We start from the raw sequence: 230,686 nt of genomic DNA, 5'->3' as shown, positions 1-230,686 counted from the left end.
TACATTATTGAAGATGCATTTTTTAGTGAAGAAGATGCTTTGCTGGATGCAGACTTTGTTACGGCCAAAAATTTCAGGGACACATTCGCTGCGTTTAGCGGTGGAGCCAACACCACCGTGTTACAGGCAGCCCAGGGTGCAGGTATTGCCATACGCGTACAAACACTTATAAACTCGTGGCTGGGCAACCGCTATGGTTCATCATCCGACAGGATAGGGGCAAATGCATTGGCCGAGGCCCTGGCGCTTATTGAACACGATGGCAAAGAGTTCACTTCAAGCTCCAATCCTTTGCAGGATGTTTTATTGTCGCGCTATGTGCGCGCAGTATCCTCCATTCAATTTAATGCTAAAGTGCAGTCGGTAAACTATGGTGGCGAGAAGGTTGAAATTTCACATTCCAACGGAACGGACACCGTTGATAAAGTAATCGTTACGGTTCCGGTTTCCATTTTAAAAGCAGGCGATATAAGTTTCACCCCATCGCTGCCGTCATCAAAATCAAGTGCCATGAGCCGCATTGGTATGGATGCTTCCATCCGCTTAATACTGGAGTTTAAACGCAATTTTTACGGTGAGGCTATGGCCGCTTTGCTGGGCGGAGTGCAAGGGCCTGATTACCTGAATTCGGCCATTGGCCGGAGCACATTAAATAAAACACTTTCCATTACGATAAACGGACCAAAGGCTGAACAGCTTAGTTTGCTGCCGGGCGATTTAGCCGTGCAGCAATTGCTTGCTGAAATGGACACCGTTTTTGGTGGAAGCCTGGCGACCAATAACATCCGAAGGGATACGGCAGACAATTCGTTGGTGTACACCATGAAGGATTGGACAAAAGATCCATTAATTAAAGGTGGATTTTCTTACCCCTTGCCGGGAGGCTCCAATGCCGATCGCACGGTGTTGGCTGAGCCTGTTGGTGACAAATTATTTTTTGCCGGTGAAGCCACAGACGACAAGGGTGAATATGGTACCGTAAGTGGTGCGCTTAATTCGGGCGAACGCGCAGCCTTTGAAGTGATTGATGCCATTCTTGCCTGAGTCGGCAATTCCGTACCTTACTACTTCATAACACCCTCAATTTTTAGGTATGTCAGTTCACCAACAACACGAAGACCGTTTACACGGCACTTCTACGATTTTTAAAAAGGTTGAAAAGTATTTGCCTGAAATGGTTTATGGTTCAATTGATGGCATCGTTACAACTTTTGCTGTGGTGGCCGGATCGGCCGGTGCCGGTTTAAGCATTGAGGTCGTTCTGATACTGGGTGTAGCCAACCTGGTAGCCGATGGGCTGTCCATGTCCATTGGTGCATTTCTCTCCAAGCGTTCAGAAATTGACAACTACAACAAGCATTTGAAAATAGAAGAATGGGAAATTGATAATGTGCCCGATGTTGAGCGCAAGGAGATTGAAGATATTTATCGTGAAAAAGGATTTGAAGGGGCGGAATTGGAAATGGTGGTGAACCGCATAACTTCTAACCGCGAAGTGTGGCTGCAAACCATGATGCACGATGAACTGGGGCTGATGAAAGAAACCAAGTCTCCCTTTAAATCAGGATTGTTTACGTTTTTGGCCTTTGTTGTGGCTGGGGCAGTACCGTTGTTTTCTTACGTGGCCACGTTGATGAACAAAGTGGAAGCAAGTCCATTTTTCATTTCTTCATTGTTCACCTTCATCACCTTTATCTTAATCGGGGCTGCAAAGAATTTCGTAACCCAGTCGGGCTATGTGCGTAGCATTGTTGAAACGGTTGGTTTGGGTGTTGTGGCCGCGGTTGCCGCCTATGCGCTGGGCGATTTGCTGGAACAAATCATACTTAGTTAACTGCACCGAGATTTCTAACCCCGGCCGCCCAGTACAGCATGGCTTTCTGCTTTTCGTAGTCGGCCATGAGTTTTACTAATTTGGTTTGCGCCTGTATCAGCCTTTCTTGTTGGATGTTTATGCGGAACAAATCACTTTCCCCATTTTCAAAATTCAATATTTCAGCTTGTAACAACCGCTCGTAGTTGTTTACCATATCGGTTTGGTTGTTCATGATCGCAGCGGTATTGACAAGCATGTTATGTGTGGCGTTTACATCATTTACTATTTGCCGTTCGGCCATGTTTCGCTCATATTGAGTCCCTGAAATTTTTAACCGTGTCAGGGCAAGTTTCGATCGTTCCTTTCGCAGCAAAACAGGGAAACTGAAATCAAGGCCAAATTTGTAATTGTTACCAAGACTGAAATTCGTATTCCAGTCAGGATCAAACGGCTGATTGAGAAAACTGTAATTTACATCCAACCGTGGCTTTAAAAATTCAGCGGCCAGCCTACGCTCGTTTTCAAGTTGCAACAGTTTAATGGAAAGCTTGCGCAATTCCGGATGGTTAGCACGTGCCTGTTCGGTTAACGCATTTAATTCAAGCGCGGTTAATACAAGCAAATCGCGTTGCAGTACGGGCACCATGGATGGGGTAAGGGCAAGCGGGTTACTAAGACTGTCCCATAAATATGTGCTTAGTATAATGCCAGTGTTTTGGAAATCAAGAATTGCTTCCTGTTGTTCAATTAACCGCTGCTGAAGCGTAATTTTTGCCTGCACGGTATCAATGGCGGCAGCCTCTCCTAATTCAGCATTTATTTTTGTGCGAAGGAAAATTTCATTTGCCACCTCAACACCTTTCGCCAATAACCGGAAGTTATAATAGGCATTGTACCAGCTCCAGTAATCTTTTGCTGCGCTAAGAAGCAGGTAGTTGATTTGTTTTACTTGTTCGGCTTCTGTTAAATCCTGGAATAACTCGGCTTGCCTCAGGGCTATTCTTCGTTCATCGGTAATCAGCCCACGGCCTAATGGCATAGAGATGCCCGCATAAAATTGGCGGAAATTAAAATCATTGGCAATGAAGCGCTCGGGATTCAGGTATTGCCCTTCATTACGTTCTACTCCAATTTTAGGATCAAAGGGGAGAATGGTGGGAACCGAAACACCGCCATTGAACACCTGATAATACTCCGTTTCGCCAAATTCTTTTTTAAGGTACTGTACTTCAATTTTAGGATCGAAATTGCCCCGTGCCAGCCGGATTTCCTGTCGCGCAACATCAGACAGCAAACGTGTTTGTTTTGCTATAGGATGGTTGCCGATGACAAGAAAATAAAAATTTTCAATGGTAAACGGTCGTGCTGTATCGGGCAATGTAAAAATATCGTCCGTGATCCGCTGGCCAGTTGCATGGTTAAGAATACCCAGAAGAAAAAAGAAAAGTACTTTACTTCTCATCATAGCTTTCCGAATCTTTCTTTTGTTTTCTTTCCAACACTTCATCGAGTGGGGCTTCGTACAAGCTTGGCGGGAAGCCGTTGAGTTGCCGCCAGATCTCGTACCATACCGGTACATCGTCCAACATTACCCAACCCTTAATACCCGAGCCTACCCGAAGTTGTTTTGGCCAGGGCTCATCGTTTGAATCAGGCACAACAAGTATCCTGAATTCACCGGGCTTTGAATTCACATAGTCGATCACTTTTACTTCGCCACCAAAGGTACCTACGGAAACACTGGGCCATCCTGAAAACTGCAAGGCGGGCCATCCATCAAAAACAATACGCACTTTACGGTCTTTGCTCAATAAGGGTACATCCATGGCCTTAACATACATCTCTACCGCCAGGTCGGAAATAACCAACGGCATAATGGTACAAACCGCATCACGTTCTTTTATGGTTTCACCGATGCCGGCTTTTAAAGCCTTTACCACAACTCCCGACTGGGGCGCTAAAATTTGGTATTGGTCATTTCGGATTCGCATGTTCGCAAGTTCGTTCCTCAGCTTGGCTATCTCGGCTTCGGTGTCAAACATTTCAGCCTGCGTATTACTCCTGTCCGATTCGGCCTTGCTGATTTTATCCATGTACTCAGCCTCTACCCGGTCGAGCTCAATTTTTGCGCTCAGGTAATCGGCCTGTGCACCTTGAAACTTATACTCAATTTCCTGGAATTTGGTAAGGGGAATGTTACCCGCTTCAAACAGCTTTTTGTTTCGGTCAAACTGGTTTTCTGCATTCAGGAACTTGATGCGCTCAGCCTCCAGTTTGTTGGTAGCTTGCTCGATCTTATTGTTCATGGCATCACGCAAAGCACTGATTTGCCGCGAAAGCGCTTTTGCTTTTTGGTCTTTGGCCAACAGGCTGCTTTCTTTTGCGGCAATCTGTTCCTGTAAGCGATTGAGCAACTGCGGGTCGAAATACTTTTCACGAATTTCAGTAAGCGTAATAATGGTGTCACCCTTTTCAACGTATTCGCCCTCACGTACGTGCCAATGTTGAATTCTTCCGGCAATGATGGCCTCAACCGTTTGTGGCCGGTTCTCAGGGTTGAAGGCAGTTACGTTGCCCGTGCCCCGCACGTTTTGCTGCCAGGGAACAAATAAAATAATGGTAAAGATGATTCCAATAACCATGAGCCACCGTGCCAAAATTTTGCTTGATTGTGGCGATTTAATGGCCCGCAAGGAATAGAGTTTTTCCTGTGCAATAACTTTATCGATACGTTGACGTGAAAAGTTGAGCATACTATTCTACGTATTTGTTAATGATACCATCTTTCATAAGTTGATCAAACTTTCCAATGCCCTCAATTTTTCCATCACTTAACACCACCACTTTATCACAAGCGGCCATCACCAACGGGTCGTTGGATACGGCCACCAACGTCCAGTGATTTTTTCGATCGACCACACATTGAACTAAATCCAGTTTTGATTGTCTTTTCAGGCCGTTGAAGAAGTCGTTGAGGATAAGCAGCCTGGGCTTTTTGGCAAGGCACCTGGCCAATATAAGTTTGTGAATGTTTGTGTTGGACCAGTTTTTACCGCCACTGTTCAGCCGTGTGTTTAACCCTTGTGGCAGCCGGTTTACTTCGTCAGCCAAACCAACTTGTTCCAATGCTTCAATGGCATCCTGTACACTTTCCATGGGCTTGCCCACGGTTATGTTTTCCAATATGGTGCCGTCAAAAATATCTTCCTGCGAAATGTTTTTTCCAATCTTATCGCGAAGGTGGGTAAGGTCCAGGTCGCGGATGGAATACCCATTGATGGTTACAACACCTTCAAAGTTTGTGTATATACCAGAAATAATATTGGTTAATGTTGTTTTGCCCGCTCCCCCGGCTCCACTAATACAGATGTGTTCTCCCGGTGCAATTTCAAGGTCCAAACCCTTTAAAATATAGCCCGACTGATCAGGATATTTATACTTTAGGTCTTTCATGCGTACAGCAAAACCTTGTTGGGGTTGGTTATCCTTGGTCATATCCAGCCCGCCAATTTTTTCCAGCGGAACATCTGTTACGGCTGCCACCTTATCAACGGCTGTTAGCAAATCGTAGAGTACATCCATGTACATGATTATTTTTTCTACGGAGTTAAGCAATAGAATGATAATTACTTCAGAGGCCACAAATTGTCCTAGGGTAATCTGCCGATCAACCACCAGATAAGTACCCACTACCAGTAAACCACCGGTAACCGCAGCTTTGAAGAAAAGAATAAATGAGAATTGTGTGATCAGCACCTTGAAATGCTGGCTCCTGAACTTCAGGTAATTGTTTACGTTGTAATCTGTTTTTTTTATGGGCAGATCGGTACTACCGGCCAGCTTGAAGGAGTTGATGGCCCGTGCAAGCTCTTCCAGCCAATGCGCTACTTTGTATTTGTATTTTGATTCTTCGATGGAGGTGTATAAACCTTTTGCCCCGGTTATATAAAAGATAATAACCAGAATGCTTAACAGACCAATACTGAAGAAAACGAAAAAGGGGTGATAAAGGGAGAGCAGGAGCAAGCCAAACAAAATCTGGATTACACCTGCCGAAAGATCAATCAGCAATTTCGGCATCCCTTTTTGTATGGTCATGATGTCGAAAAAGCGGTTTACCAATTCAGGGGCATGATTGCCGATAATGGCTTCGGCCCGCAACCGTGGAATCCTGAAGGCAAACTCCAGCGAAGCTTTGGCAAATATTTTTCGTTGCAAATGCTCGACCAGTGTGATTTGAAAAATCTGGATGCCCCCACTTAATAAAACACCAATTATAATGATGGCGATAAGCACGTAAACCGAGCTGAAAAATACACCTCCTGAAATAAGTTCAACCGTAGTTTGTATACCCAGTGGAAGCACCAGGCTTATAAGCCCAGCCACGAGGGCATAAAAGAGAATGTAATTGATTTCCTTACGCTCGGTATGCAACAAGCGGAACAAACGACTTACCGGGCTCAACTTTTTTCCGGTTACGTTTTCATCCAATCCATAGTCACTAACCAACCCCTGGTCACCAAGCAGGAGAAAGAAAATAACCTCCCCTTCGCTGTTGGTAAGCAGGGGTTGATTTTCGTTGTACGGTTCGGTAATGCTTCCCTTGTTGGTGAAGCGTGTTTGGATTCTTTTTTTCCGGGCCGGGTGGATGAGTACAGGTTCGGCCGAATCATCAGCCCGTTTAAACGCCAGAATATAATTTTCCTCTTCTTTACTAAAGCGCCTGAAGTTTTCAGGCTCGAGTTGATATTCTAATAACAACAACCTGATTTTGGTTGAAGCTTCCAGCAGGTCGCGCTTAAACTCGGTAAATTCATCGAGGCTGTAAGTTCGGTTGTTGACCTCAACAAAACGGAGTGTTTCAGCATCAAACGAATGCTCAAGAAGCAATGAGGACTCGCGAAGGATACGGATAATATGGTCGTTACTCAACATGGTCCTGCGTGTTAAGAGCGTTAAAAGCTAATACCTGTATAAACTCAAAAAGGCTGTCGTAATGCTTTTGAGGATTGAACTTAATATCGGTTAATGAGGGTAAGTGTTCGGCATAATAAAGCTGGTGGTTAATGCTAAGAATAAGTGTGCTGGCCAATGTGCTGGGGAAGGGAAATGAAGGATTAACCTGTTTAATGATTTCGGCAATTCTCCGACACACCGTTTTATAGGGCATAAACACGCCATCTTTATTGTCATTGTCAACCTGCTTGGTGAGGTAAGTTTTTTCAAACTCGCACATAACAATGCGTTGAAGGGCTTTGCCATCCATCACTTCTGAATAAACGTCCTGATTTTTTTCTTCCGTAAGCAACTTCAGGCAAATGGTTAGCTTTTCTTTCGGGTCGCGGATATTGTTGGTGGCATAATCGATTTTGTATTCCAGCCAGGTCCAATACCAGTCGATCAGGTACAGTAAAAGTCGGTGTTTATTCTCAAAGTAGCGGTACACCGAGGCCTCGGTAGATTGAATTTCGTCTGCCAGTTTCTTAAAAGTAAAATCCTCAAAGCCAAGCTTGTCAATTAGCCTTACGCTGTTTTTGATGATTTTTTGACCAAGTTCTGTGCTGTCGGGGTTGCGCAGAAACAAGGATTCCTGGAGTTTAAATGCTAGGGTAGCCACGCTTCAATATGTGATAGTAATGCTATCAAAAACGAAAGTCGCACTAATTTGTTTAGGTTCAAACTAAAATTTTTCAAAAAATCAGGAAACAGGGCTTTTTAAAGCCTGTTAAATTCGACAATGAAGGCATCGGGGAACTTTTGTTGGAGTTCGGCCTTGAATTGTTCGGCTTTTGGCCGGTTTGGGAATTGCCCTAAGATGAGGGCATAGTATTTTACACCGTTTATGATTTTCACCTGCACGGTAACCTTCTTTTGGTAGGAGCTTTTCAGGTTTTCCGCCAGCCGCATCAGGTTTACCAACTCTTGGTAGGTGCCAATCTGAACCCCAAAACCCGAAGGCTTAAACCGGCCTACTTCAAAGTGGTAGAATTCCTTTTCATCTACCGATACCTGCCCGATGGGCCTTATGGGGTCGCTCTTTTTACCATCACCGGCATCAATTACCTCCAGGCTCACTTCTGCCAATCCTTGGTTTAAGAACCCTAATTTTTCAGCGGCCGATTTCGATACATCAATAATGCGCCCGTCTACATAAGGGCCACGGTCGTTGATAATAACTTCAACCGATTGGTTATTGGCCAGGTTGGTTACACGCACTTTGGTGCCAAACGGCAGGGTTTTGTGGGCGGCCGTAAGTTTGTTGTGCTTATATTTTTCACCACTGGCGGTAGGCTTTCCTTCAAACTTATCAGCATAAAAAGAGGCTTTTCCGGTTTGTGTTTGAGCCACTGCGAGCAAGCCAATAAAACAAAACAATAGGGTTAAAATCCGTGTGGTCATGCGTTGCGTATTTGCATTCAAAGTTAACGGCATTATTGGTAAAAGGGCCATTGGTTAATCAGCAAATTAGCCTAGCTTTGCCCGGCAAATAATAGATCGTAAATTATTTGCCATGCCCCAAAACAACGCCAAATTCCTGTTTGAAGCCCTCACCTACGATGATGTACTGCTGGTTCCGGCCTATTCGGATGTGCTTCCCCGTAATACGAGCATCAACAGCAACTTAACCCGAAACATTAAGCTTAACATTCCCATAGTTTCTGCCGCTATGGATACAGTAACAGAGGCTGACCTGGCCATTAGTATGGCTTTAGAAGGAGGGCTTGGCTTCATTCATAAAAACATGCGCATCGATCAGCAGGCCGAGCAGGTGCGCAAAGTAAAACGCTCGCAGAGTGGAATGATCCTTGACCCGATAACCTTAAGCGTAAACTCAACCGTGCAGGATGCCGAAAAAATTATGCGCGAATTCAGGATTGGCGGGATACCCGTTGTAGATGGAAACGGCAAGTTGTTGGGCATTATCACCAATCGTGATTTGCGCTTTCAAAAAGACCTAAGTGTGCCGGTTGAAAAGATCATGACAAAAGAAAACCTGGTTACGGCTTCGGAGAACATTACCCTTGAGAAAGCAGAGATAATTTTGCAGGAGTACAAGATCGAAAAACTGCCAATCGTTAACAAGAAGGGTAAGTTAACAGGGCTGATTACATTTCGTGACATCCAGAAAAAGAAAAACAAACCAAATGCCTGTCAGGATAAATTTGGACGCTTGCGTGTTGGCGCTGCTGTTGGTGTAACACCCGATATTCTTGATCGTATAGAGGCACTGAAAAATGCAGGTGTTGATGTTATTACGATTGATACTGCGCACGGCCATTCGAAAGGTGTAATTGAAGCCACTAAACGTGTAAAGAAAAAGTATCTTGAAATGGATGTAGTGGTTGGAAATATCGCAACGGGAGAAGCCGCCCGGGCTTTAGTGAAAGCGGGTGCTGATGCAGTAAAAGTTGGGGTAGGCCCCGGTAGCATTTGTACTACGCGTGTTGTGGCCGGGGTTGGATTGCCGCAACTTTCGGCTGTTTATGAATCAGCAAAAGCCATTAAAGGCTCTGGTGTTCCGGTAATTGCCGATGGTGGAATTCGTTTCTCGGGCGATCTGGTAAAAGCCATAGCTGCCGGTGCCGATAGTATCATGATCGGTTCGTTGTTAGCCGGTACAGAAGAAGCTCCGGGCGAAGTTATTATTTACGAGGGGCGCAAATTTAAGTCGTACCGTGGCATGGGTTCTATCGAAGCCATGGAAGAAGGTTCCAAAGATCGATACTTTCAGGATGTAGAGGACGACATCAAAAAATTAGTACCCGAAGGTATATCCGGCAGGGTGCCCTTCAAAGGACTTGTTTCGGAAGTACTTTACCAAATGGTGGGAGGGCTGAGGGCCGGCATGGGGTATTGTGGTGCCAAGAATATTGAGGCACTTAAAAAGGCTCAGTTTGTTAAGATCACCACGGCCGGAGTTACGGAAAGCCATCCGCACGATGTAGCCATTACCCGTGAAGCCCCTAATTATAGCCGGAAGTAATAACCCTAAAGGGCTCAAATCCCCTTTTTTCCCTATAATTGCAAGGCCAATCATAACCTGATTGGCCTTTTTATTGGTTGTATAACACCCTTTATCAGGCACCCTTGGTGCTGTAGATTTCAATGCGCATTAAAGCCTTAACCCGGTTGCTTTTTATGGTGGCAGGTATTACCTGGGTGGCCTTGTTGTTTACCGACCTTTCGGTGGTTTTCAGTGTTAAAACCAACATGGACCCTGACATCCCAACCTGGTTGCCGGGGCTGCTCTTTAACCTGTTTTTAGTTGCGCTTTACTACTTCTATAAGTACCGGATCGATCGTGATGAATTGTTGAACTTTGTCGATCTGTTATGGCGTGTGTTTGCCACCGGTTTAGTGGTAACGGTAATTTCATTACTCATCCGGCTAATCGAATACTTGCCGGGCACAACCAAACTTACCAGCCTGTTCATTTATGTTGAGGCAAATTACATCATCAACCTTGGGCTGATTGCCGGATTTTTGATGGCAGCCTACACGGTTTGGAAGCGATTGATCCTTTATCAAAAGTCAAAATGGCTGTTGCGGTTATGGAGTTTCTTTGAAGGAGGCTTGCTGGTTGCCCTGGTATACAACAGCCTGGAGATTGACGGATTTGACTGGCTGAACAATGTGTTGCTGGGGTTGCTGATCGTTATCGGGCTTGTATTGTCGGCAAATATGAAGTGGGTGGCCTACCTCAACTTCAGGCAAAAGTGGACAAGCTTATTGCTCTTGCTGCTTGCCATTTTTTACGTGATGTACCTGTTCTATACTGCCAATGCCCAGGCCATAAGTGCTTTTGGTGAAGGGAGTGGTTTTGTTGATCACCGGTATCATATATTTTTTCAGTCACTTTTTATTTTCGTTACGGTTTACAGTGTTTTCTCCTTCCTTGTCATATTGTTCAACCTGCCCACCACATCGGTGTTTGAGCAAAAGCTAGAAGAGGTCGTAAACTTTCAACGCATTAGCCAATCCATTCAAACCGAGCAGAGCGAAGAAAGTGTTTATAATATTTTGCTTGAGACATCCGTAAGCACGGTGTTTGCCGATGCTGCCTGGCTGGAAATAAAAAACAACGAGCACGACCACAGGCTTTTTACTTATCACATTACCGAGAAAGAAGCCCACGATATTATTGAGCACTTGAAAAAAGAGCATGTTACCGGCATACTTGAACAAAGCCAGGATAAAACAAAAAACCTGTCAAAGCACCTGTCATCTTTACGCGGTTCACGCTTTCGTTCCATACTGGCCTTTCCCATTTATGTGAAAGGCGAAAACATCGGTACGCTTGCTTTGCTAAAAGAGCTTTCGGATGGGTTCAACCGGGAGATGACAAAAATTGTTTCCACGTTTGCCAACCAGGCCGGTATTTCAATTGAAAATTTCAGGTTATTGGAAGAGGCCCTGCAAAGTGAACGCTATAAAGAGGAACTGAAAATTGCCAAAGCGGTTCAAAAAAGCTTGCTGCCGCAGGTGTTGGACCAACATACCGATTTTGATCTGGCCGCTTTTTCTGAATCGGCCGATGAAGTGGGTGGCGATTACTACGATACACTGCGCATAAGCGATCAGCAGGTTGCCTTGATTGTAGCCGATGTTTCCGGTAAGGGAACAACCGCGGCTTTCCACATGTCGCAAATGAAGGGAATATTTCATAGCCTGGCACAAAACTGCATTCAGCCAGCCGAATTTATGGTTCGCTCGAACAAGGCTTTGGCCAATTGCCTTGAGCGTGGGTCGTTTATTTCGGCAACTTTTTTTGTGATTGATGTAGCATCCAAATCGGTTTCCTATTCGCGGGCCGGGCATTGCCCCTTGCTATATTATACAGCTGCCGCTGGTACGGCCGCTTACCGAAAAGATAAGGGCGTGGCATTGGGCATGGTTCGCAACAACGGTTATGAAAAATTTATCGAGGCCCATTCTATACCCTACCAGGCCGGGGATATTATGGTGTTGTATACCGATGGGATTACCGAAGCTAAAAATTCAAAAGGTGAAGAATTTGGCTACGATCGGCTAAGTGAGGCCATTTTGGAAGTGAAGGACAGGTCATCGCGTGAAATCCAGGAGCATTTGATTAACCGGTTGTATGAATTTACCGGAACCGAAAACATAAATGACGACTACACGACAATGATTGTAAAATTTAAATAACCGCTTGTTTTTGGATACTAAATAAGTCAACATAAATGACCACAAAACGTTAAAAGACATGGTTCAGATTAAGAGAATTCAGGAAGACGGAGCTGACATTATCGTTCCCATTGGTGAAATTGATGCCAGTTCATCCATTGAGTTGGATTTAACCATTGCCAAAAGTGTTGGTGAGGGCTACACAAAAATCCTGGTTGACTGCAGTGCCCTGGAATATATCTCGTCAGCCGGTTTGGGCGTGTTCATGTCTTATATCGAAGAATTTAACGATAAAAACATAAAAATGGTGTTGTTTGGAATGAGTGAACGGGTGATCAACACTTTTGAAATTTTAGGGTTAAGTGAGTTACTCGTAATTGTTGAGAATAAGGAAGAGGCGAAGAAGCGATTGGTATGAGGTACGTGTATAAAGTTGGGTGCAGCATCGAAAACCTTAAGGGGATCCGTGATTTCGTTAAGCAGTCGCTGAAAAATCATGAGGTCTCAGATTTGGATACCAGCGAAGTTGTACTGGCCCTTGACGAGATGTGCTCCAACCTGATGATCCATGCCCATCAGTGTAACCCAAATGATTTATTTGAACTGCACATTATTGCCGAATACGGTAGCCCCCTGGTCATGGAGATTATCGATGATGGCACTGTTTTCGACATCAATCAATTTCACGAACCGGAATTGGGCAATATCATTCATGAAAAACGAAAAGGTGGTTTAGGTATCCGGTTGGTCAAGTCCATTATGGACAAAATTGAGTATGAACAAACCGGAACCAAAAATATTTGCCGCCTCATCAAAAAAGTGCAATTCGATTAATTTTCTCAGCGAACTATGATGATACGAAGTGCAATTACAATACTGGTAATCCTGTTTTCCATTAGTGCTTCGGCACAACGTGCAAAAAAGCAGAAGCCTGCACAAATACTCTTCAGCGTTAACAACCGTCCGGTCCCCGTTGATGAGTTTATCTACCTCTACAAAAAGAACCACCAGAACAGACCGGAAGATTTTTCCAAAGAAAAAATTGAAGAATACCTCGGCCTGTTCGTCAACTTTAAACTTAAGGTAGAAGAAGCGCGAAACAGGGGACTGGACACCACCAGGGTGTTTGTGAAGGAATTTAATAATTATAAAGAGGAACTAAGAAGACCCTACCTGCCGGAAGGAAAAATGCTGGACAGCCTGGTAAGACTTACCTACAAAAGATTAACCGAAGAAGTTAAGGCATCGCATATCCTCATCAATGCTGCTCCTGATGCCTCCCCTGAAGATACCCTGAAAGCCTACACCCGCACCCTGGAATTGAAAGCAAGGGTTACAGCAGGCGAAGATTTTGGAACACTCGCAGCCATGCACTCGGAAGACCCATCGGCCAGAACGAACAAAGGAAACCTGGGCTACTTTACCGCCATGCAGATGGTTTATCCTTTTGAAAGTGCAGCATACAGCGGTAAACCTGGTGAGGTTGTGGGGCCGGTACGCACACGCTTTGGTTATCACCTGGTGTTAGTTGAAGATCGTAAACCTGCGCGTGGCGAAGTAGAAGTTTCGCACATTATGATTCGCACCGGGGGCGAGCGCCCAGATGCTAAATCGAAGAACTTGATTTTTGAAATTTATGATCAGCTTAAAGGTGGTGTTGCGTGGGAAGAACTTTGTGCCCTGTATTCAGAAGATGGTAATTCAAAAAATAACGGAGGTCGCCTTCGCCCGTTTGGGGTCGGAGCCATGGCAGCCGCACCTGAGTTTGATGCAGTAGCATTTGCATTACAGAAACCGGGTGAAATTTCCGATCCGTTTCAAACGGCCTATGGCTGGCACATGGTGCGCCTTGAACGAAAAATCCCGCTTCCATCCTACGAAGAATTGTTACCCCAACTCAAACCTCGTGTGCAGCGCGATGAGCGCGTACAGATTTCAAAACAAGCTTTGCTGGCGAAGTTAAAGAAGGACTTTTTGTACAAAGAAAATGAAGCCGGCAAATCAAAAGTTTTTGCACGGGCAGATTCAACGCTTACAAAAGGAAAATGGAGCATAAGGCAGTGGCAAGGTTCAGAAACAATTTTTACCATAAAAACCCGTTCTGTTCCGGCTAAAGAGTTTGTGCAGTATGTAAATCAGCAACAGCGAGCGACAACACAAGCACCGAAAGATTATATGGAGCAGCTATATGCATCATTTGTGGAATCGGTGATCAACCAGGCTTATGAAGATCAGCTTGTACGGGCCAACCCCGATTATGAAATGCTGCTTCGTGAATATTACGAAGGTATTTTGCTGTTCGATATTATGGAGCGGGAAGTATGGAACCGTGCCAGCGAAGACACTACCGGGCAGCGTGCCTATTACCAGCAACATAGCCATAACTTTATGGCAGGTGAACGGGTTGTAACCGAATTGTATTCGGCCGCCACGGCTGATCAGCTTGAGGCCATAAAGACTGCCGTGGAAAAGGATGACGCGAATGCCCTGGAAGAATCCATTAAAGCAAGGCGCGTACGCTTTGAAAAGGGCACTTTTCAAAAGAGCGATCGCCCGGTGCTCTCGGGCGTACCTTGGGCTGCCGGAACCTATACCACAGAAAACAACGGAATGTATTACCTTGTGCGGATTTTCGAGCTCCTTAAACCGGGCCCATTAGCCTTTGAGGAAGCCCGGGCGGCCGTTATATCAGAATACCAAAACTACCTTGAAAAAAGGTGGGTTGAGCAACTCAGGAAAAAATACGCAGTAAAAATTGATGAGAAGGGCAAGCAATATGTTTTTAAGCAACTGGTTCGCTCGTAGTAGCTGGATGGCACTTGTGGTGTTGTTAACGTTAACCGCCTGCGAACTGATCCAAATGAAACAAGACAACCCAACGGTTGACACCAAGCGCATACCGGTAGCTCGCGTAAACCGTGCTTTTTTGTATAAAGACGAATTGGGTGGCATTGTTTTACCCGGTACCACCAAAGAGGATAGCATCGTGCGGGTTGAATCCTATGTAAACAGCTGGATACGCAAGCAATTGTTGCTGCAGGAAGCGGCACGAAAAATCAACATCAACGAGGCGGAAGTAGAGCGCAAGATATTGGATTACCGTTATAGCCTTATTGCTTATGAGTACCAGGCATTCTACATCAAGCAAAACCTGGACACAGCCATTGCGGCCAACGAAATTGAAAAGTATTACAAAGAGAACCTCGACAACTTTATCCTGAAGCAGAACATCGTAAGGGCAACGTTTATTAAAGTGCCCAAATCGGCCCCGCGTACAAACAAAATCAAAGAGATGGTTTTTTCAAAAAAGGATAAGGACCTGGAGGAGTTGAAAACCTATTGCCTTAGTTTTTCCACAGCCTATCATTTAGTCGATTCCACCTGGATGGTTTTTGATGAACTGGTAAAAAATTCCCCGTTGGCTGAAATTCCTAATAAAATCCAGTTTTTAAAGGCCAATCCGTATTACGAAACATCCGATGATACTTATTTGTATTTTCTTCGTGTAATGGAATACCGAATTTCTGACAACATATCGCCACTTGAATTTGTACGCGATGATATCCGTACCATTATTTTGAACAAACGTAAAGTTGCCCTGGCCAAGCAACTGGAAGACGACATTTACAAGAAGGCCGGTAGTGATAAAGAATATGAAATTTTTAAGTAAGACCGTAGTGAAGAAGAGTTATTACCTGGCAGTTGCATGCGTTGCCTTACTGGCCGCCACTCAAGTTCATGCACAGGAAGAACCCACGGGTTTTGTTGTAGACAAAATTATTGGCAAAGTCGACAACTACATTGTGCTGAAGTCCGAACTGGATAAATCCTTCCAGGAGTATGTTTCAAATGGAGGAAACCCATCGACTGAAACACGGTGCCAGTTTTTGGCCATGTTGCTGCGCAACAAGCTAATGATGGCCAAAGCCGAAATCGACTCGGTGGTGGTAACTGATTCGGAAGTGGATGCCAACACTTCGCGAAGAATGGAGATGATACTGGCGCAATATGGCGGCTCCCCGGTTGACCTGGAAAATAAATTTGGTAAAACGCTCGAACAAATACGCTTGGAGTTGCGCGACCAGATTCGTGAGCAAATGGTGGTGAACGAAATGCAACGCCACATCACAAAAGACATAAGCGTAACACCCAATGAAGTAAGACGCTTCTTTAATAAAATCCCTAAAGACAGCTTGCCGTTTTTTTCTGCTGAAGCAGAAGTTGCCCAAATCGTTCGCATTGCAAAAGTGAGCGAAAGCCAAAAGGAAATAACAAAGCGCGAACTAATGGATATCCGTAACCGTATTTTAAGCGGTGAAGATTTTGCCACGTTGGCCAAAAAATACTCGGCCGACCCTTCCGTGACGGTTAATGGTGGCGATATGGGTTTTGTAGGCCGGGGCATGATGGTGCCCGAATTTGAGGCTGCGGCATTTAAACTTAAGCCAGGCGAAATTTCCATGCCGGTAGAAACCATGTTTGGCTTGCACATCCTTCAGTTACTTGAGCGGAGGGGAAATGAATACCATTCCCGTCACATACTCATGTCACCCTCACCCTCACCGGAAGATCTTGACAATGCCCGGAAATACCTCGACAGTTTGCGTACGCTGATTGTGAACGGAGAACTTACCTTCCAAAAGGCGGCTAAAGAATATTCTGATGATGTGGAAACAAAAGGAAGTGGTGGCTTTTTTATTGATGATGACGGAGGCACACGTATAGCCGTTGATGAGCTTGATCCGGTGGTTTTCTTCGCCATTGATTCCATGAAAGTTGGCGGCATTTCATCACCCTTGGTGTACCGTACAGAAACCGGAAAAGAGGCCGTTCGTATTTTATATTACAAATCGCGGGTGCCCCCGCACCAGGCATCCTTAAAGGAAGACTGGCAGCGCATTCAAAACGCAACACTTAACCAAAAGCAAAATCGTGCACTTGAAAAGTGGTTTGATAAGGCGCGCAAAGATGTTTTCATCAGTATTGATCCAGCCTATGATTATTGCGGCATTTTGGATGATTGACGTTCATGTAAAAAACCGGCCATCATAAAAGCATTTACAGTAGGTTTGTTAAAATTGGGTTACTCATGACAAGATTTGCATCGGATGTGGAGGCTGCTGATTCGTTGGCGCTAACGTATAAGAACCTCACCAAAGAGATTTCAAAAGTTATTATCGGGCAAGACGAAGTGGTACGCTTTGTACTGACCGGCATTTTTTGTCAGGGCCACTCGCTGCTGATCGGTGTTCCGGGCCTTGCCAAAACATTGCTCGTACAAACCATTGCCACTGCCCTCGATCTGCAATTCAAACGCATCCAGTTTACGCCCGATTTGATGCCATCGGATATTATCGGTGCCGAAACAATGGACAAGGAGCGCAATTTCAAGTTTGTAAAAGGGCCTGTGTTCGCCAACATTGTGCTGGCCGATGAGATAAACCGAACACCTCCTAAAACACAAGCGGCTTTACTGGAGTCGATGCAGGAATACGCAGTAACTATAGCCGGTGTGCGTTATGAATTGCCCAAGCCGTTTTTTGTACTGGCTACCCAAAACCCGATTGAGCAGGAGGGAACCTATCCGCTACCCGAAGCTCAACTAGACCGGTTTATGTTCGATATTCAGTTAACGTATCCCTCATTCACCGATGAGGTTCAGGTGGTGAAGAACACAACTTCTGATGAACCGATTACCGTCAGCAAAACACTTTCAGCAGAAGATATACAGGAGTACCAACACTTAGTGCGCAGGGTGCCCGTGCCGGATAATGTGATTGAATACACGGTGCGTTTGGCCAATAAAACGCGCCCGAACACTGCAGGCGCTTCGCCTATGGCCAACGAATACCTTGAGTGGGGGGCTGGCCCGCGGGCTTCGCAGTTTTTGATTCTTGGTGCCAAGTGCAATGCTTTGCTCAGCGGGAAATACTCACCCGATATAGAAGACGTACGTTCCATTGCCAAACCGGTATTGCGCCACCGCATGGTGCGTAATTTCAAAGCCGAAGCGGAAGGGATAACAATTGATGGATTGATCGAGAAGTTACTGGATTGATCAATTCAGTATTTCATCCGTAATCGTCAACAGGTTTCCATTTAAAATGGTTTGATATTGACGTAAAGGTCGCCAGGCAATGCCACCCGTGGGGTTTCCATCCCAATTGAAGGTTGAGCCGCAACACACATCTTGTAAAAATAAATTTGATGTATGCACATCTACTGTAGCGCATGCCTGATTAGGTTGGTAAGAACAGTTACGCTCAAACGCCAGGTAGGTGTTAAAATTTTTTTTATGCAGGATAATGCCGCGTACACCAGCATTAACATACACATAGCCTACGGTATTTAAGTTGATGTATTGCGGCAGAGCCAGGTTGATTTCAACAGGTTGAAAAAACACAATGGGTATAGGATCATCAAATAGATCGGGAGAACAGGAGGTAAAGAAGGTAAAGAAGGTTGTGAGGACTATGGTTACTGCTTTTGAAACACGCAAACCTTTAACAGGCTTAAGCGTGCATATTGATTTTTGCCCACACGTATAACTATTTTTTGGTATAGTCATAGAAACCTTTCCCGCTTTTTCTTCCATGGTGCCCCGCATCTACTTTTTGTTGTTGCATCCGGTTTGGCCTGAACCGGGCCTCTTCATGAAACGCATGGTACATGGATGTTGTTACCGAGAAATTAGTATCCACCCCAATGAGGTCCATCAATTCAAAAGGGCCCATTTTAAACCCGGCTGATTTCATGAGGCTATCTATCGTATTTATATCGGAAACATTTTCTTCCAATAACTTCAGCGCCTCAACATAATAATGCCTGGCCACACGGTTAACGATAAACCCGGGCGAATCTTTTGCCAACACGGAGGTTTTGCCAAGTTTTTCTGTGAATTGTTTTAATAATTCAACAGTTGCCAAGTTGGTTCCTGCCCCACTGATGATTTCCACCAGCTTCATAATGGGTGCCGGATTGAAGAAATGTAATCCGGCAAACCGTTCGGGATGTTTTAATGTCGCAGCAATTTGCGTTACCGGAATGGAGGAGGTATTGGTGGTAAGCATGCAACGCTCATTGTTAATTTCTTCGAGCGAGGCGAATAATTTCTTTTTCACATCAAGGTTTTCGATGGCCGCCTCAATAATTAAATCGGCTTTGAGTTGCTGAAGATCGGGCTGAGCCTTAATTCTGGCCAAGGCTTGTTCTTTTTCGGTCAACTGAATCTTTCCTTTTTCAACCGCAGTGCTTAGTGATTTTTCAATCAGGGAAATGCCCTTCGAAATAAAATCGGGTTGGATGTCGTACAACAAAACTTCAAAGCCGGCAACAGCACATACCTGAGCAATGCCTTGCCCCATGGTGCCCGCACCGGCAATACCGATTGTTTTTATTTCTTGAAGACTCATTTGGAAGTACTTAATTAGCTGTATCGAGACAGATGTGCTTCAACATTCTACATTCGTAATTCATCATTCAAAAATTACAGATTTAGATTACCGTATGAAATTGTTTCAGGAAGCGAATATCATTTTCGGAATACAAACGCAAATCGTTCACTTGATAGCGTAACATCGTAACACGTTCTATCCCCATGCCAAAGGCAAAGCCTGTAAACTCTTCCGGATCAATACCACAATTTTTCAACACGTTGGGATGCACCATACCCGATCCGGCAATTTCAACCCAGCCGGTGTGTTTACAAACATTGCAGCCATCACCTTTACAGATCAAACAAGAGATATCAATTTCAGCGCTGGGCTCTGTAAACGGGAAGAATGAAGGACGGAACCTGATTTTAATATCCTTGCCGTACATCTCTTTGGCAAAGTGATACAGCGTTTGCTTCAAATCCGCAAAGCCAACATTGCGATCGACATAAAGGCCCTCTACCTGGTGGAAAAAGCAATGAGCCCGTGCCGAAATGGCTTCATTACGGTACACGCGGCCCGGCATAATGGCACGCAGCGGAGGCTTTTGTTTTGTCATCAGCCTGATCTGCACATTGGAAGTGTGTGTGCGCAATAGTATGTCAGGATTCTTTTCTACAAAAAAGGTGTCTTGCATTTCGCGTGCCGGGTGGTTTTCCGGAAAATTCAAGGCTGAGAAATTGTGCCAATCATCTTCAATCTCGGGGCCATCGGCAACGTTAAAACCAAGTCGTTCAAAAATTTCAATGATCCTGTTTCGGGTAAGGGTAAGCGGATGTTGATTGCCAATTTTGTTCGGAATTGTGGGTAGCGTCAGGTCAATATCTACCGATGACGAAGCGGAATGCTCCAGCATTTCGGTGAGTACCTTTAGTTTTTGCTCAGCACCTTGCTTCAGTTCATTCAGGATTTTTCCCACCTTCTTTTTTTCTTCCGGTGGCATCTTTTTCAATTCTTCAAAGAGCTCACTGATAACGCCTTTCTTACTGACATACTTCAGGCGGTATTGTTCAACGCCCTGTTTGTCTGTAGCGGTGAATGATTCAACTTCTATCGCTAATGCTTTTATCTGTTCTTCCATGTTACTATAAGATCTTTCAAAAATACGATTTTACGGTTAAACCGACTGTTCATCTTTATTCAACCGGGTAAGGATAAGCTGGTCCAGCGCCACACTTAACGCCACGGAAAGCAACATTACCGTCAACAGCAAGTAGTTATCGTTTACGGAGTGCATAAAAATGGCCATAACGATATAAAAGGACTGGATAAAACTTAGCAGAATGGTTGTTTTACGGTGCGAAAAACCCAACCGCATAATGCTGTGATGGATGTGACTTTTATCGGGTGTAAAGGGGGACTGCTTGCGTGCGATGCGCAAAATGAAAATCCGCATGGTATCTACCAAGGGTACAATAATGAAACATATTGCCGGGGCTACTGAGCCGCTAAAGCGATAAGCATGTTCGGCAGGGAGGTTATAGTTGTGGTTAATGAAATGAATAGCGGTGATGGCGAGCATCATGCCTACAACCAATGCCCCGGTGTCGCCCATGAAAATTTTTGAAGGTTCCCAATTGAAGATGAGAAAAGCAATGAGCGCACCTACCATACCAAACGAAAGCACGGCAAATACACCGTCATCGGCAAGGATGAACCAAATACCAAATGCAAGGAGGGAAATAATAGCAAGGCTTGCTGCCAGTCCGTCAAGTCCATCAATCAGGTTAAAAGAATTAGTGATAACAATAATGGTAAACACGGTGAGGATGTAACTCAATGTTGTGGGTATTTCGTATAGGCCGAACAAACCATACATGGATTTGATGCGGAGATCAAAAAGCAGGATGAGAATGGTTGCTGCTACCAGTTGCCCAATCAATTTCATATAGGGTTTTAAGGGCACGAGGTCATCGCGCACACCAACAAAGAAAACCATGAACAACGCAATCAGGATCATGCGTATTTCTTTCCATTGGCTGATGTCTGTCCAGATAAGTGACCCGATAAAAAAACCGATAAAAATGGCGATACCACCCATGGAAGGCGTAACTTTTTTGTGGATTTTTCTGCGGCCGGGAATATCCACCAGGTTTTTTTCTAATGAGTATTTAATGATCACCGGGATGATCAGAAAACAGATCACAAAAGAAGTAACCGCAGCCGCTAGAGGGATAGCCATAGGTTTGGATGTAGGCCGTAAAATTAAGGATTAAAAGGCGTGGGCACGGTTCGGCTATGAAAAATATTGGCGGATTAGTTGCGCCACACAGGTTACCTGTTCTGGCTTCAGCTCAGGGTATAGTGGCAGTGAAAGCACCTGGTGTTGTAACCGGTGCGTTACCGGAAATTCTTTTTCGGTATGAAGCAAGTGACGATAGGCTGGTGTAAAAGGTAAACCTGCAGGGTAATGGATAAGTGTTTCCACACCATGTTCGGCCAGGTAGTTTTTCAGTTCATCGCGTTGTTCGGTTACTATGCAAAATATATGATAAGAGTGCGTTGACCCGGATCGTTCCTGTGGAAGTTGAACCTGTGGTAAGTTTGAAAGTTGTGTAGCATACTGTTGGGCCTGTGCTGTTCGCCTGGCGCTCCACGCAACCAGGTGTTTTAATTTTACGGATAACAATGCTGCCTGTAGCGTATCCATACGGCTATTCATCCCTTCCAGTTCATGATCGTCTTTCACCAAAGCACCGTGGTTTCGAAGCCTGCGCATTTTTTCAGCAAGAACATCGTTATGCGTAAGAATACAACCGGCATCACCATAGGCACCCAAATTTTTGGTTGGGTAAAAACTAAAAGCAGCGGCAATCCCAACCGTGCCGGCAAGTCTGCCGTTTTCATCGCGGGTAAGGTGCGCCTGTGCACAATCTTCGATCAGAAAAATTCCTCGCTCATCACATATTTTTTTGATCTGAGTTAGTGGTGCAGCCTGCCCGTATAAATGAACGGCTATGACTGCTTTTGTTTTAGCAGTGATTTTTTTTTGGAGTTGTTCAGGGTCTACTGTGTAAAAGTTGGGGTCAACATCGCAAAACACCGGGTTAGCACCGGCAAGGGAAATCACTTCGGCTGAAGGCATGCAGCCAAATGCCGGTGTTATCACTTCATCTCCGGTTTTGATACCAAGTGCCTTTAAAATGATAAACAGCGAGTCGGTGCCATTGCCTGTACTGATGCAGTGTGGCATACCGAACAAATTGGCGAACTGCTCCTCGAATTTTTTTACTGGAGTCCCACCAATAAACTGAGCATCACGAAACGCCAATTGAATGGCCTCATCAATTTCCGTTCGGATGGATTCGTACTGAAGGCGTAGGTTTATGAAAGGGATATGCACACTTAAAGTTAGCGGCTTTTCAATAGTTTTTGCTCCCAGGCCCAGGCATGTTTAAGGGCATCTTCCATGGCGTATTTGGTTGACCACTTGAGTGTATTGTTTACTTTAGTCGGGTCGGCATATACTTTCTCAACATCGCCCGGCCTGCGTGGGCCAATAACAAATGGAAGGGGAGCGCCAGTTGCGCGGATGAAGGTATTCACCAGTTCAAGAACGGAAGCACCTTTACCTGTTCCAACATTGAAAGCATCGTAAACATTTTTGCGTGAATCTTTCGCCAGGTAAGCCAATGCTTTTACATGAACATCGGCCAGGTCAACTACATGGATAAAATCGCGGATGCATGAACCATCGGGGGTATTGTAGTCGTTGCCGAAAACAGTAAGTTTTTTCCGTAAGCCCGCGGCTGTTTGTGTAATAAACGGTACCAGGTTGTTGGGCACGCCAATAGGAAGTTCACCCATGAGTGCGCTGGGGTGGGCCCCAATGGGGTTAAAGTAACGAAGCGATATAATACGAAAACCTGTTGTATGCACATCTTCTAATATCCGCTCACAAAGTTGCTTGGTAGCACCGTAAGGCGATTCGGCCCGCTTGAAAGGGGCGCGCTCATCTACCGGAATTTTATCGGGCTGACCGTAAACTGTACAAGAGGATGAAAAGATAAAATCTTTAACGCCATGCTCTTCCATAACCTCCAGTAAGGTGAGCAGGGAGCCCACATTGTTTTGATGGTATAACAATGGTTTCTGTACCGATTCGCCTACTGACTTAAAAGCAGCGAAGTGCATGACACAACTAAAAGGACCTTGTGTTTTAAATACGAAGTTCAAAAAATTTTTATCGCGGCAATCGCCCTGGTGAAAGTTGGGAACCTTACCCGTTATCTGGTGAATGCCTGCCAAAAGTGTTTTATCGCTGGCTGAAAGGTTATCAACGATAACCGGATCGTAGCCTGCCGCCATCAACTCAACAACGGTATGGGCGCCAATATAGCCTGCGCCACCAGTTACCAATATTTTTGTTGATGAACTCATTGCTTATAAGCGTGATGTTGCCAAGCCGCGGTTTAAAAAGCCCTTCACATCATAAATAACGGTGTTGTTTTGTTTCACCACACTCCAATCCAACAAATTAAATTCTTCATGTCCAACGGCCAGTACAATCGCATGGTATTTTTTGGAGAGCTTATCCACTAATTGCAGGCCATATTCATGCTGCACTTCTTCGGCATCTGCCCAGGGATCAAAAATATCAACGTTAGTTCCGTAACTTTTCAATTCCTGAATTACATCTACCACTTTACTGTTTCGGATGTCCGGGCAATTTTCTTTGAATGCTATACCCAGTACAAGGATGTCACTGCCGTAAACGGGTAATTGATTTTGAGCCATGAGTTTTATCACATTGCCGGCAATGTGCGCGCCCATATTGTCATTGATCCTTCTTCCGGCCAGAATTACTTCCGGATGGTAGCCCAGGCTTTCAGCTTTATAAGTAAGGTAATACGGATCAACACCAATGCAGTGCCCGCCTACCAAACCTGGCTTAAAGGGTAGAAAATTCCATTTCGTTCCTGCTGCTTCCAACACTTCATGTGTATCAATCCCCATCTTATCAAAGATCAAGGCCAGTTCGTTCACGAATGCGATGTTAATATCGCGCTGTGCATTTTCAATAACCTTGGCAGCCTCTGCAACCCGTATAGAGGAGGCTTTGTGCGTTCCTGCTGTTATAATTTTACGGTAAAGCTGGTCAACCTTCTCAGCAATTTCAGGAGTGCTTCCGCTGGTAACTTTTTTTATGGTTGTAACCCGATGCAATTTGTCGCCAGGATTAATCCGCTCGGGGGAGTAGCCACCAAAAAAGTCAACGTTGTATTTCAATCCGCTAACCTGCTCAACAATCGGGATACAATCTTCTTCCGTACAACCGGGGTAAACGGTTGATTCATAAATCACAATGTCACCTTTTTTAATAACGGCACCAACCGTTTTGCTTGCGCTTTGCAACGGCCGAAGATCGGGCTTCCGATATTCATCTACAGGCGTGGGCACGGTTACGATAAAGTAGTTGACAGCTTTCAGGTCATTCAAATCATGTGAATAGGTCAGTTTTGTTGCGCTCTTAAGTTCATGATCTTCCACTTCGCGTGTGCGGTCATGCCCCTTTTTTAATTCCTCAATCCGCTCTTTATTGATATCAAAGCCAACCACCTCCATTACTTTTCCAAACTCTACGGCCAGCGGAAGGCCAACGTAACCCAATCCAATAATTCCAATTTTATCCATGATTATTTATTTCTTGATGTTGTAATACTCAACGTACCAATCGATGAATTTGCCAATGCCTTCTTCAATTGAGGTTGCCGGTTTAAAGCCAGCATCGTGCATCAGGTCATCCACATCGGCATAGGTTTCCGGTACATCGCCATCCTGAAGGGGCATAAAGTTCTTAACCGCTTTCTTTCCAAGTTTCTCTTCGATTACCTCAATAAACCGAAGCAGTTCTACCGGTTTGTTATTCCCGATGTTATAAATCTTGTAGGGTGCAAAGCTGCTGGCGGGATCAGGTTGATTGCCATCCCATTGTGTATTGGGTTTTGGCACGATCGGCACCAAACGTGTTATGCCTTCAACGATATCATCAATAAAGGTGAAATCGCGTTTCATTTTTCCATGATTGTAAACATCTATGGTTTTCCCTTCAACAATGGCTTTGGTGAAAATAAACAAGGCCATATCCGGACGGCCGTAAGGACCGTATACCGTAAAAAATCGCAATCCTGTTGTAGGCAGGTTATAGAGCGATGAATAGGTGTGTGCCATCAACTCATTCGACTTTTTGGAGGCGGCATAAAGCGATAGCGGATGATCTACATTGTGGTGTACCGAGAAAGGCATTTTCTTATTGGCACCGTACACCGAGCTGGACGATGCATAGACCAGGTGCTCAACTTTATTGTGCCGGCAAGCCTCCAGAATATTCAGGAAGCCGTGCATGTTGCTTTCCAAATAGGCATAAGGATTGGTAAGTGAATATCGAACGCCCGCTTGTGCCGCCAGGTTAATCATATAATTAAATTTGCCTGACGCAAAAATCTGATCGATGGTGCTCTTATCGGTAAGTTCGGCTTCAATAAAAGTGAACCCTGGTGTTTTCTTAAGAATGTCAAGCCGGGAGTGTTTGAGGCGTACATCGTAGTAATCGTTCAGGTTGTCGGTTCCGGTAACCTGATAGCCCTCTGCGCACAGGCGTTTGCTCAGGTGAAACCCGATAAAGCCTGCGGCCCCGGTAACTAAAACTGTTTTTTTGGTGTTCATTCAGCGGTACTAAAAAGGAGTGCAAAACTAACAATTTATGGGCTGAGACCGTTAATTTGGGCTGATTTTCAATAAACTTGTGCAACCTCCTTAATCCGCCTTGAACACAAGAATTATTATTCAGCTTCTGCGCAAAGAGTTTATCCTGGAATTGAGGCGAAAGTCGGTTATTGCCGGTTTGGGCTTATACCTGTTTAGTCTCATTTTTATTTGTTACCTCACTTTTAACCTGAAGGAGAATATCATTGGCCCGTATACCTGGTCGGCTTTGTTTTGGCTTACCATATTATTTTCGGTCGTAAACAGTGTGGCCAAAAGTTTTATTGGTGAAAAGAAGGGCGTGGTCATATACCTATATACCGTAGCCAGTCCGCAGCAGATTATTGTTTCAAAAATCATTTATAACGCTTTATTGTGTTGGTTAATTTCAATGGCGGGCTATGTGCTCTTTTCGATTTTTATTTTTAACCCTGTTCAGGACCGTTTGATTTTTTTGTCTGTTTTGTTACTTGCCTCAATTGGGTTTTCAACGTCACTGAGTTTAATATCCGGCATTGCATCAAAAGCCAATAACAGTAATGTGCTTATGGCTGTACTCAGTTTCCCGGTGGTAATTTCCATATTACTCATGGCTGTGCGGGCCACAAAAAATGCATTGGATGGAATTGACCGCTCGGCCAGTACGGATGAGCTGCTCAACCTGCTGGCCATAAATTGCATTGGGGGTGCATTGGGGTATATCCTGTTCCCGTATATTTGGCGCAGTTAAGAATTAATTTTCAATTAGCCCATTTTTAACGTATTGGCTAATGAGTGATTGCTTACGTAATATTTGAATGAAAGTCTGGTTAAAAGTAATTGCCATACTCCTTCTGGTTTATGTTCACACGGCTGGTTTGCTGATGGACGTGCCACGGTTGAATATCCTGAATGAGACCGTTCGTGCTTTATACTTTCATGTGCCCATGTGGTTTGGCATGGTGCTGCTGTACCTGATGTCAGTTTACTATGCCGTTAGGTATTTAAAAAATCCGACACCCGAATTTGATCTTAAGTCTGTAGCGTATGCCCATGTCGGTACCGCCTTTGGTGTTTTAGGGATGATTACCGGTATGTTGTGGGCAAATTATACCTGGGGTTCGCCCTGGCATGGCGACCCAAAACAAAACGGTGCTGCCATAGCACTATTGGTTTACCTGGCGTATTTCGTGTTACGGGGTTCATTGGATAATGAAGAGCAGCGTGCAAGGTTAAGTGGTGTGTATAACATTTTTGCCTTCGCAGCCATGATACCCCTCATCTTTATCATTCCACGCCTCACCAGCAGTATGCATCCGGGTAGTGGGGGCAATCCGGGCTTCAATGCCTATGATCTGGATAGCCGTATGCGGTTGGTATTTTATCCTGCCGTGATTGCCTGGTTTTTAATTGGATTGTGGATTGTGTCCCTTCGGGTGCGGATCAAAAAATTGGAAGAAAAAATTATCGACAACGAATGAAAGATATCATCATTAGAATTACAGGATTAGTTCTGCTGCTCGTTACGAACGTTGGATTGGCCCAATCCGAAGTGGAGATGGCCGATACGATGCGCACGGAAGGGAAAATTTATGTGATTGTGGCTATTGTGCTGATTGTGCTGGCCGGACTGGTAGTTTACTTATTTATGCTGGACAGGAAAGTAAAAAACCTCGAAAACCGGATAAAATAGGTCAATTTGGCATATTTTAGGGTGATTTATGTCACTGGTTTTGCGTTGTTTTTGGGTTAATTTTGAACCGGTTTAAGCAGGGTAGAAACATGAACCGGAACTATGCATTAGGTTTCTATTGCATAGTTTGACGAATGAAAATCATCAACTTAGACTAAATTTTTTGATCAACCTGATTGGTGATTTTCATTGTCAAGGTTAACCCTGACAATACTGATGGCACCATCAGCATTCGTCAGCCTTATTTAGTTGGTATTAAATTTTAATGCATAATCTGGGATGAAAAAATCACACATCTTTATCATCGTTATTATCGCGGTTGCGGTTGCTATAATCGTGTCGTCAACGAATGATGCCAGCACCTATGTTACGTTTACAGAAGCGTATCAAATGGCTTCTTCCGGAAAATCAAAAAGTATTCATGTGGTGGGCGATTTAAAAAAGGACGCTTCCGGTAAAGTGGTTGGTATTGAAGCCGGAGCCGATAAGGTTTCTTTTTCTTTTGTGATGGTGGATGAGGGAGGCAAAGAACAAAAAGTATATTACAACCAGCCGATGCCGCAGGATTTTATACGATCTGAAAAAGTTGTTGTGATTGGTGGATACAAAGGAGAAGATTTCCATGCAGAAAAAATCCTGTTAAAGTGCCCTTCGAAATACCAGGAACAAACCCTTAACGCGGGTGTTTAAAATTATCGAAATCTCTGGTTTATCGTTTTCGATTTTTCTATCACATTACCCGGAATCGTAAATCGTAAATCATAAATCATAAATTCTGAATGATTCACTACTTCATTGGCAACCTCGGACATTTTTTTGTTATCACCTCTTTTGTTGCGGCCCTGGTGGCTTTCTTCTCCTACTTTAAAGCAACAATAACACAGGATATTGATAAGAAGCATGGTTGGCTGCTCAACGGCAGGATAAGTTTTTATGTGCACGCATTGGCTGTGTTGGGTATTGTAGTTACGTTATTCATCATCATTAAGAATCACTACTTTGAATATCATTACGCCTACAGTCATTCTGATAAAAAGCTCCCGGCACACTACCTGGTCTCTACATTTTGGAACGGACAGGAAGGAAGCTTTCTGTTATGGATGTTCTGGCATGCGGTACTGGGTATTGTAATCATTCTCACGAATAAATTTTGGGAAGGGCCAGTCATGACGGTATTCTCCGTTGTGCAGGCATTTCTTACGTCAATGATTTTGGGTGTAGTACTTCCCGGGCTTGAATTAAAAATCGGTAGTTCACCTTTCATTCTGCTTCGCGATGCCATGCCTGATCCCATCTTCACGGTTCAACCTGATTTCATTCCGCAAGATGGTGCAGGGTTAAATCCACTGCTGCAAAACTATTGGATGGTTATTCATCCGCCTACATTGTTCCTTGGCTTTGCGGCCACGCTTGTTCCGTTTTCATTTTGTATCGCGGGCTTGTGGTTGAAGCGTTACCGTGAATGGGTACGTCCGGCTTTACCGTGGTCGTTGTTTGCCGGTGCTATACTCGGTCTTGGAATTTTAATGGGTGGTTATTGGGCGTACGAAACATTGAATTTTGGAGGTTACTGGAATTGGGATCCGGTAGAAAATGCTGTTTATGTTCCATGGCTTGTTCTCATTGCTTCTATTCACACCATGATCACCTATAAGAATAGTGAAACCGCATTGAAGGCTTCCATTATTCTGGTTATAGCTGTTTTCATTCTTATCCTTTATTCAACCTTTTTAACCCGCAGTGGAGTATTGGGCGATGCGTCAGTGCACTCTTTTACTGACTTGGGACTTTCGGGTCAGTTGCTGTTGTACTTGTTGTTCTTTATGATAGCGGCATTAGCCCTGGCTATTATCCGCTGGAAAGAAATTCCATCATCTAAAACTGAAATCTCAACCTATTCACGCGAGTTCTGGATTTTTATTGGGGCAACTGTTTTGTGTTTAATGGGCTTTCAGGTGCTGGTGCCCACATCATTTCCTGCCTGGAATCAACTGGTTGAATCGTTTGGTGGCATCTCTAATATTGCCCTTCCGGGCGATCAGGTAGAATACTTTTCGAAGTTTCAGATATGGTTTGCTATTGCGATTGGTATACTCTCTGCAATCGGACAATTCTTTTGGTGGAAAAAAATCGATAAAGGTGAGCTTAAAAAGCAACTGTTTTTCCCTTTTGTTTCGGCCATGTTGCTCACCGTGATAATCATAAATATAGGACGCTTTAACTTCAGCTATGTGCTTTTGCTTTTTGCTGGGTTGTTTACCGTTATTTCCAATGGCAAAATTCTTTATTCGATATTAAAATCAAGTCCAGCACTTTCCGGTGGTGCGGTTGCGCACATTGGTGTGGGCCTTATGCTGGTTGGTATTTTGTTTTCATCCGGGTATTCCAAAGTGGTTTCGCTGAACAATACCGGTATGTTGATCTCACGCCAGTTAAGCGAAGAGTTTAACCGTGAAAATCTTTTACTCTTTGTTCATGAGCCACGCGACATGGCCGGTTATCAGATTGAATATATTGGCGAACGTATTGAGCCACGCTATAAACATGGGTTTATAAAAAAATCAGATGTTGATTACACGGATGATCCGTATACGGTTGTTGCGAAACGGGACATCACATTTAAAAACCGGCAGTTGTATAAGGCCGGTGAGCGTTTTGAAATAAATCCGGAGAACACCTTTTACGAGATTGAATTCAGAAAAGATGGTAAGGTTGTTTTTGTTCAGTACCCACGGCTACAGGTTAATCCCCGCTTTGGCAATATGGCCTCCCCGGATATAAACCGAAAAGCAACACTGGATCTGTATACCCACATTTCAGCGCCCATGACGGAAGAAGCCAAGGAAGATTGGAGTGAGCCCGAAGAAATGACATTGAAGCGCACGGCTCAGTTTTTTGCCAATGATTACGTGGCTTCGGTGGAGAGCCTTAACCGGGTGTATGAAATTGGCGGACAAAAAATTGATTCATCCTTCGTGGCTATTAAGGCAAATGTGTTGGTGCGTGGCGAGAAACAGGATTATACTGCAGAACCTATATTAATTATCGGAACGCAATCGCGTGGAGGAATTGTGCCGGGGGTTATTCCTGAACTCGGACTGAAAATTTCGTTGATGAATGTTCATCCGCAAACCGATGAACTCACGCTTAATGTGTACACACGTCAAAAGGATTGGGTGGTAATCAAAGCCCTCGAAAAGCCCTTCGTTAACGTTTTATGGATGGGAACCCTGGTACTCATGGCCGGCTTTGGCATAGCCATGGTGCGCAGGTTCAGGGAATTTAAATTGATGAAGGCAAAAGGCCAGGAGTAACACATCGCAATTAGCTGGGGGGTGAAACCTTAACGGGGTTGCCTCGTTTCAAGAGGCTATAACCTTAGGATAAAACCTCATCCTTATGCTAAAAAATTACCTTCTGGTTGCGTTCCGCAACATTAACAGGCAGAAATTTTATGCGTTTTTAAATGTGATAGGGCTTACGGTGGGTATAGCTTCCTGTCTTTTTATTACCCTTTACGTAAAAGATGAAATAAGCTACGACCGGTTGCACCCGGATGCTGACCGTATTTACAGGGTAAACTTGGATGCCAAATTAGCAGCCCAGGAAATTGCCGTTGCCGTTTCATGCCCGCCTATGGCTGCTGCACTTATTCAGGAAGTACCCGAAGTAGAGAGTGCCGTGCGGGTGGCATCCAATGGAAGGGTAGTGATTAAATACGGTGAAAAAGCTTTTACTCAGGATCGTGTTTTTGCTGCGGATACAAACTTTTTTACATTTTTCAATTTTCCATTAGTAGAAGGCAACCCAAAAAATGCGTTGAAAGAACGCAACACCGTTGTCCTTACAGAGAGCACTGCCCGAAAGTTTTTTGGTTCAGAGAATGCTTTGGGCAAATTGCTGGCAGTGGGTAATGATACCACAACCTATGTAGTAACCGGTGTAGCGAAAGATCTTCCCGGCAATGTTCATTTTAAATTTGATGTAATCCTTACCGGTGAATCTTCCACGGCATTTCGTGATCCGATTTGGATGAACAACTACCTCGCTACTTATCTTAAAATTCACAAGGGTTCATCACAGCAAACTGTAAAATCGAAGATTGATGATCTGACCATAAAATATATCGGCCCGGAAGTAGAGCGTTTTATGGGCATGTCGCTCGACCAGTTTAAACAGCAAGGTAGCCGATTTGGGTACACACTCATTCCTTTAACGGATATCCACCTTCATTCAAACTACCAGGCCGAAATAGAACCACAAGGCGACATTCAATACGTGTATCTTTTTTCTGTTATTGCAGTTTTCATTCTCATTATTGCCTGTATAAACTTTATGAACCTGGCCACGGCACGTTCGGCAGGCCGTGCTAAGGAAGTCGGCTTGCGCAAAACATTAGGTTCGCTTAGCCGGCACCTGGTTGCACAATTTCTTGCCGAGTCCTTTGTGTTTAGCTGTTTAGCCGCTGTGTTGGCTCTAGGGATTGTTTATACCATGCTTCCCTTCTTTAATACATTGGCTGGAAAAGAATTGGTCTTTGAAAGTTTACTGAGCAGCAATTTGTTGATCCTGCTACTGGGTATTGTTGTATTGGTGGGCCTGATGGCAGGTAGTTACCCGGCATTTTATCTTACCTCGTTTAAGGTTACCGAAGTGTTGAAAGGTAAGGTGCGTGAAGGAATGAAGGGCGGTGCTGTGCGAAGCGGATTAGTGGTATTTCAGTTCGCTGTTTCTATTTTTCTGATCATTGCCACGGCCGTGATCTTTCAACAAATGCAATATGTTCAAAACAAGAACCTGGGCCTTAACCGCGATAATGTTTTGGTATTAACCAATACACAAAACCTACGTTCAGTTGCGGAGCCACTTAAACAAGCTATACTTGCCCAGAGTGGTGTTGTTGCGGCCAGTTATACCAACTCGGTTCCGGCTTTGAATACTGAAGGTGCAAGCCCATTCCGCATTGAAGGATCAGAAGAGGATCACCTGGTGGTGCGTTATTTTGCTGATTATGATCAACTGGAAACCATGGGTTATACGTTGAAGGAGGGTCGTTTTTTCTCACGCGATTTTCCTGCTGACAGCACGGCCATTGTTATTAATGAAGCATTGATGAACGAATTGAGCTGGAAGGAAGCTGTTGGTAAAGAGCTGTTTGGATTTAATGGCGGTGGCAGGATTCCTTATAAGATTGTTGGTGTGGTAAACGACTTTCATTTTGAATCGTTGCGAAACAATGTTCGACCAACCGCCATGTTTTTAAATACCGATGCGGCCAGTTTTCTTACCATTCGGTTTGTGAACAACCCACGCGAAACCGTTTCAACTATCGAAAATTTATGGAGACAGTATGCCGGTAATGAACCATTTGAATATTCCTTTCTCGATCAGGATTTTGATGCCTTATTTCGAAGCGAACAGCGGCTGGGTAATTTGTTTACCACATTTACCGTGCTGGCTATTTTCATTGCCTCTTTGGGCTTGATTGGGTTAGCGGCTTTCACCGCAGAAAAGCGTACCAAGGAATTGGGTATTCGCAAAGTATTGGGTGCATCGGAAATAAGCCTGGTAAACCTGCTGTCGAAAGAATTCACCAAGCTTGTTGTAATAGCGTTGGTGCTCTCCATCTTTCCGGCCTGGTATTTCACCTCGCAGTGGTTACAGGGTTTTGCCTTTCGTATTTCGTTAAGTATTTGGGTGTTTGTTGGTGCCGGTGCTGTTGCGCTGGTAGTGGCCTTGTTGTGTGTGGTGTTTCAGGCCTTGCGCACTGCACGCATCAACCCGGCCAAGTCGCTGCGTTATGAATAAAGAAGCCCGAAATTCTTCGGGCTCCTGCAAGCAGATTGGAAATAAACAAGGATGTAAATATAATCAGTTGATCAAATAGAAGAACTTTCTTCTGAGGCTTTCTCTACAGGCTGGTCAATTGTAATATTCTCAATGGGTTGCTCGTGATGTTTTTCTTTAAAAAATCGCTTCTGCATAATCAGTATCGTAACCACACCTAAAAAGATAGAGGAGTCGGCTATGTTAAACACGGGACTGAAAAACTCGAAATAGCGACCGCCTACAAAGGGAACCCACTCCGGCCACACAAAATCAAAAATCGGGAAGTAGAGCATGTCAATTACCTGGCCGTGAAACCAGGGCGTGGGTGCATCGGCAGGGGCATTGTTCAGCAGTACACCGTAAAAGGTGCTGTCAATAACGTTGCCTACTGCGCCCCCTAATATTAATCCCATGCACCATAGAAATCCGCTGTGCATGTTGCGTTCGGCCATCTTCCATAAGTACCATGAAATACCGAACATGGCCCCGATGCGAAAGATGGTTAAGGCCAACTTGCCAAATTCATTTTCCCATTTAATACCAAAGGCCATACCGGGGTTAAGCAGGTAGTGAATCCGGAACCATTCACCGATAACATTAATCTCTTCGTGGAGGTGCATGTTATTGAACACAAGCATTTTTGAGGTTTGATCAATAACCACAATCATGAAGGCAAGAAGGAAGTAGCGCAAGGAATCCATTTACTCAATTTTATTTTATTACCCGTATCAACACCTTCAGTATACTTTCATCCATATCGACTTCCGCTGCGTTAGCCACGTTGTCCTTTATTTCAAGACTTACCGCCTGTGTTTCGGTGCTAATATATTGCTTAAATTCCGAAATGGCGGATGTCATCACCTCACCGTTACGCTCCACCTCTATGGAGATTTTATCCAACACCTCAAGGCCCATATCTTTGCGCAGGTTTTGGATGCGATTTACAAAATCGCGGGCTATGCCTTCGCGCTTCAGCTCATCGGTTAACGTTACATCCAGGGCAACCGTAATGCCCCCCGCGCTGGCCACCGACCAGCCCGGAATATCTTCCGAACTGATCAGCACATCGTCAAGCACCAAATCAAAACCACCTTTATTCAACAAGCCTGTTTTCTCAATGGTGTTAATCTCTTCTTTGGTGAATGAATTTATTACGGCAGAAACCTCTTTCATTTTGGGGCCGTATTGTTTGCCCAGTTTGGCAAAATTTGGTTTTACCTTCTTCACCAAAAGCCCCGATGTATCATCGATGTATTGAATCTCCTTTACGTTTACCTCTGATTTGATGATGGCTTCTACCGTTTTTACACGTTGTGCAAATTTTTCATCGAGCACCGGTAGCAACACTTTTTGCAATGGGGTACGTACTTTTATCTTGCTGTTTTTGCGGATGGAGTGTACCAACGAACAAATTTGTTGGGCATAATCCATCGACTTCTCAAGTTCATCATTCCTCCGGCTTGGCGCAGGCTTTACCAATGTGGTGTGGTGTATTGATTCGGCCTTGAGTGGAGTGTTAAACGCTATTGCCCGTTGACGAATGTTATCCGTTAAACTTTTGTATAGCCACTCACTAAAAAAGGGTGCAATGGGCGACATGAGTTGAGCCGTAACCATCAGGCACTCGTACAAAGTTTCGTAAGCTGCCCGCTTATCTTCCGATAGGTGAGCATTTGCCTCTGCTTTGGTAGCCGTTTCGGTGGCGGAGGGTTGCCAGAAACGTTTCCTGTTCAGGCGCACATACCAGTTGGATAAATGATCGTTCACAAAATCCTGAATGGCACGTGCGGCCTTGGTAGGTTCGTAATCGTTATAAGCCTCAGTTACTTCTTCAATCAGGTTTTGTTCTTTGGTTAAAATCCATTGATCGAGTGGTGCTAGTCTTTCGAACGGTACATTGTTCAATTCATCCTTTACAAATCCATCAATATTGGCATACAAGGCAAAGAATGAGTAAGTATTTATCAACGTTCCAAAAAACCTGCGTTGTGTTTCGATAATACCATCAAAATCAAATTTGAGGTTGTCCCAGGGCGGGGCATTTTCAATCATGTACCACCGCACTACATCGGGTCCGTATTTTGAAAGCGTTTCAAACGGGTTCACTACATTGCCCTTGCTCTTCGACATTTTGTTGCCGGATTTATCCAGCACCAAACCATTCGAGATTACATTTTTAAACGCAACCCTGTCGAATAACATCACCGCAATGGCATGCAGGGTAAAGAACCAGCCACGGGTTTGATCAACGCCTTCGGCAATAAAATCGGCCGGATAGCTTTGCTCAAAAATTTCTTTGTTTTCAAAAGGATAGTGCCACTGTGCATAGGGCATGGCACCGCTATCGAACCACACATCAATTAAATCCGGTTCGCGGTACATGGGCTGGCCGGTATCACTGACTAAAGTAATTTCATCGACATAGGGACGGTGTAGGTCAAAGCTTTGAATTTTGAATTTTGAATTTTGGATGCCTGCTTTCTCTGCTTTAGCAACTTCATGATTGAGGTGCTCAATTGAGCCGATACAGATTTCTTCTTTACCATCTTTTGTACGCCAAATCGGCAGGGGTGTTCCCCAGTAACGCGAACGCGATAAGTTCCAGTCCACCAGGTTTTCCAGCCAATTGCCAAACCGACCGGTACCGGTTGATTCCGGTTTCCAGTTGATGGTTTTGTTGAGTTCAACCATGCGGTCTTTCAACGCGGTGGTTTTAATGAACCACGAGTCGAGCGGGTAATACAGAATGGGTTTATCGGTGCGCCAGCAATGTGGGTACGTGTGTTCGTACTTCTCTACTTTAAACGCCTTGTTTTCTTCTTTTAAAATGATGGAAATGATGACATCGGTAGATTTATAATCAGCGTGTGTCTCATCTTCGTCAGTATAGTTTTTTACGAAGAAGTCATTTTCTGTTAAAGACTTGTGCGTTTTGATTTTATACTGTTCAACGCCATCCTTTAACTTAGTTCCAATTTCTTTGACAAATTTTCCTTTGCGATCAACCGTAGGCAATTCATTGTCGGCTTCATCCTTAATGGTTAATGGTGGGATGCCATGTTGTTTCGCAACACGAAAGTCATCGGCACCAAAAGTAGGTGAAGTATGTACCACACCGGTACCGTCTTCGGTAGTTACAAAATCGCCAGCCACTACCTGGAATGCTTTATCAACATCATACAGCGGTTGGATGTAGGGCATGAGTTGTTCATAGCGAATACCCACAAGTTTTTTACCTGTAAATTCCTGAACAACTTCAAACGGAATGGCTTTATCGCCAGGCTTGTAATCGGCCAGCTTAAGGTCTTTATTTTTTTCAGAAAAATATTTTCCAACAAGGTCCTTTGCCAGCACAACGCTTACCGGTTTAAAGGTGTAAGGGTTGAAGGTGTTGATTTGAACGTACGTAATTTTTTCGCCTACCGCCAGCGCGGTGTTGGATGGTAAGGTCCAGGGTGTGGTGGTCCAGGCGAGAATGTAAACTTCACCCTGAGTACCATTAAACAAAAAATCAGACTTTTCATTTCGGGTTACCTTGAACTGTGCCACGATGGAAGTATCCTTCACATCTTTGTAGCAGCCCGGTAAGTTCAATTCATGCGAACTTAAACCTGTGCCGGCTGCGGGCGAGTAGGGTTGAATGGTATAGCCTTTATAGAGCAATCCTTTATCATAGAATTGTTTCAGTATCCACCACAACGTTTCGATGTATTTTGAATCGTAGGTGATGTACGGATCTTCCAGGTCAACCCAGTAACCCATTTTCATGGTCAGGTCGTCCCACTGGTCTTTGTACATCATTACCGTTTCACGGCACTTCCTGTTGTATTCTTCAATAGAGATACTTTTTCCGATATCATCCTTCGTTATGCCAAGTTGCTTTTCAACCTGCAGCTCAACAGGCAGTCCGTGGGTATCCCACCCGCCTTTGCGTTTTACCTGGTAGCCTTGCAAGGTTTTAAACCGGCAGAAAATATCTTTTACCGTACGGGCCATTACATGGTGAATGCCTGGGGTTCCATTGGCCGAAGGCGGGCCTTCATAAAAGGTAAAGGTGGGCGCTCCTTCCCGGTTTGTAACCGATTTTTCAAAAATCTTTTCCTTTTTCCAGAAATCGAGAATGTCGGTTGCCAGCTGGGCGTAGTTTAATCCGGTGGGTTCTTTATACTTTTCGTTCATCGCTCAAAAACAGCCTGTAGTCGTTGATTTTCAATAAAATAAGGGCGTAAAGATAGGTACGAATTGTGAATTACGGATACCGGTAAAACTGTCTTTGTGTGTTTTATATGGGCTGTCCGAAGGCTGTACTGAAAAATGCCTTTAGCTTATCCCTATCAGTTATCGTGTATTTATTGTCGGAGCAAATTTTGATTACATCTGGCAATACATCAAAGAGATTTTCCAGGGCGTTTGGATCCCCAGTAGCCAAAGTGTAAAAGCTCGCACCATCTATTTCCCTTACCTTTTCATTGGCTGCACATTTCTCGCCTTTATCTTTATTGGATGGCGTAAAAGGTTTGTTGTACCGCACAGGGTATTTTGGCACAATGGCTACATAATAGGCTGTGAAATTTTTGTAGATACTGGCCTTTGGCATAACCAAGTTATCTAATGATGAGTATAAATCGGAAAGCTTGCCTCCTGAAATTGTGTTGTATTTGTTTTTGATTTCGGCAACAATTTTTTTCTCGAATGAAACAAGGTCTATCACCTGGCCCTTTTTCATATTTTCCCAACCGTTTACCGCACCAAGTATATTCTGGTGAAAATCGCCCACATGGTTTTGCAAAGTTTTTTGGGCTTGTCTGGTCGTTTCACTCTTATACCAGGTTTCAAAATCGGATGAGAAACCCGCTATTTCAAACAAGGCAGAAAATGGATCTACGACATTCTTCCCAAAATTCCCCTCAGCATTGTCTCTAGCCTCTTTTGCTTTGCTTAAAAGAAAGCCAACGGAATCTTTCAGGTTCGCATCGTTAATCCAACTGAGAAATGGCATTATTTCCTGTTTTTAATTCCTAAGCTTATAAACGTTATTTAAAAAGTTGACTATTGAATAACCTAATTCTGTAGCGAGGTTTACAGGCACTGCATTACCAACCTGTTTGTATTGCTGTGAGACTGATCCTGCGAATGACCAGTTGTCAGGAAAAGTTTGTATTCGGGCATATTCACGAACAGTAAATGGACGGGTTTCTTCGGGATGGCAACGCTCGGTTTGTTTTTGGGCCGGACTGCATGTTAAGGTTAGGCTAGGCTCGTCCCAGCTCATCCTTCGGGCCATGCCGGTTTTTCCTCCACCCAAGTAGAAACTTTTTTGCATGTATTGCTTTTGAAGTTTTAATGGAAGGTCTCTCCAATAACCGCCCGGTGGTACTTTAGCCAAAATTTCCTTTTTGTGTTTAGGGTATGCCGTTCCTGCGGATTTAGGCACATCCGTGGGATAAAGTTCCCCGGCCTTAAGGGCGTCTTTAAGGCTGTATATTTTGTTATGTGGTTTGGGAAAATCGAATGTTAGCTTAACATCTTTTCGAATACCAATTAATATAAGCCGCTCCCTTTTTTGTGGTACTTTGTAGAAAATGGCTTTTAAAATCTTTTCATCCAGTGGCCTGTAACCGATCTCATCTAGAATAGATTTCATGCCCTGAAGGGTTCTGCCCCGGTCATGATTAAGCAATCCCCGCACATTTTCCCCTACGCAAAGAATCGGTTTAACTTCATTAACAACCCGTGCAAATTCATAGAATAACGTACCCCTTGCATCTTTAAACCCTAGTTTTTTACCGGCATAACTAAATGCCTGGCATGGAAACCCTCCGGTTACAACATCTACTTTACCCTTGAGGTGCTTGAAACTAAGGTCACGGATATCAGCTTCGATAACATTCCATTGCGGCCTGTTTTGCCTTAAAGTTTCGGCCGCCCAGTGATCAATTTCATTTAATGCCACGCATGTAAGTCCTGCCTTTTCCAATCCAATGGCCAAGCCTCCGGCACCAGCAAATAACTCCAAAACCGAATAGTCATGATCGGCCTTAACTGCATTGCTTGTTGCTTTTGGGGTATTGAACAAAAAACCAAGTTCATCGAATATTTTAAGTTGTTCGCGCCTGTAAACACGATAGTTGCTCATAGGCTCGCGCACGGCCGTGAGTTTGCCGTTATTATCCCATCTTCTTAAGGTTTCTTTGCTTTTACCTAACATATCGGCAACTTCGGACAATGAGTAATATTCTTTCATAACCAGCTTAGTAAAGCTTATACATGGTTACAAATATAACTTTGTACACCAAAAGAAAAATAGGATGCAGGCAAGACCAAAAAGATATGCAGAGGAGCCCATTAAAGTACCTCGGTTTGAAGAGGCTGCAGGGTTTTATACTACTAAGGCCCGCAGCAAACTCATGTCAAACATTGGGGGCAAAGACACAAAACCTGAATTGATCTTCAGAAGGGCACTTTGGAATGCTGGCGTTCGCTACAGGGTACATTGTAAATCCTTACCTGGCAAGCCTGATATCTCAAACAAAGCACTAAGGTTTGTAGTGTTTATTGATGGTGAGTTTTGGCACGGTCATGACTGGGTACAAAAAAAGAAAAAGCTAAAATCCAATACAGGATTTTGGGTACCAAAAATTGAAAGGAATATCCAACGTGATAAACAGATTAACAAAGAACTTGAGTCTATGGGCTTTAAGGTTTTTCGGTTTTGGGATGCACAGGTGAAGAAAGAATTAGGCGCTTGCCTAAAACAAGTATTGAACTTTCTCAGCGATGATATGAATTCGAAATAAAACTACTCAGCGGCCGGGTGCCGGTTGCTGATCTTGATTTTGTCAAGGTCAATCGCTTCATCTTCCGTTTCCGAATAGAAGCCCGGATCCACTTCTTCAATAAGCATGTGCCCCTCTTTCTGTCGCTTGGTACGATCGAAAGTCATGATCAGCGAGGGCAACAATATCAGGTTGGTGAACATGGAGATGAACAACGTAATAGAAGTAAGCACCCCTAAAGCGATTGTTCCGCCAAACGATGAGAATGCAAAAATGATGAACCCGGCCAGCAACACAATCGAAGTGTAGACCATGCTTTTACCAACCTCCAGTATGGTTGCGCTTACCGCTACAGGGATGAAGAAATTTTTAGCGTGCAGTTCTTGCCGGTATTTTGCCAGGAAGTGAATGGAGTAATCAACGGAGATGCCAAAAGCAATACTGAAGATCAATACCGTGCTGGGTTTTAGCGGAACACCAAAGTAACCCATCAACGATGCTGTGATCATCATGGGAATAACATTGGGGATAAGGGCAATAACGATCATGCGCAAGTTGGCAAACAAAAATCCCATCGTCAGCGCAATAAGGGCAAAGGCAAGCAGTAAACTTCCTTTGAGGTTTGATATAAGAAATGAATTTCCTTTAATAAAGAGTGGGGTTGTTCCGGTTATCCTGACTGAAATATCGGTTCCATTAAAAAGTGTGTCAATCTTTGGCTGGATAACCTGATTTATCAGCGAATCCATCTTGTCCGAGCCAATATCAGCTACTTGTAGTGAAATGCGCATTGTTTGTAGGGTGGAGTCAACAAAGGCATTAAATAGTCCCGAGGCATCGGATTGTCCTTTCAAGTACGGAAGGATAAAATTTCGCTCGCGATTGTCGGGCAGCGAGTAGCGTGCAGGGTTGTTATTATAAAAGGCCTGCTTGGCTGCTTTAACAAAGCTTACAATGGAAACAGGCCGGGAGATGTATTTGATGGAATCCAGGAACTGTTCAAACGCATCAAGCTTTTGCAGGTTTTTCACATCAATAACGCCCCTGCGCTTTCCGGTGTTCACCACCATTTCCAACGGCATTACCCCGCTAAAGTGCTCTTCAAAAAATTTCAGGTCTTGTTTCTCAACACTGTTTTCAGGCAAGTCATCAACCATGAAGGAAACGGTATGAATCCGGTACATGCCTATGAGGGCAAATCCAATCATAAGGATAGTGACCGAGTATATCAAAGCCCGGTGACGGTGCACCGTTAAATCGATGCCAACCAACAGGTTGTCGATAAGTTTAAAATCAAGGTGACGCAGGTGTTTGGGCGAGGGTGGGGGCATCCATGAAAACACCCCGGGGATTAGTATTAAACTTACAACAAACGTAGCCATCACATTTATACCGGCTACGATACCAAACTCCCGAAGAATAGTAATGTCGGCTGTGAGCAACACCAAAAAGCCTATGGCAGTGGTGAGGTTGGTGAGAAAGGTGGCAACCCCCACTTTGCGAATAACGCGTGTTATGGCAAGCATTTTATTGCCGTGAGCAGCGTACTCACTGTGGTATTTGTTCATCAGGTAGATGGCATTGGGGATGCCGATAACTACAATAATGGGTGGTATCATTCCGCTAAGCAGCGTGATCTTAAAACCCATCAGTACAATTGTACCGATTACCCATACCACCACAATACCGATAACAATAAGTGGAAAGATCATGGCGCGGAATGAGCGGAAGAAAATCAATAGGATAATTCCGGTTACAATAACGGATAGCGCCAGGAATGTTTTCAGTTCAGCACTTACCCGTTCGGCTATAACTGAACGAACAAAGGGCAGACCTGCATAGTGTAATACGATATCTGTGCTTTCTGTGAAGTGCCCTCCACGCTTAATAATTTCATTGGTAACTTCTATGCGCCTGGAGGAATTCAAATAGTCTTTGTTGATGGATATCAGGATGGCGATGGCACCATTCTCCTGATTGGTAATCTGCCCTAAATAAAATTTTTGTTTTGCAGCTTCTTTCAGCAGGCTGTCCAGTTCCTGCTGACTTTTTACTTTTCCCGGAAAAATATCTACCAGTTTGAATTGTTTCCGGGCAGTATCTTTTTCCATCATTTTTATTTGAGGAAGCGAGATCACATCGTTGATACCCGGTATTTGTTTTACGGAAACACAGAACTCGCGCAGCTTTTCGAAATTTTTGTATTGGTAAATGCTGCTGTCCTTCAAGCCAATGGCCACAATACCACCATCTTCACCGAACTGTTCTTTAAATTCTGTGAAAAATATCTGCTCTGGATCGTTGGCCGGAACAGTGCCGCGAAAGTCGTAGCTCATCTCTACCTTTCGCCCATGGTAGCCCATAAAAACCGTGATCAGCGCGATGGCGATAAACAACGGAAGCCTGTACGAAATGATAAAGTGCGCAAGTGATGTCCACATAAATAAACTGGATAAAACAGCCTGAACGACAAGGCTTCAAAGCTAATGATTTGGCAGGAAAATCGTTATGAATTTAGCATTAATGGATCCTGCCTCAGCAGCTGTGCAAGGGTTTCGTATAATTCAGGCAGGGCATATTTAAATTCGGCTGGGCGCTCAAAAAAATTCTCTACCGCTACTGCAAAAAACTCATGCTCGTTGGCACAGGCATAGGCCCGCAAAAAAGTTTCATTGGCATACTGCGGCAAATGACAAAGCTGGTAAGCATAAGAATCAAATTTTTCCACCAGAGCATCATCAAAAAAGTCATACTCATCGTTGTGGATGATGTTTTCGAGCCGTAACGCATGGGCCATTTCGTGCAACCCAAGGTTTACCGAGTCGGTTGGGTAGATGTAGCCATCCACAAAGCTTTTCCAGCTTAGTACAATGGCACCGAATGCCGGGTTAACTTCACCTTTATGAAAGCGTTTAGTCAGTGAGGAGTAATAATCGGTTGGGTAAATCAGTATTTTAGAAAAGTGCTGTAAGTATATGCGGGGCAAACCGAACGTGAGTTGCACGGCACACGCCCCTACCATAACTCTCATTTCATCTGTAATAGCATCGAACTGACGCGGGATAAATTTTTTAGACAAGATAAAAGTTAACAGCTTTTGTTCGAAGGCATGTTGTTGCGAGGTGTTCAGCCGGTTGTAATATGGAAAGTATTTCAACAAAATTTCCTTATATGTTTGCGGGAATGGAAGAATGGCTGAGCGGATAGGCGCAGCCCTTCTGCCTGCTTCTTCGTAAGCAGCCTCAAGCTGATGACGGTAGTAGGTTGCAGCGATTACAAAGCCAACTACCAGGATGAAGAAAAACATAAAGACTAGATCCTTTTCAGGATGTTGTTAATGGAGCACGCCTCGGTTAAGGTTGTTTTCAACGATTGGATGGCAACACGTTCTTGTTCCATGGTGTCGCGGTGGCGTATGGTCACCGTATTATCCTGAAGCGTTTGGTGATCTACCGTTACACAATAGGGTGTGCCAATAGCATCCTGCCTGCGGTAGCGTTTACCGATGGCATCCTTTTCTTCGTAGAAGCAACGCACATGGAATTTCAGCTCGTTCATTATTTCCATAGCCTTTTCTGGTAGGCCGTCTTTTTTGGTTAACGGAAGAATGGCCACTTTATTGGGCGCCAGTGGTGCGGGTATGCGCAGCACCACACGCTCACTGCCATCAGCCAGTTTTTCTTCCAGGTACGATTTGGATAAAACCGCAAGGAACATACGATCTAACCCAATGGATGTCTCCACTACATACGGAATGAAGTTTTGATTGTCTTCCGGATCGAAGTATTGAAGTTTTTTTCCGGAATATTTTTCGTGATTTTTTAAATCGAAATCGGTACGCGAGTGAATGCCTTCCAGTTCACGGAAGCCCATCGGAAAATTGAACTGGATATCACATGCCGCATTGGCGTAGTGGGCCAGATTCAGGTGATCGTGGAAACGGTAGTTGGCTTCACCTAAGCCAAGGGCGTTATGCCATTTCATTCTTTTCGCTTTCCAGAACTCATACCACTGCATTTCTTCACCCGGCTTCACAAAAAACTGCATCTCCATTTGTTCAAACTCACGCATGCGAAAGATGAACTGACGGGCTACAATTTCATTGCGAAACGCTTTACCGATTTGTGCAATACCAAAAGGAATTTTCATCCTACCGGTTTTTTGTACGTTCAGGAAGTTTACAAAAATGCCTTGGGCGGTTTCGGGGCGTAGATAGATTTTGTTTGCATCATCGGCCACGGATCCCATTTCGGTGGAGAACATCAGGTTAAACTGGCGCACATCGGTCCAGTTGCGTGAACCGGAAATAGGGTCGGCAATTTCAAGGTCAATGATGAGTTGCTTCATAGCCTCCATGTTTCCGGAGCCCATCGCTTCCTTTAACCTTTCATTTACCTCGTCAATCTTTTTTTGGTATTCAAGCACCCGGGTGTTGGTGCTCACAAACATGGCACGATCAAAATTCTCGAAACGCCTGGCGGCCTTTTCAACTTCCTTCTCAATTTTCTCTTCCAGCTTCTCAATGTATCCTTCAATCAACTGGTCCGCACGGTAGCGCTTTTTAGAATCTTTGTTATCGATCATCGGATCGTTAAAGGCATCCACATGGCCGGAAGCTTTCCAGGTAGTGGGGTGCATAAAAATGGCAGCATCAATGCCCACAATGTTTTCATGGAGCATGGTCATAAACTTCCACCAATACTCTTTGATGTTGTTCTTCAGTTCAGCACCGTTTTGGCCGTAGTCGTAAACGGCACTTAGACCATCGTAAATTTCGCTGGAGGGAAAAATAAACCCATACTCCTTGGCATGGGCAATCACATTCTTAAAAAGGTTGTCTTCCTGATTCGCCATAGGGCGCAAATATAAGACTTGCCGAATGATTAACGGATTACCCCCTTTTGAATCTATCCATTAACCGGTAGAGTAACGATAAAGGTACTGCCCACGCGGGGTTGTGAGTACAGGTGAACGGTTCCAGCCAGGCGGGTAATGGTTTCTTTTACAATGTACAAGCCCAGGCCTGAGCCCTGAGACGTTTCATTGCCCCGGTAAAACATATCGAATACCTTCTTTTGTATTTCGGGTGCTATTCCCTGGCCGTTATCTTCCACATGAATGGCAAATGAAGTGCCTATGGCATGCTGGTAAACGCGAATGTATTTTTTCTCTTTTCGGTTATCGTGGTAACGTATGGCGTTGGCAATCAGGTTTGACATAACCATGTGCAGGCGTTTGCTATCGTTTTCAATAACCAGGTCCTGTGGAATTTCATTTAAAAAGATGATGGACTGTGCCTCTGCGCTAAACATCAACGACTCCCATATTTGTTGCACTAATTGGTGAACATTAACCTGTTCGCGGGTTATTTGCATGCGGTTGTTTCGCGAGTAATCGGTGATGTCCTTGATAAACTTATCCAGCGCATCAACCCGGTGGGCCATCATGCCCAGGTAGCGGTTTACTTCGTTTGGGTTTGGGTTGTTTTTGGCCAGGTTAATCAACCCCGTTACCGATGACAGCGGTGCCCGTAAATCGTGCGAAGTACTGTAGACAAAACGGTCAAGCTCTTCATTCAGCTTTTTTAGCATACGGTTGCTGTTCACCAACTCTCTTCCGTTGTGGTGGTTTAAACTAATCAGCAGGTAAATGGCAAGAATGGATGTTGGTAAAGCCACGGCAAAATTGACCATAAAATTAGCCATCAGCTCTTCGTCAGAATAGAGCCTTTTCGGGAGAATGGAGAAATCGACAAAATATGCTATAACAAAAAGGGTATAGGTTAGTGCCGCCAGATTAACAGCAATTACCCGCTGTTTGTAGTTGAAAACGGCAAAGGCCCCTAGTGCAATGGGTAGGAATAGAATATATGCCCCCGTTGCCGGTGCTTCGCTGGAGGCAAACAAGTACACAATGAAATTCAAGGTGGGGAAAATAATATAGTAAGCGGAACAGTGCCTCCCTTTGCGATGCTGGTAGATCGCTATAATAAGCATGGCTGTGCAGAATGAATAAACAGGTATCGTAATGTAAATTCCCCAACTCAAGTCAATTAGGGTGTACATGGTGCAAAGTATAATGGCAATAAGGGTAAACTGCCCGGAAAGGATCACCTGGCGATATTCTGTCCAGGATTCGATGTAATTGTTTTTGCCTATTATCAGGTTGCGGATAGTCTTTTTCATTTTTGCTTTAAACCAACATGCAAAAGTATGTTGGTCAGTACTATGCAACGGTTTCTTCTTGTTATGGATATGAGTGATGCAAGATTTAGGGGGAGTATTGCAAATTTTCTTTTTGGGATAAATGAAGGCCAAAATAAGAAGTTGGCCTCAGGTTCAGTTATGCGGTAGATCTATCTGAAAATGGGTGCCTTTGCCAAATTCGGATTTTACCGTGATCTGACCTCCCATTTTTTTTATGGTCTCGCGGGCTATGTAAAGGCCTAATCCTGACCCTTTTGAGCTTTCAGAGGCACGGTAAAACATTTCAAAAACCCTGGGAAGATGGTCCGGCTTGATACCAATGCCATTATCTTCTACATCAATTTGAAAACAGTTGGAATGTTTCCTGGCCTGCACGTGCACGTATCGTTCTTCTTTGTGTTTATCATGGTACTTCAGGGCGTTGGCAATAAGGTTGTTGAGGATAATCCGTAACCTTATTTTATCGGTAACTAATTCAAGGTTTGCGGATATATCGGTTTTTATTTTTACCGAAGAGACTTCATCTGCAAAACGAAGGCTATCCATTACCTCCTGCATCAGTTCATTCAGGTTTACGCGTTCTTTTAAAACACCAAGCCTTGCGTTGCGGGAGTAATCAATAATGTCGCGAATGAATTTCTCCAGTGCGTCAATCCGGTTTCGCATCATGGCCAGGTAGGATTTAACTTCTTGTGGGTTTTCGGCTACCTCTGCCAAGCCAACCAGGCCCACCACCGAACTTAAGGGAGCCCGTAAATCGTGCGAAACACTATAAACAAAACGGTCTAGTTCAGCATTGCTTTGTTTCAATTCTTCCGTAAGCTGCACAAGCCTGCTTTCATTTTCACGCAATGATTTTTCAGCGTGGTAGTTGAGGTTTAGCAGAAAATAAACCACCAATACCGAGGTGGTTAAGGCAACGGTAAAATTGATCAGGAAGTACAATTCATCTGTAGCATCAATTTCTTCAACTTTAGTAAGTATTGAAAAGTCAGACAGGTATGCCAGCAGAAACAGGGCGAAACTCAGCAGCACGCAGGCTAACCCTAGATACCAATCGCTATAAGTAAAAAGCGCCATGGCAGCCAACGAAACAGGTAAGAAGAAAATGTACACCCCGCTGGCTTCCGGTTCGGATGATGCGAAAAGGTAAATGATAAAATTCGAGGCAATAATAACCAACAGTGTTGCCTCCCGATATATGCGTTTCCGGTTAAGCCAGAATGTACCTGCACCTATTAAACCTATTACTGTATAGAGCGGTATGTTGCGATAAATTGCATATACAACATCAATAAATATGTACGCTAAACTAACAGCAATAAGCATTAAGGCAATTTGCCCGCGAAGCATAGCCTGCTTGTAAAGCTTCAGGGACGGGATAGCCTCTTTCCCAATCAAAAATCTCCTGAGTGATCCCTTTCCCATACTTTCTGCAGCTTAAAAATTAACCGGCTTTCAATTGGATAAAAATAGATAACTTATTGGCTCATTAAACTATGCTGTTTCGAAAAATAGGATTAGCTATTGCCTTTTCGCCCCGCGCAGAAGCTTTGCTGGCTGAAACGATTCGCATGAAAATGCAATGGGGTACCGAATTGGTTATCATTCATGTTGGCGAGCATGGTGAAACGGAAGAGCAGTTATTGGGCAAACTTCTCGGAAAGCATAGCCTGGCTATGGATAAGGTAACGGTTTGCTGGCGGAAGGGTAAACCCAGTGAAGAAATCCTAAAGGCATGTAAAGAAGAAAACATCGATTTGCTGGTGGCGGGCGCCCTTCAACAAGAAGGCCTTGTGCAGCACTATGTTGGTTCTATTGCACGCAGGATTCTGCGCAAGGCAAATTGCTCGGTGTTAACCCTGGTTCGCCCAGGTATCAGTCCTAAATCCTTAGAACAAATTGTAGTAAGTGCCGATGACTATGAGGACGTGGAAAAAACATTATCGTTGGCATGTGCGCTGGCGCAAAGGGAAAAATCAAAATGGCTGCATGTTGTCCGCGAAGTAAAACTTTACGGCCTCACCATGTCTTCGGCTGATCAGGCAACCGAAGAAGAGTACAATCGGTTAAAAACCAAATTGATAGAAACTGAGGTTGATAATGTTCAACAGCTATTGAACCGGGTTGACCATGATGACCTGAAGATTAACATAAAAGTGCTGGCCGGTAAATCAGGTTTTGAAATAGCGCAGTTTGCTAAACGCAAGCAAGCCGACCTGCTGGTTGTACCGGCCCCGCCCAAGCGATTGCGTTTGCTGGACAGGATCTTCCCACATGACCTGGAATATGTTTTTGCTGATTTGCCGTGCAATGTTTTAGTGGTATCGCCACAAGCCGGAAAGGAGGCTGCTCATGGGTAAGATTAGTCATCATGAGGTGGTCCAGCTACTGTTGCAATTAAGTGTGATGTTATTTGCAGGCAGGTTTTTTGCCGAAGTGGCAAGAAAGTTTAAGCAACCGGCTGTAATTGGTGAGATCGTTGCGGGAGTATTACTGGGACCAACTATTTTGGGCATGCTTAAACCGGATTGGTTTCTTGTTTTGTTTCCGGTAGGTAGTTCCTCGGGCGTTGTGCTGGCAGGAATAGTGCAGATGGCCGTTGTTATGTTGTTGTTTATAGCCGGCCTTGAAGTTGACCTTAAAATTGTGTGGCAACAGGGAAGACAGGCCATTATCACCAGCCTCATGGGTCTTTTGATTCCATTTGGTATTGGGTTTATTTTCCCCTATTTCCTGACCGATTTTTTTGGTTATGCCAATGAAGGCGAGCGTATAGTGTTTGCTTTATTTATGGGCACGGCCATGGCCATTTCGGCTTTGCCGGTTATTGTGCGGATACTCATGGATTTGAATTTGTTTAAATCCCGAATTGGTTTGTTGGTGGTGGCATCGGCCATGGTAGATGATATAATAGGCTGGCTTATTTTCTCTGTTATTCTGGGTATGATAGGCCGGCAGGTTGATATTTCGTTGGTCAATACCATTCTGCTAACCGTTGGCTTTGCTGTTTTTATGCTCACGATTGGGCGTGGCGTTCTCAACCGTGTATTACCTTGGGCCAATAAACGAATGGCATGGCCCGGGGGCGTTTTAGCCTTATCGTTGGCGTTATGTTTTATGGGCGCTGCCTTCACCGAGTACATTGGTATTCACGCTATCTTCGGGGCGTTTATCATCGGTATTGCCTTGGGTGATTCAGAACATTTTTCAGAACGCGCAAAAGAAATTGTACACCAGTTTATCAATAATATTTTTGCGCCTTTGTTTTTCGTTTCAATAGGCCTTCGGGTTAATTTCATTGCCAACTTTGATCTGCTGCTAACGATTGTCATTTTAGTTATAGCTTTTGCCGGTAAAATTATCGGCAGTGGATTGGGTACACGACTGGGTGGCTTTGGCTGGAAAGAATCGCTGGCGGCCGGCTTTGGTATGAATGCGCGTGGTGCGATGGAAATTATTCTTGGCCTGATTGCGCTTGAAAATAGTTTGATTAATGAGAAAGTATTTGTGTCGCTGGTGATTATGGCACTGGTTACCAGCATGACCAGCGGACCGTTGATGAAATGGAGTTTAAGCCGAAAGTGGAAAACCTAGGCCGCTTAGTTGAAACCTTTTTTCTTTAAATGCACCTCGGTAAGCGGAATTACAGCGATCAGGCCCACCACTAAAAATCCGGATGACCACATTATAGACTGTGCAGCGGGCATAAGTGAATAGGTTACCAACTGAACGACACAAGTAAGTATCGAAACGATAAGGAATACATGCGGACAATAAAGGTTGGCACAATCCCAAGCCTCCTGGCTGCGCATTGACCGGGGTGTGCGGTAACCGTAAATATGATTTATTTTCTTTGGCGGGAAACGCTTGAAAATATACGACAGTACGACCATCAACGGCCCGAGCATAAGATGTATGTAAAGCAGCTTCATTGTTGAAAGTAATTAAATTGATTTAGCCCGTTCCCAATATACATCCATTTCTTCTAACGTCATTTCACCCAGCTTCTTTCCATCCCTGGCCGATTCGCGTTCTAAAAATTGAAATCGTTTGATGAATTTTTTATTGGTTCGTTCAAGGGCCTCCTCCGGGTCGATGTTGATAAAGCGCGCATAGTTTACCAATGAAAAAAGCAGGTCGCCAAATTCGGCCGTGGCTTTTTCACGGTCGATTTTTTCAGGCTCAACTGCATTGAACTCCATTTTGAATTCGCGCATTTCTTCCTCCACCTTTTCCCACACCTGTTCTTTCTTTTCCCAATCAAAACCCACACCCCGGGCTTTATCCTGAATGCGAATAGCCTTCACCATGGCCGGCAGCGATTTAGGCACGCCCTCTAATACGGATTTGTTGCCGGTGTTGAGTTTGATTTTTTCCCAGTTGGCTTTTACGGTTTCTTCATCGTTGGCCACAACATCACCGTACACATGTGGATGGCGTTCAATAAGCTTATCACAAATACTATTCAACACATCGGCCACATCAAACACACCTTTTTCAGAAGCAATACGTGCATAAAAAACATTGTGCAACATCAGATCACCCAATTCTTTTTTTATTTCAGGCAGGTTTCCATCCAAAATGGAATCCGAGAGTTCGTACGTTTCTTCTATGGTTAAATGACGGAGGCTTTCCAATGTTTGTTTTTTATCCCACGGACAGTTTTCCCGAAGCTCATCCATAATGGTAAGCAGGCGATCAAATGCCTTTACCTTGGCTTCACGGTTGGGATCGGGCGTAGAAAGTTGTTTTTTCATATACGAGAACTAAATGGCTTTTTAGGCTGTTGATAATCTGTTCAGTAATTTTGACCCAAGTTACGTTTACAGCGTCAATCTAAAATCTTAATCTTAATTCAAGTTATGATTGTTCTTTTGCTGACCATTGGTGTTCTGGGGCTTTTTTTCATCCTGATGTCGGTTCGGCTTATTTTTTTAAAAAACGGAGAGTTTAAGGGCACATGCGCATCGCAGAGTCCGTTTTTAAACAAGGAAGGGCAACCCTGTGGATTCTGCGGAAAAACCCTTACGGCTAGCGATCAGGCCTGCGGTAATCCTGATGCGAAAACAAACGATCTCCCGTCTGTCAGGAAATAATTACTATTTTTGCCATGTCATGAAGGCGCTAACAGTTGATAAAGTATTAGATTCTATTATGAAGCTTGATTTTTCATCCAGAGCGATAATACTTGAGGTACTGAGAAGCAGGCAAATAGAGGAAAGAAGAGATGAAATTTTTAGAAATGCACGCCAATCCAAAGCCGACCTATCAAAAGGAAAATTAAAGCCGGCTACAGCAGAGGATGTTATTGACAAATTGAAAAACCTTTGAATCCCATTGAATGCCTATTCGCAAGCTGGTCCTTACAAGAGCTTTTGAGCGATCATATAAAAAATTTGCAAAGGGGAATTCTGTTCTTGAAGAAAATATAGCGGCTACCCTTCGTTTGATGGAGACAGATGTATTTACTCCAATTCTTAAGTCACATAAATTAAGTGGTAAACTTCATGGCCTTTATACGTGTTCATGTGGATACGACTGCCGGATAATTTTTTCAATTGAAATCAAGGCAGGTAAAGAGCTCATTCTTTTGATAGATATTGGAACCCATGATGACGTGTACTAACAATTTTAATAAATTTAACTAACCAGTTTTGTCACTGATCAAATCTATTTCTGGTTTCCGTGGTACCCTTGGTGGCAAGCCAGGTGACAACCTTACCCCTGTTGATGTTGTAAAATTTGCGGCCGCTTTTGGCACATGGGTTATCTCCCGAAAGGGAAAAAAAGTTGTGATTGGGCGGGATGCCCGAATTTCAGGTGAAATGGTAAGCACATTGGTGAGTTCAACCCTTCAGGCATTGGGATTGGATGTTGTTGATCTTGGTCTTTCCACTACGCCTACTGTTGAAATTGCTGTACCGCTTGAAAAAGCCGGAGGAGGAATTATCCTTACGGCCAGCCATAACCCTGGCGAATGGAATGCCCTAAAGCTGCTCAATGAAAAAGGGGAGTTTATTTCCGCAGCTGATGGCGCTGCTGTATTGCGTCTTGCAGAAGCCGACAACTTTTCTTTCGCTGAGGTAAACAAACTCGGCAAGTACACACGCAACGATTCGTATATCAAAAAACACATCGACTTGATTTTGAAAAGTAAGTGGGTAGATGTGAAGGCAATAAAAAAAGCAAAATTTACGATTGCCGTAGATGCCGTTAATTCAACCGGGGGAATTTCGGTACCCCCATTATTGAAAAGACTGGGTGTGAAAAAAGTAGTGGAAGTGTATTGTGAACCTACCGGAAAGTTTCCCCACAATCCGGAACCACTACCGGAAAACATTAAGGCTATTTGCTCAGCTGTTAAAAAAAATAAATGCCATCTAGGCATTGTGGTTGATCCGGATGTTGATCGGCTTGCTTTAGTGCAGGAAGATGGTAAACCTTTTGGTGAAGAATACACGCTGGTGGCGGTTGCCGATTATATTTTAAAAAAGAAAAAAGGGAACACGGTTTCCAATCTTTCTTCAACACGTGCGTTACGCGATGTTACCGAAAAAGCAGGAGGCATATATACGGCTGCTTCGGTGGGTGAAGTGAACGTGGTAAATGTAATGAAGGAAACGAAGGCCATCATTGGCGGTGAAGGAAATGGTGGCGTTATTTTTCCCGAGCTGCATTATGGCCGCGATGCACTGATGGGCATAGCTTTATTTTTAACACACCTGGCAAAGGCGGGGATGAAAGCTTCCGCCTTGCGAAAAACCTATCCGGATTATTTTATCTCCAAAAATAAAATTGAACTCACACCGGGTATAAATGTAGATGCTGTTTTGGAAGCTGTGCAAAGGAAGTACGCACACGAAAAAATCAACACGGCTGATGGGGTTAAGATAGATTTTGAGTCCTCTAAAGAGTGGGTGCATTTGCGCAAATCAAACACGGAACCAATTATCCGGATCTATGCGGAATCGCAGGATGCTAAAAAGGCTGATGCCCTGGCCAGGCGGATAATGGATGACATCAGCAGTTTGATCAGGAAATAAGCTTAGAGCGATGCTGATTTTTATCATCAACCCGGTAGTGACCGGTTGAATGTGATTTTCATTATTTTTGCCCCGTAATCGTTTGAAACATGCGCATTTACCTCGATAACGCAGCCACCACGCCCCTCGACCCCGAAGTTTTTGAAGCCATGAAGCCTTTTATGCTTGAAGATTTCGGTAACCCATCCTCTACACACGCCCACGGGCGCAAGGTGCGCGCGGCTATTGAGTCGTCAAGAAAGAAGATTGCTGAGTTGTTGAATTGTACCCCGGGTGAAATCATATTTACTTCGGGTGGCACTGAGGCTGACAATGCAATTTTGGTATGCGCTGCGGAAACGTATAACATCAGACATATCATCTCGTCCCCCATCGAACACCACGCAGTAACCCATACGCTTGAAAACCTAACCAACCATGGTAAGGCTCAGTTGCACATGGTTAAGTTGGAAGAGAAAGGCCATGTTGACCTCAACGACCTTGAAGCGTTACTAAAAAAATATCCCAACGCGATGGTTTCACTGATGCACGCCAATAATGAAATCGGAAACCTGTTGGACATTAACCGTGTTGGTGAGTTATGCGAAGCAAACGGAGCATTTTTTCATTCCGATACCGTACAAACAATTGGGCATTATCGCCACGACATGCGCTCGTTGAAGGTGTGCGGCATGACAGCCGGTGCACATAAGTTCCACGGCCCCAAAGGTGCGGGCTTCATGTACATCCGTAAGGACAAGAAAATTCATTCCTTCATTCATGGTGGAGCACAAGAGCGTAACATGCGTGGCGGAACGGAAAATGTTTACGGTATTATCGGGTTGGCAAAAGCACTGGAGATAGCCTATCGCGAAATGGATGAGCATGTAAAGCACATCACCGCATTAAAATCACATATGATTGAAAAGCTAAAGGAAAATATTCCGGGTGTTATGTTCAATGGCGACTCTGCTAATCTTGAGCGAAGCCTCTATACCGTATTGAATGTAAGCTTGCCGGAAACCGATGATAGCGGTTTGCTTCTTTTCAACCTTGACCTTCAGGGCATATCCGCATCGGGCGGAAGTGCCTGTTCAAGTGGTGCTACCACGGGCTCGCATGTCTTAGCGGCATTATATCCGGAATCAAAACGGTCGGCCGTACGCTTCTCATTTAGCAAGTACAATACGGACGAAGAAATAGATTACGCAGTAGATAAACTTGCGGAAGTTTATAAAGTAGAAGTTTAATTATTGCACTGCGTACACATTGCTTCCAAACCGCTTGATAATTTCCTGCTCTAAGGCTTCACGGTTATCAGGGTGTGCAATGTGCATTAACTCATATGCTCGCTGACGTAAATTTTTGCCGTACAGATACGCTACGCCATATTCGGTAACTACGTAATGCATGTGTGCCCGCGTGGTTACCACACCCGCACCTTGTTTTAAATACGGAACAATCTTAGAAGCACCTTTTTTGGTAGCAGAGCCCATGGCGATAATGGGCTTGCCGCCTTCTGATAATGAAGCGCCCCGTATAAAATCCATTTGCCCGCCAACACCGGAATACTGGTAGGTACCAATCGAATCAGCACACACTTGCCCGGTGATATCAATTTCAATAGCACTGTTAATAGCCACTACCTTGGGGTTGGTGCGGATAATACGACCATCATTCACATATTCAGCTTCCAGAAAAGCAAATTGTGGATTGTCATCTACAAATGAATACAGGTCACGTGAGCCAATGGCAAAGGAAGTTACTGTCTTGCCGCGGTGTTTCTTTTTGTACTTATTGGTGATCACACCTTTCTTCATCAGGTCAATCACACCATTCGAAAACATTTCGGTATGCACCCCTAAATCCTTACAGTGCGTTAAGCTTTCCAGCACCGCATCGGGGATTGCGCCAATACCCATTTGCAGCGTGCTACGATCTTCCACAAGTTCGGCTACATATTTTCCAATAGTGCGGTCACAATCGGTAATTTGTGCTGCGTAATTAACCTCGGGCAGGTTATCATCTGTTTCTACCAGTGTATGTATCTGATGAATATCAATAAAGCCATCACCATGCGTACGCGGCATGTTGGGGTTTACCTGGGCAATAATGTGCTTGGCATGCTTGGCGGCTGCCCGTGCAACATCTACCGAAACTCCAAGAGAACACAATCCGTGTTTATCCGGAGGGGATATGTGCAGAAGGGCTACATCAAGCGGAAGGATATTCTTTTCAAACAATCGCGAAATCTCACTTAGGAATATTGGAATGTAATTTCCACGTCCATCATTAATGGCGCCCCGAATGTTTTCTGACACAAACAGGGAATTGATATAAAAACTTTCAGCGTACTCTGGTTTGGCAAGTTCCAGTTCACCCAGAGTACTCACGGCCACCAGTTCAACATGTTTTAATTCATGTGCGCGTTTGGCCAATGCTTTTAACAAGAACTGTGGAGTAGCAGCACTACCATGCACAAAAACACGATTGCCCGATTCAATTACTTTTACAGCTTCGCGGGCCGATACAATTTTGGGATACATAATACACGAAGGTTGATGGAACAAATAACTGTATAAGTTACTACGTTGCTACTGATTTACATCAGTTATTTCTCTAATTTTAATCGCGATGAGCAGTTCGGTATCGTTTGCAGGATCAGGAAATTTAGCGTGGCATCTGGCACCCGCGTTGGATAATGCCGGTTACTCCGTGCGCGAAGTATACAGCAGAAATCCTTCCCATGCCGCTGCACTGGTGGAAAGGCTTTATGAAGCGGAGGTTAAAGCTACATTGGATTTCTCTACCAGTGATTCACGGTTGTTTATTATCGCGGTTTCCGATGATGCTATAGAAGAGGTGGCGCGCGAAATTATTTTGCCCGATGATGCCATTTTGGTCCACACGTCAGGCAGCCAGTCGTTAAGCAAATTAGGTTATGCCGCAACACCCGACATTGGCGTGTTTTACCCTTTACAAACGTTTAGTAAAACCCGAAAAATTGACTTTAATGATCTGCCGATTTTTATTGAAAGCGAATCAGAAGGAGTAGAGAAAATTTTGATAAAAATGGGGCATGCCATTTCCCGGCAGGTATTCAGTATTGATTCGGACAAACGTAAGGCTTTACACGTGGCGGCTGTGTTTGCTTCTAACTTCACCAACCACATGCTGCGTATTTCTAAACAAGTGGCAGACCAAAATGATCTCGACTTCGATTGGCTGAAACCCTTAATAGCTGAAGCGCTGAATAAGAGCCTTGCCATCGGACCAGAACAAGCTCAAACCGGCCCGGCCAAACGTGGCGACCTGGAAACGCTCGACAGGCACATGGCCTTTTTACAACAAGATGAAAAACTCGCAGAGTTGTACCGGGTGATCAGTCAACATATTGTGGATAGTAATGAATAAATTTTGGGTTAGGGTTCTGCCCACCAATCAATAATTGATCTCCACAACCTTCTTGTTTTGCAATTTATGCATGGGCTTGGGTACAATGGCCAAAATCTCTTCTTTCAGTGTTTTAAGTAGTTTTGTCTTCAAGTGATCACGATGTGTTACCAGGCTTACCTCGCGTGCCGGACTTGGTTCTCTCAATCTTTTTACCTGGTTCAATTGAGCTTTATTGAATTCCATTACGGCCAGTTCGGGTAAAATAGTAATCCCATCGGTGTTGTCCACCATTCTTTTCAGGGTTTCGATGTTTCCGGTTTCATAGTTAAAGTGAAAATCAGAATGCTTACGCAGCTCGCATAAGTTTAAAATCTGCGACCGGAAACAATGCCCTTCTTCCAACAACCAAAGTTGGTTAGGGTCTATTTCAGAGGGTAATACGTACTTTTTATTGTGCAGTACATTCCTTTTTGAAACATAAACAAACAGCTCTTCATAAAACAAAACATCTTCATTTACCGAATGGTCGTTTAATGGTGTTACTACAATTCCACAGTCAATTCGGTTTTGTTTTAAATCGTGCACTACATCTTCAGTAATCGTTTCTTTAACAGTAAGTTTTACCTGTGGGTATTTTTGGCTGATGTTTTTGAAAAGCTGAGGCAACAGGTAGGGGGCAAGCGTTGGAATAATGCCCATGCGAAGTTCACCGGCCATAGTGTTTTTTTGTTCGGCTATCAGTTGGTTTATAAACCCAGCCTCACGCAGTACAATACGCGCCTGTGCGATAATACCAACGCCAATTTCGGTAGGGACAACCGGTTGCTTGGTGCGATCGAAAATCTTTACCTCCAGTTCTTCCTCCAGCTTTTGAATTTGCATACTGAGGGTGGGCTGGGTTACAAAACACTTTTCGGAGGCCAGTACAAAATGCCGCCAGGTGTCAAGGGCCACGATGTACTCCAGTTGGGTTAATGTCATAGATTATAACTATAAGTTTATAAAAATAATCAATTTGACTTATAGTTAAAACACCTGTAACCTTACCGTCCTGAATCTAAAACATGACTATGGTCATTGCGGAAAAAGTCATGACCAACTATTATTAACTTTTCAATACCATTACTTAATAACTCAGAAATATGGAAAATAAAGCAGCAACAATGAATGGTGAAAGCAAGTGTCCGTTTCATGCGGGTAAGCAAACCGCAGGAGGTGGAACGCGAAACCGTGACTGGTGGCCTAACCAATTGAAATTAAATGTTCTACGTCAACACTCTTCCTTGTCCAATCCAATGGGCGAACAATTCAATTATGCCCAGGAATTCAAGAAACTTGATTATGAAGGATTAAAGAAAGATTTGCATGCGTTGATGACCGATTCGCAAGACTGGTGGCCGGCAGATTTTGGTCACTATGGGCCGTTATTCATTCGTATGGCCTGGCATAGTGCCGGTACGTACCGCACTGGCGATGGACGCGGTGGAGCAGGTGCCGGGCAGCAGCGCTTTGCGCCACTGAATAGCTGGCCAGATAACACGAACCTTGATAAAGCGCGCAGGTTACTGTGGCCTATTAAACAGAAATATGGAAAGAAAATCTCTTGGGCCGACTTGATGGTTCTTGCGGGTAACGTTGCCCTTGAATCGATGGGCTTTAAAACTTTTGGTTTTGCCGGAGGTCGTGAAGATGTATGGGAACCCCAGGAGGATGTGTATTGGGGATCGGAAAGCAAATGGTTGGATGATAACCGATACACCGGTGAGCGTGATCTTGAAAACCCGCTAGCTGCTGTACAGATGGGATTGATTTATGTGAACCCGGAAGGCCCGAACGGCAATCCTGATCCGCTAAAAGCGGCCATTGATATTCGCGAGACGTTTAAGCGCATGGCGATGAACGATGAAGAAACCGTTGCTTTGATTGCGGGTGGTCACACCTTCGGAAAAACCCATGGTGCTGCCCCGGCAACACACGTTGGCCCAGATCCTGAAGCAGCCGGCATTGAAGAACAAGGCTTGGGTTGGAAAAGCAGCTATGGTTCAGGTAAAGCTGGCGATACCATTACCAGTGGCATTGAAGTTACCTGGACAACAACACCCACCAAGTGGAGCAATAACTTTTTCTGGAACCTGTTCGGTTACGAGTGGGAGTTAACAAAAAGCCCTGCCGGAGCACACCAGTGGAAACCCAAACACGGTGCAGGTGCCGGTACCGTTCCCGATGCCTTCGATAAATCGAAACGCCATGAGCCACGCATGCTCACCACCGATCTTTCCTTAAGGTTTGATCCGATTTATGAGAAGATTTCCAGGCGCTTTATGGAAAATCCGGATGAGTTTGCCGATGCATTTGCGCGTGCATGGTTTAAGTTAACCCATCGTGACATGGGCCCGATTGCACGCTACCTCGGTCCAGAAGTGCCGAAGGAGGAATTGATCTGGCAAGATCCTATTCCTGCTGTAAAACATAAACTGATTGATGATAAAGACATTGCCGCATTGAAAGTCAAAATACTGGCTTCCGGCTTAACGGTATCACAACTGGTTTCCACAGCATGGGCTTCTGCTTCCACTTTCCGTGGATCAGATAAACGCGGAGGAGCAAACGGTGCACGCATTCGTCTTGCCCCACAGAAGAATTGGGAAGTGAACAACCCCACTCAACTGGCAAAAGTGTTACAAACGCTTGAGGGCATTCAAAAAGATTTCAACACAGGCGGCAAGCATGTTTCACTGGCCGATTTGATTGTGCTGGCCGGATGTGCCGGTGTTGAGCAGGCCGCGAAGAATGCAGGTCACAGCGTAACGGTACCGTTTACACCAGGCCGTGGTGATGCTTCACAAGAGCAAACCGATGTAGAATCATTTGAAGTGCTGGAGCCCATTGCCGATGGTTTCCGCAACTACATGAAGAAAAAATACACGGTATCCGCAGAGGAGTTGCTGGTTGACAAAGCGCAACTGTTAACCCTTACCGCACCTGAACTTACCGTGTTGGTAGGCGGTATGCGGGTACTCAACACCAACTTTGATAACTCGAAGCATGGTGTATTTACCAAAAAGCCAGAGGCGCTCACGAATGACTTTTTCATGAACCTGTTGGATATGAGTACAACCTGGTCAGCGATAGCAGATGTGCAGGATGTGTTTGAAGGTCGTGATCGTAAAACGGGCACCGTAAAGTGGACGGGCACACGTGTGGATCTTGTATTTGGATCAAACTCTGAGTTACGGGCATTAGCTGAAGTTTATGCTTGTGCCGATGCGCAGGAGAAATTCGTTAAGGACTTTGTGGCTGCCTGGAACAAGGTGATGAATCTTGATCGTTTCGATTTGAATTAATTACAGTTTTTAGTTGATTTAAGTAAAGGTGACCTGGCAACGGGTCACCTTTTTTACATTTTACTCAATTAGCTTTTGTTTGCAGTAACTTCATTAGCCTGTATCCAATGACGATTTTCATGCTCAATTAAGAAATCGATGCAGTCCTCCAATCGAAAAACAAGTTCTGTCTCTCCCGGGTATTTTATATAAGTTGACTGCGAGTAGAAGTTTTGAAGCCCCACAATGTGATTTTTAAAAACGGATTGATGATCTGAGAAATCACTCAATATCCTTGAGTCAAAGATTTCATTTGCGGGCTGCCAGATGGTCCATGTACCAGCTCTTTTTAGCCTGTCGCTACTGGTGTAAGGGTGTATTATTCGTAAGGACTCAGCTGCCTGCTGCTCAGGTGAGCCTGACGGCAAAACATGATTGCCTTTTTTTATTTCATCAAAATATCGGAAGTATGAGCTATTTAATAAAATAAGGTGGGCTATGTTTTGAGCCACACTCCACACATTTCGATCGGGTTTGTGGTTGAGCTGTGTGATAGTCAGTGCTCCAAAGCGCTCTACAAATTTTTCTGTTACCGTGTCGATTTTATTTTTCCAATGGGTATCCAGCATTTTTTAAATTTAGTAATTATCCATTTTTTCTCAGCAGCACTTCCCGAGGGGACGCTGCGTAATGATTGCGTATCTGGCAGAGTCTCGAGGCGGAACTTTGTAGGATTCCATTATAAGCTGGTATTTATTTCAATCGGATTGGTTAGAATTTTATGTACCGGACAGGCATTGGCTACTGCGAGTAATCTTTTCCGTTGTTCGTCATCCAGAGTGCCAATGAATTGAACTTTTCGATTAATAACAGTTTTGTTGGTCACTTCATCTCGCTCTAAGTTAATATCAATTTTTACTTCGTCTAATGGCCAATGCTTGCGGTCAGCATACATACGTACTGTTGCACTGGTGCAGGCCGCTAATGCTGACGCAAGTAATTCTTTCGGGGAAAATCCAATATCTTTTCCACCTTTATCTACTGGTTCGTCTGCATCGTCAAAGTAGGTCTTATAGAAAATAATAGTCCTCTGTTTCTTCTTTTTGTCCACGAGGCAAAGATAGGAAGAGTTGTCCTAAAGTGAAACTTTTAAAAAAGCCTTTTTTAGCCGGATTTTAGTCTGTATGACCGGATTTGTCTACGGAGTGGGTGGCTTCCCGCAACGTTTTGGGTTTATGACGGCTGCGGTTTTCGAAGTCGATTTATCCCACGTGTTGAAAACGAAATTGGTAAAACCAAACTACATTTCAACCTGTCACCCGCAGCTGGCATAAACCTGGTGTTGCCGGCTGGGCGGTCAGTCGATCGAAATCTATTTCTCAAGTCCAATACTTTCAGAGTGTCCTTGTCGGCTATAGAGTCTTTGTCGTAGGTGAAGTCCAAGGTCGAACTGGCTGCCCAGCCGAAAGTATTTTGGGTGTCAAAGTCCTTAATTACCTTATTTTTTATAGTATCGGTCAAACCAATAGTCTGCGCTTGCTGAAATGATTTCTCTATTTTTTGTATCGAACAAGTCACTTAACGGTAATTCGTCCCAGTATACACAACCTGAACAAGTCGGTACTTTTTGTTTTGAACTCTTTATCTCTTGTATTCTTTTTAATTCAGCGTCACTTAATTCTAGTACTCCTTTCTCGCTTAATTTCTCCCGGGCGACACGGTCGCCCGCCATTAAACAAACCCGGTGTTGGCAGCAGTAGTTTTTAATCTGCTCTTATAAATTTTAAATCTCCGCCTACGTCATTATATGAATTTACTAAAGTCAAACATGTCCCAGAAGGGTTTAAGAAAAGCAAACTTGTACCTTGAAATTCTCCTGTCAATTTGAAGAATCTAACCACTAAAATTTCGTCCACAGTATTTGTCCCTTCTCCCCAAAACTTGATTTCATAAGTCTCTTCGGTCAAGTTATTGTTTTCCAAGATTTGTACTTTGTTGCCAAAGAATTTAAATATCAATACTTTGCCTGTTGAGTTCGGTGTCTCAGTAGTCAATCCTATACCCCGTCTATTATAAGTTGTCTGAACCCAATTCCATTTTCCAAGTATCAAAGCCCGAGCATTTTCTCTAGATTTAACAATTTCGTCAATTGAGCAGTCAGTTGTTTCACTTTTCTCAACAGCGTCATAAGTACAGTTTCCCATAAAGAGAATTAGTACGATAAATATTAGTCCCACCCTTTTCATTACGCTTTATTTGTAAGACACATATATTTTATAATTAGTTGGTGTCTGTCCAATAACTATTGCTGCCAACGTTTGAGTTTATGACGGCTGCGGCTTTCGAAGCGCGTCTTTGTCCCACGTGGCTGAACGAATTTAAGAAAACTAAACTTGATACCTACACCAAACCAGCAGCTGGCATAAACTTTTTGTTAGCGGCTGGCTTTCTTCTCAGTCATTAATTCCTTTACGATTCGTCTTGAGTAATTTCGGAGTCCACTCTTAATATAAAGCAGTCCCAAATATATTACTAGTCCGAAAACTGTCCATCCAGTAATTACAAGCAATAATACTTTTAAGTCACCCCACGCAATTAAGAAACAAGCTATTGTCCACAGTGTGAAAAACCCGAAGTAGAAAACAAGTACGTAGGGAAAAATACCGTCTTGTGGTAATATTTTGCACTTAACTGTCACCGTGTTATTTTCAGAATCAGAAAGGTCAAAGGTTATTCGTCCGTGTGCCTTGAATGGATTCAGTACAGTTGGTATTCTTAATATCTCAAGTCGATTGTCTTTTACTTTAATTTCTTTGAAGTCAATTTGGTCAGAGAAGATGAAGTCAGTCCAAGTCTGTTTTTGTTTCTGTTCTGAAAGGTCTGCAAGTATTCTCGAAGTAGAGTTTTCAACAGTCAATTCAAAATGTTCCGATATTTTGTCGTTCAGTCCCATTTATCATCGTGTTCTACTTTGTCGAGAAAGCTTGCCGCTAACGTTTGAGTTTATGCAGTGTGGGGAATAGGAGGGCTTAAAAATGTAGCGCAGCGAAATGTTAAGCCCGACCTGCTCCAAACTGTCCAACGTTACTGAACGAAATTAAGAAATTACTCTTAATAGCTACACTGAACCCCCACATTGCATAAACTTTTTGTTAGCGCCTGTGCCCTTCTTCCGTCCTTTGTCAAATGTTAATGTTTCATTAGTCCAAAGTCTACCGATATTTTTTGTAAAACTTAAGTCGCGGGCGGGCAACCGTTACACTACATTCTCGGTTTACACGAAACCCTTACCACCTTGTCCCTGTGGTGCGTTGGACGGCACTCTTGCCAAAGTTTTGGATGTGTGCTTGGCTTTGTGCGGCTTTGGCATGTGTGCCGTTGGGTAGGCCTATCTTCTATTCAAGGTAGTAAAAAAATATCTCCATTCGTCTTATATTGGCATATTAACTGAACTTAATTGTGAAGTCACTTTGTCCGAGGTTTATTAGCCGTTTGTTTAGTCTTATCTTTGTACTCATTACGAGTTATTCCTTCGGATATGATTCGTTAAAGATGGCGTTGATTTTTCATCAGTCAGCCCAGTATGAAAAGGCACTTCCTATTTTTATTGAACTGTCAAATAAGTTCAAGGGATCAGATGCAATTCCAAATTATGCTCTTTGTCAGCTTAAAATCGCTGATATTGTGAGAAATTATGGCGGTGTCAATACGGCAATCGAACTTCTTAATATTAATGAAAGATTATTGGAGATACGACTCGAAAAACCAACTCTCGAATTAGCGCAAAATTATATCACAAAGGCAGAGGCACTTTATACGGCAAACAGGCTTACTGAATTTAAAGAATCAATTTTAAAATCGATCGCCATAAAGAGAAGGCTTGGACTGTCTGAAAAATATTTAGCTGAGGATTATCTTCATTTGGCTCGATACTATAAGGAACTACCTAATCAAGACGATAGCTGTTACTATTGGGTACAAAAATCGCTCAGGCTGGCAAAGTCTGATAAGTCCTTTACAGCTTATATACTGCCAAGAATTTATAGCATGATAGGCTATTACTATCACCCTGCATCAATTGCCTATTTCGGAAACAAAAAGGATTCCTTGATGCGGCATTTTAGTCTGTCAAGAAAGTATTACGACTCTGCTATACTGGCTCTTAAAAGACAGCCAGTACCTGACATCCTGATGGAAAGCAGAATTTATCACAATCTGGGCAATTCATATTCGAATGAAGCAGGAGTTGAAAATAAAATTGAATTACTCCATCATGCTATCGCTTATTACCGTAGAAGTGAGAGCTTATATGAGAAGTTTGGCGCACCATCTGAAATGGCGGGTAAAGATTGGGTGATTGGCAAGGCTTATGAAAGATTAAAGCAATATGATTCGGCAATCCAACAGTTTCAAATTGGTATTTCTCGTTTGATTCCGGAGTTTGATGGAGTGAATGTGAATGAACTCCCGCCCTTGCAACCTACCCTTCATGATTCACGATTTATAACTCTTGTTAGTATCAAGGCCAATAACTTCCTTTTTAAATACAGACAAAATCAGGATTTTAACAGTCTACAATTGGCGTATAAGCATTACGAATTTCTACTGAGCTTTAATCATTATTTACTTTCAAAGTCGTTACAAGAGCAAGAATTAACTCATTGGAACTACCTGTACGGTTCTAATGCGTACCAATCACTGATAATCACTGCATACGAATTGTATAAGAAAACGAATAACAAAGCATACATAATTACCGCATATGGACTGATTGCTTCTGCGAAATATGCATGGCTATCTAAAAACGATATTGAGCCATTAATGAGTAACTCAATTAATGCCTCGGTTTTAAAACAGGAAAGCGAAATAGTTAAGAATAACATTCTAAGAAATGTCACCGGTGTAAATATTAACGAGCTAAATACAATTCTTCCTTCAATTCCAAAGCACATTGAAAGTATGTCATTGGCTAATTTTAATATAGCCAATCAATTTTTGGATACGATTTCCTTTAAAAGAATACAGTTCGAATTAAAGCAAAGAAGGGAAGTGTTGCTTGATTTCTATGTTTGGGGAAATGAACTATACTCAGTAATTATTTCAGAAAATGATTTAGCAATTGTGAAGCACATCTTACCCAGTGATTTTAATTCAGATGTTTGGAAGCTAAAATATGAATTGACAAAATATAAGCCAAGAGAATATGCTCGCATTGCGAACCGTGTTTATCTTGAAACACTTGATTCCGTTTTACTTCATATCCCAAAAAATAGCAAGAGAGTAGTTATTTGTCCCGATGGTAACTTACAGAACATTCCCTGGGATGCTCTGGTCAGTGATACGTTGAATGTAGAAACATTTAAATCCCTGAATTACTTACTTAATCAGTATGTAATGCGAACAGTAATTACCCCAAGACACCTTGTTATGGAAAGCAAAATGAGTCAAGGCTTTCTTGGTATCACTTCAGATTTTGAACTTTCAAAAAGATTTTCACAAATACCATTTTCTAATGGGTTAGTGAAAACCAAAGCCCATGATTTAAAGGGTCAGGCTATGTCCTCAATACCAAGCGAATCTTTTGACACTAATATATTACACATCGCTTCACATGTCGTAAATGATTCATTAAGACCATATCGTTCAACTATATTTTTAAATGAGCATGATAGCATAACCTTAACTGAGCTTTCCGGTTCTCGTATTAAGCCAAAACTCGCTATCTTAAACGGATGCCAAACCGGAAACGGAACCTACTATCAATCGGAAGGCACAATAAGTTTTGCTCGTGCGTTTTATAGTTTGGGAGCAGAAAGTGTTTTAATGACGTTATGGAGTGTTGATGACAAAGCTACTGCGGATTTGCTTACGTTGTTTTATGAGGAAATGGAGAGTGGAAATGATTTGGATTACTCTTTAAGAAATGCAAAAGTCACTTTCCTTGAAAGTGATGCGAGTGATGAATTAGCAAACCCTTATTATTGGGCAGGCCTGCAACTCAGTGGAAAGTCCGACCAAATCCTAAAATCTAATGGACTAAGGACTGTATTTATTAGTATTGTTTTTTTCATGTTTATAGCAATCGCCACTATAGCTTATAGGTTAAAATTTAAGAAGCACGAAAAATTTATTCAAGAGCGTCTAAAGCTTTCTTAGACTCAGTTCGCAATTCACCACTTTCACTGGCCGTTACCTTACGAAACAGTTCCTTTGCTTTTTCCCCATCACCTTGTACCCAATAGGTAAGGGCTAATCTATACGCTGCCTTTGTGCTAAACTCGCTTGCGTCATCAATCTGAATCCATTTATGTCTGGCCAATTCCATTCGCATGGTTCTGAAATCACAGAGACCAGAGAAGTAAAGAAGGGTATCATTCCTATGGTTAACATCAAGCAACGCATTAAATTGTTTACCAGCGGTATCGAAGTCGCCAGTTTTAAAGATGTTCATGGCATTGTTAAAGGTTATATCATTAGTCAATCCCATTACATTTGGTAACCCCGGTTCTGCAATATCGAAGTCGAGCGGATTTGGTTTTTGAACCGAAATATAAAGGGCAGCTCCGGCAGTAATTAAGAAAGCAAATACGGCCGCCATTTTCCAACTGAATTTGAAGCGGCTCTTCCCATCTAATGATTTATCAAAAGCCGACAAGTCCTGCTTCAATTTATCGGTGTACGCCAGACCCACACCTTCTATTATTAGTCTTCTGAGCGCAATCCTCCTTTTTAAGGTGTCATCAAGCTGAATTTGTTTAGTAAAATCCATCTGCTCTTGCTCGTCCAATTCTCCCCTTAAATATTTATCAATTAACTCTGACTCTTCCATGTTCGTTAGTTTAAAATGTCCTTTAATCGACTCATGCTTATTCGTTCCTCCAATGATTTCAGGCACTCATATTTTTTCTTTTTTGCCACATCTGCATTTTTATAGCCAACACGCGATGCCACTGACTCCATGTCGAAGCCTCTTTCATAGTACATCTCCAGAATTTCTTTGCAGGGCGAGCCCATAGCTTTGTATAGTCGTTTTACCAGATTTATTAAATGCTCCTGTTCATAATGGTCATTGATTCCGTTGTCATGGACGGAAACGAATGATTCGTAAACCTTAGATTCGATGCCCTTGCGTTTCAAAGCATTGAGAATGATGTTTTTTCCGATACTAAACAGATAGGTTTTTATCGAGGATTCAAGCGCATCCGCCTTACCGGATTTTACATTTTTATAAAGCCCAATAATCGATTCTTGAAAAACATCCTTTGCTTCCTCAATGGATACCTGATGATTTCTGATAGCCCAACTCACGAACTCATCCCGATAAGCTTCATAAAGCTGAAAAAGGATTTTCTCACTGCCAGCCTTAATGGCCTCAATTATGGCTGAAGTTTCGAGATTCAAAATATTAGTCTTGCTATTCAATGGCTTAGTAAAATGGGGTTTGTGAAAGTAACTGAAAAATATTTTAAGATTTCGGTTACATCTTCTATTTGGACTTTACCAAGGTGTATTAAATCATCAAATCATGGTCGATATAAATACTAGTAAACAACTTCTTAAAGAAGTAAAAGAAAAGATCAAGTCCTTAGAGATTATAAAAGACGCCCTTGAAAAGCCTGATTTTAAGGTCGAGGAGTTTGAGAAATTTAAGAAAAGATTTTACGAGTTGGTTAACTACTCAAAGAAATAGTAATAAAAAACAATCTATGAATAATTTAACATCGCTCTTTTTATTAATCCTACTGGCGACTTTACAATCATGTGATAACTCAAAGAATGTAAGTAAAGAACAAATTTGTGATAAAATATTTAAAGAAGACAAGTTTTTGGAGAATATTGGCATGACCGTTACGAGAACAACAGTTCTAAAATGTAACGGAACTTTTGAATCTGGGGTCTCTTATAGACAGTTGACAGAAGGAGAACTTGGAACAAGTGATCAATTAAAAGGTTCATGGGAGATTGAAAAGGATATACCTGAAAACATTGTAGATGCCGTACGTGAATATGGTTTGAAACATGATAACTATTCCGTGATAAAATATTCCAGTAGTAATGGAGTTAGCGGCTATTGTCTTTACTACAAGGAACAAGCCTATTATATTCTAAAACCTCTTTATCTGAATCAAATCCCTTTAAAAAACTATGAACATTCTGGTTCATTAGGTATTTGGGGTGGGTACTTATAAACGCTCGGATACAATGTCATTCAAAACAAAACAATGTCCTAATTGTGGTGCAGACAACGACTTGCTATTTACAAATTGTCAGTTTTGTAAAACTGGATTGCCAACGATGGATGTTAATTCAATTTCCAATGAAGATTTAGTTCAAAATGCCGCTGAGTGGGTCGCCAAAATGGGAATGCCATTTTCAATTTCTGGACCTAATGCAAACCAATGGACTGGTAAAGACATTCGTCATTATCAGGTGAATGAAATAGCTGGAATCGCTCTAAAATACATGACACTACTTCAGGTTCGATCGAAAACCAATGTGGAATTATTCCACGTATATCAGGAGTTAAAAAATCTGCATGATTCAAAAACAAATGGATGGTTTGCAAAAATTGGTGGAGGAAATAAAATTCTTGGTGGTCTACTTTTATTTTTTGGGGTTTATCTCATTGTCTCATTTGCTTGGTGTACAAATCAATGCAGCTCTGATTCTTCTTATGATGTAGAAATTAAGCGACTTAAATCGCTTGAGCAACAAGTAGTTGAAAAAATGAGTAGCAAAGACTATGATAATGCCTTGATTATTTTAAATGGAATGGAATATTCAATTCATTGGTCTAATAGTGACAGTTTAGAGGTTAATGCATGGCGAAGAAAGAAGGAGGGATATATAAATACCATACGGGAATTAAGGAATAAAAATTAGATATGGCACTAGTCGAAGTTGTAAAGTTTAAAGGAGACAATAGCGAATTTGTCTGGAAATTTCCGTCAAACGATTTGAAACTTGGTGCTCAGCTCATTGTTAATACATCTCAGTGTGCATTTTTCGTTAAGAATGGCAAAGTACTGGATGCCTTTAATGAAGGCAGATATACGCTCAAGTCAGCAAATATTCCATTACTTAATAAGCTTATTAACCTTCCATTCGGAGGAGACTCACCATTTTCGGCAGAAGTTTGGTTTGTAAACCTTATAACAAAACTTGATAACAAATGGGGAACTGTTAAGCCCATAAACCTTGAAGATCCACTTTACAATGTAATTGTTCCCGTTAGAGCATTTGGTCAATTTGGAATAAAAATTATTGATGCAAAAAAGTTTTTAATCACAATAGTTGGCACTGCTCATGTATTTGCGGCCAATGAGATTATTGACTATTTCCGGGCAAAAATTCTGAGTTCAGTAACAACACTTATTTCCAGAAAAATTATTCTTGATAAAATTTCATTACTCCAGTTAGGTGTTTTTCAGGATGACCTTGGAAAATTTTGTCAGGCTGAAATTAACAAGGAGTTTACTGAATACGGTGTAGAAGCAACAGCGTTCAACTTTATGTCAATAAATATTCCAGCTGACGACCCATCTTTTATCAAACTAAAAGAAGCAAAGGAATTGGCTATGAAAGTGAAAACCATTGGAAAAGACATTTACCAAATGGACAGAAGTTTCAATGTAATGGAAAAAGCAGCAGAAAACGAGGGCAATGCGGGGAGTCTATTAAATGCAGGGCTTGGATTAGGTGCAGGTATTGGTTTGGGTAATCTCATAGGTAACCAATTCGGCCAAGTAGGTAGTACTTTGAACGTTAATTCTAATAAATCACAGTTAGTACCACCGCTTATCAGGTACTACTTTGTAATTAATGAAATTCAAAGTCAGGGATACCTATTAAGTGATTTACCTCTACTGATTACGGAGGGACTTCTTAAAAAGGAAACACTTACATGGCGTGAAGGTTTAACCGATTGGGTTGAGGCCGGTGTAATTGAGGAAATAAAATTACTTTTTGGTAGCACACCGCCACCTATTCCAAAAAGGCAATAATATGAAAAGCATTGTTGTTTATACTGGATTCATTCTACTAATTATAAATCTTATTGCGTTCTCCATACTCAGTGGATTTAAGATTTATCCTTTTGTAGCAAGCGAAATTTGCATAGCTAGTTCAATGGTATTTTTTATTTTGCTATTGAGCATTAAAATCGATGATGCATTTAAAATATTTTCATTTTTTGCCTTTGGAATTGCATTTGCAATAAAATATATAACGGCTCAGTATATTATAGAGACGATTCAGGGCTCAATACCCTTTATTCTACTTACTTCAATCGTTTTAATTGAAGTTATTTCTATTTTCATTTTTAAACAAGTAAGTAGACACAGGTAATTACGGAAATATTTATACAACTAAATCAATTTAATCTATGCTAAAAGATGAGATCAAGATTAAAGTATTTAACATTGAAGCCTGGTATGATAAAACTTGGTGGGCTGTAAGCAATATTGAATTTTCCGTCTCTCATTCCATTACTCTTTTATTTACTAATAAAAGAGTATACTACTCTTCAAGTTTGGAAAACTTAAGTTATTCATACGAAAATATCTCTGGCATTGAGGTTCTCAAAACCGCTCTGCATGTAAAAAGGAAACATATAATGCCGGCCTTGATTGCTTATTTTACTATAGCTGTAATTATGGTAATGATGAAACTATCGTGGATTGCTCCATATTTTCTTGCTTTATTAGTTGTAATTAGTCTTTGGGCACTGTTGGGCAGAAAGTATGTCTACAGAATTTCATTTATTAGTCAAAATGCCGGGGTTTTATGCGCATTCTTTATAGACCGTGATGAAAAATTGGTGTATGAAATACAGCAAGCTTTTGAAAAAGGAAAGCAGAATACTGTCAAGAGCGCATTTACTTCTCAAGAGTACTTAAATCCGGGTAGCCAGGTTAAAACATTAGAAGATTTAAAGATGGCCAAGGAACTTCTTGATCTTGGTGCTATTTCTCAAGAGGAATTTGAACAAATCAAGCACCAAGCACTTGGCGCAAAAATTCAACCCAAGATAATTCAACAAGAAAAGTTGGGGAATAGCGAACTTAGACCAAGAGCAGAAAGACCTAAGAATGAAAAGCTAAATGCTCAGACTACTCCAATTACAGATTTGAAAAAAACCGGAAAGAAAACTTCTAAAAGTTTACTTTACATAACCATTGTATTTTTTTTATTAGTTCTTGTATTCTTTGTATTTAAGTATTTTACTAATGGTTCAGAATACGAAACTATTTTGGCTGAAGCACCAGTTGAGAATACCACTACTATAAATGAAGATCAAAATAGCGCAACCCACAAAGATCAAGACGTCAGCTCTGAAAAACCAAAAAGTGACTTTCTGACTACTCCAACAGGAGAACGTTATAGGATGCTTAAAGTACAAATTCCAAATCATGATGAACAAATGACTACTTCTGAAATTGAAATCACAGGTCCCGTAGAAGGTATATACTTCAATTCATCAGAGGAACCCACTGCATATATTAAAATTCAATATGATAACGATAAAATTTGGGTTTCATCTTGGAAGGGAGATAAACAGTCCACTAAAGAAGAAGCTTATGTTACAAGTAAGGGACTTCTATCTTTGGGTGGTCAGGAATTTGACTATGACCGGTTTGATGAATCCATTGCAGATGTAAGAGCACTTACGCTTACTAATTCTGCTGGTGTTGTTTTTTATTGGTATTACGATCATTAATACAATTAATCAGTGAGTCAACTTACCATGACAAAATCCATCCTGTTAATTATTGGCCTTTTGATATCAATAAATCTTTTGGCCCAGGAAATAGACCCAGAGGAACGTCAGACCAGTCAGCTTACCTACAGCGATGTTGATAGAATTATTGATTCCACGAATTTGTATAGAATCCATTTTGTTTTCAGAAAACTGGGGTATGCGGGCGGTGGGGGCGAATTTCTCTATACAAAATATGTAGACTATTACGATAAAACCACAAACAAATTAATAAGCCGACTTGATATCCGCGAAATATTAAAGCAAGCAGGCTATAAAGTAAAAGATGGGATTGACCGTACAAAGTCTTTAGCTACTTTGTATGCAGCATCCGATACCCACTTTAGCTTCGACAATGACATGGGAATGGTTTCGGTAGATATCCGAACAAAAGCAATCACTTATAACCACTTGGGTAAAGATGGGAAACTTACACCTTTTTGGGGCAACAATGATTTTATACTTGCGCTGCTATACGAAGACTGCAATGGGACTGAGTTGTTTTGTAAGTCCTTTGTTGTTTTGGATAGGAGCTATCGCACGATATTGAAAATTAGCTACAATAAATTAGATGTTGGTTTAAAGTCTACCATTAAGGAGAATGGGATAATCCAATTGCCAGTAAAGGCGCCATATATTATTGAACTCAACACAACATTATTACACAAGCTTCCGCAAATAAATCCACAAGATTTCAGGGTAAATGGTTATGATGGAGATATCTTCAATGGTCTTTTAAAATTTCATGATACAGGCTTGTATTCCGTAAACCTTAAAGCTATTTCACCAGATAACTCGGGCTCTACCCAAGCGTATAGTAAGATTGAAGTTGACAAAGCCACGGGAGCAATCGTTTCAGATTCTAAGGTTCCTGATGGTCGATATAAAATACTCTGGTCGGACCATCTTACAACTGAGAGTTTTGTAGAAGTAGTCGAAAATAAATTACCACCACTTCCTCCCATTCCAGAAGTAATTACTTCAGAAGATAAAATTGAATTCTTTTATCCTGGGTTTAACTTTTCACATAGCACTTTTTTGAAGCTCTTCGGATTGAAGATTATCGTTTTCAAGTAGTTTTAAAATTAAATCCATTGTGTTAAGATTTTCACAGTCGTATGGGCGGGTGGGTTTGGCTCTTGCCATAGCTTTGGTGTCGCGTGGGTTTGTGCGGCTATGGCATGTGCCAAAAGCGTGGGCGAGAATCTTTCCACGGTTGCAGTGCGGTGGGCGGATATGATACGAATCTTAATTCGTAGCCGTGTCCCAAGTTTTATTTTTTGTTCTCAGTCTTACATTGTCTAAAGAAACGTTCAATTGTCCGCGTGGAGAATTTGAATTAGTAAAGTGTCACCCGTTAATTTTTTCTTGTCTGCGGTAACGAGTCTTTGTCGGCTGAGTCGTCATTGTCCGCTGTGCTGGAAGGGCATTGGCGCTAACACATGTGTTTGTGTATTGAATATATTTCCATATATCCCGACAGGGCAATTTTTACCACTAAAAAGCCTATTTCCAGTAAAATTTGGAGGATATTTTTTTTGTAACTGCTTCACCGTCTAATTAATTCTTCCCTGCATTCACACTTTGGTTCCATTCATACACCTTATCGGCAATTTCAATGAGCAGGTTGGGGTCTTTCTCCAGGGCATTGCCAATCACAATCATATCAGCTCCGGCCTCCAGCGCTGTGAGTGCTTTTTGAGCGGTGTTAATGCCGCCCCCAACAACCAACGGTGTGTGTATGGCTTTACGCACGGCACTGATCATACGCGCACTGATTTCCTTTTCGGCACCACTGCCTGCATCAAGGTACATGAGTTGTAACCCCAGCATTTCACCGGCCATGGCTGTGCAGGCGGCCAGGGAATATTTGTCATCGGGTATGGGTGTGGTGTTGCTGATGTAGGCTACGGAAGTAGTGCGTCCTGAACTAATCAGCATATATCCGGTGGGTAATACTTCCAATCGGGTGTTGCGCACAATGGGAGCGGCTACTACATGTTGGCCAATTAATAATTCAGGGTTGCGCCCTGAGATCAGCGAAAGGAATAAAATTCCATCGGCTGAAGGTTCTATTTGTATAGAGTTACCCGGGAAAAGTATTACCGGCAGGTTTACATTATCTTTAATCTGCTTTACAATCTCTGAAAGATTGGTAGTAGTAACCAGGCTTCCCCCTACAAAAAAGTAATCAACACAGTTTTCACTGGCCAGGTTAATGAGGTGCTGCAACGCTGCAGCATCAGCTACCTTGTCAGGGTCAACCAATACCGCTATGGATTTTTTACCCAGCTTTTGATTTTCCTTTAACGTCTCAAGAATTTTCATTCGTTTTCTTTTGTGCCTGAGCTTGTAGGTATTCCATCAGTTTTTCTTTGGCCAGGTCAAGCAACAACACGGTAGCTTGTGAGGCTACGGCAGTACCAATCTGACTGAGTATGCGTGATGGACCGGATTCTTCATACACCTCATTTTCTTCCGCATCATCAACTTCAGCAGGTTTTGCTTTGGCCTTTGCTTTACGGGTTTTACGTTTCTTTGAAGATGAAAACCCGCGTACCAAAAAATAGGTAAGGGCTAATGCCCCTCCAATAATAAGTGCATTCGTTAATACTTTTTCAGTTCGGTCGGTAATTTCATGCACTTCGCTTTCAATTTCCTTACGTTGCTGTGCTGCCTTTTGAAGCAACTGGCTTTTTACCAGGTCATCCGTTTCCATCCCCTTCATGGTGTTGTTGTTTTTTCTTGAATGATTTTTTTATCTCTTGTTCCAGTTTATGGCTTATGGGCTCGCGGAAGAAAACCAAAATCAGCATAAGTAAAAAATAAAAACCCGCCACAATGCCAAATCCACCGTAAGTTCCCACGGATTCGGCTAATCCATAGGCCACGGCAATGCTGATAAAGATGGTAAACAACGTTAAAAAAATTACAATCAGGGCCACAATAGCCACCTTAGCCATTGCCCTGGCTATATCTTCTTTTAATTCGTACTTCAATAACTCAATGCGGGTTTCGAAATACCCTGAGAGGTTTTCAATAAGCCCGTCCAGTTTAAAAAATTTAAGTAAGGTTTCTTTTAGCATGCCATCGTATTAACCAACAAGTTAGGCAAAGATCGGAACTTTAAGGGTAAGGAAAAATGCTGTTATTTTCGGTTAAATGAAGTGATTTTGCGTGTTTCTATCACTACGTTTTTTTCCTGCCTTATGGTTTGTAAAACAACCGGGTACAGGGCGCTGACATACACGGTGCTACTGGCTGAATCAGGATGGTGGTAGTATCGCTGTGTGTACACATAAACCGAATCAAAGCTTAAGGTTTCGCCAAGGGTAAGTTTAGGTAGTACTTCCTTTACGCACAGTTGGTATTTTCCTTCTTTATTTTCACCATCCCAGCAAAAGCCGGGCTCATTAAATAAAATCATTTCTTTATTAATGAACAGTACCGTGTTCTTTTTGTACACCGGAAAAATTTCATCAGGGTCAATCTTGTTTCGTCTGTAAATCAGCCATTCCCCGCTCTGGCTTCTTTTCTGTTGCTTGGAAACAATACGGTAAGAAGATTCCTCACCGGTAATCACGTTCGTTTTTTTGTAGGTTAACTCCAGCACTTCCGTAGAATCTTTATTGAGGTAAATGAGTGAGAACGGGATAAAAAAGAAAACGACAAGAATGTAGACAAACCCTGCCAATCGGTAACGGATGGTAAGGCGCCCCAATCCGTTGGCCATGGCCACTGGTATGTTGCGTAATATCGGCAACGGATAAAATACCAAAACCCCAATGAGGTTAAAAAGGAAATGAGCCATGGCAATAGTAATGGCACTGGCCGTATTGGCACTTAAGGCGGCTGCGATAATAGCAGTAACCGTAGTGCCCATGTTAGCCCCCAGTATAAACGGAACTGCTTTTCGAAGGGTAATAATTTTTTGTGCCACGATGGGCACCACCACCGATGTGGTAATGGTACTGGAACGAATGGCGGCTGTAGTTACCAATCCCCAGAAAAATGATTTGAGGGTATTCTTAAAAAAGAAACGGCTGAATTTTTCCGGTGAACTCGCCATCAGCAGTCCTGAAATCAATTTTCTGAACAACAGAATAGACAGAAACAATAATCCAAAAGAAAACAAGGCCAGCAGAAATCCGCTGGGGATTATTTTAACCAGAAAATCTATAATCGGGCTAAACCCCGACCACAATGGGGAAAAGTTAGCGGAAGCCCCCCCTTTACTGATGGTGAAAAAGTTTTCGGTTATCCAGCCCGAAAGGTTGGAGAGAAACCCGTTGTAATACTCCAGCGGAAATAAAATGGATACGGTAAGAATATTGAAGAAATCGTGATAGGTACCTGCTGCAACGGCACGCCTGAATTCTTTCTTCTTATTGATAAAGCCTAACGAAACAATGGTACTGGTAATGGTAGTGCCAATATTTGCGCCCATAATTATGGGTATGGCACTGTCGATGGTGATGGAGCCGGAAGCCACCAGGGCCACCACTAAACTGGTAGCGGTTGAACTGCTTTGGATCATGGCCGTGATGAGCAGGCCAATGAAGAGTGCAGTAAATGGATTGGAGGTAGCCAATAGTATGGCTTCTGCTGCGGTGCTGCCCAGGTTTTGCAGCGATGAAATCATTAAATCAAGGGCGAATACAAACAGCACCAATGTACCCAGTATGTACAGGATTTTTCTTGTCCGTTCCCAGTTAAAGGGTGTGGGTTGAGGGGGCGTTAATGGTGTGGTGGATTCCAAGTACGATAAGCTTGCCTAAATGTAGAAATCAATAATCTGATTTCCGAAAGCTAAGGCTTTAACTCATTCACGGCCATCCAGGCCATAATTCCGGGACTTATGGTGAGTGCATCCTCATCAATATTGAAGGTTGGGGTATGTACATAAGAAGTTATGCCCTTGCTTTCGTTACGGGTGCCTAACCGATAAAAAGATGCCGGCACAACTTGCGAGTAGTAGGCAAAGTCCTCGCTGCCTAACGTAATATCGATGTCAACCACATTCTCTTTTCCTACATAAGCTTCAGCGGCTTTGCGGATGCGTTGGGTCACGGCCGGATTGTTTTGCAGGAATGGATAACCGTGTGAAATCTCCACTTCACATTTTCCGCCCATACCTTCGGCCAGGGTCTCGGCCATCTTCTTGATTTTTTTAAGTCCTTCTTTTCTCCAGGTTTCGTCCATCGCGCGAAAAGTTCCGGCAAGCGTTACTTCGTTGGGTATTATGTTGGTGGCACCATCGCCCATAATTTTTCCGAAGGTGAGCACGGTAGGTTGTTTGGGCGAAGCATTTCGGCTGATGACCTGCTGCAAGGCAATAATAATGTGTGAAGCGATTACCACCGGATCAACCGCCAGTTCGGGCGCAGCACCATGGCCGCCCTTACCGATTACTTTTAAAAACAGTTCATCGCTGCTGGCCATATACATGCCTTCACGGAAACCAATCTTACCAACCGGTAAAAGCGGAAACACATGCTGCCCGATAATGGAAGCTGGTTCGGGGTTTTCGAGTACGCCTTCTTTAATCATAAGCGATGCACCACCCGGGTTTTTTTCTTCACCCGGCTGAAAGATCAGTCGCACGGTTCCGTCAAATTCATTTTTTATTTCATGAAGAATCTTAGCAGTACCCAATAATGAAGCGGTGTGAACATCGTGGCCACACGCGTGCATCACGCCAGGATTTTTTGATTTATAAGGAACATCGTTCGCCTCGTGTATGGGCAGTGCATCCATATCGGCCCGCAGGGCAATGGTTTTGGTTTCGGGGTTCTTCCCTTTTATTTCAACAACAACACCGGTGTTTGCCACCTTTTCTTTTGGCACGAGCCCAAACTTCTTCAATTGTGTGGCCACATAGTTGGCCGTATTGAATTCATCGTACGAAAGTTCAGGATTGGCGTGAAGATGCCTGCGCATGTGCACAACATCGTTAGCATACTTTTCAGAAAGGGATTTGATTTTGGTAAGAAGATCCATAGCGCCCTAAAAATACGAATATGTGATCAAATAGGGTTTGTTAAGGCATAGGCCAAAAAAGTTGTGGGCTGTGGTGCCAGGCACAAACCCAACGCGTAGATCAGTTTATGGCAATTTTATCCGGAATGATAATGGCGTTTGGGAAGTACCGCTTTATGGTTTCGTAATCCTTTTGCGCTTCGAGCCGGTTCATGTAGCGCCCGGTTTTTACACGAAAGTTAGGTTGATTATAATGCACCTCTGACTCCATTTTGGGCAGGTAGATGGTCATATCCTTTTTAACGTTCAACGCATCTTCTCTTTTTTGGCCTGCGTAAACTTGTATGGTAAACCCTTCGATAAACCTGCGCGTGAGGTTAATGCGGTCGATACTATCCAACACCGCATCCAGTTGTGCATTTACGGTAAACTTAGGCTCCACATAAGCTTTTGGGTCACGTGCAACGGTGCCATCGGGCAAAGCATCAGGGCGATCTTCTTCTTGCACCTTCGGTCTCAGTTCAGAAAGATCTTCATAATACCTTCCGCCTTGTGAACCTGTAGTGGTTTTTTGTGGAGGCTTGCAACCTTGCAACAGGAATAATACCATTACCAGACTTGAAAAAACTATTCGCATCATTAGTCGATTAGGATACAACGGTTATTTAAAACGTCATCTTCCACCTTTTTGTATTTCACGTCACGTAAAACGCGGCCATCGGTGTATTGTACCGAAACCTTATCGTTTCTGTTGGCTACTTTTTCAGACCGTACCGGCATCACTTTTTCCTGCGGAGGTCGTCCGGTGGGGTTGGGTTGTTGGCCCCCGCCACTTAACAATGAGCGCGATTCTTCTTTTTGTTCGCTGTAGCGCTGTCTTCCCCTGCTGCGGGCCTCTTCCACGCGGTTTGCATCCTGGTCGGGTATGTCGGCTTTCATCAGGAAGGAAATTGTTTCTTCATTTACCTTTCCCACCAGGCGTTTAAATAATTCAAAACCCTCGAACTTATAAATCAACAACGGATCTTTCTGTTCGTAAACCGCAGTTTGAACTGACTGTTTAAGGTCATCCATGTCGCGAAGGTGTTCTTTCCACAACTGGTCAATGATGGCCAGTGTGATCATCTTTTCCATGGATTTCGTTAGCTCGGTATTGTTGGTTTCAACCGATTTTTTCAAGTTGGCCACAACGCCAATGTTTTTGGAGCCATCAGAGAAGGGCACCAATATATTTTCAATGGTAGCGCCACGGGTTTTATAAATTTCTTTGATAACCGGCAATGCTTTGTCAGCAACCATTTTGTTTTTCTGGCGGTAATGATCCAATGCTTTTGTGTATAAATCATGGGCGAGTTTCCCTTCATCCAGCTTTTCAAAGCTTTCTTTGGTGATGTCATAGTCCAGGCCAAGTATTCCCAATGCATTCAGGCGAAGGCTTTCATAGTCGTTGGCATTTTTAGCATTGGCAACGAGATCTTCGCAGGTATCGTTGAGCATGTTCAGGATGTCCAGCTCAAGCCGTTCGCCAAACAGGGCGTTCTTTCTTCGCTTGTAAATTACTTCGCGCTGCGAGTTCATTACGTTATCGTACTCCAACAGGCGCTTGCGTATGCCAAAGTTGTTTTCCTCCACTTTTTTCTGGGCCCGTTCAATGGAGCTTGTTACCATGGAGTGCTGGATAACTTCGCCTTCTTTTAATCCGAGGCGGTCCATAATCCGGGCGATGCGTTCAGGCATGAACAAGCGCATCAAGTTATCTTCTAACGAAACATAAAATTGCGAGGTACCCGGATCGCCCTGGCGGCCGGAACGGCCCCTCAACTGACGATCCACCCTGCGCGATTCGTGACGTTCCGTTCCGATAATGGCCAATCCCCCCGCGGCCCGCGATTCCGGTGTTAGTTTAATGTCTGTACCACGTCCGGCCATGTTGGTAGCAATGGTCACGGTGCCGGGTTTACCTGCTTCGGCCACAATTTCAGCTTCGCGCTGGTGTTGTTTGGCGTTAAGTACCTGGTGTTTGATTTTCCGTATCTGCAACATGCGGCTTACCAATTCCGAAATTTCAACCGAGGTGGTACCCACCAGTACCGGCCTTCCCTGGCCGGTAAGTTTCACAATTTCATCGGCAACGGCATTAAACTTTTCGCGTACGGTTTTATAAACCAGGTCATCCTGGTCTTTACGGGTAACGGCCCGGTTGGTGGGTATAGTTACCACATCCAGTTTATAAATATCCCAGAATTCACCGGCTTCTGTTTCGGCTGTACCCGTCATGCCGGCCAGCTTGTGGTACATGCGGAAATAGTTTTGCAGGGTAATGGTAGCATAGGTTTGGGTGGCGTCCTCCACCTTTACATTTTCCTTCGCTTCAATGGCCTGGTGCAATCCATCGGAATAGCGCCTGCCGTCAAGCACACGCCCGGTTTGTTCGTCAACGATCTTAACCTTACCATCAACAATAATATACTCTGTATCTTTTTCGAAAAGTGTGTATGCTTTAAGCAACTGGTTTACGCTGTGAATGCGTTGTGATTTGGTGCGATAGTCGCGAATGACTTCTTCTTTCTTTTGAAAGCGGTCGGCTTCATTTAAGGAAGCATCCTTTTCTATTTTATTGAGCTCAGTTCCGATTTCAGGAAGGATAAAGAACTTAGGGTCTTCCCCTTCACCCGTAATTAAATCGATACCTTTTTCGGTCAGCTCAACGCTGTTGTCTTTTTCATCGATGATGAAGAAGAGCGGCTTGTCAGCCTCCGGCATGTTTCGCTTGTTATCTTGCAGGTAAAAGTTTTCAGTTTTTTGCAAGATTGATTTAATACCGCTTTCGCTGAGGTATTTGATCAAGGGTTTATTTTTGGGCAAGCCGCGGAAGGCGCGGAACAGGGCCAGTCCGCCATCTTTCTCGTTGCCATCGGCAATCAGTTTTTTGGCCTGTATCAGGTATTCTGCTACTAATTTTTTCTGGGCCTCCACCAGCTTGTAAATGCGTGGTTTCAGGTCATAGAATTCATGCTCGTCACCTTTTGGTATGGGGCCGGAAATAATAAGCGGGGTACGTGCCTCATCAATGAGTACGCTATCCACTTCATCCACCATGGCGTAATGGTGGCCACGCTGCACCAGTTCCTGCGGGTCGCGCGCCATGTTATCGCGCAGGTAATCAAAGCCAAATTCGTTGTTGGTACCATAGGTGATGTCGGCCAGGTAAGCATTTCTTCGTGCCAGTGAGTTGGGTTCGTGTTTATCCACACAATCAACACGCATACCGTGAAACTGGAACAACGGGCCCATCCATTCGCTGTCGCGAACAGAAAGGTAGTTGTTTACGGTAACGATATGTACGCCCCTGCGGGCAAGGGCATTGAGGAATGCCGGAAAGGTTGCCACCAGGGTTTTTCCTTCACCGGTTGCCATTTCGGCAATTTTACCTTCATGCAAAACAATACCACCGATAATCTGCACATCGTAGTGCACCATGTCCCAGGTAATCAGGTTTCCGGCTGCTACCCACTGGTTATGCCATAACGCTTTGTCACCCTCAATTTTTACATGTTGGAATTTTGCTGCAAACTCACGGTCCATATCGTTGGCCGTAACTTCGATAACGTTGTTCTCCTTAAATCGCCTGGCGGTTTCGCGCACAATGGCAAATGCCTTTGGCAGGACCTGCAAGAGTACTTTTTCAAGCTCTTTGTTACGGTCAAGTTCCAGCTTATCGATTTGGGCAAAAATGGATTCTTTTTCCGTTATATCGAGCTCGGGATTTTCTTCAATCTGCTGGTGCAGGGAAGCGAGTTGAGCGTCAATGTCTTTTAAAAAAGCGTTGATTTCCTGCTGCACATTAGCCGTTTGCTGGCGCAGTTGGTCGTTGGTGAGCGACCCCAGCCTGCTTTCTTCCTGCTTGGTTTGTTCCACCAGGGGCATGATGCGCTTAATATCCTTCTCAGACTTGGTCCCAAAAATTTTAGCGATGAATTGTAGCATAGAAAATCAATAATCCGATGTTAGTGTTTGCCGCCACGATGCGTGCAAACAAAAGAGTTTCAAAGTTAAATTGTTTTTTTACTACTGCCTACCTGACAGTGGGTTTCGGGGGTGCAATTATAGCTCCAAATCGCCTTCAAATACCATTTTGGCAGGTCCTACGAGGTAAATGTCGGTAAATGCGCCTGCCTGTCCGGCAGGCAGGCCTGCTTGTCTGGTTTTGAATTCAACCGAAAGTTCTCCGCCAAGGGTTTTTACGGCAACCGGTGATTGATATCCTTTTGCCGATGCTGCAAGTGCTGCTGCTGTTACACCCGTGCCGCAAGAGAGCGTTTCGTTTTCAACGCCCCGTTCGTAGGTGCGAACAAACACGGTGTTATTGGGCAGCAGTTCTACAAAGTTTACGTTGGTTCCGTTTTGCGAAGCAAAGTGTTCGCTGTTGCGGATTTTTTTCCCTTCTTCAACTACGGGTTGATGCCGGATGTTGGTAACAAACCGGATATAGTGTGGAGATCCAGTGTTCAGGAATAAATCCTTACCCTTTTCATGTACTTCCTTTACATCGTTCATCTTTAAACGAACAATACCTGAGTGAAGTAGCTCGGCCTCGTGCGCGCCATCGTATGCCGTAAAACTTGCCTTTGAATCAACAATACCCAGGTAAGCCGCAAACTGCATGGCTGCACGGCTGCCATTGCCGCATAAGCTTTGCGAGCCATCGCTGTTGTAGTATACCAACTTAAAATTTTCAACCCGATCATTTTCAATCAACATTAGCCCATCGGCACCAATACCAAACCTGCGCTCGCACAGGTGTTGTATTTGATCCGTGCTCAATGAAAGTTTTCCATCGCGGTTGTCGATCAGGATAAAGTCGTTTCCTGTAGCCTGGTATTTATAAAAGTGAACGCGCATACTTACTTAAGGGATTTCCAAAAATCAATATACTCCGTATTTCCCGGATCAAGTTGCAGTGCTTTTTCAACATCGCGCTTTGCTTCGGGCATTTTATTGAGTTTTTGATGCGCTTTGGCGCGATAAAAATACGCAGCTGTATACTGAGGATTAATGCTAATTGCTTTGGAATAGTTCGTCAAGGCACTTTCCCAGTCATTTTTAATGTGATAACACCACGCTAACCGAAAATAGGCTTCGGCCATATTGGGCATGTGCTCGGTTGCTTTTTTGAAATCAGCTTCCGCGGCAGCAAAATCTTTTAATTCAAAATAGCTTAAGCCCCTGTAATAATACACCTCTCCGTTATCGGGGATTAGTTTTAACGTAACGTTATAATCTTCAATGGCTGCGCGATTGTTTTCTACCAGGTAATAACAGTAAGCCCGCCAATAATGGGCCTTGCTGTGGTCGGGATTGTAACGAAGGGTGAGCGAAAAATCGGTTATTGCTTCGTAGATTTCTTTGATGGCAAACCGGCAAAGGCCTCGGTAATAATACCCTTCGGCTTCACCCGGGCTAAGCTCAACTACTTTGTTCAAATCGGGTATTGCCTTTTCATGTTGTGCCAGCATCATATAGCCTTGCGCGCGAAGCATATAGCTTTTAATGTGGTGTTGATCCAGTACGATGGTTTTGTTTGATTCTTCAATGCTTTCGGAGTAGGCGCCCTTTTCAAATAAAGAATCTGCTTTTTGAAAGGAAACCCTTACTTGTTCGGGTGTTCCGGAAGTTTTGGCTGATGCCAGCGCCCTTGTTTTTTTGTCCGCAGCAAAATAGAAATCCTCACCGGTAAGGGATGTGGTCTCCCACGGTACCTGGGCACCAAAAGATTTTTCTGTCACTTCGGTCCTTACTTTTTTGAAAATTTGCTCAACATTCAAGTCGGGATCTTTCAGGTATTTAAGCAGTACACTGGTGTATAGGCCATTTGTACCTTCACCATCAGCAGCTACTTTGCCCGGTGCCGTGGCATAGGCAATGAGTGTTCCTTTTGGTGCATCCATCATGGCCAGTCCGTTTCCTGTTCCGCTACGGTGCCAACTTCTTTCAAAAGGATTGTTGCGGCAGGCATCCAAAATGATGAGGTTTACTTTAGTTGAGGCGGCCTCCATGTAGGCTAGCACCCTATCCGGGGCTACGCAATCAAATTCAATTTGTTCGGCAGCCTGGATATCCGCCTCAACGGGAATCATGTAGTTGGTGCCTTTGTGTTGTATGCCATGGCCTGCGTAATAGAATAGCCCAACATCATAGCCGCGAAGTTTTATGCCGTAGGCATTTATGGCTTGTTTCATTTGGTTTTGTGAAACATTCTCGTGCAGCATTACCTCAAAACCCAATTGCTTTAGTGTTTCGGCTATGGTTTTGGCATCGTTAACCGGGTTTTTTAATGCACCGCCATGTTGATAGGCAGCGTTGCCGATAACGAGGGCAAGTTTTTTGGAATAGCCTTGTGCATGAAGCCCTAAAGAGCTAATAAGGAGCAGCAAGAACAGGGTTATCCGTAAGTTCATGGTGTTTCGAATAATAAAGATAGGATGAACCGCAGAAAAATAAGCGGTTGGCTATTTTACTTCTTCGTAATCAACGTACTCCCCGCCTTTAAACCCTTCGCGCTTTTCCTTGGGTGGCGCGGAGTCGATATTAACGGAGCCTCCTGCACGTTGATTAGGGTTTCCGGAATCAAAATATCCTTGCTTTACGCCTCCTGCGAAAACGCGGAATAAACCGAGCTTATACAGCACGTAAAAAATAAGGATGAAGAGGAGGAGTATTCTAAACATTCAGTAAAACTACTTGTTTCTAACGACTTAAGTATAAATTCCGTTCGCTGTAAATTTTCAAAAAATAGTCATCCATCAAGTCATCAATGAAATAAATGGCTTCACCGGTAGATTTCATTTCCGGTCCAAGCTCTTTGTTTACTTCAGGAAACTTGTTGAATGAAAATACAGGTTCTTTGATGGCGTATCCTTTTTTGGTAGGACGGAAATTAAAGTCTTTTATTTTCTTTTCGCCCAACATTACCTTGGTGGCGTAGTTCACATAGGGTTCATCGTAAGCTTTGCAGATAAAAGGCACTGTACGCGATGCCCTTGGATTGGCTTCAATAATGTATACTTTATCATTTTTGATCGCGAACTGAATGTTAATTAGGCCAACCGTTTTTAAGGCAAGGGCTATTCGTTGGGTATAGGTTTCAATTTGCTTCATCACAAAATCACCCAGGTTGTAAGGCGGCAGCACGGCATACGAGTCGCCTGAGTGGATGCCGGCCGGTTCAATGTGTTGCATCACACCAATAATGTAAACATCTTCGCCATCGCATATTGCATCGGCTTCGGCTTCGATGGCGCCATCTAAGAAATGGTCAAGCAACACCTTGTTCTCAGGTAAATGTTTCCAGATGTCGATAATATGGTTTTCGAGTTCTTCTTCGTTGATGACAATTTTCATGCTTTGACCCCCCAATACATAGGATGGGCGCACCAGCAAGGGGAAGCCAATGGTTTTGGAAACCTCCAACGCCTCATCGGCATTGGTGGCAACACCAAACTCAGGATAGGGGATGTTCAAATCTTTCAGGAGCGTTGAAAAACTTCCACGGTCTTCGGCCAGGTCTAGGGCTTCGAATGAGGTTCCGATTATTTTTACACCATACTTGTGAAGTTTCTCAGCCAGCTTCAAAGCGGTTTGCCCGCCTAACTGAACAATTACACCTTCGGGCTTTTCATGCTGAATGATATCCCAGAGGTGTTCCCAAAATACCGGTTCAAAGTAAAGTTTATTCGCAATATCGAAATCTGTCGAAACGGTTTCAGGGTTGCAGTTAATCATAATGGCCTCGTAGCCGCACTCTTTGGTAGCCAATACGCCATGCACACAGGAGTAATCGAATTCAATACCCTGCCCAATACGGTTTGGTCCTGAGCCTAACACGATAATTTTTTTCTTGTCGGAAACAATGGATTCGTTTTCTGAATCGAATGTGGAGTAGTAATAAGGAGTATTGGCCTCGAATTCAGCTGCGCACGTGTCTACCAATTTGTAAACCCGCTTTATGCCCATCGATTTTCTCTTTTCGTGCACTTCGCTCTCCAAACAATCAAGTATGTGGGCAATCTGCCGGTCGGCAAAACCTTTTTCTTTGGCTTTGCGCATCAGTTCAACAGGCATGGTGTCCAGTTCGTATTGTTCAATTTCTTTTTCGATTTCCAGCAATTCCCAAATTTGCTCCAAAAACCATTTGTCAATCTTGGTCAGGTTTTGGATGGTCTTCATAGAAATGCCAAGTTTCATGGAATCGTAAATATGAAAGAGCCGGTTCCAACTGGGGTTCTCCAAACTGTACAACAGTTCTTCCCGGTTGGTGTTTTCTTTGCCATCAGCTCCCAATCCGTTGCGCCTGATTTCCAACGACTGACAAGCTTTTTGCAGGGCCTCCTGGAAGTTTCTTCCTATACCCATCACCTCGCCTACCGATTTCATTTGCAAACCAAGTTTTCGGTTGGCACCCTGAAACTTGTCGAAATTCCAGCGCGGTATTTTTACAATTACATAATCTACTGCGGGTTCGAAGTAGGCCGTTGTGGTTCCGGTTATGGCGTTCCTCAATTCATCAAGGTTATAACCAATAGCCAGTTTTGCGGCTACCTTGGCAATGGGGTAGCCAGTTGCTTTAGAGGCCAGCGCGGATGAGCGGGAAACCCGCGGATTGATTTCAATACCGATGATCTCATCATTATCCGGATTAACAGCAAATTGTACGTTGCAGCCCCCGGCAAATTTCCCGATGCCATTCATCATTTTAATGGCCAGGTCGCGCATGTGTTGGTACACGGTATCAGGTAAGGTGAGGGCAGGTGCCACGGTTATGGAATCACCGGTGTGCACGCCCATCGGATCGAAGTTTTCTATGGAGCAGATGATGATTACGTTTCCGTTTCCATCACGAAGTAACTCAAGTTCATATTCTTTCCATCCCAGGATGCTTTGCTCAACCAATACTTCATGGATCGGTGAGGCGTGTAATCCACGGTTAAGGGCCTCATCAAAATCTTCGGGTTTGTTTACAAAACCGCCTCCGTAACCCCCCAGCGTAAAAGATGGGCGGATAACCAGTGGGAAACCGATTTCCTGTGCTATTTCCTTTCCTTGCAAAAAGGAAGTAGCGGTTGATCCTTTGCAAACGCCAACGCCAAGTTCCAGCATCTTAAGCCTGAATTTCTCCCGGTCTTCGGTGGTTTCAATGGCTTTAATATCCACACCAATTATACGCACACCATAATGTTGCCAAATGCCGGCCTTATCGCATTCAATGCACAAGTTGAGGGCCGTTTGGCCGCCCATGGTTGGGAGCACTGCATCAACGTTATGTTTATCCAGTATTTCGCGGATGGATTTTTTCGTCAGTGGTTTAAGGTAAACATGATCGGCCGTTACCTTGTCGGTCATAATAGTAGCCGGATTGGAGTTGATAAGGATCACTTCAATACCTTCTTCCCGCAATGAACGGGAAGCCTGTGAGCCGGCATAATCAAATTCACATGCCTGACCAATGATGATGGGACCGCTTCCGATGATTAAAATGGAACGAATACTTCTGTCTCTGGGCATTTTGAGGATGGGTATGGATAAATTGCGCCAAAAATAAGGTTCAAGCGCCAACGGGCAAAAGGAATGGAAATAAAAAACCCTGACGCGTTGTCAGGGTTTTAAGTTATTGTGTTTTGATTATTTTTTTTGTCACCCGTTCTCCGGAACGGCCGTTCAGCGTAATTATATACATCCCTGCAGGAAGTCCGGATAAATCGAGTTGATGTTTGGTTTTTTCTGTTGATGGGTTGAGCGAAACCGTTTGAAGTTGCTGGCCCTGGACAGTAGTCAGGTCTATGCGAATTTCACCAATCGTATTATTTTCAAGTTCGATGTTCAGCAGTTGCTGGGTTACAGGGTTAGGATAAATGTTGATGCCAGTATTCAGTTGCTCCACGGAAGTAATCGGATCCTGAATGAACAGGTTGTCGATGGCCCAGCCCCAGCCGTTAATAGTTTCGTTGGCAAACAAGCGGAAGCGTATAATCACCTGGTCGCCTGGTTGAAAATTGCCATTGGCTGTCATGTTTATGGTTCGGTTTCGGAACATACCTGCATTAGGATTAGAGCCCGTGCTGAAAGCCGATATCCACGATGAAAGCCCGCCCACAATATCGTAACCGTCAAGAAACCTGCTCCAGGTGTTGCCTCCATTTTTAGATCCTTCTACTATCACATAATCCCTGAAATTCGCACTGCCAAACGCCACACCAACACCATGACCTTCCACTACCACTATTTCATCGAACCGGATTAAGGGGTTGGCGGCAGAAATAGTAATGGGCCGTGTAAGCATGTAACTGTACGATGAGGTTTTATCCAGGCCTACTCCATTTGGATAGAAGTGTTCGGAGTGGATAGCACCATCAACAAACAGGTTAGGTTGTGCAATGGAGAAGAAGTTGCCCACAAAATCGTTTGAGGGTGAATTAAAATTATTAGCATAGGTTGCGGCCGGTGTGCCGAAATTAATGACAGGTACTTTAATGAAATTTCCTGATGGTGGGAAAAATCCTTCATTATCTACACTGTCTGTAGCAACAATTCTGTACTCCAGTACATTGCCTGCTGAAAGGGCAGCAAGCCCACTTAACGTAAATTGGTATTGACTGGCCGGTGGGTTAACATTAAAGTCGATATCGCTGACGGTTCCATTGTTAACCTTGTATTCAATTTTTAACGACTTAATGCCGCTTGCATCCGATGCTTTGGTTATAATAACCAGTTCATCTTCGGTATCTTTTAAATAGTCGATATGGTCGTGTAAAACCAACGGTGGTGTGTCGTCAATCTGGATTTTCAAATTATCGATAGTCCAGCCCCATCCGGCTGCGAAGGGATCGCTAAACAACCGGAAGCGGATCACTACTTCATCATTGGTATCAAACTTATTTTGTAAGTCAAGTGTACGGGTACGGAATAATGCAGGATCCCCCACTGCTGTTGAATTGTTGCCTGTGATGGCACTGTTGTACCGCGTTAGCCATGCTGAATTTGCCCGTGAGTCATAGCCATCGGCTACAGGTGTCCAGGTGATGCCTCCATCTTTAGATCCCTCTACAACTACATAATCCCAGAATTGCTCATCTCCAAAAACAGTTCCGGTTTGACCAGGCTCAACCAATACGATTTCATCAAACACGATGGTTGCTTCTTTTGCCTTCACACGTATCGGGATTTTTAATTGATATACCAGGTTGAGTTCATTGTTCGGTTGGCCATTTCCTTCAGCATAAGGATGATCGGAGTGGATGGCCTGATCATTGAACCCAGCGGGCTGGACAATGCTGAAACCGTTACCAAAAAAGTCGTTCGAAGGTGAATTGAAATTATTGGTGTATGAATCCTGCGTTGGCTCCAGGCCCACTACGTTAAGGGTAAAAAAACCTGTGGCCGGTGCCGTGCGAACGTTGCTGTTGGATGAATTATCGGTGGCAACAATACGGTACTTAATTACATCCCCGTTATTCAATGACCCAAAGAGAAGTGTTCTTCGATAAATAGAATCTGCCTGGGGAGCCTGGAGGATTAATGTTTGATTAGGCTGGGTTACATCATTTATGGAATACTCAACAATAGCTGATGCGATTCCAATGTTGTCAGTAATCCGTGCCTCAAGTTCCAGCTCGGTTTCAGAGGCCAATAGAAAAGGTTTTGGGGAGTGTGAAATAGCCGGTGGCTTGTTATCCGGCCCGGTTTCAAAAATGAAAATGTTTTGAAGTTCGGGTTGCAGTTTGCGCACTATTTTCCCCGGGTTTACAAACTCGCGACCCGCATTATCATTGACGGAAATATAATATCCGTACTGGCGGGCTACACCCGTTCCCGGAATGGATGCCGTGAACTCGTTGGGTAAACCGGTTGGGTTCATGGTAATGGAGGTAAAAGTTGTACCATCCAGGGTATAATTAAGTTTAACTGTATTTGTCGCAATGCCGTTATCGGCCTGAAAGGATGCCGTTACAGAATATGGCCCATCGATATTTTCAGTATCGGATAATTTAATGTGATTTATCCTTACCATCTCCCAACCCATGTCTTTTAGCATATTCCAGGCAATGCCCGGGTCATGTATCCTTTCTTGCGGTGCAATCTGTGGGGTCATCAAGGCGCTGGGGGTGTTGTTAAAAGTAACTTCATCTAAGTGGCTTATACTTGAACCACCGCTGAAGGTTGAGGGAGCAAACAATTTTGGGCGCGATGAAGTTGCGCTGTTAAAAAAAAGATTTTCGCTTGTGATTTGACTCCTAAGGTCAACAGAAGGAGAGCTATAGATACGAATCAGGTTTTCAGCCGCAAAATTTTCAATGGGAACGTCATAGATTATTGGAATGCCAGTGCCTTGCAAACCCACCTGGCCATTCGAACCGCTAATGGAGAAGGAGCCAGCAAATCCTAAGCCATGCCCTATTTCGTGCAATACAACACTTACTAAATCAAACTGGCCTTGTGGTAGTGATGGGTTTGTGGGATTGAAATTCCAATTAGCATTGTTGTTGAATTGTACAAAAATGTCGGGGTTGTTGCCGTTTAAGTTTCGGCCGGTTATTTTTTCGGCCAACGCTACAGGATAAAACACATTTAATTTTTGTGCTCCCGGAAAGTTTGCATAGGCGTTTGTGTAAATTGCACCCCCTAAAACATTAGGTGACAGGCTCGACCAATAGGCATCAATTCTAATCGGTACGGGGGAATCAATAAGGGATTCCCAAATTCCTAAGGCATAATCAAAGGCAGCAATTGCTTCTGCAGTAAAACCTGCATTATAGGTTACTTCAATGTTAGAGGTTTTTGTACGGGTGCTACCGGCCCACTTCAAGTATTCTTCAGGTGGAGCGATGTAGCATGGGTTGTCTGCTGTATGGGCATAACATACGGTTGGTTTGGTGACCTTAATACCCATTGGTTTTTGGGCAAGCAAGATGTTGGTTAACGGAACGAGTAACCAAAGTACCAGTGCAAAACTGTAAAATTTCTTCATGCAGGTTATTATTGATCAGGTTGAGCAAATCAATCAACGGGCAGTATCCATCCCAACTTTTCCTGATTTGCAATGGTGAAGGTAAAAAAAGTATAAATTCTTTCTAAGCGCTGGTTTAAATCATCCCCCGTGATTTTAATTCAAGGTATTTATTAATGGTGTTTACCGTAAGGTGTTCGGGGGCGGTTAAAATGGTTTGGATGCCTGATTTTTGGAGCTCTTTTGCGATAAGTTTTTTGTCGTAAGTAAATTTTTCAGCAACGGCTTTATGGTATATGGCTTTAAGGTTTTCTGCCGGCTGATGAATGAGGCTGGTCAACGTTGTGTTTTCAAAAAAGATAGCCACCAGCACATGTTGTTTGGCAAGGCTTTTCAAAAAAGGCAGTTGCCGTTGCATGCCATACAACGATTCAAAATTAGTGAACAGTAAGAGTAAACTCCGTTGTGTAATTTTTCTGCGTATGTGGCCATACAAGGCCGAGAAATCAGATTCGCGGTAACCTGTTTTTTGGCTATAGAGTACTTCCTGTAGGTGTGCCATCTGGCGGTTGCTGCGGCTGGCGGCAAGGGTTGTCCCAACAGTATCCTGAAAAGTAATCAATCCTGCTTTATCAGTTTTTTTTATGGCAATGTTGCTGATGACTAAACTTGCATTGATGGCATAGTCCATCAGGCTTAAGCCATTGAAGGGCATTTGCATCACCCGGCTTTTGTCAATTAAAGAGTAAACTTGTTGAGAGCGCTCGTCCTGGTAATGATTTACCATCAGGGTTGATTTTCTTGCCGTTGCCTTCCAGTTGATGGTACGGATGTCATCGCCCTGAACGTATTCTTTGATCAGTTCAAACTCCATATTGTGTCCAATGCGCCTGATTTTTTTAATACCGGTTTCCGTTAGCCGGTTTGAAATAGCGAGCAGTTCATACTTTCGCATTTGGATGTACGATGGATACACGGGTACCAGGGCATCTTGCGAGAATTGAAACCTTCGTTTTAATAACCCCAATGGTGAACGCACAAAAACATTTACAGCACCGAATGAATATTCACCACGCTTCACAGGCCGAAGGGAATACACCAGGGTTTTACTTTCGCGTGATGGAAGTTGCACCCTGAAATTCAGGTCGCGCCTTTGAAATTGATGGGGTATTTCATCGATTACTTCCAGGGTGGCTTCAAAGGGAAAGAAATTTTCCAGGTAAATCCTGATTTCATTGTCGTCACCATTGGAAAGCTTTTCCGGTGTAAACCGGTAGCCATGCAGCCCCCTACTTGCCCGAAAGAGCAGCAGGGCATCGGCCAGTACAAAGGCAACTAAGGCAAAGAATAGGATTTTTGGAACGATAAGAAACCCGTTCAGGATAAATGCAACTACAAAGCAAAACACCACACACGCAATGGCGAGGAAGAGCCGGTTGCTGAGGTACAGATTTTTAAGTTGCTTCATTTCTTCAAAAACCTGTTAGCGGGGTACTTCTACTTTATCTACAATCTGTTTTACAACATCATCGGTAGTGATGCCCTCCATTTCTTTGTCGGGTGTAAGCATAACGCGATGACGTAATACCGGGGTGGCCACAAACTTTACATCTTCGGGTGTAATAAAATCCCGACCATTAATAGCTGCATATGCTTTTGAACTGTTGAGTAAGGAAACGGAAGCACGCGGGGAGGCACCGAGGAAAAGAGAAGGATTGTTACGTGTTTCATGAATAATCTGGGCGATGTAGCGCATCAGGTTTTCTTCTACATGCACTTGTTGCACCGCCTGCCGGTATTGCTCAATTTTCCGGGCATCTAAAACAGGCTTTACATCTTCTACCGGGGCGTGGCCCTTACGATGGTGGTGACCCTGGATTATGGAAAACTCCTGCTCCAGGTTGGGGTAGTGCACCAATATTTTAAACAGAAACCGGTCCAGTTGAGCCTCTGGCAGCCTATAGGTTCCCTCATGTTCAATGGGATTTTGGGTGGCTACTACCATGTAAGGATGTTCCATCCGGTAGGTGATTCCATCAGCGGTTATCTGGCGTTCTTCCATTACTTCAAACAAAGCTGCCTGGGTTTTGGCCGGGGCTCGGTTAATTTCATCAATCAGTACGATGTTTGAGAATATCGGCCCGGCTTTAAACTCAAACGTGGAATTTTTCATGTTAAATACAGATGTACCGATAACATCTGAAGGCATCAGGTCAGGCGTAAACTGAATGCGGTTGAATTTAACGTCAATAACCCGTGATAATAATTTGGCCGTTAGCGTTTTAGCCACACCCGGTACACCCTCAATAAGCACATGGCCATCGGCCAGTATGGAAGTGATCAGCAGATCAATTAACTCGTATTGCCCAACAATAACGTGGCCAATCTCTTCCCTTATTTTTTTTACACTTTCATTTAGGGCGGTTAAGTCAACCCGGTTTTCAAATTCTTTTTCGTCCATATCGTATGTGAATAAAATTTAGTGATCAAGCCTGAAGGGATATTTGTGTTAACATTAGTATTTGAATTGATCCAGTTTTTCATTTAAAGATTTGAGCTCAACTTCTGTTATGTGATTCTTTCCCTGAATCAATCCAATCAGTGCGAATAACGCTTTTACCTTATCCTCAGGGTTACCTGTTTTTTTAGCAATTGTTAGCAAGTTGTGTTCATTAACCTGGTGTGCATTTATACCATATTTCGATCGCAGTTGCTCCAGCAAAAATGCAATTCTTTTTTCAGCAATGTTTTTATGATCAGCCGATTGGTAATACAGGTTGCCTATGGTTTGAACAAATTCAAGCGAGGTGTTTGCCAGGGGCTTGATTATGGGAATGATCCGCTGCCTTCGCCTGGCTTCAAAAAGCATGAATAACAAAAAGCTGAAAACAGTAATATAATAAGCCCAACTGAGGGATTCCTGGGAGAGGATAAACCGTAGTGGAGTGCGCGCCTCCAACCGGCCAAGATGGTAAAACTCAGTCCAGTACGTGGTGCGGTTAGGCAGGTGTGAAAGGGCCAAGGAGGCAAACTCTGCATTCTGATTGTGTAACAAGTATGCGTTAGTGAAGGCAAGTGGGGTGGAGCTGAGGTACAAAAAGCCCTCACCCCATGAAATTTTTAGCAGCACCGGCAAGCCAAGATCATTTGTTGCCACCACCTGTGTGCGCACACTGTCTGCTTCTTCAAAATAATTGTGAATATTCTTTCGTGGAAAAGAGTAGGTGTTTTGCTGTTGCAGGCTAGTATTTTTAAAGCGCATGCCGGTTGAATCGTTGCGGTTAAACATGGCCGTAAGCTCGCCATCAAAAAAGTAGTCCGATATGTAAAGGGAAAGCGTATCGGCAAACCTTCCGCGAAAGTATTGCGCGGCAATAAAAGCTGTGCCTCCTTTTTCAATATTCTTTAGTAAGGCATCACAATCTTCTTTTCCGGGAGAAAACGAAGTAGATAAGCTTAAAAAATTTGCAGGGCTTTGTAACGTATCGTACAGTTCATATAATGTGTAATTGCTCTGCTTTATATTTTTTTTAGAAACAATGGACGGTATAAGTTGATCGAGCGCATAGGCTCCAAATGGGTTTTTATCCTTATGATGAAAAGTAATTGTCCAGTCGATGTTGCGGGGCGATAGTAATTTCAGGGCCACGTAAAAAACAAAGGCGGCCGATAAGTAGGCAATATATTTCCAGTCTTTACGCAACGCTATACATTAGTTCTCCATTCCTTAAAAATCGAATCTACTTTTTGATACAGGCTTTCATTGATGGTAAAGTTTCCATACCACGCGTATTCGAAATAAAAATTAAGTTCATTAAACCCGGTCTTCAGGTTTTTGGCCGTAAGCTCCTCCAGGTAATCGTGGTTGGTTTTTCCGGGTTGCCATAAAATGTGGTTTTTGTCGGCCATCAGTTTCAGGGCTTGCAGGAACAACAACCGAATTGCCTGGCGGAATTCTTTTTTATCGAGCGCTTCACGGATGAGTTTATCAAAATCCATGGCATGTATATCTTCGTCCAGAATACCATAGGAAAGGGGAGTTTTTTTCCCGGTATAAAACATGGTCAGTGCATCTACCTTGAGCAAGCGCAGGATGACATACACCACCAGAAGGAGGGCCAATATGGTAAGCAGGATGTTAAACCAATTGGCGTTTTCAACCACCGAGAACAAGCGCGATAACATGGCGCTTAGCCAAATTTTAAAACGCTCCCACAGGTTGAGGGCAGCCGGGCTACGGCCGTAATCCAGCTCCGGATCGGCTTTTAGTTTTTCGAGTTTTGCCTGGTCAAAACTGCGCACATCAACATGGGCACTGTCGGGCCAAAGGATTTTGGTTTCCTGGCTATGGGCAAAGCCAATGCTGACAAAAAAAAGGCTGAAAAGAAAAAGCTTAATACTGCTCATCCTTTCCAAAGTTCTCCACCGGTTGGCCAATTGTGTTTATGCGCGTGAGCAAACCTTTTGCTTCCTTTAACTCCACGAGGTTGAAATATTGAAAGGCAAGGGCGATCAATGGTAATGCGTAAAGTAAAAAGCTCACCATGAAATACAGTGTCATAAATATATTGTTGATCAACTCCTGTGTGAACGATGGTTCCTGAAACGGGCTGCCATCAATGGAGTGCATCATGCTTACAAAAAAATTAATGTACCACGGAACGAGAAACAATGACGAAATGGTGCTTTGGACTAGCGACAGAATAACAAGTAAGCCAAAGGTACTCCACCATTTATCGCGGATAAGGGTAAAGCACCTGGACATAGCCTCAAAAAAGCCAATCTTTTCATAGGCCCTGATAATAAACAATAAGGATAAAGAAATAACAGTATAAAGAAACCCGATAAAAATCGCCACGCCCCCTAAAAAGGCAAGCCATGGAGAGATAACCGCAGCACCAACAATGGCCAAAATTACCAGCAGGTATGTTGCGATCAAGAGTACCCAATACAGAAATACAGTGCCGAAGTATAGGGGTAACGAGTTGCGCACTCTTTCCCAAATGGTATTCACATCAATGTTGTTACTTTTACGGGCATCGTATTCCAGCATGTAATTGTACACAACAGATACAATAATAACCCCGCTGAGGAACATCAATAAAACGGCTAATGTAACCTCCAGCCATAGCATGGGCGACCCAAGGTAGTCGGTAAAAACATCCGGATCTTGACTACGGCTCATCTTGCCGATAAATCCAAAATAACCTGAGTAGAGACTACCGGCCAGAACGCTGCCAACCAGCATGGGTGGTCCGGCAATGTACAGCAGGCTTTTAAAGAGAGGTTTGAAGTTCTGTTTAAGAAACTCAAACGTAGCGTTCATTTTGTTACTGAAGTCGCGGGCTTTTTGAAATTCAATGGGGGTGAAGGTGCTTTCCATGATGGGCCAATTTGTAGGGATAAACAACAAAGTAATAAACGATAAGCCATGCCGACAAGCCGATGATCAGGGTTTTTAAACCCCAATGCATAAACGCATAGCGGGTAATAAAGGACTCGATAAAACCGGCCATGATAAAAAAGGGAACAAGGCCCATCACAATTTTTACACCTTTCAACACCCCTTGCCTAAATGAAGCTAACCGCGAATATGTACCCGGGAACAAAAAGCCGTTGCCCATGACCAGGCCGGCTGCCCCGGCAACAACGATCACCGAAAGTTCAATCGTGCCATGAAGCATGATTACCGAGAAAGCCTGGGCGGCTACACCTTTTTTCAGAAAGAACGAGTAGATAACGCCCACCATCACACCATTTGAAAAAAGTAGGAAACCTGTACCCACAGAAAAAAGCAGGCCCGCCACGAAAGCATAAAAGGAAACCTTGATGTTGTTGAAGGTTATGGAAAAGAACATATCGCCCTCTGAACTTCCGCTGAATACTGCTGTCGGGTTTCCTTTTTCGATATTTTCAAGTGTCATGTTTACGTAAGCATCACCCAAAATCAGGCGTGCAAAAGTTTCATCATGGTAAGCCGATATACCACCAATGAGTATGGCCACAGTAAAGATCAGGAAGGCGTAGAGCAAAGGCTTGCGCGATTCGTAAAGTACCAATGGAAGCTCGTGTTTCCAAAATGTTACAAAACGGTTCTTCTCTTCCTTTTTATTCTTGTAAATCTCCAAGTGGATTTTTGAGGCCAGGTTGTTCAGGTATTGTGTTACCCGGCTTTGCGGGTATTGCGTACGCGCAAAGGAGAGGTCGTCTGTAAGCTGGATAAAAATCTCTGCCAGCCGGTCCGGGTGCGGACGACCCTTTGCTGTCAGTGTTTGTTCAATTTCCTGCCAGCGTTGCTGGTTACGTTTTACAAAAGCGGCTTCTCTCACGGGGGCAGTTAAGCCCTAAAAATAAGTAATTGTAGCGAAGCTTAAATGGGCCGGAGTTAAATAGCCTTACCATAAAAAATACCGTATGGCAAAATTGGACATGGAAAATGCGCCATTTAAACTAAAACTGTTTGTTGAGGTTGAGTTTCCTCCATTTTCAGGTTTTCTTCGGTTGTAGGAATAACTCACACCACCAATAGAAGTTTGAAGGGCAAATTTTTTACTTATAAAAAACATTACGCCAGGGCTTATCCCTAACCCAAAATTAAAAACCGAGTAATCGTTAGGTTGTGGGGTTGAATAATCCTGCTTGGCGGAGCTTAGCAATAGTTGGGGCTGAAGGGTAAAAAATACATTGTTAACAAGCTTATAATTTTTTAAGAGAAAGACATTCAAGCCCGCACCTGAGAATGTTGATGTTGAATTCACATTCGGTTGCTCGTGCTTATCGTAGTTGTAGCTTATAAATCCGCCAACGGCCAGGTTGTCGTTTATGTAAAAGCCCATGCCTGGCCCAATGGAAATACTGGTGTAATGAAAGGAGTCTTCAGTTTTTGTAGATGAAAATCCAAAGCTCCCTCCGATGAAACGTGTGCCCTTATTGATAGACTCAATAGGTTCGGAGTTTTGTGCGAGTAAAATGGAACAATACAATGTGAGCGAAAGAACGATTAAAAATCTCATATTTTATTTTTTTGATTCGGGGTAGACCTGAGCGAAAGTGTTCCGTGTAACGTTTCGGGTATGTAATTAGTTGTGCGAAGCCTCAATAACCTTATTCCAAACCCGCCACACGTTTTTGTAACAGATTTTTTCAATGTCTTCGGGTGAATATCCTCTGCGCAGCAACTCATAAATCAGGTTTGGGTATTGCGATACATCTTTCAATCCGGTAGGTAAGCTGTCACCAACACCATCATAGTCTGAGCCGATGCCCACATGGTCGATACCCGCTAACTGGACAACACGGTCAATGTGGTTGGCTACGGTTTTTACATCTGCATAAAGCGATGGATTTTCTTTGCGAAACTCTTCCATTACCGGTTTGGCTGCTTCATCGCGGAAGTTCAATCCCTTTTCTTTCAGGATGGCCTGGAGCTTTTTGCGGTTTTCATCATTGGCTTTTGAAACGGCAGAATCGAGGAAGGTAGATCCGAAATTGATTTGGATAACACCCCCGTTGCCCTTTAATGCTTTTACCATATCATCGGCCATGTTGCGTTGCCAACCGGGTGTGAAGTAGCGCAAGGATGAGTGTGAGGCAATTACCGGTGCCTTGGTAATTTTCAACACATCGTAAAATGTACTGTCCGACACGTGCGAAATATCCACCATAATGCCCACGCGGTTCATTTCGCGGACCACTTCTTCACCAAATGGGCTCAAGCCCTTCCAGGTGTTTAGGGTGTCGTATGATGAATCACAAATCTGGTTGTCCTTGCCGTGCGTTAATGTTATGTAGCGAATGCCGCGATCATAAAAATATTTCACGTTTTTAACTTCGTTGCCAATCGGGGCGCCATTTTCCATGCCCATGGGCAGGGCAATCCGGCCAGCTTTGAAATGTGCATCTATTTCGGCAGGGGTGCCGGCCAATCCAAATTTATCCGGATGCGCCTCCGCGATACCGCGCACCATATCAATCAATGAATCGGCTAATGCCTTGCCCATATCGGGTTGTAGTTGGTACGATGAGGGTATATAAATCGACATGAACGGTGCATCCAATCCACCTTTTTTTGCACGTTCATAATCGAAATCACCGTCATCGGTTTGTAAGGGAATTCCGAGATACTCCTTTTCTAACCGGAAGTTGCGCACTTTTAACCGGAAGGGCAGGTCCACGTGGCCATCGGTAATAATGTAGGCATGCGCTAGTGAATCAGCCACTTTACGCAAAGCCTCTTCGGGCAGGGTGGTGTAATCTATTTTTTCTTTTGTGCCACAGGCTGCTGTCAACAGCAGCATAGCAACCATTAAATTTTTACTTTGCATCCTGAATTTAAGTTTGTTCAATATTATTCATTTTAAAACCGGATGCAAACCGTTAGTGTACGAACTACCCAGAATGTTGTGCTAGACTACCCCGTGGCCAGTTTGGGCGACAGGATACTGGCATACTTTATTGATGCGTTTATAATCATTGCGTACTTTATTCTTGTTTTTTTCTTACTGGTTTCAGCTGGTGCGGGGTCTGCAGCTTTTATAATCGGTGTGTTATTGATACCCCCGTTTTTGTACCATTTGGTTTTCGAGATTTTTATGAACGGGCAAAGTCCGGGCAAGCGGCAAATGAATATTAAGGTTGTGCGACTGGATGGCGCACCGCCTACTATTGGTAATTACATTATCCGTTGGTTGCTGCGCCTTATTGAAATTGATGTACTTTCGGGTGCCATAGCCTTGTTCACCATAGCAGCAAACGGTAAAGGGCAACGGCTTGGCGATATTGCTGCAGGCACAACTGTGGTTAAACTGGTTGAGCAACGTGCAGTTACGGCAAACGAAGTGTTCACCGTTTCAGAAGATACATACACACCGGTTTTTCAGCAGGTAATTCAACTGAATGATCAGGATATTGAAGTCATCCAACAGGCCCTGGAGGTTAATCGTACCACGGGCAATTCCATTCCGGTAATGGCGGTTACCGAAAAAGTAAAAAACAGGTTGGGCATTCAAACTGATCTACCGCCTGTTAAGTTTTTATATACCCTTGTTAAGGACTACGGGCATATAACGGCCGGTAAATAATCATGGATAATACGTTGCCTGTGTATACCCGAGCTCAACTGGCGCTTCGAAACGGTCAGGACAAACCACAAGTATGGGTTGCCTATAAGGGCATCGTCTATGAAGTAACCACTTCGCGTTTGTGGAAAAACGGCAAACATTACGAGCATTGGGCCGGACAGGATTTAACTGATGAATTAAAAGAGGCGCCTCATACCGATAAGGTGTTTGATAAGTTTAAGCCGATCGGCAGGCTGGTTTGAGTTATCTAAAGATTTGTAATTTGGTCGATCTAACAACCTTCAGCGCATGATTTTAATTGCCGATAGCGGGGCTTCCAAAACCGATTGGCGTATGCTTGGCCCGAATGGCCAGGTGGAGCAAGCACAATCCATTGGGTACAACCCCTATTATCAACCCATCGATCAGTTTGATAAAGAGGTGCGCGAGGTGCTGGTTCCGCAGGTAAAGCATCCTGTAAAAAAAATATTTTACTACGGTACCGGCTGTTCGTCCGATAAAAACAGGAAAATGATCCGCACCGCACTGGAGCGCTACTTTCCCGATGCACACATTGAAGTATGGCACGATTTGCTCGCAGCCGCACGGGCTTTATGCGGTGAAGGGCCTGGCATTGCCTGCATTTTAGGTACCGGCTCGAACTCCTGTTATTACGATGGTGTTCGAATTGTAGAGAATGTAACTTCACTGGGCTATGTGTTGGGCGATGAGGGTTCGGGAGCGTGGATGGGCAAACGCATTATTGCCGATTACCTTCGAAAAGATTTACCCGAAAAACTTTGGGATCATTTCAAAAAACGCTTTCCTATGGATAAAGATGAGATTTTAAGCCGGGTGTACAGCCAGGAAATGCCAAGCCGGTTTTTGGGAAGCTTTTCGCATTTCATTTTTCAACACCTTAAAGAGCCCTATTGCTACAAACTGGTGTACGATGGCTTTGGCGAGTTTATGGAAAATAATGTAATGCGTTATGAGAAATACAGCGAATTAAAAGTTCACTTTGTTGGCTCGGTGGCTTTTTACTTCAGCGATGTATTGCGCCAGGTAGCTAACGATAAAGGCATTACCTTGAAAAATATTCTGGAGAGCCCTATAGCCGGACTCGCCCTTTACCATAATAAGGATATCGTGTAATATGTCAACCACCGAATCATCATCCCACTATCAACATCTTGAACAGATGAGCACGCGCGGGTTGTTGGTGAACATCAATCGTGAAGATAAAACTGTTCCTGATGCCATTGAAAAAGTAATTCCACAAATTGAAAAGCTGGTGGAGGTGATTACTGAAAAAATGAAAACCGGTGGACGGTTGTTTTACATCGGTGCAGGAACCAGCGGAAGACTGGGCATTGTTGACGCCAGCGAAATACCACCCACCTATGGCATGCCGCATGGAAAGGTGATTGGGATTATTGCCGGGGGCGATCAGGCTATACGCAAAGCCGTTGAACATGCCGAAGATGATCGGCAACAGGCGTGGAAGGATTTGCAGCAATTTAACATCTCAAATGCGGATGTATTGATTGGCATTGCGGCATCCGGCAAAACACCTTATGTAATCGGTGGACTTAAGGATGCCCGAATGCACGGTATTGTAACGGCCTGTATAACCTGCAACGAAAGTACTGAGGTGTCCCGGCATGCTGATTACCCGATAGAAGTAATTGTTGGGCCTGAGTTTGTAACCGGGAGCACACGCATGAAAGCCGGTACTGCACAGAAACTTGTGCTTAACATGATTTCCACCGCTACCATGATAAAACTTGGGCGTGTAAAAGGAAATAAAATGATTGACATGCAACTTACCAACAACAAGTTAATTGATCGGGGCACACGCATGATCATGGAAGAGTTGGGGGTTGACCAGCAAAAGGCCGAAGCCTTACTGAAAGAATTTGGAAATGTGCGCAGGGTAATAGATGGCTACACCGGTCATGCATGAAATTGAACCCTTTTCAAACTGGCTGAAGTATTACAACTCTTCTGAGGACAGCCGTTCTCCATTTTTCGAAAAAGCGTACAACTTCGATCAGTACTCCGATACCATTTACGGATATTACATTGATCCTGCCTGGGATTTTATGGGCTCCGATACGCTCTACATAAAAATCCTATACACCGATTATGCACGGGGCGCTACAATTATTGAATTCTTAGGTGAATGGAACGACACCATCAACAATGATATCATGCACTTGAAACGCAATATTATTGATGAATTGCTGGCTGCGGGTATTTCTAAATTTATTTTGATTGGTGAGAACATCATGAATTTTCATGGATCGGATGATTCCTATTATGAAGAGTGGTTTGATGAAGTGGAGGATGTTGAAGAAAAAGATATCCCCGGATGGATCGCGGCCGTTTCTTTTCCTGATTTTATCCAGGATGAATTACGCAAATACCACATCGACCAATACATAAACATGGGCGGTACGCTGCAAATCAGCAACTGGCGAACCATGCACCCCCGGACGTTTATTGATGTTGTGGAAAATTTAATTTCAAGGCGGTTAACATAAGTGCATTTTTTCCGGGGTTACTGCAACAACGTGTAATGGCAGGTATTAACTTTCTTGTTCAATCCATAAAGCCATGCACTCATCCCCTGAAAAAATCCCGGTTAAAATTTTCAAATCATCAGAAGAAGCCTCCCTTTACGTGGCCAGGGAAATAGCAGCCCTTATCAGGCTACGGCAAAAGCAAAATAAACCCTGTGTACTTGGCCTCGCCACAGGCTCTTCACCCACACGGGTATATGCCGAACTTGTGCGGTTGCACCAGCACGAGGGATTAAGTTTCAGCAATGTGCATACATTCAACCTGGATGAATACTATCCTATGGAACCGGATTCGCTGCAAAGCTATGTTCGGTTTATGAAGGAATATTTATTCGATTACATCGACATACCCAAAAAGAATATCCACATTCCGGATGGCACTGTTCCTAAAAGCAAAATTGTTGATTTCTGCCGCACGTACGATAAATTGATTGAGCAAATGGGCGGAATTGATTTGCAGATTTTGGGTGTTGGCCGTACCGGGCACATTGGCTTTAACGAGCCGGGCTCCAGCGAAAAATCAGGCACGCGGTTGATAACCCTCGATCATGTTACACGCATGGATGCGGCCAGTGATTTTTTTGGAGAGGAGAATGTTCCGCGCAACGCACTTACTATGGGTGTGGGAACAATCCTGAAATCAAGGCGGATAATTATGATGGCATGGGGCGAGGGGAAGGCAGCAGTTGTACAACGTGCCGTGGAAGGCCCTGTATCGGATCAACTTCCTGCCTCTTTTCTGCAACTCCATTCCGATACCGAGGTTGTGTTGGACGAAGCCTCATCGGCAGAGCTTACAAAAATCAAAACTCCCTGGTTGTTGGATGCACAGCAGGCTTGGAATCAAAAGAAAATCCGTAAAGCAGTAGTTTGGCTGTGCCAGAAATTAAAGAAGCCGGTTCTTAAACTTACCAATGCCGATTACAATGAACACGGTATGGGCGATATTGTAACAGCGTTTGGCTCTGCATACAAAGTCAATATTAAAGTATTCAATGAACTTCAGCACACCATAACCGGTTGGCCAGGTGGCAAACCGCGGGCGGATGATTCCAATCGCCCCGAACGGGCAAAGCCATTCCCTAAGCGTGTAATTATTTTCTCTCCCCATCCCGATGATGACGTGATTTCAATGGGTGGAACTTTTATCCGGCTGGTCGACCAAGGCCATGATGTGCATGTGGCATACCAGACTTCGGGAAACATTGCCGTATTTGATGATGATGTTGTTCGTTTTGCTGATTTTGCCAACGACTTTAGCGAACAGTTTGGTTTTACGAAATCAAAAAGTGAACAGCTCTATAAGAAGGTTCGCATGTCGTTAAACAAAAAGCGACCCGGCCAGGTGGACAGCCCTGAAGTAATGCTGATCAAAGCCTTGATCAGACGAGGTGAGGCCAAAGCAGCATGTCGGTACGTTGGCATACCCGAGACGAATGTTCATTTTTTAGATATGCCGTTTTACGAAACGGGCCTGGTAAAGAAAAAACCACTGAGTGATAAAGATATTACCATCATCACCAACCTGATTGACAACGTAAAGCCCCACCAGATTTACGCTGCTGGCGATCTTTCCGACCCGCACGGCACACACCGCGTTTGCCTCTCGGCTATTTTTCAGGCTATTGATCGGTTAAAGAAAAAAGCCTGGATGAAGAATTGTTACGTGTGGCTTTACCGTGGTGCATGGCAAGAATGGGATATTGACCAGATTGAAATGGCCGTACCCTTAAGCCCGGAGGAACTGTTGCGAAAGCGAAGGGCCATCTTTAAACATCAATCGCAAAAAGACAGTGCCTTGTTTCCGGGAACCGATGCACGCGAGTTTTGGGTGCGGGCCGAAGAGCGCAACCGCGCAACCGCCAACGCTTACGATCAACTTGGCTTGGCCGAATATGAAGCCATTGAAGCCTTTGTACGGTACAAATTCTGATTAAATCAACTCAAGGCTTAACTGCACATTGTTTACCAGCGCTTCGGCCGGAACGAGGTATTGACGCTTTGATTTAACTTCGGCACAAAGAAAACGTGTGCGCCTGAGTTTCCCTTTTTTGAATGTTCGGCCATTCAATTGAAAAATACTTCCTTCAGCAAGCGATGAAAGCACAATGTGGGTATGCGCATTGTGATCGTAGTCCCGAAAAGCTTTGGTTAATGCAACATCAGCAAAGGTGCTGGCCATGGGCTGCCGCATATGCCGACTTAGTAAGTGAAGGATTCTTTCAGGAAAAACTTCAGGCGAAAGCACGGGTTGTAACAGGTTGGCAAAAGTTTGCTGCCATAACCTTCCGTGCGGCTCAACACGGTTCCCAACCTGATGATGCACATAATGATGGGCTACCTCATGGATATAGGTAACTAAAAACAGATATGGGTTAAGGTCTTCGTTAACGGTAATGCGTGCAGCCCCACCGCGCTTGCAGGTAAAATCCCCGATTTTAGTTTGCCGGCTTTTGGTGGTGTGCAGCCGAAAAGGTTTTTCTTTCCATAACAGCACACAATAGTCAATGGCTTGTTCAGGAATGTGCCGTTCAAGAATGGATAAGACTTGTGTTTCGTTCATGTAAACCGGGTGGGCTGAAAATAAAAAAGGCCTTAGAATTTCTAAAGCCTCTTTTAAGTTACGTTTACTGAATTATTATTCAGCGGCAGTAGAGTCAGCTTCAACTTCGGTTGAATCAGTCTCATCAGCAGGAGCAACTTCTTCAGTAGCAGGAGCTTCTTCAGTAGCAGCTTCTTCAGCCTTTTGACCACCACATGCAACAAATGCAAAGGCGAAGCCGATTACAGCCATTAGTGCGATTAACTTTTTCATAGTTTACAGGTTTTATTTAAATGTTTGCAAATATACAACGATCTGATTTTGAAGCCCAAGCAGGTAAGATTTTTATTTTTTCTTGAAGATTAAACGCACCGGTACACCTTCAAAATCAAAATGCTCACGAATTTTATTTTCTAAATAACGTTCGTAAGCGGGCTGGATATACTGGGGGTGATTACAAAAGAATGCAATCGATGGAAATCGGGCGTTTACTTGGGTGATGTACTTTATTTGGATGAATTTACCTTTTATGGCCGGTGGCGGGTAACGCTCAATTTCCGGTAGCATTACTTCATTAAGTTCAGAAGTGGGGATTTTCTTTGTTTTGTTTTCATAAACTTTTACAGCCTTTTCCACCACCTGGAAAATGCGTTGTTTATTAAGGGCAGAGGCAAATATGATTGGGATATAGTCAATAGGGGCAAGTTTTTCCAGGATTTCGCGCCTGAAGGCATCAGCGGTTTTGGAATCCTTTTCAACCAAATCCCATTTGTTAACCATTATCACAATTCCTTTTCCTTGCCTTTCGGCCAGGCTTATAATATTAACATCCTGCGATTCCATTTTGCGCTCCGCATCCAGCACCACAATACACACATCACTCTCTTCAAGTGCACGCAATGATCGTAATACAGAATAGAACTCAACGTCTTCACGCACTTTACTTTTTTTTCGGATACCGGCCGTGTCGATAAGGATAAAGTGCTGCCCGTACATTTTATAATGGCTGTGTATGGCATCGCGGGTGGTGCCTGCTTCATCGGTTACTATACTTCTTTCCGTACCCAGTAGCGCATTCAGTAACGATGATTTGCCAACATTTGGACGGCCCAAAATGGAAATTTTCGGTATACCGGCATTCGGGTCTTCCACTCCTTCGCTGGGAAAAACCTTAACCAGTTCGTCCAGCAGTTCGCCTGTTCCGCTTCCGTTTTCAGCAGAAATCGGGTAGACTTCGCCTAATGCCAGTTCATAAAACTCGGCAGCGTAAACGGATTTATCGGGTGTATCGGCTTTATTGGCAGCAATAAAAACCGGTTTTTTTGAGGCCCGGATAACGTTGGCAAAATCCTTATCAAATCCGGTAAGTCCATCTTTGCAATCAACAACAAAAATTACCGCTGAGGCTTCTTCAAGGGCCATGGCTACCTGCTTCCGGATCTCCGTTTCAAACTTATCTTCCGAGCCGGTAACATATCCCCCTGTATCAATAACGGTAAAATAATGCCCTGTCCATTCGGCATATCCATAGTGCCTGTCGCGTGTAACGCCTGGCATATCGTCCATAATGGCTTGCCGTTTTTCAATCAACCGGTTAAACAAGGTTGACTTGCCTACGTTGGGCCTCCCTACTATTGCTACTATGTTTGCCATAATCAATTATTCAATGTGCTAATTAGCCAATTAGCGTTCTGAAAATCATTGGCTAATTGACTAATTATCCAGGTATCCAAACCTCCTTAATTTATCTTTTTGTTTTCTCCAGTTATCAGCCACTTTAACATGTGTTTCCAAAAATACTTTTTTATTAAAAAACGCCTCCATAGCCTGGCGGGATTCCATTCCCAGTTTTTTCAACATGCTTCCACCTTTGCCGATAAGGATTCCTTTCTGCGAATCACGTTCCACATATATTTCAGCCCGCATGCGAATAATCTCTTCTGTTTCTGAAAACTCGGTTATGGAAACTTCTGTGCTGTAGGGCACTTCCTGCTCCAGGTTCAGGAAAATTTTTTCGCGGATGATTTCGCCTGCAAAGAAGCGTTCTGTTTTGTCCGAAAGTTCATCTTGAGGGAAATAGGGCGGGTGTACCGGCATGGTTTGGATGATGGTATCCATCAATTGTCCGATGTTTTCGCCTGAAGTTGCCGAAACTGGAAGGATGCCTGCAAGGTTGGGCAAATTTTCTTTCCAGTAGGTAGATTTATCCACTACCTGCGAGCCCTTAGCCAGGTCGATTTTGTTAATGATTAACAAGGTTGGTGTTTGTATTCGCTTAAAGCGATCGAACAATTCCGGTTCATATTTATCTTCCAGCGCTACAACCAATAATATCAGGTCGGCATCCTCTAACGAGACCTTTACAAAATTCATCATGGCTTCGTGCAGTGCATATTTGGGCTCCAGTATGCCGGGTGTATCCGAATATACAATCTGGTAATCATCACCATTTAAAATTCCCATGATCCGATGGCGGGTGGTTTGTGCTTTTGGTGTGGTAATAGAAAGCTGCTCGCCTACCAGCCTGTTCATTAGTGTGGATTTGCCCACATTAGGCTTGCCTACAATGCTTACAAAACCGGATTTGAATGAACTGGATGACATGGTTTTTTAAAAATGAAAAACCCCTGACTTTCAAGTCCGGGGTTCTTAGTAGCGGGGGTAAGACTCGAACTTACGACCTTTGGGTTATGAGCCCAACGAGCTACCAACTGCTCCACCCCGCGATTTGGTGCACAAAAGTATGGCCATCGGGGCTAAAAACCAAATCAAGTGTAAAACCTGCTATAAACTTCAGTTAACTCCTTTGATTTTGTAATTTTCAAAATTCGATTTTGAAAATGGATGAGTTAGGCAAATCTCTACCGGTATCGGAAAGTATAATTGAAAGCGAACAGGGTGCTGGCGCTGCCGGAAACCCAAACTGTCTGAACTGTGGTGCGCCCCTAACCGGTAAGTTTTGTTCGCAATGTGGGCAGAAAGATTTGCCACGCAGGCAAGCCGTTGGTGATCTTTCTTTGAACTTCATCAGTTCATTCTTCAGTTTCGAATCGAAGTTTTTCAAAACGTTTGGCAGCTTGCTGCTCAAGCCGGGCATTCTAATTCGCGAATACAATGAAGGCAAGCGTGAGCGTTATTATCATCCCGCGCGCATGTATGTGTTTCTTAGCTTTCTGTTCTTCCTGGTTTTTACATTGATCCCTGACAAAGAAAAAATTGACCTTACGGAAGATGGCCGCAAATTATCAAAGGAAGAGACGAAAACAGTTTTAGATACGCTAAATAATATTCCCTGGGAAAAGTACGAGCCAAAAACATTTGCTGAATATGATTCCATTCAAAACACAAAACCAATCGAAAAAAGGGACGGCAAATTTGAACGATACTATCAGAAGAAAATCATCACCCTTAGACAACAACGCGGCTGGAAGTACAACGATATTTGGAAGAACTTTGGGAAGAGTATGCAGGACAATATTCCTAAAATGATTTTCCTTTTGCTCCCCGTTTTTGCCCTTATCTTAAAATTACTTTACATCCGAAGAGATTTTTATTATTCCGAGCACCTGGTGTTTACCGTTTTCTTTTACGATTTTCTTTTTCTGGCGGGAATTTTCGGTTTATTGTTTTCGTTGGTGAGTTGGCTTGAATGGATCAACTTTTTTATTTTCCTGTACGTCAATTTTTATTTATACAAAGCCATGCGCAGGGTCTACGGCCAATCACGCTTCAAAACCATTCTGAAATTCTTTTCCGTAATCTGGATATTTTTCTTTTGCATCACATTCGCATTCGTGATTAATGCGTTGGTAACACTAATATTGTTGTAATGATTTTTCAGGCAAACCAACCGTTGGCGGAACGCATGCGGCCATCCACATTGGATGACCTGGTGGGGCAAGAGCATCTTGTTGGTGCTGGTGGTATAATTCGTAAGGCGATACAGTTGGGCAACATTCCGTCTATGATTTTGTGGGGACCACCGGGTGTTGGCAAAACAACCATCGCCAATATTATTGCTCATGAGGTGAAAAAACCGTTTTATACGTTAAGTGCTGTTAGTGCCGGAGTGAAAGATGTGCGGGAAGTAATCGAAAAGGCAAGACTATCAGGAAAGTCGATTTTATTTATTGATGAAATTCATCGATTTAACAAATCGCAACAAGATGCATTGCTTGGCGCTGTTGAGAAAGGTATAATTACGTTAATAGGTGCAACAACCGAAAACCCATCCTTTGAAGTGAACTCAGCATTGCTTTCGCGATGCCAGGTGTACACACTTAAACCACTGGATGAAAAGGATTTGCTCAGGTTGGTAAATCATGCGTTAGCGCATGATGAGCAATTGAAAAAACGACAGGTTGAATTAAAGGAGCATGCTGCACTCTTTCAGCTTTCCGGAGGCGATGCCCGGAAAGTACTGAACTTATTGGAGTTGGTGGTTGACGCTGAACCTTCCGGGAAAGTGGTAATCACCAATGAACTGGCTACCACCGTTGCTCAAAAGAAGATTGCCATTTATGATAAGAGTGGTGAGCAACACTATGATATTATTTCTGCATTTATCAAATCCATACGCGGCAGCGATCCCAATGCTGCTGTTTACTACCTGGCCCGTATGGTAGAGGGTGGGGAAGATGTAAAATTCATAGCCCGCAGAATGGTCATCCTGGCCTCGGAGGATATTGGCAATGCTAACCCTACGGCTTTGGTTATGGCCACCAATACGTTTCAAGCTGTGACCATGATCGGCTACCCGGAAGCACGCATTATACTTGCGCAATGTGCGGTGTACCTGGCCAGTTCGCCAAAAAGCAATGCCAGTTACATGGCCATTGAAGAGGCCATTCGAGTAGTGAATGAAACCGGAGACTTACCGGTGCCGCTGTCGATCCGGAATACACCCACCAAATTGATGAAGGACCTGGGTTATGGAAAGGGATACCAGTACGCACACAGTTTTGAAGGCAATTTTGCAAATATGGAATTTCTTCCTGAAGCAATTTCTGGAACTAAATTTTATGAACCGGGTAAAAATGTACGCGAAGAGGAGTTAAGAAAATATTTACGCGACCGCTGGAAAGAAAAGTATGGTTATTGAAGCAAATATGATCAATCTTGTGTTGGAATTTTGAGCGAGTGAAATGAAGCAACTAATATTTGAGTCGCCATCGGTTTTTGTTATTCTTTGTCTGGCCACCGGGCTTGGTTATGCCTGGTTGTTGTACACCAGTCATCATCCGTGGGGAAAATGGATGAACTGGATTTTATTTGGTTTCCGTGCATTGGTTGTATTCTTTCTTACTTTTTTTCTGCTGGGCCCCATTATCAAGCAAATTCAAAATGTAATTGAAAAACCTGTTTTTGTTATCCTTCAGGATAATTCACTTTCCATAAAAGAAACTGTTGATTCCACTTCAAGAATGGCACTTGCTTCGCATTTAAAGAGCATACAAACATCCCTTGAAGATGCCGGCTATGAAACGCAGCTTACAAATTTTTCAGGCGGAGATAGTGTTGATGAAAACTTCAATGCGCAGGCCACCAACATACACGAATCACTGCGAGCTATTTCGAATCGTTTTGAGGGAAGAAGTCTGGCGGGAACTGTTTTTGTATCGGATGGAATTTATAATGCCGGACTGTCACCGGTTTATGGTAATTATAACTTTCCGGTTTACACGATTGGTATCGGTGATACAACACCGCGTGCCGATCTGATGATCAGAAATATTCTGTATAACAAGATAGCTTACCAGGGAAATAAATTTCCCATTCGGGTTGAAGTATTTGTTAAAGGATTTCCGGGTGAAAACATTTCTGTTTCACTTCAACACAAAGGAAATGTGGTTGAGCGCAAGAATCAGCTTGTTCAGGCGGATGGAGTGTTGACCTTCGAGTTTCAGCCATTAGCGGTCGAAGCCGGAATTCAGCGATGGGATATTCAGGTAGAACCTAAAGAATCAGAACGCAACATCAAAAATAACCGGGCAACAATTTTCATTGAGGTTGTTGAAGGAAGAAAGAAAATATTAGTCGTTTCGGCCGCTCCTCATCCGGATATAAAGGCATTACGGACTGTGGTTGAGCAAAACTCGAATCTTGAGTTCCTTCTTCATGTTCCCGGGGTGGAAGAAACTCCTTCTGTAAATCTTCAGCCAGAAAATATTGATGTGGCAATTTTTCACCAGGTTCCGGATAATCGCGGACGTGCACGTGAAGTGTTTCAGCGCTTTGCCAAAAGCAGAACATCACTTTTTCTTGTACTCGGAGCGTCCAGTGATTTGAATCAAATTGCTCAACAACAGTTGCCTTTATCGTATGAACAACCACCAAGACAATTCGATGAAGTTACCCCGGTTATTAATCCCTCGTTTACAAACTTCAATGTCTCCGCAGAGGCTAATTCAATTTTTTCTGGTTTTCCGCCCGTTCAGGTACATTTTGGTAAGGCCGTTATTCCACCCGATGCGTCAGTTCTTTTGTTTCAGCGTGTAGGTAGCCTCATTACCGAAAAGCCACTCTTGTTTGTACATACGGATGAATCACGCAAAGTTGGTGTAATGCTTGGCGAAGGGTTGTGGCGATGGCGGTTACATGAATTTTCGAAAACAGAAAAAACAGAAGCTTTTGATGAACTGATGGGTAAATTGATTCAGTTTTTAAGCACAGTTGATGATAAGCGAAAATTCAGAAGCTATACCACTCAGCAACAGTTTTCCGATACTGAGTCTGTGGTTTTTGAGAGCCAGGTTTACAATGACATTTATGAGCCCATCTATGGTAACACTATTGAGTTGGAAGTTACCGATGAGCATGGGAAGAAGAACCAATACAATTATGTATTGAGTCCGGGAAATAACCGATACGCCATTGATGGTTTAAAAGAAGGTGTATATCGGTATCGGTCAGCTACTGTGATCAACAACCAGAAGGAAGAAGTGCGTGGGCAATTTATGATTGCCGCTCAACAATTGGAATTACAAAACCTTACAGCCGATTTTGATTTACTCAGGAGATTATCGCAGGGAACCGGAGGAAAATTCTATACAGCGAATCAAACAGAGCTACTTAAAAAAGAGTTGACCCAAAAGGAGGCGCGAAGTATAATCCGAAGTGAAGAACGTTACGATTCGCTTATCAACCTGAAATGGATTTTCTTCGTGCTGCTGTTGCTTATTGGCGCAGAATGGTTTTTGCGAAAGTATTTTGGAGGGTATTAACCACTACAAACTATTTTTTTAACAATTTCTCTCCAGTTTTCAGGTAGTGATTGATTGCTTTCTCCCACCAGTTCATCGATTTTTCAAATTCATCCGCCAGCTTTGTTTCAATAAAATGATTTTGACCATCACTTAAACCTGTGTACTCATAAGTTATATGCGCTTGTGTTGTATCGTTATCAATGGCTTCAAGCGCAATAGTAATCTTTACCGCTGCTTCTTCAGGTGTAACACGAACAAACTCAACGTTATAGTTAATCGGGTCATGTTGGGTTACATACCAAACCGTTTGTGATTGGCCATGATGAGGTGTAGTAAACACACAACCTTGTTCGATCAAACCGGAGACCGAGTGAATCATAGAGTACCTCCATCCATCCAGCCAATCTGCTTCACGCACAGGACAGAGCAATGGAAATACGTCTCGTATATTTCCTGTATTAAGTTGTTTGTAGGTAAACGTTTTTCGCATACTAATGAAATTGAATGATCTTAAAATAAAAAAGCGGGTTGCCCCGCTTTTTTGAATCAATCTTTCTTCGATGCTGCCTTTGGTTTTTTTACTTTCAGCGTAAGCTGGTCACCCTCACCGCTATAATCAGCTATAATGGTGCCACCTTCTTCAATTTCGCCTTTCAGGATTTCTTCCGCTACGGGGTCTTCCAGGTATTTGGTAATGGCCCGGTTCAGCGGCCGGGCACCAAACTGGTGGTCGTAGCCTTTGTCCGAAAGAAAATCTTTGGCTTTATCGGTAAGTTCAACCGTGTAGCCCAATGCGTTTATTCTGTCGAATACCTTTTTCAAGGTAATGTCAATAATCTTATGGATGTGCTCGCGCTGCAGTGAGTTAAACACAATCACATCATCTAACCGGTTGAGGAACTCCGGACTGAAAACACGTTTCAAGGCATTTTGTATGGTCGACTTCATTGCCTCTTCTTCGTTTTCACGCTTGGCGGCTGTGGCAAAACCAATGCCGGTACCAAAGTCTTTCAAATCGCGAACACCGATATTGGACGTCATGATAATGATGGTGTTACGGAAGTCAACGCGCCTTCCTAAACCATCGGTTAGGATCCCATCATCCAGCACTTGTAACAATATGTTGAATACATCCGGGTGGGCTTTTTCTATTTCGTCAAGCAGAACTACGGAATATGGTTTGCGCCTGACTTTTTCGGTAAGTTGTCCGCCTTCTTCGTATCCAACATAGCCTGGAGGGGCACCTACTAAGCGCGATACAGAAAATTTCTCCATGTATTCACTCATGTCGATGCGGATGAGTGAATCTTCTTTATCGAACAGGTAAGTGGCCAACACTTTAGCCAATTCGGTTTTACCTACACCGGTAGGACCGAGGAAGATGAATGAACCGATTGGTTTCTTCGGGTCTTTCAACCCTACGCGCGTACGCTGAATGGCTTTGGTTAATTTTTTAATGGCTTCTTCTTGTCCGATTACTCTGCCACTAAGTTCCTCGCCCATGCCCAGCAACTTATTGCTTTCTTTTTGTGCAATGCGCTTGGTGGGTATACCCGTCATCATGGCGATTACATCAGCTACATTGTCTTCGTTAACAGTATATTTCTCAGTACGGGTTTTTTCTTCCCACTTCGCTTTGGCAATGTCTAATTGCTCGAGTAGTTTTTTCTCTTTGTCGCGCAGTTGGGCAGCCTCTTCATATTTTTGGCTTTTCACCACACGATTCTTTTCTTTCTTCACATCTTCTATGGCCTCCTCCAGCTTAACGATGTCTTCCGGCACGTGAATGTTATTGATGTGAACACGGGCCCCGGCCTCGTCCATTACGTCAATGGCTTTATCCGGCAGGAAGCGATCGCTTATATAGCGGTCGGATAACTTAACACAAGAGGCAAGTGCTTCCGGTGTGTAGATCACGTGATGGTGATCTTCATATTTCTCTTTAATGTTTTCCAGGATTTGAATGGTTTCTTCTACCGTGGTAGAATCGACCATCACCATTTGAAACCTTCTGGCCAGGGCACCATCTTTTTCAATGTATTGACGATACTCGTCTAATGTGGTTGCGCCAATGCATTGGATCTCTCCGCGGGCCAGGGCAGGTTTAAACATGTTGGAAGCATCCAGCGAGCCGGAAGCCCCACCAGCACCAACAATGGTGTGCAATTCATCAATGAACAGAATCACATCCGGAGATTTTTCCAGTTCATTCATTACGGCTTTCATCCGTTCTTCAAACTGGCCCCGGTATTTTGTTCCGGCAACTAATGATGCGAGGTCAAGTGTTACCACGCGCTTGCCGAACAATACCCGCGATACTTTTTTCTGCACAATCCTCAGGGCAAGGCCTTCAGCGATAGCGGTTTTACCAACGCCTGGCTCACCAATTAATATCGGGTTGTTTTTCTTTCTGCGGCTTAATATTTGTGCTACGCGTTCAATTTCTTTTTCGCGGCCGACAATAGGGTCAAGTTTCCCATCTTCGGCCAACCGGGTAAGGTCACGCCCAAAGTTGTCGAGCACAGGTGTGCGCGATTTTTCTGTTCCTTTCTTTTCTTTTCCTCCAGCACCGGCACCGCCTCCAAAAATGCGCGATGAATCATCGTCCGGGTCATCGGTGTCCGAAGCGGCTTGTGGCCCTTCGTGTTGATATTCAAGCATTTCTTTTACGGTTTCGTAGTTAACATCAAACTTGCTGAGGATTTGCGTGGCCAGGTTATCGGCATCGCGCAGGATGGATAGCAACAAGTGTTCTGTACCAATTAACTGCGCCTTGAAAATCTTGGCTTCCAGGTAGGTGATCTTCAATACTTTTTCCGAGGCTTTTGTTAACGGTATGTTGGCCAGGTTTTTAATTTCATGTGTGGCTGTTCCTTTCGAGATTTTTTCAATTTCGCCACGCAAAGCGTCCATAGGAACCCCTAACTTCTTAAGCACCCCAACGGCTACACCTTCACCCTCGCGGATTAACCCGAGAAGCAGGTGTTCCGTACCGATATAATCATGGCCCAACCGTAAAGCTTCTTCACGGCTCAGGGATATCACTTCTTTAACGCGGTTGGAGAATTTGGCTTCCATGCAGTTTGTGGAATATTATTAGTGTAAATGTAAACTTTTCAATGGGATTTTATGCAGTTCAGCAAGCATTTTGGGGCTTTCTGGCATGCAGTACTAAAAAACACCCCGGCTTTTTAATTTGTTCATTTCCCGGTTGCTGTTGCTTCAACAAATTGCCGGGCTGTTGGCCCCTGGCAAACAATCAAGTCAACAATGCTTAGGTGCTTCACAAACGCTTTGCCAAATACCTGGGCATATGGAACGGGACGATAATAATTGTCTAGCGTTTCTGGTTTTTTTGCAATCAAGGTGTTCCTGAAATCTGTAATCCCGCTTTCGGGTAATTTTTGATAGGTTGAAGTCTCCATTATGGGAAGTTGAATTCTTAACCAGCCAAGACACATTGTCAGCAAATTATAATTAAGGTCGTATAAAAAAGCCGGTTGTTTGAAAAGATTGTCATGAAGATCATCAGCATAATGTTCAAAGTATGGGGCATTGCGGTAGGCTGTAGTGATGGTGCGCCAGTGGTTGTTCAACCACTTTTGGGTATAATCAATTTTAACATCCTTTATGGCAACCTTACCTTGCTTTTCGGTAAGGGGCACTGTTAGGGTTTGTACTCCATTGGCCGCAAGGATGGTGCACCGGTTGCGAAAGGATTGTTTTACAAAGTGTTCATGCTTTTCCAGGATGATCGCATCATGTTTTAGTACCATACTGAACCAGGCGAGGGTGGGGAGGTAGTGAAGTTCGATGAGGATGCCGGCCATGTTGACAAAGGTAATGAAAGCTTGCACTTCGCATTTTTACAATTTAGCACCTTCGAGTTGTCCTATCTTGAATCGCTTTCTATGAGAATACTTGTACTAATTGTAGCACATGCCATGATGGCATCAGGGCATGCGCAAACCATTCGCGAGTGGTACGATAGGTTTCCGCATAAACATGAGGACTTCAGTTCAACTCCGGTTTGTGCTGACAGTATTTTAACCGATTTAAAAAATGCTTTCTTGTTTATTGAATGCCGGGCATTTGGTGTGCCGGCAGAAAACACCTTTACCTATTTTGTTAAAGCCGACAAATCAAAAGTGTTTGCCTACCGGTACTATAATGATGGTGGAGCGGGCAGCCCGGAAAGCCTGACCCGGTTTTACACATTCAGTAATGGCGTGTGGACAGACGTTACGCAACAGGTTTTGCCCGCTGTTGGCTTTTCTGATTTTTGGGATAAAACAAAACCTTTACCCGCAGCGCAGTACCAGCGGGTTATATTTGAGTATGTCCTACCACGCTTCGGAACAACCATGGTGGTGAAGATACATGCGGAATCAACCGTGGATAATTTTATAGCAGCCGATTACTATGATGTTCTTTCACCGGCACTGAAGCGAACGGTTCAGTTAGTCTGGAACCGTGAACTGGGAAAATTTATAAAAAACTAACCTATGCGTAGTTGTACCTTTCTGATTTTGCTTGCACTAGTTTCCTGCTCAACAAGGGATCGGGCAGTTAATAATTTTTTAAACACACTAAATGAACTTCAACTACCTACTACCACAACTGAAATTGAGAATCTGGAGGTGACAGACATTGATACTACAATGGTGCGGAAGCTGAAAATTTTTGGACATGACAGGCCGTTTGATGTGGATGGTGAAAATATGTACGAGGTATGGTTCGCTTACGGTAAGATTACCCAGCCTGGATGGACGGCTATACTTTATGGGTACTCCAGTACATCAGATGTGTATATCCGCCTGGCAACTTTTGTTGACGGTGAGCGCAAAGATGATATCACGTTGATGGAAGCGGTGCCGTCAGTTGGTGAGGGCATGAGCCCGAATTATGCTACACTTGACGAGGGCTATAATTTGACCATACACAATTCCGTATTTGAAGGCTCTTTACAGCCTTCGGCTGTTGCTTTTATTTCTTACCGGATAAACGCAAAAGGATCAATTATGGAAACAGGCCGTAACATTGCTGAATTCCATCCCGATACAGAGGACGAGTACATGGATGAGTTGGATGAGGGAGAGTCTCCGGCTGATGGCTCCGTTTTATCCCGTGTGAACCTGCCGGTTTTGTATACCGAGGAAGATCTTGTGTTGGAAGGTACACCCTTTGAAATTAGAAAGAAGCAAGTGCTGGATCAGGAAAATTCAAAATCATCACGGTACGAGTCGTACATACCATTTATGATGACTACTATACAACCCGAAATACTTCAGCGCGATTTTGATGACGATGCACGAAAAGTATATGGTGTAGCAGCCATTGCCGACAACGATGATTTTTATACAAACCTGTATTTTGTCAATGATGATAACAATACCAGTTACCACCTGGTGAGTGTATCAAAAAAAACAGAGGCGATCTTTAAACTAAAGTTGTTTGATAACAGTTTTTTCAAAGGTTCCGAAACGCAACAGGCCTCTTTGCAAATAGATAAGCAATTGGTGGTAACGCTTGAGCTTTGGAACGGGACCAAAAGAATTAACCAGCAATACCGTATTGAAAAAAACGGTAACATGGTAGCACGATAAGTGGATTGCTGATTAAAAATTCAATTCGCCAAGTCCTTGTCGCAGGATTACAAAATCATTGGACGTACAATCCACCACGGTTGAGGGTATGTTTCCACCGGCTCCACCGTCAATCACAATATCCACTTTATTTTTAAAGTCTTCATAAATCTCCTCCGGGTCGGTGGTGTATTCTTTTATGTGGTCATCATCCTTTATAGAGGAGGTTATCAAAGGATTGCCCAATTCGGCCACGAGCATGCGTGGAATGTTATGATCAGGTATGCGTATGCCCACTGTTTTTTTATTCACATCAAGGATTTTAGGCACTTTGCTGCTGGATTCAAAAATAAAGGTGTAAGGACCTGGCAATGATTTTTTCAATACCTTAAAAACGGGCGTGTCAATGCGCTTTACATATACTGAAATATGGCTAAGGTCGTTGCAGATAAAGGAAAGGTCGAGCTTATGCGGTTTAATGTCCATGATTTTGCACACACGCTCCACGGCTTTGCGGTTCATCAGGTCACACCCAATGCCATAAATCGTATCGGTAGGGTAAATGATCACCCCGCTATTTCGCAACACCTCTACAACCCGTGCTATTTTTCGTGGTTCCGGATTCTGGGGGTGTATTTTTAACAATTCGGCAGGCATTGCAGAAATAATAAATGCATTCTGCATCCAAAGTACGCAGGTATTTGTTAGCAGAACAGCATACACTTTACATTTTGTATCTTTGAAGGTTTATGAAATACGCAAAATCCCCCATCCGACTATTTGTATTCATTATTGTTTCCGTACTGCTCATTTCGTTCACATTCTACGCCTACCAGATTTGCTATACGCCTAACATATTGGTTGGCAAAGAAGACCGGTACATTTACATTCCGGCTGATGCCACCTTTGAGACTGTCCAAAAGATTTTACATGAGGGCGAGTATGTGCAGGACCTGATGTCGTTCAGTTTCCTTTCGCGGTTGATGGATTACGATAAGTTGGTTAAGCCTGGTCGTTTTATCCTGCGCAGCAACATGAACAACATTCAGGCTATCCGCTTTTTAAGGGCGGGCGAGCAGGAACCCGTGCGGATTACGTTTAACAACGTTCGCCTGATAACAGACCTGCCCGAAAAAATTACGCAAAACATAGCCCTTACCCCGGCTGAATTTGAAGCGGCATTGACGGGTTTTTTGGCCGGTGATTCGCGTGGGTTTACTAAAGAAAACATTTTGTGCATGTTCCTGCCCAATACCTATGAAGTGTATTACACCATCAGTGGCAAACAATTGGTTGAGCGCATGTACACGGAGTATGAACGCTTCTGGAATGATGAACGCAAACAAAAGGCGCAAACAATCGGGCTAACTCCGGTTCAGGTTTCTATTCTTGCTTCTATTGTGCAGGCCGAATCGGTTAAACGCGATGAGGCCCCCATTATTGCCGGGCTCTATATAAACCGATTGAAGCAAGGTATTGCCCTGCAGGCCGATCCTACCCTGGTTTATGCCGTTGGTGATTTCACATTAAAGCGTGTACTCAATGAACACAAGGAAGTAGAGTCGCCTTATAATACTTATAAGTACAGAGGCCTGCCACCCGGTCCCATAAACATGCCCGAGATTGCCACCCTGGAGGCCGTGCTGAATTACAAGCCGAGCAATTTTTTGTACATGTGCGCCAAAGAAGATTTTTCAGGCTACCATAACTTTACAGCTTCGTATAGCGAGCATTTAAAAAATGCTGCACGTTACCAACAGGCATTAACCCGCGAGCAACGCATTGCCCGTGCTAACCAAAATAAAAGATAGATGTATCAATCGGAAACAACAGTACGTGTTCGTTACGGTGAGACCGATCAGATGGGATATGTTTATTACGGATACTATGCCATGTACTATGAGGTGGCACGTGTGGAAGCCTTGCGTAAGCTTGGCCTAACCTACCGGGAAATAGAAGCCATGGGAATAATTATGCCTGTATTGGAGAACCATTCGAAGTTTTTAACGGCCGGTAAGTACGATGAACAGTTGCGCATAGTAACCACCATTAAAGAAAAGCCATCGGTGCGTATTTCTTTTCATTACGATATTTACAACGAAAACAATAAACTGATACACCAGGGACAAACCATGCTGGCGTTTGTGGACCAGAAATCGGGTAGGCCATGCCGGCCACCCCAAGCTATGATGGATGTACTGGCACCTTTCTTTGCATGAAGTATAAACACAAGAAATTCTTTCTTCAGTTTACACGGGCCAGGGTATTATTGGCCTGGACAAAGAAGGTGCGCTTTAAGCGCTACGACAATGTATCGTTGTATACAATTGCAAAAACGCTGCTCAGCAATTTGCAAAAAGATGAAATCCTTGACCGGGCCAACGGTGTTTCGTTCAATTTTATTCTTGCCATTTTTCCGGCCATTATTTTCCTGTTCACCCTTATTCCGTATGTAACGGTTTATTTCCCCGAACTCAATACCGAGGCTATCATGGAATTTTTGGGCGAGCAGTTGCCGCCCAGTATGTATGAAGTGATTTCTTCTACCGTGCTGGACATCATCAGCAACCAGCGTGGTGGGTTGTTATCGTTTGGTTTTGTGTTGTCGTTTTACCTGTCGACCAATGGTATGATGGCGTTAATGCGTGCCTTCAATGCCTGCTACAAAACCATTGAAAACCGCGGGGCAATTAAAACCCGGTTAATCGCTACGGCCTTAACCGTTAACCTGGCCGTAGCCTTATTGGTGGCCATTGCCTTGCTGATTATTGGTCAGTTGGTGTTGAACTACATTACCGATAACCTGAATGAATTGCCCGGTATTAACCTGGATGGTGCCACCGTGTATATGCTTTTCGCACTGCGTTTTATTGTCATCTTTATCGTATTCTTTTTGGTAATCTCCAGTATGTACTATTTTGGCCCGGCTATTCATTACAATTGGCGGTTCTTTTCCATCGGTTCATTCATAGCCACTTTTTTCAGCCTGGCTGTTTCCTACGGCTTTTCGTATTACATCACACACTTTGGCACGTACAATAAAATTTACGGCTCTATTGGGGTACTCATTGCGCTGATGATCTGGATACAGCTTATCACCATTGTGTTGCTGGCCGGTTATGAACTCAACGCCAGTATACATGACAGTCGCAGAAAAGAGTCCATCCGCCAGGCCAAGCGGGTAATTAGAAAAATAGAGACGGTGCGGGGGTAGCTACTAAACTCTCCCTCCTTAATCAATAAGGCTGATAGGTAAGGAGTAATCAGGATGATGATGTTAACTTCGTTCTGAAGGAGGGTTGGGGCGGGCAGTAATTTACAACAGCCCCTGCTCCTCCAGCCGAAGCTTCAGTTTATTATGGTTAGCCCAAAACTTCTTTTCAATCTCGCGTAGTACTTTTTTCATTTCAGGGTCGGTGGCCATACCTGCCAGCATTGGATCTTTATCGATGAAAAGTATAAGCCAATATTGTATGTTGTCCTCTTTGGCAAACTGGCGGAAGTGCTCCAACGCTTTTTGTTTGTTACCGGTGTAGGCATAGTACATGCCCAGGCCGGCATGGCGGTAGGCGCTCTGGTCGTGGTTCAGAAATTCGCGGTAGCTTTCAATAAATTGCTTGCCTGCTTCTTTCTGTCCGGCCTTTTCATACGTTACACCAATAATCATGTTTTCGTGTTGATACACATCCAGCTTCATCGCTTCGCGCATGCGATTAAAACGTTGGTAGTATTGATATGCCGTTTCGAAGTCGTTTAAGTAGTAACTCACCTTGCCCAGGTCTTGGAGAATATCAAAACGCATGGTGTCTTTTTGAAATTCAGCCAGCAACAAGTTACGTGTGTTGTTCAGGTCTTTGGTTTTCGCATACATCACAAAGGCACGTACATAGCGCGAGTACATATTGTGTTCAGAGAGCTCCAGTGATTTATCAATGTAATGCAGCGATTCATCCACAAACCCGGTTTGGATGAGCGCATTCCCCAACCGCAGGTAGAAATAGCTCACTTCAACGGAATCTTTACCTTCTGCACCGAGACGCATGCCACGCAACGCGTACTCCAGGTACTTGCCGGTATTGGGCATATAGTTGGCGTAATAATCAGCCAGCAACCCGATAAGTAATGACGAGTTGGGATTATACTCCAGTCCTTTTTCAAGGTATGGTAATGCCTGCTGGTATTCTTTCTTTATTAAGTAATACATGGCTTTGGCGGTATGGCCTTCGCCAAGTTTGGGATCGTACAGCAACGCCTTATCGGCATAGGTGCCCATTTTTTCTACATGTTCTTTTTCGGTACGAAACACATCCAGGTAGTAACATGCAATACCGGCACAGGCATAAGCAAGCGAAAAAGTGTTGTCGTGTGCGATGGCTTCATCAAAATAGATAAGTGCTTGCTGCAGATTTTCGTCCCCATTTTTGTTCAATAAATCCAACCCCTTTAAAAAGGAGTCGTATGCCTCCATGTTGGTGGTAGGGATTTTTTCAATGCGGGTTTTTTCTTCGGGTGTAATCACGGCCTGAATTTCTGCGGCAATGTCGTTGGCGATTTCCTGCTGCAACGTAAAGATGTCATTGGCTTCGCGCCTGTATTGTTTGCTCCACAGGTGGCGATCGGTGGCGCCATCAATCAATTGAATGGTTAATACAATGCGGTCGCCCATTTTCTGGCCGCTTCCTTCCACGAAATAATTCGCGTTCAGTTCTTTTGCAATTTCCGGTATGGTCTTGTTGCTGTTGCGGTATTTTTCTGCTGATGTACGGCTAAGTACGTTCAGGTCTTTGATCTTTTGCAGGTTGTTTAGCGTGGCCTCCATCAGTCCGTTGATGAGATAAATATTGGTGGAGTCGGCACTGTCGTTTTTGAAGGGCAGCACCACAATGGATTTTTCTGTAATGCTTTTTTCTTTCTGGGTTTTTGGCGTGAGCACCCACCATCCAAAAATAACTGCTGCAATTACCAGTAGAACAGTCACGATCCAATACTTCGGACGTTGTTTTATCGGGGGTGCCGCTATGGGCACAGTCTGTTCGGCACTGCGCTTTCCGGCCTCACCAGGCGGGTAACCATAATATTCGCGGAAGCATTTAATGAAATACGAGGTACTGTTAAACCCCACCCGGTGCGATACCTCTGAAACATTCAATGAGGTAGTGCGCAACAACTCCATACCGCGTTGCAACCGCACCTGGTTGATGAGCTGGCTCACCGACAGGCTGGTGGCTTTTTTAACCTTGCGCAGCAGGTTGGAGCGGCTCATGTTCATGGCATCAGCCAATTCACTTACTCCAAACTGCTCTTCCGCTAGGTGTTCTTCAATTTTAGCGGTGAGTTGGTTCAGAAAATCTAAGTCGTGGGGAGAGGCGTTGCTCATGAGAGAGATCAAATGCGGATTCCGGGTCGAAAAGTATATTTTTTACACGTGCGAAGGTAAGGCTTCGCAGGCATTTGCATCAAAATTTATATTACTGCGTCAAAATTTATGCGGTTTGGAGCAAAGTTGATGGTTTTGTGTGCACCACTGTTTAGCCTACCCTTCCGGCAGTACGTTTCTTTGCAGCAACAAAAACATATAACCAACAAAACAAAAAACCATGAAAACAGCAGTTCTCTATTTAATTTCTTCCATCACGAAAGTATCCCTGTGGGCGGTAGTATTGGTGTTAACCGCCTGTGGGGTAAAAGAAAATGCACAGGGCCAAAGCGCCAAAGCCCCTGCAATTGACTTGCATACAGCCGTAATTACTGACAATCTGGAAGCTGTGAAGCAGCACATTGCAGCGGGCAGCGATTTGAATGTAAAAGATCCGTTTGGCGGATCAAGTCCACTGATCAGTGCGGCAGTATTTGGCAAAACGGAAATGGCGAAAGTGCTTTTAGATGCCGGTGTGGATATCAACTTTCAGAATAACGATGGCTCCACCGCTTTGCATACCGCTGCATTTTTTTGCCGTCCGGAGATTGTAAAGCTGCTATTGGCAAAGAAAGCCGATAAATCTATCAAGAATAAATACGGGGCAACTGCCTACGACAATGTTGCCGGCTCGTTCAGTGAGTTGAAAGATGTGTATGACATTATGAAAAACACACTTGGCCCAATGGGACTAAAACTGGATTATGCTTACCTCGAAAAAACCCGGCCGGAAATTGCAGCGATGTTGAAATAGTCGTCACATCATGATGGAATTTCTTTGGTCGTCATTGCGAACGGAAGCATTGGATGTGCAATGTAGCGAAGCAATCTCAAACTTCACGTTTAGGTCTAAACATATAATGAGGGATTGCTTCGTCACGTGTGCATTTTGTGGTGCTAAGCGGGGCTGAGTTGTGTTCCTCGCAATGACGGAAAACAAAACAATTAAAATATCAACCAAACACCAATGAGACGCTACGACATTGACTGGCTTCGTGTGATCGCCATCGGATTACTTTTAATTTACCATGTTGCTATTGGTTTCCAGCCCTGGGGCGTAATGATCGGGTTTATCACCAATCAAAATCCATGGGCAGCTTTGTGGACACCCATGATGCTGTTAAATGTGTGGCGTATTCCCTTGCTATTCTTTGTTTCGGGCATGGGCGTGTACTTTGCCATGCAAAAACGAAACTGGAAACAACTTATTACCGAACGCGCGTGGCGTATTTTGTTGCCGTTTGTATTTGGCATGTTTGCGATTGTGCCGGTGCATGTGCTGATCTGGAGGTATCATTATAACATGGAAGTGCACTACAACTGGAATCCGGGACACCTGTGGTTTCTGGGGAACATCTTCAGTTATGTAGTGTTGCTCGCGCCCGTTTTGTTTTACCTGAAGCATAACGAAGGTGGGATTGTTGTTCGCTACCTGAAAAGTATTTTATGTCACCCCATGGGCTTGCTGCTGGTTGCAACTGCCTTTGTGCTGGAAGTGATAATTACCAAGCCCGTTCCGTTTGAGTTGTACGCCATGACGTGGCACGGTTTCTTTTTGGGTTTGCTGGCATTTTTCTTCGGTTTTTGTTTTGTACTGAGTGGTGCAGCGTTTTGGCAGATGATTCAGCGGTTGCGTTTGCTTTTTATGATCACCGGCACTACACTTTTTCTGTTGCGTGTCTATTATTTTGGTATGAGTATACCCGGCTACTTAATGGTAGTTGAATCGATGAGTTGGATACTGACGATACTTGCTTTCGGCAGCAAATACCTGAACAAACCGGGCAAGGTGCTGACATACCTGAGTGAAGCCGCGTACCCGGTGTATATCGTGCACATGATTTTTTTATACCTCGGATCGCATTTGATTTTCAAATGGCCATTGCCATCGCCAGTTCAGTTTGTGCTGGTGTTGCTATTTACGTTGGCCGGATGCTTCGGCACGTTTGAAATCATTCGAAAATTGAAATGGATAAAACCTTTCTTTGGATTAAGGATAGAGCAGTAGCCTCTATTCAATCCAACGGTTCAATAAAATTTCTCTAAGAATTTTTATTGACTTGCCAAAAGTATCGCATCCAGATCTTCACCAGGCCTCGCAACAATTTTTTCTTCCTCCGGATTCCATTCAATAGCCCTGCCTAACTTATACGACAACCCTGCCATGTGTGCCGAAATGGCTTCCTCAAATCCTTCATCAATGCCACAGCTTGGCTTGCCACCATTACGGATGCAACTCAGCCATTCACGCATATGCAGAAATGTTGAGTCGATGCGTTTTCCATCGCGGTAGGTCCACATCAATCCCTTGTTGGCAAAATATTTTGCTGTGGCTGACGTAACCGCATCGGTAGCGTTGGCCAATGGATTGTATTGATAGATCGGAATCTCCGGATCAATCCGGTTTTCCTTTAACATGTCAGCATATCGGGTACTCCGGGCATCGGCATAAATGCTGATCACATTACCGAGTTCCATAGTAGCATCATGGCCCATCAGGTACGTTGGCCGGTCAAACTGATTGCCAAGGGTTGCGCTGTAAACAAAGGTCATTCCTTTTTCTTTGCCTGCCGGCTGACTGGAGCCCGTGCTAAAATCCGGGTACTCCATATTCACCTGAAGTACATCTGGCACATTGCGTCCATCGCGGTGGGTATAAATTCCGCCTGAAGCCGTGACCAGTTTTGGAATGCCCATTTTCAGGATGCAATTTATTCTATCGTAATCGTGTGTAAGCAAATCACCGGATAATCCTGAGCCATAAGCCCACCACTTTCTCCACCGGAAGAAATGCTCTTTATTAAATGGAACCTTGGGTGCTGTTCCTAAAAACAAATCCCAGTCAATGGTTTCAGGTGATGCCTTTTCATGAATGTCGTATTGCCAGGCACCGTTATCATCATTACGATTGGTGTTGGTTTGTACCAGCGACACATGGCCGAGCGTTTGTTTTTGGATGATGTCCATGGCCGCCAGAAAACTTTGGGTTTGTCTGTGCTGGTGGCCGACTTGCAAAACCTTTCCTGAATCGCGCACAGCATCGCGCAGTGTGTAGGTTTCAGAAATTGTATGCGTCATGGGTTTTTCAATGTAAACGTGAACGCCCGCCTGCAGCGCATCAATGGCCATCGGAGCATGCCAATGATCGGGTGTAGCAATGATTACAGCATCTACTTCACCGCTGTTCACCAATTCTTTGTGTGTGGTAAAACGCTTAACCGGATTGTCGACAGTGGAAAATGAATCTACTACACATTCGGCATGAACATCAAACACATCACAAACAGCCGTAATTTTTACATTTAAGTTTTCCTGTGCCAGGAATTCAGCGAGCCTTGTATCGTGTCGATTTTTTTCAGCAGCCTGTTTCATTTCATTCAGCCATTCCTTCGTGGCAAATCCCAATGCCCGGCACAACTGTTCGCCTCGTATGCCAAAGCCGATTATTCCTAATCGTAAGGGTTTGCCGCTCATAGGCCCCGTTGGTGGAGGCAGTGCTGCTTTAATGTTCAACTTCTCAAGCAAAAATTCACGTTCATGTTTTGCTGTCACGGTTGTTTTAGCACCGGCAAACCAAATCGAACCGAGGATGGGTATGCCTGCCAAACTCTTCAGCATGTCGCGCCTGTTCAGGTTAAAAAGACTATCTTCTTTCTTTTTCATGATCTTGATTTTTTAGGTGAGATTATCCGGCTTCGGTGTTTTGGCGATTTCTCAAAAGCATTCGCTCCAAACCAAAGGCAGCGTAGGTTGGAAATTGATAAAGCACAACCAGTGCCGCCATCTCGATCAGGTTTTTGTTCACAATCCAGTAACTTCCTTCTGAAGGTCCCTGTTCGAAACCTGGGAAAGGAGGGTGAGCCAGGTAATAAAATGCCAACAGGAGAATACCTCCAATAGCTGCCCATTTGATTTTTAGGCCAAGTAGCAGGACCACCCCCACAGCCAGCAGCCCAACGATGTTCAAGGTATCCACTACACGGATTATAGAATCATCCGCCAGCCAGGTAAAAAATGGTTTTAAGAACGTGGCACTTAGCAAATAGCCTTTGGCGGTCCAGGCGGGGTTATAAATTTTGAGAATTCCCTCATAGAAAAAATGCCATCCAATAAAAACACGAAGCAAAACGAGGCTTGCATTTTGCCCTGCTGAAAAGCCGCTGGATTTCATGATATGTTGATTTTAATGAATACGATTATCCCTGTTTTATCGGGCAGAAAAAATGACAATAGTCACTTCAGGGGGTAATCTTAGTCGTGTATTGCTGAAGCATGTAAGGGGAGTGCCCGCCAGATATCCGGGAAACAAAAAGCCCCGGTTTTGCCAGGGCTTTATTTGTGCAGAGGAGGAGGGATTCGAACCCCCGGACCCCGTAAAGGGTCTCCGGTTTTCAAGACCGGTGCAATAAACCACTCTACCACTCCTCTGTAGCTTGGTTAATTTTAGGATTGCAAATGTATAGGTTTAAACCATTTCGGCAAAACCACCACCAAACATGTTAACTTAGTTTTCTTCTGTAAAGTCTGGGAAGGTTCGTTTGAGATCTTTGTTACTCAACGGCTGGGTATTTTTCTTGTACGCATCCAACTCCAGCAGTACCAGGCGCTGATCGTTCAGCACCATTCGAAGTTTCTCAATATCTTTTTCAAATTCCAATCCTCTGCGCGTAGTTTTTACGGCATATTTTCTGGCGAAGTCATCACCGGCTCCCTGTACACGGTTACGGATATCGACATTGATTTTAATCCTGTCCATGATCTCATCTTTACTTTTACCAATAACCTGTGTGGCCTCCAGGGTATTAAGCGTAAGTACGGTTGTACCCCCTACGGTGGAAACAACTTTTGACTGGTCGGTTTCCAATAAGGTAGGGGATAGTCCTGTAACTGCTCCAAGCGATGCGTTCATCAACGAGCGGTTCTTCTTCCCCTTCTTGGCCTTTTTGTAGTCAACATTTAATTTCTTTTGATTCTCATCAAGTGTTTGCAGCAGTTCAGCAGCCGCGGCAATGTTTGCCCTGTATTTTTGATATTGCAGTCCGTCCTTCAACACAATGTTTTCGGCATCAAGCACGGTGATGTTTATTTTTCGCTGTGTACGGTTGTTGGATTTATCCATGGCGAAAAAGACTATGTCGAAGGAAAGTTTTTTCTGGGTGTCTTCTACGAAATCATACCCCGGCTGCCAGGTAAACTCGTATTGCAGCGGTGTGTTTTCTTTCAATGCTGAAGATGGTACCCGTGCATCGGAGGCCACAAAACCTGCATTTTTGATGTTATCGTCCCCATTTGGATCGGACAAGTATAACTTAAGGTTCAGTGTTTCATCTTCTTTAATGGTAAAGGAGGAATCACCGGGTACAATCAATATCTCTGGCGGAAGATCAAGCTGTGTTTGTGCAATTTTTAGCTTTCCTTTGGTTTCAGTTTTATCGGGTTGATCCTGAACAATAAATTCAATTGTGGCCGGGTTTGTTTTAAGCGCATTAAACTGGTTTCGTGAAGGTGTCCAGCTTAGCAGCCCTTGCGAATTTAGGGTAAGTCCTTCTGGCATTTGTGAAGGTATGGCTTTAAACACAATCGGGTCGCCATCCGGATCGAAAACATATTCATTACTGATTTGGTATGTATTGCGTGTGGATTGTTTCACATAAAACACAGGAAGTTCTTCTACCTGTGGCGGACGATTTACATGATACACCATAAAGTTTATGGTTTTGCGTACGCGCGAACCATCGGCCCAAAAGCCTTGAAAGATTACCGGGAACTCTTTCTTAAGTTCAACACGGTTAACTAAGTCATGTGAAGGTGTCCAGGAAAAATTCCCGGTTGAATCAAACTGAATCCCGGGGATTTCATTGTCCAATAAAGAAAAGACAACATGTTGATTGGCCGGTGTGCCCCTCAATTGAAATTTTAATATTTTCCCTTCGAAGAGATTGGTCCATCCGGCTGAGTCGGGGAAAACCAATTCATGGCCATTTTGCCCAAAGGCCAATAATGGGAACAGCAGGCTAACTAAACTTGTGTAGATTTTGGTTCTCAACGATTTGGTTTTTGCTTAAGGTCAGCAAAGTTAGTAAGATCAACTTTTTAACCGTAATTGTGCAATAGAAATTCTATTGCACAATTTGACGAATGAAAATCAACAGCTTTCACGTAATGCCGTGCGACATTTCTGTGATTTTCATTGTCAAGGTTAACCCTGACAATCCAGACGATTGCAGTCAGGAATTCGTCAGCTATTGCGGAGTAGCTTAGTCCTGATTCATAATCTGGGTTTAAAATATTGCAGGTAAGAAAATGAGACCGAAAGGAGAAAATTTTTTTGAGGATGTTTATGCTGTTGTAAAGCTTATCCCTAAAGGCCGGGTGTGCAGCTATGGCGCCATAGCCCGCTACCTGGGCACACGTATGAGTGCGCGAATGGTGGGTTGGGCTATGCATGGTGCACCCAAAGACGTTCCTGCCCATCGGGTTGTTAACAGCCAAGGTTTGCTTACCGGTAAGATTCATTTTAAAACTCCTGTAACCATGCAGCGTCTTTTGGAGAAAGAGGGTGTACAGGTGGTTAACGATAAAATCGTACGCTTCAACGATCTATTGTGGGATCCATCGAAGGAATTGCCCTGAGTGATGGTCAAAATCTGGAATAAATCTTCCCAAAAATGGAACAATTTCGGGTGGTAACCCCTGAAATTCGTCAAAAATCAACATTTTCTTACAAGGCATGGGGTTAGCATAAGGGTTATCCAAACAGGATGATCAAAGACCCATGAAAACCCTTGTCAACTTCTTCATAGCATCAGCCATACTCTTCGGGAGTGTTGCTGCTGCGCAGGCCACTTCGCCTGATGAAGCAGTTGATGTACTCGACTCACGGCATAAGAATTTATTCATGTTCAAAGCCGACAGGAAATTTCTTGGAGCTTTAGTGGAGGTTTACTACGCCAATGGTGACCTCGTGACCTCTCAAAAATTGGAAAAACGAAAAATGATCATCGACTTCTGTGATGTGAAGTTTGGTGAATACACAATACGCCTGAAAAAAGGAAAGGAAATACAGGAATATCACTATGTAAAGAAATAACGCTGCCAATGCAGTAAAAGGCAACACCAACGTGGGGTTGGTTTTAATCGGGTTAAGGTCGCTTCCAAATGGGGTGGCCTTTTCCTTTTTAGATGCTTTTGCTTTGTCGGTCAGGCCCAGTTGAAATGGTCCATAATCCGATAAAGGTTATCAATCCATTTACAATCAGGATTTCAAAACTGAAAACATAACCACCAAACCACGCTTTTGAATTTACGCTCAACAGGTAGGAGATGGCCGGGGAGAGCAAACAAACCATGGGCACCAGTCTGTCGCGCACCTTGCGCTTAGTCAACAAACCAAAAGAGAATAGCCCTAACAACGGCCCATAAGTATAACCGGCAACACTTAGCACGGCATCAATTACCGAACGGTTGTTGATTTCTTTAAATACCAGAATGATGATGAGGAAGAGCAAGGAAAATCCGATGTGTACGAAAAGCTTTTGACGCTTTTTTGCGATTTCAGCCTTGTTTTTAAAATCCAGAAAATCGATACAAAATGAAGTGGTTAACCCGGCAAGGGCCGAATCGGCACTGGCATAGGAAGAAGCAGTGATTCCTAAAATAAAAAATACACCAACCACCAAACTGAATTCATTTAAGGCAAGTGCTGGAAACAGTTCATCGCTCGCAGCCGGAAGGACAATGCCATTTTTTTCTGAATAGAGGTAGAGCAGTGCACCTAATGCGAGAAACAATAAGTTTACAAAAACCAGTGTAAGGCTAAACCAGAACATATTTTTCTGCGCATCGCGTAGCGTACGACAAGTAAGATTTTTCTGCATGATTTCCTGATCCATACCTGTCATCGTTAGGGCGATGAATGCGCCCCCAAGAAATTGTTTCCAGAAATACAACGGAGAGTTTACATCATCGAAGTAAAAAATTTTAGAGTATCTACTGTGCTCAATGGCATCAACCATTTCGGTGAATGAATAGCCAAGGCGGTTTGAAATTTGCCATACGGCAATAACTACGGCTGAAACAAGAAACAACGTTTGAAAAGTATCTGTCCACACAATGGTTTTGATCCCACCTTTATTCGTGTACACCCAAATCAACACGATAGTTGTTGCCACGGTAACATAGAATGGGATACTCCAGGCATCAAATAAAAATAATTGAAGCACAGTGGCCGCCAGGTATAACCGTAGTGATGAACCAATGGTGCGCGAAACCATGAAAAAGAACGCACCGGTTTTATAGGACCAAAAATCGAAACGTTGTTCGAGGTAGGTATAAATTGAAATAACGTTTAACCGGTAGTAAAGCGGCATTAATATGCCGATGATAGCCCAGTACCCGAGCAGATAGCCTAATACTACCTGAAAGTAACCAAACCCTATTTTGCCAACATTGCCCGGTACTGAAATGAACGTGACACCCGAAAGTGAAGCGCCAATCATTCCAAAGGCGACTAGGTACCAGGGCGACTGGCGGTTAGCCGTAAAAAAAGTATGTGTATCTGCCCCCTTCGAAGTAAACCACGAAATGAGGATTAAGGCCATGAAATAAATTGTAATGATACTAATGACCAGTATGGGCGTCATTGACTATAGTTTCCTGCAAAAAATGAGTAAATACCCTCAAATCCAAATCAACCAATGAAGTCGTTTTTGTGTTAATTTTGCACCGATCATTTCAGGCCATGCGAAACGCTTACCAGGAAGAAGTATTGACCGATTTAATGGAAGTAGTAGAAACTACTGAGTTAATGGATTTGGTTGTTTTTAATGATGATTTCAATACGTTTGAGCATGTCATTGAAACCCTCATCAGGGTTTGCAGGCATACAGCTGAGCAAGCCGAACAATGCACCTGGATCATCCATCATAAAGGGAAATGCGCTGTAAAAAATGGTACGTTTGAGTTTCTGAAGCCGATGCGCGATGCTATTTGTGAGGCGGGCATTGATGCCAAAATTTTATAATTGAGGAGGCGCTGTGGATTATCCGTCAAAGTTGATTGAGGAGGCAGTAAACCAGGTTTCAAAACTCCCTGGCATTGGAAAAAAGACAGCGCTTCGCCTGGTGTTGCACCTTATCAAGGAGAAAGAAGAGAGCACACTTGCGTTGACTGAGGCATTAAATCAATTACGGTCGCGCATTCAATTCTGTAAGCATTGCCATAATATTTCCGATGCAGAGGTGTGCAGCATTTGCGCAAGCCATAAACGCGATCGCTCTACGGTGTGCGTTGTTGAAAATACAAACGATGTAATGGCCATTGAAAATACGGCACAGTACCGTGGCTTGTACCATGTACTGGGTGGGGTTATATCGCCCATTAATGGCATAGGCCCATCGGAACTTAAAATTGATTCCTTGTTGAGTCGGCTCAACCATGGTCAATCGGAAGTAAAGGAACTTATACTGGCTTTAAGCCCTACCATGGAAGGCGACACCACCTCTTTTTATATCCACAGACGAATAAAGGATATGCCGGTTAAGGTTAGTGTGATTGCGCGGGGCATACCCATTGGCGGAGACCTGGAATATGCCGATGAAATTACCTTAGGCAGGAGCATAACCGGAAGGACACTTTTCAATTAACCACCGCGAAGTTTCATCATTCCGGCAGAAATCTTTTTCTTTGCCTTCTTACACCCGTACCCATGACCCAACTTTCCAACCGGTTAAACGCTTTCGAAGAATCGGCAACCCTGGCGATGGCCGCCAAAGCCCGCGAATTCAAAAACCGTGGCATTGATGTGATTAGCCTAAGCTTAGGTGAGCCCGACTTCAAAACCCCATCGCACATTTGTGAGGCAGCCAAAAAGGCCATTGATGAAGGAAAATACTTTGCCTACCCGCCTGTAGCCGGTTATCAGGATTTGCGCGAAGCGCTTGCAGCTAAGTACCAGAAAGAAAACAATATTCCTTACAAAGCAGAAAATATTGTGGTGTCGAACGGTGCCAAGCAATCAATAGCAAACGCCATGCTGGCCATTCTTAACCCGGGCGATGAGGTAATTATATTTTCTCCCTATTGGGTTAGCTACGATGCATTAGTGCGCCTGGCGGAGGCAAAACCTGTTTTGGTAAAAGGAAGTATTGAAAATGATTTTAAAGTAACAGCATCACAGGTCCAACGAGCCATTACCCCCAAAACCCGGATTATTATTTTTTCATCACCGTGTAATCCTACCGGTTCGGTTTTTTTGCGTTCGGAGTTAGAAGCAATTGCCGATGTTGTGCGGAAGCATGAAAACATATTGGTAATTGCCGATGAGATATATGAGCACATAAATTTTACGGGCGAACATGTAAGTTTTGCTTCGTTGCCGGGAATGTTTGAACGAACCATTACGGTAAACGGGTTTGCTAAAGGTTTTGCCATGACCGGTTGGCGCGTAGGGTATGTTGGCGGGCCAAAATGGATAGCCGATGGCTGCAATAAAATGCAGGGCCAGCTTACTTCTGCTAATTGTTCAATAGCCCAACGGGCAGCGTATGCAGCAATCACACAGGATCTTGCACCTACATTGGCCATGGTTGAGGAGTATAAAAAACGCAGGGAAATTGTTTATGACCTGTTAAAGGAAATTCCAGGAATCAAATCCAATTACCCGCAAGGGGCGTTTTACTTTTTTCCGGATGTTAGTTTCTATTATGGAAAATCGGATGGTGAGCGAACCATTAAAAATGGCGAGGATTTCTGTATGTATATGCTCGAGAAAGCTCACGTATCGTTAGTGCCCGGGGGTGCCTTTGGTGAAGAAAAATGTGTTCGGCTTTCGTATGCTGCATCGGAAAAGGATTTGCGCGAAGCTTTGAAAAGGATAAAGAATGCGCTTGCCGATCTTCGTTAGTTGTTATAGCCTTCAAATTGTTTTTGCAGTGGTCCTGCTTTCTCCAGGTCTTCCAGTATTTTTTTATCCAGGGGGGTGTCCTTAATAACATTGTAGTTATCCCAAAAGGTCTTGTTGTAAGGTTGGTCCTGGTATTGCAAACCATAGTTGCGCATTTTTTCGGTGCCGCCAATGCGTTCGCTTGTATTAGGTTTAACTTCGTTGATAAGTAATTGTTGAAACAATTCGGTTTCGAACTTCAGTTCATCGGTTTTGATATCATGCCAGGTTACTTTTGAAGTAATGCTCATGTAGCTGAGGTACATTTTTCCATCTACCGGCCGGAAGTCGATGGTTTTTCTTAACCCGGCAAAACGGCTTACCAGCTTTTTCTTTTTTCCAACCAATTCGTTGGATGAACCAGTTTCAAATTCAAGGTGGATAATGGAGTAGTCTTGCTTATCGACAAAAATCTTCAACAGGTAATCTTTTGTGTGGGCAATTACGTAAATCTCATGCCCATTGTAATACGAATCGGCAAGGCGTGACATGGCGTTGTACATTTCTTCGCGTGCTTCTATCTGACGGTAGCGAATATTATTGTGCAGCAGCAGATCTTCCAATAAATTATCCTGATCGAAATAAGCTGTAAACCGGCTTTCATACCCAAGGCTTTTGCGTACTTCCATCAGCCGAACACGTTCACGAAGCTTGTACTTGTTTCGCGGCTCGGCATAATCTTCATCATAAATTTTTACCGCAGCTTCCAGTAACGAAATATGGGTGCTGGCAACCTTTTTAACATCCCGGTAAAATCCTTCCATCATAAAAGGCTTCATCGGGTAATTCTTTTCAATCCGGCTCAACGCAATCCGCAGGATGTCGCCACCCGAGAGCGAATCGGTTACCACAACTTCGTTCAGCACCGTGGTTGACTTAGACAGTTCAAAAGTGGTATTAGCGGAGAGCGTCCATACCGGTGCCTCAAAATTAACATAACCCAACATGCTGATCACTACTATTTCGTTTCGGTATTCAGGGGGAATGTGAAAATCGAACTCACCTTGCAGGTTGGTGATGGTGCCAATGGATTTACCCTGTATGCCAATGGAGGCGAAGGGCAGCGGCTCACGGGTTTCTTTATCCACCGCTACCCCCGAAATGGTTATTTTCTGCGCCACGCTTTCCAGCACAAAAACCAGCATGGCAATTACTATCAACGCGTATCTCATGGAACCAATAAAATTGATCAATCACCGTGTGCTTTCAAACCTCAGGTAAGATTATCTGCATTTTTGAAGGTTTAGCGCCAAAATGGATTCCTTAGCCGATTTATCATCGTTCTATGTAACTTTAACAATCAATTTGGCGACTTGATTAACCTGGAAAAGATACCCCGTGTTTGGAAAAGGGCCTACTTGCTGTTGTGCCTGTGGTATCTTATTAACTTCACGGTAAGTGCTTTTTTGGAGTGGAAACTCGTTACCCCTTTCTTTTTTGTTTTTTGGAATGCACTTTATCTGTGGGAGGCCCTCTGCATTTGCATTATCCTTATACTGCTTTATTCGAACTTTCTATTCCAGTTCAAGATATATGTTCAGATTGCCGGCCACCTGGCCGGTATTTTAGTTTTCTTTTTGTTGATGGGTTCATTCTCTTACTACATTAAGGATTATGTAGAAGGCTATGTTTTCTTCGACAATTGGAAAGAACACATGATGGGATTGCTGCGTTGGGATGGCCTCCAGTTTCAAAACCAGTATATCATTACGGTAGCCGTCTATTATATCATCCGATACTTTGAAGGCTTACAACGCAAAGAGCAGGAAAAGGGTGAATTGGCGATTAAAAACCGCGAGATGCAACTTTCATTGCTGAAGTCACAGATCAACCCGCATTTTTTGTTCAACACACTTAACTCTATAAATATGTTAGTGGGCTCCAGTAAAGAGAATGCCCGCAAAGTAATTACCCAGCTTTCGGATATTTTTCGTTATGCGTTGGATTCGCATGGCGATCAAATGGTGAAGCTTATCCACGAATTGGACTTTATCGACAACTATATTAAAATCCAGCAAGTGCGGTTTGGCAGCCGGTTAAAGTTCGTGAAGCAAATCGACTTTACTTGTTTGGGTGTTAAAATCCCACCCATGATCCTTCAACCACTTGTAGAGAATTCGGTGAAGTATGGTGTTGGGCCAAAAGAGGAAGGTGGCACCATTACATTAATTGTTAAACGCTTTAACAACATGATATTTTTTGAGGTAAAGGATGACGGCCTGGGCTCAAATGCAAAAAAGGTAATGGATGGAAGTTCCAGCGGGGTAGGTATGCGTAATACCGATCAACGCTTGCGAAATTCGTTCGGGCCTGGCTCAGGCCTGCGCATCCGATCCAACGAATGGGGCTATTCCGTGAGCTTTTTTATACCGGTTCCGGAAGATGAAAAAACACCAACGGATACCGCTCAGCCGGAGGTTGATGAACCGGAGACTGAATTAAAAAGTATTGCAGGTTAATACCACTCACCCACACCACGCGTTTACCTTAGTAAAGAAAAACTGATTAATTGAACGATTAAAACAACCCCCATGAACATTACATGCTTGATTATTGATGATGAACAACTGGCCCGGGAACTTTTGCGCGAGTACATTGAACAGATGCCCAATATTTCTATTGTTGGTGAAGCCAGTAAGGGAAAAGATGCCGTAGACCTGATTGATCAACTAAAGCCTGATTTGATTTTTCTGGATGTTCAGATGCCGGGCATGACCGGCTTTGATGTGCTGGACGAAATCACGCACGATCCGCACGTGATCTTTACTACCGCTTACGATCAATACGCCATTCGCGCATTCGAAAAAAATGCGGTTGACTACCTGCTTAAACCCATTGATCAGGAGCGTTTTCAATTGGCCATAAAACGTGCGGTAGAACGGATGAAGCTGGAGCAAAACAATGTAGGTGAGCTTTTGCGGAACATAAAAACCGAGAATAAGACATCATACGATTCGCACATCTTTGTGCAGAAATCGGAAAAGTTGATTAACCTGCCGGTAGAAGAAATCATGTTCCTTGAAGCCTCAGGCGATTACACCATTTTGACCACCAAAAACGATCAGTTTGTAAGTTCTTCGGGCATCGGCAAGCTGGAAGAAATCCTAAACCCCGAAACGTTCATTCGCGTGCACCGGAGCACCATTATCAACATCAACTTCCTTAAAGAAATTGAGAAACACTTTAATGGAGGCATGATTGTGAAGATGCAAAGCGGCAAGAGTTTCCCGGTGAGCCGTACATATGCTAAACTGATACGGAAGAAAGTTGTTTAAGGATGCTGCTTAGTGTACAGGCAGAACAATAACCGCTTCGTACACAAAGAGCACTTCTTTAACATGGTTTTTTAAAAGGTCACGAAGCTTTTCTTCCGTGACTTTTTTTGTGTCCTCTATAAACGAAGCTTGTTCAGCAAAATTTCTGGCATCTGTAATAAAAGCGTTTACAGCATTCGTTCTGTCGTTTTCGTTCACCCAATTCCAGTAACCGTTTTCGTCCCTAAAGGTTAAGTCGGCCATAGGCTCAAGCGACAAAATTTTTGGGGCCGGCAGATAAATAATGGCTTTATCGTTTTCAAGAACAATGGAGAATTTCTTGTTAAGATCGAAACCACATTTGGCTTCAAACGATCCTGAAATTTCAATTTGCTTGGTGCTTCCCATCCACGAATTTTTCCAGTTATAATGGTGTTGAAATTTTTGCGACAAAGCAGCCAGCTCCAATATGGCCGTCTGCTGTTGCAGCACAATGGTGTTGCGCACTTTCACTTCGGGTGTAAATTGAAATGCTTCACGGAAATCTTTACCAATGGCTTTGGCAGTAGTGTATGTTTGGCGCGGAATGATAACCAGCAACACGTAGGCTGCGAGCGTTCCAACAGCAATAAGTACTATGGCGAGTTTAAGGTAGCGTGAAATCATTTCGGCAAGTCAAATTTTAAACGAACACGCACCTTGTCGCGTATGGGGGTATTGTCTTTTTTAGTAGGTACCCACTTAGGTCCTTCCTTGACCAAACGGATGAGTTCTTCATCACAGCCTGAGCCAATACCTTTTATAACGGTAAAGTCCGTCAGCTTCCCATCGGTTTCAATAAAGAATTCAAGGGTTACCCTTCCCTGGGTTTTGTTGGCCTTGGCTTCTTCCGGGTAACGAATGTTTTTTTCAAGGTATTGCCGGAAGTTGCGCATACCGTTTTCTGGATGGGCCATGTTAACCGTAGGCGCATAAGGTTCACTCCTTGAAAAGCCATAACCCGTAACAACTACTTCGCTTAACTGTGCGGCATCAACACCCATGGATACATCAACTTGTTTTCGGTCACCGGCACTTACTTCTGCAGATTGCATCCCAATAAATGAATATACCAGGGTAGGGGTATTTCCTGAAAATTCAATCTGGTATTCTCCGTTGGCATCGGTAATGGTACCCGTTGTTGATCCTTTTATAAAAACATTTACACCGGGCAATGGGCTACCATCTTCTTTCGAGGTTACACGGCCGCGTATAGTATTAGGTATAAGGTAGGAAGGGCCAGCCAGCGGGTTTGCATCCGCTTTTTTTCGTTCGCTAATATCTCTTTTCACAGCAGTGGGTGCTTCCGTAGCAGCCAATTCTTCCTTCTTCAATTCCAGCTTTGGCGCCATATCAACTGGTTTAACTTCGCTTAGGACAGGTTGTGTTTTGATTTGATCGTCAAGTTCTGCCTGGATAGCTTCTGCTTCTTCTGTTGCTTTCCGTTTTGGCGGGGTTGGTGTTGTTGCCGTTGATTGTTGGCGCACTGCCTCGCCTGTCTTCGCAGAAGATAAATCCTTCTCAACGTTACCTTCATCAGGCAGGGCCACAGGGCTTTCTTCCGATGGCGCAGGTGCCGACTCCGTTTTATCCAATGCAAGCCCCGATGGTTTTTCGATCGCCTGGGTGGAGCGCCAAATCAGGTAGCCTGAAACCATAACCACCACAATCCCGGCTGCAATTCTGCTGAAAAAAATCCATCGGTTTGTTCTGGGCGATGACTGTATTTCAGCCCTTGCTTCGCGCGGGGCGGCAGCACTTTTGCTGGCCATACCAGCAGGCGCAGCAGCGTAGTCGGTATACTCAGCATATTCGGGCTGAACCAATTCTTCATTTAAGCCTCTTACGTCTTCGGTAAACTCCTCAACCGGTAGTTGTTCAGCGCCTTCAAGGGCTTCGGCCAGGAATGGATCGGACAATATCTTTTTTTCGAAAGCATGTCGTTCGGCACTGCTCATCGTTCCATTCAGGTAGCGCGCAATATCGTTGCTGTAATCATTCATGGCGCTCAAGACAAATTTTTAAGTTACGCTTACCATTTTGAATGTGGCTCTTCACTTTTTTCAAATCATACCCCGTTTCCATTCCAATTTCCTGGTAGCACTTCTGTTGCAAAAAAAACAAGCGAACACAACGTTGTTGTTCCTCACCCAGTTTTTCAATGCACTTTTCCAATTTAACAAGATTTCCCTCCAGTTCAGTTGCATCTTCCAGATGCGCATATCCATCAGATTCCATAAGGAATGGGGATAATTCTTCCGTTTGTTTGTTTTTGTTGGCCCGTAGGTGCATGAGGCAATGGTTGCGGGCCGTTACGTAAAGCCAGCTTTTAAAGTGCGTTATTTCATGTTCGAGTAGCGCACGGATGAGTTTTTCAAACACATTCATCACGGCATCTTTTGCCTCGTCCCTATCTTTCAGGTACTTCAGGCAAACACCGTATACAAGCGCTGTATAGCGGGTGTACAGGTAGCCCAATACCTCCACATTACCGGTGGCCTGGTAGCGTTGCAGCAGTTCCTGGTCGGTAATTTCAGTTATGGGCTTATTAAAAAGCATTTTTCAAACTATAAAATTTATGCCGTGTGGTTTGTGGAATCCGCAAAGCACCTGCATCTCATCCACGTAAACCAAACAAAACAAACATGAAAACGCAATTTATCATTTTGAGTACCCTGTTGTTTACCAGCATGGGCTTTAACCTGCAGGAACGGGTTGTTAGCGGCAAGGTTACCTCCGCAGAAGATGGTAGTCCAATGCCCGGAGTAAATGTAGTGCTGAAGGGAAGCAAAACAGGTGTGGTTACCGATGCGCATGGCCGATATTCTATCCAGGTGCCTTCTGGTGGCGGGACTTTGATTTTTTCTTTTATTGGGTTTGTAAGCCAGGAAATAAAAACCGGGTCGCGAAGTGTTGTTGATGTGCAACTTTTGGTGGATGCAACCCAATTAAGCGAAGTAGTTGTAACCGGGCATAGCTACCCAGGCAGGGATTATAAAAGGGCCGAAAAGATTGGCCCATCAGCCGACTATTACATGGCCCCTTCTCACTATCCGGCTGAATACCGTTTGCCTGCTTTTAACACCGAGGAATATGACGGTATAAACGAAAACATTTTTCACGATGCCTTACGGAACCCGCTTTCCACCTTTTCAATTGATGTGGATGCGGCCTCGTACAGTAATGTGCGCAGGTTTTTAAATAATGGTCAACGCCCACCGAAAGATGCCGTACGGATTGAAGAACTGATAAACTATTTCGATTATGACTATAGCCAGCCGAAAGGTGAGCACCCGTTCAATATCATTACCGAAATTTCATCTGCGCCCTGGAACAGGCAGCATAAGCTGGTGCATATTGGGTTGCAGGGCAAACGCATACCTACAGAAAATTTACCTCCATCAAATCTTGTGTTTTTAATTGATGTTTCAGGTTCAATGGATATGCCCAACCGTTTACCGTTGCTGAAGTCATCTTTCAAATTATTGGTCAATGAGTTGCGCCCGCAAGATCACGTATCGATCGTGGTATATGCCGGAGCGGCAGGGTTGGTGCTTGAGCCAACATCGGGTGCTGAGAAAAAGAAGATAATTGAAGCGCTCGACAGGCTTGAAGCCGGAGGATCAACAGCCGGGGGTGCCGGATTACGATTAGCGTATGCCACGGCTAAAAAGCATTTTAAACAGGGCGGTAATAACAGGGTTATCCTCGCCACCGATGGTGATTTTAATGTGGGTGAATCCAGCAATGCTGCCATGGAACGTTTGATCGAAGAGGAAAAACAAAGCGGAGTGTTTCTAACGGTGCTGGGTTATGGCATGGGCAACTATAAAGATTCAAAAATGAAAACCTTGTCCATGAAGGGCAATGGTAATTACGCCTACATTGATAATTTGACAGAGGCTAAAAAAGTACTGGTAAATGAATTTGGCGGAACCTTGTTCATCATTGCAAAAGATGTAAAACTGCAAGTGGAATTTAACCCTGCCAAAGTAAAAGCTTACCGGCTAATCGGCTACGAAAACCGGTTGCTGAAGAGTGAAGACTTCAACAACGATAAGAAAGATGCCGGAGATTTAGGCTCAGGCCATACCGTAACGGCCTTGTATGAAATAATTCCAGTTGGTGTTGATAGCGAATTCTTTAAAATCGATCCGCTGAAATATCAAACCATAAAGATCGATCCTGCTGCTGCCCGGTCAAATGAATTGATGACCGTAAAGTTTCGCTACAAACAGCCCGATGGTGATACCAGTAAACTGATCGTACACCCGATGAACGATAACCAGGTTTCCCTTGAAAAAACATCCGATAATTTCAGGTGGTCGGCATCGGTTGCAGCATTTGGTATGCTGCTGCGCGAGTCAGAGTATGTGAAATCCTATTCGTATAATGATGTTGTGCAACTGGCACAAGGCGCCCGTGGAATTGACAAAGAAGGCTATCGCATTGAGTTCATCAACATGGTGAAGTCGTTTGGCGGAGTGATGGCAAAACGATAATCACCCGGTTGGCCTTTGCCCGTAAAGTCGTTGTGTAATCCGCAACGACTTTATTTTTATTTATTTTTTGTCTAAACAACGATTTGTTACTTTTGGAATCCATGGAAGAGGAAATACGGCAAAACTATACCGAGGCAGAGAAATTACAGGTTTTTCATGATGAGTTTATGCCCCACATCAACTCCATGTACAACTTTGCCTACCGGCTTACCTTCGATGAAGACGATGCGAATGACCTGGTACAGGATACCTACCTGAAAGCTTTTCGTTTTATACATTCGTTTGAGCGCGGAACTAATGCCAAGGCATGGCTGTTCCGCATTTTAAAGAACAGCTTTATTAATGACTACCGCAAGAAAAGTAAAGAGCCGGCCAAAGTCGATTATCAGGAAGTTGAGACCTACTATAATTCCGATGATGTTGATCGGCAGATCACACCGGATTTACGGGTAGAGTCGTTGCAGGATATGATCGGTGACGAAATATCCAACGCATTAAATTCGTTGGATGTTGATTTTCGCACGGTTATCATTCTTTGCGACCTGGAGGGTTTTAAGTACGAGGAGATGGCAAAAATTTTAGATATTCCTATTGGTACGGTTCGTAGCCGCCTGCACAGGGCCCGTAACCTGCTGAAGGAAAAGTTAAGTGATTACGCCAAACAAATGGGATATAAAAATACCTGAGCCTATGCCTGACTCTACCAACTCACCCGAAGGTAAAAAGCTTTCATGCATGGAAATGCTTCAATTGGTGCTGGATGGTGACGCTACACCGGAGCAACAACATCAGTTTAAAGCCCACCTTGATGAATGCATGCCTTGCTACAAGTCGTACAGCCTGGAGGTAACCATAAAAATGCTCATAAAATCAAAATGCAATGGAAACGGGGCACCACCTGAACTGGTGGAACGAATCAAGAATCAAATCAGCCAAAACATTCCGCATTAATGGCTGGTAAAGCAATTATTTTCAGCGCGCCTTCCGGTTCCGGAAAAACTACTATCGTAAAACATTTATTGGCCCACAACCCCGACCTCGGGTTTTCCATCTCTGCCTCTACCCGCGACAAACGTGGCCGTAAAGAAGAACACGGAAAAGATTATTATTTCCTCACACCCGAAGAATTTAAAAAGAAAATTGATCAGGATGAGTTTATTGAATGGGAAGAGGTGTACGAAGGGAACTACTACGGTACATTAAAAACTGAAATACAGCGAATCTGGGATGAAGGGAAGAATGTTATATTCGATGTGGATGTTAAGGGCGGGTTGGCGTTAAAAAAATATTTTGGCAACAAGGCACTTTCTGTTTTTGTAAAAGTTCCATCCATGGAAATACTTGAACAACGCCTTCGCGGAAGAGGTACGGAATCGCATGCCAGCTTGTCGCAGCGGTTATTCAAAGCCAAGTTTGAGATGACTTTTGCCGACAAATTTGATGTGGTGCTGGTTAATGAAAATCTGGAAAAGTCGTTAGCGGAGGCACAGCGCTTGTATGATGATTTTAAAAGATAATGGTGTTTCATTTGAACTAGTAACCTCGCTTTAAGTAACTTTACATAGGAGCAGATTTATGACAACGAAACTGACACTTAGTGTGAACGCTAAATTGGCTGCCAAAGCTAAGCGATACGCTAAAAAAAGGGGTACAAGTATTTCTAAACTTTTCGAAGAGCATATCTCCTCAATTCATGAGAGCCCAGAGGCTAAAGAAAGGAAGATTATGTTAGAAAATCTCCGAAAATTTAAAGGGATAGCCAGGGGTGTTTCGAAAGATTTAAATTATAAAGATCTAATAGCTGATTATATTTTGGAGAAGCATTTGAAATAATGCAAAAGTTTTTTTTGGATACCAATTTGCTTTTGGATTTTGTTCTAGACCGAAAGCCATTCTCGGATTATGCAGAGAGAGTAATCGCATCACGCATTACCCACAAAAATTCTCTATTCACTTCATCACTGTCTCTGGCAAATGTTGCCTATGTTGTTCGGAAGGCTAAAAAGAATCCGATCTCTGTAATTCAGGAGATGATGGTTTGGACAGATGTAGTAAGTCTCACAAAATTAGAATTTGAGAATGCATTAAAATCTGGATTTAAGGATTTTGAAGATGCGCTACATTTCCATTGTGCACAAAATATTCAGGCAGATGTAATAGTTACCCGCAATACACGTGATTATACATCTTCCTCAATACCCGTTCAAGCACCAGTGCAGTTCCTGAAATCTTTAGAAAATTGAAAATCGGTCTCTTCTTTGGCTCCTTCAATCCCATCCATACCGGGCACATGATCATTGCCAACATTATGGTTGAAACCACCGATTTGGAGAGAGTATGGTTCATAGTCACGCCACACAATCCGCATAAACAAAGCAAAAGCTTGTTGCACGACTTCGATCGGTATGATATGGTGCGGGCTGCCGTTTATGAAAATTATAAGTTGGAAGTATCGGATGTTGAGTTTCATTTACCCAAACCCAATTACACCATACACACACTTGTTCATTTATCTGCGAAGCATCCCGACAAACAGTTTAAAGTAATTATTGGTGAAGATAACCTGGCCAACTTCACCCAATGGAAGAATTACGAGCGTATTCTGGAGGATTATGGCTTGTATGTTTACCCCCGCCTGACTGGCGCAGTCGGGCAGGCCCGCATGTCTGGCGTAGTCGGGGAAGGCCGCGTCCATGTAACCATTACTGAACTTAGTCGTCATCCAAACGTTACTATGGTTGAAGCACCGATGATGGATATTTCTGCAACATTTATCCGCAATTGCATCAGAAAAGGTCAATCTGTGCGTTACCTTGTTCCCGATGCAGTTGAGGCTATCATCCGGGCAAAAAAATTTTATCAGTAATCAGGCAACGAAATGATCATGATCATCGTCTGCACACAGTATTCAGTTTAATTTGTTTACCAGTCCGTCACCATGCGTAACCTCCTGCTAACAGTATTCAGTTTTGGGATTCTTCTTTGCGAGGCAGGCGGTGTAAGGGGTACGATTAATTCAAACGAAGGGTCGGTACTTCCTTATACCACAATCTATGTAAAAGAAACAGGCACGGGTACAGTTTCCAATCAGGATGGGTTTTATGAACTATCGCTTCCGGCCGGTACCTACACGTTAGTTTACCAATATGTAGGTTACGAAACCCAACAACATACTGTAACAGTGGGTAGCACTTTTAGTGAGCTTAACATAACGATGAAGCAGCAAGTAGTTATGCTGCAAAATGTAACCATATCAGGCTCGGAAGATCCGGCCTACACCATCATGCGCAAAGCTATTTCAAAAGCCAGGTACCACACCCAGCAACTAAATCAATATACCGCGCGCGTTTATATAAAGGGGAAAGGAAAATTGGTTGATTACCCCTGGTTGGCAAAAAAGGCTTTGGAAAAGGAAGGTATTGAGAAGGACCGTGTTTTTATTTCCGAATCGGTTAGCGAAATCAAATACAAACGCCCAAATACATTTGAAGAAAGGGTAATTTCCATTCGCAGCGATGGAAAAGACAACAACACATCGCCCAACGCATTTATATTCGGAAGTTTTTATGAGCCGGTAATTGCTGAAACGGTTTCGCCCCTTTCACCCACAGCTTTTGGCTACTACAAGTTTGAATACCAGGGAACGTTTAAAGACCGGAACTATGAGGTAAGCCAGATTAAAGTGACCCCGCGATCGCGTGGTGACAATGTGGTGGAAGGAACTATTTTTATTGTAGAGGACTGGTGGTCGATACACAGCCTGGATTTGAAAACTACCAAACTGGGTATTCGCATAAATGTAAAGCAGGTGTACGCCCCCATTGAAGACAAAGCCCACCTGAACACCCCAACCGGGCAGGCCTGGTTACCGGTTTCGCAACAGTTTGATATAGACGGAAGGTTTTTTGGTTTCGAATTTATTTACAACTACCTGGCCACGGTAAGTGATTACCAGATTGAACTGAACCCGGACCTTGTGGTGGAGGAAATGAAGGTTGTTGATGAAAAGATTTTTAAAGAAGAAGCAAAGGAAATCCAAAAGCGCAACAGCCAAAAGGAACAGCAATTGCAGGAGCGGCTGGCTTCCGATAAAGAGATTACCCGAAAAGAACTTCGTTCGATAATTAAAGAGTACGAAAAAGAAGAGATAAAGCAATCCAAAGAGCCGGATGTGGTCTCCAATACATCATTCAAGATTGACAGCGGAGCTTATAAGAAAGATTCAGCCTACTGGGCAGCTATTCGTCCGGTACCGCTTACCCTTGAAGAAATAAAGGGCTACCGTAAAACGGATAGCCTTGCCATTGAAGAGCAGAAGAAAGAAGAGGGAGACACGGTGAAGCGGTCGCAAAAAAATAAGAAAGGTTTTCAACCGTGGGACCTGCTTGTTGGTGACGTATACAAAGTGTCGAAGCACGCTAACATTGAGATTAAATTCCCGGAGTTGTGGTTTAACACGGTGGAGGGCTATGCCCTGATTTACCGGTTGAACTTTGGCACCATTCTGCAAGACACCACCAAAACCAGGCTCAACATTATGCCTGCGTTTCGCTATGCCTTCGCGCGCGAAAAATTTTCAGGCAACCTCACCTTCAGGTTACGCAACAAAAATTACCGGTTCGAAGTGCAGGGTGGTCGCTACGTAAAACAATTCAATCCCGATGAACCCATACTGCCCATAACCAACACATTTACTACCCTGTTCCTGGAAGAGAACCTGATGAAGATTTATGAACGTGACTATGTTGATGTGCTTTACAGAAGAAGGTTTAGCCCAAAATTTACGGCTGAAGCCACGGCATCGTGGGCAACGAGGCGTGAATTGTTTAACAACACCAATTATAAGTGGGTTAACCGCGATAAGGTGGAGGGATACACGCCCAATGCACCGGTGAACAATGAATTGACAAGCACCAGTTTCAATGAGCATCAGGCCGTAGTTGCCGGAATCCATTTAAGTGCAAGGCCATGGTTAAAATACAGGATCAGAAACGGTCGCAAGAGTGAAATTGAAAGCTCCACCCCCACACTGCTATTAAGTTACCGAAAGGGTATTTCAGGCATACTGGAAAGTAAAATTGATTTTGATCAGGTTGAGGCCGGCATTAAACATGAGGTTCCGGTGGGTGTGCGCGGACGCTTACATTTTTCTTTGTTGGGGGGAGTGTTTCTGAATACGGACAGCATGGCCTTTATGGATTATAAACATTTTCTGGGCAATCGTACACCGTTTGTTACCACCGATCCGGTAGGCAGCTACCGTTTACTGGATTACTACCGCTACAGCACCGCTGATAAATATTTTGCGGCTAATGTGCATTATCAGTTCAGGAAATTATTGTTGACCAACATACCCGAAGTGCGCATGTTCGGTATTCGCGAAAATATTTTTGTCAACTACCTGGCTACACCAACCTCGCGAAACTATACCGAGGTGGGTTATTCAATAGACGGTATTTTGCGCGTTTTCAGGCTGGAAGCAGCCGTTGGTTTTCAGGACGGCAAATATCTCAATTACGGTTTTCGCATAGGCATTACCACAGGCATAGCCATGCGCTTCTCCGATAACTGACAAGTAATAAGTTGAAGGTTACTTTTTTGGTACCTTTCGCACATGTTTATTGCCCTTGATGAATTCTTAAAGATTCGGCACAAACTTCCCGCTGTGGATGTACGGTCAGAAGGAGAGTTTGCCGAAGGGCATATTCCGGGCGTAATCAACATTCCCCTTCTCAATAATCAGGAACGCATTGCAGTAGGTACCGATTACAAACAGAAAGGACAATTGGAAGCCATTAAAACCGGCTTTCGGTTGGTCGGTCCCCGTTTAAATGATATTATCGATGAAACCCTTCGCATAGCCCATGGTGAGTTGTTGGTACATTGTTGGCGTGGCGGCATGCGTTCAGCTAACTTTTGCAGGTTCGTGCAAATGGCAGGCGTTAAAACATATGCACTAAAGGGCGGATATAAAGCTTACCGGCAACAGGCAGTTGCTTCATTTTCGCTTCCGTTCAAACTTATGGTAATAGGGGGGGAAACCGGTAGCGGCAAAAGTGAAATTCTTCGTGCTTTGAAAGCTACGGGTGAACAGGTAATAGACCTGGAGCACCTTGCACTGCATAAAGGTTCTGTGTTTGGCGGACTTAACCTGCCTGCGCAACCTACTACAGAGCAATTTCAGAATGAATTATTCGAATGTCTTTTAAAGCTGGATTTATCCAAACGTATTTGGATTGAAGACGAATCCATTGCCATTGGAAGAATATTTTTGCCTGAACCGTTGTGGCGTACCATGGGTCGGTCGCCTGTGGTGGAAATTGATGTTCCGAAAAAAGATCGGATTCAACGATTGGTGAATGAGTACAGCCAAACGAATCCCGATCAGTTTTTGGAGGCTATGAAAAAGATTACAAAAAAACTTGGTGGCCAACATTTTAATGCCGCTGCTGAAAAATTAATGCAAAACGATTGGAGTAGCACGATCGATATTTTGTTAACCTATTATGACAAGGCTTACCGCAATGGACTGGAGCGAAAGCAAAACCGAGTAGTGAAGCGGATATCATGGGATGGTCAGCGCTTGGATGAGGCTCTGAACGATCTTTTAAACACATAAAGCAAACCCCATGGTCTGTGTCGACACAGACCACGGATAGAGAATTATTTATGACAGATTTCAAACTTACCCAATTCTCTCACGGCTCAGGTTGCGGATGCAAAATTGCCCCGGCTACGTTGGAAAAGATATTACAATCCTCACACGATAGAAAAATTTTCCCCGGCCTGTTGGTGGGCAACGAATCGAAAGATGATGCTGCAGTGTGTGAGCTTACTGACGGCACCTGTATCATCAGCACCACGGACTTTTTTATGCCCATTGTTGACGATGCGTTTTCGTTTGGTGCCATTGCCGCTACCAATGCCATAAGCGATGTGTATGCCATGGGCGGAAAACCGATTATGGCCCTGGCTATTTTGGGTTGGCCTGTAGAAAAAATTCCGGTGGAGATAGTGCAGCAGGTTTTAGCTGGCGCACAATCCATTTGTGATCAGGCTAATATTCCGCTTGCTGGTGGGCATAGCATCGATAGCCCCGAACCGATTTTTGGTTTGGCCGTTACCGGAACCGTTCTCAAACCTCATCTGAAAAAAAATAATACAGCCAAGGCAGGTGATGTGCTTTACCTGACAAAACCCCTGGGCGTAGGCATTATTTCCACCGCGCAGAAACGCGGATTAGCCCAACCACACGATGTGGAGGAAGCTGTTCGGATCATGACAATATTAAATTCGGTTGGGGAGTTTTTCGGTTCGCTACCGTATGTATCCGCCATGACCGATGTAACCGGCTTTGGATTACTGGGGCACTTGCTTGAAGTGTGTGAAGGGAGCAATCTTTCTGCTGAGATTAGTTATTCAAAAATTCCATTGATCAAAAACCTTTCAGCGTATACATCAAAAATGATTTACCCCGATAATACCATGCGCAACTGGCAAAGTTTTGAGGGCAAGGTAACGGGTATCGGACCAGAATCATTACTCACACTATGCGATCCGCAAACCAGTGGGGGGTTGCTGGTGTGTGTTGAAGGAAAACATGTACCGGAATTTGAACGGGTAACCCGTGAGCAAGGACTTTTGCTTCAGTCTTTTGGCAACCTAATTGACAAAACACCGGCACACATTGCCATTTTCGATTAATGGAAGAGATAACACAACAACTTTGGGAGGCAGGCGAGAAGAAACGCAAGTGCCGTATACGGATGAAAGGCGAACCAATTGAACGGCTCATTCATCCTTACGGCATTTGCCAAACATCGGCTAACCAGATTATGCTGCTTTGCTGGCAAGAGCTGGGCTTTACCAAGGCGGGGCGCACGGCCGGGTACCGGAACCTGAAATTATCCGACATCGAAAATATTGAAATAACCGAATTGCACTTTGTAAAACGTGATGACTTCAACCCGCTTGACGGACAGTATAAAGACTGGGTGTTTTATATCTGATTTTTTTTGCGTCTTTTTCGAGTCTTTGGCGTCTTGTTTTCGTAAAATTATGTGTACATGGAAGAACTGGCCGTACATGCGTGGACACAAATCCGGGGTGAATTAACCCGGTTTGTCAATAAACGCGTTAAAGACAAAGCGTTGGCTGAAGACCTTGTACATGATGTATTGCTCAAGGTTTACGCAAAAGCGGGCCAGGTAAAAGAGTCGGATAAGATTTTTGCCTGGATTTACCAGATTACGCGAAATACAGTAAACGACTATTTCCGAAGCCAATCCCGAAACATTGATGTCCGCGAGCTTGATTTCGATTCCGATCCAAAGGATTTCAACGACTGTGTGGCCTTTTGCCTGAATACGTTAATAAATACCCTTCCACCAAAATATAAAGAAGCGCTTGAGTTGACTGATTATCAGAATCTTTCGCAAGTGGAACTGGCCGATCGGCTAGGAATATCCTATTCAGGGGCAAAATCGCGTGTTCAGCGTGCACGTACTTTATTAAAGCAGAAAATGCATGAGCTTTATTACATTAAAACTGATGCATACGGAAATGTTATCGTTTGTGAGGATAAACTTCCCTGCGCTTGCAACGCTTCTACTTCTTTTGAAGAGAAGGCCGTGATGCAACGTTGAGGCTCCACGACCTTCATAGTGTTTAGCAACCGCAAATACCGCCACAGCAGCCGCCATCTTTTTGGATGATCAAGTTTTTCATGGTTTTAACATTTTAGTGAAACATCTGTTTTGTACCTCTTTAAAAGAGTTCGAATAGATGACGATCGTGTTTCATGAAAGACGCAGAAATTTACTTTGCATCCTTCTATTCAATTCTTCGTCTATCAGATGCTAACCTAAAAATTGAAATCATGAAAAAATTCATTCTCCTGACCGGATTGTTTATACTGGCAATTTCCGGATACACGCAATCACGTCCAGTAAAAAACCTCACTCCGGTCAGGGGACATTACCGGCAGTTACAGCAATTCAGTCCAGCACCTGCAAAAAAGGATGCCGAGGTTGATATGCAAAAATTTCCCTTTGATGCACAAGCGGCTGAGAGGCGTTTAAGCTTAAAACCCCATTACCTTAATGACAATATTAACTTTTCAATTCCCGACCCTCCTGCAAACAGCTCCCCTCAAACCCGGGCTGAACTGAATTACTTGTTGAATTTACAACAACAGCGTACTCATGATCAAGTGCGCGCAGCACTATACATGGCTGGTGTATATTACAATCCGCGTGCTGTTCCAACAGATTCATTGTATTCGCAATTCCGCAAAAACTTATTTCACATTGGTCGATCTATAGGTACCTGGTTTTCGCCTGAATCATTGCCGATAACAGCCGATTTTATTGCACATGTCTGGCAAGATGCCAGCTACTATAGCTGGAAATATAAATATCAGTTTTTGCGTGTTCGTCCGTATGTGCTGGAGCCAAGGTTACAGAACCTTGAAGAAACCAACTGGGCCGCTTACCCAAGTGGGCACGCAGCTAATTCGTATGTAAATGCATTTATTTATGCTGCGTTGGCCCCGGAATTTAAGGATGTGTTTCTCAAAGACGCTTACGACATGGCTCATTCGCGAGAAATAATTGGCGTTCATTACCCGAGCGATTCGGAGGCATCTAGGGTATTGGCGCGACAAATTGTAAATGAGCTTTTCAGAAATGAAAAATTTATGAATGACTTTAAAAAGGTTAAGCAAGAATGGGCAACGAACGCAAAAGAAAAATTTGAAAAACCTGATCCGGGTAAGTCAAAACCAAGCGTAAAGAAGGAGGGTTGTGCTAAAACCTGTGAGTAGGCTTAAGGCCTACTCACGGGATTAAATTTATTTTCTGCTTACCAGCACGGTATAACCGTTGGATTTCCCATTCTTATCAAATGATTCACTCTTCACCATACCCACCTTCTCAGCAATCCATTCGGTGGTGGAAAAATCAAACGTCATGTTTATGCCCATTTTGGATTGAATGGTTGACTTGCTGGAGATTTTGTAACAATCGAAAGAGCCGGCTGGCGTGGTAATACTTTCTTTACCGAGCACCTTCCTGTCGGTGATCTGAACAGACATAGTCATGGGGATGGGGCTACCGGTTGCCGTCATCGTTATCGAGCCGTTTTTCAGGGTTTGCCCGGCCGATAATTTTGAAGGCAACTCCAGGTTTTCCGCTTCCATCTTCATCTCATACGAGCTAAAAGCTTTTTGTTGTTCTTCCGGAATAAACTTGCGCATGTCCATAATCAACACGCCACCATCGCAGGTCATTTCCAGGTCGCCTTCCATTAATTTCTTGCCTTTGTCATTAAACATAACGGAGTTAACGGTGGCTTTGAAGCCATTACCGGTTTTTTCATAAGCGGTAACTTTTTGCTGGTTTTTGCCTGATGTTTTTCCATTCTTGCCGAAATTTTCATACGTCCATTCCGTGCCTTGATCCATTACATAGTAGTCATTGCATTGTGAATACGTAATGGTTGCACATAAGAGTGTAAACAGAAGAGCGGAAATTTTTTTCATAAATGAGGGTTTTGAATAAGTTGAAAACAGTAACCTTGTACTTTATTGGTTAAAATTAATCGATGATGGTTAACGCTGCAATGCTATCCAGAATATTTTCAACACGCAGGGTAAAAGGCCAATGGTATAGGGTTCCTGTCATTTTTTTGATTGCCCTGCTGGTTCCGGCCTGCTCTTCTAGAAAAGAAGCAACAACCGATACGAACAACACTATACCCTATTTAATTTTTAAAATCTTTCCGCATGATACGGATGCGTTTACACAAGGATTGGTGGTAGCCAATGGCAAACTGATTGAAAGCACCGGACAGCATGGAACCTCGTGGATAGCCGAAGTGGAGATTTCTACCGGTAAACAAAACAAGAAGGTACTTCTTGACAAGGAGTACTTTGGGGAAGGTGTTACCGTGTTGAACAATAAGGTGTACCAGCTAACCTGGAAAAACAAGAAGGGTTTTATTTACGACTTTAAAACGTATGAGAAGCTTGGCGAATTTACATACGACAGTGAAGGGTGGGGCATAACACACGACCATGTAAACCTGATCATGAGCGATGGCAGCGATAAACTTTATTTTCTGGATACCCTATCGCTGAAGCCGGTACGAACAGTAACGGTTACCGAAAACGGTAAACCGGTAAAAAACCTGAATGAACTGGAGTATATTGAAGGCTATGTGTATGCCAACCTGTGGCAAACCAATTACATTGTTCGCATCGATCCGGTTACGGGCAACGTGTTGGGCAGGCTTGACCTCACTAAAGTGGCCGAAGCCGTTTACCCGGGTAACCCCAATGCCGATGTGCTGAATGGCATAGCTTACGAACCAAAAAGTAAAATGATTTTAATTACCGGAAAGCTTTGGCCCAATATGGTGGCCATAAAGTTTAAGGAAGGAAATTAATTCAAACCTTAGTCAACCCGGATAAAAGGAAATGATTACCAACGTTTCGATCCTTCAATCTCCATAATCAGATTTTCACCATATGCTATGGCCGGTGTCTGGTACCCTGTTTTAAAATTTCCGTTCAGTATTTTTTCTGCAATAAGCACGCTTGTTTTTGCCGTAAGTAAATAACCGCTCACGCTTTCAAGCCGGGCTTCTGCCTGCTCACCGTTCTCATTCCAAACTTTTCCCCACAAGTAGCTTTTTCCGGTAAGCAGTTTCTCTTCCGAAGGGCCACCGGGTTTTTTGTCGACCTGTTTTAACATGAGTGTTTTTACCCACTTCATGCGCAACAGCCAGTTCATGTAGCGGCTTCTTTTGGCGTTTTTTATCATGCTTTCGGTTGCGCCTGTGTACACTTCAATGTTTCCGATGCCTGTGCTGCGCCAGGCGGTGGAGATATCGCCCCACGGTATGCACAGGGTTTTCATTTTAAACTCACCAAAGTCAATATCCTTTACCTTATCGCCAAGCTGAAGCGAAACGAGTTCACCGTTTTCACGGATCATGCCGCCATACCCCAATCCTTCGGTCATACTTTTCTTTGTTCCGCGTGAAAGCCCGCCTTTCGACATGGTGAAGGCAAGTTGAAGATGGGTGGCGGAGGGTAGCTTATTTTTAAGGTATAACGCCAGGCAATCGGAGGGCACAACATCAAATCCGGTTCCGGGTAGTACGGTGAGCCCGGCTTGTTTTGCTGTTGCATCATAGCCGGCCAGTAATTCAAAAACCTCATATTCACCGGTAATGTCGGTATAGTGTGTGTTGGCTTTAAGGCAGGCATCCATCATCTTTTTGGCCGTATGCCGGAATGGCCCCCCACAGTGAATAACAACCTTGCCTTCTTGCAATAAGTTTACCAATCCTGCGTGGTTATCAATATCAACAGCATTACAGGGATAGCCACTTTGCTCGCTTTGCTTTTTAAGTGCTTCTTCGTTTCGGCCCGAAAGAATGACAGAGAGGTTTTTCTTTTTGCACTCGTTAACAATCAGCTTACCGGTGTAGCCGTACGAGCCATAAACTATTATTTTTTCCATGTTAAATCTTTAATGAGCGGTTACGCTTGGGATAGGAATTTATTCGCTCGCCTGTTCAACCCGTACAACAAAGTACTTTGTATCGCCACGCCAGGGAAAACCTGCATAGCGTTTAATGAAGTGCAGGTTGACGCGATCGCCTTTTAAGGCAACTTCCTGTAGTGTTTTGAGCACTTCGGTTTCACTTTTCTCAACCGAAAAATCACGGGTTTCGGCTATGGGGCTTGCGCCTTTAAGTGCCCCAAACGATTCCATGGAAATTTTTCCCTCATGGGTTTTAAAAATCATCCCTTTTTCTGAAATGCTTAGCACTTTACCGGCCCAAACGCCACGCTCGTAAACACCCCAATACAAAAAGGCCAGTGTACCTATACCAATGATTAGCAGGATGAGAAAGAAGCGCTTTATGAATTTCATTGTTGCTTGATTTAATTTTACAGCAGGTCTTCCGTAAACCCGACAGACCTTTACCGAAGGTAAACAATCTAAAAACAAAAAAGTCGGGGGTACCCGACTTTTTATGCTTTTGAATAACATTTTTAGACTGTCATAATTTCGGCTTCTTTCTTTTTCATCAGGGCATCAATTTTACTGATGAAATCGTCTGTCAGTTTTTGAACGGTGGCCTCAGCATCCTTAATATCATCTTCCGAAGCTCCCTTTATTTTTTTCAGTTGTTCGTTGGTGTCTTTACGGATATTACGGACACTCACACGGCCATGCTCACATTCCTGTCCTACTTGTTTTACAAGTTGTTTGCGTCTTTCTTCGGTAAGCATCGGAATGTTTACGATAACCTGCTGTCCGTCATTTTGAGGGTTTAACCCCAGGTTGGCATCGCGTATGGCTTTTTCAATTTCCTGGATCATGTTCTTTTCCCAAGGCTTAATAAAAATAGTGCGTGCATCGGGTGTGGTGAGTGATGATACCTGGTTGAGGGGCGTCATGTTCCCATAATACGAAACCTGAATGCCATCCAGCATCGATGGGTTTGCTTTTCCTGCACGGATTTTTGTCAACTCATGCCCTACGTGGTTAAGGGCTTTGCTCATGTGCTCCTTTGCATCTTCAAGGTATAGTTCAATTTCTTCCATAACATGTAAACGTTCAGATCCTGTAATGTTAACTGATCAGTGTGCCGGCTTCTTCGCCTTGCGCCACCTTCAATAAATTCCCTTTTTTGTTCATGTCAAAAACAATAATGGGAAGTTTATTTTCCATGCACAACGTAAAGGCTGTCATGTCCATAATGTTCAGGTTTTTTTCATATGCCTCCTGGAAGGAAAGCGTATTGTAACGGACAGCGTCTTTAAATTTTTCGGGGTCCTTATCATAAACGCCATCCACCCGGGTACCTTTTAAAACCACATCGGCCTGTACTTCAATAGCCCGTAAGCTTGCCGTTGAATCGGTGGTGAAATACGGGTTGCCGATACCCGCCCCGAAAATTACGATCCTGCCTTTTTCGAGGTGGCGGATAGCCCTGCGCCTGATAAACGGTTCGCAAACCTGTTCCATTTTCATACCCGACATAAGCCGGGTGTAGAGTCCGTGGCGTTCAAGCGCACTTTGCAGGGCCATGGCATTGATTACCGTGGCCAGCATGCCCATGTAATCGCCTTGCACACGATCGATGCCAAGGGCTTCTGCCTGCCCGCCCCTGAAAATATTTCCACCGCCAATAACAATGGCCAGTTCAACACCGGCCGCTTTCAATGCTTTTATCTCTTCCGAATATTGTTCGAGCACGGCCGGGTCAATATTTACATTTTTGTTTGTCCCCTGCAGCGCTTCCCCGCTAAGTTTGAGCAGAATGCGTTTGTATTTCATGGATAGCTTGTAAAAATCCCGTAAATATAAGGTGATTGGGCAAGAAGTTATAATAATCAACCGCGATCAACCCATCCGAAGACACGCTGAAGATATTAGTATTGGTGACTTAGAACTCGATCAATACATGACCTTTCTCTACACTGTCGCCTTTTTTTATTTTAATGGATTTCACCACACCATCTCCGGGTGATTTCAGGATGTTCTCCATCTTCATGGCTTCCAGTATCAGCAGCGGATCGCCCTGCTTTACCGCAGCGCCTTCTTTTACTTTCAGGTCGATGATTAGCCCGGGCATGGGGGCTTTTACAGAATTTACTTTGTTGCCGGCAGCATGGCCCATGCCCAGCTTCTCCAGCAATAAATCAAATTTGTCTTTAAGGTTTACCGTGTAAAGCCTGCCGTTGATTTTCCAGGTAAAGGTTTTGGTTGCGGCATCGGTTTTTACAATTTCTGCCCGGTAGCTTTTGTGGTTATGAATAATGTGAAAGTACCCGTCCTGAACTTTCAGGACGTCCCAGTTCAGGGGCTGCCCGTTTATAAAAAGGTTATCCCCATCGTTTTGGATTTCAAATGACTTATTATTTACAGTAGCCTGAAACATGTTCAAATGTAGAATTTAGAACGTAGAATATTGAATGTAGAAGTTAGAATTTTGAAGGAGCCGGCTATTCGGTTTTAAATCCGAAATTCTGTATTCTAAATACTTTCTTCTAACTTCTTTCTTCCTACCTTTACGCCCAGTAAGGGGTGCCTCATAACAACGGGCTGAGATTATACCCATAGAACCTGATGCCGGTAATGCGGCCGAAGGGAAGGCAAGTAAAACTTGTAAGCATGGTGCAGTCCCCTCTGCACGTGCGGGTTTTAACAACTTAAAAAATGTTTAAAAGATTGAAATGGACAGCCTTGTTGCTGTTGCCATTTACTGCGCTGGCGCAAAACCAGTTGCAGGGTGTGGTGCGCGATGCGCGAACCAGCGAACTCTTAAGCGGAGCCACCGTTACGTTGGTTCAGGAAAAACGAACAGCAGTAACCGATGGGCAGGGTGCCTTTAGGTTTACGGATGTACCCGGTAAAGATTATGAAACAGAAGTCCGTTTTGTTGGGTACAAAACCAAACGGGCCATGCTTTCGACAGGGTCTTTACAGGTTATTTTACTGGAAGAAAATACAACCTTAACCGATGAAGTGATTGTTTCAGCAACACGTGCCGGTGAAAAAACACCCACTACGTACAGCACCATTAGCAAGCAAACGCTGCGTAAACAAAATTTCGGTCAGGATTTGCCCATTCAGCTCAATTGGTCGCCTTCGGTGGTAACTACTTCCGATGCCGGAAACGGTGTAGGGTATACAGGTATCAACATCCGCGGAAGCGATGCCACCCGTATTAACGTAACGCTTAATGGTATTCCATACAACGACAGCGAATCGCAAGGTGTTTTTTGGGTGAACATCCCGGACATTTCTTCTTCTACGCAAAGTGTGCAGGTGCAGCGTGGTGTGGGCACTTCTACCAATGGCCCGGGCGCCTTTGGCGCGAGCATCAACATTCAAACCAATGCCCTTGCTGAGGAACCGTACGCAGAATATGTGCACTCGCTTGGATCGTTCAATACCTTTCGAAACACACTTGGTTTTGGCACAGGCCTGATGAATAACCGATGGTCTGTTGATGGACGCGTTTCAAAAATATCTTCCGATGGTTTTATTGATCGGGCTTCGTCTGACCTCGCATCGTATTATTTTTCTGCCGGGTATTACACCTCAAAAACCCTGGTAAAGGCCATCGTATTTGGTGGTAAGGAAGTTACTTATCAAAGCTGGTACGGTGTGCCCGAGTCGCGGTTGAGGAACGATACAGAGGCCATGTTGGTTACTGCGGCCAATGAAGGTTGGACCAATGAACAAACGCAACACTTGCTCAATTCAAACAACCGTACGTTCAATATTTATACCTATAATAACCAAGTGGATGATTATGCCCAGGATCATTATCAATTACACACATCCCATCGGTTTACCACGTTCCTTACAGGAAACGTTGCGCTTCATTATACGTATGGCAGGGGTTTTTATGAGGAATACCGGGACAATGACCGCTTTAGCCGCTACGGGTTACCTGCCGTAGTTATTGGTGACTCCACCATTACCCGAAGCAACATTATTCGCAGGCGTTGGCTCGACAATGATTTTTACGGGTTCACGTATTCGCTGCAATTCGACAAGGATAAGTTAAATGCTGTATTGGGTGGTGCGTGGAACCGTTACGATGGTCGTCATTTTGGTGAAATCATCTGGGCACAGGTAACAACCGTACCTAAAAACTATCGCTACTATTTTAGCGATGCCGGGAAAACAGACTTCACGGTGTACCTCAAAAGCAATTATCAGCTCACTTCGGCTTTAAATGGATTTGTGGATTTGCAATACCGGAATATTGGTTACCAAACAGCCGGGAATGACAATCGCCAAAATCAATTCGATGTTGACGTGCAGTATTCATTTTTCAATCCAAAAGTCGGGCTAACCTATGATTTGAACAACGGCAAGAACCTGTACCTTTCCTATGCCGTGGCCAATCGCGAACCGGTGCGGAAAGATTTTATCGACAACCCGCAAAACCAAACCCCCCGGCATGAAACGCTGGGAAACCTGGAAGCAGGATTACGAAAACAATCCGACCGCATGGTGCTGAACATGAATGTGTACTGGATGAACTATAAAAACCAACTGGTGCTTACCGGGGCATTGAATGATGTAGGTGCAGCCATAAGAACAAATGTTGATAAAAGCTACCGGATGGGCGTTGAGTTGGATGGCTCTGTAAAACTTTCGGATAAACTGGCCTGGGATGCGAACCTGACGTTAAGCCGGAATAAAATTGAAACCTTCCGCGAAATACTTTACGATTACGGGGCAAATTTTGACGAATACAATGAACTAACCCGAACATTTCGCAATACAGATATTTCCTTTTCGCCCAACATTATTGGTGGTTCGGTGTTGCGCTACATGCCCGTACCACAGGCTGAACTTTCATTGCTCACAAAATATGTTGGCCGTCAATTTCTTGACAACACCTCAACAACAACGCGCCAGCTTGATGCATACCTGACGAATGACGTGCGGGTATCTTACGCATTTAGCCCAAAGTTTATGAAGGAATTGCGGTTGGGTTTTTTGGTGAATAACGTGTTCGATGTTGCCTATGAATCGAACGGATACACCTGGGGCTTTCTTGGAGGTGGTGAGGAATTTCGTGAAAATTATTACTACCCGCAGGCCGGGCGTAATTTCATGGCGATGCTGAGCGCAAGGTTTTAAGTTCATTAGGAATTTAACCCAAGGGTTGGGCAATAACTTAGTATGCTTGTTTGTACTTTTGCCCAACCCTTGTTCATGCGTATCAGCAAACGAATTATTGTTGCCCTGCTCAGGCTTACCCGTACGTGGAACCTGCTTATACTGGTGTTTGCCCAGTATTTTACTGCGTGGTTCCTGCTAAAGGCCAATGTTTTTACCGACTGGCGTTTGTTGTTGCTCACGGTCTCTTCGGCCTTAATTGCTGCCGGGGGTTATGTTATTAATGATTATTACGATGTAAAAATTGATTTGGTGAACAACCCAAACCGGGTGGTGGTTGGCCGTAGTGTGCCCCGCAGGTTTGCTATTTTATTACACGGCCTGCTCTCCGCGGCAGGCATAGCCTTGGGCGTTTTTCTATCGTGGTGGATGGTGGCCATTAATATTTTTTCAGTGTCGTTGCTATGGTTTTATTCCAACCTGCTTAAGCGCCTGCCGTTTGTGGGCAATTTAGCAGTAGCCCTGCTTACCGGTATTTCGATTGCCGTGCTTAATGTGCTGTACTTTCAAAACAATTTGTTGGTAATAATTTATGCGCTCTTTGCTTTTTTTGTGACGTTGATCCGTGAAGTGATCAAGGATATGGAAGACCTGAAGGGCGATAACACCTATGGATGCAAAACGTTGCCCATAGTTTGGGGAATACGCAAAACAAAAAATTTTATCTATGGTATGGTTGCTGTACTTGGCGCAGCGGTGCTTTTTATCAACCAGGTTTATGTTAAACTGCCATTGATTTATTTCATTATGATGCTTTTTGTGCCGCTGGCCTGGCTGGTGATGCAACTGATAAAAGCCGATACCAAGCGCGATTTCTCCTGGCTAAGCAGCTTTTGTAAAGTGATTATGCTGTTGGGTATTTTAAGCATGGCCCTGGTTTAATGTGCTTAGGTGCGGAGGTGATGATGTGCTTATGTGTTATTTTTTTAGGAAAAATATTTGTAAAGTTTAATCAGCAAGAAAGTTGAGGCATACTCGTACACCAGTACACCAGCACATCAATACCTCCGCATATCGACTTGCGATTTTCGCATCCGGAAACGGGACCAATGCAGAAGAGATTATCAAATACTTTCAGCATCATCCTGCAATAAAAGTAACAGCACTGCTTTCCAATAATCCTGAGGCCTATGCGCTGGTACGGGCGGCCAACCATAACGTTACCACGTTTATTTTTAACCGAAAACAATTTAGGGAAACGGATGAGGTGTTGAAGTGGTTGAAGGAACATGCGATAACCCATGTAGTGTTAGCCGGGTTTTTATGGTTGATCCCGGAAAACATTATCCGCGCATTTCCGGGTAAGATTATCAATATCCATCCGGCCTTGTTGCCAAAATTCGGGGGCAAAGGCATGTACGGGATGAAGGTACATGAAGCGGTGAAGCAAGCCGGGGAAACGGAAACCGGCATTACTATACATAAAGTCAATGAGCATTACGATAAAGGCGAAATACTTTTTAAAGGTATTTGCCCGGTCAGCCCATCCGACTCACCGGAAGATATTGCCAATAAGGTCCACAAGCTGGAGTATTATTGGTATCCTCAGGTTATTGAGGATTGGATACTTAACTCAAGTAGTTAATAAAAATAGGGGCCTGAGCCCCTTCTTTTTTTATGGCGTGTTTATTTCATTGAAAGGAACATTCGGATCGTTATCTGTCCAACTCATCGGGTAATTCTTATCCAGAAACTCCAACGCATCGGTGGTTAAGTACAAAGGCTTAAACGTGTCGATCATTACAGCCAGTTCGTGTGTTTCTTTGGCACCAAGACTTTTTTCTACTGTGCCCGGGTGTGGCCCGTGGGGCAAACCTCCCGGGTGTAACGTGAATGATCCGCGATCAATGCCTCTCCTGCTCATAAAATTCCCTTCCGCATAATACAAAACTTCATCACTATCAATGTTGCTGTGATTATAGGGAGCCGGTATTGCCAGGGGGTGATAATCAAACAGCCTTGGCACGAACGAACAAATTACAAAGTTATGGGCCTGAAAGGTTTGATGCACCGGGGGCGGCTGGTGAATACGACCGGTAATGGGTTCAAAGTCGTGAATGGAAAAAGCATACGGCCATAAAAAACCATCCCAACCCACTAAATCCAACGGACTGAAATCATACACGTAGTGGTGCAAGTAGCCTTGCTTTTTGATCTTCATCAAAAACTCTCCACGACTGCCATCGGTAACCAATTCATGAGGCGGACGAATATCACGCTCGCAATAGGGTGAATGCTCCAGCAATTGGCCCAGGTCATTGCGGTAACGTTTAACAGTTTCTATCGGTGAGGCAGATTCAACAATGAGCAGCCGGAGTGGGCCTTCTTCAAACTCCAGCTTATAAATTACCGTGCGCGGTACAACCACATAATCACCCTGGCGGATGTCAAGTTTACCGAAAGGTGAGATCAATACTCCTTTACCATCGTGAACGAAAATTACCTCATCGCCCTCGGCATTTTTATAGAAGTAATCCATCTTGCGTTGTTTGGGTGAGCAAATGGAGATGGCGCAATCATTGTTTTTGAGCAAAACCTTGCGCGATTCCAGGAAATCATGGCCAGTTGTGGATACTTTAGAAGTATTGAGGTGGGTTTGCCGCAGTGCGTAATCCGCTACGATTTCGGGACCATATTTCACCGGGTTGTTAACCGCTTTTACGCGTGTGGGCGGATGGATATGGTAGAGGTTTGAGTAAATGCCCGAAAATCCTTCCGAGCTTACCAGTTCTTCTTTATACAGGCTTCCATCGGGCTGGCGGAATTGTGTGTGACGCTTATGCGGGATGTTTCCAAGACGGTAGTAATACATGGCACGCTAGGTTATTCGCGGGCTAAATTAAGAAACCGTTTTGGATTTATTTACCCTTTGGGGCGGTGGGTTTCCTACATGGCCGTCCGGTTCAATTCGGGTATCCTGTCGAATAATTTAAGGGACTGTAGAAAGATTTCGTTGGTTTCGTTAATGATCGGAAACAACCCGTCATTTCCCCAAATCCGGCGGGCGATTTGCGCCTTTACATGCAGTTGAAAAATTTTCTTGTTCCGCTGCAGGTCTTTATAGTCGGGTTTAACTTTGTTGCGTTGCCCGATGCTGATAAGTTCGTTCAACATTTGATCGGCTACTACAAACCTGGTCCGGAATTGTTCAAAACCCTTGCTTTCCAGTTCATCTTTATGATGATGGGCATAGTTGAATGCAAACTCATAAATGGAAAGTGATGAATAAAGGGCATTGAGGTAATGGCTGTTCATGGAAGTATCCAGCGGAACAAAATAATCGGGCATAATGCCACCACCGCCATACACGGTGCGCCCGTTCAGTGTTTTGTACTTCAGCGAGTCATTCAGTTTTATGCTATCGGCCGAAAAGAATTCACCTTTTTTGTAGCGTTCGATAATGTCCAGCGAATAAGCTTCATCATCGTCATACGGTTTTTGGATAGATCGGCCACTGGGCGTGTAGTAACGCGAAATAGTTAGCCTTAATTCCGAACCATCGCTTAAGTCGAATGGATTTTGAACGAGTCCTTTTCCAAAAGTCCTTCGCCCAACAATCAAGGCACGGTCGTTGTCTTGCAAGGCCCCGGCCAGTATTTCAGAAGCCGAGGCGCTGCCTTCATTCACCAAAATAATAAGGTCACCGGTTTCAAAACTTCCACGCGTGGTTGATGAGGCATTGGTGTTAAGGCGTTTATCCTTTCCATCAGTATACACGATTTTTTTGTCGGCTGACAAAAACTCATCAGCCAGGTCGATGGCCATACTCATGTAGCCTCCGCCATTTCCCTGTAAGTCGAGCACCAGTTTTTTCATCCCTTGCTCCTTGAGTTTGTTCAAGGCTTTGCTGAATTCTTCGTAGGTAGTAGCGGAAAACCGGTTCAGCTTTATATACCCAATTTCAGCATTCACCATGTACGACACATCAATGGAAAACTGCGGGATTTTATCGCGAATGATATTGAAGTCGAGCACCTGTTTGCCGCGAAGGATGGTTACTTGTACCTCCGAACCGCGCGGCCCCTTTAACTTACGCATCACATCTTGTGTGGTAATGCCAATGCCGGCAACATTTACGTCATCTACCATTATAATTTTGTCGCCCGAGCGGATACCCAGTTTTTCGGATGGCCCACCGCTTAGGGGGGTAACCACTACTATGGTATCCTGAAAGATGTTGAACTCGATGCCAATGCCATCGAAATTGCCCCGCAATTCTTCGTTTGCCGCTACCCGGTCACTGGCCGGAATGTAATGAGAATGCGGGTCGAGCTTGGAGAGCAGGTGACGGATGGATTCATCAACCAGTTTATCGGTCTTGATATCATCAACGTATTTAGTGTCAATATAGGTGAGCACTTCGCGCAGCTTTTGTACATCTTTGGTCACATCGCGCGAGGGTTTTCGGGCATTAAAGCTGGTGCCTATAAAAACCCCGGCCGCCAGGCCAAGGCATAAAACCAGGGGTAAACGAATCTGGTAAGGTGTATTTTTTGGTTGTTCGCTCATAAAATCATTTGGCGTTCTCCTTTTAACGGGTAAGGATACTAAATGTTAAGCACAGTTTATTTTCAGCAAAACATCAAATTTCCGGAAATAAAACGTTTAATCGACAATGCCCGGTTCTGCCAATGCGATTTTTTAAGGTTTATTTATATTTGAAGATACTATGGAGGTTTCAGGGTTAAAAAATAAGCTGGTAGGCCAACTCGTTGACGAGAATTATGTTCATGCCTACGTGCTTTTTTATTTTGGGATTCGCTTTGAAGAGTATTCATCGTTTACCCTGGAACAAGCCTGCCGTGACCGGGGCTTAATCGTTGAGCAGGTAGTGCGGGAGTTGGAATCGCCAACCCACCTGCGCGAAGCCGAATTGCCGTTGATTTCTTATCCGGTTGATTTAATCATCGAATACCTTAAACACTCTCATTTTCTATTCATCAAGCATAAATTGCCTTACATTGCTAAACTGGTTGAGGGCTTTAAGGCCGCGCATCAAGATTATTATACGGTTGAGCGCGACCTCAAAATAGTTTTTCCATTGTTTGTGGAAGATTTCATATACCACATATACGAAGAAGAGGACACCTTATTTAACTACATTAAGGCCTTAGACCGTGCCGCAAAAGGCAACTACATACCAACCCGGTTGTATCATTTGATGGAGCGGCATTCGGTTCAGAAGTTTGCCATAGATCATGATGTGCATGACGATGAGATGCAAGGCATACGGAGAATTACTAGCGATTACTTACTGAAACCTGATGCACCGCTTAGGATGAAAGTGATTTACAACGAGCTGAAGGATTTTGAAAAAAGTTTAATTACACACGCGCGTATTGAAAATGAAATCCTCTTCCCCAAGGCCATGATGCTGGAAACAAAAGTGAAGCAGATTTTTGTGGAGCGCATCCGCTTCAACTAAAGGCATGGGCAGAATATTAGCCATTGATTACGGAACAAAACGTGCCGGGCTTGCCGTTACCGATCCGCTGCAAATTATAGCCACAGCGTTAGATACCGTTCCGTCCGCGCAGCTTTTATCTTACCTGAAGATGTATTTGACAAAGGAATCAGTAGATCGTTTTGTTGTAGGGATGCCCCGCACCTTGATGAATGAGGATTCTGAAACAGCACCCGCTGTTCGTAAGTTTATTGAGAGCTTAAAACAAGCTTTTCCAGATAAACCTGTTCATGAAGTGGACGAGCGTTTTACCAGTTCACTCGCCCAACGTGCCATGCGTGAAGGCGGGATGAAAAAGAAAGACCGGCAGGTGAAAGGCAATGTGGATAAAGTAAGTGCAGTGTTGATCTTGCAGGCATTTATGGAATCGCGCTGACTGGATTTCTTCGGTTCTGTGAATTTATAAAAGGCGCGAATAATAATTATTTTTGCAGCCAATAATAGCTAGTGATCAATGGTTTACCCGATTGTAATGTATGGAGATCCCGTTTTGCGTCAGCGGGCAAAGGATATTGAACTGGGAACGGACCTCACCCAATTGATTGAGGATATGTATGAAACCATGCACAATGCCCAGGGAATTGGATTGGCCGCACCACAGATTGGTAAAGGCATACGCTTGTTTGTGGTTGATGGCACCGTGCTGGATAAGGATGATGATGAGGCCGAAGAGGGTATGGAAAATTTCAAAAAAGCGTTTGTTAACCCGGTAATGGTGGAGGAATTGGGAACACCCTGGGATTTTGAAGAGGGTTGCTTAAGCATACCCAACATCCGCGAAAAAGTGGCCCGAAAAGATACCATCAAAATCAGGTACTACGATGAGCAGTGGAACCTGAAGGAAGAGGCGTATGATGGCATGAAGGCGCGCATTATCCAACACGAATACGATCACATTGAAGGGAAACTCTTTATCGATTACCTCACTCCTTTAAAAAAACGTTTACTGAAAGGCAAACTGAACGACATCAGCCGCGGTGATGTGAAAACCGAATACCGCATCCTGGCTCCCCTCAGAAAATAGTTCAAGATTCAATATTCAAAATTTGAGGTTGTTGAATTTGGTTAACTTTAAATCTTGAACCTCAAATTCTGAATCTTGAATATAACGTCACGTTTACCCGATGTTGGCACCAGCATCTTCGCCATCATGTCAAAAATGGCGAACGACCACGGAGCCATTAACCTTTCGCAGGGTTTCCCCGATTTTAATGTTGATCCGGTAGCCATCAACCTGGTTCATCGCTTTATGCAGGAGGGGCATAATCAATATGCGCCCATGCCTGGTGTGCCTGCGCTTCGGCAAGTGATTGCAGCAGTGATTGAAAAAACCTATTCGAGAACCATCAATCCCGAAACGGAAATAACCATAACAGCCGGGGCTACAGAAGCGCTCTATGCTGCAATTGCCGCCTTTGTTCGTCCGGGCGATGAAGTAATTGTTTTTGATCCTGCTTATGATTCCTATAATCCTGCCATTCGTTTAAATGGTGGTGTGCCGGTGCATATTAATCTCAGGTACCCGGATTTTTCCATCGACTGGAATGAGGTGAAAGGGCGAATTAATCCGCGCACGCGCATGATCATGGTCAACACACCGCACAATCCCGGTGGGGCTGTATTAACGGCCAATGATTTACGTGAGTTAGAGAAGCTTGCCGATGAGCGCGACCTTATTGTATTAAGCGATGAGGTGTACGAACGGATAATCTTTGACAACATCAGGCACGAAAGTGTGCTCCACTATCCGGGTTTGGCAAAACGAAGTGTGGCCATGTTTTCGTTTGGAAAAACATTTCATGCCACCGGTTGGAAGGTTGGGTATGCCTTTGCGCCCGAATACCTTACAAAGGAAATCCGGAAGACCCATCAGTTTATAACATTTGCTGTAAATACCCCCGTGCAACTGGCACTGGCCGAATACATGCAAACCCCGGCTCATTACGAAAATCTGGGCACTTTTTACCAGCAGAAGCGCGATTATTTTCTGGATGGAATAAGGGGTTCATCGTTTGAGCCCATGCCTTGTCATGGATCCTATTTTCAAAACCTTTCCTATAAAACTATCTCTTCCTTACCCGACTGGCAGATGGCGGAAGCGCTAACCATCAAGCACAAAGTGGCCTCCGTGCCGGTATCTGTTTTCTATAATGATAAAACCGATAATAAACTGCTGCGGTTTTGCTTTGCCAAGAACCAACAAACGCTCGATCGGGCAATTGAGATTTTGAGAAAAATATAAACCTCTCATTCCATCATACCTATAGTGTCAGGTTGAGCAAGTCGAAACCTGACAAGCCACTACATTTGCTTATTACATATTGTCTGCTGACTTGTTCTTTCGTTACTTGCAAGCCGAATCAACCACTATGCAAGATCTAAAAATCACACTCATCCAATCCGATATTTACTGGGAAGAAATGGATGCCAACCTTTCATCGTTTGAGGAAAAAATATGGCAAATCGGTCAGGATACGGATGTGATTGTGCTGCCCGAAATGTTTACTACAGGGTTTACCATGAACGCGCCCAAACTGGCCGAGCACATGAACATGCGCACCTTCAAATGGATGCGCCAAATGGCCGACCAAACCGGTGCTTTGATTTTGGGTAGCCACATTGCTACCGTGCATGAACGCTACTACAACCGCCTGTTGTGGATGGAACCGGGCGGCCAATACAAAACCTACGATAAGCGCCACTTGTTTCGTATGGCCGCTGAGCATAAAACCTATTCACCGGGCGAGAGCCTGCTGGTGTCTTCCTGGAAAGGCTGGCGCATCTGCCCGTTGATTTGTTATGACCTGCGCTTCCCGGTATGGAGCCGCAACACGTTTGACATAACTTCCAATCGGCTGAATTACGATGTGTTGATTTTTGTAGCCAACTGGCCCACCGCACGTGTGGATGCGTGGGATGCGTTACTGAAAGCCCGCGCTATTGAAAACCTGAGTTATGCCGTTGGAGTTAACCGGGTAGGCTTTGATGGCAATGGTATTGAGTATAACGGACATTCTTCTATTTATTCACCTAAAGGGGAGTTGATGTTTATCTCAGAAGGCATGGAGACGATTAAGACAATAGAATTAAATGCACATTCATTACAAGCCTTCCGCGATAAATTTCCTGCACACCTTGATGCGGATGATTTTTCAATTGAGTTGGGGGAGTTTGAGCGGGATTTTCTGCCGGGGCAGAGTCAATAGATTATTTGTTCTAAAGTCGACAATAAGTTTTAGGAAATTTTAGTGTCTTGGTGCCTTGGTGGCCTAATTATTTGCCACTAAAACCCGAAAACACAAAACCTCACAAAGGTGTGCAAGTCTGATTAATTAATTCCAGTGCCTGATTAATCAGGGCACTACATGATTGGGTATTTAAAGCCTTTTAAAATTTAACCCCATCGGGCATTTGGGCTTTTGATTATCATACCCATTCAGGTTCAGAAAAATTGGTTCATTCAATCCCTCATAGGTAATTTCCCATTTGCCGAGCATGGCTTTGCCAAAAGGGGAGCTGTTATGAGGTCAGCGTTAATCCTTACCGTCTTGGTCATTTGTCCATTTATCAAAACCAGTAGTCGTTCATTCTTTTTAAAAAGTCCTGTGTTATTGGGTAACCAGAACTTTGTCCGATGATAGAATCAATTCCGCAATAAGGGCAAATCGCTGTGAAGTCCTCACCGTCATTGACCCATTCCGTAATTTCTTTAGGAGGAAATGTCTTCAAGCAATAAAAGCATCCACACTGTTCGTCATTAATCAATTTAGATTTATGTCTAATTGAATATCTATGTGCGTCAATTATGTCTGTCATTAGTTACTCAATATTTTTTGAGGGGCATTGCCTACAACGTTTGATTTTATGCAGTGCGGGGAATAAGAGCGCTAAAAAATGAAGCGTATCGGAATGTTTAGTCCGATTTGCTCTGCAACTGTCCGACTACAGCGGACTAAATTAAGAAACCGATTTAGATATTAGCACAAAACCCCGCAATTAAATAAACACGGTGTTAGCGTTTCGTGCCGGTTAGTCTAAGTCCAAAACGATTTTCAAATTCTCTCTAATCTTGTCAGCCGTGTCGCTGTCCACTTCTCCAACGTTTTTCACAAGTCGTTTGTTATCAATTGCTCTTACCTGGTCAATCATTATGTCACAGTCCTCCTTGAGTCCAAATTTTGATTTTTTCAAATGAACTCTCAATATTTCTGAGTCCGGCTTAACATTTGTCGTTATAGGGCAAACAATAGTCGATGGATGTTCTTTATTTAGCAAGTCTGTTTGAACAACAATAACAGGTCTGATTTTCCCTGTCTCTGTCCCAATTCTTGGATTGAGGTCGGCAATCCAGATTTCGAATTGCTTAATCTTCATCGTTCAATTTTTCAAACTCGGCTAATATTTCCAATGAGTCCTTGGAAACAATTTTTGACTCCTTACTCAACTGCTTTGAAAGAAGTCTCCGTTTATGAAGTCGGTTGTAGAATTCAATAGCCTCGTTTATGTATCTATTGCGGTTCTTTTTAACCTTTGTCACGATTCTCTCAGTCTCCTGAAAAATATCGTCCTCAAGTTTTAATGATAGATTTTTCATAGTATTACCTTTGTCCAAAGGTATATACTTTTTAGATATACTCCAAATTTCCTTAGGAGTCCACCGGCATAAACGCTAACGTTTGTGTTTGCGCAGTGGTGGGCTTTTGAAAACATATTTGTCCCACGTGACCAAACGTTGAACGAAGATAACACTTTGAGTTACACGTTCCCCCACCATTGCGCAAACATTTTGTTGTAGGTAGTGTAAGCTCCCCCGAAAATAGGACAGTTTTGAATTAGACAAAAGGTCTAACTTTAAACTGTTAAAAATGAAAAGAACACGATTTACCGAAGCCCAGATTTTCACTATTCTCAAGGAGTTTGATGCTGGCAAAAACATCCAGGACATTGCCCGTTCGCACGGAGTGTCCAAAGCCACTATTTATAATTGGAAGGCTAAGTACGGAGGTATGGAGATGAACGAACTTAAGCGCGTTAAGGAGCTTGAGGAAGAAAATCGGAAGCTCAAGCAGATGTATGGTGACCTGGCGCTGGACAACAAGATGCTCAAAGACGTTTTGGGAAAAAAGTTCTAAGGCCCGCTGAGAAGCGAACCCGTGTAGATTATCTGAGAACGACTTTTCAAGTCAGCCTCGGTCGGGCCTGTGAAGTGATGGATCTCTCACGTTCGGTTTACTACTATCGAAGTAAGACGGACGATCATGCGGTGATTGATAAACTCCAGAACTTAGCTGAGAAACGGCCTACCGAAGGATTTTGGAAAATGTATTTCAGGATAAGGAAAGAAGGATTGTTGTGGAACCACAAACGCATCCATCGGGTGTATAAATTATTGAAGTTGAATATGAAACGAAAAGGAAAAAGGAGATTACCAGCACGCGTTCTTCAGCCCCTGGAGGCTGTTAGCCACATCAATGCAAGCTGGTCGATGGACTTTATGAGTGATTCCCTTCTATCGGGTCGCAAGTTCAGAGTACTCAACTTGCTGGACGACTTTAACCGTGAGGCCCTTGCTATTGAAGTTGATACTTCGCTACGGGCTGAGCGAGTGATACGGGTACTTGAACAAGTCATTCAATGGAGAGGAAAACCACAGCGAATCAGGGTTGATAATGGCCCCGAATTCATCTCAAGCAAACTCGGCCTATGGTGCGAAGAACGCAACATCCAGCTTCAGTTTATTCAACCGGGCAAGCCTTCACAGAATGCATACATCGAGCGTTTCAATGGAAGCTTCCGAAGAGATGTTCTCGATGCGTACTTATTTGAATCCCTTATCCAGGTAAGAATCCTAGCTGATGAGTGGATGAATGATTACAACTATGACCGTCCACATGATGCGCTCGAAGGGCGCAGTCCTGCGGACATGCTGGCCGTGGATTTATGGGAAACTCGAAACGAGTTTCCCACAAACCCACAACCGGTTACAACAATAACAATGAATAAATTTCCTAATTTAGAGTTGTCCTAAAAATGGGGAGCTTACAGTAGGGCGGTTTCGTAAGACCGTTATATATTTAGATTCTTTACAACCCGTTACAGTAAATAATACTAACACTGCAATTAGTCCAATTATCATTGATTTTTTTTCTTTCATTTTATATCCTTTCATATTCTGCTTGTCTTATCGGTTTTCAGGTTGCGGAGTCTTTGTAAATCGAAGCCGTTATTTGTTTCTCGTCCGACCGCCTTACCTACAACTCCTGGCTATGTTTAATGAATATATTTCCAATATAGCGTCTACCGCTCCAAACTCAACTCAAACTCGGCCAGCACCGGCAAGTGATCGGAGGGGTAGTATTTTCCGTCATGGTCTTCAATTACTTTGTAGCTGCGCAAGATCCATTCTTTGGTATGGAAGATGTAATCGATTGCCCTGCATGCTATACTGCCCACTTCAAAATCGCAGAAGGTCCCGGTTGGGTCGTTAGCGGGTTTTGTATCGTGCAGCAATTCATTTTTGGCCAATACTTCATATGGGGCTTCGGTGCGTTCGCAGTTAAAATCACCGGTAAGGATTATGGGCAGGTTTTCGTTTTTGGTTCGGGTATCGGCTAGCATGGCAAGAAGTTGATGCGCACTTTGCGTTCGCGCTTCCTTTCCAATATGGTCGAAGTGCGTATTGAAAATTCCAAATTCCCGTTTAAGCTCTTTGTCGTAGAAGCGTGCTGTGGTAACAATGCGGGTAATGGCGGCATCCCAGCTTTTACTGCCGGGTACATCGGGCGTTTCTGACAGCCAGCGGGTTTGGTTGCTGAGCAAACCAAACCGGCCATGTTTGTATACTATAGCACTATACTCGCCTTTTTCTTTCCCATCATCGCGGCCCACACCTATAAAGGAGTAATCGGGCAACACGCGAATAAGGTCGTGTAGTTGGTGAAGCAGTGCTTCCTGTACACCAATAATATCAGGGTTGTATTTGCGGATAAGGGCCGCCATTTTTTCAATCCGGTTCGGCCATGCATTAACTCCATCAGCCGGATTATCAAACCGAATGTTGTATGACATGACCTTCACCGGCTGGGTGAACGCCAGGCTACTCATGAGTAAAAACAGAACTACAGAAAAAATCCGCATTCCGAAATTTACCTATACTACAGGAATAATTCAGGTTAAATTTGGATGAACTGTAAATTAAAAGGCCTCAACTGCCTTTACTTCGTTGGGCATCATGCGTGTAAAAAGATTTTCTATACCGGCTTTGAGGGTTACCATCGATGAGGGACAGCCGCTGCACGAGCCCTGCAGCTTTACTTTTACAATACCATCGTTAAACGAGTGATAGGTGATGGCGCCACCATCCTGCTCAACAGCCGGGCGAATGTATTCCTCCAATATGGCTTTTATCTTTTTTACTGTTTCAGGTTCGTTGGCTTCATCCCCCGCGGTTTCCTCCTGCATTTCGATAATGAACTTTCCGGATTCCAGGAATTTGGTGATATGATCTTTCAGTACATTTTGAACTTCAATCCATTCTACATCTTCGCGCTTGGTTACGGTAACGAAATTACTCATGTAAAAAACCCGTTCTACAAACGGATAGTCAAACAACTCCTGCGCCAAGGGTGCGTGCACTGCACTTTCGCGTGTAGGAAAGTCAAAACTCATGCCTTCGGGCACCAGCATTTCATTCACCACAAATTTCAGCGAATTCGGATTAGGGTTTGATTCCAGGTAAATGGTAATATTCTTGGGCGTTATATTCATGATGGCTTAAAATTAGCGTTTGTTATAATCGCTGAAATAATTTTTTGTGCTTTTGGGTTTTAGTGCCAAAAGATGTCAACAAAGCACAAAAACACTAAAAAATTCTCAGGCTCAAAAGTAAAACAGCAGGTTGTAAATTTAGTTCATTGCGGACTCTTTTCGAAAACCATCTTCGGTAGTGGCTACAATGCTGGCCACCACGGTATCACCGGTAATGTTTACAATAGTCCGGCACATATCTAAGGGCCTGTCAATAGCAATGATTAGTGCAAGGCCCTCCGGTGAAACACCAATGGCGCCCAGCACAATAACAAGCGTAATCAGCCCTGCGCTGGGAACTGCCGCGGCACCGATTGATGACAACGTGGCAGTAAGTACAATTACCAGTTGATCCACAATGGTTAAATCATGCCCAAACGCCTGGGCAATAAACACAGCCGACACAGCCTGGTGTATACTGGTGCCATCCATGTTAATGGTGGCGCCAAGGGGTAAAACAAAACTTGAAATCTCATCTTTAATGCCCAGGTTTTTCTCGGCACACTCCATGGTAACCGGTAAGGTGGCAGCACTTGAACTGGTGGAGAACGCCATAATTTGTGCCGGTATAATTCCTTTTGTAAAAGCTTTGTACTTTATGTGGGTGAATAGCCGCATGGCTAATGGATAGATAACCACAACCATCAAGGCAAGGCTCAGCAATACCGTAAAGGCATACACACCGAGCGCGCTGAATAATTCGAGTGCCTGCCTGGGGTTATTGCCGGCAACATCAACCATCAGTGCGGCCAATAAAGCCATTACACCAATGGGTGCGTATTGCATCACCATATCTACAATCTTCAAGATAACTTCATTTACACCGTCAAAAAATCCTTTTACCGGAATGCCTTTTTGTTCGGGCGCCATAATTAAGGCGATGCCAAATAAAATAGCGAAGAAAATTACCTGGAGCATGTTGCGGTTTGAACTGGCCGCACCAAAAATATTATCGGGAACAATGTCAACAATTACCTGAAGTGGCCCGGATTCTTTTAGTTTCTGGGCGTCTGAAACTTTCAGGTTGGCATCCTGTGCATACTTAGCCGATAGTTCAATTTGTTTTTCTTTAGAAAGAAAGTTTCCGGGCTTAATGGTGTTTACGGTAATCAAACCTATCGTAATGGCAATAACGGTGGTAATAAGGTATAACCCCATGGTTTTGCCGCCAATGCGCGAAAGTTTTGAAATATCTTTCAGGTTCGAGATACCACTAATCAGTGAGACAAGGATAAGCGGTATGGCAATGAGTTTTAATAAGTTGATGAAGATGGTTCCGAAGGGTTTTACCCAATCGGAAATAAACGGCCCGAGTTCAAAAAAAATGGAGATTGTGCCCAACACAATACCCAAAAACATACCTGTAAAAATGCGGATGTGCAGTGGAAATTTCTTCATATAGCGAACACCATATCCGCGCAAGTTATGGGTTTGCGTTGCTAAAAAAATGCGGCTTAACAGGATTTATTTAACCGGCTGGCTTTCGGCTTTTGGCTCCATTAATTCACCTTCGGTTCCGGCAATCACCGTGGCTACAGTGGAGTCACCGGTTACGTTAACCACCGTTCGCAACATGTCCAGCGGCCGGTCCACCGCAAGAATCAAGGCTAACCCGCTGGGGTCTAAGCCTACGGCCTCCAACACGATAATAAGCATAATAATCCCTGCCCCGGGAACGGCCGCAGCGCCAACGGAAGAAAGCACGGCCGTCATCAGAATCGTTAATTGTTGACCGAGGGTGAGGTCCAACCCAAAAGCTTGTGCAATAAACACTGCCGAAACACCCTGGTGAATGCTGGTGCCATCCATATTAATAGTTGCACCTAACGGCAAAACAAAACTGGAGACTTCCTCAGAGATACCGAGATTTTTTTCAGCACAATCAATAGTAACAGGCAAAGTGGCTGCGCTTGAACTGGTGGAAAAAGCCAATACCTGTGCCGGTAAAATACCTTTTACAAACCGCAGGTAAGGCATTTTGGTAAAAGCCTTCAGGATTAGCGGGTACGTTAAAAATACCATTAGCGCCAATCCCAACACAACGTTCAGGCTATATACGCCAAGGGCTTTCATCAGTGGTATATCAATATTCAAACTGGCGAGCAGCGCAAATACACCAATGGGGGCGAAGCGCATAATGAGATCGACAATTTTTAAAATCACTTCGTTGGTGCCATCAAAGAAAGATTTTACCGGCCGTATTTTATCAGGCTTGGCCAGGATCATGGCCACACCAAAAAGCATAGCGAAGAAAATTACCTGGAGCATGTTGGTATTGCTGGACACCGCACCAAAAATATTATCGGGCACAATGTCAACCAGGATTTGCAGCGGGCCATCGTCTTTCAAATTATGTGCCGATGAAATACGGCTATCCATATCGGAGGCAAAAGCTTTACCGAGCTCCTCCCTTTTTTCAGGGGATAGGAATTTCCCCGGCTTAATCACATTCACTAACAGTAACCCGATGGTTACTGCAATTACCGTAGTGGCAAGATACAACCCGATGGTACGCCCACCGATGCGGGAAAGTTTTGAAACATCGGAAAGGTTAGAGATGCCATCAATCAGCGAGAAGATGATCAATGGTATGGCAATCAGCTTTAATCCATTAATGAAGATGGTGCCCCACGGTTTTATCCACGCCATAGTGAATTCAGCCAGGCCAAGCGGTTCAGCGCTCAGGCCCCAAATAATGCCCAAGGCCATGCCGATGAGTATTTTACCATATAGGGGTAGCTTCTTCATGGCTTAAAAATAAGAGGATTTGTTTAAAGAAGCCTATGCTGATCTTTTTTAGTGGATATATCCATACCTGATCGTTGGCTTTATCCTTAACTTTCATTGTTATGAGTATTCAAGACGCAGCAGTTAATTTTAATCAACATGGTTTAAAGTCAAGCGAAGTTGAAGATTCGCGAATACGTAATGGAAAAAATGTACAGGATCAGAAGGGCGAAACAGGATTTTTGATTGCCCTTAAAGCACTGTTGGTTGAACCCATGTTTTTGCTGTTGCTGGCCGCATCAACTATTTATTTTATCACCGGTGAAATTGGTGATGGGATTTTTATGGTGTCGGCCATTGTTTTGGTTGCAACAATTTCGCTTTACCAGGAATCCAGAAGCCGCAAAGCATTATCGGCCCTTCGCACGCTTACCCGGCCTCATTGCAAAGTAATCCGCGATGGAGCGGTGATGGAAATTCGTAGTGAAGAGATTGTGCTGGGTGATATTATGATGGTGGAGGAGGGAAGCATGATTCCTGCTGATGGCAGTATTGTTCAGTCGAACGATTTTTTTGTTAACGAATCACTTTTAACGGGTGAAACGTTTCCCGTTCAAAAGGATGAGCAGGATAACCAGGTTTATCAGGGAACACTTGTAACGGGTGGTTTAGCCATTTGCCGGGTAACGGCTATTGGTAATAAAACGCGCTTGGGAAAAATTGGAAAGAGTATTGAAGCAATTGAAGAAGAGGATACTCCGTTGCAGATTCAGATTCGGAATTTTGTGAAGAAGATGGCCATGGCAGGCCTGATCGTTTTCCTGATCGTTTGGGCTATTAACTTCACGATGTCACACGACCCGCTGGATAGTTTACTAAAGGCACTTACGTTGGCGATGAGCATTCTGCCAGAAGAAATTCCGGTGGCCTTTGCAACCTTCATGGCCTTAGGCGCCTGGCGTATGATGAAAATGGGTGTATTAGCCAAACAAACAAAAACAGTAGAAACCCTGGGTAGCGCAACGGTAATCTGTACGGATAAAACCGGAACGATTACAGAAAACCAGATGAAACTCGCCAAAGTGTTTGTGATGGCGAACCAAAAAATAGCCGAGCCACCAGTGTTTGATGAAGCGGCACAAGAACTTGTTCGGATGGGGATGTGGGCCAGTGAACCTATTCCCTTCGATCCCATGGAAATTGCCTTACATGAGGTTTATCAAAAGCATACAAAAGAAGATGAGCGCCCATATTTCCGGTTTGTGCATGAGTACCCGCTAAGCGGAAAACCACCGATGATGACGCATGTATTTCAAAATGAACAAGGCCAACGAATAATTGCCGCTAAAGGCGCACCGGAAGCTCTACTAGCGGTGTCATTATTATCGCAGCAGGAAAAACAGGTAATTGAAGAAGCTGTGCGTAAACTTTCATTGGAAGGCTTCAGGGTACTGGGCGTAGGCGAAACCCATATGGATGGCAACGATTTTCCGGAGCAGCAGCAGCATTATAAATTCAACTTCAAGGGGTTGTTGGCTTTTTACGATCCGCCCAAAAAGAATATTGCCGGTGTATTTGATGCTTTTTATAAAGCCGGCATTGATGTAAAAATTTTAACCGGTGACAATGCCGAAACTACGGCCACTATTGCCCGTCAGGTAAATTTTAAAGGAGCTGAAAATAGTTTAACAGGTGATGAGTTGGTAACCATGGATGAGGAGGAGTTGAAACATAAGGTTAAAGACACTCATGTTTTTACACGTATGTTTCCGGAAGCGAAGCTAAGGATACTTAATGCATTGAAAGCAAATGGTGAGGTGGTGGCCATGACTGGCGATGGTGTGAATGATGGCCCGGCTTTGAAAGCTGCACATATTGGAATTGCTATGGGAAAGAAAGGATCGGAAATTGCTAAACAATCAGCATCCCTTATTCTTATCGATGATGATTTGGCCAGAATGGTTGATGCAGTAGCCATGGGGCGTAAGATTTATGCTAACCTCAAAAAAGCCATTCAGTATATTATTTCAATTCACATTCCTATAATATTAACAGTACTCATGCCATTGGTATTGGGCTGGATTTATCCAAACATATTCTCTCCGGTACATGTCATTTTTCTGGAATTGATTATGGGTCCAACCTGCTCCATCATTTACGAGAACGAGCCGCAGGAAAAGAATACGATGATTCAAAAACCAAGACCGTTTACTGACAACTTTTTTAACTGGCGTGAACTGAGTACCAGTATCGTTCAGGGGCTGGTGATTACACTGGGCATTCTTATCACCTATCAATTTGCCGTATATCAAGGTGCCAGCGAGGCCACTACCCGCACGATGGTGTTCTCTTCCCTTATTTCAGCTAATGTTTTTTTAACATTAGTTAACCGCTCATTTTATTACTCTATTCTCACCACCGCAGGTTATAAAAATAATCTTGTTCCATTGATCATCATATTAACCCTTATGCTATCCGGATTGATATTATATGTTCCGCCACTTACCAGTTTTTTTGAGTTTGAAAGGCTGGCCGTACAGCAGATACTTTTTAGTATAACCGTGGGCTTTCTATCCGTTATCTGGTTCGAGGCGTTGAAGTGGCGAAAACGAAAGAAAAATCATACCCTGAATTTACCAGCTTGAACTGGCACCACCTCCACCCGAATCGCCACCGCCCCAACTGCCACCACTATCGCTTGAGGACGAGGAACTGCTGTCGCTGCCGGATGAAGAAGATACAACCAGCATGGGAATGATAAATTTATCCAAATGATGATGACCACAATGCATGCATGTGCGTTCTTCTTCACCATAGCCATCTGAAGTGTATGAAGCACTTTCAATGGTTCGCCTGGCGCCAAAGTGATATGTCATGAAACCACATTTAGGACAATGCGTGAATTTTGATTTCTTATTCGGGTAACGTAGTGTTTCAACGGATCCGCAGGTGTTGCACTTCCATACATCATAATCAATCGTGCCGATTTTTTCCTCGGTTATTTGTCCGTCTTTTAAAAATTCATCTTCCTGCGCTTCCGAAAGTTTAACGGTTTGTGTTCCGCATTTCCTGCATAAGCGCGGGTGGTTCCTGAAACTGTTCCTCTTTCTTCGAAGAAGTTGATAAACCAAAATCATGGGGATCGGAAAAAATATAGCCGCTAGTAACCAATACCATTTCTGTTTATTCATGAAGTTGTAGGCATCCTGCTGCTGACCGTGGTTCACAAATTTCTTTCCTATAGAAGAAACCCGGACAAACCGTTCGGCAAACCAAAAAACAATAAGGCTGTAAAGCACCACCATGAATAAGCCGAGCGACCATTTTAGATTGTATGCAGTGAAAAGCAGCAATAATGGCAAAACAAGATAGAGAAGCAGCCAATACAATCTGGTTATGGTAACCTTAGGATAATCCGGTGATGGTTTGAATTTTCCGTTTAAGGTGACGATCAGAAAAAACACCATGGCAACAACAGCATATAACCCGGCAAGTGCTAGGTAAGCGTAGTGATCTTGTGATGAATCGCGTGCAAATATTTCTTCAATTGCTTCAGGTTTCGACAGGATTGAAACAGTAGCATTAATTCCGTTTAACATCCCAGTGTTATAGTCACCTTCTTTGAAGTAGGGTACCATAAACCGCTGCTGAATACGCTTGCAAGTAACGTCAGGCAATACACCCTCTAATCCCTTACCCGTATGAAATCGAATGTTTCGTTGATCCATAACAAAAAGAATCAACAAACCATTGTCTTTACCGGCACGGCCAATACCCCAATAGACGAATAATCGTTGCGCAAAATCAAAAAGATTTTCATTGCCAATGGATGGCAGCATAACCACGGCAACCTGAGCTGTAGCGGTCTTCTCTAAATTACCAAGCAACTGATTAATACGCGCCACTGTGCTGTCATTCAGAATTCGCGAAGGATCGCTTACATAACTGTTGTTAACCAATTTGGTGTTGGGCACCGTTTCTACTGTGTATGACTGTGCCTGTGTTGCCAGTGGGATTACCAGCAACATCCATATTAGATAAACATGTTTCATTTATAGCCGCGAAATTTTTGCGCGAAGTAAGAAATCGGCCAGCACCAGGGCAGCCATGGCTTCAACAATGGGCACTGCACGCGGGACCACACACGGATCGTGTCTCCCCTTTCCGCTTACGGTAACTTCATTTCCTTCTTTATCTACACTTTGCTGGTCCTGCATAATGGTGGCCACGGGTTTAAAGGCCACCTTGAAATAGATATCTTCTCCATTACTGATGCCGCCTTGGATACCGCCTGAGTGATTGCCCTTAGTTTTTATTTTTCCACCCTCATTTACAAACTCATCATTATGCTGCGAGCCCGTGAGTTTTGTTCCTTCAAAGCCACTGCCGTATTCAAAACCTTTAACCGCATTTATGCTGAGCATGGCTTTTCCGAGTTCGGCATGAAGTTTATCAAACACCGGTTCACCTAAACCCACGGGTGTATTTTTTATCACACAGGTTACCACACCACCAATAGTATCGCGGTTTAGGCGAATTTGATCAATCAACGCAATCATTTTCTCGGCTGTAGCCGGATGTGGACATCGAACAATATTGTCTTCGGTTTTTGAAAGATCCAGTTGTGTGTAAGAAGGTGATTGAACATCCCCTACCTGCGACACATAAGCATTTATTTCGATGGAATGATTTTTCAACAACTGTTTGGCAATCGCCCCAGCGGCTACACGGGCAGCCGTTTCACGGGCTGAACTTCTTCCGCCACCACGGTAATCACGAATACCGTACTTGGTTTCATAGGTATAGTCGGCATGGGAGGGACGAAACGTATTTTCCAAATGACTGTAATCTTTGCTTCGCTGATCCTGGTTTTCAATAACAATGGCAATAGGCGCACCGGTTGTTTTTCCCTGAAACACTCCGCTTAGTATTTTAAAAGTGTCGTCTTCCTTGCGTTGGGTAGTTATTTTCGATTGGCCAGGTTTTCTACGATTCAGTTCGGCTTGGATAAAAGATTCATCTATTTCAAGTCCGGCCGGACAACCATCAACGACCACGCCAATAGCCGGACCATGTGATTCGCCAAAGGTGGTTATCCGAAAAAGTTTTCCGTAGCTGTTCATTTACTTCTTGAACACAAGATAAGCCGATCCGGCCAACATCACCAAAATAAAAATGTTCAGAACGATTTTCATCCACCCGCCATTGGATACACTTCTCAACGTATTGTCTGCAAAGTTGATCTGATCATAGAAGGAACCTGCATCCACCGATTCAATTACTTCGTTCTTCAAACTTTCTCCCTGCACTACTACTGCTGCTTTGGCCATCAGTGTGTCATATGCTTTTTTTGTCGGATTGAAGAACACCCACTTAAAATCATCACCTAACTTAAATTCCCCTGGTTCTTTTGGGATAATAAAGTAGCTGAATGTTTTGCTGCCGGTAACGCGGTTGTTTTCGCGCCTGATGTTCTGCCTTACGTTGGGCTCGTAAAAATCAAAGTTAGCCGTATTCTTTACAGCAGGTTTTTCAATGGATGATATGTTTCCTTCACCGTAGATAATAAAATCGTATGAAAAGCTTTTTCCGGTTTCCAGCGCGGTTGAACTTATTTTTTCCTCCAACCGATAATCGCCCACGGCTACCTGCTTGCTTAGCGGGTGTGGCGGCAGTTCTTTAACCTTAACTGTTTTGGGTTTGGAATAAAATGTTTTGAAATCTTCTTGCCGGTTCTGACCAAAGAAGGAAGGATTTTTTGCCACTTTATATTTCAACATTTCCAAGGGCACACTGGGAAACGTAACAGGCTCTGTATTTAAAGGGTAAAAATTTGCCTGGTACATCTTATACCGGGTATACATTTTACCATTCACGTTTACCCGTTCGCCTTCAATATTTTCAATGCTAAAGTTTTCTTCCCAACAGTTTGCAGGTTTTATCTTTTTTAAAATTTCTGAAAGTTGTTTGCTGATTTGGTGCCAGTAAAGGGGAGCCTTGTTGTCCTCGGCTACATAAAAGGCGAGCACGGCATTAAAACCTTCGCCTGCATAAACTTCATCTTTACCGGTGGTCAATGCCAAAAAGGCATCTTCCTTAATATCGATATATTCTGTTGGCGGGGCACCATAAGTATTGTCGCGCTCAAAGAAACTCCTGAAAGGATCGTATTGCCGTGGCTGTGTTACCGGTGCGCCTACTGTTACTTTTTTCCCTTCGGATGAAATTACCTGATCGTTAACCTTCATTTTAAATGGGGGCACCGTAATAACACCCTGGCGTTTGGGGATGTAGTTCATGATGATGCTTTGCGAGGAGGAGGTTTGACCATTGATGAAACTGGTTTGCGATGAGGTTGACTGGCCGCCTTTGGTAAAACCTTCAATATCGGGGAAGTTATCGATGCTTCTTAAACGGTCGTTTTGAATGCTTACCGTTATCGTCCAACCCTGATTCTGCCCGATTTCATCGGGACCAAGGGTAATTTGGATGCCTTGTCCGCTAGCGAACGTTGCGGCTAAACTGGTTAGTAAAAGCGTGAAAAGAACGTTTATCGAAAAATCCGGCCTCATACTCAATCGCTGTACCAAAATGAACGTTTAAAAGTAAAAATGTTCTTTCAGTTAATTTAACTCCATGCTAAATTTAACTGTGTTAAGCGTAATTATTTTTTAAACCGTTCCTTACTTTATTGCTATGCTGAGTTATGTAAAGAAGGTGCTCACGAAAGTGAGTTTTGACGCCCAGCTCTTTGAAAAAGAGCTTCGAAAGGCCATCAAAATGTTGATTGGCGATGACATCCGGGAGCTCAAACAATGGTGTTACACCAGGTTTGGGAATCAGTATGAGGCGATTTTAAATCGCTGTTTTGTAGTAGCGTAGTTTTAGTAGAAACATCAAGCCCCCTTGTTAAAGCATGGGGGCTTTAAATTTTTTTAGACGGTTAGCCATTTAGTGCTGGCGCTATTCAAAGAAGCACACCGATCCGCCCACCCAGGTTTTGTTCATATTAAATTTTACGCCAATCATTTCTCCACGGCTTAACCGGGCGAGGTTGGTAACTAAACGTGGACGAGCCTCTCCCTTTTCCCACACAAACAATAACCTGATTTCAGTTTTCACCAAACCATCGGGCGCTTGTATCACGGGCTCGTACTGGATTTTTCGTTGCAATAAAAAATTATGACGCTCCTCATTGGGAATAGAAGTCACGTCTTCTTTTTTAACATGAAAGATGATGCCGCTGCCGGAAAAAGAGAATAGGGGTTTAAGTACATAGTTCTGCAGATCATCTGGAAATTGATCATAGTCGCTTAAAAAGCGGCACTCAGGAACATACTCACTTTTAATAAACGGCATGGTGAATTTGCTGATGCGGAAAAACCAGTTGGGATGTCCGGCCCACTCCACATCCACTTCTTCAGTCAGGTTAAAGTCAAGTGGTAAATCCTTGCGGGCGGTCAGTTCATCAAAAATTACGCGGTTATAAATGCGCTTTACCTGGGTTTTTTTTCCGTTAAGGGAATAAAACAATTTTCTTCCTTCGCGCTTCACATTGCCAATGTGTACAGGTTCAATGCCGGTGTACTGTTTGGTAACCACGAAATCGATAGCGGTGTTTTGCTGAAGCGGATCGATTTCCAGCAAAATTACTTCTGCCGGATCATGACCATTCAGCAGAATTTTTGAAATCAATTGCTGATATTCAGCGCTACTCAAGCCAATATGTGAATTCAGGGTTTCAGGAATCGGAAAGTGCTCGCGATAGCGATTCGATAGAAAATCCTGCCAGCAAAACAAAGAAGGGAAACCCTGCATTTCAATGAGTTGAGGTTGCAGTTCGCCTGTTGATGATTTTACAATACCAAAATCAAGCGCCAGAAAGAGGGTATGGTCATCTTCGTTTGGCACATATAAATGTTTTGGTATAGCCCGTTCGGTTTTTTTCTTTAGTTCATCGCTCGCCAACAAATCCACGATGCTATCCGAAGCCTGAATTAATTTTTGTTTTAAGTCGCGGCCAACAAATACAGGTGTTTCAGCCACACGGAATTTTATCGGGAAATCATAGTAGCGATTAAGGGCATCAATAAAGCGATTGTACTTCTCGTCTGAAAAGAACTTATTGTATTCACGCCTGACCGAATCGATCATGATAAAACAGAAGATAACTGTGTTTGAAGGCCCATCATTAAAAAGCGTGGAACTACGGCATGGTACGTGGCCATAATTTTGTCCGGGTCACCCAAGTGGTCAAGCATGTCCCAGTATTTTTTCTCACCGTGTTTTTGAATAACCAGTTCTTTCTTGTCTTCGCGAAGCAGGTACATGCGCATGCCGGGAGCATCGGCTTCGGGATGGAACTGTGTGCCAATAAAGGCTTCATCAAAGCGTATGGCCATTACGGCCCTGTCGAAATGGACATGCGGACGATACTTTTCAATGGCCAACAATGCCCCCCCGCGTTGTTCAATTTTATCAACATCGGGTTCGGTAATCTGATAGTCACGCGAGTCAACGGCCCATAGCGGATCGTTCAGGCTCCTGAAAAGGGGTTCATGCATACCGGCATCCGTTTTATGCACGGGCATTACCCCAAAGGAAGTGCTTTTTCGCTTGCTTACTTTGGCATAACCGTAATGCCGGCAATAGAGTTGAAAGGAATGGCAGATGAGCAACACATGTTTTTTTTCCTGCGGATGTCGGGCATTGTGCTCGTGCAGTGCATCCATTAAGGCAAAGTATTTACGCTCCCAAAGTGAGCCCTTACTATCCAACGGACTTCCTGGTCCGCCACTGCTGATATAAATGTCATAATCCGTTCCAGGCACTTCGCATTGTAACCGCACATCAAATACATCAAACGTGACTGGAAGATGGGAGTCTGCCGTGAATTCCTGAATGAGTTGTCGGATGCCGCGCATGCCTTCGTTGGGCATTCCTTCATACAAATCAAGTACAGCTATGCGTATGTTATCCCGTGCTGTCACTAATGTAATATTTCAGTTTAAAAATTTCTGCTTCAGCAATTACTTGTTTCAGCAATAATGTAGTCAACCACATTTTCCAGGTTACCGGTTTGGTTAAACACGGCCAGTTGCCGATCGGCACCGGTTCCGTGCTCAAGCATGGTGTAAACATAACGGATGGCGTCCCGGCTTCCAAGTTCATCAACAACATCATCAATAAACTCAAGAAGTTCCATTATCAGCGCCCGTGTTTCTACTTCTGTTTGTTTGCCAAAGTCTATCAGTTTACCATCGATGCCATAGCGGCAGGCGCGCCATTTGTTTTCGTTTATGAGGGCACGTGTATAAACAATGAAACTCATGTTTTGCTTACGAAGCTTATACAGTTTAGCTACCAGTGCCTGGAAAACTGCTGCAATGGCCAATGTTTCATCTACGCGTGAGGGCACATCGCAAATGCGGAATTCAATGGTATCGAAAAAGGGATGTACGCGAACATCCCACCAGATTTTTTTGGCGTTGTCGATGCAACCGGTTTTGATCAGCAGGTTTACATAATTTTTAAACTCATCCCAGTCAGCAAAATAATCGGGTAAGCCGGTGCGGGGGAACTTATCGAAAACTTTTGTTCGGAAGGATTTAAAGCCGGTGTTTCGCCCTTCCCAAAACGGACTGTTGCACGACAGGGCATATACGTGTGGCAGAAAGTACCGGATGGTATTCATGATATGTATTGCCATATTTTTATCGGCAATACCCACATGCACATGCAAGCCAAAAATCAGGTTTGATCGTGCAGCTTCCTGCATCTCGTTCACGATTTCATCGTAGCGCGGATTGGGCGTAATCAATTGTTTCGACCAATGCGAAAACGGGTGCGTACCGGCAGCACCAATTCGAAAGCCCATGTTTTGTGCAATGCCGCATACCAATTTTCGCAAGCCGCGTATATCGGCACTGGCTTCCTGAATATCGGCACAAATTCCGGTGCCTACTTCAACCACAGCCTGGTGCATTTCTGCTTTTACACGGTCTTTTAAAATGTGTTGGGCGGCATCAACAATCCGTTGATCGTGCGAGGTGAGTTCGCGGGTAACCGGATCGATCACCATGTACTCCTCTTCAATGCCAAGTGTAAACTTTTCCATAAACCACTTTGTCGCGGATAGGTGAACGGCTTATTTTAATTTTGTTTTTGTGGGGGCTTTGGGCTTGGCAGCAGGTTTTGCGGCCGATCCTTTCATAAAATTTGCAACCGAGTCGGTAACAAACGTTCCCCACGTAAGGTTGTCTTTGCCAGGCTTTTGCTGTTGTGCGCGTTCAACGGCCATTTTAGCGGCATGTTCCACCACCCATTCAAAATTTTCCTGCCCAACGGAATGCACATCCGCATCGGGGGCGGGATTGCAAAAATCAATGGCGTAGGGTATGCCATTCCTAACGGCCATTTCAACAGTATTAAAGTCATAGCCCAATGCATTGCATAATGTAAGTACATAGTCGTGTACTTTTTTCAAGAGCTTTTCCGATGCCGGTGGCCCGTTAACCACATAGCGCAAGTGATGCGGGTTGCGCGGTTCATATTGCATAATGCGCACGTACTTTCTGCCCAGGCAATAACAACGGAAATATTCTTCAAAAATAATTTCTTCCTGCAGCATCATTACCAGTTGACCGGTTTCTTTAAAAGATTTGAAGAACTCATCCATGTTATTGAGTTTGTACACATTTTTCCAACCTCCACCGGCATGGGGTTTCATGTAGGCCGGCCAACCGATGTATTCAAATATTTTTTCCCACGTTAAAGGGAATTTTAAATTCCGGAACGACTCATCACTGGTATCGGTGGGTTTATCATGTGAAGGAAGAATAACGGTTTTGGGTACCGGCACGCCAAGCTTTACGGCCAACGCGTTGTTAAAAAACTTTTCATCGGCACTCCACCAAAAGGGATTGTTAATGACTGCCGCGCCACCAATGGCAGCATTTTTTAAATAGGCACGATAAAAAGGAACGTCCTGCGAAATGCGGTCGATAATTACCGCATAGTCCGAAGGCTCACCTTGCTCAACTTTGTCGATCAGGACGGGTTCGGCAACGATATCTTTTAATCCCATTTTGTTAATGCGCTCAACAAAGGCTTCCGGAAAAGTGCGTTCCATGCCGTGCAGTATGCCTATTTTTTTCATGTGTATGGGGTTTTTGTTATTTGATCAAGGAAAGGTAATGCGGAAACATTTCGCGCCAGGAGGGCCAGTCATGCGGATGGTTGTGACGAACATCCAGCCAGTGGTTAATGCCTTTGTTGCGTAATACCTCAGCCATTTTTTCGTTTGCGTTCCAGCACATATCGTGTGTGCCGGTACCCAACACTACAAACATATCGTGGAAGTGATGGTTTTGGGCGTTGGGAATAAAATCCGGGGGGTTGTTGAAATAAGCATTGTCATCGTAGTACCCATCCAGCTGATCTTTAATGTCAAAGGCTGCCCCCATGTTGAATACGTATTTCACCACTTCCGGGTGGCGAAAAGCAAAATTGGTAGCATGGTAACCTCCAAAACTACAACCGGCCGTAGCCACCCGGTGTACGCCTGTTTCGTGCTGCATCAACGGTACTAATTCGTGCAGCAGAAACTGATCGTACCAGATGTGGTTCTTCACCCGGTCGGCCGGATGGATGTTTTTGTTATACCAACTCATCGAATCAATTCCATCCGGACAATAAATTTTTACTAACCCTTCATCCAGAAACCACGCAACACTATCAATTAGTTTAAAATCTTTGTTTTCGTAATAGCTACCCATAGAGGTTGGGAACAGTATGACGGGGTATCCACGTGTGCCAAAGGCCAGTGTACCAATTTCTCTTCCCAGGTTGGGGCTATACCATTTGTGGAAATGTTCGTGGGGCATGGGCAGGTCAGTTACCGATGGTTAATGGTAAACTTATATTTTTACAGCTTTAAAATAAGCATTTCAATAAATTAAATTCATTGACAGCCAAACATCATTATCATTTAGAACGCCTTACGGACGTTCATTCCAAACTTTTAGACCGCGATACAGTAGTCGATATTTTTTTACCTTATCAGTTTGAAAAAGCCGAAAAGCCCTTTCCGTTGCTGATCCTGAACGATGGCCAGGACGGGGAAGCGATAGCCTTGAAAGAAACCCTTGAGGAACTTACACTAAATAAGTCCATAAAGGGCATTGTAGTAGTGGCGGTACATGCCGGTGACCGCATGCAGGAATATGGTGTGGCCGGCCACCCCGATTTTAAAAAGCGGGGAAAGAAAGCCAAGGATTACACCCGCTTTGTGATGGCGGAGTTGATACCCTATATTCATTACCGGTACTCCATTTCCGATGAAGTGGCCGATAGGGCGATAGCCGGATTTTCCATGGGGGGTCTTTCGGCTGTTGATATCGCCTGGCATCATGCCGATTACTTTGGCAAAGCGGGTGCGTTTAGCGGATCATTCTGGTGGCGCAAACGCGATGCAAAGAGCAGGCTGTATTCCGATACCCGCGACAGGATTATGCATAGCGTTATCCGGAAAGGAAGGCATAAGCCGGGGTTAAAATTTTGGTTTCAAACCGGTTTATTGGATGAAACGGCTGATCGGAATAAAAATGGTGTGATTGATTCGATTGATGATACGCTGGACCTGATTGTTGAGCTGACGAAAAAAGGCTACCGCCCTTTTCACGACATCCAATATTATGAGATGGCCGATGGCGAACATAACCTGCCCACCTGGAAACGTGCCATGCCGGAGTTTTTGAAGTGGGCGTTTAAAAATTAATTCGTTTATTCGTTGATGAGTTGATCGAAAAATTAATCAGGTTGACTTAGACTTTAGCACAAATTCTATATTGCGTTTCAATCCCTTGTATCCGGTTCGTTGCACAGCCGATTTCTTAAACACTTTCTTAAACACTTCTTCCGTAATTTCTTTCCAATCATTCACCGACATATTTTCCAATTCAGCATGCGGTTTAAAACGGCTTTCATGGTGTGGTTGTGAGAAACGGTTCCACGGGCAAACATCCTGGCAGATGTCGCACCCGAAAATCCAATTTTCGAATTTTCCTTTTACTTCATTCGGTATTTCTTCCTTTAACTCAATGGTGAAGTAGGAGATGCACTTGCTGCCATCCACCACATACGGTTGTGGAATGGCTTCCGTAGGGCAGGCATCCATGCAGGCCGTGCACGTGCCGCAGTAATCTTTAATCGGTCTGTCATACTCCAGTTCCAGGTCAAGGATAAGTTCAGCGAGAAAAAAGAAACTACCCATCGATCGGTTTAACAGCAAGGAATTTTTGCCGATCCAACCGATGCCCGATTTTTTTGCCCACGCCCGTTCCATCACCGGGGCTGAATCAACAAAGGCGCGACCATTTACATCACCAATTTCTTCATCGATCAAGAATAGGAATTCCTTGAGTTTATCTTTTATCACAAAATGATAATCCTCACCATAAGCATACTTGGCAATTTTAAGATTGTGGTCACTGGCCAGATCTTTTTCGGGATAGTAGTTGTACACCAGGCTTACAACCGATTTTGCTCCCTCTACCAGTTTGGTTGGATCAAGACGTTTATCGAAGTGATTTTCGAGGTAGCTCATTTTTCCCTGGTAGCCTTTGGATAACCAGGTTTCTAACTTGTCTGCCTCCTCTTCCAGAAATGCAGCTTTTGAGATACCGCAAAAACTAAAACCGAGTTTTGCGGCTGTGGATTTTATGAAGTGCGTTTGGGTTTTTGGCGATGATGATTTCAACCGTTAGACTTTTTCAAATTCGAAATGAAGCAGCATAAGGTCTGTTCCTTTGAATGATTCAATAGTAAGCGTTTCACCATTCTTGTTAGTAAATTCCACTTCAAAAATATTATCATCTAATTGTTCAACAATAGTCCCAACTTGTCCCTTACTTAGTTTTTTTTCAGGCACATCATTAAGAAGCGCAACAACATCTAATAGTTTAAAAGCTTGCATACTTTTAGGTTTTAACATAACACGTTATAAGCCTTGGAAATTCCTCGTTTTTCAGAATAATCCAAACCGTTCGAACGGTAGCCTTTTGATTAAAGTTAGTAATATTTATATCAACAAAATATCGGGTGCCATATTGATCGTTATGGCCAGTAATAGCCTCGCCTTGCCCTAACCCTTTTAGTATCTCATTACTTAATTTTTCTGCATCAGATGATTTTAAGGAGAGTGCGGATAGAAATACCCTGGCTTTAAACTTTCCTGTGGGATGACCATCATTCAAAACATAATTTTTAAGTTTTGTTATATCGATCTTCGCATTAATCCAGTTAGGGAGTTTCATACTGACTAATCAAACAACCCTGGCCTTTTCGATTGGGGCGGAGCGAGCTTTAGGTGTTTGTAGGCCAATTCTGTTGCTTCACGTCCGCGTGAAGTGCGTTTGATGTACCCCTCCTGAATTAAGAATGGCTCATATACTTCTTCAATGGTTTCGGCTTCATCTCCCACAGCAGTGGCAATGGTGGTTAATCCGACAGGACCGCCTTTAAATTTTTCGATAATGGTTAGCAGAATGCGGTTGTCCATTTCATCCAGCCCGTGTTCATCCACGTCCAGCGCCCTCAACGCCATTTGCGCAATGGCCAGGGTAATCGTTCCATCACCTTTAATTTGGGCAAAGTCCCGCGTTCTGCGTAAAAGGTTATTGGCTATACGCGGTGTGCCGCGGCTTCTTCGGGCAATTTCAAATGCGGCATCCTCTTCAAGTGGAGTATTCAAAATACTGGCTGACCGATGAATGATTTTATTCAGCAAGGCAGCATCATAGTATTCCAAACGCGCATTAATACCAAAGCGTGCCCGTAATGGTGAAGTGAGTAAACCAGCCCGTGTGGTTGCACCGATTAGTGTAAAGGGATTTAACCCGATTTGAATTGATCGTGCATTCGGACCGGTATCAAGCATGATGTCGATCTTGAAATCCTCCATAGCCGAATAAAGGTATTCTTCCACAATGGGATTAAGCCGGTGGATTTCATCTATAAAGAGAACATCATGCGCCTCAAGGTTGGTCAGCAGGCCTGCCAAGTCGCTGGGTTTATCAAGTACAGGCCCAGAGGTAATTTTTATGTTCGTTTCCAGTTCGTTGGCAATAATGTAGGATAGCGTTGTTTTGCCTAAGCCTGGGGGGCCATGAAGCAACACATGATCCAGCGGCTCACTGCGCTGCTTAGCCGCCTGCACAAACACCTTTATGTTGTCAACAACCTTTTGCTGTCCGGTAAAATCGCTGAACGAAAGCGGCCGGAGTGCTTTTTCGAATTCCTTTTCGGTTGCTGATTGGTTCTCGGCATCACCCTGCAAATAATCTTCGCGCATTAACTAGAGTTTTGCGAAGGTACTCAATTAGACGGATTTTGTTAAAGCAACACTGTTGCATTAGCGCAATTTCCATAACTTGCGCCTTCATTTTTTGGGTATGGACAATCGGAAGAAGAACATCATCTATAGTTTAATACTAATCACCTCGGTATTTGCCGTTTGGTTATACCGCAAAAACCAGGCACCGGAACCCATGATGATTGAGGGTAAAACAATGGGCACCACCTATCACATTACCTATTTTGATGATCAGCGCAGAAACTTTAAAACCTCGGTCGACTCCCTGCTGGAAGTAGTCAATCAAAGCATAAACACGTATCTACCAAACTCAGAGATAACGTTATTTAACAAAGGAGAGCGGTCCTTTAGTTTTTCACTTCCGTATTTCTTACCGGTGTTGAGGAAGTCGCAGGAAGTTTTTACGGCCTCTTCCGGGGCGTTTGATCCTACCGTAATGCCGTTAGTCAATGCATGGGGTTTTGGCCCGGCTGAGCCGCTTAACCCGGGTAACTTGCAGGTGGATTCTATTCGCGACTTTATTGGGTTTGATAAAATAAAATTCAATACGGACAGTGTGTGGAAAACGGATCCGCGCACGCAGCTTGATTTTGGCGGAATCGGGCAAGGATATGGTGCCGATGTGGTAACGGAATTTATGAAAGCGAAAGGCATAATAAATATGTTGGTTGAACTTGGTGGTGAAGGAATGGCTTGTGGCATAAACCTTAAAACCCAAAAGCCCTGGGAGATAGGCATTCTTGATCCGGCCTCTACACGCGACAATCTTTTTTTTAAGGCCTATATTTCATTGAAGGATAAATCTTTTACAACCTCCGGAAATTACTTTAACTACCGTGAGGTTGATGGCAAGAAGTTTTCGCACACCATTGACCCAGCATCGGGCTACCCGGTTCGTAAAGAAATTTTAAGTGCATCTGTTTTTGCAGCAGATGGCACCACGGCCGATGCCTGGGCTACGGCCTTTATGGTAATGGGGCATGAACATGCCATCGAAATTTTGAATAGCCGCAACGACTTGGATGGGTTGCTTATTTATTCAGACGAGCAAGGCGCCCAGCAAGTATTTATATCAAACGGAATTAAGAAAAGCGTGGTGCTGAACCAGTAAAACATGACCCTAAAGCTACTTGTTCTTTTTTTCACGCCACTGCTTTCGGGTTTGTTGGTTTACCTTATGCCCGGAGGTAGAACAAAAAACTTCAGGCTATTGCTTGTATTTGCCGGGGCTTATCTTTTTGGTATTACCGTAGTACACATACTTCCGGAACTGTACCGTGGCAACGGTGAGGTAGAGTTGATCGGGTTGTTTGTACTGTGCGGTTTTTTTCTGCAACAAATTCTGGAGCACTTTACATCCGGTGTAGAGCATGGACATATCCACACACATGAGCATGTTCATGATCACCAACACACCCATCATCAACTATCGGCTATTGTACTCTTAATGGCTTTGTGCGTGCATGCCTTTCTTGAGGGTGCTATGCTGGCACAGCCCGTAACCATGGGTTTTCAGTACGATGTGAATGCTATTTTGTTAGGGATTGCGCTGCACCGTGCCCCCGCAGCTTTTGCCTTGATGACGGTGCTCACCTTTCAACTCCATTCCCGAAACAAGGCCATACCTTACCTCGTTGTTTTTTCTGTAGCCGCACCTGTTGGCTTGCTGATCAGTACATACCTGGTAGAGGCCGAAATCCTTTCGCAATCCGGATTGGTATTATTGTATGCGTTGGTTAGCGGTAACTTTCTTCATATTTCCACCACCATCGTTTTTGAAAGCAGCCCTGAGCATCATTTTAATGCCCGCAAGCTCACGGTAGCCATTTTGGGCGCACTGGTAGCGGTTGCTGTTGAGTACTTCCTTTAATTTAGGGTTTTCCAAATCAAACAAATATCCGATTTTAGGTGCCTTCAACCGGAAAGCCCATGAATCCGATAAACTCCTTTGCGGAATACCAAAAGCAGTATGCTTTAAGTGTCGAGAACCCGGAAGCCTTTTGGGCAGGTACTGCTGAGGATTTTCATTGGCAAAAAAAATGGGATCGTGTACTGGAGTGGGATTTTCATAAACCTGAAGTGAAATGGTTTGTTGGTGGGAAATTGAACATTACAGAAAATTGCCTTGACAGGCATTTGCCTGCGCGGGCAAACCAAACGGCCATTATTTGGGAACCTAATAATCCTGCTGATGCGTCACAACATATCACGTATCAGGAGCTCTTCCGCAATGTGTGCCGGGTGGCCAACATGTTAAAGGCTCAAGGCATTAAAAAGGGTGACCGTGTGTGTATTTACATGCCCATGATTCCCGAAGTGGCATACGCCATGCTGGCCTGTGCCCGAATTGGTGCCGTACATTCAGTGGTGTTTGCCGGCTTTTCTGCAGGTTCCTTGATCGATCGTATTAATGATGCGGGATGCAAACTGGTACTGACAGCCGATGGAGCCTATCGGGGTGATAAAGTCATTGATCTTAAATCCATAATAGATGAAGCGCTGGAAAAATGCCCTTCAGTGGAACGGGTTCTTGTGGCTAAGCGCACTAAATCAAAAGTAAACATGAAACCCGGGCGTGATTTGTGGTGGGAAGAAGCGATCAAAAATGTTTCGGATGTATGTGCAGCCGAAGAAATGGATGCTGAGGACTTGCTTTTTATTTTGTACACATCCGGCTCAACCGGAAAACCGAAAGGCATGGTTCATACCTGTGGTGGCTATATGGTGTACACCAACTATACATTTAAAACAGCTTTTCAGTACCAGGATGGCCAGGTGTACTGGTGCACGGCAGATGTAGGCTGGATCACCGGGCATTCCTATATTGTCTATGGTCCATTATCGGCCGGAGCGATAACGCTCATGTTTGAAGGTGTTCCTTCCTGGCCCGATATGGGCAGGTTTTGGCATGTTGCGGAAAAACATCGGGTAAATATTTTTTACACTGCTCCAACGGCTATCCGCTCGTTGGAAAAAGCTCCATTGAGTTTTGTAAAACAGTACGATTTGCATTCGATTAAAATATTGGGTACGGTAGGGGAGCCTATCAACGAAGAAGCCTGGCATTGGTATCATGAAAATATTGGCCGTGGCAAATGCCCGGTAATTGATACGTGGTGGCAAACCGAAACCGGTGGTTTTATGATATCCCCCATTGCCAACGTTACCCGATTGAAGCCCGCACATGCTACCTTTCCATTGCCCGGTGTTCAGCCCGCCATCATGGATGAAAACGGAAATGAACTGTTGGCCAATGGCGTAGAGGGTCGGTTGGCGATCCGGTTTCCATGGCCTGCGATGGCGCGTACTATCTATGGAGATCACCAACGGTTTAGAGACACCTACTTTTCTACCTTTCCTGGAAAGTATTTTACAGGCGATGGCTGTAAACGCGATGACGAGGGTTATTATCGCATAACCGGCAGGGTTGATGATATTATTATCGTATCGGGCCATAATATGGGCACGGCCGAAATTGAAAGTGCTATTGATGAGCATTCAGCAGTCTGTGAATCGGCTGTGGTGGCCTATCCGCACGATATAAAAGGACAGGGCATTTACGCCTATGTAATCTGTTACGATAAACCCCACGAAGAAGAGAAGCTACGTAAGGAAATACGCGAACTGGTTGCTAAAATTATTGGCCCAATTGCCAAGCCAGATAAGATCCAGTTTGTAAGTGGGCTTCCCAAAACCCGATCGGGAAAAATTATGCGAAGGATTTTGCGAAAAGTTGCCGAGGGAGATACCACCAATTTAGGAGATGTTACTACCTTGCTCGACCCTGCGGTGGTGGAAGAAATAAAAAGCGGGGCATTATAGAAGTAAAACAATGTAAACATGGAAATATCAGGAACAGTAGTTAGCCTTCTGCCGCTTCAAACCGGGCAGGGAAAAAACGGAGTATGGAAAAAACAAGAATTTATCCTCGAAACACCGGGGCAATACCCAAAAAAAGTTTGCCTTTCGCTGTGGGGTGAGAAAGTGGATGAAAACCGATTAAATGCCGGGGATAAAATTACGGCATCGATCAATATTGAAAGCCGCGAGTATAACGGCCGTTGGTACACCGATGTGCGCGCCTGGAAAATTGCAAAACAAACAGGGCAGGAACGTGAAATGGCTCCACCGCCAGATCAGTCGTTTATGCCGGATACCAATTCCAGTGACGATTTGCCATTCTAAAATAAGTCGTCCTACCACTTCAAGTGGTAGGACGACTATTCCCCAACAAAAAACCCTGATGGATCACCATCAGGGTTTTTTATTTATTGTTCTTTATTGGAATCAACTTCCGCAAGCCTCACAGGCATCCGGATTGTCTAATGAGCAGGCCATGTCGGCTTTCTTTTGCTCATAGTCGGCAACCTGTTGGTTGCCATAAACCATCTCTTGCTGCGGCTCAGCAACGGTTGCCGTAACGGTGGTTGTTTTTACCTCGGCACCAACCGTTTGTTGAATGGCCGATTTATCGAGCGTGAATTTGATCGCATCAGCAGCGGCTGTTGAGCGCAGGTAGTACATACCCGTCTTCAATCCTTTCTTCCAGGCGTAGAAGTGCATGGAAGTAAGCTTACCGAAGTTTGGATCTTTCAAGTGGATATTCAGGCTTTGCGACTGGCAAATGTATGCCCCACGGTCGGCCGACATATCGATGATTGCTTTTTGAGAGATCTCCCAAACAGTTTTGTAAATATCCTTGATGTTTTGTGGAATTTCAGGAATGGGTTGTACCGAGCCGTTGGTAGCAATGAGTTTTTGGCGCATCGTTTCATTCCACAAACCAAGATCAATCAGGTCTTTCATCAGGTGTTTGTTGGCAATGATGAATTCACCGGAAAGTGTTCTGCGTGTATAAATGTTCGAAGTATAAGGTTCAAAACATTCATTATTACCAAGAATCTGCGAAGTAGAAGCAGTTGGCATGGGGGCCAGCAATAAAGAGTTGCGAACACCATGCTTCTTCACATCTTGCTTCAATTGCTCCCAGTTCCATCGGCCGCTCTTCGGGGTTACGCCCCACATATCAAATTGAAAAATTCCTTTCGATACTGGTGATCCTTTAAACGTTTCATAAGGGCCGTGTACTTTGGCAAGCTCCATAGAAGCTTCCATGGCACCAAAGTAAATGGTTTCGAAGATGTCTTCATTGAGCCTGCGCGCTTCTTCTGAATCGAACGGCATGCGCAACATGATAAACGTATCGGCTAACCCCTGAACGCCTAACCCAATCGGGCGATGGCGCATGTTGGAGTTGCGCGCTTCTTCTACCGGGTAGTAGTTTACATCAATAACCTTGTTCAGGTTACGGGTTACTACTTTAGTGATCTCGTAAAGTTTCTGATGATCGTACTTGCCATCCTCTGTTACAAATTTGTTCAGCGCAAGCGAGGCGAGGTTACATACAGCAACTTCATCTTTCGAGGTATACTCAATAATTTCTGTGCACAAATTGCTGGACTTAATGGTGCCCAGGTTTTTCTGATTTGATTTGCGGTTAGCGGCATCTTTATACAAGATGTATGGCGTTCCGGTTTCGATTTGTGATTCGAGGATTTCAAACCAAAGATCCTGCGCTTTTATCTGTTTGCGGTAACGTCCTTCTTTTTCATACTTATCGTAGAGTCTTTCAAACTCTTCGCCCCACACATCAGCCAAACCGGGTGCTTCGTTCGGGCAGAAGAGCGACCACATTTCGTTGTTTTCCACACGCTGCATAAACAGGTCCGGAATCCACATGGCGTAGAACAGATCGCGCGCACGCATTTCCTCTTTGCCGTGGTTTTTCTTCAGGTCGAGAAAATCAAAAATATCGGCATGCCAAGGCTCCAGGTAAATGGCAAAACTTCCTTTACGTTTTCCACCGCCCTGGTCAACATACCGGGCCGTCATATCGAAGTTGCGTAGCATCGGAACGATACCATTGGAGGTTCCGCCCGTGCCTTTGATGTAGGAGCCTTTTGCCCGGACATTATGGATGCTGAGGCCGATGCCCCCTGCCGACTGAGAAATTTTGGCGCATTGCTTCAATGTATCATAAATGCCGTCAATACTATCATCCTTCATGGTAAGCAGGAAGCATGAAGAAAGCTGCGGTTTGGGTGTTCCTGCATTAAATAAAGTTGGTGTAGCATGGGTAAACCACTTTTCCGAAAGCAGGTTGTATGTTTCAATGGCCGCGGGAATATCCTCGCCATGTATGCCTACCGCTACGCGCATAAGCATATGTTGTGGGCGTTCCACTACCTTACCGTCAATCTTCATCAGGTACGAGCGCTCCAGGGTTTTAAACCCGAAGTAGTCATAACTGAAATCACGATCATAAAGGATAGCTTCATCAAGCTCTGCGGCATGGTCACGCACGGTCTTCCACATTTCTTTCGAAATCAGTGGGGCGTTCTCCCCAGTTTTAGGATCCACGTACGTGTACAGGCGTTTCATGGTGTTGGAAAAAGACTTGCTCGTAACCTTATGCAGGTTTGAGGTAGCCAAACGAGCAGCCAACTTGGCGTAATCCGGGTGCTTGGTCGTCAGCGTTGCGGCAATTTCCGCAGCGAGGTTGTCCAATTGGATCGTGCTTACGCCATCGTACAAACCGTTAATCACCTTCATGGCAATCTCTACCGGGCTGATATATTTCATATCCAGTCCGTAACAGAGCTTTTCAATGCGTGCGGTGATTTTGTCAAACTTTACGGACTCTCTGCGTCCGTCTCTTTTTATGACAAGCATTTCTTGATAGGGTTGTTTAAAAAGTTTAAAAAATGGTGAAAAGTGTTTTGAAGATATTAAAAATCCTCGTTCAGTGAAAACTTAGGTGCTGAATCTTTTTCAGAACTGTTAAGTACTCCGGCCTTCTGGTACTCGGCCACCCGTTTTTCAAAGAAGTTGGTTTTGCCACGTAACGAAATCATATCCATAAAATCGAACGGATTGGTAGCTCCGTAGATTTTTTTTCCAATCAATTCATTAAGCAGTCGGTCGGCAACAAATTCAATGTACTGCCGCATCAGTTCGGCATTCATGCCGATAAGGTTTACGGGCAGGGCATCGGTTACAAATTCTTTTTCAATCTCCACGGCATCTTTTATAATGTCTATCACGGTCTGCTCGGGCAACTTGTTCACCACATGTTGTGTATATAAATGACAGGCGAAGTCGCAATGAAGGCCTTCATCCCTGGAAATCAATTCGTTGGAGAAGCTCAGGCCGGGCATTAAGCCACGCTTTTTCAACCAAAAAATAGAACAGAAAGAACCGGAAAAGAAGATGCCTTCCACTGCGGCAAAGGCTATTAATCGCTCCTGAAAACCCCCGTTCGATATCCAACGCAATGCCCAATCTGCTTTTTTCTTTACGCAATCGATAGTTTCAATGGCGTGGAACAAAGAATCCTTTTCTTTGGGGTCTTTAACATACGTGTCTATTAATAATGAGTACGTCTCCGAGTGGATGTTCTCTATGGCAATCTGAAACCCGTAGAAAAACTTTGCTTCCGTGTATTGGACTTCCGCAACAAAGTGTTCGGCCAGGTTTTCGTTTACAATCCCATCGCTGGCAGCAAAGAATGCCAGCACGTGTTTGATGAAGTGTCGTTCACCGTCATTCAGGTTTGCCCAATCGGTAAGGTCCTGGCTCAGGTCAATCTCTTCGGCCGTCCAGAAACTGGCTTCAGCCTGCTTATAAAATTTCCAGATGTCGTGATGTTGAATGGGGAAGAGGACGAAACGGTCTTTGTTTTCTCTCAAAATAGGTTCTTCCGGTAAAGAATGACTCATCTTTTGATGGGTTTAGGGTTGTTAACTATTTATCAGGCTTCCGGAGACAGCATGTCAGGGCATTGCCGCTGTGGTTGCCAGGTTAAAAAATCTTAAAAAATTTACTGTATGTAAGGCTGAAAGAAGACTGTCCTTTTTCCGCCCAGTGTAAGCGTACAAATATTTGAAATGGTGGTTACAAATCAAAAGCCGACAAACTCTCAAAAATTCGTTTTTCGGGCTGAATTTGCATATTTGGAAGGTTTATAATTGGTTGTGTTTTAGATGGTTGATTGAGTCTTTCAATGCTGTGCTTTCACTAAAATGGCCTTGAAAATTTTTTTATTTTTTTTCGCAACCTTGAAATAGCCTAGTTTTTTGGCTGTGAAAGCCAAATTCAGGTTTTAGGATTCCGAAATGTGAATTCTTTTTCTACCTTTGCAGTCCAATTTTCAAAGCTATGTATGCAATTGTAAACATTGCCGGAACGCAGTTTAAAGTGGCTAAAGACCAGTACATCTATGCCCCCAAACTGGAAGGAGAAGCCGGATCGTCAGTTAATTTTGACGAGGTTCTTCTGCTGGACAATAACGGGAAGGTAGAAATTGGCGCCCCTACTGTTAAAGGCGCGAAGGTATCGGGAAAGATACTGGAGCATGTAAAGGGCAATAAAGTGATTGTCTTTAAAAAGAAGCGCAGAAAAGGTTATGCCGTGAAGAACGGGCATCGCCAGCAGTACACAAAGGTTCAAATTGAAAGTATCGGTTAACCTAAAAGAGTTTAAAAATGGCACATAAAAAAGGTGAAGGTAAAGTAAAGAACGGCCGCGAATCGGAAAGCAAACGATTAGGCGTGAAGGTCTTTGGCGGCCAAAAGGTGGTTGCCGGTAACATTATTGTGCGTCAACGCGGTACAAAGCACCACCCGGGCAAAAATGTAGGATTAGGTAAAGACCATACCTTATTTGCCCTTACCAATGGAGTAGTTGTGTTTAAAAAGGGTAGAGAGAACCGGTCTTTTGTATCGGTGTTGCCACAGGCAGAGGCGTAAACCATTAGAGAATTAAGCATATTCTAAAGCCCCGAGGTCTTACTCCGGGGCTTTTTTTATTTCCATTTTATCGGTGTTTTAGAAAGGATTATTCTTTGATTATCAATTGAGTAAAATAATGTTCTGAAAATTTTAAAAAAACCCATTTTCTTTCGAGATAAAATAGTTTACCTTGGCGCTTAACCTAAACCAAATTCTATGAAGAAGTTTTTACTATTTTTCTTCGCTTTATTGGTTCTTGGGGGGCCATTGCTAGCCCAAGAACGAACAGTAACAGGGAAGGTGACATCTGCAGATGATGGATCTCCTTTGCCTGGTGTGAATGTTGTCATCAAGGGATCCACCGCTGGAACAGTTACGGACTCTGAAGGCAATTACAGAATTAGCGGTGTTCCTGCATCTGGGGGTACTTTGATTTTTTCATTTATCGGGTTGCAAACGCAAGAAGTGTTAATTGGAGATAGAACTACAATTAATGTTTCGCTCGCCTCAGACATTCAACAGCTTTCCGAGGTCGTTGTAACAGCCCAAGGCATCCAACGTGAACAAAAGGCTCTTGGATATGCAACAACAACAATTTCTTCTGCCCTATTAGCCGAAAAACCTGAAACAGACATTGGTCGTGCATTGCAGGGAAGAACTCCAGGTTTACAAATTCTTAACGCATCTGGGTTAGCAGGTTCAAGTTCCCGGATAAACATTCGTGGAAACAGTTCAATTAACGGGGATACCCAACCCCTTTGGATTGTGGATGGTGTACCTATTAATACACAATCAAATGATATCAACCAGAATTTTGTTGATGGCCAAGTTGCCCCTACCAGATTCCTTGATATTGACCCTAATAATATTGAGTCCATTAGTGTTTTGCGCGGATTGAGCGCCACAACTACCTATGGATCGCAGGGAAGAAATGGGGTTATTTTGATAACCACTAAAACAGGATCACGCGCAACGAAACAGAATAAGTTTACGGGTGCTGTATCGCAGTCTTATTTTGTGGTGGAGGCCGTAATTCCAGAATATCAGAATAAATGGGCCAACGGTTTTGACGGATCATACGGAGAATTTTTCAGTAACTGGGGCAGCCTCTTTAACGGCCAACCAACGGGTTTCCGCCATCCTTATTGGGAGCACCGTAATTTGTTTCCGGAGTTTCCTGAGTTCGCGCAAGCGGGATCCGATAATGGCGGATACATCCCAAGAGCAGCGCCTAACAATGTCAAAGATTTTTTCCAAAAAGGACATTCAGCAACTACTTCCCTCAATTTGGGCGCAACTAACCAATTTGGAAGTGTAAACTTTAATTACAGCCATCTTGATGAGGTTGGATTTATTGCAGGGAACAACTTAAAACGAGATAATTTTTCGTTTGGAGGAACACAGAAATTCACAGATCGGCTCACACTTTCTTCAACTTTTAATTTTGTTAGAACGGATTTTGAAACCCCTCCAACAGGTGCAGGTCTCGGTTCAAACTCAGCCGGGGGGCCATCAGTTTTTGCGAACCTGTTTTACACCCCACGCAATATTGACCTGATGAACTGGCCATTTGAGGACCCTGTTACGAAGGGCTCTGTTTACTACAGAAACGGTAACGATATACCAAATCCCCGTTGGGTGCTTAAGAATGCAAGACAGAGCAGTTTAACTAACCGCTTTTTCTCCAGTTCGAGTATAGATTATAAACTTACAGATTGGTTGAATGCTACTTACCGTCTTGGTTTGGACACCTATGCTGAGGATCAAACATATTCGGTTAATAAGTCTGGATTGTCCGGTGGTTATAGTTCCTTATTAATTCCAGGGGCCTTTCGTTCGGTATCCAGCAACAATACAATATTTGATCACTCATTTCTCGCAACGATTAACAAAGATTTGAATGAGAGCCTCGATTTAACCGGTTTGGTTGGCTACAACTACCGGAGCAACGAGTATCGTCAGCAAGGTTTGGAGAGTCTTAATCAGGTTGTTTTTGGATTGATGGAGCACAGGAACTTTACTTCAACATTTCCTCGGGACTTTAGAGGCAACAATTTAAACTATAAACAAAATAGTGCCATTCAAGGTGTATTTTTCGATGCAACTTTAGGGTATAAAAATTACCTATACCTTAACCTGTCAGGCCGCAATGACTGGTCTTCAACTTTGGAAAAGGAAAACCGTACGTTATTTTATCCAGGAGCTAGTGTGGCCTTTATTCCAACCGCTGCCTTTCCTTCAATTGCTCCGGAGGTTCTTGATTTCTTGAAGGTTCGTTTGGCTTATGGAACTTCAGCTAATTTTGGCTATCCTTACAGCACACGGCCAACATTATCCCTTAACTCACAAGCACGTGTCGATGGTATAGGCAATGTGATTACATCGAGCCTTCCTTCTCTGCTGGCGAATCCAAATCTTAAGCCAGAATTATTAAAAGAAACTGAGTTTGGTCTTGAAACGAGGATGTTTCAAAATAAAATACGTTTGGATTTCTCCGTATATAATCGCTTGGCAGAAGATCAGATTATTGAAAGACCGCTTGATCCAAGCACCGGTTACTCATCTTCTTTTATTAATGCCGGAGCCATTTCCAACAAGGGTATTGAGGCTACTTTATGGGTAACACCAATTAAGCGAGGTGATTTGACAATTGAAGTTGGTGCGAATTTCACACGCAACAGAAGTAAGGTAGAATCACTGCCGGAAGGCTCTAAAGAAATTTTGATTAACGGATTTTCGAACTTGGGCAATTTCGCCATTGAAGGCAAGCCCTTGAATGTTATAAAGGGAACATTTGTTGAGCGCAGCCCAGATGGTCAACTTATTGTAAATGATGCAGGCGATTATAAACAAGCTAATGACATCGGTATAATTGCTGATCCTAATCCAGATTGGTTTGGTTCAGCTTTGTTCAACCTAAGTTGGAAAGGATTATCCTTGGGTATGCAGTGGGATTATGTGCAAGGCGGACAGATATATTCATTCACGGCAGCCACAATGATTGGTCGCGGAGTAGCAAAAGATCTGGAAAACTTTGATCCGACACTGTCGTTGATCCTTCCAGGAGTTAATGAAGTACTGGATGAAAATGATAACGTTATTGGTTACAAGCCAAATACTATTCCACTAACAACATCGGGTGTGTTTTTCTCGAATACAATAATTGGAGGAAGCCCGGATGATCGCGGTGTTTATGATGCTACGCGTATTCGCTTCCGTGAAATATCGTTATCGTATAACCTGCCACGTGATCTGGTATCAAAACTTAAACTTGGCGGAATTAGTATCACTGCTATTGGCAATAATCTATGGTGGCGTGCAGTTAACGCACCTAAATATTCAAAAGCAGATTTTGACCGCACAGCCTACGGTTCAAATAATGGCGCAGGCTTTGACTATCTTGGTGGCCCTTCAGCCAGAAGATATGGCGTAAATCTTAGGATCACATTCTAAATTCAATAATGACCATATATAAAATGATCAGACATGAAAGATAAAATTGTTAAAATAATCATAGCGTTGATGTTAGTCTTCAACGCATGTAGTCTTGATGGAGACCTTGAGGATCCAAATCAAATTAACATTGGTAATGCTGATGTTGATTTGATCATGAATTCCGTTCAGCTAAGTTTTTCGAATTTCTTTAATGACGCTGAAAGATCAGTAAACCCTCTATGTAGAATGGAGGCCATGACAGGCGGTTTTCGCTACCAAACAGCTAACACTCCCGAAAGTGTAAACGCTTTATGGAGCTATGCTTATGAAGATGTACTTGTAAATGCAGAACTAGTTATTAAACTGGCCGAGGAAAAGAATTTAACAACACATGTAGCAGTTGCTAAGATTCTTTCAGCTTACGTTTATTTGACGTTAGTTGATATTTTCGGTGATGTTCCGCAAGCAGAGGCACTACAGGCTCCCCAAGGCAACTTCAACCCCAGAGCATCAACTGGCGAGGAAGTATACCGACATGCAATTCAACTGCTTACTGAAGCTAAAGCAGAACTGGCTAAAACAGGTACTGATGCAGGAGCGGCTTTAAGCCGTGATAATTTTTACGGAGGAAACAGGGCACGTTGGAATGCTTTGGCAAATTCACTCGAATTGAAGGCTTGGTTGAATTTTCGGATGTTTAACGCTACAGAGGCTAACCCTAAAATTACTACCCTCTTAACTTCTGATTTGATTGATACTGAAGCGGAGAATTTCACATATAAATATGGCACAGCCATTGTGCCAGTATCTCAGCACCCAGTGTATCGTCAGTACTATACGCCTGGAAGAGGTGGTGCTGGTGGATACATCGCAAACTACTTTATGTATGAAATGTACACCGGGTATGGTTTAGAAGATCCAAGATGGCGTTATTACTTCTATCGTCAGGTTGGAAGTATAGCCCGTGCGCTTGAAGTTGACCCTAAGTCATTAGGTTGCGCCCCGGGTGCCCCACCACCAAATTACATTGCAGCCGGAGTGCCTGTATTTTGTGTATTTGATCCCGGGTTTTATGGACGAGATCATGGTGATGGCTTTGGCATTCCACCAGATGGACCTGTTTTAACCTGTGCTGGAGTATATCCTGCGGGTGGACGAGCCGACAATAATCTGGCTGCTAGCTATTGGGGTGCGACAATTCAGGGAGAAGGTGCCAATGGTGCCGGAATTCACCCGATCTTCATGTCCTTCTTTACTGATTTCATGAAGGCTGAAATTAAATTGCGTGCCGGTGATGCCGTTGGTGCCAGGGTTGATCTTGAGAATGGCGTTCGAAAGTCCATTACTCAAGTGAAAAACTTTGCGGCCAGCAAAGGCCAAACACTATTGCCGGGACGGGAATCTTCCACAGATGCCTATGTTGCGGCTGTGTTAGCTGCATACGATGCTGCTACCACTAAATTGGATGTAGTTGGTCGGGAGTTTTACATCTCTTGCTGGGGAAATGGTGTTGAAGCTTACAATAACTTGCGCAGAACCAGTGCCCCAAGAAATCTTCAGCCAGCTCTACAACCCAACCCCGGTCCATTTTACAGGTCTTACGTTTATCCTGCTGATTATGTAAACTTAAATCAGAATGCTAGTCAGAAGGATTTCAATTCGACTAATAAGATTTTTTGGGATACAAATCCAGATGTTATTAACTAAAGAACATTATGAAAAAAACGATATATAAATTGCTCGTAATGCTGTTTTCTGTGCTGGCATTTTCTTGTGCAGATGACAGTCTAGATCCACTTCAGTTTAAAAGTGTAAAAAAAGGTTCCATTTTAGCTTTACGTGGAGATCAATTACAAAATATCTATGTTCTTGGTAAACCAGGAGCAGAATTTTTTCCGCGTATTATCACAGGTACTGAGACTTTTGATTTCGATGCTGAGTTCCTTGCAGAAGATCCGAGTACTTTGGCCAGTTTCGATGTATTTGCGATCAAGCGTATCCCTCAGCCAGACGGAAGCGTACTTTTGGAAAGAAAGCTGTTAAAGAATGTGCCTTTCTCAGACTTTAAAACCACTTCTGATTACTTAAGGCCTTGGGTTTCTGTCTCCATCAAGTTGACCGATATACTAACCGCCTTAGGATTGGACTACACAAAAGAAGAGGATGTAGAGAAAATGCTAACGGTTTATAAGTTTGGAGTAGCTATCGAGAGTGATTTGAATTTAAAAGATGGTTCAAAGGTTTTTGCCTCGGACATAATTGCGTCTGGTTTATATCAAAGTGGCCAGTTTTACCCAGCCCAACGGCTTACCTATACGGTGACTGATTATTGCACATATGACAATAGTGATTGGGCTGGTCTTTATGATGCCACTGAGTCCTCGGAGTTTTTTGGCGGTTATGGCCCTTATGATGTTACCTTGGCGCAAGATGTTGGAAATCCTAATCGTTTTAATATCAATAATTGGTACGATTCAGGGATCCCTATTTATATCATTTTTCAGCCCTCGGTTGATGTAGTAACGCAAGTGGTTACCGCTCCTGCTCAAAAGCACCCGAATGGTGTGAGGACAATCTCGGCAGAAGGAACCTACAATCAATGTACAAACGAAATAACTTTGGATTTCCTGTACGTAAGAGATTCTGATGGTGAAGTTCTGGATAAATTTATTTGGAAGCTTAAAAAGAAGTAATTCTATATAGTTCTCTTAAAAAAATAGACTGTCTTTGCTGACAGTCTATTTTTTTGACTTTTTTCTGAACAGGGCGGCCAATAATTTTTGCATGACAAGACGAAACATAAAAATGGTTGTCTGATGAGTAAAGCTAAATTTGAGCGAATAAATAGATTGTGTTCCTTCGGCCTGTTTTAATGTTAGGAAGTTGTACCGATAAATTAATTACCAAAGTTGAAATAACCACATCTATCATAACGGACCATGTACGATCAAAGGATACAACTAAGACTTTGATTATTGGTGAATGGGTTTGAGTAAAGAGTATGATATACTTCTCCTGGATTCCAACGCCTATGCGAGGCACAAGTTAACTTCTACAATGACAATGGCGGGAATCGCTGCTTTATTCTTAAGAAGTAAGCATCTTAAGCAGCGTAGTTAGCTTGCTTTTTAAATTTCTTCGGTCTACAATAAAATCCAGAAAGCCATGGTCTAACACAAACTCGGCACTCTGAAAGCCTTTCGGCAGGTCTTTGCCAATCGTTTCGCGGATCACCCGAGGCCCGGCAAATCCAATCAACGCCCCAGGCTCGGCAATATTAAAATCACCCAACATAGCGTACGATGCTGTCACGCCCCCTGTAGTTGGGTCGGTAAGTAATGAGATGTATGGTATTTTTGCTTGATCGAGTAACGCAATTTTTGCTGAAGTTTTAGCCATCTGCATAAGCGAAAGACCAGCTTCCATCATACGTGCCCCTCCGGAACGTGAGATCATCAGAAAGGGCTTTTTATGCTGAAGGGAATGGTCCATGGCGCGAGAAATTTTTTCGCCCACTACGGAGCCCATTGATCCTCCGATAAAACTGAAATCCATACAGGCAATTACAATGTCCAGGCCGTTCATTTTTCCGTAGGCTGTACGCACCGCATCCTTAAGCTCAGTTTTTTCCTGGGTTTCTTTTATCCGTTTTGGATAAGCTTTAGTGTCTTTGAATTTCAACGGATCGGCAGATTCCATGTCGGGATCTAATTCGATAAAGACACCATCATCAAACAGTATTTCAAAATACTCTTTTGATCCTATGCGAACATGGTAATCTTCTTCGGGGACAACGTAGGCATTGTTTTTAAGCTCGCGTGTGTGAACAATTTTTCCCCCTGGCGATTTGAACCAAAGCCCATCGGGCACTTCGCGTTTAGCTTCTGTGGGTGTTAATATTCCTTTGTCTGTTCGGTTAAACCAAGACATTGTAAATCAGATTAGGTTAGGCAAGGTCAATGCTGTTGTCCAGGTAAACATCCTGAATGGCGTTTAGGATTTCTACACCTTCTTTCATAGGGCGTTGGAAGGCTTTTCTTCCGGAGATCAAGCCCATGCCTCCTGCGCGCTTGTTGATAACGGCTGTGCGCACTGCATCCGCCAGGTCGCTGGCTCCTTTTGATTCGCCTCCTGAATTGATTAACCCGGCACGCCCCATATAGCAGTTTGCCACCTGGTAGCGGCACAGATCAATCGGGTGGTCCGATGTCAGGTGGGTGTAGATACGTTCGTCAAGCTTGCCGTAGCTGCTTCCTCCTGTGTTAAGTGCCTTATAACCTCCATTGTTTTCGGCAAGCTTTTGTTTGATAATATCAGCCTGAATGGTAACGCCCAGGTGATTAGCCTGCCCTGTTAAATCTGCTGAAACGTGGTAATCTTTTCCACCTTGCTTGAAGGCATTGTTACGGATGTAGCACCACAGGATTGTGGCCATGCCAAGTTCATGCGCACGTTCAAAAGCTGCGGCAACTTCCTGGATTTGGCGCGTTGAATTATCGGAACCGAAATATATAGTTGCCCCAACAGCAACCGCTCCCAGGTTCCAAGCTTCTTCCACCGTTCCAAACATGATCTGATCATGTTTATTGGGATAAGTAAGCAGTTCGTTATGGTTAATTTTTACAATAAATGGAATTTTGTGCGCATAGGATCGCGACATCATGGCCAGTACACCGTAGGTGGTAGCTACAGCATTGCACCCGCCCTCTATGGCCAACTTCACAATATTTTCCGGGTCGAAATAAATTGGGTTCTTGGCAAACGAAGCCCCGGCACTATGTTCAATTCCTTGGTCGATTGGAAGTATGGAAAGGAAGCCGGTCCCGCCTAACCGTCCCTTGTCAAACAATGTTTGCAGGCTGCGTAAGGTTTGTGGTGTGCGGTTGGATTGTGCGAACACACGATCTACAAAATCAGGCCCTGGGGCATGAATCTGGTTGGAAGAAATGGTTTTGCTTTTGTGATCCAAAAGGTATTTGGCGTCTTTGCCGAGGATCTTGGAAATGCTTTGTTTAGCCTGTTTTGCCATATTTTTTTAAGTAGGGAAGCAAAGTTATCAATTATTTAAAAGTTAGCTAATGAAGAAAATACAGTTTACCAGTAAACAAAAAAGCCATCCGATTCTATTCGGATGGCTCTTGTAACTAGCTCATTATCAAACCTTTTCTTTAATCCTGGCTGATTTGCCCTGGCGGCCTTTCATGTAATACAATTTGGCCCTGCGCACTTTACCTTCTTTAACCACTTCAATTTTGTCGATGCTGGGAGAAGTGATCGGGAAGATACGTTCAACACCCACCCCGTTGGATACTTTGCGAACGGTAAAAGTCTCACCGTTAGTACCATAGCCTCTGCGTTGGATAACAACCCCTTGGAATTGCTGTATCCTCTCTTTGTTACCTTCTTTAATTTTTACGTGAACATTGATGGTATCACCAGCCTTAAAATCAGGCATTTTTTCACGGGCGGCAGCAAATTCCTGCTCCACAACTTTTATTAAATCAGCCATACAAGCGTATTTTCAAAAATGGACTGCAAATGTAGGGAAAGAATCGGGATTTTTGAATGCCTTACCAGAATGTTTTATTCCATTAGCCTTGTTTTTAGCTTATTCAAGCAAGTTTGGCCGCCTTTTTTTGGTTCTTTCAAGGGCTTGGTCGTGTTTCCACTCTTCAATTTTTGACTGGTGCCCTGAAAGAAGGATGTCGGGCACTTTCCAGCCCTTATAATCTGCAGGACGGGTATAAACCGGGGGTGCGACTAAACCATCCTGAAAGGAGTCACTTAAAGCTGAAGTTTCATCAGAAAGGACACCTGGAATAAGCCTTATTATTGCATCGGCCACTACGGCAGCCGCCAACTCGCCTCCTGAGAGCACATAATCGCCAATGCTTATTTCGCGCGTGACCAGGTGTTCACGAACCCGCTCATCCACGCCTTTGTAATGGCCACATAACAAAATAAGGTTCTTTTTAAGACTAAGTTCATTGGCAACTGATTGCGCGAATAACTCTCCATCCGGGCTCATGTAAATCACCTCATCATATTGGCGTTTTGATTTTAAAGCGGCAATGCACTTGTCAATCGGTTCTATCATAAGCACCATACCGGCACCACCACCAAAAGCATAATCATCTACAGGTTTGTGCTTTCCGGTTGCATATTCCCTCAAATCTATAATTTCGACACTAGCCAGGCCTTTTGCCTGGGCTCGTTTTAAAATGGAGTCGTTGAATGGGCTTTCAATAAGGCGTGGCAAGCAAGTTATAATAGAAATGTGCATGATCAAATATCCAAAAAACCATCAGGAAGGTTTACGCTTATAACTTTTTTTGCTCGGTTAACTGACTTGACAAGGGGTGGCTGTGCCGGAATCATAACATCTTTACCCTTGTGATCTAAAATGATAAACCGATTAACCCCGGCCCGCTCCAATGTTACCACTTTGCCCAACAGCCCTAATGTTTGATCGTTTACATCGAAGCCTATAATTTCATCATCATAAAAGTCTGCAACGGTTAATTTGGGTCGTGAACTCTTGAGAAGATAAATGGATAGGTTTTTTAATCTTGTGGCTTCTTCGGGTGTTGAAACATCTTCAAATTTTATAAAGGCTTTGTCATTTTTGACGGACACATTTTCGATAAAATAGGGTACCAGGGTGTTGTGGTTTTCAATCAGCACCGATTGCAATGACCCCCAGTCTGCCGGTGAGTCGGGATCAAGCGAAACAGTTACTTCACCCTTTAGCCCATGGGGCCGCATGATGAAGCCTGCTTTATAGCAATCTTCTTTTTTCATTGTTACAAATTAATCGAAACTAAAATGCCAGTGCTCTGAACACTGGCATTTTACCAATTACTATCGCCTTAAATCGTGCCTTATACTTCTGCCGTGGGAGCTTCCGTTTCGGTAGTGGCTTCGGGAGTTTCAGCAACGGAAGCAGCTTCTGCTTTTTTCCGAATGGCTTCTGCTCTTGCCTCCTTAATCTTGGCTTCTGCTTCCTTGCGGGCTTTTGCTTTGGCTTGCTTATCATCGGCCAGGGTGTTAACCCGGTTTTTGATTTTAGCATCCTTGGCTTGTTTCCAATCGCTTAATTTCTTGTCGGCATCTTCTTGTGAAAGCGCACCCTTAATTACGCCAATTTGAAGATGCTTGCGTAACATGATACCCCGGTAAGAAAGCATAGCTTTTACGGTGTCTGTAGGTTGTGCACCATTCATAAGCCATTGAAAGGCCTTTTCTTCGTCTAATTCAATGCTGGCCGGAACCGTTAACGGGTTATACGTACCAATCTTTTCAATAAAGCGACCATCGCGTGGTGCCCTGGCATCAGCGATTATAACATCGTATTTCGCCAGTTTTTTGCGGCCTCTGCGGGCCAATCTGATCTTAACTGCCATTTTTCTTTCAGTTTAGTGGTGGAACTCGTCCATTAGTTTAATTAGGGCTGCAAATATAGTCTATTTCAGAGACCTTCCAATTGCTGGCCTTTGAGAAAGCTGGAGGGAAACCGAAAATTAAATAACTGTTTAAGCGAGTATTCAATTTTTTTATCCTATTCCTGTTCAATACATTTGATTTCTCATCCCCTAGAATTTATGGATAAATATTCCTACCTCTCCAATGCTGATGTAAGCTACCTCGACCAACTTTATCAGAATTATAAAAGTGACCCATCCAGCGTTGATCATACCTGGCAGAAGTTTTTTGAAGGTTATGAATTTTCCCAACAACGCTATGGCGAAAATGGTGCAGGAGGCGGAACTGCCGATACGCATTCAATTAAGGAAACCCAGGTGCGCAACCTGATTTTTGCCTATCGCTCTTTTGGGCATCTCGCGTCAAAAACAAATCCTGTTCGGGAAAGGAGAAATCATAATGTTCATTTTGATTTGAAATTCTTTGGCCTTACCGATGCCGACCTGGATGCCGAGTTTGATGTAGCCAGTGAAATTGGTATGAGCCGCACCACGTTGCGTAACATTGTTGATAAGCTCAAGGCTATTTACCTGGGCCCCATTGGTTTCGAGTACAATTACATCCGCAACGATGAGGTACGCCAGTGGTTTTTTAATAAATGCGAGAATGAATATTTCAACCACAATCCCAGCCTGGAGGAGAAGAAACGAATTTTAGGCAAGCTTAATGAGGCAGTTGTGTTTGAGAACTTTCTGCACACAAAATTCCTCGGCCAGAAACGGTTTTCATTGGAAGGTGGTGAAAATACCATACCCGCGCTTCAGGCCATTATCAATAAGGCTGCCGAGCTTGATGTAAAGGAAGTTGTTATTGGCATGGCTCACCGTGGCCGGTTAAATGTGCTCTCGAATATTCTTGGAAAAACCTATGAGCAGATTTTTACCGAATTTGAAGGAAATATAAATCCCGATGCTACCATGGGCGATGGCGATGTAAAATATCACCTGGGGTATGCCAGCCGCATAGACACACCATCCGGAAAAAAGATATACGTCAAGTTAACGCCCAATCCTTCGCATCTGGAGGCGGTTAACCCTTTGGTGGTTGGCTATACCCGCGGCCAGATTGATGATGAATTTGGCGGTGACCTTAAAAAAGCCATGGCCATTCTCATCCATGGCGATGCGGCCGTTGCCGGCCAGGGCATTGTATATGAAGTAGCACAAATGTCGGGGTTGCCGGGTTATACAACCGGTGGCACGGTTCATTTTGTGATCAACAACCAGGTGGGCTTTACTACCGATTATGACGATGCGCGTACATCTATTTATTGCACGGATGTATCTAAAATTATTGATGCGCCTGTGCTACATGTGAATGGTGATGATGCGGAGGCCGTTACGTTTGCTGCTAACCTTGCCGTAGAGTACCGGCAGAAGTTTGGAAAGGACATTTTTATTGATTTGCTCTGCTACCGCAGGCATGGCCATAATGAAAGCGATGAGCCTAAATTTACCCAACCCAAACTCTACAATATCATTGCAAAGCACCCTAACCCACGCGAAGTATACGTATCAAAACTAACCACCAGCGGGGTTGACGGTGCCGCAATGGCGGAGGAAATGGACAAAAATTTCCGCAACCAACTTCAGGATCGCCTGAATGAAGTAAAGCAAAAACCACTGCCTTATAAATTCCAGGATAGCGAAGAAGAGTGGGCTACCATGCGCAAAGCCGTTGCCGAAGATTTCGATAAATCGCCTGACACTTCCATTCCGGGTCAAGTAGTAGAAAAGGTGGCTAAAGCATTAACTACTATACCGGAAGGCTTTAAGCCCATCAAACAAATTGAAAAATTAATAAAGGACAGGAAGGCTGCTTTTTTTGAAGATAAACTTTTAGGCTGGGCAGAAGCTGAGCTTTTGGCATTTGGTTCTTTGTTGCAAGAAAAAATTATTGTCCGCATGTCGGGTCAGGATGTTAAGCGTGGCACGTTTTCGCACCGCCATGCTTATTTCTGGGATGCCAACACGAATCAGTCTTATTGCGGCCTCAATCATATTGGCGAGGGACAGGCAAAATTGCATATGTATAACTCCCTTCTTTCTGAATTTGGTGTAATGGGTTTTGAATATGGGTATTCCATGGCAACCCCTCACGCACTGGTTATTTGGGAAGCCCAGTTCGGTGACTTTGTAAATGGTGCGCAGGTGATTATCGATCAGTTCCTGACCAGCGCAGAATCGAAATGGCAACGACAAAACGGATTGGTATTACTGCTTCCTCATGGTTACGAAGGTCAGGGTCCCGAACACTCAAGTGCCCGCCCCGAACGCTTCTTACAGCAGGCCGCTGAGTTGAATATGGTGGTAGCGAATATGACATCCGCTTCCAATTACTTCCACTTGTTAAGAAGGCAAGTGAAGTGGGAGTTTAGAAAACCGTGTGTGGTATTCTCTCCGAAATCATTGTTGCGCCATCCTGGTGTTGTTTCTCCTGTAAAAGATTTTTCCTCAGGCGTGTTTACCGAAGTGCTTGACGACCCTAACGCCATGGCTAAAGAGGTTAAGCGTGTAGTGCTATGCACAGGCAAAGTATTCTTTGATTTGCAGGAATATCAGCAAAAGAAGAAAATAAAAAATACTGCACTGGTTCGCCTGGAACAACTTTATCCATTCCCTAAAAAGCAACTGGAAACGGTACTCAAAAAATATAAGAATGCGGAGTTGATCTGGGCACAGGAAGAACCTTACAATATGGGTTACTGGGCATACATTCAACGTTTTATGCCGGATGAAAAACTGAAAGTAGTGGCCCGAAAGTCAAGTGCTTCACCGGCCACCGGCTACTCTAAAGTTCATAAAGCTGAGCAGGAAAAAATCATCAACCTGGCTTTCGAAATTTAATAGTACCCGACCATCAATTAAAAATCAATAAATCAAAAATCGAAACATGGCTATACAAGTAAAAGTACCCACCGTTGGTGAATCCATTACTGAAGTTACGATTGCCAACTGGCTTAAAAAAGATGGTGATGCTGTGCAGATGGATGAAGTAATTGCTGAACTGGAATCGGACAAAGCAACTTTTGAATTGACAGCACCCGCAGCGGGTGTCTTGCGCATAAAAAAACAGGTTGGCGATGCTGTGCCCATTGGTGACCTGATTTGTGAGATCGAAGAATCAACCGGGGCAACCGCTCAGAAACCTGAAAGTAAGCCTGCGGCAACATCAGCACCTGCTGTGCCTAAGGCTACCGGTGCTGTAAAAGAAATGAACGTGCCAGCCGTAGGCGAGTCCATCACGGAAGTAACTATTTCTACCTGGTTAAAAAAGGATGGCGACTTTGTGAAACTGGATGAAGTGATTGCAGAAGTTGAATCCGATAAAGCAACTTTTGAGTTGCCGGCAGAAGCCAACGGTATTCTTAGAATTGTTGCGAAAGAAAAGGAAACACTACCTATTGGCGGACTGATTTGTAAAATTGAAGTGATGGAAGGTGTGCCTGCTGGCGAACAAGGATCGGCAAAGCCAGCAGAAACCTCAACCTCATCAACTTCTGGCGACAAGTCGTATGCAGCCGGTCACCCTTCACCGGCCGCAGCAAAAATCCTGGATGAAAAAGGAATAGCTGCCTCCCAGGTTCAAGGTTCCGGTGTAGGTGGAAGAATAACCAAAGAGGATGCCTTGAAAGCACAACCCGGCTCGAAGCAGGAAGCAACCAAGCCTGCTGCTTCAAGTCCTCCGGTTATTAGTGGTGGGGTTTCCCGTAATCAGCGCAGGGAAAAAATGACATCACTGCGCAAAACCATAGCACGCAGGCTGGTTGCTGTAAAAAATGAAACCGCCATGCTCACAACCTTCAATGAGGTTGACATGAAACCGATTATGGACATGCGTGCAAAGTACAAGGATAAGTTTAAAGAGAAATATGGTGTGGGCCTGGGCTTCATGTCGTTTTTCACCAAAGCCGTTTGCCAGGCGTTGAAAGAGTGGCCAGCGGTAAATGCCCAAATTGATGGTGATGAAATTGTTTACCACGATTACTGCGATATTTCAATAGCAGTTTCTACACCACGCGGGTTGGTGGTTCCGGTAATCCGCAATGCAGAATCTTTAACATTCGATCAAATTGAAACGGAGATAGGAAGGCTCGCAGCGCGTGGCCGCGATGGTAAACTTTCCATTGATGAAATGACAGGCGGAACGTTCTCCATTACAAATGGGGGCGTATTTGGCTCCATGTTGTCAACACCAATTATTAACCCGCCACAATCGGCTATTTTAGGTATGCATAACATTGTGGAACGACCCGTGGTAAAAAACGGACAGGTTGTAGTTACACCTGTAATGTACGTGGCGCTGTCATATGACCACCGTATTATCGATGGCCGCGAGTCGGTTAGTTTTTTGGTGAGGGTGAAAGAAATGCTGGAAGATCCCGGGAGATTGATACTCGGAGTTTAATCGTTTTGAATCTTGAATCATAAACTTAGAATTAACCATGAGCTCCTTCCAATATAATGTAGTTGTTATCGGTTCTGGCCCCGGTGGTTATGTGGCCGCTATCCGGTGCGCACAACTTGGCATGAAAACCGCCATCATTGAAAAATATAATACTCTTGGCGGCACGTGCTTAAACGTGGGTTGTATTCCTTCCAAGGCAATGCTTGACTCGTCTGAACATTTTCATAATGCCGAGCATACATTTGCCGAACATGGTATTGACATTTCAAAGCCTAAAGCAAACCTGGCTCAAATGATTAAACGTAAAGCCGGTGTGGTAACGGCTAATGTTGAGGGTATCGCTTTCTTAATGAAGAAAAATAAAATAGATGTCCACACGGGAGAAGGTTCATTTGTAGATAAAAATACGATCAAGATCACTTCGAATGACGGCAAGGAGAAGACCATTACTGGCGAAAAGATTATTATCGCAACCGGTTCAAAGCCAACACCCCTTCCTTTCGCACCTTTTGATAAGAAACGCATCATCTCCAGTACAGAAGCATTGGAGTTGAAAGAAATACCCAAGCACCTTATTGTTGTGGGCGGAGGAGTAATTGGCATGGAGCTGGGTTCGGTGTACGCCCGCATCGGCTCAAAAGTAACGGTAGTTGAATTTTTGGACAGCATTATCCCTACCATGGATGGTACGTTGGGTAAGGAGCTTCAAAAAGCAACCAAGAAACTTGGCATTGAATTTTACCTCGGCCATAAAGTCACTTCAATTGAAAACAAGGGCAAAGAAGTTTTACTAAAGGCAGAAGATAAAAGTGGTAAGCAAGTAGAACTAAAGGGCGACTATTGCCTGGTGAGTATCGGGCGCAGGCCGTATACCGAAGGTTTAGGTTTAGACAAAGTTGGTATTGAAACCGACCGTGGGCAAATACCAGTTGATAATCACTTACGTACCAAGGTTGAAAATATTTATGCCATTGGCGATGTAGTGCGTGGCGCCATGCTGGCACACAAAGCTGAGGAAGAGGGGGTGATGGTGGCAGAGCAATTGGCCGGACAAAAACCTCATATCAACTACAATTTGATTCCAGGCGTTGTGTACACCTGGCCAGAGGTAGCCAGTGTTGGCTATACCGAAGAACAATTAAAGAAAGACGGAAAGGCCTATAAGATTGGCAGTTTTCCCTACAAAGCGCTTGGCCGTGCACGCGCCTCCATGGACCTGGATGGCCTTGTAAAAATACTGGCCGATAAAAACACGGATGAAATTTTAGGTGTGCACATAATTGGTGCTCGCGCAGCCGACATGATTGCTGCCGGAGTGGTGGCTATGGAATACCGCGCTTCAGCCGAAGATGTTGCCCGCATGTCGCACGCGCACCCTACCTACATGGAAGCGGTTAAGGAAGCCTGCCTGGCGGCAACAGCTAACCGCCCCCTGCACCTGTAATGTTGCTTAACGTTTGTACTGAACATATGCTCGTGCGCTAAGTGCGATAACAATAGGAACGAGGGAAAAATGCAGGGTTTGTGGTAGCCATGCCCATGAAATGAGCAGCAGGGAATTAATGATCAGCACAATTAAAAAATATTTCCGCAACCACTCACGGGGTGTAAAAACCATAAAAGCGACTACAATGTGCGTGGGTAATGCCCATAGCACATTCAGGTTATTGGCTGCCGCACGATGGTCGGTTGCAACCCAAAGAAGAAACAGCAATAGCCCGATTAATCCAATCATGCCAAACAGCAAAACATCAAACCAGTTTGATGTCTTTTTTCGCTTTAGATCGTAAACAGTTATCACCAACGTAATGAGTGCGAACAATGAAAAAACATAAAGTGGCTGAACGATGCCGTTGCTATAAGCCTCAGGCCTTGCTTCATACCGGATTAGTTTTTCTTTTACCAGCGGCTTACCATTAAGGGTGGCGTGGTCAAATCCATACTCAACATAGTCGGGTAGGAACATGTGTTCGTAAGGGGTGGCAATTTTATCCATGGGCAAGCCCAGGCAAAGATCAATGCCTAAATCGCCCCAGGGTTGGTACTTCAGGTAAAGGTCTGTAAGCGCCCGGATGGACAAGGGTTTAGTAATATAGGATCCATCAAAAACAACAGACCCACCAAATACTTTTTGAACAACTTCCGGAAGTTTTGTGGCGCAGTTGTCGTAGAAGTAATCGTAAAAGTAAAACTGGTTTTCGGGTCGTGCATTCCAGGCGAGGTAGTCAAAAAGTTTTTGTTTTTGATCGGTGGTAAGGTCCAGTACCTGCTCATGAACGTACCGGTTGTAATATTGGTAAACGTATTCGAAGCGTTCAAAATCCTGAACGGCCAACCGGTAGCGATTATGGCCACGGGCAAAATTCAGGTAAAAGTTGGGCTGGTCGAAATCGAAAACACCGTAATTGAAGGCGGCATTTATCCCGTTTTCCGGATCGTAAACCCGAAATGCGCTGTGGCCAAAAGCAGTAAAAACAGCTTCTTGCCCGGGGCCACAGGTTATCACCGATATTTCAGCCTTATCGGATAGTTGTTGTGAAAAGGATGCTACCGTAACCAGTAAACTTAGCAGGCAGCCAATTACTTTTTTCATGCTTGGAAAGATGGCCAATAAATGAGATTAATTCAAACTACTTGTTATTTTGCCCACCGTGAAAGTGTCTATCATGACGGAGCAGTTGAAAAAATTGAGCGATTGGTTAGGGGTGCGGCATCCGGATGACGCAGGTGTTTTTTTTACTACCCGCAGGGCAGTGCTATATACCCGTATTTTGTTGGTTACGGCTGTCGCCATATTTGGCACGTTGATAAAAGATGTCATCGACCAGGGTTTTTCTTTTGTTCCGATTGTTATTTTTTTATTATCAGTTGTTATCAGTATTTCCATTGTTTTAAATCGAATAGGTAAAACCACAGCCTCTAAAATAATTTTTCTTTTATTGTTGAACCTGGTCATAGGCTTATTGTGTTCGGTAATCCCGCCCGAGCGGTTGGCATTTGTTTTTTTCTTTCCCCTGCTGATTATGGCTTACGTTCTTTTCGAAGATCACCAGCGTGCTTACCAGCGTTTTTTTGTTGGCCTTTCTTCGGTGATGCTATTACTGCTTGCCTTTACTGATTTTAAACTATTCTGGGATTACCAGCTTTCGGTTTCGGAACTGGGCCAGAAAAATATGATTATCAATATTATCGTAACGATTATCATTATTTCCCTTTGCGTTGATTTCCTTATCCGTTCAAATAAGCGGGCAGAAGATAGCTTAAAGAAGCAGGCAGCGTTTATTGCACAACAAAACCTGGAGTTGAAGAAGATCAATACCGAGTTGGATCGGTTTGTTTACAGCGCCTCACATGATTTGCGCGCCCCGCTCGTATCCATTCAGGGGCTTTCAAAAATAGCCATGGAAGAAGCACAGCACGAAACGGACAAGCGGTATTTCAAGTTGATCAACGATCGTGTAGTCCGGTTGGATGACTTTATCCGCGATATTATTGATTATTCACGCAACGCCAGGACAGAATTAATAAGGGAAACTTTTGCACTGGAACCCATGATTTGTGAAATCATCGAAAACCTGAAGTACATTGAAGGCGCGGATAAAATTGTTTTCCATATTGATCGCCCACTCCCTGACGTGGTTACCGATAAGAGCAGACTGAAGATTGTGTTATCGAATATTATTGCCAATGCCATTAAATACCACAACTTAAGGCATGAAACTCCCTTCATTAAAATTTCGGCAAAAATTGAAAATGAAAACCTTAATCTATCCATTGCCGATAATGGTGCCGGAATACCAACCGAGGCACTACCAAAAATTTTTGATATGTTTTACCGGGCCAGCGACCGAGCAGGCGGATCAGGCCTTGGGTTATACATTGTGAAAGAAATGGTTCAGAAACTTAACGGAACCATTCGGGTGGAGTCAGCATTTGGCGCGGGCACAACTTTCTTCATAACAATTCCACTTCAGTCAAAACAGTAATGTCGAACTTGCGCGACATAATTAATGGAATTTCAAAATCCTCACCTCAGCGTGTGCTTAATGCTGCGCGTATTTGGTCGAGCTACCATCAATCAAAGTTAACCGGAAAGGCACTCATTAAAGGTTTGCCCATCAGTATTTCAATAGAGCCTACCACCAGTTGTAACTTACGCTGCCCCGAATGCCCCAGTGGGTTACGATCCTTCACGCGTGCTACCGGAATGCTTCAGCAGGAGCTTTTTAAAAACGTTATCGATCAACTGGCATCAAAGCTCAGCTACCTCATTTTTTATTTTCAAGGTGAGCCTTACCTGAACCCACAGTTTTTGGATATGGTGAACTACGCAGGCAGTAAGGGAATTTATACGTCCACTTCCACTAACGCGCATTATTTTACAGATCAAACGGCTAAAGCAACTATTGAATCAGGACTTGACAGATTAATTATTTCCATTGACGGGACCTCTCAGGGTACGTACGAATCCTATCGTGTAGGCGGAAGCCTGGACAAAGTGATTGCAGGCACGAAAAAAATACTGGAATGGAAGAGAAAGCTCCACTCAAAAACGCCACATACAATATTTCAGTTTTTAGTGGTTAAACCGAATGAACATGAAATACCAGATGTTTATAAACTAGCCCATGAGTTGGGTGTTGATGAGGTTGTACTAAAGACAGCACAGATTTACGACTTTGAAAATGGTTCGGATTTAATTCCTGTTCAGGATAAGTATTCAAGGTATAAGAAGAACGAAGCCGGTAAATATGCCATTAAGAATAACCTCGATAATCACTGTTGGAAAATGTGGCACAGTTGTGTGATCACCTGGGATGGAAAAGTTGTGCCCTGCTGTTTTGATAAAGACGCGCACTTTGTGCTGGGCGACCTGACAAAAAATACATTTGAAGAGATCTGGTTTGGCGAATCCTATAATAATTTTCGGGCTTCGCTACTTAAATCCCGGAAGGAAATTGAGATTTGTAAAAACTGTACGGAAGGAACGAAAGTGTGGGCTTAAGGGTAAGAAGTTTTTCGAAGGCCAATTAACCTTTTAGCCTGATTTGTTTTTCGATAGCGTCTACATCAATCGTGTTGCATTTCCTACAGCCAGAAGCACAGGATTTCGCTTGGAACGATTGCCATACCAGCCGACCGAGGTAAATCAGTGCGGCTGCGAATAGGAGGCCGATCATCAGTTCTTGAACCATGTGGCAAATTTATCGGTATATGCGATTAATTCCTACCGTCCGATGATGGACGCTCATTTTCGAATCCGAACGTGGTGTACTTGATTTTTTGCAAAATTCAGGCACTTTTTCACTTGGCACATCATTCGCCAGCGTGGGTTGCTAACCATTCTACCAACATGCTTAAGAATTACCTGATCACCAGTTTCCGTTCATTAATGCGTAAGCGAGGCTCCACGTTTATTAATTTAGGTGGGCTCACCCTTGGGGTATCCGGCACCATAATACTCTTCCTTATCCTTCAGTACCATACCAGTTTCGACAAGTTTCAAAGCCGGTACGATCGCATTTATCGTATTGTAACTTCCAGTAAGGGCAATGATGGCGAGTGGGGCTTCACGGCCGGCATACCTACGGTACTTCCCCCGGCATTTCGGTTGGATTTTCCGCAGGCCGAAGAAGTAGTGTTTACCCAATACCGGGCAAATTCGCTTATCCTTATTCCACAACGTGACGGTGATTTTAAAAAGTTTGACGAAGAGCGCGGTGTGGTGATTACCGAGCCAAACATTTTCAAGGTGTTTGACCGCACCGTGCTGATAGGCGATGTAGAGAAATCATTAGACGAGCCGAATGAAGCTGTTATCGGCCGATCGCTTGCCGTTAAATATTTTGGGCGCGAAGATGCTGTTGGCGAAGTGGTTCGTTTTGAAGAACGTGATTACAAAATCGGGGCAGTGGTAGAAGACGCACCGGTTCAATCTGACCTGCCATTTCAATTGTTGCTATCGTACGAAACCATCCGGGCCAATAATGAAAGCCGTGGATGGCGCAGCATCTGGAGCGATGAAAACTGTTACTTCCTGTTGCGCGAAGGAGAATCCACTAGTTCCATCGAGAATCAGTTACCTGATTTTTCTGTTAAACATGATCCTCAAAATTCGTGGGATCAGCGCAGGTATGTTATACAACCGTTGTCAGACCTTCATTTTAACGATGACATTGGCAACTACAACTATAATGCTGTAAGCAAAGACTATTTGATCGCATTGGGTGTTGTCAGTCTTTTCCTGATTGTTACCGCGTGCATCAATTTCATTAACCTTACTACGGCTGAGGCCATCCGCAGGTCGAAAGAAGTTGGAATCAGAAAATCATTAGGTGGCTCACGTCTTCAATTGGTGTTTCAGTTTTTGGGCGAAACCAGTTTGGTGACGCTGGGCGCTATGCTGCTTTCGTTTGTTGTAGTACAGGGCGTGTTAGGTATTGTAAATAGTTTTCTTGAGCTATCGCTCACATTTGATTTAACCAATAATCCATTGTTGTTGATTTTTCTGATCAGCATATTCTGCATGGTTTCCTTGTTGTCGGGTCTATATCCAGCGTTGGTCATATCAGGCTTTAATCCGGTATCGGCATTGAAAAACTCCACGTCCAGTAAATTCACATCAGGATACCGGTTACGGCAGGGGTTGGTGGTAACGCAGTTTGTTATTTCCCAATTGCTGGTCATCCTCACGTTGGTCCTGATCAATCAAATGGAGTTTTTCCGCACTAAAGACCTGGGCTTTCGCAAAGATGCCATTATAACCATACCTGTACCGGAGGCCATGCGCTTGGATACCCTCAACCAAAGTAGAGTCCGTTCATTGGCCAATGATATTTCGCGTATGGCCGGGGTAGAAGGTTATAGTCTCTGCCTTTCTGCTCCATCTTCGGGTCGCGTGTGGGATTCCAACTTTTGGATGGAAGGACAAAGTGAAGATCAGGCCAAAGGCACACAGGTGAAAATTGCGGATGGAAATTATGTTTCATTGTTCGATATAAAATTAATTGCCGGTGAGAATATTGATGACCTGGACACAGCACGCAGTGTTGTGGTTAACCGAAAGTTTGCTGAAATAGCAGGCTATTCAACCCCGGAAGAAATTGTTGGAAAAAAAATCAGGTTATGGGGAAAGACGCTGCCTGTGGATGGGGTAGTGGAGAATTTTCACACGCTTTCACTAAGCAACGCCATTGAACCAACCGTTATCCTAAACCGCCTGGAACGTTACCAGTTGTTGGCTTTGCGGATCCAGCCTGATCAGTTTCAGCAACTGGTTCCACAGATTCAAAAACGATGGGAAGAAGCCTATCCTTTATCGATTTTCAGTTATGAATTTCTGGATGAAAACATCCGCGAATTTTATGAAGGTGAGGCACGGTCGTCTGTTATGTTAACGGTTTTTTCAACGATCGCTATTGCTATTGGTTGCCTGGGCTTGTTAGGATTGGCTACCTATATGGCCAACCAAAAAACAAAAGAGATAGGGATACGCAAAACGTTGGGTGCTTCGGTTGAGAGCATTCTCGTAATGTTCTCCCGTGAGTTTATCGTGCTTGTGCTGGTTGGTTTTGTAATGGCTGCACCGTTGGCCTGGTGGTTGGGTAATTTGTACCTAAGCCGGTTTGTTTATCGCATCGAAATAGGCCCTATGTTGTTTTTGTCGGGCATTGGCTTAACCTTGATTATCGCGTTGGTAACGGTAGGGTATAAATCTTTCCGGGCGGCAACGATTAACCCGGTGGATTCGCTACGGTATGAATAATATAATCTGTCAGGCGGACAGATTTCTCTGCAAGGCCCTGGCGCATGTCAGGGCTTATTTTTTATACCAAAGCTCGTTTATAACCTGTAGCATTTGTTGCTGCACAGCACCGGCCGCAATAATTTCACCACCGTGTAAAAAATTATTGCCTCCGCTGAAATCTGTAACTCTTCCGCCAGCTTGCTGAACAATAAAGGCGCCTGCTGCAACATCCCAAGGATTGAGGTTGTATTCAAAAAAACCATCCATGCGCCCGCAGGATACATAAGCCAGGTCAATGGCAGCACTGCCTAACCTTCGTATACCGTGCGTTTGTTCTAAAAATACTTTTATGATTTCCAGGTAAACATCTTTTTTATCCAGGTGATAGTAAGGGAAACCCGTAGCAAGTAAACTCTCACTTAACGTAGTGATGCTGGAAACTTGTATGGGTTTTCCATTGCATGCTGCAAGGCCTCCGGCAAAGGTGTGAAAGCACTCATCATGCATAACTTCATAAACAACCCCAAGCACAACTTTATTATTTTGTGCAAGTGCCACGCTAATAGCAAATGTTGGCAGGCCGTGCATAAAGTTCGTGGTACCGTCAAGCGGATCGATGATCCAGCAATATTCCTGCCCGGTGTTGGTTTGAACAGTACCCTCTTCCGTAATAAAAGTACTGGAGGGTATTAATTTTTTTAATTCACGTACCAGTTGAATTTCAGCTTCCTTGTCAACATACGACACCAGGTTGTTGAAGCCGGTTTTAAATTCAATTTTTGAGCGATCAAACTCCGTTGCTTCTTTTCGGATAAAAGCGCCTACTTCGCGGCAAATCCGTATTACTTCTTTTTCAAGGTGGGCTAACTGTATCATCTTTTGTTTTTACGCATGTATATCCAACATCACCCAACCGGTAATTGTTTCAGGTTTATGGTTTTCCACCAACTACTACTACAATTTCCCCTTTTACTTCTTTGGTTGAGAAGTGGCGGTAAACTTCTTCCAGGGTACCATTCTTCGTTTCTTCAAAAAGTTTCGTGAGTTCACGCGAAACAGAAACTTGCCTTTCCGGCCCAAAGTATTCCTTAAGCTGCCCTAAGGTTTTCACCAAACGATGAGGTGACTCGTAAAATACTATCGTGCGTTCTTCTTCGGCCAGTTTTTTTAACAGGGTCTGCCTTCCTTTTTTGTGTGGGAGAAATCCCTCAAAAACAAACCGGTCGCAGGGTAAACCTGATTTAATTAATGCCGGAACAAAAGCTGTGGCACCGGGTAGGCAATCAATTTCAATACCTGCCTGCAAAGTTGCGCGCACAATTAGAAACCCTGGGTCGGAAATTCCGGGTGTACCGGCATCGCTGACCAATGCCATTTTTTCTCCCGCTTGCAGCCTTTTAACCAAGGTATGCACAACTTTATGTTCGTTAAAATTGTGGAAGCTCTGTAACGGTTTGCTAATGAGGTAGTGCTTTAGCAGCTTGCCCGAGGTTCGTGTGTCTTCTGCCAGAATAAGGTCAACGGCTTTTAAGACTTCTAATGAACGAAGGGTTATATCCCCTAAATTTCCGATGGGTGTGGGAACAATATATAACGAGGCCTTCAACTCCATTATACCAGTGCATCAATGGCCTCTGCCAGTTTCTTATCCTTATTAGTTACAATGTTTCCTGCATCGTGTGTGCTTAACTCAATGCTTACGGTATTCCAGGTGTTTGTCCAGGTGGGGTGATGGTTCATTTTCTCCGCTACCAGGGCAACCTTGGTCATAAATGCAAAGGCTTCCGTAAAATCTTTGAACGTAAATATTTTTGTGAGTTTGTTGTTTTCTTCCTGCCACATAAACCAAAACGGGTATCGCCTGACGAAGGTACAAGAATTTAGCTGTAACCGGGCTTATAAAGCAATCAATCCTTCTATGCCTGAAGCTTTTTGGTACATGGCGATAACAACATCGCTTGAGGGAGCCATAACCTGAATGGTGATGCTGGTGTAATTTCCTTCGCGCGAGGACTTTTCAGTAACGGTGTGCATCGGAAATAAATCCTTTACTTCCTGCTCTTTTCCTTTGGGAACGATGAATTTAAAGATATAAAGGGCAGGCCATTGGTAATGCTGGTCGAGTTTGGTGCGAAATGAATTTACCCAGTCCTGGTCCATAGTTAAAAAGATGGGCGCCCGATAGGTATCGGGGCGCCCAAAATTAATTGCTTTGTGGTTTAATAAAACCTGAAGCGAGTGTCTTCTATATTGGCTGCTTCTTTAATAGCGCTTGCAATGTTGGCCGAGTTACGGCTTGTAGCACTTTGTTGTAGTTGCGTTTTAAACATGGTATAATCGCCTATGGCCGGGGCAGGTGTTTTGGTTTTGGTTTCGATGATGACTACACCATTTTCACCTGCATAAGCCTGCGAGCGACTACCATCGGCAAGGGAAAAAACTTTTCCGATAACCACCGGATCAAATCCTACCGAAGTGAGGGAATTGGAGTTTAGCCTAACGCTGCTATTGGTGTATACGGTAGCATCTTTTCCAAAAGCAGCGGCTATGTCATTTAGTGAACCTTGCAGCCCTTTTAATTTTTCCACGATTACTTTGCCCTTCATTTCATTTTTGACAAGCGGTGTAATCTCATCTTTAACCAGGTCAAGCGGTTTATAGCCTTTTTCAATTTCACCGGTCATTACGGCCACGGCATATTGATCCTGCAAGTCAAAAACTGACGATACTTTACCTTCTTTCGCATCGCGAAACAGCCACTGCACCACCTGGCGTGCATCCCCCAGGTTGTTAATACGCCTTTCGGCTGGAGCTATATTTTTAGCTTCGTAAACGGTCAATCCTTCTTTGGTGGCCCGGTCGGTAAATTCCTTTAGCCCTGAAAGCTCGCTGGCAAACAGTTCTGCCTTGCGGATAGCCGCATTGATGGAAGCATCGCTGGGGAGGATTTCGCGCTCGATCACGGCCAGCGTATAGTAGTTGTTGTCTTTCACTTCGGTTACATCAATAATGTGGTAACCGAACTCCGTTTCAACCACGTCATTTAACACACCCTTTTTGGTGGCAGAGAATACGGCTGTTTCAAATGGCTTTACCATGGCACCGGTGCTGAACCAACCCAGGTCACCCCCACGGGTAGCCGTTCCGTCAGTACCAAATTCGCGAGCCTTGTCGGCAAAGCTTGCACCTGCTTTAATGTCTTTTAAAATGTTCCTGGCTTTCTCTTTGGCTTCTTTTTTGGCAGCCTCGGTGTCATTATCCCAACGGATAAGGATATGGCTGGCCCGCGCGTTGTTAATGGTATCTTTTCCGACTTTTGAAACCTTTACCAGTTTATAGGATCCTTCATCTAAAAAAGGTCCCTTAACCGTTCCGGCAACCAGTTCATCAGCGGTAATATATGACGGCAGGTTTGAAACATTGAATTTGGTGTAGGCATCTGAATTATCGGAGTTGATGATGGCAAAAACAGAATCATCCTGGGCTGCTTTAAAATCACCTACCAGGCGTGTCAATTCTTCTTTAAATGAAAGCGAATCATCTGCCGAAGGCACTACCGGAAAGGTAACGAACTTCATGTCGCGGGTATGCTCGCTTTTGTATTTCTCTTTGTTCTTGTTGTAATAGGCTTTCAGATCGCTATCGTTTACTTTAATGGCAGTGTCGCTAACAGCATAATAGGGCACAAACAGATATTGGATTTCAGCTACGTCATTTTGCAAGTGGTATTCTTTTTCTGCTTCGGCAGAAGTTATAAAAGCACTCTTGATCAACAGGTTTTCATACTTAAGCCTTTCACGGCTTGGCCTTAAATCACGTTGGAATAATTCCCACTGCATGCGTTCCGGTGAAGTTTCAGGTGCGAGCTTGATTTGAGATATGTAGTTGCCCAACATGCCCCTGTCGAACTGACCGGTTTGCGGGTTAATGAAGGATTGCTTTATACCGTCATTTATATTTTTCCCCGAAATCATATCCACCATTTCATCATCGCTAACCTTCACGCCAACTTTTTCAAATTCATTTTCAATGGCATGACGCAGGATGAGCATTTCCCAGGCCTGTTCGCGTATGGTTACCATGTCGCGGTCGTTGGGCTGACGGTTGAAAAACATGATAAAATTTGCTTCGCGTTCGCGCACGGCTTGCTGGTATTCTTTTAGCGATACCGTATGCCCGGCTATTTCCCCAACGGAATCACTATTGCTAAACAGTACAGAATTGTTGCTAAAAATATCCTGCAATACGAATGCAGAAATTGCGAGGAAGACAAAAACAACCACCCAGGTACCCATCTTGTCCCTCAACTTTCCAATAAATGCCATAAGTCAAAATTTAAAGACCGCAAATTTAACCCGCTTTGTGGATTAGAAAAATATGGTTTTGAAAATAAACTACTTATTACCTGGAGAGTTAAATGCCTGTAAATAAGCGATTTATACTATTAAATACTTCAGTCGCTACCATTGGCCACGGTTATCCGCAGGGTGTCTATCCGGTTGTCGAGGGTTGACTGGACGGTGAAGGAGTAAGGGGGTATAGAAATGGTTTCCCCAGGCTGGGGCAGGTCTTCGCGGTAGCTTAGTATAAGCCCCCCGAGGGTTTCGTATTCGCCTGTAGGAAGGTTCCAGTTATACGTGTCGTTTAAGTAATCAATCTCCAGGCGTGCACTCAGCAGCCAGGTGTGTTTGTCCAGTTGCTGCTCTACCAGGTCGTCTTCATCATGCTCATCTTCAATTTCACCAAAAATTTCTTCAATCACATCTTCCATGCTTACCAGGCCCGAGGTACCGCCAAATTCATCTACCACCAGGGCCAGGCTTTTTCGTTCATTAATGAAGCGGATCATCAACTCGTTGGCTAAGATGGTTTCAGGTACGATAATGATGGGTGTCAGGATATCTTCAATTCGTGTGGGCTTCTTAAACAGCTCCGAGGAGTGACAATAACCGATTACATCATCGATGGAATCTTTGTAGATTAGGATTTTAGAATGTCCACTTTCTACAAACGCCTTGCGCAGCTTCTCCATACCGTCCTGAATCTCCACTGCAATGATTTCTGTTCGCGGTATCATGCACTCGCGAACGCGCACCGATTTGAATTCAAGTGCATTGTGAAAAATTTTTTTGTCCAGTTCAATGTCTTCGTCTTCGTGCTTTACCCTCAACATATTCTTCAGGTAATGATTCAGGTCGGTTAGCCCGAATACAGGTTTTTCATCCGAGTATTCGGTTCTGAAAATTTTTGTAATGACAAATTTCGAAAGCGATACAATGCTGATGACCAAGGGAAACAAAAAATAATAGAGGATATTAAATGGCACTGCCAAAGCAGTGAGCATCAGGTTAGGGTTAATGAGAAAAAGGCTCTTCGGAAGAAATTCGGCAGTTACCAAAACCAGTATTGTTGCGGCTAATGTTTGGATGATCAGTATAGTCACTTCATTCTGAAAGGGATCGGGTAACCAGAGTTGGAGCCGCGGCTCCAGCAGTTGCGCCATAAAAATTCCATACAGCACCAGGGCAATAGTGTTACCGATAAGCGTTGTGCCAATGAACAAGGAGGGCTTTTTTATGAACTTGGAAAATATTTTTCCGGAAATAGAGCCCTGCTTTGCCTGCAATTCAAGTTGAAGTTTGTTTGCCGAGAGAAAAGCTATTTCAATCCCTGAAAAGAAAAAAGAGAAGGCAAGAGAAAGCAGGATAAGTAGTAGTAAAGCAGGATCCATATTATTTCCGCTTGCGGTAAGTAAACACAAAAAAGAAAATTACGGAAAGCATAATGGCCCAGTAGGCATGGCCCAACCCGAGTGTCATGATCTGGTGTATGCCGATGATTAGAAATGTAGCCGAAAGGGAAAGCAGGAGAATATCCGGAAGCTTCATACGTCAGGCAAAGATAACGATTTTGAGGAGCTAGTTCCGGCCCGGTGTTTCTGTACCCTCTTCAAGGGTAAACTCGCCTTGCGGTTTTTTAATGGTGTAGGAAGACATGTCCTGTTTCGCTTCAAGTCCTTCTCCGTAAATTACCTCGGTTTGCATGCGAATGGTAACGAAACTTTCGGTGTATATCTGCTCTTTGTCAGGTCGCCAAAAAAGTTCTTCCGTGTTGAGTTGCTCATTTTTCTCCAGGTTAATAACCTCCACTTTACCGGTTGCTTTCCAGGTGTTATCCTTTTTGGAGTAGTAAGCGTGGTTGGCCCGAAGGGTAGAGGAGAGCACCCCCAGTTCGTTAAAAAATTCCATGTATATGCCCTTGGGAAATTCACGATCACCCACCTGGTATTCGTACACCAGGTCGGCCAGCATCCTTACCTTAACCACCTCATTTTCGCTGTAGTGCATTTCTACTTTTTCCGCTTCGCGTTGCGGGCCATCGTACTCAAGCGGTTGAACGGCATCGGTTTTTCCGCAGCCATCCAGCAGTAAAATAAAGGCAAGGAATTTCAGGCGGTTCATATAAATGAAAAAGGCCATAGCAATACTATGGCCTTTTTAAGTTTTATTTTTTCCCTAATCGCGTGTGCGAATGGTCACGGTTTCATTGATCCAACAGGTGACGCGTTGGGTATCACCTGACGACCAGTTAACCAGGAAGATATCTTCCTTGGACGGGAACTGATCTTTTGCCATGGCCATTTTTTTGGCTTCACCGGCACGCTGGTACATATCATAAGCAGCCAGGTACACCAGGCGATCCTCAGCCATATTGTCCTTCTTGGCACAATCAGAGAAACTTCCATAGTACAAGTCGCCAATTTTTTCGTAAGCCTCCTTTTTGCTGCCGTCAGCCGCTAAAGCCTGACGGTATAGGTCGCGTGCGGCAGTTTTTGAACCTTTGCGGGCTTCAATGCTACCCTTGTAAATCAGCACATCCGCTTTTTCAGAATTACCGGGGGCTGTTTCAAGTGCAATGGCGAACATTTCATTGGCTTTTGTAAAGTTTTCGGTTGCCAGGTAGCGTATGCCTAAGTTTTTAGCAATGCCGTAGTCCTTTTCGTCTTTCAGTATGGCTTCTGCAGCTTCCATCCACAACGGATCATCAGTGCACTTATCCTGGAGCATGAAAGCAAATATTTTCTTGGCCAAACCAATGTCGGCAGGGTTTTTCTTGAACTTGGGGCCAAGGTTGGTGCGCACAAAATCGCAATCAACTTTTACAATGGTGATCAGTATTTTGTCCACTTCATCTTTCCATGAACGATAGCGGGTAACACCATCTTGCTTGCCTTGGCTGGAAGCGACTTTAATTTTTGCATCCAATATTCCCATTACCATGTCGTAACGCTCCAATACCTGTTCATCGGTAAGGTTTTTCAACTTAACCTTGTTAATCCGAATCACTTGCATAAACGGTAGAATGGTTCCATCAAGCACATCGTTGCCGTTAAGCTTGAAGGCAAGGTCCATCAGGTCTAAAACATATTTTTCTTTCCCGTTTTCATTGGCCCAAAAAGCTACAGCGGCCAATGCCTTGCGGTTGGTCACACTGGCTTCTTCACCACAGTTTTTAATCCGCAAATCGTGGATAAGCA

208 protein-coding genes, 2 tRNA genes, 1 pseudogene and 1 riboswitch (2 of these 212 cut by a window edge) are annotated in these 230,686 nt (G+C 43.9%); of the genes and pseudogenes, 95 read left to right on the top strand and 116 right to left on the bottom strand.

The annotated features are described in order from the left end of the window. Positions 1-1,044, top strand: the 3' portion of a protein-coding gene (locus tag KIT51_17880) for an FAD-dependent oxidoreductase (GenBank protein UYN86700.1). The gene continues 417 nt to the left of window position 1, outside the view; the window shows 1,044 of its 1,461 coding nt (coding positions 418-1,461); its start codon lies off the left edge, out of view; its stop codon occupies positions 1,042-1,044. Positions 1,045-1,093: 49 nt separating this feature from the next. Next, positions 1,094-1,834: a VIT1/CCC1 transporter family protein gene (locus KIT51_17875; protein ID UYN86699.1), complete on the top strand. Its 741-nt coding sequence runs from the start codon at positions 1,094-1,096 to the stop codon at positions 1,832-1,834. Here the strand turns inward: KIT51_17875 and KIT51_17870 are convergent. The 5 genes from KIT51_17870 to KIT51_17850 all read right to left on the bottom strand — a co-directional run bounded on the left by KIT51_17870 (position 1,827) and on the right by KIT51_17850 (position 8,215). After that, complete coding sequence (locus KIT51_17870; protein ID UYN86698.1) at positions 1,827-3,281, bottom strand: TolC family protein; 1,455 nt, start codon at positions 3,279-3,281, stop codon at positions 1,827-1,829. The two genes, KIT51_17875 and KIT51_17870, sit on opposite strands and share 8 nt — an antisense overlap. Further along, the gene (locus KIT51_17865; GenBank protein UYN86697.1) at positions 3,268-4,569 is read right to left on the bottom strand and encodes an HlyD family efflux transporter periplasmic adaptor subunit; all 1,302 of its coding nucleotides are present in this window, start codon (positions 4,567-4,569) and stop codon (positions 3,268-3,270) included. Before KIT51_17865 ends, KIT51_17870 begins: the two co-directional genes overlap by 14 nt. A 1-nt stretch (position 4,570) precedes the next feature. Then, complete coding sequence (locus KIT51_17860) at positions 4,571-6,751, bottom strand: ATP-binding cassette domain-containing protein (GenBank protein ID UYN86696.1); 2,181 nt, start codon at positions 6,749-6,751, stop codon at positions 4,571-4,573. Then, a complete protein-coding gene (locus tag KIT51_17855; GenBank protein ID UYN86695.1) occupies positions 6,741-7,433 on the bottom strand; it encodes a TetR/AcrR family transcriptional regulator in 693 nt (230 codons plus the stop codon). The genes KIT51_17860 and KIT51_17855 overlap by 11 nt, the downstream gene beginning before the upstream one ends. A 98-nt stretch (positions 7,434-7,531) precedes the next feature. After that, the gene (locus KIT51_17850) at positions 7,532-8,215 is read right to left on the bottom strand and encodes a septal ring lytic transglycosylase RlpA family protein (GenBank protein ID UYN88629.1); all 684 of its coding nucleotides are present in this window, start codon (positions 8,213-8,215) and stop codon (positions 7,532-7,534) included. Between the two features lie 112 nt (positions 8,216-8,327). Between KIT51_17850 and guaB the strand changes: the two genes are divergently transcribed. The 8 genes from guaB to KIT51_17810 all read left to right on the top strand — a co-directional run bounded on the left by guaB (position 8,328) and on the right by KIT51_17810 (position 18,020). Continuing rightward, complete coding sequence (gene guaB, locus KIT51_17845) at positions 8,328-9,800, top strand: IMP dehydrogenase (protein UYN86694.1); 1,473 nt, start codon at positions 8,328-8,330, stop codon at positions 9,798-9,800. A 122-nt stretch (positions 9,801-9,922) separates the two neighbouring features. After that, positions 9,923-11,983, top strand: a complete 2,061-nt coding sequence (locus KIT51_17840; protein ID UYN86693.1) for a SpoIIE family protein phosphatase — start codon at positions 9,923-9,925, stop codon at positions 11,981-11,983. A 58-nt stretch (positions 11,984-12,041) separates the two neighbouring features. Then, the gene (locus KIT51_17835; protein UYN86692.1) at positions 12,042-12,380 is read left to right on the top strand and encodes an STAS domain-containing protein; all 339 of its coding nucleotides are present in this window, start codon (positions 12,042-12,044) and stop codon (positions 12,378-12,380) included. Further along, complete coding sequence (locus KIT51_17830) at positions 12,377-12,796, top strand: ATP-binding protein (GenBank protein UYN86691.1); 420 nt, start codon at positions 12,377-12,379, stop codon at positions 12,794-12,796. The genes KIT51_17835 and KIT51_17830 overlap by 4 nt, the downstream gene beginning before the upstream one ends. A 15-nt stretch (positions 12,797-12,811) precedes the next feature. Further along, entirely contained in the window at positions 12,812-14,767 is a 1,956-nt protein-coding gene (locus KIT51_17825; protein ID UYN86690.1) for a peptidylprolyl isomerase, read from the top strand. Positions 14,768-14,774: 7 nt separating this feature from the next. Continuing rightward, positions 14,775-15,632, top strand: coding sequence for a peptidyl-prolyl cis-trans isomerase (locus tag KIT51_17820; GenBank protein UYN88628.1), 858 nt, complete (start codon positions 14,775-14,777; stop codon positions 15,630-15,632). After that, positions 15,616-16,986 carry a peptidylprolyl isomerase gene (locus KIT51_17815; protein UYN86689.1) on the top strand — a complete coding sequence of 457 codons (1,371 nt, stop codon included), beginning with the start codon at positions 15,616-15,618 and terminating at the stop codon, positions 16,984-16,986. Before KIT51_17820 ends, KIT51_17815 begins: the two co-directional genes overlap by 17 nt. Before the next feature lie 65 nt (positions 16,987-17,051). Next, complete coding sequence (locus KIT51_17810; GenBank protein UYN86688.1) at positions 17,052-18,020, top strand: MoxR family ATPase; 969 nt, start codon at positions 17,052-17,054, stop codon at positions 18,018-18,020. Here the strand turns inward: KIT51_17810 and KIT51_17805 are convergent, their stop codons facing one another. The 8 genes from KIT51_17805 to KIT51_17770 form a co-directional block, all read right to left on the bottom strand. Next, the gene (locus KIT51_17805) at positions 18,021-18,530 is read right to left on the bottom strand and encodes a hypothetical protein (protein UYN86687.1); all 510 of its coding nucleotides are present in this window, start codon (positions 18,528-18,530) and stop codon (positions 18,021-18,023) included. It abuts the gene before it with no gap. Then, complete coding sequence (locus tag KIT51_17800; GenBank protein UYN86686.1) at positions 18,511-19,374, bottom strand: 3-hydroxybutyryl-CoA dehydrogenase; 864 nt, start codon at positions 19,372-19,374, stop codon at positions 18,511-18,513. The genes KIT51_17805 and KIT51_17800 overlap by 20 nt, the downstream gene beginning before the upstream one ends. Positions 19,375-19,456: 82 nt before the next feature. Next, positions 19,457-20,476: a phenylalanine--tRNA ligase subunit alpha gene (gene pheS, locus KIT51_17795; protein UYN86685.1), complete on the bottom strand. Its 1,020-nt coding sequence runs from the start codon at positions 20,474-20,476 to the stop codon at positions 19,457-19,459. 36 nt (positions 20,477-20,512) lie between these two features. Next, positions 20,513-21,577 (bottom strand): undecaprenyl/decaprenyl-phosphate alpha-N-acetylglucosaminyl 1-phosphate transferase, encoded by a 1,065-nt coding sequence (locus KIT51_17790; GenBank protein ID UYN86684.1) that lies wholly within the window; start codon positions 21,575-21,577, stop codon positions 20,513-20,515. Between the two features lie 54 nt (positions 21,578-21,631). After that, a complete protein-coding gene (locus KIT51_17785) occupies positions 21,632-22,738 on the bottom strand; it encodes a DegT/DnrJ/EryC1/StrS family aminotransferase (protein ID UYN86683.1) in 1,107 nt (368 codons plus the stop codon). 8 nt (positions 22,739-22,746) lie between these two features. Beyond that, positions 22,747-23,775, bottom strand: coding sequence for a UDP-glucose 4-epimerase GalE (galE, locus tag KIT51_17780; protein UYN86682.1), 1,029 nt, complete (start codon positions 23,773-23,775; stop codon positions 22,747-22,749). Between the two features lie 3 nt (positions 23,776-23,778). Next, the gene (locus KIT51_17775; GenBank protein UYN86681.1) at positions 23,779-25,029 is read right to left on the bottom strand and encodes a nucleotide sugar dehydrogenase; all 1,251 of its coding nucleotides are present in this window, start codon (positions 25,027-25,029) and stop codon (positions 23,779-23,781) included. A gap of 6 nt (positions 25,030-25,035) precedes the next feature. Continuing rightward, entirely contained in the window at positions 25,036-26,061 is a 1,026-nt protein-coding gene (locus KIT51_17770; GenBank protein ID UYN86680.1) for an NAD-dependent epimerase, read from the bottom strand. A gap of 112 nt (positions 26,062-26,173) precedes the next feature. Here KIT51_17770 and KIT51_17765 point away from each other — a divergent pair, with 112 nt between their 5' ends. The 6 genes from KIT51_17765 (at position 26,174) to KIT51_17740 (ending at position 33,580) form a co-directional block, all read left to right on the top strand. Beyond that, a complete protein-coding gene (locus KIT51_17765; protein ID UYN88627.1) occupies positions 26,174-26,830 on the top strand; it encodes a heme exporter protein CcmB in 657 nt (218 codons plus the stop codon). A gap of 67 nt (positions 26,831-26,897) precedes the next feature. After that, on the top strand, positions 26,898-27,560 hold the full coding sequence (gene ccsA, locus KIT51_17760) for a cytochrome c biogenesis protein CcsA (GenBank protein ID UYN86679.1): 663 nt from the start codon (positions 26,898-26,900) through the stop codon (positions 27,558-27,560). Continuing rightward, entirely contained in the window at positions 27,557-27,772 is a 216-nt protein-coding gene (locus KIT51_17755; protein UYN86678.1) for a CcmD family protein, read from the top strand. Before ccsA (KIT51_17760) ends, KIT51_17755 begins: the two co-directional genes overlap by 4 nt. Before the next feature lie 279 nt (positions 27,773-28,051). Beyond that, positions 28,052-28,462 (top strand): cytochrome c maturation protein CcmE, encoded by a 411-nt coding sequence (locus tag KIT51_17750; GenBank protein ID UYN86677.1) that lies wholly within the window; start codon positions 28,052-28,054, stop codon positions 28,460-28,462. An 89-nt stretch (positions 28,463-28,551) separates the two neighbouring features. Further along, positions 28,552-31,086 carry a cytochrome c biogenesis protein CcsA gene (gene ccsA / locus KIT51_17745; GenBank protein UYN86676.1) on the top strand — a complete coding sequence of 845 codons (2,535 nt, stop codon included), beginning with the start codon at positions 28,552-28,554 and terminating at the stop codon, positions 31,084-31,086. Between the two features lie 85 nt (positions 31,087-31,171). After that, the gene (locus KIT51_17740) at positions 31,172-33,580 is read left to right on the top strand and encodes an ABC transporter permease (GenBank protein ID UYN86675.1); all 2,409 of its coding nucleotides are present in this window, start codon (positions 31,172-31,174) and stop codon (positions 33,578-33,580) included. A 71-nt stretch (positions 33,581-33,651) separates the two neighbouring features. On the opposite strand, the gene KIT51_17735 is transcribed toward KIT51_17740, so the two are convergent. The 4 genes from KIT51_17735 to dcm form a co-directional block, all read right to left on the bottom strand. Continuing rightward, complete coding sequence (locus KIT51_17735) at positions 33,652-34,302, bottom strand: lipoprotein signal peptidase (protein UYN86674.1); 651 nt, start codon at positions 34,300-34,302, stop codon at positions 33,652-33,654. A 10-nt stretch (positions 34,303-34,312) separates the two neighbouring features. Further along, on the bottom strand, positions 34,313-37,780 hold the full coding sequence (ileS, locus tag KIT51_17730) for an isoleucine--tRNA ligase (GenBank protein UYN86673.1): 3,468 nt from the start codon (positions 37,778-37,780) through the stop codon (positions 34,313-34,315). Between the two features lie 103 nt (positions 37,781-37,883). After that, positions 37,884-38,600, bottom strand: coding sequence for an Eco47II family restriction endonuclease (locus KIT51_17725; GenBank protein UYN86672.1), 717 nt, complete (start codon positions 38,598-38,600; stop codon positions 37,884-37,886). 12 nt (positions 38,601-38,612) lie between these two features. After that, positions 38,613-39,845, bottom strand: coding sequence for a DNA (cytosine-5-)-methyltransferase (gene dcm, locus KIT51_17720; protein UYN86671.1), 1,233 nt, complete (start codon positions 39,843-39,845; stop codon positions 38,613-38,615). 64 nt (positions 39,846-39,909) lie between these two features. Here dcm and KIT51_17715 point away from each other — a divergent pair, with 64 nt between their 5' ends. Then, complete coding sequence (locus tag KIT51_17715; GenBank protein ID UYN86670.1) at positions 39,910-40,398, top strand: very short patch repair endonuclease; 489 nt, start codon at positions 39,910-39,912, stop codon at positions 40,396-40,398. 2 nt (positions 40,399-40,400) lie between these two features. Here KIT51_17715 and KIT51_17710 read toward each other — a convergent pair whose 3' ends face one another. The 5 genes from KIT51_17710 to KIT51_17690 form a co-directional block, all read right to left on the bottom strand. After that, the gene (locus KIT51_17710; protein UYN86669.1) at positions 40,401-42,818 is read right to left on the bottom strand and encodes an MMPL family transporter; all 2,418 of its coding nucleotides are present in this window, start codon (positions 42,816-42,818) and stop codon (positions 40,401-40,403) included. Positions 42,819-42,883: 65 nt separating this feature from the next. Then, positions 42,884-43,684, bottom strand: a complete 801-nt coding sequence (locus KIT51_17705; GenBank protein UYN86668.1) for a zinc-dependent peptidase — start codon at positions 43,682-43,684, stop codon at positions 42,884-42,886. Positions 43,685-43,689: 5 nt separating this feature from the next. Further along, positions 43,690-45,231 carry a glycine--tRNA ligase gene (locus KIT51_17700; protein UYN86667.1) on the bottom strand — a complete coding sequence of 514 codons (1,542 nt, stop codon included), beginning with the start codon at positions 45,229-45,231 and terminating at the stop codon, positions 43,690-43,692. Positions 45,232-45,284: 53 nt separating this feature from the next. Beyond that, positions 45,285-46,562, bottom strand: coding sequence for a HAMP domain-containing histidine kinase (locus KIT51_17695; protein UYN86666.1), 1,278 nt, complete (start codon positions 46,560-46,562; stop codon positions 45,285-45,287). Between the two features lie 153 nt (positions 46,563-46,715). Continuing rightward, entirely contained in the window at positions 46,716-48,011 is a 1,296-nt protein-coding gene (locus KIT51_17690) for a HAMP domain-containing histidine kinase (GenBank protein UYN86665.1), read from the bottom strand. A 71-nt stretch (positions 48,012-48,082) separates the two neighbouring features. Between KIT51_17690 and KIT51_17685 the strand changes: the two genes are divergently transcribed. Both KIT51_17685 and KIT51_17680 read left to right on the top strand, forming a co-directional pair. Continuing rightward, the gene (locus tag KIT51_17685; protein ID UYN86664.1) at positions 48,083-48,946 is read left to right on the top strand and encodes a universal stress protein; all 864 of its coding nucleotides are present in this window, start codon (positions 48,083-48,085) and stop codon (positions 48,944-48,946) included. Further along, positions 48,939-50,180 carry a cation:proton antiporter gene (locus KIT51_17680; GenBank protein UYN86663.1) on the top strand — a complete coding sequence of 414 codons (1,242 nt, stop codon included), beginning with the start codon at positions 48,939-48,941 and terminating at the stop codon, positions 50,178-50,180. Before KIT51_17685 ends, KIT51_17680 begins: the two co-directional genes overlap by 8 nt. Before the next feature lie 5 nt (positions 50,181-50,185). Here the strand turns inward: KIT51_17680 and KIT51_17675 are convergent, their stop codons facing one another. Then, positions 50,186-50,518: an SdpI family protein gene (locus KIT51_17675; protein UYN86662.1), complete on the bottom strand. Its 333-nt coding sequence runs from the start codon at positions 50,516-50,518 to the stop codon at positions 50,186-50,188. A gap of 12 nt (positions 50,519-50,530) precedes the next feature. Next, on the bottom strand, positions 50,531-51,343 hold the full coding sequence (mazG, locus tag KIT51_17670) for a nucleoside triphosphate pyrophosphohydrolase (protein ID UYN86661.1): 813 nt from the start codon (positions 51,341-51,343) through the stop codon (positions 50,531-50,533). A 358-nt stretch (positions 51,344-51,701) separates the two neighbouring features. Between mazG and KIT51_17665 the strand changes: the two genes are divergently transcribed. The 4 genes from KIT51_17665 (at position 51,702) to KIT51_17650 (ending at position 54,858) form a co-directional block, all read left to right on the top strand. Next, positions 51,702-51,917 (top strand): hypothetical protein, encoded by a 216-nt coding sequence (locus KIT51_17665; protein UYN86660.1) that lies wholly within the window; start codon positions 51,702-51,704, stop codon positions 51,915-51,917. Positions 51,918-51,927: 10 nt separating this feature from the next. Next, a complete protein-coding gene (locus tag KIT51_17660; GenBank protein UYN86659.1) occupies positions 51,928-52,212 on the top strand; it encodes a type II toxin-antitoxin system mRNA interferase toxin, RelE/StbE family in 285 nt (94 codons plus the stop codon). A 28-nt stretch (positions 52,213-52,240) separates the two neighbouring features. Continuing rightward, the gene (gene glmM / locus KIT51_17655; GenBank protein UYN86658.1) at positions 52,241-53,629 is read left to right on the top strand and encodes a phosphoglucosamine mutase; all 1,389 of its coding nucleotides are present in this window, start codon (positions 52,241-52,243) and stop codon (positions 53,627-53,629) included. An 89-nt stretch (positions 53,630-53,718) separates the two neighbouring features. Continuing rightward, on the top strand, positions 53,719-54,858 hold the full coding sequence (locus tag KIT51_17650; protein ID UYN86657.1) for a cysteine desulfurase: 1,140 nt from the start codon (positions 53,719-53,721) through the stop codon (positions 54,856-54,858). On the opposite strand, the gene KIT51_17645 is transcribed toward KIT51_17650, so the two are convergent. Beyond that, positions 54,859-56,154, bottom strand: coding sequence for an acetyl-CoA hydrolase/transferase family protein (locus tag KIT51_17645; protein ID UYN86656.1), 1,296 nt, complete (start codon positions 56,152-56,154; stop codon positions 54,859-54,861). Between the two features lie 88 nt (positions 56,155-56,242). Here KIT51_17645 and KIT51_17640 point away from each other — a divergent pair, with 88 nt between their 5' ends. Further along, positions 56,243-57,022: a DUF2520 domain-containing protein gene (locus KIT51_17640; GenBank protein UYN86655.1), complete on the top strand. Its 780-nt coding sequence runs from the start codon at positions 56,243-56,245 to the stop codon at positions 57,020-57,022. Between the two features lie 27 nt (positions 57,023-57,049). On the opposite strand, the gene KIT51_17635 is transcribed toward KIT51_17640, so the two are convergent. Further along, complete coding sequence (locus KIT51_17635) at positions 57,050-57,985, bottom strand: LysR family transcriptional regulator (GenBank protein ID UYN86654.1); 936 nt, start codon at positions 57,983-57,985, stop codon at positions 57,050-57,052. Between the two features lie 161 nt (positions 57,986-58,146). On the opposite strand from KIT51_17635, the gene katG reads away from it, so the two are divergent. After that, positions 58,147-60,348, top strand: a complete 2,202-nt coding sequence (gene katG / locus KIT51_17630) for a catalase/peroxidase HPI (GenBank protein ID UYN86653.1) — start codon at positions 58,147-58,149, stop codon at positions 60,346-60,348. 68 nt (positions 60,349-60,416) lie between these two features. Here katG and KIT51_17625 read toward each other — a convergent pair whose 3' ends face one another. The 5 genes from KIT51_17625 to KIT51_17605 form a co-directional block, all read right to left on the bottom strand. Continuing rightward, on the bottom strand, positions 60,417-60,956 hold the full coding sequence (locus KIT51_17625; GenBank protein ID UYN86652.1) for a DinB family protein: 540 nt from the start codon (positions 60,954-60,956) through the stop codon (positions 60,417-60,419). Between the two features lie 110 nt (positions 60,957-61,066). Further along, positions 61,067-61,438 (bottom strand): OsmC family protein, encoded by a 372-nt coding sequence (locus tag KIT51_17620; GenBank protein UYN86651.1) that lies wholly within the window; start codon positions 61,436-61,438, stop codon positions 61,067-61,069. Between the two features lie 387 nt (positions 61,439-61,825). Further along, positions 61,826-62,059: a hypothetical protein gene (locus KIT51_17615; protein ID UYN86650.1), complete on the bottom strand. Its 234-nt coding sequence runs from the start codon at positions 62,057-62,059 to the stop codon at positions 61,826-61,828. A 31-nt stretch (positions 62,060-62,090) separates the two neighbouring features. Then, a complete protein-coding gene (locus KIT51_17610; protein UYN86649.1) occupies positions 62,091-62,573 on the bottom strand; it encodes a hypothetical protein in 483 nt (160 codons plus the stop codon). Positions 62,574-62,761: 188 nt separating this feature from the next. Then, the gene (locus KIT51_17605) at positions 62,762-63,280 is read right to left on the bottom strand and encodes a hypothetical protein (protein UYN86648.1); all 519 of its coding nucleotides are present in this window, start codon (positions 63,278-63,280) and stop codon (positions 62,762-62,764) included. Between the two features lie 599 nt (positions 63,281-63,879). Between KIT51_17605 and KIT51_17600 the strand changes: the two genes are divergently transcribed. Beyond that, on the top strand, positions 63,880-66,483 hold the full coding sequence (locus KIT51_17600; protein ID UYN86647.1) for a CHAT domain-containing protein: 2,604 nt from the start codon (positions 63,880-63,882) through the stop codon (positions 66,481-66,483). On the opposite strand, the gene KIT51_17595 is transcribed toward KIT51_17600, so the two are convergent. Together KIT51_17595 and KIT51_17590 are read right to left on the bottom strand one after the other, a co-directional pair. After that, a complete protein-coding gene (locus KIT51_17595) occupies positions 66,455-67,156 on the bottom strand; it encodes a hypothetical protein (protein ID UYN86646.1) in 702 nt (233 codons plus the stop codon). The genes KIT51_17600 and KIT51_17595 overlap by 29 nt on opposite strands. A 5-nt stretch (positions 67,157-67,161) precedes the next feature. Then, entirely contained in the window at positions 67,162-67,728 is a 567-nt protein-coding gene (locus KIT51_17590) for a sigma-70 family RNA polymerase sigma factor (protein ID UYN86645.1), read from the bottom strand. Between the two features lie 236 nt (positions 67,729-67,964). On the opposite strand from KIT51_17590, the gene KIT51_17585 reads away from it, so the two are divergent. The 5 genes from KIT51_17585 (at position 67,965) to KIT51_17565 (ending at position 73,162) form a co-directional block, all read left to right on the top strand. Beyond that, on the top strand, positions 67,965-68,516 hold the full coding sequence (locus KIT51_17585; protein UYN86644.1) for a hypothetical protein: 552 nt from the start codon (positions 67,965-67,967) through the stop codon (positions 68,514-68,516). Positions 68,517-68,529: 13 nt separating this feature from the next. After that, a complete protein-coding gene (locus KIT51_17580; GenBank protein ID UYN86643.1) occupies positions 68,530-69,210 on the top strand; it encodes a hypothetical protein in 681 nt (226 codons plus the stop codon). A gap of 2 nt (positions 69,211-69,212) precedes the next feature. Continuing rightward, positions 69,213-70,331: an SPFH domain-containing protein gene (locus tag KIT51_17575; GenBank protein UYN86642.1), complete on the top strand. Its 1,119-nt coding sequence runs from the start codon at positions 69,213-69,215 to the stop codon at positions 70,329-70,331. A gap of 380 nt (positions 70,332-70,711) precedes the next feature. Next, positions 70,712-72,046 (top strand): SHOCT domain-containing protein, encoded by a 1,335-nt coding sequence (locus KIT51_17570; protein UYN86641.1) that lies wholly within the window; start codon positions 70,712-70,714, stop codon positions 72,044-72,046. Between the two features lie 27 nt (positions 72,047-72,073). After that, positions 72,074-73,162, top strand: coding sequence for a hypothetical protein (locus KIT51_17565; protein ID UYN86640.1), 1,089 nt, complete (start codon positions 72,074-72,076; stop codon positions 73,160-73,162). 483 nt (positions 73,163-73,645) lie between these two features. Here the strand turns inward: KIT51_17565 and KIT51_17560 are convergent, their stop codons facing one another. The 20 genes from KIT51_17560 to KIT51_17465 form a co-directional block, all read right to left on the bottom strand. After that, positions 73,646-74,413 (bottom strand): geranylgeranylglyceryl/heptaprenylglyceryl phosphate synthase, encoded by a 768-nt coding sequence (locus KIT51_17560; protein UYN86639.1) that lies wholly within the window; start codon positions 74,411-74,413, stop codon positions 73,646-73,648. Continuing rightward, entirely contained in the window at positions 74,400-74,813 is a 414-nt protein-coding gene (locus tag KIT51_17555) for a hypothetical protein (protein ID UYN86638.1), read from the bottom strand. Before KIT51_17555 ends, KIT51_17560 begins: the two co-directional genes overlap by 14 nt. Then, positions 74,791-75,171 carry a phage holin family protein gene (locus tag KIT51_17550; GenBank protein UYN86637.1) on the bottom strand — a complete coding sequence of 127 codons (381 nt, stop codon included), beginning with the start codon at positions 75,169-75,171 and terminating at the stop codon, positions 74,791-74,793. The genes KIT51_17555 and KIT51_17550 overlap by 23 nt, the downstream gene beginning before the upstream one ends. A gap of 62 nt (positions 75,172-75,233) precedes the next feature. Further along, positions 75,234-76,751, bottom strand: a complete 1,518-nt coding sequence (locus KIT51_17545; GenBank protein ID UYN88626.1) for a Na/Pi symporter — start codon at positions 76,749-76,751, stop codon at positions 75,234-75,236. A 143-nt stretch (positions 76,752-76,894) separates the two neighbouring features. Beyond that, positions 76,895-78,085: an amidohydrolase gene (locus KIT51_17540; GenBank protein ID UYN86636.1), complete on the bottom strand. Its 1,191-nt coding sequence runs from the start codon at positions 78,083-78,085 to the stop codon at positions 76,895-76,897. Between the two features lie 100 nt (positions 78,086-78,185). Then, positions 78,186-78,704 carry an SPOR domain-containing protein gene (locus KIT51_17535; protein UYN86635.1) on the bottom strand — a complete coding sequence of 173 codons (519 nt, stop codon included), beginning with the start codon at positions 78,702-78,704 and terminating at the stop codon, positions 78,186-78,188. Then, complete coding sequence (gene secA / locus KIT51_17530) at positions 78,704-82,051, bottom strand: preprotein translocase subunit SecA (GenBank protein UYN86634.1); 3,348 nt, start codon at positions 82,049-82,051, stop codon at positions 78,704-78,706. Before secA ends, KIT51_17535 begins: the two co-directional genes overlap by 1 nt. Positions 82,052-82,168: 117 nt before the next feature. Continuing rightward, entirely contained in the window at positions 82,169-82,966 is a 798-nt protein-coding gene (locus KIT51_17525; GenBank protein UYN86633.1) for a diaminopimelate epimerase, read from the bottom strand. Between the two features lie 2 nt (positions 82,967-82,968). After that, positions 82,969-84,522: a caspase family protein gene (locus tag KIT51_17520; GenBank protein UYN86632.1), complete on the bottom strand. Its 1,554-nt coding sequence runs from the start codon at positions 84,520-84,522 to the stop codon at positions 82,969-82,971. Positions 84,523-84,573: 51 nt separating this feature from the next. After that, the gene (locus KIT51_17515; protein UYN86631.1) at positions 84,574-84,792 is read right to left on the bottom strand and encodes a hypothetical protein; all 219 of its coding nucleotides are present in this window, start codon (positions 84,790-84,792) and stop codon (positions 84,574-84,576) included. Positions 84,793-84,811: 19 nt separating this feature from the next. Beyond that, the gene (carB, locus tag KIT51_17510) at positions 84,812-87,625 is read right to left on the bottom strand and encodes a carbamoyl-phosphate synthase large subunit (protein UYN86630.1); all 2,814 of its coding nucleotides are present in this window, start codon (positions 87,623-87,625) and stop codon (positions 84,812-84,814) included. A 103-nt stretch (positions 87,626-87,728) separates the two neighbouring features. After that, complete coding sequence (locus KIT51_17505; protein UYN86629.1) at positions 87,729-91,085, bottom strand: T9SS type A sorting domain-containing protein; 3,357 nt, start codon at positions 91,083-91,085, stop codon at positions 87,729-87,731. Between the two features lie 115 nt (positions 91,086-91,200). Then, positions 91,201-92,532 carry a DUF58 domain-containing protein gene (locus tag KIT51_17500; GenBank protein UYN86628.1) on the bottom strand — a complete coding sequence of 444 codons (1,332 nt, stop codon included), beginning with the start codon at positions 92,530-92,532 and terminating at the stop codon, positions 91,201-91,203. Positions 92,533-92,547: 15 nt separating this feature from the next. Beyond that, positions 92,548-93,525: a MoxR family ATPase gene (locus KIT51_17495; GenBank protein UYN86627.1), complete on the bottom strand. Its 978-nt coding sequence runs from the start codon at positions 93,523-93,525 to the stop codon at positions 92,548-92,550. Positions 93,526-93,579: 54 nt separating this feature from the next. Continuing rightward, entirely contained in the window at positions 93,580-94,767 is a 1,188-nt protein-coding gene (locus KIT51_17490) for a hypothetical protein (protein UYN86626.1), read from the bottom strand. A 2-nt stretch (positions 94,768-94,769) separates the two neighbouring features. Then, positions 94,770-95,471 (bottom strand): DUF4129 domain-containing protein, encoded by a 702-nt coding sequence (locus KIT51_17485; protein UYN86625.1) that lies wholly within the window; start codon positions 95,469-95,471, stop codon positions 94,770-94,772. After that, positions 95,458-96,447 carry a hypothetical protein gene (locus KIT51_17480; protein UYN86624.1) on the bottom strand — a complete coding sequence of 330 codons (990 nt, stop codon included), beginning with the start codon at positions 96,445-96,447 and terminating at the stop codon, positions 95,458-95,460. Before KIT51_17480 ends, KIT51_17485 begins: the two co-directional genes overlap by 14 nt. Then, the gene (locus KIT51_17475; protein ID UYN86623.1) at positions 96,422-97,393 is read right to left on the bottom strand and encodes a stage II sporulation protein M; all 972 of its coding nucleotides are present in this window, start codon (positions 97,391-97,393) and stop codon (positions 96,422-96,424) included. Before KIT51_17475 ends, KIT51_17480 begins: the two co-directional genes overlap by 26 nt. Before the next feature lie 66 nt (positions 97,394-97,459). Continuing rightward, positions 97,460-98,077, bottom strand: coding sequence for an outer membrane beta-barrel protein (locus tag KIT51_17470; GenBank protein ID UYN86622.1), 618 nt, complete (start codon positions 98,075-98,077; stop codon positions 97,460-97,462). A 66-nt stretch (positions 98,078-98,143) separates the two neighbouring features. Further along, positions 98,144-99,388, bottom strand: a complete 1,245-nt coding sequence (locus KIT51_17465) for a dipeptidase (GenBank protein ID UYN86621.1) — start codon at positions 99,386-99,388, stop codon at positions 98,144-98,146. 78 nt (positions 99,389-99,466) lie between these two features. Here KIT51_17465 and KIT51_17460 point away from each other — a divergent pair, with 78 nt between their 5' ends. The 6 genes from KIT51_17460 (at position 99,467) to nagB (ending at position 104,641) form a co-directional block, all read left to right on the top strand. Next, positions 99,467-100,144: an RDD family protein gene (locus KIT51_17460; GenBank protein UYN86620.1), complete on the top strand. Its 678-nt coding sequence runs from the start codon at positions 99,467-99,469 to the stop codon at positions 100,142-100,144. 14 nt (positions 100,145-100,158) lie between these two features. After that, positions 100,159-100,386 (top strand): cytochrome b5, encoded by a 228-nt coding sequence (locus tag KIT51_17455; protein ID UYN88625.1) that lies wholly within the window; start codon positions 100,159-100,161, stop codon positions 100,384-100,386. Between the two features lie 46 nt (positions 100,387-100,432). Beyond that, the gene (locus KIT51_17450; protein UYN86619.1) at positions 100,433-101,278 is read left to right on the top strand and encodes an N-acetylglucosamine kinase; all 846 of its coding nucleotides are present in this window, start codon (positions 100,433-100,435) and stop codon (positions 101,276-101,278) included. Between the two features lies 1 nt (position 101,279). Continuing rightward, positions 101,280-102,089 carry an N-acetylmuramic acid 6-phosphate etherase gene (gene murQ / locus KIT51_17445; GenBank protein UYN86618.1) on the top strand — a complete coding sequence of 270 codons (810 nt, stop codon included), beginning with the start codon at positions 101,280-101,282 and terminating at the stop codon, positions 102,087-102,089. Then, complete coding sequence (locus tag KIT51_17440) at positions 102,082-102,669, top strand: hypothetical protein (protein ID UYN86617.1); 588 nt, start codon at positions 102,082-102,084, stop codon at positions 102,667-102,669. Before murQ ends, KIT51_17440 begins: the two co-directional genes overlap by 8 nt. A gap of 73 nt (positions 102,670-102,742) precedes the next feature. Beyond that, positions 102,743-104,641, top strand: coding sequence for a glucosamine-6-phosphate deaminase (nagB, locus tag KIT51_17435; GenBank protein UYN86616.1), 1,899 nt, complete (start codon positions 102,743-102,745; stop codon positions 104,639-104,641). Here nagB and KIT51_17430 read toward each other — a convergent pair whose 3' ends face one another. From KIT51_17430 to KIT51_17410, 5 genes are all read right to left on the bottom strand, one after another. Then, entirely contained in the window at positions 104,642-105,271 is a 630-nt protein-coding gene (locus KIT51_17430) for a SprT-like domain-containing protein (protein ID UYN86615.1), read from the bottom strand. A gap of 75 nt (positions 105,272-105,346) precedes the next feature. Beyond that, positions 105,347-105,523 carry a hypothetical protein gene (locus KIT51_17425; GenBank protein UYN86614.1) on the bottom strand — a complete coding sequence of 59 codons (177 nt, stop codon included), beginning with the start codon at positions 105,521-105,523 and terminating at the stop codon, positions 105,347-105,349. A gap of 72 nt (positions 105,524-105,595) precedes the next feature. Continuing rightward, positions 105,596-106,903 (bottom strand): ribosome biogenesis GTPase Der, encoded by a 1,308-nt coding sequence (der, locus tag KIT51_17420; GenBank protein UYN86613.1) that lies wholly within the window; start codon positions 106,901-106,903, stop codon positions 105,596-105,598. 60 nt (positions 106,904-106,963) lie between these two features. Further along, positions 106,964-107,854 (bottom strand): GTPase Era, encoded by an 891-nt coding sequence (gene era / locus KIT51_17415; protein UYN86612.1) that lies wholly within the window; start codon positions 107,852-107,854, stop codon positions 106,964-106,966. Between the two features lie 49 nt (positions 107,855-107,903). Further along, positions 107,904-107,976 (bottom strand) — tRNA-Met (locus tag KIT51_17410). Between the two features lie 114 nt (positions 107,977-108,090). Between KIT51_17410 and KIT51_17405 the strand changes: the two genes are divergently transcribed. From KIT51_17405 to KIT51_17395, 3 genes are read left to right on the top strand one after another with little or no spacing between them, the layout of a single operon-like run. Next, entirely contained in the window at positions 108,091-109,080 is a 990-nt protein-coding gene (locus tag KIT51_17405) for a DUF3667 domain-containing protein (GenBank protein UYN86611.1), read from the top strand. After that, entirely contained in the window at positions 109,080-110,351 is a 1,272-nt protein-coding gene (locus tag KIT51_17400) for a replication-associated recombination protein A (GenBank protein ID UYN86610.1), read from the top strand. The genes KIT51_17405 and KIT51_17400 overlap by 1 nt, the downstream gene beginning before the upstream one ends. Positions 110,352-110,394: 43 nt before the next feature. After that, positions 110,395-112,473 (top strand): hypothetical protein, encoded by a 2,079-nt coding sequence (locus KIT51_17395; protein ID UYN86609.1) that lies wholly within the window; start codon positions 110,395-110,397, stop codon positions 112,471-112,473. A 10-nt stretch (positions 112,474-112,483) separates the two neighbouring features. On the opposite strand, the gene KIT51_17390 is transcribed toward KIT51_17395, so the two are convergent. From KIT51_17390 to KIT51_17380, 3 genes are all read right to left on the bottom strand, one after another. After that, on the bottom strand, positions 112,484-112,945 hold the full coding sequence (locus tag KIT51_17390; protein UYN86608.1) for a hypothetical protein: 462 nt from the start codon (positions 112,943-112,945) through the stop codon (positions 112,484-112,486). Positions 112,946-113,001: 56 nt separating this feature from the next. Then, positions 113,002-115,533 (bottom strand): ATP-dependent Clp protease ATP-binding subunit, encoded by a 2,532-nt coding sequence (locus KIT51_17385; GenBank protein ID UYN86607.1) that lies wholly within the window; start codon positions 115,531-115,533, stop codon positions 113,002-113,004. A 122-nt stretch (positions 115,534-115,655) separates the two neighbouring features. Then, the gene (locus KIT51_17380; GenBank protein UYN86606.1) at positions 115,656-116,285 is read right to left on the bottom strand and encodes a WbqC family protein; all 630 of its coding nucleotides are present in this window, start codon (positions 116,283-116,285) and stop codon (positions 115,656-115,658) included. A gap of 81 nt (positions 116,286-116,366) precedes the next feature. On the opposite strand from KIT51_17380, the gene KIT51_17375 reads away from it, so the two are divergent. Both KIT51_17375 and KIT51_17370 read left to right on the top strand, forming a co-directional pair. Further along, positions 116,367-116,957, top strand: a complete 591-nt coding sequence (locus KIT51_17375; protein UYN86605.1) for a hypothetical protein — start codon at positions 116,367-116,369, stop codon at positions 116,955-116,957. 3 nt (positions 116,958-116,960) lie between these two features. Beyond that, positions 116,961-118,061 (top strand): hypothetical protein, encoded by a 1,101-nt coding sequence (locus KIT51_17370; GenBank protein UYN86604.1) that lies wholly within the window; start codon positions 116,961-116,963, stop codon positions 118,059-118,061. A gap of 12 nt (positions 118,062-118,073) precedes the next feature. On the opposite strand, the gene KIT51_17365 is transcribed toward KIT51_17370, so the two are convergent. Next, positions 118,074-118,697, bottom strand: coding sequence for a threonylcarbamoyl-AMP synthase (locus KIT51_17365; protein UYN86603.1), 624 nt, complete (start codon positions 118,695-118,697; stop codon positions 118,074-118,076). Between the two features lie 92 nt (positions 118,698-118,789). On the opposite strand from KIT51_17365, the gene mltG reads away from it, so the two are divergent. Genes mltG through KIT51_17350 form a run of 3 tightly spaced genes read left to right on the top strand, consistent with a single transcriptional unit; the run spans position 118,790 to position 121,254 of the window. Then, positions 118,790-119,851 carry an endolytic transglycosylase MltG gene (gene mltG / locus KIT51_17360; GenBank protein ID UYN86602.1) on the top strand — a complete coding sequence of 354 codons (1,062 nt, stop codon included), beginning with the start codon at positions 118,790-118,792 and terminating at the stop codon, positions 119,849-119,851. Continuing rightward, positions 119,852-120,259 carry an acyl-CoA thioesterase gene (locus KIT51_17355; GenBank protein ID UYN86601.1) on the top strand — a complete coding sequence of 136 codons (408 nt, stop codon included), beginning with the start codon at positions 119,852-119,854 and terminating at the stop codon, positions 120,257-120,259. Further along, on the top strand, positions 120,256-121,254 hold the full coding sequence (locus KIT51_17350) for a YihY/virulence factor BrkB family protein (protein UYN86600.1): 999 nt from the start codon (positions 120,256-120,258) through the stop codon (positions 121,252-121,254). The genes KIT51_17355 and KIT51_17350 overlap by 4 nt, the downstream gene beginning before the upstream one ends. A gap of 102 nt (positions 121,255-121,356) precedes the next feature. On the opposite strand, the gene KIT51_17345 is transcribed toward KIT51_17350, so the two are convergent. Further along, positions 121,357-123,417: a helix-turn-helix domain-containing protein gene (locus KIT51_17345; GenBank protein ID UYN86599.1), complete on the bottom strand. Its 2,061-nt coding sequence runs from the start codon at positions 123,415-123,417 to the stop codon at positions 121,357-121,359. 220 nt (positions 123,418-123,637) lie between these two features. On the opposite strand from KIT51_17345, the gene KIT51_17340 reads away from it, so the two are divergent. Further along, positions 123,638-124,210 (top strand): ankyrin repeat domain-containing protein, encoded by a 573-nt coding sequence (locus KIT51_17340; GenBank protein UYN86598.1) that lies wholly within the window; start codon positions 123,638-123,640, stop codon positions 124,208-124,210. 213 nt (positions 124,211-124,423) lie between these two features. After that, positions 124,424-125,464, top strand: coding sequence for an acyltransferase family protein (locus KIT51_17335; GenBank protein UYN86597.1), 1,041 nt, complete (start codon positions 124,424-124,426; stop codon positions 125,462-125,464). Positions 125,465-125,508: 44 nt separating this feature from the next. On the opposite strand, the gene KIT51_17330 is transcribed toward KIT51_17335, so the two are convergent. The 4 genes from KIT51_17330 to KIT51_17315 all read right to left on the bottom strand — a co-directional run bounded on the left by KIT51_17330 (position 125,509) and on the right by KIT51_17315 (position 129,502). Next, positions 125,509-127,119, bottom strand: coding sequence for a Gfo/Idh/MocA family oxidoreductase (locus tag KIT51_17330; protein UYN86596.1), 1,611 nt, complete (start codon positions 127,117-127,119; stop codon positions 125,509-125,511). A 22-nt stretch (positions 127,120-127,141) separates the two neighbouring features. Continuing rightward, on the bottom strand, positions 127,142-127,627 hold the full coding sequence (locus tag KIT51_17325) for a DoxX family membrane protein (protein ID UYN86595.1): 486 nt from the start codon (positions 127,625-127,627) through the stop codon (positions 127,142-127,144). Positions 127,628-127,797: 170 nt separating this feature from the next. Beyond that, a tRNA-Ser gene (locus tag KIT51_17320) sits at positions 127,798-127,884 on the bottom strand. Positions 127,885-127,960: 76 nt separating this feature from the next. Beyond that, positions 127,961-129,502: a hypothetical protein gene (locus KIT51_17315; protein ID UYN86594.1), complete on the bottom strand. Its 1,542-nt coding sequence runs from the start codon at positions 129,500-129,502 to the stop codon at positions 127,961-127,963. Between the two features lie 257 nt (positions 129,503-129,759). On the opposite strand from KIT51_17315, the gene KIT51_17310 reads away from it, so the two are divergent. Further along, entirely contained in the window at positions 129,760-130,089 is a 330-nt protein-coding gene (locus KIT51_17310; protein ID UYN86593.1) for an MGMT family protein, read from the top strand. 142 nt (positions 130,090-130,231) lie between these two features. Continuing rightward, a complete protein-coding gene (locus KIT51_17305) occupies positions 130,232-130,546 on the top strand; it encodes a hypothetical protein (protein ID UYN86592.1) in 315 nt (104 codons plus the stop codon). An 88-nt stretch (positions 130,547-130,634) separates the two neighbouring features. On the opposite strand, the gene KIT51_17300 is transcribed toward KIT51_17305, so the two are convergent. Further along, the gene (locus KIT51_17300; GenBank protein UYN86591.1) at positions 130,635-132,098 is read right to left on the bottom strand and encodes a sodium:solute symporter; all 1,464 of its coding nucleotides are present in this window, start codon (positions 132,096-132,098) and stop codon (positions 130,635-130,637) included. Between the two features lie 98 nt (positions 132,099-132,196). Here KIT51_17300 and KIT51_17295 point away from each other — a divergent pair, with 98 nt between their 5' ends. The 3 genes from KIT51_17295 to KIT51_17285 all read left to right on the top strand — a co-directional run bounded on the left by KIT51_17295 (position 132,197) and on the right by KIT51_17285 (position 134,359). Further along, entirely contained in the window at positions 132,197-132,478 is a 282-nt protein-coding gene (locus tag KIT51_17295; protein ID UYN88624.1) for an ATP-dependent Clp protease adaptor ClpS, read from the top strand. Positions 132,479-132,491: 13 nt separating this feature from the next. Beyond that, positions 132,492-133,100: a recombination mediator RecR gene (recR, locus tag KIT51_17290; protein UYN86590.1), complete on the top strand. Its 609-nt coding sequence runs from the start codon at positions 132,492-132,494 to the stop codon at positions 133,098-133,100. A gap of 62 nt (positions 133,101-133,162) precedes the next feature. Further along, positions 133,163-134,359: a pyridoxal phosphate-dependent aminotransferase gene (locus tag KIT51_17285; protein UYN86589.1), complete on the top strand. Its 1,197-nt coding sequence runs from the start codon at positions 133,163-133,165 to the stop codon at positions 134,357-134,359. On the opposite strand, the gene KIT51_17280 is transcribed toward KIT51_17285, so the two are convergent. Further along, positions 134,356-135,570, bottom strand: a complete 1,215-nt coding sequence (locus tag KIT51_17280) for a carboxypeptidase-like regulatory domain-containing protein (protein UYN86588.1) — start codon at positions 135,568-135,570, stop codon at positions 134,356-134,358. The genes KIT51_17285 and KIT51_17280 overlap by 4 nt on opposite strands. Before the next feature lie 141 nt (positions 135,571-135,711). On the opposite strand from KIT51_17280, the gene KIT51_17275 reads away from it, so the two are divergent. Further along, positions 135,712-136,857, top strand: a complete 1,146-nt coding sequence (locus tag KIT51_17275) for a histidine kinase (protein UYN86587.1) — start codon at positions 135,712-135,714, stop codon at positions 136,855-136,857. A 72-nt stretch (positions 136,858-136,929) separates the two neighbouring features. Next, positions 136,930-137,673, top strand: a complete 744-nt coding sequence (locus KIT51_17270; GenBank protein UYN86586.1) for a response regulator transcription factor — start codon at positions 136,930-136,932, stop codon at positions 137,671-137,673. A 9-nt stretch (positions 137,674-137,682) separates the two neighbouring features. Here KIT51_17270 and KIT51_17265 read toward each other — a convergent pair whose 3' ends face one another. Genes KIT51_17265 through KIT51_17255 form a run of 3 tightly spaced genes read right to left on the bottom strand, consistent with a single transcriptional unit; the run spans position 137,683 to position 140,250 of the window. Then, positions 137,683-138,318 carry a DUF4230 domain-containing protein gene (locus tag KIT51_17265; protein UYN86585.1) on the bottom strand — a complete coding sequence of 212 codons (636 nt, stop codon included), beginning with the start codon at positions 138,316-138,318 and terminating at the stop codon, positions 137,683-137,685. After that, positions 138,315-139,694, bottom strand: coding sequence for a TonB family protein (locus tag KIT51_17260; GenBank protein UYN86584.1), 1,380 nt, complete (start codon positions 139,692-139,694; stop codon positions 138,315-138,317). The genes KIT51_17265 and KIT51_17260 overlap by 4 nt, the downstream gene beginning before the upstream one ends. Then, positions 139,687-140,250: a sigma-70 family RNA polymerase sigma factor gene (locus KIT51_17255; protein UYN86583.1), complete on the bottom strand. Its 564-nt coding sequence runs from the start codon at positions 140,248-140,250 to the stop codon at positions 139,687-139,689. The genes KIT51_17260 and KIT51_17255 overlap by 8 nt, the downstream gene beginning before the upstream one ends. 86 nt (positions 140,251-140,336) lie before the next feature. Here KIT51_17255 and KIT51_17250 point away from each other — a divergent pair, with 86 nt between their 5' ends. The 13 genes from KIT51_17250 to KIT51_17190 all read left to right on the top strand — a co-directional run bounded on the left by KIT51_17250 (position 140,337) and on the right by KIT51_17190 (position 152,016). Continuing rightward, positions 140,337-142,193 (top strand): von Willebrand factor type A domain-containing protein, encoded by a 1,857-nt coding sequence (locus KIT51_17250; GenBank protein UYN86582.1) that lies wholly within the window; start codon positions 140,337-140,339, stop codon positions 142,191-142,193. Between the two features lie 101 nt (positions 142,194-142,294). After that, complete coding sequence (locus KIT51_17245; GenBank protein ID UYN86581.1) at positions 142,295-142,879, top strand: sigma-70 family RNA polymerase sigma factor; 585 nt, start codon at positions 142,295-142,297, stop codon at positions 142,877-142,879. A gap of 4 nt (positions 142,880-142,883) precedes the next feature. Further along, entirely contained in the window at positions 142,884-143,144 is a 261-nt protein-coding gene (gene rsrA / locus KIT51_17240; GenBank protein UYN86580.1) for a mycothiol system anti-sigma-R factor, read from the top strand. Further along, positions 143,144-143,710, top strand: a complete 567-nt coding sequence (gene gmk / locus KIT51_17235; GenBank protein ID UYN86579.1) for a guanylate kinase — start codon at positions 143,144-143,146, stop codon at positions 143,708-143,710. Before rsrA ends, gmk begins: the two co-directional genes overlap by 1 nt. A 58-nt stretch (positions 143,711-143,768) precedes the next feature. Continuing rightward, positions 143,769-144,026 carry a hypothetical protein gene (locus KIT51_17230; GenBank protein ID UYN86578.1) on the top strand — a complete coding sequence of 86 codons (258 nt, stop codon included), beginning with the start codon at positions 143,769-143,771 and terminating at the stop codon, positions 144,024-144,026. Then, a complete protein-coding gene (locus tag KIT51_17225) occupies positions 144,026-144,436 on the top strand; it encodes a PIN domain-containing protein (protein UYN86577.1) in 411 nt (136 codons plus the stop codon). The genes KIT51_17230 and KIT51_17225 overlap by 1 nt, the downstream gene beginning before the upstream one ends. Then, entirely contained in the window at positions 144,433-145,059 is a 627-nt protein-coding gene (locus KIT51_17220; GenBank protein ID UYN86576.1) for a nicotinate-nucleotide adenylyltransferase, read from the top strand. The genes KIT51_17225 and KIT51_17220 overlap by 4 nt, the downstream gene beginning before the upstream one ends. Positions 145,060-145,131: 72 nt before the next feature. After that, on the top strand, positions 145,132-147,765 hold the full coding sequence (locus tag KIT51_17215) for a carboxypeptidase-like regulatory domain-containing protein (protein ID UYN86575.1): 2,634 nt from the start codon (positions 145,132-145,134) through the stop codon (positions 147,763-147,765). Between the two features lie 42 nt (positions 147,766-147,807). Next, entirely contained in the window at positions 147,808-148,812 is a 1,005-nt protein-coding gene (mnmH, locus tag KIT51_17210) for a tRNA 2-selenouridine(34) synthase MnmH (protein ID UYN86574.1), read from the top strand. 50 nt (positions 148,813-148,862) lie between these two features. After that, positions 148,863-149,897 (top strand): selenide, water dikinase SelD, encoded by a 1,035-nt coding sequence (gene selD, locus KIT51_17205; GenBank protein UYN88623.1) that lies wholly within the window; start codon positions 148,863-148,865, stop codon positions 149,895-149,897. After that, a complete protein-coding gene (locus tag KIT51_17200; protein ID UYN86573.1) occupies positions 149,897-150,202 on the top strand; it encodes a WYL domain-containing protein in 306 nt (101 codons plus the stop codon). Before selD ends, KIT51_17200 begins: the two co-directional genes overlap by 1 nt. Positions 150,203-150,259: 57 nt before the next feature. After that, a complete protein-coding gene (locus KIT51_17195) occupies positions 150,260-150,838 on the top strand; it encodes a sigma-70 family RNA polymerase sigma factor (protein UYN86572.1) in 579 nt (192 codons plus the stop codon). Between the two features lie 233 nt (positions 150,839-151,071). Beyond that, the gene (locus tag KIT51_17190) at positions 151,072-152,016 is read left to right on the top strand and encodes a phosphatase (GenBank protein UYN86571.1); all 945 of its coding nucleotides are present in this window, start codon (positions 151,072-151,074) and stop codon (positions 152,014-152,016) included. 27 nt (positions 152,017-152,043) lie between these two features. Here KIT51_17190 and KIT51_17185 read toward each other — a convergent pair whose 3' ends face one another. Continuing rightward, on the bottom strand, positions 152,044-152,733 hold the full coding sequence (locus KIT51_17185; GenBank protein UYN86570.1) for a hypothetical protein: 690 nt from the start codon (positions 152,731-152,733) through the stop codon (positions 152,044-152,046). A gap of 80 nt (positions 152,734-152,813) precedes the next feature. Here KIT51_17185 and KIT51_17180 point away from each other — a divergent pair, with 80 nt between their 5' ends. Next, the gene (locus tag KIT51_17180) at positions 152,814-153,638 is read left to right on the top strand and encodes a glutaminyl-peptide cyclotransferase (GenBank protein UYN86569.1); all 825 of its coding nucleotides are present in this window, start codon (positions 152,814-152,816) and stop codon (positions 153,636-153,638) included. 35 nt (positions 153,639-153,673) lie between these two features. On the opposite strand, the gene KIT51_17175 is transcribed toward KIT51_17180, so the two are convergent. From KIT51_17175 to KIT51_17155, 5 genes are all read right to left on the bottom strand, one after another. Then, a complete protein-coding gene (locus tag KIT51_17175; protein UYN86568.1) occupies positions 153,674-154,720 on the bottom strand; it encodes a saccharopine dehydrogenase NADP-binding domain-containing protein in 1,047 nt (348 codons plus the stop codon). A gap of 39 nt (positions 154,721-154,759) precedes the next feature. Then, positions 154,760-155,137 (bottom strand): hypothetical protein, encoded by a 378-nt coding sequence (locus tag KIT51_17170; protein UYN86567.1) that lies wholly within the window; start codon positions 155,135-155,137, stop codon positions 154,760-154,762. Positions 155,138-155,259: 122 nt separating this feature from the next. Next, positions 155,260-155,814 (bottom strand): ribosome recycling factor, encoded by a 555-nt coding sequence (gene frr, locus KIT51_17165; GenBank protein ID UYN86566.1) that lies wholly within the window; start codon positions 155,812-155,814, stop codon positions 155,260-155,262. Between the two features lie 28 nt (positions 155,815-155,842). Beyond that, entirely contained in the window at positions 155,843-156,550 is a 708-nt protein-coding gene (gene pyrH / locus KIT51_17160) for a UMP kinase (GenBank protein ID UYN86565.1), read from the bottom strand. Positions 156,551-156,659: 109 nt separating this feature from the next. Next, positions 156,660-157,154 carry an acetyl-CoA carboxylase biotin carboxyl carrier protein subunit gene (locus KIT51_17155; protein UYN86564.1) on the bottom strand — a complete coding sequence of 165 codons (495 nt, stop codon included), beginning with the start codon at positions 157,152-157,154 and terminating at the stop codon, positions 156,660-156,662. A gap of 132 nt (positions 157,155-157,286) precedes the next feature. Next, positions 157,287-157,384, top strand: a riboswitch (TPP riboswitch). 48 nt (positions 157,385-157,432) lie between these two features. Between KIT51_17155 and KIT51_17150 the strand changes: the two genes are divergently transcribed. The 3 genes from KIT51_17150 to KIT51_17140 all read left to right on the top strand — a co-directional run bounded on the left by KIT51_17150 (position 157,433) and on the right by KIT51_17140 (position 161,504). Then, positions 157,433-159,880, top strand: coding sequence for a TonB-dependent receptor (locus KIT51_17150; protein ID UYN86563.1), 2,448 nt, complete (start codon positions 157,433-157,435; stop codon positions 159,878-159,880). Positions 159,881-159,955: 75 nt separating this feature from the next. Continuing rightward, positions 159,956-160,801, top strand: a complete 846-nt coding sequence (locus KIT51_17145; protein ID UYN86562.1) for a geranylgeranylglycerol-phosphate geranylgeranyltransferase — start codon at positions 159,956-159,958, stop codon at positions 160,799-160,801. Between the two features lie 115 nt (positions 160,802-160,916). Beyond that, positions 160,917-161,504: a phosphoribosylglycinamide formyltransferase gene (locus KIT51_17140; protein ID UYN88622.1), complete on the top strand. Its 588-nt coding sequence runs from the start codon at positions 160,917-160,919 to the stop codon at positions 161,502-161,504. 30 nt (positions 161,505-161,534) lie between these two features. Here the strand turns inward: KIT51_17140 and KIT51_17135 are convergent, their stop codons facing one another. Together KIT51_17135 and KIT51_17130 are read right to left on the bottom strand one after the other, a co-directional pair. Beyond that, entirely contained in the window at positions 161,535-162,731 is a 1,197-nt protein-coding gene (locus KIT51_17135) for a homogentisate 1,2-dioxygenase (GenBank protein UYN86561.1), read from the bottom strand. Positions 162,732-162,805: 74 nt separating this feature from the next. Next, a complete protein-coding gene (locus KIT51_17130) occupies positions 162,806-164,428 on the bottom strand; it encodes a S41 family peptidase (protein UYN86560.1) in 1,623 nt (540 codons plus the stop codon). A 160-nt stretch (positions 164,429-164,588) separates the two neighbouring features. Between KIT51_17130 and KIT51_17125 the strand changes: the two genes are divergently transcribed. The 5 genes from KIT51_17125 (at position 164,589) to KIT51_17105 (ending at position 168,589) form a co-directional block, all read left to right on the top strand. After that, positions 164,589-165,344: a hemerythrin domain-containing protein gene (locus tag KIT51_17125; protein ID UYN86559.1), complete on the top strand. Its 756-nt coding sequence runs from the start codon at positions 164,589-164,591 to the stop codon at positions 165,342-165,344. A gap of 4 nt (positions 165,345-165,348) precedes the next feature. Continuing rightward, the gene (gene ruvX / locus KIT51_17120; protein UYN86558.1) at positions 165,349-165,759 is read left to right on the top strand and encodes a Holliday junction resolvase RuvX; all 411 of its coding nucleotides are present in this window, start codon (positions 165,349-165,351) and stop codon (positions 165,757-165,759) included. A gap of 78 nt (positions 165,760-165,837) precedes the next feature. Beyond that, positions 165,838-166,407, top strand: a complete 570-nt coding sequence (gene def, locus KIT51_17115; GenBank protein ID UYN86557.1) for a peptide deformylase — start codon at positions 165,838-165,840, stop codon at positions 166,405-166,407. 72 nt (positions 166,408-166,479) lie between these two features. Then, the gene (locus KIT51_17110; GenBank protein ID UYN88621.1) at positions 166,480-167,625 is read left to right on the top strand and encodes an aminotransferase class I/II-fold pyridoxal phosphate-dependent enzyme; all 1,146 of its coding nucleotides are present in this window, start codon (positions 166,480-166,482) and stop codon (positions 167,623-167,625) included. A 127-nt stretch (positions 167,626-167,752) separates the two neighbouring features. Beyond that, a complete protein-coding gene (locus KIT51_17105; protein ID UYN86556.1) occupies positions 167,753-168,589 on the top strand; it encodes an amidohydrolase in 837 nt (278 codons plus the stop codon). An 823-nt stretch (positions 168,590-169,412) separates the two neighbouring features. On the opposite strand, the gene KIT51_17100 is transcribed toward KIT51_17105, so the two are convergent. Both KIT51_17100 and KIT51_17095 read right to left on the bottom strand, forming a co-directional pair. Further along, positions 169,413-169,757 (bottom strand): type II toxin-antitoxin system PemK/MazF family toxin, encoded by a 345-nt coding sequence (locus KIT51_17100; GenBank protein UYN86555.1) that lies wholly within the window; start codon positions 169,755-169,757, stop codon positions 169,413-169,415. After that, positions 169,747-169,977: a hypothetical protein gene (locus KIT51_17095; GenBank protein UYN86554.1), complete on the bottom strand. Its 231-nt coding sequence runs from the start codon at positions 169,975-169,977 to the stop codon at positions 169,747-169,749. The genes KIT51_17100 and KIT51_17095 overlap by 11 nt, the downstream gene beginning before the upstream one ends. A gap of 271 nt (positions 169,978-170,248) precedes the next feature. Here KIT51_17095 and KIT51_17090 point away from each other — a divergent pair. Next, positions 170,249-171,312: pseudogene (locus KIT51_17090) on the top strand (IS3 family transposase). Between the two features lie 368 nt (positions 171,313-171,680). Here the strand turns inward: KIT51_17090 and KIT51_17085 are convergent. From KIT51_17085 to KIT51_17070, 4 genes are all read right to left on the bottom strand, one after another. Further along, positions 171,681-172,487, bottom strand: coding sequence for an endonuclease/exonuclease/phosphatase family protein (locus KIT51_17085; GenBank protein UYN86553.1), 807 nt, complete (start codon positions 172,485-172,487; stop codon positions 171,681-171,683). Between the two features lie 90 nt (positions 172,488-172,577). Beyond that, positions 172,578-173,150 (bottom strand): NifU family protein, encoded by a 573-nt coding sequence (locus tag KIT51_17080; protein ID UYN86552.1) that lies wholly within the window; start codon positions 173,148-173,150, stop codon positions 172,578-172,580. A 138-nt stretch (positions 173,151-173,288) separates the two neighbouring features. Continuing rightward, complete coding sequence (locus KIT51_17075; protein ID UYN86551.1) at positions 173,289-174,587, bottom strand: dicarboxylate/amino acid:cation symporter; 1,299 nt, start codon at positions 174,585-174,587, stop codon at positions 173,289-173,291. Between the two features lie 66 nt (positions 174,588-174,653). Further along, the gene (locus KIT51_17070) at positions 174,654-175,937 is read right to left on the bottom strand and encodes a dicarboxylate/amino acid:cation symporter (protein UYN86550.1); all 1,284 of its coding nucleotides are present in this window, start codon (positions 175,935-175,937) and stop codon (positions 174,654-174,656) included. A 101-nt stretch (positions 175,938-176,038) separates the two neighbouring features. Here KIT51_17070 and KIT51_17065 point away from each other — a divergent pair, with 101 nt between their 5' ends. Then, positions 176,039-178,561: a cation-translocating P-type ATPase gene (locus KIT51_17065; GenBank protein ID UYN86549.1), complete on the top strand. Its 2,523-nt coding sequence runs from the start codon at positions 176,039-176,041 to the stop codon at positions 178,559-178,561. On the opposite strand, the gene KIT51_17060 is transcribed toward KIT51_17065, so the two are convergent. The 3 genes from KIT51_17060 to KIT51_17050 are packed head-to-tail and all read right to left on the bottom strand — an operon-like array spanning position 178,550 to position 182,488. Further along, a complete protein-coding gene (locus KIT51_17060; protein UYN86548.1) occupies positions 178,550-179,968 on the bottom strand; it encodes a TPM domain-containing protein in 1,419 nt (472 codons plus the stop codon). The genes KIT51_17065 and KIT51_17060 overlap by 12 nt on opposite strands. Continuing rightward, complete coding sequence (gene aroC, locus KIT51_17055) at positions 179,969-181,039, bottom strand: chorismate synthase (protein ID UYN86547.1); 1,071 nt, start codon at positions 181,037-181,039, stop codon at positions 179,969-179,971. After that, complete coding sequence (locus KIT51_17050; protein ID UYN86546.1) at positions 181,040-182,488, bottom strand: BatD family protein; 1,449 nt, start codon at positions 182,486-182,488, stop codon at positions 181,040-181,042. A 124-nt stretch (positions 182,489-182,612) separates the two neighbouring features. On the opposite strand from KIT51_17050, the gene KIT51_17045 reads away from it, so the two are divergent. After that, on the top strand, positions 182,613-182,798 hold the full coding sequence (locus tag KIT51_17045) for a hypothetical protein (protein ID UYN86545.1): 186 nt from the start codon (positions 182,613-182,615) through the stop codon (positions 182,796-182,798). A gap of 81 nt (positions 182,799-182,879) precedes the next feature. Here KIT51_17045 and KIT51_17040 read toward each other — a convergent pair whose 3' ends face one another. The 5 genes from KIT51_17040 to KIT51_17020 form a co-directional block, all read right to left on the bottom strand. Then, positions 182,880-184,070, bottom strand: a complete 1,191-nt coding sequence (locus tag KIT51_17040) for a hypothetical protein (protein UYN86544.1) — start codon at positions 184,068-184,070, stop codon at positions 182,880-182,882. Continuing rightward, the gene (locus KIT51_17035; protein ID UYN88620.1) at positions 184,067-184,855 is read right to left on the bottom strand and encodes a GMP synthase; all 789 of its coding nucleotides are present in this window, start codon (positions 184,853-184,855) and stop codon (positions 184,067-184,069) included. Before KIT51_17035 ends, KIT51_17040 begins: the two co-directional genes overlap by 4 nt. 83 nt (positions 184,856-184,938) lie before the next feature. Further along, positions 184,939-186,033: a carboxylate-amine ligase gene (locus tag KIT51_17030; GenBank protein UYN86543.1), complete on the bottom strand. Its 1,095-nt coding sequence runs from the start codon at positions 186,031-186,033 to the stop codon at positions 184,939-184,941. Between the two features lie 30 nt (positions 186,034-186,063). Continuing rightward, the gene (locus KIT51_17025; GenBank protein ID UYN86542.1) at positions 186,064-187,074 is read right to left on the bottom strand and encodes a hypothetical protein; all 1,011 of its coding nucleotides are present in this window, start codon (positions 187,072-187,074) and stop codon (positions 186,064-186,066) included. Between the two features lie 16 nt (positions 187,075-187,090). Further along, on the bottom strand, positions 187,091-187,801 hold the full coding sequence (locus tag KIT51_17020; GenBank protein UYN86541.1) for an esterase family protein: 711 nt from the start codon (positions 187,799-187,801) through the stop codon (positions 187,091-187,093). 80 nt (positions 187,802-187,881) lie between these two features. On the opposite strand from KIT51_17020, the gene KIT51_17015 reads away from it, so the two are divergent. Further along, positions 187,882-188,694 carry an esterase family protein gene (locus KIT51_17015; protein ID UYN86540.1) on the top strand — a complete coding sequence of 271 codons (813 nt, stop codon included), beginning with the start codon at positions 187,882-187,884 and terminating at the stop codon, positions 188,692-188,694. 36 nt (positions 188,695-188,730) lie between these two features. Here KIT51_17015 and queG read toward each other — a convergent pair whose 3' ends face one another. From queG to ruvB, 4 genes are read right to left on the bottom strand one after another with little or no spacing between them, the layout of a single operon-like run. Then, positions 188,731-189,675, bottom strand: coding sequence for a tRNA epoxyqueuosine(34) reductase QueG (queG, locus tag KIT51_17010; GenBank protein UYN86539.1), 945 nt, complete (start codon positions 189,673-189,675; stop codon positions 188,731-188,733). 3 nt (positions 189,676-189,678) lie between these two features. Beyond that, a complete protein-coding gene (locus KIT51_17005) occupies positions 189,679-189,891 on the bottom strand; it encodes a DUF4926 domain-containing protein (GenBank protein UYN86538.1) in 213 nt (70 codons plus the stop codon). A 4-nt stretch (positions 189,892-189,895) separates the two neighbouring features. Further along, positions 189,896-190,231, bottom strand: coding sequence for a hypothetical protein (locus KIT51_17000; GenBank protein ID UYN86537.1), 336 nt, complete (start codon positions 190,229-190,231; stop codon positions 189,896-189,898). A gap of 5 nt (positions 190,232-190,236) precedes the next feature. Next, positions 190,237-191,268: a Holliday junction branch migration DNA helicase RuvB gene (gene ruvB, locus KIT51_16995; GenBank protein UYN86536.1), complete on the bottom strand. Its 1,032-nt coding sequence runs from the start codon at positions 191,266-191,268 to the stop codon at positions 190,237-190,239. Positions 191,269-191,368: 100 nt separating this feature from the next. Here ruvB and KIT51_16990 point away from each other — a divergent pair, with 100 nt between their 5' ends. Genes KIT51_16990 through KIT51_16975 form a run of 4 tightly spaced genes read left to right on the top strand, consistent with a single transcriptional unit; the run spans position 191,369 to position 195,474 of the window. Then, positions 191,369-192,400, top strand: coding sequence for an FAD:protein FMN transferase (locus tag KIT51_16990; GenBank protein ID UYN86535.1), 1,032 nt, complete (start codon positions 191,369-191,371; stop codon positions 192,398-192,400). A gap of 3 nt (positions 192,401-192,403) precedes the next feature. Further along, positions 192,404-193,159 (top strand): ZIP family metal transporter, encoded by a 756-nt coding sequence (locus KIT51_16985; GenBank protein ID UYN86534.1) that lies wholly within the window; start codon positions 192,404-192,406, stop codon positions 193,157-193,159. A 59-nt stretch (positions 193,160-193,218) separates the two neighbouring features. Next, on the top strand, positions 193,219-195,111 hold the full coding sequence (gene acs, locus KIT51_16980; protein UYN86533.1) for an acetate--CoA ligase: 1,893 nt from the start codon (positions 193,219-193,221) through the stop codon (positions 195,109-195,111). 18 nt (positions 195,112-195,129) lie between these two features. After that, positions 195,130-195,474, top strand: a complete 345-nt coding sequence (locus KIT51_16975) for a DUF3127 domain-containing protein (protein ID UYN86532.1) — start codon at positions 195,130-195,132, stop codon at positions 195,472-195,474. 102 nt (positions 195,475-195,576) lie between these two features. Here the strand turns inward: KIT51_16975 and KIT51_16970 are convergent, their stop codons facing one another. Together KIT51_16970 and KIT51_16965 are read right to left on the bottom strand one after the other, a co-directional pair. Continuing rightward, a complete protein-coding gene (locus KIT51_16970; protein UYN86531.1) occupies positions 195,577-198,021 on the bottom strand; it encodes a ribonucleoside-diphosphate reductase subunit alpha in 2,445 nt (814 codons plus the stop codon). A 56-nt stretch (positions 198,022-198,077) separates the two neighbouring features. Beyond that, complete coding sequence (locus tag KIT51_16965; protein ID UYN86530.1) at positions 198,078-199,067, bottom strand: ribonucleotide-diphosphate reductase subunit beta; 990 nt, start codon at positions 199,065-199,067, stop codon at positions 198,078-198,080. A gap of 439 nt (positions 199,068-199,506) precedes the next feature. Here KIT51_16965 and rplU point away from each other — a divergent pair, with 439 nt between their 5' ends. The 5 genes from rplU to KIT51_16940 all read left to right on the top strand — a co-directional run bounded on the left by rplU (position 199,507) and on the right by KIT51_16940 (position 206,206). Continuing rightward, a complete protein-coding gene (gene rplU / locus KIT51_16960) occupies positions 199,507-199,815 on the top strand; it encodes a 50S ribosomal protein L21 (protein UYN86529.1) in 309 nt (102 codons plus the stop codon). Between the two features lie 17 nt (positions 199,816-199,832). Next, on the top strand, positions 199,833-200,096 hold the full coding sequence (gene rpmA, locus KIT51_16955; GenBank protein ID UYN86528.1) for a 50S ribosomal protein L27: 264 nt from the start codon (positions 199,833-199,835) through the stop codon (positions 200,094-200,096). A 198-nt stretch (positions 200,097-200,294) separates the two neighbouring features. Continuing rightward, entirely contained in the window at positions 200,295-203,531 is a 3,237-nt protein-coding gene (locus tag KIT51_16950) for a SusC/RagA family TonB-linked outer membrane protein (protein ID UYN86527.1), read from the top strand. Between the two features lie 33 nt (positions 203,532-203,564). Further along, positions 203,565-205,220: a SusD/RagB family nutrient-binding outer membrane lipoprotein gene (locus KIT51_16945; GenBank protein ID UYN86526.1), complete on the top strand. Its 1,656-nt coding sequence runs from the start codon at positions 203,565-203,567 to the stop codon at positions 205,218-205,220. A gap of 8 nt (positions 205,221-205,228) precedes the next feature. Beyond that, a complete protein-coding gene (locus tag KIT51_16940) occupies positions 205,229-206,206 on the top strand; it encodes a hypothetical protein (protein UYN86525.1) in 978 nt (325 codons plus the stop codon). 394 nt (positions 206,207-206,600) lie between these two features. Here KIT51_16940 and accD read toward each other — a convergent pair whose 3' ends face one another. The 6 genes from accD to KIT51_16910 form a co-directional block, all read right to left on the bottom strand. Next, complete coding sequence (accD, locus tag KIT51_16935; protein ID UYN86524.1) at positions 206,601-207,443, bottom strand: acetyl-CoA carboxylase, carboxyltransferase subunit beta; 843 nt, start codon at positions 207,441-207,443, stop codon at positions 206,601-206,603. 16 nt (positions 207,444-207,459) lie between these two features. Then, complete coding sequence (locus tag KIT51_16930) at positions 207,460-208,542, bottom strand: class I fructose-bisphosphate aldolase (protein ID UYN86523.1); 1,083 nt, start codon at positions 208,540-208,542, stop codon at positions 207,460-207,462. Positions 208,543-208,668: 126 nt separating this feature from the next. Beyond that, complete coding sequence (rplS, locus tag KIT51_16925; protein ID UYN86522.1) at positions 208,669-209,022, bottom strand: 50S ribosomal protein L19; 354 nt, start codon at positions 209,020-209,022, stop codon at positions 208,669-208,671. A 99-nt stretch (positions 209,023-209,121) separates the two neighbouring features. Further along, positions 209,122-209,796, bottom strand: a complete 675-nt coding sequence (gene trmD, locus KIT51_16920; GenBank protein ID UYN86521.1) for a tRNA (guanosine(37)-N1)-methyltransferase TrmD — start codon at positions 209,794-209,796, stop codon at positions 209,122-209,124. Between the two features lie 2 nt (positions 209,797-209,798). Then, positions 209,799-210,314: a 16S rRNA processing protein RimM gene (gene rimM / locus KIT51_16915; GenBank protein ID UYN86520.1), complete on the bottom strand. Its 516-nt coding sequence runs from the start codon at positions 210,312-210,314 to the stop codon at positions 209,799-209,801. Between the two features lie 80 nt (positions 210,315-210,394). After that, positions 210,395-210,916, bottom strand: a complete 522-nt coding sequence (locus tag KIT51_16910; GenBank protein ID UYN86519.1) for a 30S ribosomal protein S16 — start codon at positions 210,914-210,916, stop codon at positions 210,395-210,397. Between the two features lie 198 nt (positions 210,917-211,114). On the opposite strand from KIT51_16910, the gene KIT51_16905 reads away from it, so the two are divergent. From KIT51_16905 to lpdA, 3 genes are read left to right on the top strand one after another with little or no spacing between them, the layout of a single operon-like run. Further along, positions 211,115-213,841, top strand: coding sequence for a 2-oxoglutarate dehydrogenase E1 component (locus KIT51_16905; GenBank protein UYN86518.1), 2,727 nt, complete (start codon positions 211,115-211,117; stop codon positions 213,839-213,841). 46 nt (positions 213,842-213,887) lie between these two features. After that, on the top strand, positions 213,888-215,402 hold the full coding sequence (gene odhB, locus KIT51_16900) for a 2-oxoglutarate dehydrogenase complex dihydrolipoyllysine-residue succinyltransferase (GenBank protein UYN86517.1): 1,515 nt from the start codon (positions 213,888-213,890) through the stop codon (positions 215,400-215,402). Between the two features lie 37 nt (positions 215,403-215,439). Continuing rightward, the gene (gene lpdA, locus KIT51_16895; GenBank protein ID UYN86516.1) at positions 215,440-216,846 is read left to right on the top strand and encodes a dihydrolipoyl dehydrogenase; all 1,407 of its coding nucleotides are present in this window, start codon (positions 215,440-215,442) and stop codon (positions 216,844-216,846) included. Between the two features lie 6 nt (positions 216,847-216,852). Here the strand turns inward: lpdA and KIT51_16890 are convergent, their stop codons facing one another. Next, positions 216,853-217,995, bottom strand: a complete 1,143-nt coding sequence (locus KIT51_16890) for a DUF4105 domain-containing protein (GenBank protein ID UYN86515.1) — start codon at positions 217,993-217,995, stop codon at positions 216,853-216,855. 49 nt (positions 217,996-218,044) lie between these two features. Between KIT51_16890 and KIT51_16885 the strand changes: the two genes are divergently transcribed. The 3 genes from KIT51_16885 (at position 218,045) to KIT51_16875 (ending at position 223,167) form a co-directional block, all read left to right on the top strand. After that, positions 218,045-219,388: a HAMP domain-containing histidine kinase gene (locus KIT51_16885; GenBank protein ID UYN86514.1), complete on the top strand. Its 1,344-nt coding sequence runs from the start codon at positions 218,045-218,047 to the stop codon at positions 219,386-219,388. Next, positions 219,388-220,407: an SPASM domain-containing protein gene (locus KIT51_16880; protein UYN86513.1), complete on the top strand. Its 1,020-nt coding sequence runs from the start codon at positions 219,388-219,390 to the stop codon at positions 220,405-220,407. Before KIT51_16885 ends, KIT51_16880 begins: the two co-directional genes overlap by 1 nt. Before the next feature lie 348 nt (positions 220,408-220,755). Then, the gene (locus KIT51_16875; protein UYN86512.1) at positions 220,756-223,167 is read left to right on the top strand and encodes an ABC transporter permease; all 2,412 of its coding nucleotides are present in this window, start codon (positions 220,756-220,758) and stop codon (positions 223,165-223,167) included. Between the two features lie 54 nt (positions 223,168-223,221). Here KIT51_16875 and KIT51_16870 read toward each other — a convergent pair whose 3' ends face one another. From KIT51_16870 to KIT51_16830, 9 genes are all read right to left on the bottom strand, one after another. Further along, positions 223,222-224,025, bottom strand: coding sequence for an inositol monophosphatase (locus KIT51_16870; protein UYN86511.1), 804 nt, complete (start codon positions 224,023-224,025; stop codon positions 223,222-223,224). 55 nt (positions 224,026-224,080) lie between these two features. Continuing rightward, complete coding sequence (gene rsmI / locus KIT51_16865) at positions 224,081-224,761, bottom strand: 16S rRNA (cytidine(1402)-2'-O)-methyltransferase (protein ID UYN86510.1); 681 nt, start codon at positions 224,759-224,761, stop codon at positions 224,081-224,083. Continuing rightward, a complete protein-coding gene (locus KIT51_16860; protein ID UYN86509.1) occupies positions 224,761-224,991 on the bottom strand; it encodes a 4a-hydroxytetrahydrobiopterin dehydratase in 231 nt (76 codons plus the stop codon). The genes rsmI and KIT51_16860 overlap by 1 nt, the downstream gene beginning before the upstream one ends. Before the next feature lie 54 nt (positions 224,992-225,045). Then, positions 225,046-225,309 carry a DUF493 family protein gene (locus tag KIT51_16855; GenBank protein ID UYN86508.1) on the bottom strand — a complete coding sequence of 88 codons (264 nt, stop codon included), beginning with the start codon at positions 225,307-225,309 and terminating at the stop codon, positions 225,046-225,048. 59 nt (positions 225,310-225,368) lie between these two features. Next, positions 225,369-227,474 carry a SurA N-terminal domain-containing protein gene (locus KIT51_16850; protein UYN86507.1) on the bottom strand — a complete coding sequence of 702 codons (2,106 nt, stop codon included), beginning with the start codon at positions 227,472-227,474 and terminating at the stop codon, positions 225,369-225,371. A 128-nt stretch (positions 227,475-227,602) separates the two neighbouring features. After that, complete coding sequence (locus KIT51_16845) at positions 227,603-228,880, bottom strand: HlyC/CorC family transporter (protein ID UYN86506.1); 1,278 nt, start codon at positions 228,878-228,880, stop codon at positions 227,603-227,605. A gap of 1 nt (position 228,881) precedes the next feature. After that, positions 228,882-229,037, bottom strand: coding sequence for a hypothetical protein (locus KIT51_16840; protein ID UYN86505.1), 156 nt, complete (start codon positions 229,035-229,037; stop codon positions 228,882-228,884). 30 nt (positions 229,038-229,067) lie between these two features. Beyond that, entirely contained in the window at positions 229,068-229,610 is a 543-nt protein-coding gene (gene lptC, locus KIT51_16835) for an LPS export ABC transporter periplasmic protein LptC (protein UYN88619.1), read from the bottom strand. Between the two features lie 54 nt (positions 229,611-229,664). Then, on the bottom strand, positions 229,665-230,686 hold the 3' portion of the coding sequence (locus tag KIT51_16830; protein UYN86504.1) for a hypothetical protein. It continues 316 nt past the right edge of the window; only the last 1,022 of its 1,338 coding nucleotides appear in the window; its start codon lies beyond the right edge, outside the window — the gene reads right to left on this strand; its stop codon occupies positions 229,665-229,667.

It is taken from the genome of Cyclobacteriaceae bacterium, assembly GCA_025808415.1.
Classification (GTDB): Bacteria; Bacteroidota; Bacteroidia; order Cytophagales; family Cyclobacteriaceae; genus UBA2336.
Note: the sequence above shows the minus strand (reverse complement) of the source record. Positions and strands in the feature narration are given on the sequence as shown.

Bases quoted from the DNA above. Each gene is read 5' to 3' on its own strand.
- KIT51_17770 (UYN86680.1), bottom strand. From the start codon at position 26,061: ATGAACACCAAAAAAACAGTTTTAGTTACCGGGGCCGCAGGCTTTATC.
- KIT51_17245 (UYN86581.1), top strand. From the start codon at position 142,295: ATGGAAGAGGAAATACGGCAAAACTATACCGAGGCAGAGAAATTACAG.
- KIT51_17395 (UYN86609.1), top strand. From the start codon at position 110,395: ATGAAGCAACTAATATTTGAGTCGCCATCGGTTTTTGTTATTCTTTGT.
- KIT51_17640 (UYN86655.1), top strand. From the start codon at position 56,243: ATGAGCAGTTCGGTATCGTTTGCAGGATCAGGAAATTTAGCGTGGCAT.
- KIT51_17375 (UYN86605.1), top strand. From the start codon at position 116,367: ATGAGAATACTTGTACTAATTGTAGCACATGCCATGATGGCATCAGGG.
- guaB (UYN86694.1), top strand. From the start codon at position 8,328: ATGCCCCAAAACAACGCCAAATTCCTGTTTGAAGCCCTCACCTACGAT.
- KIT51_17265 (UYN86585.1), bottom strand. From the start codon at position 138,318: ATGATTTCACGCTACCTTAAACTCGCCATAGTACTTATTGCTGTTGGA.
- KIT51_16905 (UYN86518.1), top strand. From the start codon at position 211,115: ATGGATAAATATTCCTACCTCTCCAATGCTGATGTAAGCTACCTCGAC.
- KIT51_17100 (UYN86555.1), bottom strand. From the start codon at position 169,757: ATGAAGATTAAGCAATTCGAAATCTGGATTGCCGACCTCAATCCAAGA.
- KIT51_17125 (UYN86559.1), top strand. From the start codon at position 164,589: ATGGAGGTTTCAGGGTTAAAAAATAAGCTGGTAGGCCAACTCGTTGAC.
- KIT51_17325 (UYN86595.1), bottom strand. From the start codon at position 127,627: ATGAAATCCAGCGGCTTTTCAGCAGGGCAAAATGCAAGCCTCGTTTTG.
- KIT51_17495 (UYN86627.1), bottom strand. From the start codon at position 93,525: ATGGACGAAAAAGAATTTGAAAACCGGGTTGACTTAACCGCCCTAAAT.
- KIT51_17370 (UYN86604.1), top strand. From the start codon at position 116,961: ATGCGTAGTTGTACCTTTCTGATTTTGCTTGCACTAGTTTCCTGCTCA.
- KIT51_17340 (UYN86598.1), top strand. From the start codon at position 123,638: ATGAAAACAGCAGTTCTCTATTTAATTTCTTCCATCACGAAAGTATCC.
- KIT51_17500 (UYN86628.1), bottom strand. From the start codon at position 92,532: ATGAAGCAACTTAAAAATCTGTACCTCAGCAACCGGCTCTTCCTCGCC.
- rsrA (UYN86580.1), top strand. From the start codon at position 142,884: ATGCCTGACTCTACCAACTCACCCGAAGGTAAAAAGCTTTCATGCATG.
- KIT51_17525 (UYN86633.1), bottom strand. From the start codon at position 82,966: ATGCGCGTTCACTTTTATAAATACCAGGCTACAGGAAACGACTTTATC.
- KIT51_17825 (UYN86690.1), top strand. From the start codon at position 12,812: ATGATGATACGAAGTGCAATTACAATACTGGTAATCCTGTTTTCCATT.
- acs (UYN86533.1), top strand. From the start codon at position 193,219: ATGAATCCGATAAACTCCTTTGCGGAATACCAAAAGCAGTATGCTTTA.
- KIT51_17400 (UYN86610.1), top strand. From the start codon at position 109,080: ATGATTTTTCAGGCAAACCAACCGTTGGCGGAACGCATGCGGCCATCC.
- KIT51_17355 (UYN86601.1), top strand. From the start codon at position 119,852: ATGTATCAATCGGAAACAACAGTACGTGTTCGTTACGGTGAGACCGAT.
- KIT51_17595 (UYN86646.1), bottom strand. From the start codon at position 67,156: ATGGAAGAGTCAGAGTTAATTGATAAATATTTAAGGGGAGAATTGGAC.
- KIT51_16970 (UYN86531.1), bottom strand. From the start codon at position 198,021: ATGCTTGTCATAAAAAGAGACGGACGCAGAGAGTCCGTAAAGTTTGAC.
- gmk (UYN86579.1), top strand. From the start codon at position 143,144: ATGGCTGGTAAAGCAATTATTTTCAGCGCGCCTTCCGGTTCCGGAAAA.
- KIT51_17450 (UYN86619.1), top strand. From the start codon at position 100,433: ATGATTTTAATTGCCGATAGCGGGGCTTCCAAAACCGATTGGCGTATG.
- KIT51_17215 (UYN86575.1), top strand. From the start codon at position 145,132: ATGCGTAACCTCCTGCTAACAGTATTCAGTTTTGGGATTCTTCTTTGC.
- KIT51_17195 (UYN86572.1), top strand. From the start codon at position 150,260: ATGGAAGAACTGGCCGTACATGCGTGGACACAAATCCGGGGTGAATTA.
- KIT51_17200 (UYN86573.1), top strand. From the start codon at position 149,897: ATGGAAGAGATAACACAACAACTTTGGGAGGCAGGCGAGAAGAAACGC.
- KIT51_17365 (UYN86603.1), bottom strand. From the start codon at position 118,697: ATGCCTGCCGAATTGTTAAAAATACACCCCCAGAATCCGGAACCACGA.
- KIT51_16945 (UYN86526.1), top strand. From the start codon at position 203,565: ATGAAAGATAAAATTGTTAAAATAATCATAGCGTTGATGTTAGTCTTC.
- ruvX (UYN86558.1), top strand. From the start codon at position 165,349: ATGGGCAGAATATTAGCCATTGATTACGGAACAAAACGTGCCGGGCTT.
- KIT51_17310 (UYN86593.1), top strand. From the start codon at position 129,760: ATGAGACCGAAAGGAGAAAATTTTTTTGAGGATGTTTATGCTGTTGTA.
- KIT51_17515 (UYN86631.1), bottom strand. From the start codon at position 84,792: ATGTTTAGAATACTCCTCCTCTTCATCCTTATTTTTTACGTGCTGTAT.
- KIT51_16860 (UYN86509.1), bottom strand. From the start codon at position 224,991: ATGTGGCAGGAAGAAAACAACAAACTCACAAAAATATTTACGTTCAAA.
- KIT51_17045 (UYN86545.1), top strand. From the start codon at position 182,613: ATGCTGAGTTATGTAAAGAAGGTGCTCACGAAAGTGAGTTTTGACGCC.
- rplS (UYN86522.1), bottom strand. From the start codon at position 209,022: ATGGCTGATTTAATAAAAGTTGTGGAGCAGGAATTTGCTGCCGCCCGT.
- KIT51_17230 (UYN86578.1), top strand. From the start codon at position 143,769: ATGACAACGAAACTGACACTTAGTGTGAACGCTAAATTGGCTGCCAAA.
- KIT51_17540 (UYN86636.1), bottom strand. From the start codon at position 78,085: ATGGATCTTCTTACCAAAATCAAATCCCTTTCTGAAAAGTATGCTAAC.
- KIT51_17465 (UYN86621.1), bottom strand. From the start codon at position 99,388: ATGCAAAGTAAAAATTTAATGGTTGCTATGCTGCTGTTGACAGCAGCC.
- KIT51_17040 (UYN86544.1), bottom strand. From the start codon at position 184,070: ATGATCGATTCGGTCAGGCGTGAATACAATAAGTTCTTTTCAGACGAG.
- KIT51_17615 (UYN86650.1), bottom strand. From the start codon at position 62,059: ATGGCGGGCGACCGTGTCGCCCGGGAGAAATTAAGCGAGAAAGGAGTA.
- KIT51_17080 (UYN86552.1), bottom strand. From the start codon at position 173,150: ATGAATATAACGCCCAAGAATATTACCATTTACCTGGAATCAAACCCT.
- KIT51_16910 (UYN86519.1), bottom strand. From the start codon at position 210,916: ATGGCAGTTAAGATCAGATTGGCCCGCAGAGGCCGCAAAAAACTGGCG.
- KIT51_17605 (UYN86648.1), bottom strand. From the start codon at position 63,280: ATGGGACTGAACGACAAAATATCGGAACATTTTGAATTGACTGTTGAA.
- KIT51_17000 (UYN86537.1), bottom strand. From the start codon at position 190,231: ATGAAACTCCCTAACTGGATTAATGCGAAGATCGATATAACAAAACTT.
- KIT51_17430 (UYN86615.1), bottom strand. From the start codon at position 105,271: ATGAACGAAACACAAGTCTTATCCATTCTTGAACGGCACATTCCTGAA.
- KIT51_17520 (UYN86632.1), bottom strand. From the start codon at position 84,522: ATGAACTTACGGATAACCCTGTTCTTGCTGCTCCTTATTAGCTCTTTA.
- mnmH (UYN86574.1), top strand. From the start codon at position 147,808: ATGTTTATTGCCCTTGATGAATTCTTAAAGATTCGGCACAAACTTCCC.
- KIT51_17295 (UYN88624.1), top strand. From the start codon at position 132,197: ATGCGAAACGCTTACCAGGAAGAAGTATTGACCGATTTAATGGAAGTA.
- KIT51_17580 (UYN86643.1), top strand. From the start codon at position 68,530: ATGTCATTCAAAACAAAACAATGTCCTAATTGTGGTGCAGACAACGAC.
- KIT51_16930 (UYN86523.1), bottom strand. From the start codon at position 208,542: ATGGCAAAACAGGCTAAACAAAGCATTTCCAAGATCCTCGGCAAAGAC.
- KIT51_17280 (UYN86588.1), bottom strand. From the start codon at position 135,570: ATGAGATACGCGTTGATAGTAATTGCCATGCTGGTTTTTGTGCTGGAA.
- KIT51_16890 (UYN86515.1), bottom strand. From the start codon at position 217,995: ATGAAAAAAGTAATTGGCTGCCTGCTAAGTTTACTGGTTACGGTAGCA.
- KIT51_17485 (UYN86625.1), bottom strand. From the start codon at position 95,471: ATGAGCAGTATTAAGCTTTTTCTTTTCAGCCTTTTTTTTGTCAGCATT.
- KIT51_17840 (UYN86693.1), top strand. From the start codon at position 9,923: ATGCGCATTAAAGCCTTAACCCGGTTGCTTTTTATGGTGGCAGGTATT.
- carB (UYN86630.1), bottom strand. From the start codon at position 87,625: ATGCCCAGAGACAGAAGTATTCGTTCCATTTTAATCATCGGAAGCGGT.
- KIT51_17750 (UYN86677.1), top strand. From the start codon at position 28,052: ATGAAAAAATCACACATCTTTATCATCGTTATTATCGCGGTTGCGGTT.
- KIT51_17480 (UYN86624.1), bottom strand. From the start codon at position 96,447: ATGGAAAGCACCTTCACCCCCATTGAATTTCAAAAAGCCCGCGACTTC.
- murQ (UYN86618.1), top strand. From the start codon at position 101,280: ATGTCAACCACCGAATCATCATCCCACTATCAACATCTTGAACAGATG.
- katG (UYN86653.1), top strand. From the start codon at position 58,147: ATGGAAAATAAAGCAGCAACAATGAATGGTGAAAGCAAGTGTCCGTTT.
- KIT51_17440 (UYN86617.1), top strand. From the start codon at position 102,082: ATGCATGAAATTGAACCCTTTTCAAACTGGCTGAAGTATTACAACTCT.
- KIT51_17085 (UYN86553.1), bottom strand. From the start codon at position 172,487: ATGAGTAGCCTGGCGTTCACCCAGCCGGTGAAGGTCATGTCATACAAC.
- KIT51_17350 (UYN86600.1), top strand. From the start codon at position 120,256: ATGAAGTATAAACACAAGAAATTCTTTCTTCAGTTTACACGGGCCAGG.
- KIT51_16870 (UYN86511.1), bottom strand. From the start codon at position 224,025: ATGATACAGTTAGCCCACCTTGAAAAAGAAGTAATACGGATTTGCCGC.
- KIT51_17650 (UYN86657.1), top strand. From the start codon at position 53,719: ATGCGCATTTACCTCGATAACGCAGCCACCACGCCCCTCGACCCCGAA.
- KIT51_17305 (UYN86592.1), top strand. From the start codon at position 130,232: ATGAAAACCCTTGTCAACTTCTTCATAGCATCAGCCATACTCTTCGGG.
- KIT51_17810 (UYN86688.1), top strand. From the start codon at position 17,052: ATGACAAGATTTGCATCGGATGTGGAGGCTGCTGATTCGTTGGCGCTA.
- KIT51_17405 (UYN86611.1), top strand. From the start codon at position 108,091: ATGGATGAGTTAGGCAAATCTCTACCGGTATCGGAAAGTATAATTGAA.
- KIT51_17675 (UYN86662.1), bottom strand. From the start codon at position 50,518: ATGAAGCTGCTTTACATACATCTTATGCTCGGGCCGTTGATGGTCGTA.
- KIT51_17170 (UYN86567.1), bottom strand. From the start codon at position 155,137: ATGAAATTCATAAAGCGCTTCTTTCTCATCCTGCTAATCATTGGTATA.
- KIT51_17645 (UYN86656.1), bottom strand. From the start codon at position 56,154: ATGTATCCCAAAATTGTATCGGCCCGCGAAGCTGTAAAAGTAATTGAA.
- KIT51_17505 (UYN86629.1), bottom strand. From the start codon at position 91,085: ATGAAGAAATTTTACAGTTTTGCACTGGTACTTTGGTTACTCGTTCCG.
- KIT51_17255 (UYN86583.1), bottom strand. From the start codon at position 140,250: ATGCTTTTTAATAAGCCCATAACTGAAATTACCGACCAGGAACTGCTG.
- era (UYN86612.1), bottom strand. From the start codon at position 107,854: ATGTCATCCAGTTCATTCAAATCCGGTTTTGTAAGCATTGTAGGCAAG.
- KIT51_17755 (UYN86678.1), top strand. From the start codon at position 27,557: ATGAAAGATATCATCATTAGAATTACAGGATTAGTTCTGCTGCTCGTT.
- KIT51_17250 (UYN86582.1), top strand. From the start codon at position 140,337: ATGAAAACGCAATTTATCATTTTGAGTACCCTGTTGTTTACCAGCATG.
- KIT51_17060 (UYN86548.1), bottom strand. From the start codon at position 179,968: ATGAAACATGTTTATCTAATATGGATGTTGCTGGTAATCCCACTGGCA.
- KIT51_17850 (UYN88629.1), bottom strand. From the start codon at position 8,215: ATGACCACACGGATTTTAACCCTATTGTTTTGTTTTATTGGCTTGCTC.
- dcm (UYN86671.1), bottom strand. From the start codon at position 39,845: ATGAAAGAATATTACTCATTGTCCGAAGTTGCCGATATGTTAGGTAAA.
- der (UYN86613.1), bottom strand. From the start codon at position 106,903: ATGGCAAACATAGTAGCAATAGTAGGGAGGCCCAACGTAGGCAAGTCA.
- KIT51_16840 (UYN86505.1), bottom strand. From the start codon at position 229,037: ATGAAGCTTCCGGATATTCTCCTGCTTTCCCTTTCGGCTACATTTCTA.
- ruvB (UYN86536.1), bottom strand. From the start codon at position 191,268: ATGCGCGAAGATTATTTGCAGGGTGATGCCGAGAACCAATCAGCAACC.
- rplU (UYN86529.1), top strand. From the start codon at position 199,507: ATGTATGCAATTGTAAACATTGCCGGAACGCAGTTTAAAGTGGCTAAA.
- KIT51_17740 (UYN86675.1), top strand. From the start codon at position 31,172: ATGCTAAAAAATTACCTTCTGGTTGCGTTCCGCAACATTAACAGGCAG.
- KIT51_16880 (UYN86513.1), top strand. From the start codon at position 219,388: ATGTCGAACTTGCGCGACATAATTAATGGAATTTCAAAATCCTCACCT.
- KIT51_17025 (UYN86542.1), bottom strand. From the start codon at position 187,074: ATGAAAAAAATAGGCATACTGCACGGCATGGAACGCACTTTTCCGGAA.
- ileS (UYN86673.1), bottom strand. From the start codon at position 37,780: ATGAACGAAAAGTATAAAGAACCCACCGGATTAAACTACGCCCAGCTG.
- aroC (UYN86547.1), bottom strand. From the start codon at position 181,039: ATGAACAGCTACGGAAAACTTTTTCGGATAACCACCTTTGGCGAATCA.
- KIT51_17735 (UYN86674.1), bottom strand. From the start codon at position 34,302: ATGGATTCCTTGCGCTACTTCCTTCTTGCCTTCATGATTGTGGTTATT.
- ccsA (UYN86676.1), top strand. From the start codon at position 28,552: ATGATTCACTACTTCATTGGCAACCTCGGACATTTTTTTGTTATCACC.
- KIT51_17345 (UYN86599.1), bottom strand. From the start codon at position 123,417: ATGAGCAACGCCTCTCCCCACGACTTAGATTTTCTGAACCAACTCACC.
- KIT51_17470 (UYN86622.1), bottom strand. From the start codon at position 98,077: ATGAGATTTTTAATCGTTCTTTCGCTCACATTGTATTGTTCCATTTTA.
- KIT51_17610 (UYN86649.1), bottom strand. From the start codon at position 62,573: ATGAAAAGGGTGGGACTAATATTTATCGTACTAATTCTCTTTATGGGA.
- lptC (UYN88619.1), bottom strand. From the start codon at position 229,610: ATGAACCGCCTGAAATTCCTTGCCTTTATTTTACTGCTGGATGGCTGC.
- KIT51_17870 (UYN86698.1), bottom strand. From the start codon at position 3,281: ATGATGAGAAGTAAAGTACTTTTCTTTTTTCTTCTGGGTATTCTTAAC.
- KIT51_17050 (UYN86546.1), bottom strand. From the start codon at position 182,488: ATGAGGCCGGATTTTTCGATAAACGTTCTTTTCACGCTTTTACTAACC.
- odhB (UYN86517.1), top strand. From the start codon at position 213,888: ATGGCTATACAAGTAAAAGTACCCACCGTTGGTGAATCCATTACTGAA.
- KIT51_17660 (UYN86659.1), top strand. From the start codon at position 51,928: ATGCCTATTCGCAAGCTGGTCCTTACAAGAGCTTTTGAGCGATCATAT.
- mazG (UYN86661.1), bottom strand. From the start codon at position 51,343: ATGAAAAAACAACTTTCTACGCCCGATCCCAACCGTGAAGCCAAGGTA.
- rpmA (UYN86528.1), top strand. From the start codon at position 199,833: ATGGCACATAAAAAAGGTGAAGGTAAAGTAAAGAACGGCCGCGAATCG.
- pheS (UYN86685.1), bottom strand. From the start codon at position 20,476: ATGGAAGAACAGATAAAAGCATTAGCGATAGAAGTTGAATCATTCACC.
- secA (UYN86634.1), bottom strand. From the start codon at position 82,051: ATGCTACAATTCATCGCTAAAATTTTTGGGACCAAGTCTGAGAAGGAT.
- KIT51_17875 (UYN86699.1), top strand. From the start codon at position 1,094: ATGTCAGTTCACCAACAACACGAAGACCGTTTACACGGCACTTCTACG.
- KIT51_17550 (UYN86637.1), bottom strand. From the start codon at position 75,171: ATGCTAAAAGAAACCTTACTTAAATTTTTTAAACTGGACGGGCTTATT.
- KIT51_17835 (UYN86692.1), top strand. From the start codon at position 12,042: ATGGTTCAGATTAAGAGAATTCAGGAAGACGGAGCTGACATTATCGTT.
- KIT51_17715 (UYN86670.1), top strand. From the start codon at position 39,910: ATGCAGGCAAGACCAAAAAGATATGCAGAGGAGCCCATTAAAGTACCT.
- KIT51_17535 (UYN86635.1), bottom strand. From the start codon at position 78,704: ATGATGCGAATAGTTTTTTCAAGTCTGGTAATGGTATTATTCCTGTTG.
- KIT51_17820 (UYN88628.1), top strand. From the start codon at position 14,775: ATGGCACTTGTGGTGTTGTTAACGTTAACCGCCTGCGAACTGATCCAA.
- KIT51_17095 (UYN86554.1), bottom strand. From the start codon at position 169,977: ATGAAAAATCTATCATTAAAACTTGAGGACGATATTTTTCAGGAGACT.
- KIT51_17190 (UYN86571.1), top strand. From the start codon at position 151,072: ATGAAAAAATTCATTCTCCTGACCGGATTGTTTATACTGGCAATTTCC.
- KIT51_17710 (UYN86669.1), bottom strand. From the start codon at position 42,818: ATGTGGACATCACTTGCGCACTTTATCATTTCGTACAGGCTTCCGTTG.
- KIT51_17270 (UYN86586.1), top strand. From the start codon at position 136,930: ATGAACATTACATGCTTGATTATTGATGATGAACAACTGGCCCGGGAA.
- KIT51_16940 (UYN86525.1), top strand. From the start codon at position 205,229: ATGAAAAAAACGATATATAAATTGCTCGTAATGCTGTTTTCTGTGCTG.
- mltG (UYN86602.1), top strand. From the start codon at position 118,790: ATGAAATACGCAAAATCCCCCATCCGACTATTTGTATTCATTATTGTT.
- KIT51_17625 (UYN86652.1), bottom strand. From the start codon at position 60,956: ATGCTGGATACCCATTGGAAAAATAAAATCGACACGGTAACAGAAAAA.
- KIT51_17135 (UYN86561.1), bottom strand. From the start codon at position 162,731: ATGTATTACTACCGTCTTGGAAACATCCCGCATAAGCGTCACACACAA.
- KIT51_17680 (UYN86663.1), top strand. From the start codon at position 48,939: ATGGGTAAGATTAGTCATCATGAGGTGGTCCAGCTACTGTTGCAATTA.
- KIT51_17385 (UYN86607.1), bottom strand. From the start codon at position 115,533: ATGGAAGCCAAATTCTCCAACCGCGTTAAAGAAGTGATATCCCTGAGC.
- galE (UYN86682.1), bottom strand. From the start codon at position 23,775: ATGAGTTCATCAACAAAAATATTGGTAACTGGTGGCGCAGGCTATATT.
- KIT51_17030 (UYN86543.1), bottom strand. From the start codon at position 186,033: ATGGAAAAGTTTACACTTGGCATTGAAGAGGAGTACATGGTGATCGAT.
- KIT51_17285 (UYN86589.1), top strand. From the start codon at position 133,163: ATGACCCAACTTTCCAACCGGTTAAACGCTTTCGAAGAATCGGCAACC.
- KIT51_17600 (UYN86647.1), top strand. From the start codon at position 63,880: ATGGCGTTGATTTTTCATCAGTCAGCCCAGTATGAAAAGGCACTTCCT.
- KIT51_17690 (UYN86665.1), bottom strand. From the start codon at position 48,011: ATGGGAAAGGGATCACTCAGGAGATTTTTGATTGGGAAAGAGGCTATC.
- KIT51_17020 (UYN86541.1), bottom strand. From the start codon at position 187,801: ATGCCCCACGAACATTTCCACAAATGGTATAGCCCCAACCTGGGAAGA.
- KIT51_17695 (UYN86666.1), bottom strand. From the start codon at position 46,562: ATGAAAAAGACTATCCGCAACCTGATAATAGGCAAAAACAATTACATC.
- KIT51_17260 (UYN86584.1), bottom strand. From the start codon at position 139,694: ATGAATGATTACAGCAACGATATTGCGCGCTACCTGAATGGAACGATG.
- selD (UYN88623.1), top strand. From the start codon at position 148,863: ATGACAGATTTCAAACTTACCCAATTCTCTCACGGCTCAGGTTGCGGA.
- KIT51_17175 (UYN86568.1), bottom strand. From the start codon at position 154,720: ATGGAAAAAATAATAGTTTATGGCTCGTACGGCTACACCGGTAAGCTG.
- KIT51_17335 (UYN86597.1), top strand. From the start codon at position 124,424: ATGAGACGCTACGACATTGACTGGCTTCGTGTGATCGCCATCGGATTA.
- def (UYN86557.1), top strand. From the start codon at position 165,838: ATGGTTTACCCGATTGTAATGTATGGAGATCCCGTTTTGCGTCAGCGG.
- KIT51_16985 (UYN86534.1), top strand. From the start codon at position 192,404: ATGACCCTAAAGCTACTTGTTCTTTTTTTCACGCCACTGCTTTCGGGT.
- KIT51_17330 (UYN86596.1), bottom strand. From the start codon at position 127,119: ATGAAAAAGAAAGAAGATAGTCTTTTTAACCTGAACAGGCGCGACATG.
- KIT51_16990 (UYN86535.1), top strand. From the start codon at position 191,369: ATGGACAATCGGAAGAAGAACATCATCTATAGTTTAATACTAATCACC.
- accD (UYN86524.1), bottom strand. From the start codon at position 207,443: ATGTCTTGGTTTAACCGAACAGACAAAGGAATATTAACACCCACAGAA.
- KIT51_17075 (UYN86551.1), bottom strand. From the start codon at position 174,587: ATGAAGAAATTTCCACTGCACATCCGCATTTTTACAGGTATGTTTTTG.
- KIT51_17805 (UYN86687.1), bottom strand. From the start codon at position 18,530: ATGACTATACCAAAAAATAGTTATACGTGTGGGCAAAAATCAATATGC.
- KIT51_17800 (UYN86686.1), bottom strand. From the start codon at position 19,374: ATGAGTCTTCAAGAAATAAAAACAATCGGTATTGCCGGTGCGGGCACC.
- KIT51_17065 (UYN86549.1), top strand. From the start codon at position 176,039: ATGAGTATTCAAGACGCAGCAGTTAATTTTAATCAACATGGTTTAAAG.
- KIT51_17300 (UYN86591.1), bottom strand. From the start codon at position 132,098: ATGACGCCCATACTGGTCATTAGTATCATTACAATTTATTTCATGGCC.
- KIT51_17145 (UYN86562.1), top strand. From the start codon at position 159,956: ATGCGTATCAGCAAACGAATTATTGTTGCCCTGCTCAGGCTTACCCGT.
- nagB (UYN86616.1), top strand. From the start codon at position 102,743: ATGCACTCATCCCCTGAAAAAATCCCGGTTAAAATTTTCAAATCATCA.
- KIT51_16850 (UYN86507.1), bottom strand. From the start codon at position 227,474: ATGGCATTTATTGGAAAGTTGAGGGACAAGATGGGTACCTGGGTGGTT.
- lpdA (UYN86516.1), top strand. From the start codon at position 215,440: ATGAGCTCCTTCCAATATAATGTAGTTGTTATCGGTTCTGGCCCCGGT.
- KIT51_17575 (UYN86642.1), top strand. From the start codon at position 69,213: ATGGCACTAGTCGAAGTTGTAAAGTTTAAAGGAGACAATAGCGAATTT.
- KIT51_17225 (UYN86577.1), top strand. From the start codon at position 144,026: ATGCAAAAGTTTTTTTTGGATACCAATTTGCTTTTGGATTTTGTTCTA.
- KIT51_17705 (UYN86668.1), bottom strand. From the start codon at position 43,684: ATGTTTTTCTTCATCCTGGTAGTTGGCTTTGTAATCGCTGCAACCTAC.
- KIT51_17150 (UYN86563.1), top strand. From the start codon at position 157,433: ATGTTTAAAAGATTGAAATGGACAGCCTTGTTGCTGTTGCCATTTACT.
- KIT51_17790 (UYN86684.1), bottom strand. From the start codon at position 21,577: ATGGCTATCCCTCTAGCGGCTGCGGTTACTTCTTTTGTGATCTGTTTT.
- frr (UYN86566.1), bottom strand. From the start codon at position 155,814: ATGGAAGAAATTGAACTATACCTTGAAGATGCAAAGGAGCACATGAGC.
- KIT51_17035 (UYN88620.1), bottom strand. From the start codon at position 184,855: ATGCCCAACGAAGGCATGCGCGGCATCCGACAACTCATTCAGGAATTC.
- pyrH (UYN86565.1), bottom strand. From the start codon at position 156,550: ATGAAATACAAACGCATTCTGCTCAAACTTAGCGGGGAAGCGCTGCAG.
- KIT51_17775 (UYN86681.1), bottom strand. From the start codon at position 25,029: ATGGATAAAATTGGAATTATTGGATTGGGTTACGTTGGCCTTCCGCTG.
- KIT51_16855 (UYN86508.1), bottom strand. From the start codon at position 225,309: ATGGACCAGGACTGGGTAAATTCATTTCGCACCAAACTCGACCAGCAT.
- KIT51_16965 (UYN86530.1), bottom strand. From the start codon at position 199,067: ATGAGTCATTCTTTACCGGAAGAACCTATTTTGAGAGAAAACAAAGAC.
- KIT51_17390 (UYN86608.1), bottom strand. From the start codon at position 112,945: ATGCGAAAAACGTTTACCTACAAACAACTTAATACAGGAAATATACGA.
- KIT51_17700 (UYN86667.1), bottom strand. From the start codon at position 45,231: ATGGCGAATCAGGAAGACAACCTTTTTAAGAATGTGATTGCCCATGCC.
- KIT51_16950 (UYN86527.1), top strand. From the start codon at position 200,295: ATGAAGAAGTTTTTACTATTTTTCTTCGCTTTATTGGTTCTTGGGGGG.
- KIT51_16975 (UYN86532.1), top strand. From the start codon at position 195,130: ATGGAAATATCAGGAACAGTAGTTAGCCTTCTGCCGCTTCAAACCGGG.
- KIT51_17570 (UYN86641.1), top strand. From the start codon at position 70,712: ATGCTAAAAGATGAGATCAAGATTAAAGTATTTAACATTGAAGCCTGG.
- rimM (UYN86520.1), bottom strand. From the start codon at position 210,314: ATGAAAAAAGAAGATTGCTATAAAGCAGGCTTCATCATGCGGCCCCAT.
- KIT51_17180 (UYN86569.1), top strand. From the start codon at position 152,814: ATGCTATCCAGAATATTTTCAACACGCAGGGTAAAAGGCCAATGGTAT.
- rsmI (UYN86510.1), bottom strand. From the start codon at position 224,761: ATGGAGTTGAAGGCCTCGTTATATATTGTTCCCACACCCATCGGAAAT.
- KIT51_17830 (UYN86691.1), top strand. From the start codon at position 12,377: ATGAGGTACGTGTATAAAGTTGGGTGCAGCATCGAAAACCTTAAGGGG.
- KIT51_17725 (UYN86672.1), bottom strand. From the start codon at position 38,600: ATGCCATTTCTCAGTTGGATTAACGATGCGAACCTGAAAGATTCCGTT.
- KIT51_17555 (UYN86638.1), bottom strand. From the start codon at position 74,813: ATGAAGGGGATGGAAACGGATGACCTGGTAAAAAGCCAGTTGCTTCAA.
- KIT51_17155 (UYN86564.1), bottom strand. From the start codon at position 157,154: ATGTTTCAGGCTACTGTAAATAATAAGTCATTTGAAATCCAAAACGAT.
- KIT51_17425 (UYN86614.1), bottom strand. From the start codon at position 105,523: ATGAAAAAGTTAATCGCACTAATGGCTGTAATCGGCTTCGCCTTTGCA.
- KIT51_17560 (UYN86639.1), bottom strand. From the start codon at position 74,413: ATGAAAATTCTTGAGACGTTAAAGGAAAATCAAAAGCTGGGTAAAAAA.
- ccsA (UYN86679.1), top strand. From the start codon at position 26,898: ATGAAAGTCTGGTTAAAAGTAATTGCCATACTCCTTCTGGTTTATGTT.
- KIT51_17130 (UYN86560.1), bottom strand. From the start codon at position 164,428: ATGAGCGAACAACCAAAAAATACACCTTACCAGATTCGTTTACCCCTG.
- KIT51_17860 (UYN86696.1), bottom strand. From the start codon at position 6,751: ATGTTGAGTAACGACCATATTATCCGTATCCTTCGCGAGTCCTCATTG.
- KIT51_17665 (UYN86660.1), top strand. From the start codon at position 51,702: ATGAAGGCGCTAACAGTTGATAAAGTATTAGATTCTATTATGAAGCTT.
- KIT51_17685 (UYN86664.1), top strand. From the start codon at position 48,083: ATGCTGTTTCGAAAAATAGGATTAGCTATTGCCTTTTCGCCCCGCGCA.
- KIT51_17185 (UYN86570.1), bottom strand. From the start codon at position 152,733: ATGAAAAAAATTTCCGCTCTTCTGTTTACACTCTTATGTGCAACCATT.
- KIT51_17635 (UYN86654.1), bottom strand. From the start codon at position 57,985: ATGACATTAACCCAACTGGAGTACATCGTGGCCCTTGACACCTGGCGG.
- KIT51_16875 (UYN86512.1), top strand. From the start codon at position 220,756: ATGCTTAAGAATTACCTGATCACCAGTTTCCGTTCATTAATGCGTAAG.
- KIT51_17070 (UYN86550.1), bottom strand. From the start codon at position 175,937: ATGAAGAAGCTACCCCTATATGGTAAAATACTCATCGGCATGGCCTTG.
- KIT51_17380 (UYN86606.1), bottom strand. From the start codon at position 116,285: ATGGCCGGCATCCTCATCGAACTTCACTACCTCCCCACCCTCGCCTGG.
- trmD (UYN86521.1), bottom strand. From the start codon at position 209,796: ATGCACATTTCTATTATAACTTGCTTGCCACGCCTTATTGAAAGCCCA.
- KIT51_17105 (UYN86556.1), top strand. From the start codon at position 167,753: ATGCAAGATCTAAAAATCACACTCATCCAATCCGATATTTACTGGGAA.
- KIT51_17565 (UYN86640.1), top strand. From the start codon at position 72,074: ATGACAAAATCCATCCTGTTAATTATTGGCCTTTTGATATCAATAAAT.
- KIT51_17865 (UYN86697.1), bottom strand. From the start codon at position 4,569: ATGCTCAACTTTTCACGTCAACGTATCGATAAAGTTATTGCACAGGAA.
- KIT51_16845 (UYN86506.1), bottom strand. From the start codon at position 228,880: ATGGATCCTGCTTTACTACTACTTATCCTGCTTTCTCTTGCCTTCTCT.
- KIT51_17005 (UYN86538.1), bottom strand. From the start codon at position 189,891: ATGCAAGCTTTTAAACTATTAGATGTTGTTGCGCTTCTTAATGATGTG.
- KIT51_17815 (UYN86689.1), top strand. From the start codon at position 15,616: ATGAAATTTTTAAGTAAGACCGTAGTGAAGAAGAGTTATTACCTGGCA.